This is a genomic window from Chishuiella changwenlii (assembly GCF_900142565.1).
Lineage (GTDB): Bacteria > Bacteroidota > Bacteroidia > Flavobacteriales > Weeksellaceae > Empedobacter > Empedobacter changwenlii.
Genome location: NZ_FRBH01000001.1, coordinates 57,672 through 288,357, shown reverse-complemented (window position 1 = coordinate 288,357; position 230,686 = coordinate 57,672). Strand labels below are relative to the sequence as shown.

Annotated in this window: 195 protein-coding genes and 6 tRNA genes (1 of these 201 running past the window's edge); 109 read left to right on the top strand and 92 right to left on the bottom strand. The window is 29.7% G+C overall.

Annotated elements, in window-relative coordinates; genetic code table 11:
- Nucleotides 1–568: the 5' end (the start) of a dihydroxyacetone kinase subunit DhaK gene (locus tag BUA86_RS01295; RefSeq protein WP_072929110.1), read on the bottom strand. 1,058 nt of this gene lie to the left of the window's left edge; 568 of the gene's 1,626 nt are visible here — the first part of the coding sequence; the start codon lies at nt 566–568; its stop codon lies off the left edge, out of view.
- A 164-nt stretch (nt 569–732) separates the two neighbouring features.
- Nucleotides 733–1,983 (bottom strand): type IX secretion system plug protein, encoded by a 1,251-nt coding sequence (locus BUA86_RS01290; RefSeq protein ID WP_072929108.1) that lies wholly within the window; start codon nt 1,981–1,983, stop codon nt 733–735.
- Between the two features lie 124 nt (nt 1,984–2,107).
- On the opposite strand from BUA86_RS01290, the gene BUA86_RS01285 reads away from it, so the two are divergent.
- Nucleotides 2,108–2,938: a lectin-like protein gene (locus BUA86_RS01285; RefSeq protein ID WP_072929107.1), complete on the top strand. Its 831-nt coding sequence runs from the start codon at nt 2,108–2,110 to the stop codon at nt 2,936–2,938.
- Nucleotides 2,939–3,087: 149 nt separating this feature from the next.
- On the top strand, nt 3,088–3,906 hold the full coding sequence (locus BUA86_RS01280) for a lectin-like protein (protein WP_072929106.1): 819 nt from the start codon (nt 3,088–3,090) through the stop codon (nt 3,904–3,906).
- 322 nt (nt 3,907–4,228) lie between these two features.
- Here BUA86_RS01280 and BUA86_RS01275 read toward each other — a convergent pair whose 3' ends face one another.
- Together BUA86_RS01275 and BUA86_RS01270 are read right to left on the bottom strand one after the other, a co-directional pair.
- On the bottom strand, nt 4,229–6,358 hold the full coding sequence (locus BUA86_RS01275) for a S9 family peptidase (RefSeq protein ID WP_072929105.1): 2,130 nt from the start codon (nt 6,356–6,358) through the stop codon (nt 4,229–4,231).
- 161 nt (nt 6,359–6,519) lie between these two features.
- A complete protein-coding gene (locus BUA86_RS01270) occupies nt 6,520–8,937 on the bottom strand; it encodes an alpha-ketoacid dehydrogenase subunit alpha/beta (protein WP_083580268.1) in 2,418 nt (805 codons plus the stop codon).
- A gap of 122 nt (nt 8,938–9,059) precedes the next feature.
- On the opposite strand from BUA86_RS01270, the gene BUA86_RS01265 reads away from it, so the two are divergent.
- Both BUA86_RS01265 and BUA86_RS01260 read left to right on the top strand, forming a co-directional pair.
- Nucleotides 9,060–11,798 (top strand): M16 family metallopeptidase, encoded by a 2,739-nt coding sequence (locus BUA86_RS01265; RefSeq protein WP_072929103.1) that lies wholly within the window; start codon nt 9,060–9,062, stop codon nt 11,796–11,798.
- A 246-nt stretch (nt 11,799–12,044) separates the two neighbouring features.
- On the top strand, nt 12,045–13,061 hold the full coding sequence (locus tag BUA86_RS01260) for a coiled-coil domain-containing protein (RefSeq protein ID WP_072929102.1): 1,017 nt from the start codon (nt 12,045–12,047) through the stop codon (nt 13,059–13,061).
- 195 nt (nt 13,062–13,256) lie between these two features.
- On the opposite strand, the gene BUA86_RS01255 is transcribed toward BUA86_RS01260, so the two are convergent.
- Both BUA86_RS01255 and BUA86_RS01250 read right to left on the bottom strand, forming a co-directional pair.
- A complete protein-coding gene (locus BUA86_RS01255) occupies nt 13,257–14,861 on the bottom strand; it encodes a class I SAM-dependent methyltransferase (RefSeq protein WP_072929101.1) in 1,605 nt (534 codons plus the stop codon).
- Between the two features lie 188 nt (nt 14,862–15,049).
- Nucleotides 15,050–16,480 carry an amino acid permease gene (locus BUA86_RS01250; protein WP_072929100.1) on the bottom strand — a complete coding sequence of 477 codons (1,431 nt, stop codon included), beginning with the start codon at nt 16,478–16,480 and terminating at the stop codon, nt 15,050–15,052.
- 164 nt (nt 16,481–16,644) lie between these two features.
- On the opposite strand from BUA86_RS01250, the gene BUA86_RS01245 reads away from it, so the two are divergent.
- Nucleotides 16,645–17,766, top strand: coding sequence for a hypothetical protein (locus tag BUA86_RS01245; protein ID WP_143147212.1), 1,122 nt, complete (start codon nt 16,645–16,647; stop codon nt 17,764–17,766).
- A gap of 50 nt (nt 17,767–17,816) precedes the next feature.
- Here BUA86_RS01245 and BUA86_RS01240 read toward each other — a convergent pair whose 3' ends face one another.
- The 15 genes from BUA86_RS01240 to BUA86_RS01170 all read right to left on the bottom strand — a co-directional run bounded on the left by BUA86_RS01240 (nt 17,817) and on the right by BUA86_RS01170 (nt 27,477).
- The gene (locus BUA86_RS01240; RefSeq protein WP_072929098.1) at nt 17,817–18,989 is read right to left on the bottom strand and encodes a thioredoxin family protein; all 1,173 of its coding nucleotides are present in this window, start codon (nt 18,987–18,989) and stop codon (nt 17,817–17,819) included.
- Nucleotides 18,990–19,053: 64 nt separating this feature from the next.
- Entirely contained in the window at nt 19,054–19,968 is a 915-nt protein-coding gene (locus BUA86_RS01235; RefSeq protein ID WP_072929096.1) for a hypothetical protein, read from the bottom strand.
- Nucleotides 19,969–20,155: 187 nt separating this feature from the next.
- Nucleotides 20,156–20,545: a RidA family protein gene (locus BUA86_RS01230; RefSeq protein ID WP_072929094.1), complete on the bottom strand. Its 390-nt coding sequence runs from the start codon at nt 20,543–20,545 to the stop codon at nt 20,156–20,158.
- Nucleotides 20,546–20,617: 72 nt separating this feature from the next.
- Nucleotides 20,618–21,190 (bottom strand): Crp/Fnr family transcriptional regulator, encoded by a 573-nt coding sequence (locus BUA86_RS01225; RefSeq protein ID WP_072929092.1) that lies wholly within the window; start codon nt 21,188–21,190, stop codon nt 20,618–20,620.
- Between the two features lie 123 nt (nt 21,191–21,313).
- Nucleotides 21,314–21,388: transfer RNA gene (locus BUA86_RS01220), tRNA-Pro, on the bottom strand.
- 18 nt (nt 21,389–21,406) lie between these two features.
- Nucleotides 21,407–21,490: transfer RNA gene (locus tag BUA86_RS01215), tRNA-Ser, on the bottom strand.
- Between the two features lie 24 nt (nt 21,491–21,514).
- A tRNA-Arg gene (locus BUA86_RS01210) sits at nt 21,515–21,588 on the bottom strand.
- 29 nt (nt 21,589–21,617) lie between these two features.
- A tRNA-Pro gene (locus tag BUA86_RS01205) sits at nt 21,618–21,692 on the bottom strand.
- Between the two features lie 57 nt (nt 21,693–21,749).
- Nucleotides 21,750–21,824, bottom strand: a tRNA-Pro gene (locus BUA86_RS01200).
- Between the two features lie 60 nt (nt 21,825–21,884).
- Nucleotides 21,885–23,069 carry a tryptophan synthase subunit beta gene (gene trpB, locus BUA86_RS01195; protein ID WP_072929247.1) on the bottom strand — a complete coding sequence of 395 codons (1,185 nt, stop codon included), beginning with the start codon at nt 23,067–23,069 and terminating at the stop codon, nt 21,885–21,887.
- Between the two features lie 7 nt (nt 23,070–23,076).
- A complete protein-coding gene (locus tag BUA86_RS01190) occupies nt 23,077–23,748 on the bottom strand; it encodes a phosphoribosylanthranilate isomerase (protein ID WP_072929090.1) in 672 nt (223 codons plus the stop codon).
- Nucleotides 23,745–24,530 (bottom strand): indole-3-glycerol phosphate synthase TrpC, encoded by a 786-nt coding sequence (trpC, locus tag BUA86_RS01185; RefSeq protein WP_072929088.1) that lies wholly within the window; start codon nt 24,528–24,530, stop codon nt 23,745–23,747. The genes BUA86_RS01190 and trpC overlap by 4 nt, the downstream gene beginning before the upstream one ends.
- Nucleotides 24,527–25,513, bottom strand: coding sequence for an anthranilate phosphoribosyltransferase (gene trpD / locus BUA86_RS01180; RefSeq protein WP_072929086.1), 987 nt, complete (start codon nt 25,511–25,513; stop codon nt 24,527–24,529). Before trpD ends, trpC begins: the two co-directional genes overlap by 4 nt.
- A 2-nt stretch (nt 25,514–25,515) precedes the next feature.
- On the bottom strand, nt 25,516–26,079 hold the full coding sequence (locus tag BUA86_RS01175; protein ID WP_072929084.1) for an anthranilate synthase component II: 564 nt from the start codon (nt 26,077–26,079) through the stop codon (nt 25,516–25,518).
- 3 nt (nt 26,080–26,082) lie between these two features.
- Nucleotides 26,083–27,477, bottom strand: coding sequence for an anthranilate synthase component I family protein (locus BUA86_RS01170; RefSeq protein WP_072929081.1), 1,395 nt, complete (start codon nt 27,475–27,477; stop codon nt 26,083–26,085).
- A 248-nt stretch (nt 27,478–27,725) separates the two neighbouring features.
- Between BUA86_RS01170 and BUA86_RS01165 the strand changes: the two genes are divergently transcribed.
- The 5 genes from BUA86_RS01165 to BUA86_RS01145 all read left to right on the top strand — a co-directional run bounded on the left by BUA86_RS01165 (nt 27,726) and on the right by BUA86_RS01145 (nt 34,750).
- Nucleotides 27,726–28,502 (top strand): enoyl-CoA hydratase/isomerase family protein, encoded by a 777-nt coding sequence (locus BUA86_RS01165; RefSeq protein ID WP_072929079.1) that lies wholly within the window; start codon nt 27,726–27,728, stop codon nt 28,500–28,502.
- 128 nt (nt 28,503–28,630) lie between these two features.
- A complete protein-coding gene (locus BUA86_RS01160; RefSeq protein ID WP_072929077.1) occupies nt 28,631–29,407 on the top strand; it encodes an SH3 domain-containing protein in 777 nt (258 codons plus the stop codon).
- A 6-nt stretch (nt 29,408–29,413) separates the two neighbouring features.
- Nucleotides 29,414–30,118: an SDR family oxidoreductase gene (locus tag BUA86_RS01155; RefSeq protein WP_072929075.1), complete on the top strand. Its 705-nt coding sequence runs from the start codon at nt 29,414–29,416 to the stop codon at nt 30,116–30,118.
- Between the two features lie 113 nt (nt 30,119–30,231).
- Nucleotides 30,232–31,284, top strand: a complete 1,053-nt coding sequence (locus tag BUA86_RS01150) for a glycosyltransferase family 9 protein (RefSeq protein WP_072929073.1) — start codon at nt 30,232–30,234, stop codon at nt 31,282–31,284.
- A gap of 94 nt (nt 31,285–31,378) precedes the next feature.
- Nucleotides 31,379–34,750, top strand: a complete 3,372-nt coding sequence (locus tag BUA86_RS01145; protein ID WP_229731812.1) for a hypothetical protein — start codon at nt 31,379–31,381, stop codon at nt 34,748–34,750.
- Here BUA86_RS01145 and BUA86_RS01140 read toward each other — a convergent pair.
- The 3 genes from BUA86_RS01140 to BUA86_RS01130 all read right to left on the bottom strand — a co-directional run bounded on the left by BUA86_RS01140 (nt 34,747) and on the right by BUA86_RS01130 (nt 42,517).
- Nucleotides 34,747–37,083, bottom strand: a complete 2,337-nt coding sequence (locus BUA86_RS01140; RefSeq protein ID WP_072929069.1) for a transthyretin-like family protein — start codon at nt 37,081–37,083, stop codon at nt 34,747–34,749. The two genes, BUA86_RS01145 and BUA86_RS01140, sit on opposite strands and share 4 nt — an antisense overlap.
- A gap of 121 nt (nt 37,084–37,204) precedes the next feature.
- The gene (locus tag BUA86_RS01135) at nt 37,205–39,469 is read right to left on the bottom strand and encodes an aconitate hydratase (RefSeq protein WP_072929067.1); all 2,265 of its coding nucleotides are present in this window, start codon (nt 39,467–39,469) and stop codon (nt 37,205–37,207) included.
- A gap of 285 nt (nt 39,470–39,754) precedes the next feature.
- The gene (locus BUA86_RS01130) at nt 39,755–42,517 is read right to left on the bottom strand and encodes a bifunctional aconitate hydratase 2/2-methylisocitrate dehydratase (protein ID WP_072929065.1); all 2,763 of its coding nucleotides are present in this window, start codon (nt 42,515–42,517) and stop codon (nt 39,755–39,757) included.
- Nucleotides 42,518–43,223: 706 nt separating this feature from the next.
- Between BUA86_RS01130 and argH the strand changes: the two genes are divergently transcribed.
- The 3 genes from argH (at nt 43,224) to BUA86_RS01115 (ending at nt 45,645) form a co-directional block, all read left to right on the top strand.
- On the top strand, nt 43,224–44,525 hold the full coding sequence (argH, locus tag BUA86_RS01125; RefSeq protein WP_072929063.1) for an argininosuccinate lyase: 1,302 nt from the start codon (nt 43,224–43,226) through the stop codon (nt 44,523–44,525).
- 227 nt (nt 44,526–44,752) lie between these two features.
- Entirely contained in the window at nt 44,753–44,977 is a 225-nt protein-coding gene (locus BUA86_RS01120; RefSeq protein ID WP_072929061.1) for a hypothetical protein, read from the top strand.
- 62 nt (nt 44,978–45,039) lie between these two features.
- Nucleotides 45,040–45,645, top strand: coding sequence for a hypothetical protein (locus tag BUA86_RS01115; protein WP_072929059.1), 606 nt, complete (start codon nt 45,040–45,042; stop codon nt 45,643–45,645).
- A 3-nt stretch (nt 45,646–45,648) separates the two neighbouring features.
- Here BUA86_RS01115 and BUA86_RS01110 read toward each other — a convergent pair whose 3' ends face one another.
- Nucleotides 45,649–46,233: a hypothetical protein gene (locus BUA86_RS01110; protein ID WP_072929057.1), complete on the bottom strand. Its 585-nt coding sequence runs from the start codon at nt 46,231–46,233 to the stop codon at nt 45,649–45,651.
- 67 nt (nt 46,234–46,300) lie between these two features.
- Nucleotides 46,301–46,630, bottom strand: a complete 330-nt coding sequence (locus BUA86_RS01105) for a hypothetical protein (protein ID WP_072929055.1) — start codon at nt 46,628–46,630, stop codon at nt 46,301–46,303.
- A 49-nt stretch (nt 46,631–46,679) separates the two neighbouring features.
- Between BUA86_RS01105 and BUA86_RS01100 the strand changes: the two genes are divergently transcribed.
- Nucleotides 46,680–47,426: an alpha/beta fold hydrolase gene (locus BUA86_RS01100; RefSeq protein ID WP_072929053.1), complete on the top strand. Its 747-nt coding sequence runs from the start codon at nt 46,680–46,682 to the stop codon at nt 47,424–47,426.
- Here BUA86_RS01100 and BUA86_RS01095 read toward each other — a convergent pair.
- A complete protein-coding gene (locus BUA86_RS01095) occupies nt 47,423–47,863 on the bottom strand; it encodes a nucleoside deaminase (protein ID WP_072929051.1) in 441 nt (146 codons plus the stop codon). The genes BUA86_RS01100 and BUA86_RS01095 overlap by 4 nt on opposite strands.
- Before the next feature lie 78 nt (nt 47,864–47,941).
- Between BUA86_RS01095 and BUA86_RS01090 the strand changes: the two genes are divergently transcribed.
- The 5 genes from BUA86_RS01090 to BUA86_RS01070 all read left to right on the top strand — a co-directional run bounded on the left by BUA86_RS01090 (nt 47,942) and on the right by BUA86_RS01070 (nt 54,730).
- Nucleotides 47,942–48,847 carry an EamA family transporter gene (locus BUA86_RS01090; RefSeq protein ID WP_072929050.1) on the top strand — a complete coding sequence of 302 codons (906 nt, stop codon included), beginning with the start codon at nt 47,942–47,944 and terminating at the stop codon, nt 48,845–48,847.
- A gap of 168 nt (nt 48,848–49,015) precedes the next feature.
- Nucleotides 49,016–50,038, top strand: coding sequence for a pyruvate dehydrogenase complex E1 component subunit beta (locus BUA86_RS01085; RefSeq protein ID WP_262891206.1), 1,023 nt, complete (start codon nt 49,016–49,018; stop codon nt 50,036–50,038).
- Nucleotides 50,039–50,121: 83 nt separating this feature from the next.
- A complete protein-coding gene (locus tag BUA86_RS01080; RefSeq protein WP_072929046.1) occupies nt 50,122–52,659 on the top strand; it encodes a DUF5686 family protein in 2,538 nt (845 codons plus the stop codon).
- 28 nt (nt 52,660–52,687) lie between these two features.
- Nucleotides 52,688–53,170, top strand: coding sequence for an inorganic diphosphatase (locus BUA86_RS01075; RefSeq protein WP_072929044.1), 483 nt, complete (start codon nt 52,688–52,690; stop codon nt 53,168–53,170).
- Between the two features lie 132 nt (nt 53,171–53,302).
- Nucleotides 53,303–54,730: a M28 family peptidase gene (locus tag BUA86_RS01070; protein WP_072929042.1), complete on the top strand. Its 1,428-nt coding sequence runs from the start codon at nt 53,303–53,305 to the stop codon at nt 54,728–54,730.
- A gap of 61 nt (nt 54,731–54,791) precedes the next feature.
- Here BUA86_RS01070 and BUA86_RS01065 read toward each other — a convergent pair whose 3' ends face one another.
- From BUA86_RS01065 to BUA86_RS01040, 6 genes are all read right to left on the bottom strand, one after another.
- Nucleotides 54,792–56,126, bottom strand: a complete 1,335-nt coding sequence (locus BUA86_RS01065) for an amidohydrolase (RefSeq protein ID WP_072929040.1) — start codon at nt 56,124–56,126, stop codon at nt 54,792–54,794.
- Nucleotides 56,127–56,722: 596 nt separating this feature from the next.
- The gene (locus tag BUA86_RS01060) at nt 56,723–57,574 is read right to left on the bottom strand and encodes an AraC family transcriptional regulator (RefSeq protein WP_072929038.1); all 852 of its coding nucleotides are present in this window, start codon (nt 57,572–57,574) and stop codon (nt 56,723–56,725) included.
- 46 nt (nt 57,575–57,620) lie between these two features.
- Nucleotides 57,621–58,997 carry a tryptophanase TnaA gene (tnaA, locus tag BUA86_RS01055; protein WP_072929036.1) on the bottom strand — a complete coding sequence of 459 codons (1,377 nt, stop codon included), beginning with the start codon at nt 58,995–58,997 and terminating at the stop codon, nt 57,621–57,623.
- Between the two features lie 162 nt (nt 58,998–59,159).
- Complete coding sequence (locus BUA86_RS01050; protein ID WP_072929034.1) at nt 59,160–59,444, bottom strand: type II toxin-antitoxin system YafQ family toxin; 285 nt, start codon at nt 59,442–59,444, stop codon at nt 59,160–59,162.
- 2 nt (nt 59,445–59,446) lie between these two features.
- Complete coding sequence (locus BUA86_RS01045) at nt 59,447–59,686, bottom strand: hypothetical protein (protein ID WP_072929032.1); 240 nt, start codon at nt 59,684–59,686, stop codon at nt 59,447–59,449.
- A 159-nt stretch (nt 59,687–59,845) separates the two neighbouring features.
- Nucleotides 59,846–60,997, bottom strand: coding sequence for a cystathionine gamma-synthase (locus BUA86_RS01040; protein ID WP_072929030.1), 1,152 nt, complete (start codon nt 60,995–60,997; stop codon nt 59,846–59,848).
- Nucleotides 60,998–61,426: 429 nt separating this feature from the next.
- Here BUA86_RS01040 and BUA86_RS01035 point away from each other — a divergent pair, with 429 nt between their 5' ends.
- The 9 genes from BUA86_RS01035 to BUA86_RS00995 all read left to right on the top strand — a co-directional run bounded on the left by BUA86_RS01035 (nt 61,427) and on the right by BUA86_RS00995 (nt 74,043).
- Nucleotides 61,427–63,829 (top strand): TonB-dependent receptor, encoded by a 2,403-nt coding sequence (locus tag BUA86_RS01035; protein WP_229731810.1) that lies wholly within the window; start codon nt 61,427–61,429, stop codon nt 63,827–63,829.
- 383 nt (nt 63,830–64,212) lie between these two features.
- Nucleotides 64,213–66,636: a TonB-dependent receptor gene (locus BUA86_RS01030; protein ID WP_072929027.1), complete on the top strand. Its 2,424-nt coding sequence runs from the start codon at nt 64,213–64,215 to the stop codon at nt 66,634–66,636.
- 400 nt (nt 66,637–67,036) lie between these two features.
- Nucleotides 67,037–69,535, top strand: coding sequence for a TonB-dependent receptor (locus tag BUA86_RS01025; RefSeq protein WP_229731804.1), 2,499 nt, complete (start codon nt 67,037–67,039; stop codon nt 69,533–69,535).
- Nucleotides 69,536–69,616: 81 nt separating this feature from the next.
- Entirely contained in the window at nt 69,617–70,573 is a 957-nt protein-coding gene (locus BUA86_RS01020; RefSeq protein WP_072929023.1) for a S66 peptidase family protein, read from the top strand.
- The gene (upp, locus tag BUA86_RS01015; RefSeq protein ID WP_072929021.1) at nt 70,560–71,195 is read left to right on the top strand and encodes a uracil phosphoribosyltransferase; all 636 of its coding nucleotides are present in this window, start codon (nt 70,560–70,562) and stop codon (nt 71,193–71,195) included. The genes BUA86_RS01020 and upp overlap by 14 nt, the downstream gene beginning before the upstream one ends.
- Before the next feature lie 6 nt (nt 71,196–71,201).
- Nucleotides 71,202–71,567, top strand: a complete 366-nt coding sequence (locus BUA86_RS01010; protein ID WP_072929019.1) for a YraN family protein — start codon at nt 71,202–71,204, stop codon at nt 71,565–71,567.
- 9 nt (nt 71,568–71,576) lie between these two features.
- Nucleotides 71,577–72,245 (top strand): DedA family protein, encoded by a 669-nt coding sequence (locus BUA86_RS01005; RefSeq protein WP_229731802.1) that lies wholly within the window; start codon nt 71,577–71,579, stop codon nt 72,243–72,245.
- A 109-nt stretch (nt 72,246–72,354) separates the two neighbouring features.
- A complete protein-coding gene (locus BUA86_RS01000; RefSeq protein ID WP_072929017.1) occupies nt 72,355–72,876 on the top strand; it encodes a DUF4833 domain-containing protein in 522 nt (173 codons plus the stop codon).
- Between the two features lie 45 nt (nt 72,877–72,921).
- A complete protein-coding gene (locus tag BUA86_RS00995; protein WP_072929016.1) occupies nt 72,922–74,043 on the top strand; it encodes an N-acetyltransferase in 1,122 nt (373 codons plus the stop codon).
- Nucleotides 74,044–74,196: 153 nt separating this feature from the next.
- Here the strand turns inward: BUA86_RS00995 and nadC are convergent, their stop codons facing one another.
- The 5 genes from nadC to BUA86_RS00970 form a co-directional block, all read right to left on the bottom strand.
- Entirely contained in the window at nt 74,197–75,057 is an 861-nt protein-coding gene (nadC, locus tag BUA86_RS00990) for a carboxylating nicotinate-nucleotide diphosphorylase (RefSeq protein WP_072929014.1), read from the bottom strand.
- Nucleotides 75,057–75,836, bottom strand: a complete 780-nt coding sequence (locus BUA86_RS00985; RefSeq protein WP_143147211.1) for a hypothetical protein — start codon at nt 75,834–75,836, stop codon at nt 75,057–75,059. Before BUA86_RS00985 ends, nadC begins: the two co-directional genes overlap by 1 nt.
- 103 nt (nt 75,837–75,939) lie before the next feature.
- Nucleotides 75,940–77,505: an L-aspartate oxidase gene (nadB, locus tag BUA86_RS00980; RefSeq protein WP_072929010.1), complete on the bottom strand. Its 1,566-nt coding sequence runs from the start codon at nt 77,503–77,505 to the stop codon at nt 75,940–75,942.
- On the bottom strand, nt 77,505–78,509 hold the full coding sequence (nadA, locus tag BUA86_RS00975; protein ID WP_072929009.1) for a quinolinate synthase NadA: 1,005 nt from the start codon (nt 78,507–78,509) through the stop codon (nt 77,505–77,507). The genes nadB and nadA overlap by 1 nt, the downstream gene beginning before the upstream one ends.
- 18 nt (nt 78,510–78,527) lie before the next feature.
- The gene (locus BUA86_RS00970) at nt 78,528–79,643 is read right to left on the bottom strand and encodes a C1 family peptidase (protein WP_072929007.1); all 1,116 of its coding nucleotides are present in this window, start codon (nt 79,641–79,643) and stop codon (nt 78,528–78,530) included.
- A gap of 222 nt (nt 79,644–79,865) precedes the next feature.
- Between BUA86_RS00970 and BUA86_RS00965 the strand changes: the two genes are divergently transcribed.
- Nucleotides 79,866–81,221, top strand: a complete 1,356-nt coding sequence (locus BUA86_RS00965; protein WP_072929005.1) for an orotate phosphoribosyltransferase — start codon at nt 79,866–79,868, stop codon at nt 81,219–81,221.
- Between the two features lie 81 nt (nt 81,222–81,302).
- Here BUA86_RS00965 and BUA86_RS00960 read toward each other — a convergent pair whose 3' ends face one another.
- Nucleotides 81,303–82,763, bottom strand: a complete 1,461-nt coding sequence (locus BUA86_RS00960; protein ID WP_072929003.1) for a M20/M25/M40 family metallo-hydrolase — start codon at nt 82,761–82,763, stop codon at nt 81,303–81,305.
- Nucleotides 82,764–82,863: 100 nt separating this feature from the next.
- Between BUA86_RS00960 and BUA86_RS16180 the strand changes: the two genes are divergently transcribed.
- Nucleotides 82,864–82,968: an orotidine 5'-phosphate decarboxylase gene (locus BUA86_RS16180; protein WP_143147210.1), complete on the top strand. Its 105-nt coding sequence runs from the start codon at nt 82,864–82,866 to the stop codon at nt 82,966–82,968.
- A gap of 80 nt (nt 82,969–83,048) precedes the next feature.
- On the opposite strand, the gene BUA86_RS00955 is transcribed toward BUA86_RS16180, so the two are convergent.
- Nucleotides 83,049–84,506 carry a M20/M25/M40 family metallo-hydrolase gene (locus tag BUA86_RS00955; protein WP_072929001.1) on the bottom strand — a complete coding sequence of 486 codons (1,458 nt, stop codon included), beginning with the start codon at nt 84,504–84,506 and terminating at the stop codon, nt 83,049–83,051.
- Nucleotides 84,507–84,677: 171 nt separating this feature from the next.
- Between BUA86_RS00955 and BUA86_RS00950 the strand changes: the two genes are divergently transcribed.
- Nucleotides 84,678–86,567: a GEVED domain-containing protein gene (locus tag BUA86_RS00950; RefSeq protein WP_072928999.1), complete on the top strand. Its 1,890-nt coding sequence runs from the start codon at nt 84,678–84,680 to the stop codon at nt 86,565–86,567.
- Between the two features lie 51 nt (nt 86,568–86,618).
- On the opposite strand, the gene trmB is transcribed toward BUA86_RS00950, so the two are convergent.
- On the bottom strand, nt 86,619–87,296 hold the full coding sequence (trmB, locus tag BUA86_RS00945; RefSeq protein WP_072928997.1) for a tRNA (guanosine(46)-N7)-methyltransferase TrmB: 678 nt from the start codon (nt 87,294–87,296) through the stop codon (nt 86,619–86,621).
- Between the two features lie 306 nt (nt 87,297–87,602).
- Between trmB and BUA86_RS00940 the strand changes: the two genes are divergently transcribed.
- Both BUA86_RS00940 and BUA86_RS00935 read left to right on the top strand, forming a co-directional pair.
- Complete coding sequence (locus tag BUA86_RS00940) at nt 87,603–88,016, top strand: hypothetical protein (protein WP_072928995.1); 414 nt, start codon at nt 87,603–87,605, stop codon at nt 88,014–88,016.
- Between the two features lie 125 nt (nt 88,017–88,141).
- Nucleotides 88,142–88,615, top strand: a complete 474-nt coding sequence (locus BUA86_RS00935) for a DUF6702 family protein (RefSeq protein ID WP_072928993.1) — start codon at nt 88,142–88,144, stop codon at nt 88,613–88,615.
- A gap of 21 nt (nt 88,616–88,636) precedes the next feature.
- Here the strand turns inward: BUA86_RS00935 and BUA86_RS00930 are convergent, their stop codons facing one another.
- The 3 genes from BUA86_RS00930 to BUA86_RS00920 form a co-directional block, all read right to left on the bottom strand.
- Entirely contained in the window at nt 88,637–89,866 is a 1,230-nt protein-coding gene (locus BUA86_RS00930; protein WP_072928991.1) for a polysaccharide deacetylase family protein, read from the bottom strand.
- Nucleotides 89,867–89,896: 30 nt separating this feature from the next.
- Complete coding sequence (gene radC / locus BUA86_RS00925) at nt 89,897–90,592, bottom strand: RadC family protein (protein ID WP_072928989.1); 696 nt, start codon at nt 90,590–90,592, stop codon at nt 89,897–89,899.
- A gap of 213 nt (nt 90,593–90,805) precedes the next feature.
- Nucleotides 90,806–92,488: a glutamine--tRNA ligase/YqeY domain fusion protein gene (locus BUA86_RS00920; RefSeq protein ID WP_072928987.1), complete on the bottom strand. Its 1,683-nt coding sequence runs from the start codon at nt 92,486–92,488 to the stop codon at nt 90,806–90,808.
- A 798-nt stretch (nt 92,489–93,286) separates the two neighbouring features.
- On the opposite strand from BUA86_RS00920, the gene BUA86_RS00910 reads away from it, so the two are divergent.
- Nucleotides 93,287–93,946 carry an ATP-binding cassette domain-containing protein gene (locus BUA86_RS00910; RefSeq protein WP_072928983.1) on the top strand — a complete coding sequence of 220 codons (660 nt, stop codon included), beginning with the start codon at nt 93,287–93,289 and terminating at the stop codon, nt 93,944–93,946.
- A gap of 91 nt (nt 93,947–94,037) precedes the next feature.
- On the opposite strand, the gene rimM is transcribed toward BUA86_RS00910, so the two are convergent.
- Nucleotides 94,038–94,562, bottom strand: coding sequence for a ribosome maturation factor RimM (rimM, locus tag BUA86_RS00905; protein ID WP_072928981.1), 525 nt, complete (start codon nt 94,560–94,562; stop codon nt 94,038–94,040).
- 23 nt (nt 94,563–94,585) lie between these two features.
- Nucleotides 94,586–95,113 (bottom strand): 30S ribosomal protein S16, encoded by a 528-nt coding sequence (locus tag BUA86_RS00900; protein ID WP_072928979.1) that lies wholly within the window; start codon nt 95,111–95,113, stop codon nt 94,586–94,588.
- Nucleotides 95,114–95,510: 397 nt separating this feature from the next.
- Here BUA86_RS00900 and BUA86_RS00895 point away from each other — a divergent pair, with 397 nt between their 5' ends.
- The 4 genes from BUA86_RS00895 (at nt 95,511) to BUA86_RS00880 (ending at nt 102,026) form a co-directional block, all read left to right on the top strand.
- Nucleotides 95,511–97,598, top strand: a complete 2,088-nt coding sequence (locus BUA86_RS00895; RefSeq protein WP_178300385.1) for a S8 family peptidase — start codon at nt 95,511–95,513, stop codon at nt 97,596–97,598.
- 114 nt (nt 97,599–97,712) lie between these two features.
- Nucleotides 97,713–99,782, top strand: a complete 2,070-nt coding sequence (locus BUA86_RS00890) for a S8 family peptidase (protein WP_072928975.1) — start codon at nt 97,713–97,715, stop codon at nt 99,780–99,782.
- 64 nt (nt 99,783–99,846) lie between these two features.
- Nucleotides 99,847–100,449 carry an HD domain-containing protein gene (locus BUA86_RS00885; RefSeq protein WP_072928973.1) on the top strand — a complete coding sequence of 201 codons (603 nt, stop codon included), beginning with the start codon at nt 99,847–99,849 and terminating at the stop codon, nt 100,447–100,449.
- 11 nt (nt 100,450–100,460) lie between these two features.
- Entirely contained in the window at nt 100,461–102,026 is a 1,566-nt protein-coding gene (locus BUA86_RS00880) for a S41 family peptidase (protein WP_072928971.1), read from the top strand.
- A 199-nt stretch (nt 102,027–102,225) separates the two neighbouring features.
- Here BUA86_RS00880 and BUA86_RS00875 read toward each other — a convergent pair whose 3' ends face one another.
- Both BUA86_RS00875 and BUA86_RS00870 read right to left on the bottom strand, forming a co-directional pair.
- Nucleotides 102,226–103,416, bottom strand: a complete 1,191-nt coding sequence (locus BUA86_RS00875; RefSeq protein WP_072928969.1) for a dicarboxylate/amino acid:cation symporter — start codon at nt 103,414–103,416, stop codon at nt 102,226–102,228.
- An 81-nt stretch (nt 103,417–103,497) separates the two neighbouring features.
- Nucleotides 103,498–104,616: a DNA polymerase III subunit gene (locus BUA86_RS00870; protein ID WP_072928967.1), complete on the bottom strand. Its 1,119-nt coding sequence runs from the start codon at nt 104,614–104,616 to the stop codon at nt 103,498–103,500.
- 129 nt (nt 104,617–104,745) lie between these two features.
- On the opposite strand from BUA86_RS00870, the gene BUA86_RS00865 reads away from it, so the two are divergent.
- From BUA86_RS00865 to BUA86_RS00855, 3 genes are all read left to right on the top strand, one after another.
- Nucleotides 104,746–105,381: a hypothetical protein gene (locus BUA86_RS00865; protein WP_072928965.1), complete on the top strand. Its 636-nt coding sequence runs from the start codon at nt 104,746–104,748 to the stop codon at nt 105,379–105,381.
- Nucleotides 105,382–105,472: 91 nt separating this feature from the next.
- On the top strand, nt 105,473–106,108 hold the full coding sequence (locus BUA86_RS00860) for a hypothetical protein (RefSeq protein ID WP_143147209.1): 636 nt from the start codon (nt 105,473–105,475) through the stop codon (nt 106,106–106,108).
- 218 nt (nt 106,109–106,326) lie between these two features.
- Entirely contained in the window at nt 106,327–106,962 is a 636-nt protein-coding gene (locus BUA86_RS00855) for a hypothetical protein (protein ID WP_072928961.1), read from the top strand.
- A gap of 17 nt (nt 106,963–106,979) precedes the next feature.
- Here the strand turns inward: BUA86_RS00855 and BUA86_RS00850 are convergent, their stop codons facing one another.
- Both BUA86_RS00850 and BUA86_RS00845 read right to left on the bottom strand, forming a co-directional pair.
- Nucleotides 106,980–107,648: a copper homeostasis protein CutC gene (locus BUA86_RS00850; RefSeq protein ID WP_072928960.1), complete on the bottom strand. Its 669-nt coding sequence runs from the start codon at nt 107,646–107,648 to the stop codon at nt 106,980–106,982.
- Nucleotides 107,645–108,646: an isoaspartyl peptidase/L-asparaginase family protein gene (locus BUA86_RS00845; protein WP_072928958.1), complete on the bottom strand. Its 1,002-nt coding sequence runs from the start codon at nt 108,644–108,646 to the stop codon at nt 107,645–107,647. Before BUA86_RS00845 ends, BUA86_RS00850 begins: the two co-directional genes overlap by 4 nt.
- Nucleotides 108,647–108,788: 142 nt before the next feature.
- On the opposite strand from BUA86_RS00845, the gene BUA86_RS00840 reads away from it, so the two are divergent.
- Together BUA86_RS00840 and BUA86_RS00835 are read left to right on the top strand one after the other, a co-directional pair.
- The gene (locus BUA86_RS00840; protein WP_072928956.1) at nt 108,789–109,205 is read left to right on the top strand and encodes a Fur family transcriptional regulator; all 417 of its coding nucleotides are present in this window, start codon (nt 108,789–108,791) and stop codon (nt 109,203–109,205) included.
- A gap of 70 nt (nt 109,206–109,275) precedes the next feature.
- The gene (locus BUA86_RS00835; RefSeq protein ID WP_072928954.1) at nt 109,276–111,213 is read left to right on the top strand and encodes a heavy metal translocating P-type ATPase; all 1,938 of its coding nucleotides are present in this window, start codon (nt 109,276–109,278) and stop codon (nt 111,211–111,213) included.
- 173 nt (nt 111,214–111,386) lie between these two features.
- On the opposite strand, the gene BUA86_RS00830 is transcribed toward BUA86_RS00835, so the two are convergent.
- The 4 genes from BUA86_RS00830 to BUA86_RS00815 all read right to left on the bottom strand — a co-directional run bounded on the left by BUA86_RS00830 (nt 111,387) and on the right by BUA86_RS00815 (nt 115,172).
- Nucleotides 111,387–111,764: a VOC family protein gene (locus BUA86_RS00830; RefSeq protein ID WP_072928952.1), complete on the bottom strand. Its 378-nt coding sequence runs from the start codon at nt 111,762–111,764 to the stop codon at nt 111,387–111,389.
- A gap of 23 nt (nt 111,765–111,787) precedes the next feature.
- Complete coding sequence (abc-f, locus tag BUA86_RS00825) at nt 111,788–113,377, bottom strand: ribosomal protection-like ABC-F family protein (RefSeq protein WP_072928950.1); 1,590 nt, start codon at nt 113,375–113,377, stop codon at nt 111,788–111,790.
- Nucleotides 113,378–113,556: 179 nt separating this feature from the next.
- Complete coding sequence (locus BUA86_RS00820) at nt 113,557–114,273, bottom strand: DUF3667 domain-containing protein (RefSeq protein ID WP_072928948.1); 717 nt, start codon at nt 114,271–114,273, stop codon at nt 113,557–113,559.
- Nucleotides 114,274–114,416: 143 nt separating this feature from the next.
- Nucleotides 114,417–115,172: a tyrosine-protein phosphatase gene (locus BUA86_RS00815; RefSeq protein ID WP_072928946.1), complete on the bottom strand. Its 756-nt coding sequence runs from the start codon at nt 115,170–115,172 to the stop codon at nt 114,417–114,419.
- Nucleotides 115,173–115,341: 169 nt separating this feature from the next.
- Between BUA86_RS00815 and BUA86_RS00810 the strand changes: the two genes are divergently transcribed.
- From BUA86_RS00810 to BUA86_RS00800, 3 genes are all read left to right on the top strand, one after another.
- A complete protein-coding gene (locus BUA86_RS00810; protein WP_072928945.1) occupies nt 115,342–116,181 on the top strand; it encodes a siderophore-interacting protein in 840 nt (279 codons plus the stop codon).
- Between the two features lie 182 nt (nt 116,182–116,363).
- Nucleotides 116,364–116,437, top strand: a tRNA-Asn gene (locus BUA86_RS00805).
- A gap of 182 nt (nt 116,438–116,619) precedes the next feature.
- Entirely contained in the window at nt 116,620–117,093 is a 474-nt protein-coding gene (locus BUA86_RS00800; protein ID WP_083580262.1) for an ecotin family protein, read from the top strand.
- 145 nt (nt 117,094–117,238) lie between these two features.
- Here the strand turns inward: BUA86_RS00800 and zupT are convergent, their stop codons facing one another.
- Entirely contained in the window at nt 117,239–118,030 is a 792-nt protein-coding gene (gene zupT, locus BUA86_RS00795) for a zinc transporter ZupT (RefSeq protein ID WP_072928943.1), read from the bottom strand.
- A gap of 360 nt (nt 118,031–118,390) precedes the next feature.
- On the opposite strand from zupT, the gene BUA86_RS00790 reads away from it, so the two are divergent.
- Entirely contained in the window at nt 118,391–119,689 is a 1,299-nt protein-coding gene (locus tag BUA86_RS00790; RefSeq protein WP_072928941.1) for a mechanosensitive ion channel family protein, read from the top strand.
- A gap of 17 nt (nt 119,690–119,706) precedes the next feature.
- Here BUA86_RS00790 and BUA86_RS00785 read toward each other — a convergent pair whose 3' ends face one another.
- Nucleotides 119,707–121,959, bottom strand: coding sequence for a DUF2339 domain-containing protein (locus tag BUA86_RS00785; RefSeq protein ID WP_072928939.1), 2,253 nt, complete (start codon nt 121,957–121,959; stop codon nt 119,707–119,709).
- Nucleotides 121,960–122,076: 117 nt separating this feature from the next.
- Between BUA86_RS00785 and porQ the strand changes: the two genes are divergently transcribed.
- Nucleotides 122,077–123,102, top strand: coding sequence for a type IX secretion system protein PorQ (porQ, locus tag BUA86_RS00780; protein WP_072928937.1), 1,026 nt, complete (start codon nt 122,077–122,079; stop codon nt 123,100–123,102).
- Between the two features lie 54 nt (nt 123,103–123,156).
- On the top strand, nt 123,157–123,843 hold the full coding sequence (gene cmk, locus BUA86_RS00775) for a (d)CMP kinase (protein WP_072928934.1): 687 nt from the start codon (nt 123,157–123,159) through the stop codon (nt 123,841–123,843).
- A gap of 158 nt (nt 123,844–124,001) precedes the next feature.
- Here cmk and BUA86_RS00770 read toward each other — a convergent pair whose 3' ends face one another.
- From BUA86_RS00770 to BUA86_RS00750, 5 genes are all read right to left on the bottom strand, one after another.
- Nucleotides 124,002–124,340: a hypothetical protein gene (locus tag BUA86_RS00770; RefSeq protein WP_072928932.1), complete on the bottom strand. Its 339-nt coding sequence runs from the start codon at nt 124,338–124,340 to the stop codon at nt 124,002–124,004.
- A gap of 194 nt (nt 124,341–124,534) precedes the next feature.
- A complete protein-coding gene (locus BUA86_RS00765; protein ID WP_083580261.1) occupies nt 124,535–125,527 on the bottom strand; it encodes an FAD:protein FMN transferase in 993 nt (330 codons plus the stop codon).
- Between the two features lie 59 nt (nt 125,528–125,586).
- A complete protein-coding gene (locus BUA86_RS00760) occupies nt 125,587–127,788 on the bottom strand; it encodes a PepSY domain-containing protein (protein WP_072928928.1) in 2,202 nt (733 codons plus the stop codon).
- 11 nt (nt 127,789–127,799) lie between these two features.
- Nucleotides 127,800–128,285, bottom strand: coding sequence for a DUF2271 domain-containing protein (locus BUA86_RS00755; protein ID WP_072928926.1), 486 nt, complete (start codon nt 128,283–128,285; stop codon nt 127,800–127,802).
- 29 nt (nt 128,286–128,314) lie between these two features.
- A complete protein-coding gene (locus BUA86_RS00750; protein WP_072928924.1) occupies nt 128,315–129,787 on the bottom strand; it encodes an ankyrin repeat domain-containing protein in 1,473 nt (490 codons plus the stop codon).
- Between the two features lie 203 nt (nt 129,788–129,990).
- Between BUA86_RS00750 and BUA86_RS00745 the strand changes: the two genes are divergently transcribed.
- Both BUA86_RS00745 and BUA86_RS00740 read left to right on the top strand, forming a co-directional pair.
- A complete protein-coding gene (locus tag BUA86_RS00745) occupies nt 129,991–132,390 on the top strand; it encodes a TonB-dependent receptor (protein WP_072928922.1) in 2,400 nt (799 codons plus the stop codon).
- Nucleotides 132,391–132,413: 23 nt separating this feature from the next.
- Nucleotides 132,414–133,781: a hypothetical protein gene (locus BUA86_RS00740; RefSeq protein WP_072928920.1), complete on the top strand. Its 1,368-nt coding sequence runs from the start codon at nt 132,414–132,416 to the stop codon at nt 133,779–133,781.
- An 88-nt stretch (nt 133,782–133,869) separates the two neighbouring features.
- Here the strand turns inward: BUA86_RS00740 and hisIE are convergent, their stop codons facing one another.
- The 10 genes from hisIE to hisG all read right to left on the bottom strand — a co-directional run bounded on the left by hisIE (nt 133,870) and on the right by hisG (nt 144,879).
- Complete coding sequence (hisIE, locus tag BUA86_RS00735) at nt 133,870–134,481, bottom strand: bifunctional phosphoribosyl-AMP cyclohydrolase/phosphoribosyl-ATP diphosphatase HisIE (protein WP_072928918.1); 612 nt, start codon at nt 134,479–134,481, stop codon at nt 133,870–133,872.
- Nucleotides 134,478–135,230, bottom strand: coding sequence for an imidazole glycerol phosphate synthase subunit HisF (hisF, locus tag BUA86_RS00730; protein ID WP_072928916.1), 753 nt, complete (start codon nt 135,228–135,230; stop codon nt 134,478–134,480). Before hisF ends, hisIE begins: the two co-directional genes overlap by 4 nt.
- Before the next feature lie 65 nt (nt 135,231–135,295).
- Nucleotides 135,296–136,012: a 1-(5-phosphoribosyl)-5-[(5-phosphoribosylamino)methylideneamino]imidazole-4-carboxamide isomerase gene (gene hisA, locus BUA86_RS00725; protein ID WP_072928914.1), complete on the bottom strand. Its 717-nt coding sequence runs from the start codon at nt 136,010–136,012 to the stop codon at nt 135,296–135,298.
- A 72-nt stretch (nt 136,013–136,084) separates the two neighbouring features.
- Entirely contained in the window at nt 136,085–139,204 is a 3,120-nt protein-coding gene (locus BUA86_RS00720; protein WP_072928913.1) for a S41 family peptidase, read from the bottom strand.
- 15 nt (nt 139,205–139,219) lie between these two features.
- Nucleotides 139,220–139,798 (bottom strand): imidazole glycerol phosphate synthase subunit HisH, encoded by a 579-nt coding sequence (gene hisH, locus BUA86_RS00715; RefSeq protein ID WP_072928911.1) that lies wholly within the window; start codon nt 139,796–139,798, stop codon nt 139,220–139,222.
- A gap of 94 nt (nt 139,799–139,892) precedes the next feature.
- Nucleotides 139,893–141,026: a bifunctional histidinol-phosphatase/imidazoleglycerol-phosphate dehydratase HisB gene (gene hisB, locus BUA86_RS00710; protein ID WP_072928909.1), complete on the bottom strand. Its 1,134-nt coding sequence runs from the start codon at nt 141,024–141,026 to the stop codon at nt 139,893–139,895.
- Nucleotides 141,027–141,071: 45 nt separating this feature from the next.
- Complete coding sequence (locus BUA86_RS00705) at nt 141,072–141,413, bottom strand: four helix bundle protein (RefSeq protein WP_143147216.1); 342 nt, start codon at nt 141,411–141,413, stop codon at nt 141,072–141,074.
- A gap of 128 nt (nt 141,414–141,541) precedes the next feature.
- Nucleotides 141,542–142,582: a histidinol-phosphate transaminase gene (gene hisC, locus BUA86_RS00700; RefSeq protein WP_072928907.1), complete on the bottom strand. Its 1,041-nt coding sequence runs from the start codon at nt 142,580–142,582 to the stop codon at nt 141,542–141,544.
- A gap of 68 nt (nt 142,583–142,650) precedes the next feature.
- A complete protein-coding gene (gene hisD / locus BUA86_RS00695) occupies nt 142,651–143,928 on the bottom strand; it encodes a histidinol dehydrogenase (RefSeq protein ID WP_072928905.1) in 1,278 nt (425 codons plus the stop codon).
- A gap of 93 nt (nt 143,929–144,021) precedes the next feature.
- Nucleotides 144,022–144,879 (bottom strand): ATP phosphoribosyltransferase, encoded by an 858-nt coding sequence (hisG, locus tag BUA86_RS00690; RefSeq protein WP_072928903.1) that lies wholly within the window; start codon nt 144,877–144,879, stop codon nt 144,022–144,024.
- A 293-nt stretch (nt 144,880–145,172) separates the two neighbouring features.
- On the opposite strand from hisG, the gene BUA86_RS00685 reads away from it, so the two are divergent.
- From BUA86_RS00685 to BUA86_RS00675, 3 genes are all read left to right on the top strand, one after another.
- Nucleotides 145,173–146,042: a tyrosine-protein phosphatase gene (locus tag BUA86_RS00685; RefSeq protein WP_072928901.1), complete on the top strand. Its 870-nt coding sequence runs from the start codon at nt 145,173–145,175 to the stop codon at nt 146,040–146,042.
- 67 nt (nt 146,043–146,109) lie between these two features.
- Nucleotides 146,110–147,336 carry a GTPase HflX gene (gene hflX, locus BUA86_RS00680; RefSeq protein WP_072928899.1) on the top strand — a complete coding sequence of 409 codons (1,227 nt, stop codon included), beginning with the start codon at nt 146,110–146,112 and terminating at the stop codon, nt 147,334–147,336.
- A 66-nt stretch (nt 147,337–147,402) separates the two neighbouring features.
- Nucleotides 147,403–148,113, top strand: coding sequence for a DNA alkylation repair protein (locus BUA86_RS00675; RefSeq protein ID WP_072928897.1), 711 nt, complete (start codon nt 147,403–147,405; stop codon nt 148,111–148,113).
- Between the two features lie 120 nt (nt 148,114–148,233).
- On the opposite strand, the gene BUA86_RS00670 is transcribed toward BUA86_RS00675, so the two are convergent.
- Nucleotides 148,234–148,941: a Crp/Fnr family transcriptional regulator gene (locus tag BUA86_RS00670; RefSeq protein ID WP_072928896.1), complete on the bottom strand. Its 708-nt coding sequence runs from the start codon at nt 148,939–148,941 to the stop codon at nt 148,234–148,236.
- A gap of 76 nt (nt 148,942–149,017) precedes the next feature.
- Between BUA86_RS00670 and BUA86_RS00665 the strand changes: the two genes are divergently transcribed.
- The 13 genes from BUA86_RS00665 to BUA86_RS00605 all read left to right on the top strand — a co-directional run bounded on the left by BUA86_RS00665 (nt 149,018) and on the right by BUA86_RS00605 (nt 161,826).
- Nucleotides 149,018–151,414 carry a heavy metal translocating P-type ATPase gene (locus BUA86_RS00665; protein ID WP_072928894.1) on the top strand — a complete coding sequence of 799 codons (2,397 nt, stop codon included), beginning with the start codon at nt 149,018–149,020 and terminating at the stop codon, nt 151,412–151,414.
- Nucleotides 151,415–151,493: 79 nt separating this feature from the next.
- Nucleotides 151,494–151,658 carry a cbb3-type cytochrome oxidase assembly protein CcoS gene (ccoS, locus tag BUA86_RS00660; RefSeq protein WP_072928892.1) on the top strand — a complete coding sequence of 55 codons (165 nt, stop codon included), beginning with the start codon at nt 151,494–151,496 and terminating at the stop codon, nt 151,656–151,658.
- Nucleotides 151,658–153,925: a cytochrome-c oxidase, cbb3-type subunit II gene (gene ccoO / locus BUA86_RS00655; protein WP_072928890.1), complete on the top strand. Its 2,268-nt coding sequence runs from the start codon at nt 151,658–151,660 to the stop codon at nt 153,923–153,925. Before ccoS ends, ccoO begins: the two co-directional genes overlap by 1 nt.
- Nucleotides 153,925–154,125, top strand: coding sequence for a hypothetical protein (locus BUA86_RS16015; RefSeq protein ID WP_072928888.1), 201 nt, complete (start codon nt 153,925–153,927; stop codon nt 154,123–154,125). Before ccoO ends, BUA86_RS16015 begins: the two co-directional genes overlap by 1 nt.
- Nucleotides 154,122–155,069 (top strand): cbb3-type cytochrome c oxidase N-terminal domain-containing protein, encoded by a 948-nt coding sequence (locus tag BUA86_RS00645; protein ID WP_072928886.1) that lies wholly within the window; start codon nt 154,122–154,124, stop codon nt 155,067–155,069. Before BUA86_RS16015 ends, BUA86_RS00645 begins: the two co-directional genes overlap by 4 nt.
- Nucleotides 155,070–155,182: 113 nt before the next feature.
- Nucleotides 155,183–156,664, top strand: coding sequence for a cytochrome c oxidase accessory protein CcoG (ccoG, locus tag BUA86_RS00640; protein WP_072928884.1), 1,482 nt, complete (start codon nt 155,183–155,185; stop codon nt 156,662–156,664).
- 5 nt (nt 156,665–156,669) lie between these two features.
- Nucleotides 156,670–157,113: a FixH family protein gene (locus tag BUA86_RS00635; RefSeq protein WP_072928882.1), complete on the top strand. Its 444-nt coding sequence runs from the start codon at nt 156,670–156,672 to the stop codon at nt 157,111–157,113.
- Complete coding sequence (locus tag BUA86_RS00630; RefSeq protein ID WP_072928880.1) at nt 157,098–157,814, top strand: sulfite exporter TauE/SafE family protein; 717 nt, start codon at nt 157,098–157,100, stop codon at nt 157,812–157,814. Before BUA86_RS00635 ends, BUA86_RS00630 begins: the two co-directional genes overlap by 16 nt.
- 82 nt (nt 157,815–157,896) lie before the next feature.
- Nucleotides 157,897–158,841: a hypothetical protein gene (locus tag BUA86_RS00625; RefSeq protein ID WP_072928878.1), complete on the top strand. Its 945-nt coding sequence runs from the start codon at nt 157,897–157,899 to the stop codon at nt 158,839–158,841.
- Between the two features lie 398 nt (nt 158,842–159,239).
- The gene (locus BUA86_RS00620) at nt 159,240–159,953 is read left to right on the top strand and encodes a hypothetical protein (protein ID WP_072928876.1); all 714 of its coding nucleotides are present in this window, start codon (nt 159,240–159,242) and stop codon (nt 159,951–159,953) included.
- Between the two features lie 36 nt (nt 159,954–159,989).
- Nucleotides 159,990–160,391: a hypothetical protein gene (locus tag BUA86_RS00615; protein ID WP_072928874.1), complete on the top strand. Its 402-nt coding sequence runs from the start codon at nt 159,990–159,992 to the stop codon at nt 160,389–160,391.
- Nucleotides 160,392–160,749: 358 nt separating this feature from the next.
- Nucleotides 160,750–161,118 (top strand): hypothetical protein, encoded by a 369-nt coding sequence (locus tag BUA86_RS00610; RefSeq protein ID WP_072928872.1) that lies wholly within the window; start codon nt 160,750–160,752, stop codon nt 161,116–161,118.
- An 81-nt stretch (nt 161,119–161,199) separates the two neighbouring features.
- Nucleotides 161,200–161,826 carry a DUF4145 domain-containing protein gene (locus BUA86_RS00605; RefSeq protein WP_072928870.1) on the top strand — a complete coding sequence of 209 codons (627 nt, stop codon included), beginning with the start codon at nt 161,200–161,202 and terminating at the stop codon, nt 161,824–161,826.
- Nucleotides 161,827–161,981: 155 nt separating this feature from the next.
- Here BUA86_RS00605 and BUA86_RS00600 read toward each other — a convergent pair whose 3' ends face one another.
- Nucleotides 161,982–164,384, bottom strand: coding sequence for a TonB-dependent receptor (locus BUA86_RS00600; RefSeq protein WP_072928868.1), 2,403 nt, complete (start codon nt 164,382–164,384; stop codon nt 161,982–161,984).
- 137 nt (nt 164,385–164,521) lie between these two features.
- On the opposite strand from BUA86_RS00600, the gene BUA86_RS00595 reads away from it, so the two are divergent.
- The 5 genes from BUA86_RS00595 to BUA86_RS00575 all read left to right on the top strand — a co-directional run bounded on the left by BUA86_RS00595 (nt 164,522) and on the right by BUA86_RS00575 (nt 168,587).
- Nucleotides 164,522–165,631 (top strand): hypothetical protein, encoded by a 1,110-nt coding sequence (locus BUA86_RS00595; RefSeq protein ID WP_072928866.1) that lies wholly within the window; start codon nt 164,522–164,524, stop codon nt 165,629–165,631.
- A 304-nt stretch (nt 165,632–165,935) separates the two neighbouring features.
- Nucleotides 165,936–166,751, top strand: coding sequence for a lectin-like protein (locus BUA86_RS00590; RefSeq protein WP_072928865.1), 816 nt, complete (start codon nt 165,936–165,938; stop codon nt 166,749–166,751).
- Between the two features lie 127 nt (nt 166,752–166,878).
- Complete coding sequence (locus tag BUA86_RS00585; RefSeq protein ID WP_072928863.1) at nt 166,879–167,694, top strand: lectin-like protein; 816 nt, start codon at nt 166,879–166,881, stop codon at nt 167,692–167,694.
- A 68-nt stretch (nt 167,695–167,762) separates the two neighbouring features.
- Nucleotides 167,763–167,978 (top strand): hypothetical protein, encoded by a 216-nt coding sequence (locus BUA86_RS00580; RefSeq protein ID WP_072928861.1) that lies wholly within the window; start codon nt 167,763–167,765, stop codon nt 167,976–167,978.
- A 54-nt stretch (nt 167,979–168,032) separates the two neighbouring features.
- On the top strand, nt 168,033–168,587 hold the full coding sequence (locus tag BUA86_RS00575) for a lectin-like protein (protein WP_072928859.1): 555 nt from the start codon (nt 168,033–168,035) through the stop codon (nt 168,585–168,587).
- A 685-nt stretch (nt 168,588–169,272) separates the two neighbouring features.
- Here BUA86_RS00575 and BUA86_RS00570 read toward each other — a convergent pair.
- The gene (locus tag BUA86_RS00570) at nt 169,273–170,160 is read right to left on the bottom strand and encodes a helix-turn-helix domain-containing protein (protein ID WP_072928857.1); all 888 of its coding nucleotides are present in this window, start codon (nt 170,158–170,160) and stop codon (nt 169,273–169,275) included.
- A gap of 410 nt (nt 170,161–170,570) precedes the next feature.
- Between BUA86_RS00570 and BUA86_RS00565 the strand changes: the two genes are divergently transcribed.
- From BUA86_RS00565 to BUA86_RS00545, 5 genes are all read left to right on the top strand, one after another.
- Entirely contained in the window at nt 170,571–172,094 is a 1,524-nt protein-coding gene (locus tag BUA86_RS00565) for a serine hydrolase domain-containing protein (protein ID WP_083580260.1), read from the top strand.
- Nucleotides 172,095–172,284: 190 nt separating this feature from the next.
- Nucleotides 172,285–172,866, top strand: a complete 582-nt coding sequence (ruvA, locus tag BUA86_RS00560; protein WP_072928855.1) for a Holliday junction branch migration protein RuvA — start codon at nt 172,285–172,287, stop codon at nt 172,864–172,866.
- Complete coding sequence (gene sov / locus BUA86_RS00555; RefSeq protein ID WP_072928853.1) at nt 172,866–180,110, top strand: T9SS outer membrane translocon Sov/SprA; 7,245 nt, start codon at nt 172,866–172,868, stop codon at nt 180,108–180,110. The genes ruvA and sov overlap by 1 nt, the downstream gene beginning before the upstream one ends.
- A gap of 19 nt (nt 180,111–180,129) precedes the next feature.
- Nucleotides 180,130–180,510, top strand: coding sequence for a glycine cleavage system protein GcvH (gene gcvH / locus BUA86_RS00550; protein ID WP_072928852.1), 381 nt, complete (start codon nt 180,130–180,132; stop codon nt 180,508–180,510).
- Nucleotides 180,503–180,889 (top strand): VanZ family protein, encoded by a 387-nt coding sequence (locus tag BUA86_RS00545; RefSeq protein ID WP_083580259.1) that lies wholly within the window; start codon nt 180,503–180,505, stop codon nt 180,887–180,889. Before gcvH ends, BUA86_RS00545 begins: the two co-directional genes overlap by 8 nt.
- A gap of 16 nt (nt 180,890–180,905) precedes the next feature.
- On the opposite strand, the gene nadE is transcribed toward BUA86_RS00545, so the two are convergent.
- On the bottom strand, nt 180,906–181,700 hold the full coding sequence (gene nadE / locus BUA86_RS00540) for an NAD(+) synthase (protein WP_072928849.1): 795 nt from the start codon (nt 181,698–181,700) through the stop codon (nt 180,906–180,908).
- Nucleotides 181,701–181,797: 97 nt separating this feature from the next.
- Here nadE and gldB point away from each other — a divergent pair, with 97 nt between their 5' ends.
- The 13 genes from gldB to BUA86_RS00475 all read left to right on the top strand — a co-directional run bounded on the left by gldB (nt 181,798) and on the right by BUA86_RS00475 (nt 190,872).
- Complete coding sequence (gene gldB, locus BUA86_RS00535; RefSeq protein ID WP_072928847.1) at nt 181,798–182,844, top strand: gliding motility lipoprotein GldB; 1,047 nt, start codon at nt 181,798–181,800, stop codon at nt 182,842–182,844.
- Nucleotides 182,845–182,862: 18 nt separating this feature from the next.
- Nucleotides 182,863–183,189 carry a gliding motility protein GldC gene (gene gldC / locus BUA86_RS00530; protein WP_072928845.1) on the top strand — a complete coding sequence of 109 codons (327 nt, stop codon included), beginning with the start codon at nt 182,863–182,865 and terminating at the stop codon, nt 183,187–183,189.
- A gap of 93 nt (nt 183,190–183,282) precedes the next feature.
- A complete protein-coding gene (locus BUA86_RS00525) occupies nt 183,283–183,822 on the top strand; it encodes a hypothetical protein (RefSeq protein ID WP_072928844.1) in 540 nt (179 codons plus the stop codon).
- A gap of 105 nt (nt 183,823–183,927) precedes the next feature.
- The gene (locus BUA86_RS00520) at nt 183,928–185,244 is read left to right on the top strand and encodes a TolC family protein (RefSeq protein ID WP_072928842.1); all 1,317 of its coding nucleotides are present in this window, start codon (nt 183,928–183,930) and stop codon (nt 185,242–185,244) included.
- Nucleotides 185,245–185,353: 109 nt separating this feature from the next.
- The gene (locus BUA86_RS00515; protein ID WP_072928840.1) at nt 185,354–185,965 is read left to right on the top strand and encodes an LbetaH domain-containing protein; all 612 of its coding nucleotides are present in this window, start codon (nt 185,354–185,356) and stop codon (nt 185,963–185,965) included.
- Between the two features lie 459 nt (nt 185,966–186,424).
- Complete coding sequence (gene tsaB / locus BUA86_RS00510) at nt 186,425–187,096, top strand: tRNA (adenosine(37)-N6)-threonylcarbamoyltransferase complex dimerization subunit type 1 TsaB (RefSeq protein WP_072928838.1); 672 nt, start codon at nt 186,425–186,427, stop codon at nt 187,094–187,096.
- Between the two features lie 10 nt (nt 187,097–187,106).
- Nucleotides 187,107–187,490, top strand: a complete 384-nt coding sequence (locus BUA86_RS00505; RefSeq protein ID WP_072928836.1) for a DUF423 domain-containing protein — start codon at nt 187,107–187,109, stop codon at nt 187,488–187,490.
- A 210-nt stretch (nt 187,491–187,700) separates the two neighbouring features.
- Nucleotides 187,701–188,123 (top strand): organic hydroperoxide resistance protein, encoded by a 423-nt coding sequence (locus tag BUA86_RS00500; RefSeq protein WP_072928834.1) that lies wholly within the window; start codon nt 187,701–187,703, stop codon nt 188,121–188,123.
- A 9-nt stretch (nt 188,124–188,132) separates the two neighbouring features.
- A complete protein-coding gene (locus BUA86_RS00495; RefSeq protein WP_072928832.1) occupies nt 188,133–188,501 on the top strand; it encodes a DUF1304 domain-containing protein in 369 nt (122 codons plus the stop codon).
- A gap of 24 nt (nt 188,502–188,525) precedes the next feature.
- Nucleotides 188,526–189,161, top strand: coding sequence for a nitroreductase family protein (locus tag BUA86_RS00490; protein ID WP_072928830.1), 636 nt, complete (start codon nt 188,526–188,528; stop codon nt 189,159–189,161).
- Between the two features lie 88 nt (nt 189,162–189,249).
- Nucleotides 189,250–189,675, top strand: coding sequence for a DoxX family protein (locus BUA86_RS00485; protein WP_072928829.1), 426 nt, complete (start codon nt 189,250–189,252; stop codon nt 189,673–189,675).
- Between the two features lie 19 nt (nt 189,676–189,694).
- Entirely contained in the window at nt 189,695–190,375 is a 681-nt protein-coding gene (locus BUA86_RS00480) for a type 1 glutamine amidotransferase domain-containing protein (protein ID WP_072928827.1), read from the top strand.
- 71 nt (nt 190,376–190,446) lie between these two features.
- A complete protein-coding gene (locus BUA86_RS00475; protein WP_072928825.1) occupies nt 190,447–190,872 on the top strand; it encodes a MarR family winged helix-turn-helix transcriptional regulator in 426 nt (141 codons plus the stop codon).
- Between the two features lie 43 nt (nt 190,873–190,915).
- On the opposite strand, the gene BUA86_RS00470 is transcribed toward BUA86_RS00475, so the two are convergent.
- Together BUA86_RS00470 and pdxR are read right to left on the bottom strand one after the other, a co-directional pair.
- Complete coding sequence (locus BUA86_RS00470; protein WP_072928823.1) at nt 190,916–191,980, bottom strand: NAD(P)H-dependent flavin oxidoreductase; 1,065 nt, start codon at nt 191,978–191,980, stop codon at nt 190,916–190,918.
- Nucleotides 191,981–192,069: 89 nt separating this feature from the next.
- Nucleotides 192,070–193,491 (bottom strand): MocR-like pyridoxine biosynthesis transcription factor PdxR, encoded by a 1,422-nt coding sequence (pdxR, locus tag BUA86_RS00465; RefSeq protein ID WP_072928821.1) that lies wholly within the window; start codon nt 193,489–193,491, stop codon nt 192,070–192,072.
- Between the two features lie 99 nt (nt 193,492–193,590).
- Between pdxR and BUA86_RS00460 the strand changes: the two genes are divergently transcribed.
- The 5 genes from BUA86_RS00460 (at nt 193,591) to BUA86_RS00440 (ending at nt 196,527) form a co-directional block, all read left to right on the top strand.
- Nucleotides 193,591–194,091: a cupin domain-containing protein gene (locus BUA86_RS00460; RefSeq protein WP_072928819.1), complete on the top strand. Its 501-nt coding sequence runs from the start codon at nt 193,591–193,593 to the stop codon at nt 194,089–194,091.
- Between the two features lie 21 nt (nt 194,092–194,112).
- Nucleotides 194,113–195,009, top strand: a complete 897-nt coding sequence (locus tag BUA86_RS00455) for a dihydrodipicolinate synthase family protein (RefSeq protein WP_072928817.1) — start codon at nt 194,113–194,115, stop codon at nt 195,007–195,009.
- Nucleotides 195,010–195,034: 25 nt separating this feature from the next.
- On the top strand, nt 195,035–195,265 hold the full coding sequence (locus tag BUA86_RS00450; RefSeq protein ID WP_072928815.1) for a thioredoxin family protein: 231 nt from the start codon (nt 195,035–195,037) through the stop codon (nt 195,263–195,265).
- A 93-nt stretch (nt 195,266–195,358) separates the two neighbouring features.
- A complete protein-coding gene (locus BUA86_RS00445) occupies nt 195,359–195,685 on the top strand; it encodes a 2Fe-2S iron-sulfur cluster-binding protein (protein WP_178300384.1) in 327 nt (108 codons plus the stop codon).
- A 119-nt stretch (nt 195,686–195,804) separates the two neighbouring features.
- Nucleotides 195,805–196,527, top strand: a complete 723-nt coding sequence (locus BUA86_RS00440) for a type 1 glutamine amidotransferase (RefSeq protein WP_072928812.1) — start codon at nt 195,805–195,807, stop codon at nt 196,525–196,527.
- A 46-nt stretch (nt 196,528–196,573) separates the two neighbouring features.
- Here the strand turns inward: BUA86_RS00440 and BUA86_RS00435 are convergent, their stop codons facing one another.
- Both BUA86_RS00435 and BUA86_RS00430 read right to left on the bottom strand, forming a co-directional pair.
- On the bottom strand, nt 196,574–197,074 hold the full coding sequence (locus BUA86_RS00435) for a hypothetical protein (protein ID WP_072928811.1): 501 nt from the start codon (nt 197,072–197,074) through the stop codon (nt 196,574–196,576).
- 161 nt (nt 197,075–197,235) lie between these two features.
- Nucleotides 197,236–197,922 carry a YceI family protein gene (locus tag BUA86_RS00430; RefSeq protein WP_072928809.1) on the bottom strand — a complete coding sequence of 229 codons (687 nt, stop codon included), beginning with the start codon at nt 197,920–197,922 and terminating at the stop codon, nt 197,236–197,238.
- Between the two features lie 121 nt (nt 197,923–198,043).
- On the opposite strand from BUA86_RS00430, the gene BUA86_RS00425 reads away from it, so the two are divergent.
- The gene (locus BUA86_RS00425) at nt 198,044–199,012 is read left to right on the top strand and encodes an ABC transporter ATP-binding protein (protein ID WP_072928807.1); all 969 of its coding nucleotides are present in this window, start codon (nt 198,044–198,046) and stop codon (nt 199,010–199,012) included.
- Nucleotides 199,009–199,533 carry a GNAT family N-acetyltransferase gene (locus BUA86_RS00420; RefSeq protein ID WP_072928805.1) on the top strand — a complete coding sequence of 175 codons (525 nt, stop codon included), beginning with the start codon at nt 199,009–199,011 and terminating at the stop codon, nt 199,531–199,533. Before BUA86_RS00425 ends, BUA86_RS00420 begins: the two co-directional genes overlap by 4 nt.
- A gap of 57 nt (nt 199,534–199,590) precedes the next feature.
- Here BUA86_RS00420 and BUA86_RS00415 read toward each other — a convergent pair whose 3' ends face one another.
- From BUA86_RS00415 to BUA86_RS00405, 3 genes are read right to left on the bottom strand one after another with little or no spacing between them, the layout of a single operon-like run.
- Nucleotides 199,591–200,367 carry an alpha/beta fold hydrolase gene (locus BUA86_RS00415; RefSeq protein ID WP_072928803.1) on the bottom strand — a complete coding sequence of 259 codons (777 nt, stop codon included), beginning with the start codon at nt 200,365–200,367 and terminating at the stop codon, nt 199,591–199,593.
- Nucleotides 200,368–200,371: 4 nt separating this feature from the next.
- Nucleotides 200,372–201,097: a pyridoxine 5'-phosphate synthase gene (locus BUA86_RS00410; RefSeq protein ID WP_072928801.1), complete on the bottom strand. Its 726-nt coding sequence runs from the start codon at nt 201,095–201,097 to the stop codon at nt 200,372–200,374.
- 6 nt (nt 201,098–201,103) lie between these two features.
- A complete protein-coding gene (locus BUA86_RS00405) occupies nt 201,104–202,366 on the bottom strand; it encodes a mechanosensitive ion channel family protein (RefSeq protein ID WP_072928799.1) in 1,263 nt (420 codons plus the stop codon).
- A 65-nt stretch (nt 202,367–202,431) separates the two neighbouring features.
- Here BUA86_RS00405 and BUA86_RS00400 point away from each other — a divergent pair, with 65 nt between their 5' ends.
- A complete protein-coding gene (locus BUA86_RS00400; RefSeq protein ID WP_072928797.1) occupies nt 202,432–202,914 on the top strand; it encodes a DUF456 domain-containing protein in 483 nt (160 codons plus the stop codon).
- Between the two features lie 127 nt (nt 202,915–203,041).
- On the opposite strand, the gene BUA86_RS00395 is transcribed toward BUA86_RS00400, so the two are convergent.
- Nucleotides 203,042–205,009, bottom strand: coding sequence for a T9SS type A sorting domain-containing protein (locus BUA86_RS00395; protein ID WP_072928795.1), 1,968 nt, complete (start codon nt 205,007–205,009; stop codon nt 203,042–203,044).
- Between the two features lie 285 nt (nt 205,010–205,294).
- On the opposite strand from BUA86_RS00395, the gene rimP reads away from it, so the two are divergent.
- The 3 genes from rimP to infB all read left to right on the top strand — a co-directional run bounded on the left by rimP (nt 205,295) and on the right by infB (nt 210,178).
- Nucleotides 205,295–205,756: a ribosome assembly cofactor RimP gene (gene rimP, locus BUA86_RS00390; RefSeq protein ID WP_072928793.1), complete on the top strand. Its 462-nt coding sequence runs from the start codon at nt 205,295–205,297 to the stop codon at nt 205,754–205,756.
- A gap of 13 nt (nt 205,757–205,769) precedes the next feature.
- Nucleotides 205,770–207,005 carry a transcription termination factor NusA gene (gene nusA / locus BUA86_RS00385; protein WP_072928792.1) on the top strand — a complete coding sequence of 412 codons (1,236 nt, stop codon included), beginning with the start codon at nt 205,770–205,772 and terminating at the stop codon, nt 207,003–207,005.
- A gap of 65 nt (nt 207,006–207,070) precedes the next feature.
- Nucleotides 207,071–210,178 (top strand): translation initiation factor IF-2, encoded by a 3,108-nt coding sequence (gene infB, locus BUA86_RS00380; protein WP_072928790.1) that lies wholly within the window; start codon nt 207,071–207,073, stop codon nt 210,176–210,178.
- A gap of 167 nt (nt 210,179–210,345) precedes the next feature.
- Here the strand turns inward: infB and BUA86_RS00375 are convergent, their stop codons facing one another.
- Nucleotides 210,346–211,557 (bottom strand): dicarboxylate/amino acid:cation symporter, encoded by a 1,212-nt coding sequence (locus BUA86_RS00375; protein WP_072928788.1) that lies wholly within the window; start codon nt 211,555–211,557, stop codon nt 210,346–210,348.
- Between the two features lie 189 nt (nt 211,558–211,746).
- Here BUA86_RS00375 and BUA86_RS00370 point away from each other — a divergent pair, with 189 nt between their 5' ends.
- Nucleotides 211,747–214,548, top strand: a complete 2,802-nt coding sequence (locus BUA86_RS00370) for a TonB-dependent receptor (RefSeq protein WP_072928787.1) — start codon at nt 211,747–211,749, stop codon at nt 214,546–214,548.
- A 176-nt stretch (nt 214,549–214,724) separates the two neighbouring features.
- Nucleotides 214,725–216,392, top strand: coding sequence for a gamma-glutamyltransferase (ggt, locus tag BUA86_RS00365; RefSeq protein WP_072928785.1), 1,668 nt, complete (start codon nt 214,725–214,727; stop codon nt 216,390–216,392).
- Nucleotides 216,393–216,481: 89 nt separating this feature from the next.
- On the opposite strand, the gene BUA86_RS00360 is transcribed toward ggt, so the two are convergent.
- The 3 genes from BUA86_RS00360 to BUA86_RS00350 all read right to left on the bottom strand — a co-directional run bounded on the left by BUA86_RS00360 (nt 216,482) and on the right by BUA86_RS00350 (nt 218,373).
- Entirely contained in the window at nt 216,482–217,390 is a 909-nt protein-coding gene (locus tag BUA86_RS00360; protein ID WP_072928783.1) for an NAD(P)/FAD-dependent oxidoreductase, read from the bottom strand.
- 96 nt (nt 217,391–217,486) lie between these two features.
- Entirely contained in the window at nt 217,487–217,771 is a 285-nt protein-coding gene (locus BUA86_RS00355) for a putative quinol monooxygenase (RefSeq protein WP_072928781.1), read from the bottom strand.
- 2 nt (nt 217,772–217,773) lie between these two features.
- Nucleotides 217,774–218,373, bottom strand: a complete 600-nt coding sequence (locus BUA86_RS00350) for an NAD(P)H-dependent oxidoreductase (RefSeq protein WP_072928778.1) — start codon at nt 218,371–218,373, stop codon at nt 217,774–217,776.
- Between the two features lie 94 nt (nt 218,374–218,467).
- On the opposite strand from BUA86_RS00350, the gene BUA86_RS00345 reads away from it, so the two are divergent.
- Entirely contained in the window at nt 218,468–219,391 is a 924-nt protein-coding gene (locus BUA86_RS00345; protein WP_072928776.1) for a LysR family transcriptional regulator, read from the top strand.
- On the opposite strand, the gene BUA86_RS00340 is transcribed toward BUA86_RS00345, so the two are convergent.
- The 5 genes from BUA86_RS00340 to BUA86_RS00320 all read right to left on the bottom strand — a co-directional run bounded on the left by BUA86_RS00340 (nt 219,388) and on the right by BUA86_RS00320 (nt 223,249).
- Nucleotides 219,388–220,053, bottom strand: a complete 666-nt coding sequence (locus BUA86_RS00340; RefSeq protein ID WP_072928774.1) for a hypothetical protein — start codon at nt 220,051–220,053, stop codon at nt 219,388–219,390. The genes BUA86_RS00345 and BUA86_RS00340 overlap by 4 nt on opposite strands.
- 166 nt (nt 220,054–220,219) lie before the next feature.
- The gene (metQ, locus tag BUA86_RS00335; RefSeq protein ID WP_072928772.1) at nt 220,220–221,032 is read right to left on the bottom strand and encodes a methionine ABC transporter substrate-binding lipoprotein MetQ; all 813 of its coding nucleotides are present in this window, start codon (nt 221,030–221,032) and stop codon (nt 220,220–220,222) included.
- 12 nt (nt 221,033–221,044) lie between these two features.
- A complete protein-coding gene (gene metI / locus BUA86_RS00330; protein ID WP_072928770.1) occupies nt 221,045–221,698 on the bottom strand; it encodes a methionine ABC transporter permease MetI in 654 nt (217 codons plus the stop codon).
- On the bottom strand, nt 221,679–222,722 hold the full coding sequence (locus BUA86_RS00325) for a methionine ABC transporter ATP-binding protein (protein WP_072928769.1): 1,044 nt from the start codon (nt 222,720–222,722) through the stop codon (nt 221,679–221,681). Before BUA86_RS00325 ends, metI begins: the two co-directional genes overlap by 20 nt.
- Nucleotides 222,723–222,967: 245 nt before the next feature.
- Nucleotides 222,968–223,249, bottom strand: a complete 282-nt coding sequence (locus tag BUA86_RS00320) for a GNAT family N-acetyltransferase (RefSeq protein ID WP_072928767.1) — start codon at nt 223,247–223,249, stop codon at nt 222,968–222,970.
- 221 nt (nt 223,250–223,470) lie between these two features.
- Between BUA86_RS00320 and BUA86_RS00315 the strand changes: the two genes are divergently transcribed.
- The 5 genes from BUA86_RS00315 to BUA86_RS00295 all read left to right on the top strand — a co-directional run bounded on the left by BUA86_RS00315 (nt 223,471) and on the right by BUA86_RS00295 (nt 230,486).
- Entirely contained in the window at nt 223,471–224,952 is a 1,482-nt protein-coding gene (locus BUA86_RS00315) for a DUF5687 family protein (RefSeq protein WP_072928765.1), read from the top strand.
- 17 nt (nt 224,953–224,969) lie between these two features.
- Nucleotides 224,970–225,665 carry an ABC transporter ATP-binding protein gene (locus BUA86_RS00310; RefSeq protein ID WP_072928763.1) on the top strand — a complete coding sequence of 232 codons (696 nt, stop codon included), beginning with the start codon at nt 224,970–224,972 and terminating at the stop codon, nt 225,663–225,665.
- A gap of 103 nt (nt 225,666–225,768) precedes the next feature.
- The gene (locus BUA86_RS00305; RefSeq protein WP_072928762.1) at nt 225,769–226,758 is read left to right on the top strand and encodes a hypothetical protein; all 990 of its coding nucleotides are present in this window, start codon (nt 225,769–225,771) and stop codon (nt 226,756–226,758) included.
- Nucleotides 226,755–229,313, top strand: a complete 2,559-nt coding sequence (locus BUA86_RS00300; protein ID WP_072928760.1) for a hypothetical protein — start codon at nt 226,755–226,757, stop codon at nt 229,311–229,313. Before BUA86_RS00305 ends, BUA86_RS00300 begins: the two co-directional genes overlap by 4 nt.
- Before the next feature lie 516 nt (nt 229,314–229,829).
- Complete coding sequence (locus BUA86_RS00295; protein ID WP_072928758.1) at nt 229,830–230,486, top strand: porin family protein; 657 nt, start codon at nt 229,830–229,832, stop codon at nt 230,484–230,486.
- Nucleotides 230,487–230,686: the final 200 nt, after the last annotated feature.

The following is a 230,686-nucleotide window of genomic DNA, read 5'->3' as shown; positions in this document are numbered from 1 at the left end:
TTAAAGCTAAACCTACAGACGCTGTATTTTTAATTGTTGTGTTTGCAATTTCTGTAACCTCTTCTAAACTTTTTCCTTGCGCAGCATAATAACCAGCAATTTTATGCACAAAAACAGTTCCCGAAATGCCTCTTTTATTTACTTCGTTTTCTAAAGCAATGTCATCTCCAACAATAACAGTTTCTATTTTATAACCCATTGCACGAGCTTGTTCAGCTGCTAGTCCAAAGTTTAAACGGTCACCAGTATAGTTTTTTATAATTAATAAACATCCTGCTTGTCCTGTTACAGCAATAATAGCCGACAGAACAGCGTCAACAGATGGCGAAGCAAATATTTCTCCACAAACAGCAGCAGTCAACATTCCTTCACCAACAAATCCTGCATGAGAAGGTTCGTGTCCAGAACCTCCACCAGAAATTATGGCAACTTTAGATTTGTCCCAGTCTTTGCGTACAACAACTTTTATTTCTGGGAAACGATCTAATTTTGCTAATTTATGATTAATTAAAATTCCATCAATAGCGTCTTTTACGACATCTTTTGGATGATTTACGAATGATTTCATATTTATATTTTGTGATTGATCTTATAAAGATAAGATTCTATTTGATAGTCTTTTATTTGATTTTAAATAAATTAAGAAAATTTTAATCATCAGTATTTAAATATTATATTCTACATTAATCAATAAAAAAACCTTCTAGTTAAACTAGAAGGTTTTTTTATTGATTAATTTCTTGAATTTCCAGATCCATATCCCATCAAAACATCATATCGTTGCCCCCATGGGCGATAATAAAATAATGCTTGATATTGATTTTCTGTTTGCCAAAAGCTTCCACTAACATAAGTAGGGTCTATCTGTCCAGTTTTTGTATTTTTTACGACATACTGATAATTGTAATAACCTTGTTTTAGGAATAGTTCAGTTACCCAAAGACCAGAATCATCTTTTTCTAATTTAGAATTTTCGTCAATCTTCCAATTGTTAAACGCTCCAACCACATAAGGTGCATATAACCCATTCTGATCTTCGAACGCATCTAAAGCAAAATAAACCCAAGAATAATCTGCTTCTGAATTTGCAATGTATTCATTTCCAAATCGGTTATTTCTAATGTAATAATTTCCATTTATGTCAGGAAAATCATCATAGGGTAAATTATATTTCGGAATGTCTACTCGTAAAACAGTATGAAATACGCTATCTTTTCTAAAAGCTTTTTCTGTTGTTAAACTTGGTACTTCTAAATTTTTATTGTCGAACCAATTGTATTCAGCTCCACCATTAAATAAAATATTTGTATCGCTATATGTTAATAAGTTTGATCTTGAAAATGTAGGTCTATTAATAAAGAAACCTTCTTTCCAATTATTATTCTTCATCAGAAATAATTTTGCTCCATCAGGAACTTCTAATAAATCTTGTGTTCCGCTAGCAACCTGAACCTGTAATCGTTGATTTAATTCTTTTTTTGTAGGATTATTAAAACGAGAAACCATTACACCAACATCTGTTATGGGTTGATAAACAGCGAAACGTTGTGTAAGAATAGGATTGTTATCATTCTCTAAAAATACTTTTATAATATAATTTCCTGGCAGTTTTATATTCATTTGCTCATTTGGAAATTTTATTTGATAGTTAGTATAGCGCTGATAAGTATTAAATGAGTTCTTATGTATTCTTGCATAATCTGTATTAACACCATTTAAAAACTCTGACTGAAAAATATTAGATGGTGTCCAATCTGCATTTCGATGTTCTATAGAATATTGATAACGTTTGTAGCCTGCATCTAAATCATCAAACAAAAAGAATAGATATTCACCCGAATTTAATCGTATGATAGGTGTATTATCATTTGTTTGTGGGTTAAACACCTGAAGTGTTTTGATGTTTCTCGGCGGATTAATCTCTTCTACTTGACCAAAAATGCATGTTGCTAAAAAATAGAATATTACAGTGTAAAATCTCATTTATAATTATTTATTGTAAAAATACAAAAAGGGCATGTGTTTTGGTAAAAAGGTTTGCTTTAAGATAAATATTTTTTAAAAAAATATTTATAACACTAAATAATAACACTAAAAAAACTTATGTATGAAACAGAAATACTACTTAAGCGCTCAGGTGCTTGCCGTTTCAGTTTTTAGCTTTGGACAAATTGGGATTAATACTAATGATCCTACAAAAACCCTTGATGTAAATGGAGAGGTTAGAGTAAGAACTTTACCATCTGGTAATGTTATAGATGAAGTATTAGTTGCTGATACTAATGGGAATATTAGAAAAATCCCTAGAAATAGTTTTGAAGGCGAAGGAGCTTATAGTAAAGGAGGTTTTAATTCTACAATATTAGGATATGAACCTCAGCCTGTAGCCAATAAAGTAGTTCCACCAACCGCGCCAGGAGGAGCTAGTGTTACAGAATTAGGTTGTAAACAATATTCACAGAATGGACATCACTATTGCGTTTATGATTTATCTACAGGAATCAACTGGTATAATGCTTTTAATTTTGCAAAAAATTTAGGAGGCTATTTGGTTACTTTAACTAGTCATGCCGAAACAGATTGGGTTTATTCTGAGATATTATCAGGTTATAATTTATCGAATAATATTTGGATTGGTTACAATAAAATAACTGAACCTGGTAATACCAATAGATTTAGATGGATTACAGGAGAAGAATTTAGAATAAATTGGGGAACAAATCCAGCAACTGCAGAACACCGTTTTGATGCTGGTGAACCAAATAATTATAATGGTAATGAAGGATCTACACATATTATAGGTGCGGGAGGTAGTTGTGCTAGATCTTGGAATGATACGGATGGAAATAATACGTCTGCGGCCGCTGGCTGTACAACAGGAAGTATTACTGCAGCAAATAAAATTATAAATAAATTAATCATAGAGTTTAATGAATAAAAAAATTAAATCTTAATAATTTTTTTGTTTTTTAATTAATGGTATCATCATATTAATTCTAAAAATAATATAGGATGCCTTTAAGTTAGTTTCTATGACTTATTTTTTAAATATATATTAACTTAATAATTACAACAAAAACCTTATTTATGAAACAAAAACACTACCTAAGCGCTCAGGCGCTTGTTGTTTCGATTTTTAGTTTTAGCCAAATTGGAATTAATACTAATGATCCTACAAAAACTCTTGATATAAATGGAGAGCTTAGAGTAAGAACTTTACCACAAGGAGATGATATAGATTATGTATTAGTTGCTGATGCTAGTGGTAATATAAAGAAAGTCTCTAGAAATAGTTTAGAAAACGGAGAATCTTATAGTGGTGGTTTTAATTCTACAATATTAGGATATGAACCTCAGCCTGTAGCCAATAAAGTAGTTCCACCAACTGCCCCAGGAGGAACTACAGTAACAGAATTAGGTTGTAAACAATATTCAGGGAATGGACATCACTATTGTGCTTATGAGCTATCTGGAGGAATTAGTTGGTTTAATGCTTTTAATTTTGCAAGAAATTTAGGAGGCTATTTGGTTACTTTAACTAGTCATGCCGAAACAGATTGGGTTTATTCTGAGATATTATCAGGTTATAATTTAACGAATAATATTTGGATAGGTTATAATAAAATAGCTGAGCCTGGTAATGAAAATAGATTTAGATGGATTACAGGTGAAGAATTTAGAATAAATTGGGGAACAAGCCCTTCAACTGCTGAACATCGTTTTTATCCTGGTGAACCAAATAATCATAATGGTATTGAAGGATCTACTCATATTATAGGTGTAGGGGGGGACTGTGCAAGACGTTGGAATGATACAAATGGAAGTAATTTAACGTCATCAGCTCCATGTGTGATTACTTCTGTAAATAAAGTATTTAATAAATTAATCATAGAGTTTAATGAATAGAAAGTTTTATATCTAAAGAAATAATTTTTTTCGTTTTTTTTTGTAATGGTGACATCGTATTATTCTTTTAGAGTAATGCGATGTCTTTTTTTTTGAGTAAAAGTGTTTAAACTTTTAAAGAGATGTAATTTTAATTAATTCAGCGTGTCATTCTGAGCCTGTCGAAGAATAGTAAAGAGTTCTATAAAATGTTTCGACAAGCTCAACATGACAGATCTTACTAAAAACAAGATTATTAAATAAGTTTAAACAATTTCAGTATTAAAAAAACGCATGTCTTTTAGTAAAGATCATGCGTTTTATATACTTTTATTTTAGAGGTTTAATTTTTAATATTTCCTTCTAACTTTAATAAGAAAGCATAAACCATTGCTACGTCTTTTAGATAATCAAACCTACCTGATGCACCACCATGTCCATAATCCATATCAGTTTTAAGTAATACTACATTCTTATCAGTTTTTATATCACGCAATTTAGCAACCCATTTTGCAGGTTCAAAATATTGTACTTGAGAATCATGTAATCCAGTTGTTACTAATAAATTTGGATAATTTTTAGCTTCAATATTTTCATAAGGAGAATAAGATTTCATATAAAAATATGCATCTTTATTATTTGGATTTCCCCACTCGTCATATTCGTTAGTTGTTAAAGGAATACTTTCGTCTAACATAGTGTTTACAACATCAACAAATGGAACTTGAGAAACTACACCATTCCATAATTCTGGTTTTAAATTGATAATAGCACCCATTAATAAACCACCAGCAGAACCACCTTGAGCATATAAATGTTTTTGAGAAGTATATTTATCTTTAACTAAATATTCGCCAACATCTATAAAATCGGTAAATGTATTTTTCTTTTTCATCATTTTTCCATCTTCATACCATTGTCTTCCCATTTCTTGTCCTCCTCTAATGTGTGCAATAGCATAAGCAAAACCTCTATCTAAAAGACTTAATCTTCCGCTACTAAATGTGGCATCCATAGAACTTCCATAAGAACCGTAAGCATACAATAACAAAGGATTTTTACCATTTTTCTCGAACCCTTTTTTGTACACAATAGAAACAGGAATTTTTGTGCCATCTTTTGCTGTTGCAAATAAACGTTCTGTTACATAATTATCTTTGTTATAACCACCAACAACTTCTTGTTGCTTTAACAATGTTCTTTTTCCTGTTTTTAAATTTTGTTCGTACTGAGAACTAGGAGTTATCATAGATGTGTAACCAAATCTAAAATTATCTGTATTGTATTCAGGATTACCAGATGGATAAACAGTATAAGCAGCTTCATCAAATTTTAGAAATTCTTTTTTTCCACTTTTTCTATCATAAATTACTAATTGAGAAAGTCCGTTCTGTCTTTCGCTGAAAACAAGGTAATTTTTAAACTCGCTAATTCCTTCCATTAAAACATCTTTACGATGTGGAATAAAATCTTTCCAATTTTCAACACCTGTTTTATTTAAAGGTGTCTCCATTACTTTAAAATTTAGCGCATCTTTATTTGTTGTGATTAAGAATTTATCTTCAAGAGGAGTTACATCATATAAAACATTTTTCATTCTTGGTTGAAAAACAAAAAATTCTCCATTAGGCTGATTCGCATCTAACATACGAGTCTCCGAAGAAGTGGTAGCACCAGAATAAATCATAATGAATTTTTCATTTTTAGATTTACCTACACCAATATAATTTGTTTTATCTTTTTCTTCGTAAACAGTAGCATCTTTCGATACATCAGTTCCTAAAGTATGACGTTTAATTTTTTCTGATAATAATGTTTCAGCATTTTTCGAAGTATAAAAAATTGTTTTATTATCGTTTGCCCAAACTGCAGATCCAGAAGTATTCTTAATTCCTAAATCTGTTGTTTTACCAGTTTTTAAATCTTTTAAGAATAATTTATATTGTCTTCTAGAAACGTCATCTACACCATAAATCATTTTAGAATTATCTGGACTAATACTAAAACCTGATGCAGCGTAATAACTATGTCCTTTTGCTAATTCATCAACATCAACTAATACTTCTTCTGGAGCAGATAAATCTCCTTTTTTTCTACAGTATTTGTAATATTGTTTTCCTTCTTCTGTTTTAGAGTAATAATAATAACCATTTCTAAAAACAGGAACAGATTCATCTTTTTCTTTGATACGGCCTTTCATTTCCTGAAAAAGTTTTTCACGAAAAGTGTCTGTATCTTTCATCATTTCATTTAAATAATTATTCTCTGCAGTTAAGTAGTTGACGACTTTTGTAGAATCTTTTCCTTTTTTAAAGTAATCAATCATCCAATAATATGGGTCATTAACTTTATCTCCGTGTATAGTTCTTATGTGTTGTTGCTTTTCTGCAATAGGAGGTTTTACACTTGGCCAACTTTGGGCATTTACAATACAGGTTGCTGTGAGCAGAGAGGATGTAATTATTTTTTTCATGAATTATTATTGTTTAATTGTAATTAAATTTAGTATAAAAAACTGAATTTCAGCTAATAATTATTATCATAAAAAAAGCGTACATTCTTTTAAAGAATGTACGCTAAACTATATTTTGTAATTTATTTCTAAAATCTAATTTCTCAGATCTAGAATATATTTTATTCGAATAATGAAGGAAACTCGTTTGGTTTAGCTTCACTCATTAATTTATAAACTTTTTCTACAATATCATCTAAAGATGGTTTAGAGAAGTAATCTCCATCTGTTGCATAAGCTGGTCTATGAGCTTTTGCAGTAATAGTTAATGGTGCACTATCTAGTGTGAAATATCCACCTTGATTCTCTAAAATATTTTGTAATAAAAATGCGCTTGCTCCACCAGGAACATCTTCGTCAACAATAACTAAACGATTTGTTTTTGCTAAACTTTTCGCTAAATCATTTTTAATATCAAATGGTAATAAAGATTGAGCATCAATCACCTCAACAGAAATACCTAATTGCTCTAACTCTTTCGCTGCGTCCATTACAATTCTCCATGTAGAACCATACGTTAATAAAGTAATATCATTTCCTTCTTTTGTAACTTCAACTTCTCCTATAGGTGTTGTAAATTCACCAATATTTGTTGGTGTAGGCTCTTTTAATCTATATCCATTTAAGCTTTCAACAACAATTGCAGGTTCGTCTGCTTGCATTAATGTGTTATAAAAACCAGCTGCTTTTGTTAAGTTACGAGGAACAAGAATATTTACACCACGAACTAAGTTTAAAATACCTCCCATTTGAGAACCAGAATGCCAGATTCCTTCTAAACGATGTCCACGCGTTCTAATAATAAGTGGAGCTTTTTGAGTTCCACAAGAACGATATAAAACCGTAGCTAAATCATCAGAAATACCTTGTAAACAATATAAGATATAATCTAAGTATTGGATTTCAGCTATTGGACGTAAACCACGCATTGCTAAACCAATTCCTTGACCAAGTATTGTAGCTTCTCTAATTCCTGTATCAGAAATACGATCTATTCCATATTTTGCTTGTAAACCTTCTAAACCTTGGTTTACATCTCCAATATTTCCTGCATCTTCACCAAAAACTAATGCTTTAGGATATTTTTCAAATAATTTATCGAAATTATTACGAACAATTACTCGTCCATCTTCCATCTCAGGATTTTCATCATAAGTAGGCGAAACTTGCTCAACTTTAATTGCTGTACCCGAAACTAGTTTAGATGAATAAGTTTCTTCTTCTTTCTCAAATTTTTCATCTAACCAAGAAATTAAAGCACTTTTAGAAGCTAAATTTTCTTGTCTTACTAAACGAATAACTTTACGAACAGTACTATAAACATCACGTTTAAAAGGACTTTTTTTCGCTTTTAAATTGTTTATTTCTATTCCAATAAATGCAGCGTTAGAACTTTCTGAAGATAATTTTTCTAATAAATTTAATGCTTGTGTTTTTAGATCTAAAATTGGATTCAAGTAATCTTCCCAACATTGTTTTTGAGCAGCTTTTACTTCAGCCTTTATTTTAGTTTCTAATTCATCTAACTCATCAGCAGAAATAATTTCTTCTGAATGATCAGCGAATGCTAATATATATTCACGGAATTTTGTAATTCCATCAAATTCTTTTTCCCACGTTAATCTATCTTCAGATTTATAACGTTCATGAGAACCAGAAGTAGAATGACCTTGTGGTTGTGTACATTCTTGTACATGTACAATACATGGAATATGGTGCTCACGAGCAAATTTTTCTGCACGAGAATAAGCATCTATTAATCCAGGATAATCCCATCCTTTAACCGTGATGATTTCATATCCTCTTTCATTTTCATTTCTTTTAAAACCAGATAATAATTCTGAAAGATTAGATTTTGTACGTTGATATTTTGCAGGAACAGAAATCCCATATCCATCATCCCAAATAGAAATAATCATAGGAATTTGTAAAACACCACCAGCATTTACAGCTTCCCAAAAATGACCTTCGGAAGTACTTGCATCACCAATTGTCCCAAAACCAATTTCGTTTCCGTTTACAGAAAAATTATTTTCTGTATCAGCTTCTGGTACATTTCTGTAATATTTAGATGCTTGTGCTAATCCTAATAATCGAGGCATTTGTCCTGCAGTAGGAGAAATATCTGAACTAGAATTTTTTTGTTGTGTTAAGTTTCTCCAAGAACCATCATCATTTATAGAACGAGTAGCAAAGTGAGACGTCATTTGTCTACCACCAGATGCTGGCTCTTTTTCTATATCTGTAAGTGCATATAATTGCGCGAAGAATTCAGATGTTTTTAATTCACCAATAGCAAACATAAATGTTTGATCTCGGTAATATCCAGAACGAAAGTCTCCATTTTTAAACACTTTTGCCATTGCAATTTGTGGTAATTCTTTTCCATCACCAAAAATTCCAAATTTAGCTTTCCCTGTAAGTACTTCTCTTCTACTAAGAAGACTTACTTCTCGAGACATAAACGCCGTCCTATAATCACTAATAATTTGGCTTTTAAACTCTTCGAAAGTAATCTTATTTACCTCTTGTGTTTCCATTTCTTTTGTTTGTTGCAAAACAAATTTAAAAAAAAGATTTGTAACTTCCATCTATCAATTTACGACTAGTGATATTGATAAGTTAAAATCTAATCTAAAATTTATCTATAAACAAAGAAAATATGAAGAAAATTTTATTAAGCTTACCACTACTATTCGTGTTAACTTCTACAAGTTATGTAGCAGCACAGACACAAAAACAATCTGCAACGTTTGTTACTCAAGTAGAAGGAATAAAAGAGTATAAAATGGGGAATGGGCTTCAAGTTCTATTAGTTCCAGATCAATCTCAAAGTAATGTAGTTGTAAATATTGTTTATAATGTTGGTTCTAAACATGAAGGCTATGGCGAAAAAGGAATGGCGCATTTATTAGAACATATGTTATTTAAATCGACTAAAAACCTTGGAGATATCAAGAAAATGTTATCTGATAAAGGAGGTGATGCCAACGGTACTACGTATTACGATCGTACAAATTATTATGAAATCTTTCCATCTAACGAAGAAAATTTACGTTGGAGTATACAAATGGAAGCAGATCGTATGATTAATGCAACGATAAAACAAGAAGATTTAGATAAAGAATTTTCTGTTGTAAGAAACGAATTTGAAATCGGAGAAAATAATCCTACTAGTGTTTTAATGGAGCGTATTATTTCTGCAGGATATTTATGGCATAACTACGGAAAATCTACAATTGGTTCTAAAGAAGATATAGAACGTGTAAAATCTCCTCAATTAAGAAAATTCTATGAAAAATATTATCAACCAGATAACGCTACTTTAATTGTTGCAGGAAAGTTTGATGAGAAAAAAGTGATAGAATTTGTTAATCAATATTTTGGTTCTATTCCTAGACCAACACGTGTGTTAGATGAAATACAAACTGTTGAACCTGCACAAGATGGAGAAAAATTTGTAGAAGTAAAAAGAGCAGGAGATAGTCAATCTGTAGGAGCAATGTACCATGTTGCACCTTACGGCGATAAAGATTACGCAGCGATAGACGTTTTAAGCAAAATATTAACTTCAGATCCATCAGGTTATTTATATAAAGCATTAGTTGATACACACAAAGTAGCAGCAATTTTTGCTTATTCACCAGAAGTTCGTGATGCAAGTTTTTATTATTTTGGAGCAGAGATTTCGAAAGATAAAAATATAGAGCAGGTAAAGACTGATATACGTACAGAATTAAACAAAATCGGAACAATTAACTATACAGATGAAGATGTACAAAGAGCAAAAGCATCTATTATAAAAAGTATAGAAAACGATAAAAATAACACGATTAATTATGCAGTTAACTTAACAGAAATTGTTGGTTCTGGTGATTATCGTTTAGGATTTTTATACAGAGATAATATAGAAAAAGTAACGAAAGAAGATATAAAACGAGTTGCTCAAAAATATTTTAAAGTAAATAATAGAACTATTGGTGTATTTATTCCTACAAAAGATGAGGTTAGGGTAAAACCAAATGAGTTTACGAATAAGGATATTACAGAATTAGTTTCTAATTATAAAGGGCGTGCAGTTGAAAAAGAAGCTAAACCTTTTGAGGCTTCAATTAAAAACCTAAAAGCTCATTTTGCAGAAGGTAAATTAAGCAATGGGTTAAAATATGGAATTATTGACAAAGAAATTAAAGGAGAAAAAGTAGTATTGTCATTTAATTTACCTGTTTCTAATGAGACGGATTTAGCGAGTAAAGGTGCAATTGGAGAATTGACAGCTCAATTATTAATGTCTGGAACTAAAAAGTTAACAAAAGAACAAATCAAGGATCAATTAGATGCATTAAAATCATCTGTTGGATTTAGATTTAGTGGGCAAACATTATCTGTATCTATTAATACATATAAAAACTCATTAGACAAAACAATGGATATTGTTCGTCAGATTATTACTGAGCCTACTTTCCCAGAAGCAGAATTAGCAAAAACACTTAACGAGTATGTAACATATTTAGATGCCAATACAAATGATCCGCAAGCATTAGCTTTTAATGAGATTAGCCGTATTACATCTAATTACCCTAAATCTTCTTTATTTTATACACCATCATTTGCAGAATTAAAAGCAGATTTACAAAAAGTAAAACAAGCAGATTTAGTTAACTTTTACAAAAATATTCTTGGAGCTCAGAATGGAGTAGTTTCTGTTGTAGGTACAAATGATAAAGCTAAAGTTGAAAAATTATTGAATGATACTTTTGGTAAATGGACAAGTAAGTCTACATACAAAAAAGCTTATCAGACATTTACAGCAACTAAAAAAGAAGATAAACTATACAACATTCCAGATAAAGAAAACGCAACAGCTGTAGGGCAAGTTAGTTTTAAAATGAACAAAGAAAGTGCCGATTATCCAGCAATGGTAATGATGAATGAGATGTTAGGAAGCGGAGGTTTCTTATCAGCACGTCTTCCTATGCGTCTAAGAGAAAAAGAAGGTATAAGTTATGGAGCAGGATCTTATATTTCTATTCCTACAGATGTAAAAACAGATGTAGCTTCTTGGTCATACTATGCATTTTTAAACCCTACAAAACGTGACGCTGTAGAGAAAGCAGTAAAAGAAGAAATCTCTTTAGCAATAAAAGATGGTTTTACAGCTGATGAGTTAAAAACAAATATTGTGAGTTGGAAAAATGGACGTACAACTTCTTTAGGAACAGATAATACATTATTAAGCTTGTCTAACAACTATTTATTAAACGGAATTAGTTTTGATGATTATGATAAGTTAGAAAAACAAATTGATGCATTAAAAGTAAGTGATGTAAACAACGTATTAAAAAAATACATTTCTTTAGATAAACTAACTTCAGTTTATACAGGTACATTTAATAAATAATAAAGTAAATTACTTTATATATAATTTTAAGGCTAATTCTTTTTTAAGAATTAGCCTTTTTAATTTTTTGGACAGAAATTTAGTGTTTTTTCATGTTAAAGCCTCAATAAATGGATGTTTATCAACTGAATAAATATTCATTTTCTTCTCAAAATAATCTAAAAAAAATGTTAAAAAATATCAAACTAAAAATTTTGGTATAATAATTTCTTAGGCATTAATTATCAATAAAAAAATAATTTTAAGATGCAAGAATCACAACAAAACAATCAACCGTCAAATAATGGTAAAGGTGGTTTAATACTACCCTTAGCATTAGTAGGAGTATTATTAGCAGGTAGTATAGGGTATAATATTTATCAAGCGAATCAAATAGGGACATTAGAGAAAAATGAATCATTAAACTCTGATATTTTAAAAAATGAAACTGCTCAGAAAGACCAAATTCGTAAACAATATGATTCTATTCTGAATGATTATTCACAATACAAAGCTAGAATTGAGGATCGCAATAACTTATTAAGCGATAAAGAAAAAATGATTCAGTTAAAGAATCAAGATATTCAAGAAATTTTAGACAAAGACAATCCAACGGCAGAAGAAATGAACCGTGCTAGAAAAATGATTAATGATCTAGAAGGAAGTGTTAAAAATTACAAAACTGAAGTAGCTCGTTTACAAAAAGAAAATGCAATTTTAGTCCGTAATGTAAACGAATTAAATAGTCAAAATGCAGCATTAACTTCAGATAATAGTAATTTAAGAGAAAACAATAAAGAGTTGACTTATAATTACGAATCAGAAAAAAATATTCGTTCTAAAGACAACGCAATCAATAAAACTAAAATAAACGAATTAAGTTCTACTTTATCTGTTTCTAATCAACAAATAACTGGTATTAGAGTTAGAAATAGTGGAAAAGAAGTTGAGAAAACTCGTGCTAAAAGAATTGATAAAATTCGTGTTTCTTTTGACGTTGATAGAAACTCTAGAACAGAGTCTGGAAACAAAAAATTATACGTAGCAATTTATAATCCAGATGGAACATTAGGAAGCTACGGAAATGCAAAAGGAGGACAAATTGAATTAAGATCTGGTGATACAGCTAATTTTTCTGATGCAATTTCTTTTGATTATACAAATGGTCAAACTAAAAACTTAACATTCGATTGGGAAAATGAAACTTTCCAAAAAGGTGTTTATACATTTAATGTTTACGAAAACGGATTTAAAATTAGTCAAGCTAAGATTGCTTTAAGATAATTCGTTTTAAATAATAAAATAAAAATGAGGGTGTCCATTTTGGATGCTCTCTTTTTTTGTGCATTACAATTATTTAAAAAAGTTTAAATAACTACAATTTTTGATTATTCTGAGTGGATTCTGATTTGTAGAAAGGTTATAAACAAATAGAGCTATCCTTATTGGATAGCTCTATTTCTATTTTAAAATAACGACTTATTTCTTTTTAAGTAAATTGATACTTACAGTTGCAAGTTCATTATTTGGATATTTTTTGAAAAGTGATCGATCTGGAATTAATCCAGTTTCTTTGCAAATTTTATGAAATACGTCAACTTCTAAAATATATTGATCCGAGAAACCATGTGTTGCATCATAAGCTGTAGCAGCGGTATTACCTAAATTTTTTGCTGTTAAGCTTGGAGATATAGTGTGTAATTCTATTAATAATAAACCATATTTATCAACATATGGACTCCATTTTTTTAGATGATTTAACAAGTTTTGTTCAACATCATTATTAGACAAACGCTTTCCTCTAAAAGCAAAAGCTCCAGTAGAAGTGCTTATTTTATTTGTTTTTACATCTTGTACATCTTCCCAAATTCTGTTATGGTCCAAGAAAGTTCTTATATTTAATAAGTCAGCTAACTCAATAGCATAATCTTCTCTTAAATCTTTTGCTAAGCGTTCAGGATCTCCAATATCTCCCCAAATTACTTTTGCCCAAATATCATTTTTAATAAGATTTGCACGTGTAACTTTTAATGCTGCTTGATTGTAATCTGCACCTACTAAAAATAAAGGATATTCGTCTAAATGTTTTCCACGTAGTGTTTGTCTTTCAATTACATCATACAAATGCTGTAATAAAGCGCCATTACCACATCCCATATCTAAAATTCCTTTTGGTTGCTCTTCAATAGGACGATTAAAAATATCGATAATAAATTCATCAACAACTTTAAAATAGGTAGAATGTGCGCCTCCGCTTCCCCAAACATTCATCTCTCTATTTACATGTTCTTCGTCTTCTCCTTCAGAAATCTCTCTTAATTTTGTAGCAGAACCAAATAATAAATCATTTAATTTTGATAAAGTTGGTAAATAAGAAACGGTTACTCCATAAGAAGTAGCTCGTCTTGCGAAAAATAGACCAACTTCTGTAAATTTATAATTCTTATCGTGTTTTAAAAACCAACCTAATTGTACTAAACGTTCTAATACTTTCTCAAATGACTGCGGATTTTTATGAAATTCATCTGCACTAAAAGAGGCTTCCATAAAATATTTATGAAATAAGCCACTCATACCCATTCTAACAATTATAGGTCCAACTAAAACACCTTCTATATGTTTACAAATCTGAAAATGTAAAGGCTTTTCTTGTGTATCTATATTATTACTTGTATTAAGATACGATTTATATTCGTCGAATAACTTTACCCATTTTTTACAGAATTCATCAGAAAAATCTGTTTGTTTTAATACTTCTTCCTCTGCAAGAAAAATCGCAAGATCATTGTAAATATCAATGTTTGTAAATGCTCTATCCGAATATTTATTTGTTTTTATTTCTACTAAATTTGTTTCGTTATCAACATGATACTCTAGCATATTCTGAGAAGCTAAAACACGAAGTGCAACATTTAAATATCCTTCATTTGCTTGGAATTCTTCAGTTAAATCTGATAATGAAAGAGTTTTCTTTTCTACAATGTAATGTAAAACACCTTTTTTAGCCAAATGATGTAAAACTGGCGCTGTAACAAGTCCGTCAAGATGTCTAAAAATTAACGATCTTAAATATTTTTTATCCATTTCTGGTTGATTTATCTTATTATAAATATAAAAAAGTTTGATTAGATTTTATGATAAAAAAAACTAAAAAACAGCGTGTAATTCTAAAATTATTTGATTCTAATTTTAACAAAATTCGTTTTCTATTATCATAAAAAAACGTCCTAATTTAACTCAGGACGTTTTATAAATTCTATATTAATATTTAATTACTCTTTTTTTTTATTTGCGTTTACTGCTAAGTAAGATACATAGAGAATTAAAATCCAAATAGGGATTAATTCTACAGACATTTTTAATCCAGTAAACCACATAATCACTAAAATTCCGATTAAAAATAAAATACTAATGTAATTACTTATAGGATACATAAAAGAAGGGAATAATGTTTTTACATTTTCTATACTTTTTTGTTTTCTGTATTTAAGATGTGTAAACGAAATCATCATCCAATTAAGAACTAACGTTGAAACTACTAGAGACATTAATATTTCGAAAGCACTTTCTGGAATAACTTTATTAATAACAATACATATCGCTGCAAATAAAGAAGAAACTAAAATAGCCATTACTGGAACATAGTTTTTATTTAATTTCTTTAAAAAACTTGGTGCATTTCCTTGTTCGGCTAAACCATATAACATTCTACTATTACTATATACAGAACTATTGTAAACTGATAATGCAGCAGTTAATACAATGAGATTTAAAGCATTTGCAATTATTTTAGAAAAAGCGACTGTTTGTCCAAATAAATTAACATCTATTGTATTAAGGTTATTAAATACCATTACAAATGGACTACTTTTATCTGTAATTGTTTCCCATGGAGATAAAGAAAAAAGGATAACTAAAGCACCAACATAAAATATTAAAATTCTATAAATAACTTGATTAGTTGCTTTCGGAATATTTTTTTCCGGATTTTCTGCTTCTGCAGCAGTAATCCCTATTAATTCTAATCCACCAAAAGAGAACATGATTAATGCCATTGCTGCGAGTAATCCTTTAAATCCACTTTCACTATTTCCAGATAAAATACCTTTAGGAAAAAATCCACCATTATTCCATAAATTGTTAATAGTAGCTTGCTCTCCACCAGTTCCACTAAATAATAAATAAACTCCGAAAATAATCATTGCTAAAATTGCAACCACTTTTATAATCGAAAACCAAAATTCAGCTTCTCCATATACTTTTACAGAGGCAAGATTAAGTAAATTAATTACAATAAAAAAGAATAGACTAGAAGCCCATAAAGGAATTTCTGGCCACCAAAATTGTACATATATTCCAATTGCGGTTAATTCTGACATACTTACAAGAATGTATAAAATCCAATAATTCCATCCAGAAGCAAATCCAGGAAAAGATCCCCAATATTTATAAGCAAAATGACTAAAACTTCCCGATACAGGTTCGTTAACAACCATTTCTCCTAATTGGCGCATAATAAAAAATGCAATAATACCAGCAATAGCATATCCTAAGATAACTGCGGGTCCTGCAAGTACAGCAGCAGGTCCAATTCCTAAAAATAATCCAGTTCCAATTGCTCCACCTAAAGCAATTAATTGAATATGGCGATTGCTCAATCCTCTTTTCAACTGTTTTTCTTCAATAACTTCTTTTTGATCCACTTAATAGTATATATGTTATATTATTTATAAATTTTTCTGAAAAATATAAAAATTTATAATAGTTTACACTATTTTAATTAATTAGAATTCAGTATTAAGTTAAAAAAAATACTTATTTGATAAAAAAGCATTAATTTTATTAAGCAATTTTATAATTTTTAGAAATGAAAAAATACTTTTTAGTAATCATATTGGTCGTGATATTCCCTATCCAATTATTTGCAGATGGACCATTCTTATACTCTTTACCATTTAATTACTATTCAGATGATACAACACTATCTAAAACACAAGAAAAAGGAATTGAGTACGCTACGTTCGAGAAATACTTACTGTCAAATGACAATGAGTTAGGAAAGAAGATTGCTTTAATATCTGCTTTAGAAGTGTATTTTATGATGAATGATACTAAAAAATCATACTTTATAGAATATCAAGAAAAGTTTAAAAATGCAATCGAGAAAAAATATAAAACAACAATTACAAATAACCAAGTACCTACAGAATATCGTTTTATTTATACGTTATTGACAGATTATGATACTTCATCACCTAAAATAGAATTGTATAAAAAATTTGTAGATGAAAAACCAGACAGTAAAGCCATACAAACTGTAAATGTTTACGCTTTCAATTTCAACTTAATATGGAATACAGAGAAAAAAAACTATAAAGATTTAGCTGCTTTTAAAGAAAGCTATCAAGATAATTATTTTATAAACTTTGATAATTTAAACAATGATACTCCTAATGATGTATTAACTGAAATAGAAAAAATAGCTAGTTTAGGAAATGAGTGCGATTACAACTTAGTTTGTCTTATTCCTAATCCAGGTGATGTATCTAGTTTAAATGAATTAACAGATTTTAAACGTAATAAAATTGCAAATGCAGAGCCTATTCCAATGATGATTGTAACAAAAAATGCAGCAACTATTGGTCTTGAAGCATTTCAATGGTTAGGAAGTGAAGCACAAACTATTCAAGATTTAAAAGTTTCTGACAAAGAAAAAATATTACTTAATTACTTTGTGGCAAATGAGACGTATAATTTCATTAATCACGTAGATAACTTATCAGTTTATTATGATAGTTTAAATAAAACCAAAGAAGAATTAGCTAAAACAAAATTCAAGAAAAATTCTGATAAAACATTTTCTAAGCTTAAAAATACTTTTGAAAGTGATAATAATAATTTTGGTGGAAATACCCTAGAAGACTTAAGTAATCTTTTATATTATTTATATCAAAATCCGAAGGAATTATCAAAGATTTATACCAAATAATTATAAAAAAGCTTTGTAAAATAATCTTACAAAGCTTTTTTATAGTTAAGTTAATTTAATGAATCTAATAATTTTTGTGCTGCAGGAAACTCTTGTCCAGATACTTTAATTAAATCTATTGATTTAATTATCCAGATTTTTGCATTTCTTTTATCTCCTATTTTATTATAAAGATTAGCTATTATATATGTATTAGAAGGATTTTCATTTTTTTTAAGAGAAGCATTAGCCCATTCTATAGCTTTGTTTAAGGAATTTTTGTCAGAAACATATGTATAGAACATCCAAGAAACTTGATTCAATTCCATTGGATCGACTTCTGAGTAATCTTTATAAATTTCTAAAGCTAATTTCTCATATGTTTTATAATCTTTTTTATTTAAAGTTTCTTCTAAATTTATTCTTCCAATGTTCAAATTAGCATCTTTTTCATCCATAAAACCAAGATATATAGACTTTAATTTAGTATAATCATAAGAAGAACTTTCTGTATTATAAGAAGAATCTTTTGCGTTTTTTAGTTTAATTTCATAGATTTGATTATCTGTATATCCTTTTCCAAATTCAGCATCTATTTCCTCTTTTTTATCTTTTAAAATTGGGATTAAAACAAGAGATTTCGAGTGGTAACTAATTTTATATAGAAAATGTAATTCATCATCTAATAATTTTTTTCCTAGATGTTTTTCAAAATACATCTTAGCTATTTGTTCAGCTAATTTAATATCTGTATTATAAATTGAACTTCCTAATTTTAATAATAATTCTGAACTTCTATCTCCATCATCATATTTTTGTTTAAGTAATTTTAAATTGTTAGAAGGATTCAATGCATTTTCACCTAATTTTATGAAATCTTCTTCATTATCGCCTCCATGACTTCTGTAAATTTCCTCTCCATTTCCATTAATAAATAAAAGAGTTGGATATCCACTAATATTATATTTTTTAACAATATCAATACCTTCACCTTTTTCGGCATCAATTTTTAAATTAATAAAATTGGAATTATAAAAGTTACCAATATTTTCTAAAGGAAAAATATTTTCATCCATTATTCTACATGGACCACACCATGTTGTATACGCATCTAAAAAAACTAACTTATTTTCTTCTTTAGCTTTTTTTAAAGTTTCATTAAATGTTGTTTTTTCAAATTTAATGCCTTGTCCAAATAATATTGATACAAAAAACATTGTAGAGAGAGTAATAATTTTTTTCATTGATAGTTAAGAGTTGGTTTATATGCAAATTTAATAAAAAAATGATGCACGAATGTTATCTTAATTATAAATCAATAGGATTTGGGTATTTCTTCTTCTGAATAATGTAAATTCCAATCATAAAATAAGTTGACATTAGAAATGTAGCTAGTGTCAAGTGAAGAATTGTTTCTTTGGGCATTATCATTGGTAAAAGTACCATTGCAAATGCTGGAGGTAAACGTAAATTCATAACTTTTAAAAGAACAGCTACCAAAAGTAAATCAATTAATCCTGCTAGAATTAGATTATCTAAATATTGTATAGTTAAACAACCTATAAGACTTGCTCCAGTTAAAGCTAAGATACGCTTTAAACGAACATTTAATTTTAATGAGGGGTGATTTAAAGATTCAAATGCAATTACAATTACAGGAGGAATTGCAGAATAATACACATAATCTAAAAAGTAAGCAATTAAAAACCAAATGACACAGATAGCTATTAACCATCTGTTATGACTAATGTATATGATAGGAACAGAATCCTCAATAGGTTTTATTTTTAATACTTTTATAAGACAATAAAGTACCAATACAAAAGCAAAAATTGCAAATAAGAATAAAAAAGAGTGCGCATTGGTAACAATAGGTAATAACCCAGTTGCTAATGCTGGAGCCAATTGACTTTTAAATAATCGTAACGTAAGTAACATTCCAATTAAAACAATCAATAATTTTAAAGAAAATAGAATTGGTAAAAAATTAATACCAAACCCTAGTATAGCAGTAATAGACGGAAGTAAAAAGATATGAAAAGGACGCTGAATCCATTTATCTTCTCTAAATGTAAAAATACCAACTGTTAAAGCTGCGACTTCTGGTAAAATAATTTCACGATCTTTAAATAGTACTGCTACTGCAATCATCAACAATATAAATACTAAAGCAAAAATATATGATACTGATGATTCTTTCTTCCCTAAAATGCATTGATTCATTGGGGCAATTTAGAAAAAATATCACTTAATTAATAGATATTTCTTGTTTATTTTTTTATTTAAAATTGCTTGAGAAAATAGCTTTTAATATTCACTATTCGTTGATTATTCAGCGGGTTTTAATTCTTTAAAATGATTTTTAGTAAAAACACGTCTACTTGAAATTACAACTAGACGTATTATCATATTATCTTACAACAGTTGCTTCTAATTCAACTTTCAAAGAATCAAAAAGTTGATGAACTTCCATTACAGTAGAAGCTTGTTTTATCTGATTTTTACTAATCCAATCTTGTATAATATCAAAGTTTTCAAAAAGCTCTGGATTAGATGTTGTATAAATATTTAAGCGTACAATATTTTTCAATTCATATTTTGTTTCAGAGATTACTTTCTCTAAATTCTGAATGGTATGTATAAGTTGTGAACGCATATCTTCTTCACTAGAAACTCCTTCATCATTAATAGCAGTCTGACCAGAAATATAAAGAGTGCCTTCAACATTTTTTACTTCAACAGCTTGTACATAGTTTCTTGCATCTTGCCATGTCCAAGGATTAATAATATTTTTTTCCATCTTGTATTGTTTTAATTTATAAAAACAAAATTCTAACAAGTAAATGGAAAAGTGCTGTGACCGAAATCACTTTTATTTTTTATGTTGATTATATAATCTACTAAGCGTTTCCCTAGAAACACCAAGATATAAAGAAAGTATAGATTTTGAAATCCTATTAAGAAGTGACGGGTATAGCTTTATAAATTGTTCGTATCTGTCTTTAGGCGATAGCGTAAGTAAAGATAAGATTCGTCTTTGATTGGCAATATGCCCGTTAATAGACTTATCTAAGAAATAATTAGATAATGGATATTTTTCTAAAATATGAAAGTAGTCTTTATAACTTATCTTATAAATTTCAGAATCTTCTAAACATTGTAATGTTAATGTTGCTTTTGTTTGCTTGTAAAAGGCTTTAAAATCTGTTTCCCACCAACCTTCATAAGCAAAAGATACTATGTGTTCTTTTACGTCTTTAGTCACATAAGAAAGTTTTACTAACCCAGAAAAAATAAAGTAGATGTATTCAACCTCTTCGTTTTCATTTATCAAGAATTCTGATTTATGATACTTGGTATACTGAAAACTCTTTCTTATTTCAATAAATTCTTCATCTGTTAATTGTTGAAATAGATCAATATCTATCTTCTGTAAATCTCTCATGTTATCTTGATTGATGTATTATAAAAATACTTATAAGATTTCATTATTATGATAGGAGTAGTAATAAAAAAAGTCCTTTAATCAAATGATTAAAGGACTTTAAATTTTTAAGTTTTTCCTTAGTCGGGGTGGCAGGATTCGAACCTGCGACCTCCTGCTCCCAAAGCAGGCGCGATGACCGGGCTACGCTACACCCCGAAGGATAAAATAAATATGCGGAGAGACAGGGACTCGAACCCTGGCATCGGTTACCCGATGACAGATTAGCAATCTGCTCCGTTACCACTCCGGCACCTCTCCTCAATTTATTTCAAATAAATTTTGTGATCCAGTCAGGATTCGAACCTGAGACCTACTGCTTAGAAGGCAGTTGCTCTATCCAGCTGAGCTACTGGACCGATCCAAAATTTTTATAATTAAAAACTTGTCGGGGTGGCAGGATTCGAACCTGCGACCTCCTGCTCCCAAAGCAGGCGCGATGACCGGGCTACGCTACACCCCGATTCGGTCATTCTTACAATAAATATATTCTATCAATCTTCTAAATTAGAAAATTTAGTCGGGGTGGCAGGATTCGAACCTGCGACCTCCTGCTCCCAAAGCAGGCGCGATGACCGGGCTACGCTACACCCCGATAGATTTCTTTATCGTGGGTGCAAATTTAACGTTAGTTTTGCGAGATTTCCAAATATTTTTAAGAATATTTTTCGGAAACTTTCATATACGTTTCTAAATCCTTATCACCTCTACCCGAAAGATTCAGAATAACAATGTCTTGCGGTTTAAATTTTACTTTTTCTAATACGGCTAAAGCGTGAGAAGATTCTAATGCTGGAATGATTCCTTCCTCTTTTGTTAACAAAAAAGCAGCTTTTAATGCTTCATCATCTGTTGCATTTAAAAATTCTGCTCTACCAGTTTTAAATAAATGAGCATGTAACGGACCAACTCCAGGATAATCTAATCCGGCAGATATAGAATATGGCTCTACGATTTGACCATCTTTATCTTGCATTAATAAAGTTCTACTTCCGTGTATAATTCCCTCAGTTCCTTTTATTGTGGTTGCAGCTGTTTCTCCAGATTCAACACCTAATCCTGCTGCTTCAACAGCGATTAATTTCACAGCATCATCATCTAAAAAATGATAAAAAGCTCCAGCAGCATTACTTCCACCACCAACACAAGCAATCACATAATCTGGATTTTCTTTTCCATATTTTTCTTTCATCTGACTTTTTATTTCTTCTGAAATAATGGCTTGAAATTTCGTAACCATTGCTGGATAAGGATGAGGTCCAACTACAGAACCAATGATATAAAACGTTTCTGGGTTATTAATCCAATAACGAATAGCCTCATTAGTTGCATCTTTTAATGTTTTACTTCCAGAAGTAGCAGGAATAACTGTTGCACCTAACATTTTCATTCGAGCAACATTTGGCGCTTGACGAGTAATATCAATCTCACCCATAAAAACAGTACATTCTAAACCTAATAAAGCACATACAGTAGCAGTTGCAACACCATGTTGTCCTGCGCCAGTTTCTGCAATAATTTTAGTTTTTCCCATTCGTTTAGCTAACAACGCTTGTCCTATTGCATTGTTAATTTTATGAGCTCCTGTATGATTTAAATCTTCTCGTTTTAATAAGATATTTGTATTGTAACGTTTAGAAAGATTGGGAGCAAAATACAATGGACTTGGTCGTCCTACATAATCTTTTAATAAAAGATTAAACTCATTTTTAAACTCGTCTGTTTCTGCATATTTATCTAAAGCATCTGCTAATTCTTCACAATTATGATGAAGTAATTCTGGAATAAAAGCTCCACCAAATTCACCATAAAATCCTTTTTCGTCAACTTCGTATTTCATCTTCATTTTAATTTTGTTCAATTCGTCCATCTATTGTATCGATAAACTGTTTTACTTCTTCTATTTTTTTTATTCCTGGTTCTGATTCGAATCCACTATTTATATCAAAACCAATACACCTTGGATGCTGAAAATTCTTAAGAACAAGAGCATCTTCTAATTTTATTCCACCACTTAATAAAAAGGTTGTTGATAACTGATAATTTGTTAACAACTCCCATTCAAATTTACGCCCTGTTCCACCGTAATCGTCAGATTTAGTATCAAATACAAAGCTATCAACAACTTGTTGATAAGCTGTTAATTGTTGAAAATCATCCTTGTTTTTTATACCAATAGCTTTCCAAATTTTAAAATCTAGAAAATTCTCATCTGTTAATAAACATTGGTGTTTTGTAGAAATTAATTCTTCGCAAAATTCAGCAGTTTCATCGCCATGTAACTGAACAACATCTAACTTATAATCTATTACTTTTTGAATAATATTTTGGATAGTTTCGTTAACAAAAACACCTACTTTTTCCGCATTTGGAAAAATATTAAATAGTAATTCATCTTGTACAAATCGTTTCGATTTATCATAGAAAATAAACCCAACGTAATCTGGTTCAATAAGAGTTAATGCTTTAAAATTTTCTACATTATTATTCCCACAAACTTTTACTTGAAAACGTTTCATTTAGATTGTTTTGTAAATTCTTGAAATGCTTCAACTGGATTTTCATTTTTCATGAAATTTTCTCCAATTAAAAATGCTTGAAAACCAGCTTTACGTAGTTCTTTTACAGTTTTTGGATCGGAAATTCCACTTTCGGCAACTTTTATTAAATCTTGAGGTAATTGCTTTAAAATTTGTTTTGATTTTTCAATATCAACCTCGAAAGTTTTTAAATTACGATTATTAATCCCTATTAAATCAATAAAGTCATTTACTTTATCTAATTGGTCTTCTGAATGCAATTCTAATAAAACTTCTAATCCTATTTCTTTTGCAGTTTTAGCAAGATTATACACTTCATCTTTTGTTAAACATTCTGCAATTAATAACATTAAATCTGCACCAATGGCTTTAGTTTCGTAAACTTGATATTCATCAATAATAAAATCTTTTCTTAAGATTGGAATATTCAAAACCTCTTTTGCTTGTTGTAAATCTTCAAAGCTTCCTCCAAAAAATTCTTTATCTGTTAAAACAGAAACAACAGAAGCACCGTGTGTTTCATATCCAGTAACAATATCTTTTACGTTTGCATCTTTATTAATAAATCCTTTTGATGGAGATTTACGTTTAAATTCTGCAATAATTCCAGATTTAGATTCATCTAAAATAGATGCTTTAGCTGAAATTACTGGAAGAATAAAGTTTTCTGAATTTCTGAAATCTTCTATTGAAGTTATTTGTTGTTTTTCTTTGACCTCTTTTCGTTTTTGAGCAACGATTTCATCTAATATTGTTTTCATGATCGAATCAATTTTGTGAAGATATTTAATGCTTTTTTACTTTCTAAACTTTCATTTGCAATTGCAACACATTCTATTAGATTTTTAGAAGGATAAATAGTTTGTAAAGCCAAAGCTGAGTTAGCCAAAACAACCTCTTTTTGTGCTTGTGTTGAATTTCCTTCTAAAACATTTAAAAATATTCTCGAATTATCTACAATAGAATTTCCGCCTCTTATATCTTCGGCAGATAATGTATTTAAACCAAAATCTTTACTTTCTAAAATAAATTCTCCGTAATTATTATAAACTTTTGTAGGAGAAGTTAATGATATTTCATCATATCCATCTAATGCTGTTGAAATAGAATATTCTATACCAGAATTTTGCATGACATAATGATATAATCTTGCAGTTTTTACATCATAAGTTCCTAAATTCTGAAAATTAGGCTGAACAGGATTAACCAAAGGTCCCATTAAATTAAAGAAAGTTTTAACTGCTAAACCTTTTCTAATAGGAGCTACTTTTGCTAATGCAGGATGAAAAAGTGGAGCATGTAAAAATGTAATACCAATTTCTTCTACTTCTTTCTTTAATTGTCCTTGATCTGTTGTAAAATTATATCCAAAATTATCTAGCATATTCGATGAACCACTTACAGAAGAAGCACCGTAATTTCCTTGTTTAATAACCTTTTCTCCAGCACCAGCTAATACAAAACTACTTAGAGTAGAAATATTAAAGGTGTCTTTTCCGTCTCCGCCAGTTCCAACAATATCTATAGCATCTTTTGGTAAATCTATTTTAATACATAAATCTAATAATGCACGTCGATAACCTTTTAGCTCATCTAGTGTAATATTACGCATATTAAAAATAGTAAGAAATGAAGCCAATTCTATAGGAGAATATTTTTCTTCTGAAATTTCGACCATTATTTTATAAGCTTCATCTTCTGTAAGCGTATAATTTTCGAATAATAAATTTAATAATTTTCTCATAATTAAGCTTCTAACCAGTTTCTTATCATTTCATCTCCATCTGGTGTTAAGATAGATTCTGGATGAAATTGTACACCTCTAACATCAAACTTTTTATGACGTAATGCCATTATTTCTCCCTTAGGTCCAACTGCTGTAATTTCTAATTCATCAGGAAAATTTTCATTTGATACAACCCAAGAATGATAACGACCAACTTCTAAATCACTTGAAAGATTTTTAAATAAAATATCCTCTTTAATCACTTTTACATCCGATTTTATTCCATGAAAAACCTCTTGAGTATTTAATAATGTTCCACCAAAAACTTCTCCAATTGCTTGCTGACCTAAACAAACTCCAAAAATAGATTTTGTTGAAGCATATTTTTCAATAATTGGTTTTAGAAGATTCGCCTCATCGGGAATTCCAGGACCAGGAGAAAGTAATATTTTGTCGTATTGATTAACTTCTTCTAAACTTATTTCATCATTACGAACAACTGTAATATCATTCGCAAATTTCTTTATACTATGTACTAAATTATATGTAAAAGAATCGTAATTATCGATAACTAAAATTTTCATGTTTTATAGATTTTGGGCGATTTCGATAGAACGACGTAAAGCGCCTAATTTGTGATTAACTTCTTGTAATTCATTTTCCTCAACTGATTTTGAAACAACACCAGCACCAGCCTGAAAAAATAAAGTATTTTGTTTACTAACAAAAGTTCGGATTGCAATTGCCATGTTGATATCTCCATTGAAACCAATATAACCAATTCCTCCTCCGTAAACCCCTCTGTTTTGATTTTCGTAAGTATCTAATAACTCCATAGCTTTAAATTTAGGAGCTCCAGAAAGTGTTCCTGCAGGAAAAGAATCTGCAAATACTTTCATTGTATTAATTGTAGGATCTAATTGTGCTGTAACTTTAGAAACCATGTGAATAACGTGAGAAAAATATTGTATTTCCTTGTATTGATCTACTTCTACATGAGCAGAATTTCTGCTTAAATCATTTCTAGCCAAATCCACTAACATTACATGCTCTTCATTTTCTTTTGGATCTGCTATTAGTTGCTCAGTTAATTGTTTGTCTAATTCTGGACTTCCAGTTCTACGAACAGTTCCTGCAATTGGATGAATTTCTGCATGATTATTATTAATGATAATTTGAGCTTCTGGCGAAGAACCAAATATTTTATAATTTCCATAATCAAAGTAAAACAAATAGGGAGAAGGGTTTACTGAACGTAAAATTCGGTAAACATTAAATTCATCTCCCGAAAACTTTTGTTTAAACTGTCTTGATGGAACTATCTGAAAAACATCTCCACGAAAACAAGATTGCTTGCATTTAGAAACAATTTCTTTAAACTCAACATCTGTTAAGTTAGATTCTATTTCACTTTCTACATTAAAAGGATATTCTACAATTGATTTGTTGTAAACAATACTTTTTATATCTGAGAAGTTAGAAACTGTTTCCTTATTCTGAAATTCTATGAATTGAATTTCATTATGAAAATGATTAAAAATGATAATGTTTTGATAGAAAGAATATGAAAACTCTGGGATAGTTGCTTCATTTCCTTTTGCAGAAAATTTTACAGTTTCAAAATGAGGAATTGCATCCCAAGCTATATATCCAAACAATCCATTAATTAACAAATCATCTCCATTCTCAACATTGAAAAGAGTAGTAAATTCTTTAAACTTTGTTGTTAAATCTTGTCCATTTAATGGATATTCTCTTGTTTCTCCATTTGCAAAAGTTTCCTTTACAATTCCGTTTGTTACTTTAAAAGTAGCAATCGGATTAAGACAGATAAATGAGTTGGCATCTGTCTTAGAATGATAGTCAGAACTCTCTAATAGCAATGCATTAGGATAAATATCTCTCAACTTTAAATAAAGTTGAACAGGTGTTATTAAATCTGCTAAAACAGTTTCTTTTTGTATAGTGAAATTTAAATTCATGATAATATTTTTGATTTTAGAGCACAAAAAAAGGCTTGTCGGTTCCGACAAGCCTTTTCTACATATAACTACATAGAGGTCTTACGAACCAACGTTTTGTTGTCCGATAAACCACCACCAGTTATTTGCAATTAATGTTTTCATTGTGACAAATGTATAAATGATTTTTATTTAAGCAAATTATTTTTTGATAAATTTTTAGTTCGTTTAACAATTACTATTTTTATAGAAATAAAAAACAGAAACAAATGGAATATACATACGAGAATTTAATTGTTGAGATTGAAAATAAAATTGCTTTAGTCACATTAAATCGCCCACAAGCATTAAATGCTTTAAATAAAAATCTGTTAGAAGATTTATCTCATTTTTTTGATGAAGCATTGGTAGATGACTCAATTCGTGTTGTAATTTTAACAGGATCAGGAGAAAAATCTTTTGTTGCTGGAGCAGATATCAAAGAGTTCGCAAGTTTTGATGGAAAACAAGGTGAGCAATTAGCAGCGAAAGGGCAGCAAGATGTTTTTGATAAAGTAGAAAAATTTACAAAACCAGTAATTGCAGCAGTAAATGGTTTTGCATTAGGTGGAGGATTAGAATTGGCAATGGCTTCTCATTTTCGTATCGCATCTAAAAATGCTAAATTAGGATTGCCAGAAGTAACATTAGGATTAATCCCAGGTTATGGAGGAACACAACGTTTACCAAAATTAATAGGAAAAGGAAGAGCAATGCAGGCGATAATGACAGCCGAAATGTTTTCTGCTGACAGAGCTTATGAAATAGGTTTAGTAAATGAAGTTGTAGAACAAACAGAATTAATTAATCGTGTAAAAGAAATAGCTACAAAGATTACTCAAAATTCATCGGTTGCAATTCGTCATGCTATTACAGCAATTAATGCTTCTGACAAAGAGATTGGTTTTGATATAGAAATTAAAAGTTTCGGAAACTTATTTGATGAAGACGATTTTAAAGAAGGAACAACAGCTTTTGTGGAAAAAAGAAAACCAAACTTTAAATAAAACGATTTACTTGAATTAAGTTTTTAAAGAATCTAATCACATAATTTTTAGTGTTCAATAGAAAATAAATATAAAAATAATAAATAGGCATTATGCTTTATTTGATAGAAGGTTCTTAATTTCGCAGCATGAAAAAAATAATACTAGGATTCATTTTAATGATGAGTTCTTTTGCGTTTTCGCAAGAAATACATCAAGTAATTGCACAAGAAGGTTTGTCTGTTAGATTAGGTCCTAACGGTAAAAAAATAGGAAAAATACCTTACGGATATCCCGTAAAAGTTTTAGAAAAAGGTGATGCTCTTATTATCCGAGATAATGGAAAAGTTATTAATGGGAATTGGGTTAAAATAGAAGCTTCTTCAACTCGTATTTTATTAGATGAAGATGTTGATAAGGATCTTTTAAATCAATATGTATATGCGTTTAGTGGTTATTTAATAACTCAAGAAAATTTTATCAATCAATTTGAAAAAGAAATAGCTTCTCATCCAGCATTTAATGACTTTTATTTGGCAAAATCATACCAATGTTTTGCAATAAAAGGAGATTTTTTTGGAGATGGAGTAGTGGATTATTTATATAGAATGATTGATACAAAAGGGAATGTACGTTTATATATTGTAGATAATCGTAAAACAGGAAGTCAGATTTATGGTTTGGGAGGAGATAAAGATCCTTTTAAAATTAAGAATTATGATTTTGCTATTTTAACGGTTATTCCGAAAGGAACGCCACTTTGGTCAAATTCTAAAAATGGAATTAAAAGAAATTTAAATGGAATTTCTAAAAGTGAAATTACTACATTAGATTATGATGCAATTTATGTGCATCAAGATAATGCAAAAGAAGGTGGTTTTATCTATAGAAAAGATGGTAAATGGAATTGGTTAAATCAAAAATAAAATACAATGCAAAACATAGAAAATAAAGTAGCTTACATAACGGGAGGTACAAAAGGTATAGGTTTTGGAATAGCAAAATCTTTAGTAGAAAATGGCGTTAAAGTGGCTATTTCTGGTCGTAATTTAGAAGATGCAGAAAACGCAAAGCATCTTTTAGGAAATCAGAACGTTTTAGCAATCCAATCTGATGTTCGTAATTTTGAAGACGAACAAAAAGCTGTTGCTGATGTTGTTGCAAATTTTGGGCAATTAGATTTTGTAATTGCAAATGCTGGTTTAGGAAAATTTGCACCAGTTTACGAAATGAGTTTAGAGGATTGGAATGCAATGATTGATACAAACTTAACAGGTGTATTTCATAGTTTAAAAGCGTCTGTAGAAGAATTAAAAAAATCAAAAGGACATTATATTTCGATTTCTTCATTAGCGGGAACAAATTTCTTTGCAAATGGAGCAGGTTACAATGCCTCAAAATTTGGAGTTGTAGGTTTTACGCAAGCTGCGATGTTAGATTTACGAGAATTAGACGTAAAATGTACTACAATAATGCCTGGTTCTGTAACTTCTCATTTTAATGATCATAAGCCAAATGATGCTGATGCATGGAAAATACAGCCAGAGGATTTAGGACAGATGATTGTCGATTTATTCCGAATGAATTCGAATGTTTTACCAAGTAAAATAGAAGTTCGTCCAACGAAAACAAAATAATTTTTTAAAGACCTCATTTTGAGGTCTTTTTTATTAGAAAAAAATATTTTTTTTCTTCAATAGATTACATAGCTTCGTAGCCAAGTTATAAAGCAATTTTAAAATCTAAATTTATGAGTTTTAAAGCAAAGGTTAATCAGTATAGACGCAAAATAATGCGTAGCTTAACAGGAGGAATAGGTAAAGATTCATTAAATAAAATTAATAAAAATGAAGTCTTAAAACTAGATAAAGTTCTTGTAAGTAGACCAAATCATAGATTAGGAAATACATTATTAATTACTCCTTTAATTCAAGAAATTATTGCTTATAATCCACAAGTACAAATAGATCTTTTTGTAAAAGGTAGAGTTACTCCAATTATTTTTGAAAACTATCCACAAATTAATCAAATAATAGAATTGCCTAAAAAACCTTTAAAGGAGTTTGGAAATTATTTAAACGTTTGGTTTAAAGTGAAGAAAAAGAAATACGATTTAGTAATTAACGTAGAAAAAGAATCTTCTTCTGGAAAAATTTCAGCCTCTTTAGCAAGAGCGAAATATAAACTTTTCGGAGACGAATTTATATCAGATACAAAACAAGAGATACAGTTACATCAAGCTCAATATCCTGTTTATCAATTTCGAAAATTCTTAGAATTATTTGGACATCCTTTAAATGTAAATCATGTTCCTTCTTTAAATATTCAGTTAACGGATAAAGAAATAGAGAAAGGAAAAGAAATATTAGAAGGAGTTACGAAAAATTCTGATAAAAAAACGTTGGCATTTTTTACATTCGCTACCGGAGGAAAATGTTATAGTGAAGAATGGTGGACAACTTTTTATGAGCTTTTTTACCCAAAGTATGCAGAAGAATATAATTTAATCGAAATATTACCAGTCGAAAATATCTCCATGTTACAACGTCGATTACCAGAATTTTATAGTAAAGATGTTAGAGAAATTGCTGCTGTAATGTATAATTGCGAAATTGTTGTTGCTGCTGATTCTGGTATGATGCATTTAAGTTGTGCTGCACCAACGAAAACAATAGGTTTATTTAAGTCTGAAAGTTTCTTAGAAAGATATAAACCATACGGGAATGAAAATGCGGTTGTTGTTGCAAAAGATGATAATCAACAAGGTGTAATGAAAGAAATCGAAAGATTGCTTTCATTGTAAATGAAATTTTTGTTTAAAACTTACGTTATTCAGTAAAAATCTTTTGCAGTTTCGAGTTTTATTTTTCCTATATTTTTTGATAGCGAGCAGTTTTTTGCATGCACAAAAATTTGATTGGAAAAATCCAAACTTTTACCAAGATTCTGTTCGAGTTACGGATACAATAAAACTTACTAAAAAAGGAATACTTCAAGAGAAATTCCAGATTCTTGATTCTGCTGGAATTCCAATTTCTAAAGATTTATATAGAGTTGATTTTGAGAGAAATGAAATTTATTTTCAATCATCATTGGCTTTGCAAATGGTCAAAATAAATTATTTTGTTAATCCTAAATTAGCAGAATCAGTTTATTATGCAAAAAATCCCAATATAATTGTTGATGAAGAAAAACCAGTTGATATTTTTCATCAAATAGAAGTAAAATCAAATCAAGAAAATAAAGATGTTTTTGGCGGATTAAATAGTAAAGGTTCTATGGTTAGAGGAATTCGTTTCGGAAACAACCAAAGTGCCTCTGTGCAATCTTCATTAGATCTAGAACTTTCAGGGAAATTATCAGACGATATTACAGTGAATGCTGCAATTGCTGATAACAATGTCCCAATAGAATCAGATGGTTATACACAAAATCTTCAGGAGTTTGATAAGGTTTACATCGAATTAGCTAGTAAAAATTCTAAAATTAGAGCTGGTCATATTGATCTTAATACCAATCAAGAACGAGATTATTTTAATCCATTCAATCAAAAAGTTACGGGTTTACAACTTTCCACTCGTTTAGATAAAGAAAAATCTACAACCAATATTTTTGCAACAGGAAGTATAACACGAGGAGAGTTTATGCGTGTAAATTTTATAGGACAAGATGGAAATCAAGGTCCTTACAGGCTTTCTGGTAGAAATAATGAATTATATGTGATTATTATTTCTGGAAGTGAAAGAGTTTATATTGATGGTGTTTTATTGCAAAGAGGAGAACAAAACGATTATGTAATTAATTATAATACGGGAGAGATTTCCTTTACTACAAACCGATTAATCACAGCAAATACTCGAATTAATGTTGAGTATTTATATAACTCTAGAAATTATTCTCAGGTTTTATTATATGGTGGAGCTGAGTATGAATCGGAAAGATTGAAATTATCAGGATTCTTTTATTCTCAAAAAGATTCTAAAAATAATTCGCTTGGAAATGATTTAACGAACGATGAAAAAGAAATTCTTTCTAATGCAGGAAATGACGTAGATAAAATGTATGCTGTTTCTGCTGAGTTAGCAACCTATGATTCGAACAAAATTTTATATAGAAAAGTAAATTTAAATGGTTTGGATATTTTTGAATATTCAACTAATCAGAGCGATGAGCTGTACCAGGTTGTTTTTACTTATGTAGGACCAAATCAAGGAAATTATCGTCAGGCAAATGCAAATCAAAACGGGAAAGTTTTTCAGTATACAGAACCAATTTCTGGAATTTTACAAGGAGATTATGAACCAATAAAGCGTTTAATTTCTCCTAAAAAGTTACAGATTTATACATTAAATGGTCAATATCAATTAAAGAATAATGGGAATGTTGGATTTAATTTTGGATTGAGTAATTATGATCAAAATTTATTTTCATCTATAGACGATCATAATAATTCTGGTTTAGCAACGAGAATTTATGGAGAGAAGAAATTTCAGTTTAAAGAATGGAAAATTACTCCTTTCTTAGAATGGAGTTACATCAATAAAAATTATAAAAGTGCAGAACGTTTACGTTCAGTAGAGTTTGCACGTGATTTTAATTTAGAGAATGAATTAATTGGTGTTGATCAAAATTTTGTAACAGCTAAAATAGCGGCAACTTGGAAAGATAAATTAACAACGCAATATAAATTAGATTATTTAGAGAATTCTAGCCTATACAAAGGTTTCCGAAATGAAATTGAAACAAAATTTATAACAAAGAAAGATGAATTAGTAGCAAAAGCTAATTTACTATCAACAAAATCTACATTGCAGAATACGAACTTTTCTCGTTACATAGTTGATGGAAAAAGAAAAGTTGGAGAGAAGTTTTGGGTTGGAGCACGTGTATGGGGAGAAAGTAATGATATAGATGATTTTACATATGCTAAAAAATCTGATTTAAGTTTTAAATGGAATGAGTTTCAGTTGAAAGGAGGCTTTGCAGATTCTCTGGGACATAAGATAGATTTAACTGTTTATAAAAGACAAGATGACTCTGTTCGTTTAGGGAATTGGCAGAATATTCAACAAAGTACGGGAGCTATTTTAAATTCAACTTTAATTCAGAAACAAACGCATCAATTAAGTTTTAATTTTCATTACAGAAAAGTAAACTATCAATACTTAGATTCTCCAAACGAAGATTTTGTAACTGGAAATGTAAAATGGTACAAAGCATTTTTTAATCAAGGTTTACAGTTAAATGTTGATTATGAAGTAGGGAGTGGAGTAGAGCCTCAACGCGAGTTTCAGTACATAAAAGTTGCAGATGGAATGGGGATATATAAATGGACAGATTATAATGCAGATGGAATAGAACAATTAGATGAATTTGAGGTGGCAGAATTTATAGATCAGGCTAATTATATCCGTGTTTATACCAATACAATAGAATATCTAAAAACGAATAAAAATCTATTTAATTTCACTTTACGATTTCGTCCACAACAAGTTTTTAATTCTGATAATGAATTTTGGAATCGTTGGATGTTTTTACAAAATATTTCTGCATCAAACTCCCTTCGTAAAGATGGGATGGTAATTGAATGGAATCCTTTTACAAAATCATCTAAACTATTAAGTAAAACAAGAAATATACGTTCTTCTATTTTCTATAATCAAGGAACACAATATAAATGGTCTACTAATTTTATATTTAATCAACAGCAATCTCAAACCTATGTATATACAGGAACAGAATACCGCGATTCTGATAGTTTTCTATTGCAAACAAGATATAAAGTTCTACAAGATTTAATTGCTAGTTTCGATACAGAGTTGATGTCAATAAAAAGTGATTCGGAATTATTTGCAACGAGAAGATACAAGTTGAATAATATAAAATTAACGCCAAAAATAACCTATCAAACAGATAAATCTATTATAGCATCTTTGTTTTATAATTATCAGAATAAGAAAAATACAACAGGAAATGAACGCTTAAATCAATCTGATTTAGGAACAGAAATTCAGTGGAATAATTCCGAAAAAATGACCTTGTTAGGAACATTTAGTTATATCAATAATAAATTTATAGGTAATCAGGAATCTGTTGTAGGAAACCAGATGATGGAAGGTTTGCGTGCCGGAAATAACTTTGTTTGGCAATTGCAATTACAACGTCAGATTACAAGTTTTTTACAGCTTAACATTTCTTACGATGGACGAAAAACAGAAACAAATAAACCTATACATACGGGAAGTGTACAAGTACAAGCAAGATTTTAATTAATCTTTCCTTCATAAAAAACAGGAAATCCATCTTTATCAAAACCTATAATCGTTAAATTATAATTCTTAGGATTATCGTTGTTGTAATATTCTATAATTTCTTCATTCTCTTTAGTTGTAGAAAAGTTAGGATTCCAGTATAAAACCTCTCTCATATCACTTGGGACTTTTTTATAAATTTTATCATAATCATCAATAGAAAGAAAATCTGCACTTTTATTGTATCCATTAACTATAAATAAATTTTTAGAATCCGAAGAATCTGGAGAAACATGATTTCCTCTTCTTGTATAAATAGCAACAGCATTGCTTATTAAGCCTGCATTTTTATATACTTTTAGCATGGCAACATCATTTGGATTGATAGCTTTAAATGCTTCAAAGTCAGATTCCATTTCGTTAATATATATTTTCGCTCGTGACATTCTAATATAAACTCCATTTTGATCTGTTGTAACTCCTGCAGCTCTTCCATTTAGCCAATCTGCCATGTCTCGATAAGACTGAACATTGTAATCGTTATTTACAAAATCAAATGTTGTATCAAACATTCCTTTAAATAAAGAACTTGCTAATTCGTCGTTTAATTTTTTTGTTTTGTTCTCTTTCTCAGCTCTAATAATAACTTCTTTTAATCTAATCTTATTAGACTCAATTTTCTTATTGTTTTCAAGTTGTTCTCTATAAGTTGAAGCAATATTTTCATCAACTACTTTTTCTGATAAAATGTAATTAGATTGAGGTAATTCTTTTTTTAAAGGAACAAAGTTGTTTAAAGGGACAAGCGAAATATTTAAAAAAGTTTCTTCTTTTGATTTTTTCTGAGCAGAATTTTCAAAATAGTTGATGGAAAAATCATCCTCTGAAATGATATTTTTTAAATAAAAATTCCCTTGTTCATCAGTTTCAACCATTTCTAATTCTTTGTTAGAATCAGGATAATTAATAAAGAAATTTAAGGTTGAATTGGTTATAGGTTGACCATTTTTTATAGCTCGACCTTTATAAGATAAATAAGGCTCTGGTTTATTCTTAATTAAAGGATGTTGACCAGAACTTAAACTGCTCCAATTAAACTTTTTCCATTTTTCAGAAATTAATAAAGCATCTAAGGCTTTTAGATTCGTTTCCTCAGAAAAATATTGATTAGGATTTTGGATTGATGTTTTTAAATCTTCTGTTAACCAAAGAGCACTTAATAAATTCTCGTTAGTTGGCAGTTGATTAATTAATACAGCATAATTACTACTTGTAGGATTAATAATCTGAATTGAATTATTTGTTCTTTTATTTTGATTGACATCAAAACTAAGTTGAGGTTTTTTCGAAAATTTATTTGGTTGAACAAAAATTAATCGACTCGAAACATACTGATCTTTCTCGTTGAAAATAGAGATTTGTAAAATTCCATTCAATTTTTTATTTAGTGGAATTCCATTAGATAATTGTTCCGTGTTTTGTTTAATCTCTGCTTTATAAACTAATTGATTATTTAGTGTTGCAACTATTTTATAATTTTTTAATGAATTTGAAATGTCAAATGCTTTTAAACGATACTTAACTTCATTCTGGTGTAAAATAACTTCAAGCTTTACCCCATTTTTTTGTGGCTTAGGAAAGTCAATTGCTTGTTTGTTCCCGCTTTCATCTAAAACAACTAGTTCATAATTTTTATTAGATTCAGCTTTAAAATAAAAATCGGCTACGTTTTCATCATAGTTTTCAAATTCAACCAATTTAGTTGTAGGTTTATTTTTATCAATTACATAACCCGACCATTTAGATGGTTTTAAACCATTAGAAAATAATCTTACGGCAAATTTTGTAGTTTGATTTTCTATAAATGTATTTGCTTCTGGAAATAATTCTGCATTCCATTTCACTTTATCATTTAATACAAATTTTCTTGTTGAATTTTTATTGTAAACAGGAATTGGTTTAATGTACTGATAGTCTTCAGAGAAATTTGTCATATAGGTTGTATATGCTCTGATGTAGTAGATATTTTCTTGTAAATCTTCTTTTAATTGAAAACTACTATCGCCTTGTCCATTAATTAATAAAACACGCTTTTTGTCGATTAAATTCTTTTTATCGTCATATAATTCAACAAATAATGTTGTCGAAATATCTGTTAGTTGATAGTTTTTAAAAACAAATGCTTTAAACCAATTATTTTCGCCAGCAATAAATTCATTTTTATCTAATAGGAGGTAAACTTTTTCTTGAGTATAACTATTTTCTAAATTTTTAATCGCATTATCTAATAATGATTGTGCATTTAAATAAGAAAATGAAAGAAATAAAAAAAGTAAGAGCCTTGACCTCATAAAGTAAAGTTATTGATTAGATTACTCTAATATAAAAAAATAAATCAATATAAAATAACAATCCCATTAACATAATATTCGTTAATGGGATTGTATTGATAATATAATGTATAATTTAAATTTATGCTTCTTGTGCTTTAATTAAATTTAATGCAGAACCAGCTTTAAACCATTTAATTTGTTGTTCATTGTAAGTGTGGTTGGCTAAAATTATATCTTTAGAACCATCTGCATGAACCAATTCTATTTTAAGTGGTTTTCCTGGAGTAAACTCAGTTAAATCTAAGAAATTGAATATATCATCTTCTTGTATTTTATCATAATCAGCTTTGTCTGCAAAAGTTAAGGCTAACATTCCTTGTTTTTTAAGATTCGTTTCGTGGATACGAGCAAAAGAACGAACTAATACAGCAACAGAACCTAAATGACGAGGTTGCATGGCAGCATGCTCACGAGAAGAACCTTCACCATAGTTTTCGTCACCAACAATTATAGAAGGAACTCCAGCAGCTTTATAAGCTCTTGCAGTATCTGGAACTGGACCATATTCACCAGTTAACTGATTTTTTACAGAGTTTACTTCCTCGTTAAAAGCATTTACAGCTCCAATTAAAGTATTGTTAGAAATATTATCTAAATGTCCACGGAAACGTAACCAAGGACCAGCCATAGAAATGTGGTCTGTAGTACATTTACCATAGGCTTTAATTAATAATTTAGCTCCAGTAATGTTTTGTCCATTCCAAGGTTTAAAACCTGCTAACAATTGTAAACGCTCTGAACTTGGATTAACAATAACTTCTACATTAGAACCATCTTCTACAGGTGCTTGGTAACCGTTATCTTCATAAGCATAACCGTTTGCTGGTAATTCCTCTCCTTTTGGAGCATCTAACATTACTTCTTCGCCATTTTTATTGATTAATTTATCCGTTAATGGATTAAAATCTAAACGACCAGAGATTGCAATTGCAGCAACCATTTCTGGTGAAGTTACAAAGGCATATGTATTAGGATTTCCATCGGCACGTTTTTTAAAATTACGATTGAATGAATGAACGATTGTATTTTTTTCTTCTTTATCTGCTCCTTCACGATCCCATTGTCCAATACAAGGACCACAAGCGTTTGTAAAAATAACAGCATCTAAATCTTCAAATGTTTTTAAGAAACCATCTCTGTCTGCTGTATATCTTACTTGTTCAGAACCAGGGTTAATTCCGAAAGAAGATTTTGTAACTAATCCTTTGTCTATTGCTTGTTGAGCAATTGAAGCTGCACGAGATAAATCTTCGTAAGATGAATTTGTACAAGAACCAATTAATCCCCATTCAACATCCATTGGCCATCCATTAGCAGCAGCAGTTTCTTTCATTTTAGAAACAGGTGTCATTAAATCTGGCGTAAAAGGACCATTTAAACGAGGCTCTAATTCAGATAAATTAATTTCGATTAATTGATCGTAAAAATTTTCTGGATTAGAATAAACTTCATCATCTGAACGTAAATATGCTCTAAGCTCATTTGCTGCATCAGCAACATCATCTCTGTCAGTAGCTCTTAAATAACGCTCAGAAGCATCATCGTATGCGAAAATAGAAGTAGTTGCTCCAATTTCTGCACCCATGTTACAAATTGTTCCTTTTCCTGTTGCAGATAAAGATTCAGCACCTTCTCCGAAATATTCTACAATTGCACCTGTTCCACCTTTTACAGTTAATAAACCTGCAACTTCTAAAATAACATCTTTTGGAGATGCCCAACCAGAAAGTTCACCTGTTAATTTAATACCAATAAGCTTTGGCATTTTTAATTCCCATGGCATACCAGCCATTACATCTACAGCGTCAGCTCCACCAACACCAATTGCAACCATTCCTAGTCCACCAGCGTTTGGTGTATGTGAATCCGTTCCAATCATCATTCCACCAGGGAATGCGTAATTTTCTAAAACAACTTGATGTATAATTCCTGCACCAGGTTTCCAAAATCCAATTCCATATTTATTTGAAACAGATTCTAAGAAATTAAAAACTTCTGATGATTTGTTTATTGCTTCTTGTAAATCTGTTTTTGCTCCAACTTTTGCTTGAATTAAGTGATCACAGTGAACAGTTGAAGGTACAGCTGTTTTTACTTTACCAGCTTGCATAAATTGTAATAAGGCCATTTGTGCTGTTGCATCTTGCATAGCTACTCTATCAGGAGTAAAATCAACATAAGATTCTCCTCTTGTGTAAGCAGCTGTTGGTTGACCGTCGAATAAGTGCGCGTATAAAATTTTCTCTGAATAGGTTAAAGGACGTCCTACAATAGCTTTAGCAGCATCAACACGTTCTTGCATTTTAGCGTAAACGCCTTTAATCATGTCTATATCAAATGCCATAATAATTAATTTAAATTCAATTTTATTAGTAAAAATCTATACTACAATTTACTACTTTTATCATGCCATTGTGTGAAATTTAGTTTAAAGTTTCCCAATTTAAAACGATTCTATCTAACGTATATTGATTTAATTTTCTAATTAAAAGTTAGAGGTTAAGAATTAAGAAATACTCATCTTATAATCTTTTTTTACATTTTAAATATAAATTAGAAATTCCTCAATAAAAAAGAGCGTATCCATAAGTTGGATACGCTCTTGTATTATATCAATTTTAATTCTTGATTATTTAGTAGAAATAGGAGTGAATTTTGTTAAATTAATTCCTTCTACAGCAGCTTTGTACTCTTCAATATTTGGTATTCTACCTAAGATTGCAGAAAGAACAACTACTGGAGTTGAAGCTAATAAAGACTCACCTTTTTTACCATCTCTATCTTCTACTACACGTCCTTGGAATAAACGAGTAGAAGTAGCCATTACAGTATCTCCTTTTTCAGCTTTTTCTTGGTTACCCATACAAAGGTTACAACCAGGACGCTCTAAGTACATAATGTTTTCATATTCTGTACGAGCAGTGTTTTTAGGTAATAAATCACTAAACTCAAATCCTGAGTATTTTTGTAATAAATCCCAATCACCTTCAGCTTTTAATTCGTCGATGATATTGTAAGTAGGTGCAGCAACAACTAATGGAGCGTTGAATTTAACTTCTCCGTTTTGTTTTTCAACATTTTTCAACATTTGAGAAACAATTTTTAAATCGTCTTTGTGAACCATACAAGATCCTACGAAACCTAAATCAACTTTCTTATCACCTCCGTAGTAAGTAAGATCTCTAATTGTATCGTGTGTATAACGTTTAGAAACATCTGCATTGTTTACGTCTGGATCAGCAATCATTGGCTCTTCAATAATATCAAGGTCAATAACAACTTCTGCGTAATATTTAGCATTATCATCTGGAGTTAAAGCTGGTTTAGCACCAGATCTAATTTCTTCGATACGTTTGTTAGCTTTTTCAATTAATCCGTGAAGAACATTGTTTTTATTCTCCATTCCTTTATCAATCATGATTTGGATACGAGATTTTGCAATTTCTAATGATTGGATTAATGTTTCATCTTGAGAAATACAAATAGAAGCTTTCGCTTTCATCTCAGCAGTCCAGTCAGTAAATGTAAAAGCTTGATCAGCTAATAATGTACCAATATGAACCTCGATAATACGACCTTGGAATACGTTTTCACCTCCAAATTGTTTTAACATCTGAGATTGAGTTGCATGAACAACATCACGGAAATCCATGTGTTCTTTCATACTTCCTTTAAAAGTAACTTTTACAGATTCTGGAATTGGCATAGAAGCTTCTCCAGTAGCTAAAGCTAATGCAACTGTACCAGAATCGGCACCAAAAGCAACACCTTTAGACATACGTGTGTGTGAATCTCCACCAATAATAATTGCCCACTCGTCAATTGTAATATCATTTAAAACTTTGTGAATAACGTCAGTCATTGAATGATATTCTCCTTTAGGATCACGAGCTGTAATTAATCCAAAGTCATTCATAAATTTCATTAACTTAGGAATGTTAGCTTGTGCTTTTTTATCCCATACAGATGCAGTGTGACATCCTGATTGGTATGCACCATCAACAGTAGGAGAAATAACTGTAGCAGCCATTGCTTCTAACTCTTGAGATGTCATTAAACCTGTAGTATCTTGAGAACCTACAATGTTCACTTTAACACGTACATCAGAACCAGCATGTAAAGTTTTACCTGGAGTAGATCCAACAGCATTTCTGTTAAAGATTTTCTCAACAGCTGTTAAACCTTGTCCTTCTTTTGAAATTTCTTTTGATGGAGCAAAAACTACAGGAGCTTCAACTCCTAAAGTTTCAGCAGCAAATGTTTGAATTTTTTTACCAAAAACGATAGCGTAAGAACCACCAGCTTTGATGAATTCCATTTTTTGAGGAGTTAATGATCTTGAAATATCAATTAACTCTTCTTCACCATTGTATAATTTTTGAGTTTTCGTATTAATTGTTAAAACTGTTCCAGTTGCAACAGAATAAATTTCTTCTAAAATAGGATCTCCATTTTCGTTACGAACAACTTCACCGTTTTCATCAACTTGTTTTTTCCAGTTTTTTAAATCGATACCGATACCACCAGTAACATCAACAGTTGTTAAGAAAATTGGAGAAATTCCGTTTGTACCACCAACAATAGGAGCAATGTTTACGAAAGGAATGTAAGGACTTGCTTGTTTTCCTGTCCATAAAGCAACATTGTTAACACCAGACATACGAGAAGAACCAACTCCCATTGTTCCTTTTTCAGCGATTAACATAACGCTTGCATCAGGATGTTGAGCTTGTAATTCTTTAATTTCTGCTTGTGCTTCTGGCGTAATCATACATTTTCCATGTAACTCACGATCAGAACGAGAGTGTGCTTGGTTACCTGGAGATAATAAATCTGTAGAAATATCACCCTCAGCAGCAATGTATGTTACAACTTTAATTTCTTCTGGAGCTTCTGGTAATTTTGTAAAGAATTCTGCTTTAGCATAGCTTTCTAAGATTTCTTTAGCAATTTCGTTACCACTTGTGTAAGCATCTTTTAAACGATCAGTATCTGCTTCGTATAAGAAAACTTGTGTTTTAAGAACTGCAGCAGCTTGTTTTGCAATTTCGATATCATTACCTAAAGCTAAATCTAAAAGAACTTCAATAGAAGGTCCTCCTTTCATGTGAGATAATAATTCAAAAGCATAAATAGGAGTAATTTCAGCTACAGTAGCTTCTCCTAAAATTATTTCTTTTAAAAATTTCGCTTTAACTCCTGCAGCAGCAGTTGTACCAGGTAATGTGTTGTATATAAAAAGTTTTAAAGATTCTGCTCTGTGTGCATTATCTGAATCTTTAATTTGTTCGATGATTTCGCTTAATAATTCTGCACCATCTATTGGCTTAGGATTAAGCCCTTCATTTTTTCTTTCTTCAATTTCTTTGATGTAATCCTCGTAAAGGCTCATAGTTGTAATCTTTTTTATTAGTAAGTTGTTTTAAAAGTGTATAAAACTTTTTTTAGTCAACTTGTATACTTTATATTAATGATTGTTATCTGCATTTTATAACATTCTAAAACTTCAAAACAATACGTATGTTTTATTTCTAGTTTCGAAACTTTTCAAGTACAGATAGAATATTTTATTTGACTGTTCGAAGTGGCGTTATGGTACTTGTTTTCAAAAAGGATCATAGTACCGAGATTTCGTTAAGTCCTTCTTTTGGTTTGATTTTTGTGAAATGCCATAATCGATGAATTTATTTAAATTGTAAGTTTATTCACAAAATTACGTTTATGGTAATGAATTTTCATCAAAGTATGATATATTTTAGTTATTGTTTAATAATTTAGAACAATTATAAAAAAGACCTAAATTCCACTTTCATAAATTATTAAATCTAAAAAATATAAGTTAAAAAATAAGTGTTCTTAAAAATGTCAACTTGATAATTTTTTTAATATTTTTTTACGAAATTGAATTATTAAGTTAAAAATCTGAAAAATCAATAATCAATCATCTAAATAAGTATTAATCATTTAATGATTTCTCAAAAATGATTAAAATAATTTATATTTGTATAAATATTCATTAAAATTAATATTTTTGAATATTTAGTGAAATATTATACATTAATTTATTAAATTTGCGCCTTAATTTATGATTCATAAATATGAAACTTTGGGATAAAGGTTTTACCATTAATGATAAAATCGAGAAATTTACAATTGGTAAGGATAGAGAATTAGATGTCTATCTTGCAAAGCATGATGCATTGGCTTCTAAGGCTCAGGCAAATATGTTAGCGAAAACAGGGTTAATTACCAATGAAGAGAATGACGCTTTACAGCAAGCATTAGATGAAATTTTATTATTAATAGCAGATAATAATTTTAATGTTGATGAAGGCTTTGAAGATGTACATTCTAAAATTGAAGCTTATTTAATAGAAAAGACTGGAGATGCAGGAAAGAAAATTCATGTAGCTCGTTCTCGGAACGATCAAGTTTTGGTTGCGATTCAACTTTTTGAAAAAGAATATTTAAAACAAGTTACCCAAAAAATTATCAACCTAATTGAAATATTTCTTCAGAAAGCAGAAGAATTTAAAAATCATTTGTTGCCAGGTTACACACATTTTCAGGCAGCAATGCCAAGTAGTTTTGGTATGTGGTTTTCGGCTTATGCAGAAAGTTTACTTAATGATTTGTATTTTTTTGAAGCTGCATATAAAATTTCAGATCAAAATCCTTTAGGTTCTGGTGCAGGTTTTGGAACAAGTTTTCCAATCGACCGTTTACAAACTACACAAGAGTTAGGTTTTTCAGAAGTTTTAGTTTCTTCTGTAGGTGCTCAAATATTAAGAGGTAAAACAGAGAAATCTGTTGCGACAGCTTTGGCAATGATTGCAGGAACATTATCTAAAATGTCTTATGATTTGGTTTTATATAATTCTCAAGATTTAGGTTTTGTTAAATTACCAAACGAAATGACAACTGGTTCTTCTATTATGCCACATAAGAAAAATCCAGATGTTTTTGAATTAACTAGAGCGCATTGTAATCGTATACAAGCAGTACCAACAGATATTATTATTACAATAAATAATCTACCTAGTGGTTACCATCGTGATTATCAAATCTTGAAAGAAATTTTATTTGAACCGATGATGCAGTTTGATAATATTATTGATATTTTGACATTTGCAATTCCGCAACTTCAAATAAAGAATGATTATATGAATCAAGATAAATATGATCCTATTTATACTGTAGAGAATATTAATGAAGCAATTAAAAATGGAACGCCATTTAGAGATGCTTATAGAGAAGTAGGATTATCTGTAGAAAATGGTACCTATATTCCACATAAAGAATTCCAGACTTCGCACATAGGAAGTGTTCATAATTTACGATTAGATTTAATTTTTAATAAGATTGAAAAATTTAAATTAGAAAATAGTGTTGCAAAATAATAATGCAATATAAAATACAATAAAAAGAGCCTCATTTTTGAGGTTTTTTTATGTATTTATATTTCATAATTTCGGAATTTATTTAAGTTAAGTGATTGTATTAATGTATTTTGTAAAATAAAAACAGTTTTACAAAATAGTTACAACTATTTTTTGATTATCAGTGCTAAAATCACCTTAGATTTGACTTGTTAAATAATAACAATTAATCAATAAAATTTAAAAAGATGAAAAAATTTTTCGCAGTAGTTGCAGTAGCAGCTTTATCATTAGGAGCAGTATCTTGTGGAGAGAAAACTGAAGAAGCACCAGTAGAAGAAGCACCAGTAGTTGATTCTGCAACAGCAGTAGTTGATTCTGCAGCAGTAGCTCCAGTTGATTCTGCAGCAGTAACTCCAGTTGATTCTGCAGCAGTAGCTCCAGCAACAACAGAAGCAGCTCCAGCTCACTAATCAAAGCGAAGCTTAATATAAAGAAGGTTGTCCAAGTGGGCAACCTTTTTTATTTTTACAAAATGAAGTTTATATTATTCTTTATTTTTTCAGTAACTCTCTTCGCTCAAGATACCTTATCAATTTCATTAGATGAGGTGCAAATAACTTCATATTCAAATTATGAAACGTTTCGTCCTAAATTTAATAAGATAGAACGATTAACAGATCATACAAACGGAGGAATGATGTTACTGTCTAATTTGCATTTACCAAAAAAGAAAGAAATAGAAATTGTTGCAATAGAATTTTTGTTTGAGTCTAAAGGGAAAAATAAAAACTTCTGTAATGAAATATATTATTTTAAACCAGTTATATCAAAAAAAGGAAATGAGAGTCAAAACCTTTTAAATGATAAATGGTTTCTTGTAGATAAAAACTATAATGGGAAATATGTTTTCCCTGTAAATTTCACAATAGAATCGTCTGATAAAAACAATTATTTAATAGGAATTGAATCTAGTTATGATAATTTATTTTGTGCTGAAGCAAATGGATACTTTGATTTAATTAAAACAAAAAAGAAATCAGATGTATTTATTCAATTCAAGAATCAAAAAAACTCTATTTTGGCAAAACAAGAATTATTTGGAAATTATTCTCTTAACTATATTTTATATTATAAATAAGATTTACTTCCATAAAAGTTTTAATTCAACTTTATATTTACCAGCATAAGGATTTTTATTTGTAGGTTTTTCAGAAACAGAAAATTGATAAATTCCTCGCGCAGGTAAATTAAAAATTGTTTCTTTTCCAAATGGTCCTCCTTTTATAGTATCGCCAGGTCCTTTTATATGATTAATTCTAATATTTGCTGTTGAATCTTGAGCAGATATTTTTATCCAAACTTTTTTAGCTGAATCTGAATCAAAAGTAAATGTATTTGTTTGTTTAGCTATTTTAGTTACTTCAGCATTTGCTTTTGCGTAACTAATAACTAAATTTTGTGTCGTATTATCTTTGCTAAATGGTATAATTCTATCAGATGTGGTAACTGCAGAAGTACTTGTTGAAGGCTTTTTTAAAGAAGCTACTTTTGTTTTAAGTATTTTTTTCTGAGGAATTTTTTCTTCTTTAATTTTTTTGTTTTTTAAAGCTAGAGTCTGATAAGCACTATCTACTCCAATTTTACTTGGGTATATTGTTGGTGTTGATTTATTTTCACAACTGTAAAAAAATAAAGCTAAAGTAAATATAATAAAAGTCCATCTCATGCTTCAGAAAATTAAGATGTAAATGTAATTATTTTAGGTTTATCTCTACAATAGTGATTAGTTGAATTTAAAAATTCTTTTTCACTAAATCATCAAGCATTAATATAGGAGCAGATTTAACATCATCTTTTTTTAAAGTATCAAAAGTAATTTGAGTGTTCTTTGTTTGATTAGAATTTTTAGTGTGATGTTCTTTTTTTGTCTTTCTTAGACTTACATCAAAATTTAAAAGATTATTAAAGCTTTCTTTTATAGAAGAAAGTGCAATATCTTTGTTATCAGAATTCGAATTTTTTTGCTCTTGTTGAGCGTCACGTTGGGGTTGGTACACTCTACTTAAGGTAAAAGCGCATCCAATCGCAGTGCATAATATGATGATAGGACTATATCTCCTCATTGTAATAAAATTGTAAACATTTGATTAGCAAAAATTAAACCAAACTAGTATGTTATATTATAATTTTTTTGGAAAAGGTGAAACTTTAGTCTTTTTACATGGGTTTTTAGAGAGTTTAGAAATTTGGAATAATTTGATTAACAAGCTAAAAGATAATTATCAAATAATAACAATTGATTTACCTGGACATGGGAAATCTGAAAATTTACATGATATAAATACAATAGACTATATGACAGAAGAAGTCATTTCCGTCTTAGATAAGTTGAATATTGATAGAGCGACTTTTATAGGTCACTCTATGGGAGGTTATGTAGTAGCTGCAATTGCAGATTTGTATGCAAATAGAGTAGATAATATAGTTTTAATTAATTCTTCAACTTTGCCAGATGATGATGCTAAAAAAGCACAACGATTAAAAGCTTGTGAAACTGCAAAGAAAAATCTAAAAGGTTTGGTTAATTTAAGTATACCTAATTTATTTGCGAAACATCACAGAGAAAAATATAAAGAAGAAATAGAATTTGTTAAAAATATTGCTCTAAAAACACCTGTTGAAGGAGTTTGTTCTGCTTTAAAAGGAATGAGAGAACGTCCTAATCGTTCATCAATTTTATATGATTTTAAAGGAGGGATTTATATTATCGTTGGAATGAATGACGAAACTGTTAATCCAGAATTGTTTTTAACACTCATTCCCGAAACTCCAAATGTACATGTTTATAAATTTGATGGTGGACATATGGCTTATATAGAACATTTTGATGACGTATTAAATATCTTGAAAAATATTTAGCGCTTACTTAAGAAAAAGCTTTTCATTAATTCACTACATTCATTTTCTAAAACACCAGAAATAATTTGAGTTTTTGGATGTAATTCTCCTATTTTACTTTTAAATCCTCTTTTTTCGTCTGATGCACCATATACAACTTTAGATATTTGACTCCAATATAAGGCACCACCACACATTACACATGGTTCTAATGTTACATAAAGTGTACAATCTTGTAAATATTTACCTCCTAAGTAATTTGCAGCAGAAGTAATAGCTTGCATTTCTGCATGTGCTGTAACATCTGTTAATGTTTCTGTTAGATTATGTGCTTTAGCAATAATTTTATTGTTACATACCACAATAGCCCCTACAGGAATCTCATCTCTTTCATAAGCTGTATCCGCCTCTTTTAAGGCAATTCGCATAAAATATTCGTCTGTAAATAAGTTCTCCATGATATGTAAAATAAAAAACAAAAATAATCAATTCAGATTTGTATATTCAATACATTTGTAAAAATTGATACTCAGGAAATGAAACAGTCTAATTATATTTTTGCAGCAATTATTACATATTTGATGTGGGGATTTTTTAGTTTCGGACTAAAACCTATTGCAAGTTACCCGCCATTGGATATTTTATTTTTTAGATTATACGTATCAGTTTTCTTCTTGGTTATTATTAATGTTAGTTTTAGAAGGAAAAAAATAAAACAAGACTGGCAATTATTTTCTTCTTTAGAAAAAAAACAAAGAAATAAATTAGCTACACTAATCATTGGAGGGTCGTTAATATTAATGACCAATTGGTTGTCATTTATTATTGTAATGAATAATATAAGTGTACAAGCAGCATCATTATCTTATTTGGTTTGTCCAATTATTACAACTGTTTTAGCGTTTGTTATTTTAAAAGAACAACTTACAAAAGTAAAATGGTTGGCTGTAATTATTAGTCTCCTTGCTTGTGGAATTCTTTCTATAGGTCATTTTATAGACTTGTTTTATAGTCTTATAGTAGCTTGTTCCTTTGCACTTTACATTATTATACAAAGGAGTTTGAAAATTTTTGATAGTTTCAATTTATTAATGACACAGTTATTAATTGTTGCTGTTTTAATGTTGCCATTGGTTTTTACATTTGCTGGTGAAATACCAAAAGAACCTATCTTTTACAGATGTATAATGATGATTGTTGTAATGTTTACAATTATTCCTATGTTCTTAAATAATTTTGCTTTAAAAGGAATTGATTCTTCAACAGTTGGAGTGTTAATTTACCTTAATCCCATCACAAATTTTTTACTGGCAATTTTTTATTACAAAGAGTCAATTTCTTTTGTACAAATAATGGGTTATAGTTTAATTTTTATAGCAATTTTTGTGTTTAATATTCAAACAATTTATAAGCTAACAACAAATCGAAGAAAAGTATTGTAATGATTTTTTGTACAAAGTAAAATGTACAAAGTAAAATGTATAAAGTAAAATGAGGTTCTAAAAAATAAATAAATATTTCAAGTATAATCTCCCAAAATAGCTCTGTCTATTTTGGGATTTTTTTTATTCGTACACGAGAGTATTTATAATTCATAAGTTTTTTATTACATTTGCTTTAGGAAAAAATATAATTACGTAAAGAAATCGCATAAAATGGCTATAAAAACATTTAGAGAGGTGATCGCTGAAGCAATGAGTGAAGAAATGCGTCGCGATGAATCTATTTTCTTGATTGGAGAAGAAGTAGCAGAATATAACGGAGCTTACAAAGCTTCTAAAGGAATGTTAGACGAATTTGGTGCAAAACGTGTCATCGATTCTCCAATTGCAGAAGCAGGTTTCTCTGGAATTGCAGTTGGTTCTGCAATGACTGGATGTCGTCCTATTGTAGAATATATGACATTCAACTTCTCGTTAGTATCTATTGATCAAATTATCAATAATGCTGCAAAAATTTATCAAATGTCTGGAGGACAGTTTAATTGTCCAATCGTTTTTAGAGGGCCAACAGCATCTGCTGGTCAGTTAGGAGCAACACATTCACAAGCTTTTGAAAACTGGTATGCAAATGTACCAGGACTTAAAGTAATCGTTCCATCTAACCCATATGATGCAAAAGGATTACTTAAATCTGCAATTAGAGATAATGATCCAGTTATTTTCATGGAATCTGAACAGATGTATGGAGATAAAATGGAAATGCCAGATGAAGAATATACAATAGAGATTGGTAAAGCTGAAATAAAACGTGAAGGTACTGATGTAACATTGGTTTCTTTTGGTAAAATTATTAAGCAAGCATACATTGCTGCTGATGAATTAGCTAAAGAAGGAATTAGTGTAGAGGTTATCGATTTACGTACTGTTCGTCCATTAGATTACGATGCAATTTTTAAATCTGTAAAGAAAACAAATCGTTTAGTAGTTTTAGAAGAGGCTTGGCCATTTGCTTCAGTTGCTTCAGAAATTACTTATATGGTTCAACAAAAAGCATTCGATTATCTTGATGCACCAATTAAGCGTATTACAACAAAAGATACATCTGCACCTTATGCACCAAACTTATATGAAGCTTGGATACCAAATGCAAAAGATGTTGTAGAAGCTGTAAAATCAGTTATGTATAAATAACATTAATATAAGATAAACATCTATATTTGTAAAGTCTAGCATATAATTTGCTAGGCTTTATTTTTTTTAACTACGTCTTATTAATGAAAAGTTATATAGCAGCTTTATTTTTTACTTTATGCGCAATAATTAATGCTCAAGTAAAAATTCAAGGGAGAGTAATCGATTCTGAAACGTTAAAACCTATTCCGTATGCAGATATAAAATTACCAGAATTAAAAATTAGTGCCACATCAAATTCAGATGGTACATTTTATATAGAGTCTTCACAAAATTCTACACAATTAGTCGTATCCAAATCTGGTTACGAAATAGCAAATTTTGTTCTTGAGAAAAAAATAGACTATAATTTCACAGCACAATTATTTATTGATAATAATGATGATGATATAGAGGAAGGAAATGTTGTTGATTTAAAAACAGCAGTAGTTTCATCAGCAAAAAAGAAGCGTCTTAAAAAGAAAGAAAATCCTGCTTACGCTATTTTACGTGAAGTTTGGAAACATAAAAAAAAGAATGGAGTAAAACTTACTTCAAATTATCAGTACGACGAATACGAAAAATTACAGTTTGATATTAGTAATATTGATTCAACTTTCATGAAAAAGAAAATTTTTCGTGGAATGGAATTCGTTTTCGAAAAAGTTGATACATCTTCAATTAACGGAAAAACATTTTTACCTGCTTTCTTAAACGAAGCTATTTATAAAGTTTCGGGAACTAATGATCCTATAACAAAAGAAAGAAGAGAGTTAGTTGCTAATAAAACATCTGGATTCGAAAAAAATGAGATGGTAGCATCTATGGTAAAAAATCTTTTTAAAGATGTTGACATTTATGATAATAGAGTAAATATCTTAAATATAAAATTTGTAAGTCCTATAGCAAGCGATGGTTTTGCGGTTTATGATTATGAATTAAAAGATACAATAGATGTTGATGGTGTAGAGGTTTATCGAATAAAATATTATCCTCGTAGAGCAGGTGAACTTACGTTTAAAGGTGAGCTGTTTATTGCTAAAGATAATTATGCAGTAAAAGAAGTTGTTATGGAAACAACAAAAGATATTAATGTCAATTTCGTTCGTAATGTCTTTATGAATTTACAGTTCGATATACCTAACGATAGCATATTTTATCCGAAAAAAGAATATGCAATGTTGGATATGACAATATTGAGTAAAAAAGAAGATGGAAAAGGAATTTTTGCTCATAAAACAGTTAATTATTATAATTACGATTTTGAAACCAAGCATCCAGAAAAATATTATACCGAAAGACTAGATCCTACGAATTTTTCACTTAATGAAAAGTCTGATGAATTTTGGAAAGAAAACAGACCAGAAGCACTAACAAAAAATCAAGAAGGAATTTATGAAACATTAGAACAGTTAAATAAAGTTCCTAAATTTAATAACATTGTTAAAGTTGTAGAGATACTTGGGTCTGGATATTATAATGTAGGTGTTATAGATATTGGTAATTTATACCCTTCTTTTGGATATAATCAAATAGAAGGAGTACGATTAAGAGCTGGAGCAAGAACATATTTCTCTCAGAATGATATGTGGCGAGCACAAGGATTTGTAGCATATGGTTTTAAAGATGATAAGTTTAAATATGGAGCAGATTTTCGTTACATGTTTAACCAAGTCAATCGTTTTCAAGTTGGAATAGGAACTAAAAGAGATGTTGAGCAATTAGCTGCTACTTTAACATCTTCTGATGGAATAATGACAAGAAGTTTTGCTTCCTCATCAATTATTAATCAAGGAGATAATAAGCTTTTAAGTAATAATAATTTAACGAATGTTTACACATCTATAGACCCATGGAAAAATGTTACATTTCGTTTAGATGGAAATTATCAATTTATACAACCAGCAGATTCGCAATATTTTTCTATTGCTTATGAAAAAGATGGTAGGATAAAAGAAACATTAACAAACTCTAGTTTAAGTGCATCTATCATTGCTCGTCCTGGAGCTAAGTTTTCTCAGCATGGTATTGATAGACGTGAAATGGGGAATCTTGCACCAACTATCATGTTGCGTTATACAAAAGGTTTAAAAGGTGTAATTAATTCAGATTTTGAATACGATAAATTACAATTCTTATATAGTCAACCAATATTAGTAGGTTCATTTGGTCGATCTTTAGTTACTGTAGAAGCAGGAAAAACTTTTCAAGGAGTTCCATTATCGCTTATGAGTGCTATTCCAGGTAATGAGAGTTATGGACAAGTTTATGGAACTTTTTCTCAATTAGGTTATTATGATTTTGTGACAGACGAATATGTTACATTAAATTGGGAACATCACTTCAGAGGTTGGTTTTTTAATAAAATCCCATTCATCAAAAAATTAAAATTAAGAGAAGTAACTTTCTTAAGAGGAGCATATGGAAATATTTCTGAAAAAAGTAAAGCTATAAATAGATCTACAGTAGAATATTTTGCTCCAAATCAACAAATCTATTATGAATATGGATTTGGTGTGGAAAATATTGGTTTTGGAAACATTAGACCAATCCGAATTGATTTTAATTGGAGAGGAAATTATAATTATTTACCAAATGTTCGTAAATTTGGCGTGACAATCGGATTAGGATGGAATTTGTAAAAATAAAATAAATTAAATATAAGTTAAAATGACTTTTGATGCAATTATAGAAATCCCTAGAGGATCTCGTAACAAATACGAAATGGATCACGAAACAGGAAGAATTCGTTTCGATCGCGTTTTATTTTCGCCAATGTTTTACCCAGCAGACTACGGATTTGTAGAAAATACATTAGCGTTAGATGGAGATCCAATCGACGTTTTGGTTTTCTTAACAGAACCAACTGTACCAGGATGTGTTATCGAAGTTAAAACAATTGGTGTTTTAAATATGTCTGATGACAAAGGTCGTGATGAGAAATTACTTTGTGTACCAGTTGCTGATCCAACTTGGAACCAATTAAACGATATCAACGATATGAATCCTCATACATTAAAAGCTGTTGAACATTTCTTTAAAACATACAAAGATTTAGAAAACAAAACTTGTGTTGTAGAAGGATATGGTGACAAAGCACAAGCTGAGAAATTATTACAAGAATCTAGAGATCGTTTTGTACCAACTCACTAAGAAATAAATTATCATTTCTATATAAAAATAGTCCGCAAAATATTGCGGACTATTTTTTTTATAAAATTTTGTGCATGATTTTAGGCTGAATTCAAAAAATCCTCACTAAGTTTAATTTAAATACTTATTAATATGAATTCTAAAATTTTATTATCCTTTACTATTTTCTCTGCATCATTAGTATTTGGACAATCAAATAATACATTAAAGTTGATTAATGACGAGGTACAGAAGAATGCAGAAGCTTATCAACAATTAAAAAGTGCGACAGAAACAATTGGTCATCGAGCAACAGGAACAAAAAATGGAGAGCAAGCAGAAGAGTTAGCTGCTAAACTATTGCGTTCTTATGGATACAATGTTTCTTTTCAGGAATTTACATTTAACGGATGGAATCGTAAATCGTTATCATTAGTCGTAAATAATCAACCTGTAAAAGCTGTTGCATTAGCACATTCACCAGCAGATGTAAAACTGTCGGGAGAATTAATAGATTTAGGAAATGGTTTAGAAGAGGATTATAAGAAAGTTACAGATAAAGTAAAAGGCAAAATAGTTTTTGCAACAATTGGCTTGTTGGAGGGAACACCAAAGACAATAGAAAATCTTCACCGTTCAGAGAAAACAGCTTTAGCAGAAAAATATGGTGCAAAAGGAATTATTCTCTTTAATAAACCTGCAGGAGAAATTTTATTAACAGGAACAGCATCTGTAACTGGAGATATTATAAAAATACCTGCAATTAATATTAGTTTAGAAGATGGTTTAAAAATTAAACAAGCTTTAACGAAAGGAAAAGAAGTTGCTAAAATAGAAATGAAAAATGATGTTGGTTTAATGAAAGGACGCAACATTATTGCAAAGAAAATAGGATCTGAATTTCCGAACGAAAAGGTTGTTTTAGGAGGACATTTAGATAGTTGGGATTTAGCAACAGGAGCAATAGATAACGGAGTAGGAAGCTTCTCTGTGATAGATGTTGCGAGAACATATAAAAAATTAAATTTAGAGAATAAAAGAACAATAGAGTTTGTACTTTTTATGGGAGAGGAGATAGGTCTTTTAGGATCTAAGCACTATGTTAAACAAGCAATGAAAGATGGTTCTATCAACCAAATTAAAGCAATGTCTAATATGGATATGACGACTAATCCTAAATCCTATTATTCTACAATGGATTCAAGTTTATCTTTTTTAAATACTTTGTCAAAAGATATTCAACAAATAATTCCAGACTTTAAAACGACTTCTTTTGCAAGTGTAGATTTACATTCAGATCATCAACCATTTATGTTGCAAGGTGTACCGATTATAGGATTAACACATAGCCAATTTAAAGAAGGAGCTTTAAATTGTTATCATGCAAATTGTGATACTTTTAATTATGTAGAAGAAGAAGGATTAAAAAATAATGTAATAACAGAAACATATTTACTTTATAATCTAAGTAATTTAAAAGAAATTCCATCTAAACCTTGGACGGAAGATGAAACAAAAAATGCTTTAATAAAAGGTAATTTAGAAACGCCACTTCGTATATCTGGTGATTGGAGATGGTAATACGATAGTTTAAAAAATAAAAAAACCTCGAGATTTCTCGAGGTTTTTTTATGCTGTATAATTAAATTAAAACGCCTTTATCAAAATGAGCAACCAATGGAGATATTCTTGCAACTGCTTCTGCAGAGCAACTCGCAGCAATTAAATTAAAACTTGCTTCGTCTCCAACTTTTGGCCAAGCGACATTTCCATTATCATCTAATGGTGTTATTTGGTTTGTCGCAATTTTTAAACATCTAGATAAACCAAACTCATCCGACATACCATATAATTCTGCCATTACATTTGCACGTTGTAACATATTTCCTAAACCAAAAGGTTGCCAATGGTCTATTACACTATCTGTTCCCGTAGCAACATAAACACCTTTTTTAATTAATGTAGGAATAGGCATAATTGTTCTTCCAAATGGAATAGTAGAGATAATTCCTATTTTAGCATCAGCCAATTTTTCTGCAATTTCCTCTTGTTTTTTAGCATCTAATTTGGCTAAAACAAAAGCATGACTCATAAATGTTTTTCCTTTTAAGACAGGATTTTCGTTTACTTTATCTATTAAATATTCAAACGTTTTTAAACCAGATTCACCCGTTTCATGTAAATGGATGTCAATACCTTTTTTGTTGTCTAATGCCATTTGTATGGTATCATCCATAGTACGTTCCATATTACCATCTATAGAAGTAGGATCTAATCCTCCAATAAAATCAATATTCATCTTAGCCGCTTCTTTCATTATTGCTAATGATTCTGTATAATATAAACCATGCTGAGGAAAAGCAACAATTTCAACATTAAAATTATCTTTTTTCTGTTCAATAGCTTTTTGTAAATTCTTTAAAGAATCTAATTTAGATGTTGTTTCGATATTACAATGTGAACGAGCAAAATTTGTCCCATGAGATTGTAAAAGTTCAATAATTTTACCAGCACGTTCAACAGATACTTTTAATAATTCTGGCATTAATTCTTGCTCCAATTTTATCATATCAGCTACAGAATGCTGACGTTTAGATCTTGCTTTCCAAGGACCACCATAAAATGTTTTATCCAAATGGATATGCATATCTTTCATGGCAGGAAGTAATAGAAATCCTTTTGCATCAAAAGCATCTTTTAAAGGATTTTCTTGATGTATTTTAACAATCTTACCATTTTTAATATCAAGATTAAATAAAGCAGTTTTTGTTCCTGTAATCTCAAAATCATCGCGTTCAAAACCAATTTCTAATCGAACATTTTTTATTTGAGTTATATTTTTTAAAGTTTCCATATTCTCTATTTTTTCCATTGCAAATAATTGCTGTGTTGATGCAGTAAGTAAACCAACGCCAAAAAGCGACGACATTTTTATAAATGTTTTTCTATCTATATGTTGAGAATTCTTTGTTTCCATTTTCTAATTGTTTAACTATTACAAAATTAGAGACGAAACGGGAGAGATTTGTTATTAAAATAAGTCTAAAACTTGTGAAAATTATAAATTTTTGCTCAGAAACGTTTTGGGCGTTCCTTTCAGGTCGGGTTTTTCGCTGTATCTTTTGTTCGCTAGAACGCTCTACAAAAGGATGCCGCTTCAACCCCTAACGCAATTTTACAGTTGTAATTTTTTAAACTAATTATTCTATAATTTTTCAATTATAATCCTGTTTTTATAACGATCTGTTATGTTTAGTTTGTCGAAACATTTTATAAAATTCTTTATTATTCTTCGATAAGCTTAGAATGACACTCTGAATTAATTAAAATTATGTCTCTTAAAAAAGTTAAATAACTTTATTTTCAACTTATAATATTAAAGGATTTACGTTTAACTTTTCGAAAATATAAGGCAGTTACAAATTGTAAAATTTGTAATGAAAGATGATGAGAAATCTCCGATTTCTTATGCAACAGCGATTGCAACGACATCCTTTTTGCGAAGCATTCCCGCGAAGTAAAAAGATACAGTGTAAAGCGCGTTAAGTTGCCCATAAAATTATAATTAGAACTTTATTTAAAGCTATTGTAAAAATCTTTCGGATTTATGCCGGTTCTGTATTTAAAGAAATTAGAAAAATTACCAGAATCATGAAAACCTAATTCTTGACCAATTTGTTTCATGGATAATGAAGTTGTAACCATTAAACGTTTTGCTTCTAAAATAATTCTACTTTTTATGACTTCGTTTGCCTTTAAATTATAGGCCTCTTTGGTTAGCATATTTAGATAGTTAGATGTAATATTTAATTTCCTAGCATAAAAAGAAACATTTTTTTGAGTAGAAAAATGCTCATTTATAAGGTTTTCAAACTTAATAAGAATAGAATTAGATCTTACAGTTATAATTTTCGGATACTGTTTGTTATATAAATTTAAGAACTGTTTTAGGATTAATATCGTCCTAATTTCTATAATCGAATAATCCATTGTTTGAGATGAAAATTCTTCAAAAAGAAGCTCAAATTCGCGTTCTATTTTATCGAATTCTAAATCGTCTAATTCGATAATAGAATTGTTTAACGAAAATAAAGTTGTTAAATGAAAAGTGTTTTGAACAATCTGAATAACTTCTTCCGAAAACATTAATTGGAAACCTTTCGTGTCTTCTGCAAGTTGCCAATTATGAACTTGCTCTGGTAAAACAAAATGAATTTGTTGCGGTTGAACATCAAACGATTCAAAATCTATATGATGGGTACCACTTCCTTTTTTTACAAGAAATAAAAGGTAAAAATTATGTTTATGAGGTTGTGAGAAAGAGCTTTCTCCTTTTACTTCGTGCCGAATAATTTCTACATTCTTAAATGATAGAGGTAGAATATCTTGTATACCCAATATCGGAATTTCAGGAGAATCTTTCATAATTGTAAAAATAATAAATCATCAGATTAATCTGATGATTTACAGTTTATTTCTTTTTAAGTTTTACAGTGAAATGTCTTAAAATATCAGCTTCCCATGTAATTTCGTAACCAGAAGAAATTTCATGCCTTCTGTCGAATAAATTCTTTAAACAAGCAGCAATATAATCCATGTGACTTTGTAAGTATGTACGTCTTGGAATGGCTAATCTTAATAATTCTAATTTTGGGTATCTGTTCTCTCTCGTTTCTGGATCGCGATCTGCTAAAATAGTTCCGATTTCTACTCCACGAATTCCACCTTCTTTGTATAATTCTATTCCTAATGTTTGTGCAGGGAATTCTTCTCGAGAAATATTAGGTAAAAATTTTACAGCATCTATAAAGATTGCATGTCCACCAATAGGTTGTTGGATAGGAATACCATATTCTATTAATTTATTTCCTAAATATTCCACTTGTGAAATGCGAGATTTTAGATAAGAATATTCAGTTGCTTCGTCTAAACCTTGAGACAAGGCAGCTAAATCACGACCTGCTAAACCTCCGTAACTTAAAAAGCCTTCATATATAATTCCAAAATTTCCACATTTTTGATACAACTCTTTATCATTTAAAGCAATAAAACCACCAATGTTTACCAAACCATCTTTTTTAGAAGACATTGTCATTCCATCTCCATTAGAAAACATTTCTAATACAATTTCTTTAATGGTATCATTCTTAAATTCTTCTTCTCTTTCTTTAATGAAATATGCATTTTCGGCAAATCTTGCACCATCAAAAAATACTGGAATTTGATATTGATTAGATAGCTCTCTAACATTACGAATGTTTTCTATAGAAACTGGTTGTCCACCAGAAGAGTTACATGTAATAGTAATTAATGTAAAAGGAATTTTTTCTTTTCCGTATTCTTTATAAACTTTTTCTAATTTATTTAAATCTATATTTCCCTTAAATGGATGAATTATTTCGCTATCGAATGCTTCGTCTATCGTGCAATCTATCGCGTGTGCTTTTCTAAATTCAATGTGTCCTTTTGTTGTATCGAAGTGAGAATTTCCAGGAACTACATCTCCTTCTTTTACTAATGCAGAGAAAAGTACGTTTTCTGCAGCTCGACCTTGATGGGTTGGTAATAAATAATCGAAGCCTGTAATTTTATTTACTGTATTTTTTAATTGATGAAAAGATCTTGATCCAGCATAACTTTCGTCGCCCGTCATAATTTCTGCCCATTGTTTATCAGACATTGCTCCAGTACCAGAATCGGTTAATAGATCAATAAAAACTTTCTCGCTTTCTAAGTTGAATAGATTATAGTCTTTTTCTTCAATCCACTTCTCTCTTTCTTCCTTTGTTGATTGATAGATTTCTTCTACCATTTTAATGCGAAATGATTCAGCAAAAGGTAATTCCATTTTTTTTGTGTTTTTGTGTATAGTTAAATATATAAAGTATTTTCTCAACAAAAAAGAACAATAGAGAAGTGTTTTTAAGAATGTTATTTCTCCTGATTTTATAATTAGAACTAGATATAATTAAGCCAAAAATAAAGCCTTAATATAAAAAATATTAAGGCTTTATTTGAAAAGATCTGCATGAGTGCCAATTCTAACTAGCTCTAAAAGCATTATTTCGGTATCTTCACTCCATATTAATAGTAAATCAGGTTTTACATGACACTCCCAATAGCCATTGTATTCTCCTTTTAATTTGTGAGGTTTATGTTTTTTACTAATCCCTTTGTTTCCTTGTTCAGCAAGATTATTTAAAAAATTTTGTAAAATGATAAAATCGGAATTACTACGTTTTTTGAGTAATTTCAAATCTTTTAAAAATTTATTAGAAGCAACGATTTTAAACATTATTATATGCTTTTAAATAATTCGTCAACACTATTAAATTTAACTCCCTTTCCTTCTTTAAGTTCTTTTATAGCTTCTTTAGTTTCTTTGTTAAGTTCATTATAATTTAAAGCTTCTGCAATAATAGTTTCTAATAAGTTACTTATACTTCTATTTTCTTTTTTAGCAAGTTCTTCAATTTTTAAGTAAAGACCTCTATTTAATCTTAAAGAAGTTGCTTTTTTTGTTTCTTTTGTATTCATAGTAAATCTATTTAAATACAAAATTAACTTTTTTTCATTTCATCTAAAATAGAAAGTTGATTTTTAACAATGCTTTAGTTTAAGTTATTTAAATGTAATATCATTAAATAAAAAAGGATTGTCTATAAGACAACCCTTTTACATATATATATTGTAAGATTAAATTAAGTTTAGAACTTTTTCTAAATCTTCTAATAAATCATCTATATCTTCTATACCAACAGATAAACGAATTAAATCATCTGTGATTCCAATTTCTGCACGTTTTTCTGCCGGAATTGATGCATGTGTCATTGTAGCTGGATGATTAGCTAACGATTCAACTCCGCCAAGAGATTCAGCTAAAGTAAAAACAGACAAGTTTTCTAAAATTTTGAAAGCATCTTCTTTTTTACCAGAAGTTAAAGTGAATGTTACCATTCCTCCAAAGTCTTTCATTTGTTTTTTAGCAATCTCATGTTGAGGATGATTTTCTAATCCTGGGTAATAAACATGAGCAACTTTTGAATGTTTATCTAAAAATTGAGCAACTTTCATTCCGTTAGAACAATGGCGATCCATACGAACAGCTAATGTCTTAATTCCTCTTAATACTAAGTAAGAATCTTGAGGACCTAAAATTCCTCCAGTTGCAAATAAATTAAAATGAACGTCTGTTGCTAATTTTTCTGAATTAACAACAATAGCTCCAGCAACTAAATCAGAGTGACCTCCTAAATATTTAGTAGCTGAATGCATAACGATATCAGCACCTAATTCTATTGGTCTTTGTAAATATGGAGATGCAAATGTATTATCTACAGCAACTAATACGTCAGCTTTCTTAGATTTAGAAGCGTCATTTACAGCTTTTATATCAACCACTTTCATTAATGGGTTGGTTGGAGTTTCAATCCAAATCATTTTTGTGTTGTCATTAATTAATGCGGTAACAGCATCAACGTTTGTCATATCTACAAAATGAAATTTTAATCCATATTTTGCATAAACACGTGTAAATAAACGGTAAGATCCTCCATATAAATCATCCATTGCAATAATTTCATCACCTGGATTAAATAATTTAAGAACTCCATCTATTGCAGCTAAACCAGAACCAAATGCAAAACCTGCAACACCTCCTTCTATTGATGCTAAAGCATTCTCTAAAGCAGAACGTGTAGGGTTTTCACCTCTAGAATATTCATAACCATTATGCTGTCCTGGTGATTTTTGAGCAAATGTTGATGTTTGGTAAATTGGAGTCATTACTGCTCCTGTTGATGGATCGTGATGTTGACCACCATGTATAGCTTTTGTATTGAATTTCATGATATTTCTTTAAACTATAGCAAATATATGGAGTTTTATTTATTTTTGGTTTTCATCTTCTTAAGAAACCTTTTATTGATAATATTTTAACAATATATTTATATAATTAACTATTAATACTGATTCTAAATAACTTATTTTTCTCTTAATTAATAAAATAGATAAGTAGGAAAAACAATAATTAGTATTAATTAAATGATTTTAAATACTTAAATAAATTAAGTATTTAATGTGAATATTGTAAATTATCATTACTTTTATTAAGTATAATTTAATAATATACTAATTATTTTAATGAAAAACAAGAATAGTTAAATAAATTTAACACAAAGTTAAATAATTAACCATAATTTAACAATCATCTCATTTATTGTGCTCAAATTTGCACAGTAAACTTTTAAACTATTTCAAAAGATGAGGTTAAACTCAATGAAGCTTTTATTAGTAGGAGCTTTTGCCTTAACGGCATCATTATCTTTCGCCCAAGTTGTTGAACCGATTGATTCTACAAAGGTTGAACAAGAAGAAAACGTATCTTTAACAGAAACATTAATCATCGGTAAAGGTGTAATTGATGTTGCTGAAGGGCGTAAAACTCCAGTAGCTGTATCTACAATCAGAAGAGCTGATATAGAAGATAAAGCTATAGGAAATGTGGATTTTCCTGAGATTTTCACAACAACACCTTCTGTTTATGTATCTGGACAATCTTCTGGATTTGGAGATTCGAATATGTTCTTACGTGGATTCAGTAGCCAAAATACTGCATACTTATTAAATGGACAACCAATTAATGGTATGGAAGATGGTAACTTATACTGGTCTAACTGGTCAGCAATGACTGAGGTTGCAAATTCAGTTCAGATTCAACGTGGTTTAGGATCTTCTAAATTAGCAATTTCTTCTGTTGGTGGTACTGTAAGTATGGTAACAAAAGCAACAGAAAGAAAACAAGGTGGATATGTAAGATATAACATGGGTAATGATAGCTACATGAGTGCTACTATTGGCTATGATACAGGAATGAAAGGGAAATGGGGAGCGTCTTTTATGGTTAACCATTGGCAAGCTCACAGAGCATTTGCTCAAGGTACAGCTGGACAAGGACAAGCTTACTTCGTTTCTGTTGGATATAAACCAAACGAGCGTCACCAAATTAACTTTATGATTTTTGGAGCACCTCAAGAACATGATCAAAATTTTGCGACTAAAAGTGCTGCTCAATGGGCTACTGCAGAGCAATTTGGTTATGGTAAAAAATACAACAATAACTACGGTTACTTAAATGGTGAGGGTAAAACTTTAAGAACAAATTATTACCACAAACCAGTAGCAAACCTTAACTGGGATTGGACGATAAACGAGAATGCTAGTTTATCTACAGTTGTTTATGCATCTACTGGAACAGGTGGAGGAGCATCAGGAGTTGGTAGAGCTACAAGTACAACAACAAATGGATTAATTGATTTTAATAAAATCATTACTAATAACTCTTTAATAGCTAACGGAATTGGTGGTTCTGGTCAAAGTGGTGCAATTCGTTCATCTGTAAATAACCACTTCTGGTATGGAGCAGTATCTAACTTCAATTATGATACTAAAACAGGATGGAACTTCAATTTAGGAGCTGATTTAAGATTCTACAAAGGAGATCACTTCCAACAAATGACAAATTTATTTGGTTTAAATGGTTGGAATCAAAGAAGACCTGATGGACAAAATATAGTTGTAACAGAAACGTTTTCAACTAACCCATGGTCAGCATTATTTAAATCTGCTAGTAAAGATCAAAGAACAAACCGTGATAATAGTGAAGATATAAACTATCAAGGTGTTTTTGGTCAAGTTGAGTATGCAAATGATATTTTCTCTGTGTTTGCACAAGGAGCTGTATCTAATCAATACTACAGAAAATATGATTCTTGGAATTATGGTGGTGTAGAAGCTGCTTCTGTAAAAGTTAACAAAACAGGATGGAATCTTAAAGGAGGTGCCTCTTTATTCCTTAATACGGAGAACAAATTATTTGTAAATGCAGGTAAATACTCTCGTCAACCATTCTTAGATAATGTATTTGCTTTTAATACTGTAAACTTACGTGAACCAGAAGTTAAAAACGAAGAAATTACAAGTTTTGAAATTGGTTACAAATACGAGACAAGAAATTTACGTGTTAATGTGAATGCTTACCATACAGAATGGGCTAACCGTTTCTTAGGTGCATCTGGACAAGTAACACCAGATCCAATTGGAGAGCCTAACGTAACAAGACCTATTTATACATATTATACAAATATTGCTCAAGTTCATAAAGGTATTGAAATTGATTTTGATGCTAAAATATCTCATGTATTTGGATTATATGGTTTTGCTTCTTACGGTGATTGGAAATATGATGGAACAACTCCATACGAATCTCAGTATACTGATGATAATACTTTCTTTGAAAGAGGAAATGTTGATTTAACAGGAACTTATGTAGGTGAAGCTGCTCAATTTACATTTGGTATGGGTACAAAAGTTAACTTTACTAAAAACTTATATTGGGATGTAGATTTCATGTACAATGCAAGAATCTGGGGACAAGTAACACCTGAAGATGTAGTTGCTAGCTCTCTTAAAGGAGAAACTTATCAAGCAGAACAAGTACCAGCTTTTGCTCGTGTTAATACAGGTTTAGCTTACTCATTTAAATTTGGTAAACAAGCTATTAAATTTAGAGGAAACGTTCGTAACTTATTCAATGATCAATACGTAAGTAGAATTGATAGAAATGGATATGGTTATGCAGTAGGTAGAACTTGGAATGCTGGAGTTACTTATAGCTTCTAATTAAAAGATAATTTAATTATCCAATTATATAAAAGACGAACTGTTTACAGTTCGTCTTTTTTTATTTTAAAAATTACTTAAATTGATTCTAAACAATAATCCTTTAGGAATAACAACCATTTAATAAATGGAAATTTATTCATTTTGAATCTTTTAAGATTTATTGTAAGGATATTATATAGCTATTAACTAATCCTATAAATTATTAATGGAGTAATAATTTATATTAAAAATGATTAATTTGATATTATTTATTCTGTTTTTTTATTAAAATAAATATTCTTTTTTAATAGTATAATTATGCGCGATTTATAACGATTTTATCTCGTTTTTGAAATAAATACGTCCCAACTTTGCAACCACAATCTAAACTATTAAAAAAGATGAAGTTAAATTCAAAGAAACTTTTATTTATAGGAGTATTCGCATTAGCTGGATCGTTATCTTTTGCACAAGTGGTTGAACCAACAGATTCTACAAAGGTTGAACAAGCAAATGACGAAAACGTATCTTTAACAGAGACATTAATTATTGGAAAAGGTATTATAGATGTTGCAGAGGATCGTAAAACACCTGTAGCTGTATCAACAATTAATAGAGCGACTCTTGAAGATAAAGCAATTGGAAACGTAGATTTTCCTGAAATTTTTACAACAACACCTTCTGTTTATGTGTCTAGTCAATCTTCTGGATTTGGAGATTCTGATATGTTTTTACGTGGTTTCAGTAGCGAAAATACAGCCTACTTATTAAATGGGCAACCAGTTAATGGAATGGAAGATGGTAAATTATACTGGTCTAATTGGTCTGCAATGACAGAAGTAGCGGAGAATGTTCAAATTCAACGTGGTTTAGGATCTTCAAAATTAGCAATTTCTTCTGTTGGTGGTACTGTAAATATGATTACAAAAGCGACACAGAAAAAACAAGGAGGTTACTTAAGATACAATGTAGGTAATGACAGTTATATGAGCACAACAATTGCTTATAATACTGGGATGAAAAGTAAATGGGGAGCTTCTTTCTTATTTAATCATTGGCAAGGTCATAGAGCATTCGCTCAAGGAACATCTGGAGAAGGACAAGCTTATTTTGTATCTGTAGGATATAAACCGAATGAGCGTCACCAATTAAATTTCATGATTTTTGGAGCGCCACAGCAGCATGGTCAAAACTTTGCAACCAAAAGAGCTAGTGATTGGGCTACAGCAGAAGAAATGGGGTATGGAAGAAAATATAATACGACATACGGTTATTTTAATGGTAGAGGTGAAAATTTAAGAACAAATTATTACCATAAACCAGTAGCTAATTTAAACTGGGATTGGACAATTAATGAAAATGCTAATCTATCTACTGTTTTATATGCTTCAACTGGAACAGGAGGAGGTTCTTTTGGTATAGGTAATGCTATGAACACAAGAAGAGATGGATTAATAGATTTCAATGCAATTCAAAATAATAATTTATTAGCTCAAGATGGAATAGGAAATGTTGCATCAAACGGAGCGATACGTTCCTCAGTAAATAATCATTTTTGGTATGGTGCCGTAACTAATTTTAATTATGACACAAAAACAGGATGGAATTTTAATTTAGGAGCCGATTTGCGTTTTTATAAAGGACAACATTTTCAGCAGATGACAAATTTGTTTGGTTTAAATGGATGGAGTGAACAAAGACCAGATGGACAAACTGTAGTTGTTAATAAAGCGTTTTCTACAAATCCATGGTCAGCTTTGTTTAATTCTGCGAACAGAGATCAAAGAGTAAATAGAGATAATAGTGAAAATATAAACTACCAAGGTGTTTTTGGTCAAGTTGAATATGCAAATGATATTTTTTCTGTTTTTGCACAAGGAGCTGTGTCTAATCAATTTTACCAAAAGTTTGATGCTTGGAACTATGGAGGTATAGAACAAGCTTCTGCAAGAGTAAACAAAACAGGATGGAATATAAAAGGTGGGGCATCTTTATTTATTAATAAAGAAAATTCAATTTTTGCTAATGTAGGAAAATATTCTCGTCAACCATACTTAAGAAATGTAATTGCACCTAATAGTGTTAATTTACGTGATCCAGAAGTTAAAAATGAAGAGATCATGAGTTACGAAATTGGGTATCAATATAAAACAAGAAACTTAAAAGTAAACATTAATGCTTATCATACAGAATGGTCAAATCGTTTCTTAGCTGTTTCTGGACAAGTAACACCAGATCCAATTAATGCACCTGACGTAACAAGACCAATAAATACGTATTATACAAACATTGGCCAGGTACATAAAGGTATTGAAGTCGATTTTGATGCAAAAATATCTCGCGTATTTAGTGTGTATGGTTTTGCATCTTATGGTGACTGGAAATATGATGGAAATACACCATTCGAATCTGAGTATACAGATGATAATACATTTTTTGAAAGAGGAAATGTTGATTTAACAGGAACTTATGTTGGTGAAGCAGCTCAATTTACATTTGGTATGGGAACTAAAATTAATTTTGCAAAAAGACTGTATTGGGATGTAGATTTTATGTATAATGCTAGAATATGGGGGCAAGTTAATCCTACTAGTGTTGTTGAAAGTTCTCGTAGAGGAGAAACATACCAAGCAGAACAAATTCCAGGATTTGCACGTGTTAATACTGGTTTAGCTTACGAGTTTAAATTTGGAAAACAATCTATTAAGTTAAGAGGGAATGTGCGTAATTTATTTAACGAACAATACCTTAATATGATAGATAGAAATGGAGACGGTTATGCTGTAGGTAGAACGTGGAATGCTGGAGTAACATATACTTTCTAAATAAAAAGATAAAATATCATCAAATTTATAAAAGACGAACTGTAAGCAGTTCGTCTTTTATTGTTTAAGAAATTACTTAAATTGATTCTAAATAATATTTATTTTAGAATAATAATACATTTTTTTATTTATAATTATTCCTTTTGTTTCGGTTAATACTTATTGCGTAGTGTTAAGTAATTGTTAATAAAATGTAAAATTGAGTTTAAATATAGATATTTATGTTAAATAGGAATAATTATATATCATTTTTATATTTTTATTGAAAATTAAATAATTATTAATTACTTAATAATTATACGTAATTTAAAAACCTTTTATTTCGTTTTAATGATAATTACAACCCAACTTTGCACCCGTAAACTTATTAAAACAATTTCACAAGATGAGGTTAAACTCAATGAAGCTTTTATTAGTAGGAGCTTTTGCCTTAACGGCATCATTATCTTTCGCACAAGTTGTTGAACCGACAGATTCTACAAAGGTTGAACAAACAAACGATGAAAACGTAAATTTATCTGAAACATTAATTATCGGTAAAGGAGTAATCGATGTTGCAGAGAATAGAAAAACACCAGTTGCTTCTACAGTTATTACAAGAGAGCAAATTTTGGATAAAGGTGTAGGAAATGTTGAATTTCCTGAATTATTAAAAAATTCACCATCTGTTTATATTGCAGATCAAGCATCTGGATTTGGAGATTCTAAATTATACATGCGTGGTTTTGATCAATCAAATACAGCATTCTTATTAAATGGGCAACCAATGAACGGAATGGATAACGGAAGTGTATATTGGTCTAACTGGCAATCAGTTTCAGATATTGCAACTGTAATTGATGCACAAAGAGGTTTAGGTTCTTCTAAATTAGCAATTTCTTCTATCGGGGGAACTGTAAATATTGTAACTAAAGCAACAGATAAAAAAGAAGGAGGATTCGTACGTTATTTCGCAGGAAATGATTCTTACCAAAAACAAACTGTAGGATATAATACAGGTATGAAAGGTAAGTGGGGAGCTTCTTTTGTTTTTGATAACTGGTCTGCTCACAGAAGTTTTGCTCGTGGTACAGAAGGTAAAGGACAATCTTACTTTGTTTCTGTTGGGTTTAAACCAAACGATCGTCACACATTCAACTTGATGATTTTTGGTGCGCCACAACAACACGATCAAAATTACTCTAAACCAATGGAGACAGCATATCGTAACATCAAAGTTGATGGTGTTAATAAGAGAATTGTTGCAACTCCAGGTTATGATATGACAGGTCGTATTGGAAACTCTAACTATGGTTTCTATAATGGTCAAGCAATGTCTGCTAAAACAAACTATTACCATAAACCGGTAGCAAACTTAAACTGGGATTGGGCAATTAATGAAAAAATGTCTTTATCTACAGTTATATATGCATCTACTGGTACAGGAGGTGGAACTAGTATTTTAGGAAACGGAGCTGGTTATACTGACGGAGGATTTACAAGTAATGGAGATATTAATTGGGATGTTTTAGCTTCTAAAAATCAACAATTAGCGAATGGTATTTCTTCAGGAAATAATGGTACGCTTTTATCTTCTTCTGTAAATAACCATTTTTGGTACGGAGCAGTATCTAACTTTACTTATGATACTAAAAAAGGTTTAACATTTAATGCTGGTACAGATATCCGTTTTTATACAGGAGAGCACTACCAACAATTAAATAATTTATTAGGAGCTAGCGGTCGTGCTGCATCTAATGCTCAACGTAGTAAAGACTATGTAGTATCAAAAACATTTAATACTAATCCTTGGAATACTTTATTTAATAAAGCTAAACATAGTGAAAGAATAGGTTTTGATAACTCAGAACGTATCAACTATCAAGGAGTTTTTGGACAAGCTGAATATGCTAACGAAAAATTCTCAGTTTTTGCACAAGGAGCATTATCTTGGCAAGAATATGAAAAATATGATAACTGGAACTATACTGCAGAATCTGCAGCAGCGCAAGGAATCAAATTTAAGAATGGAAAAGCATACTCTGGAGAGCGTACAAAAATTGGATATAACTTAAAAGCAGGAGCTTCTTTCAATATCGATAGTGAAAACAGTATTTTTGCTAATGTTGGAAAATACTCTCGTCAACCATATTTAAATAATATCTTTGTTCGTAATACAGTAAGATACGTAGAGGATTTACCAGTAAACAATGAAATTTTACAAAGTGTTGAAGCTGGTTACCGTTACAAATCTCGTACATTAAAAGTAAACCTTAATGCTTACTATACAGAATGGGATAACAGATCGATGACTTACAATGGTCAAGATTTTACTGATGCTAATGATGTTGTTCACTCTAACGTTCGTTTTATTGCAACAAACTTATCAGAGGTTCACAAAGGTTTAGAGGCAGATTTTGAAGCAAAAGTTTCTCATGCTTGGACTGTAACTGGTTATACATCTTATGGTAACTGGAAATATATTGGAGATTACAATTTCCAAGTTCAAGATACAGATACACAAGAGTTAGTTGCTGGTTATGAGAATAACACAGGTACAATGAATGCATTTGTAGGTAATGCAGCTCAATTTACTTTTGGTATGGGAACTAGAGTTAATGTAACTCGTGCTTGGTCTTTCGACACTAACTTTAACTATTTTGCTCGTGTTTTTGAAAATGTTGACTTAGTTGATGCAGTAAAAGCTGGTGAAACTTATGTTAATGTTCCTATTGCACCTTATGCAACAGTAGATTTAGGAATGTCTTACAAATTTAAAATTGCAAACAGTCAATCACTTAAATTTAGAGGAAATATCAACAACTTGTTCAATGATCAATACATTTCTCGTAAAGATAACTACGGTTATTTCTGGGGGAATGGTAGAACTTGGAATGCAAGTGTAACATACAATTTCTAAGATAAATTTTATAAATAATAAAAAGACGAACTTTTATAGTTCGTCTTTTTTTTGTGTTTACCTTTGATGAAAATTTGTAAAATGATTCAGCCTGATTTTTTAAAAGAAGGGGATAAAATAGCAATAGTAGCTCCTGCAAAGCGAATGCTAAATGGAGAATTAGAAGAAGCAATAGAGCTCATAAAATCTTGGAAATTAGTTCCAGTTTTAGGGAAAAATATTTATGCCGAATATGATTTTGGTTATCGATACGCAGGCACAGATGAAATGAGAACAGAGGATTTTCAATGGGCATTAGATGACCATGAGATAAAAGCGATTTGGTGTGCTAGAGGAGGTTATGGTTCTGTGAAAATTATTGATGAACTTGATTTAACGGAGTTTACTAAAAATCCAAAATGGATCATTGGTTATTCAGATATTACCGTTTTTCATAATCATTTTAATCGATTAGGATATCAAACTTTACATGCGGTTACAGCAAAAAAATTAGCAGATACTATTTATCATCCAAGTTCTTATCAAAGTGTTTATGACAGTCTTTTTGGTAAGGATATACATTATTCTTTAACTAATCATCCTTATAATAAAGTAGGAGAAGCAGAAGGAGAGTTGATAGGTGGAAACTTATCAATTGTGTATTCTCTTTTAGGAAGTGATTCTGCAATAATAAATCCATCAAATAAAATCTTATTTTTAGAAGATTGGTTCGAGAATTGGTATGCAGTGGATCGAATGTTAATGAATTTAAAACGAAATGGAATTTTAAAGCAAGTAAAAGGTGTTATTTTAGGAAGTTTTACACACATGGATACTGAAGAAGAAAATGCAGAGAATTTTAATAATGCTTTTGATCCAAAAACTTACGATATTATTCATCAGTTTACAAAAGAATTATCTGTTCCAGTGGTATTTAATTTTCCTGCTGGTCACACAGGTCATAATGTAGCCATGAAAATGGGTGCGAAAGTTCAGTTAAAAATATCATCAAATAGCGTAAATTTACATTTTATAGAAAATCAATATGAAACAAGATAATTTAACAGTCATTACTCATCCATTAGTAAAGGCAAAAATTACGCAAATGCGTGATAAAAATACTACAACAAAAGAGTTTGGAGAATTAGTTGACGAAATTTCAGGTTTAATGTGTTACGAAATTACACGTAATATCGAATTAGAAGAAATTGAAGTTGAAACTCCTATTACAACAACTATTGGTTATAAATTAAAAGGAAATGATATGGCTATTGTTCCTATTTTAAGAGCTGGATTAGGAATGGTAAAAGGTATTCATCAATTAATTCCCACTGCAAAAGTTGGACATATTGGTCTTTACCGTGATCATGATACTTTACAACCAGTAGAATATTTATGTAAACTTCCTACAGATTTAGAATCACGTGATGTTATTTTGGTAGATCCAATGTTAGCAACTGGAGGTTCTGCAATAAAAGCAATAGAAATTTTAAAAGACAAAGGAGCAAAATCTGTTCGTTTAGCTTGTTTAGTAGGTTGTCCAGAAGGGGTAGAGGCAGTACAAAATGTTTATCCAGAAGTTCCGATATTTTTAGCAGCTTTAGATGAAAAGTTGAATGAAATAGGATACATCGTTCCAGGTTTAGGAGATGCTGGAGATCGTTTGTATGGGACAAAATAAATTCTAATGAGTGTTAGTTTTGATTTTGGCAAAGAAGCAGAAGATTTCGCAGTAAAATATCTTATTCAAAATGGGTATAGAATTTTAGCAAGAAATTACTTCTACAGAAAGGCAGAAATTGATATTATAGCACAATTAAATAACGAAATTATTATTGTTGAAGTAAAAAGTAGAACTTCTAATTTTTTTTCTGAACCAGAAGAAGCTGTCAATACAAAAAAGAAAAAATTATTAATTTTTGCAACAGATGATTTTATTCAGAAAAATAATTTTAATTGTGAAGTAAGATTTGATATTTTAGCATTGTTAAAAACGAAACAATCTTGGAGCGTCAATCACATTGTAAATGCGTTTAACGTTTCAGAAATTTAATCTAAATTTATGGAAGTATTAATGAGTCTATTCGACTTTATTATGCATATCGATCAACATTTATCAGAATTTGTAACAGAATATGGTTTATGGATTTATGCAATTTTATTTTTAATCATTTTTGTTGAAACTGGTGTTGTTGTTATGCCATTTTTACCAGGAGATTCTCTTTTATTTGCTGCAGGAATGCTTGCGGCTCAAGAATCAAACAATTTAAATGTTTGGTTAATGATTGCAATACTTTTATTAGCAGCTATTTTAGGCGATACCTTAAATTATTCCATTGGGAAGAAAGTTGGGTATAGAGCAACTAAAATTAAAATTTTCGGAAGAAGCTTTGTTAAAGAAGAACATCTAGAGAAAACGCACTCTTTTTATCAGAAATATGGTTCTAAAACAATCGTTATTGCACGTTTTGTTCCTATTGTACGTACGTTAGCTCCATTTGTTGGAGGAATAGGTAACATGCCTTATAAAACATTTATTACATATAATATTGTAGGTGCTATTTTATGGGTTGTAGGTTTAACTTTAATCGGTTATTTCTTAGGTAATATTCCTTTGGTTCAGAATAATTTTTCAAAAGTTATTTTAATTATAACATTACTTTCAATTCTACCAATTATTATAGAGCTCTTGAAAGAGAGGTTTGGAAAGAAAACAAATTCAATTCAATAATAAAAAAAACTCGACTTTTTAGTCGAGTTTTTTTTATATAACCAAATATAAATTATCGTATTTGGTTTATATATTTTTTGTAACTTCTTAAAATATTAATTTTTAACCTATGAAAAGCATTTATTTACTTCCATTAATTTTATTCTCAATTTTTGTGCAAGCGCAAAAAGGTTATCCTACCCCACCAACTTCTACTAATAGATTATTTTATATTCAGCATAACGAAAGTAAAAACACCTTTGTTTATGATGCCATCTTTTCTACAAAAGAGCATTTAGACGAACAAAATCCCGTTAATATTTATAGAATTTTATATGAAGCAAATGGAGAGAAAAAAACATTAACAGCTATACAGAAAAAATTAGCTTACGGTTTGAAAATAAAGAAGAAAGAAAAAAATGTATTTCTTCTTACATTAGTTTCATATCCTAGTCAACAACTTATACTAAAGTTGAATGCAAAGAAACATCCAGTTGTTTTAACCACTGTTAACGGAAAAGAAATGACTTTAAACAGAGTATTCTTGAAAAAGAAAAGTGGAACAGGTGGTTTATCTGTTAAGTTAGATTATATTTTATTTCATGGGACAGACAAAAATGGAAATTCTATTCAAGAGAAAATAATACTATAAAAAAAACTTCTTAACTTACTTCATAATTTAAACTAACTACAAAAAATGATAGATGTAAAAGAGGTTAAATCGAAAAAGGAAATGAACCAATTTATCGATTTACCTTTTGATATTTATAAGAACAATCCTTATTGGGTTCCTCCTATAAAAAAAGATGAACGAAAAAGTTTTAATCCTAACAATGAAATTTTTAAGACAGTAGAGGCAAAATTTTTCCTTGCCTATAAAGGTTCTGAAGTTGTAGGAAGAGTTGTCGCTATTGTTAATTGGACAGAAATAGAAGAATTAAATAAATCTAAAATTAGATTTGGATGGCTGGTCTTTAAAGACGATATCAACATTTTAAAGGCGTTATTAACAACTGTTGAAAACATTGGTAAAGTGCATAAAGTTAACTATATAGAAGGTCCTATGGGATTTTCTAATATGGATAAAGCTGGAATGTTAACAGAAGGATTTGATAAAATTGCAACATTAATCGGTACCTATAATCATTCGTATTATCCAGAATATATTCAACAATTAGGTTATCAGCCAATGGCAGAATGGTTAGAGTACGCAATAGAATTGAAGAATTTAGAATCTGTAAATCAGATGGATAAATTGTGTGAGTTGATAAGAAAGCGATATTCAATAGACACTTATCATTTTAGCTCTACAAAAGAAATGCTTCCTTATGTGAATGAAATGTTTGATTTATTAAATCTTACATATGCAGATTTACAAAGTTTTGTTCCAATAGAAAAAGAACAGGTAGAACATTACAAGAAGAAATACTTAAAATTTATTCATCCAGATTTTGTTTCATGTGTTAAAGATAAAGAAGGGAAAATGATTGCTTTTGCTATTACAATGCCATCTTTTTCTAAAGCTTTTCAGAAATCTAAAGGAGAATTATTTCCATTTGGTTGGTGGTACTTTATACAAGAACAAAAGAAAAATACGCATGTAGAATTTTATTTAATTGGTATAGATCCAGCTTATCAAAATAAAGGAGTACATGCACTTATTTTTAAACAATTGTATGACCGTTTTATAAAAAGAGGAATTAAGACATTAGAAACAAATCCTATCTTAAATGAGAATTCTAAAGCACAATTAATTTGGAAAAATTTTGATCCTGTAATTCACAAAAGAAGAAAAACATTTTATAAAGAATTAGGCTAGATGAAAATCTAGCCTAATTTTTTATATTGTTTAATGTTGAAAGTATTTTATCTGAATTTATTTTCTAGTCTAAGTTCTCGATACAATTTTTCTTCATTTCATTTCGAAAAACCACTCAAACAGACAGAAAATTTTATCTTTCTAACCTCTAACTTACTTAATCGCTTTTAAACTTAAATCAAAATTCTTAGCAGAATGTATGATAGCACCAGAAGAAATAAAATCTACACCAGTTTCTGCGATAGCTCTTACAGATTCTTTTGTAATTCCACCAGAAGCCTCTGTTTTTACTTTTCCATCAATAAGTTTTACAGCTTCTCTTAATTCATCAAGCGAAAAATTATCTAACATAATAAAATCAACATTAGTATCAAGCGCTTCTTTTACTTCGTCAAGATTACGTGTTTCAACTTCTATTTTTAAATGTAGATGATGATTAGCTAAATAATCTTTTGTTTGTTCTACGGCCTTTGTAATACTACCAGAAAAATCGACATGATTATCTTTTAACATGACCATATCATATAAACCAAAGCGATGATTTTCTGCTCCACCAATTTTTACAGCCCATTTTTCGAACATTCTAAAATTTGGTGTAGTTTTTCTTGTATCAAGAATTTTTGTGTTTGTACCACTTACTAAGCTCATCATTTCGTTTGCGTAAGTTGCAATTCCAGACATTCTTTGCATACAGTTTAAAACTAAACGCTCACATGTTAGGATAGATTGAGAAGAACCTTTTACTTTAAATGCTATATCTCCAAATTTTACACGATCTCCATCTCTTTTATAAGTTTCTATCTTTAATGAAGGATCAAAAGTTGCAAAAATAATTTTAGCCAATTCTATTCCAGCAATAATACCATCATCTTTTACTTTTAATTCTGCCTCTTGTACAGAATCGTAAGGAACGCAAGCCAATGTAGAATGATCTCCATCACCAACATCTTCTAAGAATGCTTGTCGTATAAAAAGTTGTAATTTTTCGTTCGTTATGTATGGATATTCTTTCATTATCTGTAAGTTAATTTTGCGAATTTAGATTGATTAAATTCCTTTTTAGTTTTGTATTCATAATATTCTGCCCAAGTTCCGTTTTCTTCTCTAACAACCGTTATTAAGACACCTGAATTTGGATCATTTTCGAAAAAATTCTTGATTTGTAATCTGTATTCTTTTCCATCGACATCTCCTTTTGTAATGTCAATTAATCCAGTTTTAAAAGCATTTTCAAAAGCAGTTGCATAAGGTTCAAAGCTTGCCATTTCGAATAAATTAGAAAATTTACCTAAATAATATTCTCTGTCATTCTTTTTACCATATGTTTTAAAATTAAAATTTTTGTCAATTCTAATTTCAATCATATCATCATCTGTTTTTAATGTAAATAAAACACGATCAAAAGAAGGGAAAGTATCAAAATTACTATCCAAATCTGTTGCTTCATAACGCAAAGGAAGCTTCATACTTGTTTTTATAGCTTCGTTTTTATCATTTGTAGCAGGCTGAATTTTAACATTTGCACGATCCATTTTATTTTGAAGAAGAATAACACTTGATAGTGCAACACTATTAAAAATAGGATTTTCTCCATCAGCGGAAAGATCTGCAAATTTCCCATCTTTATCGATGGTAAAAGTTAGTTTAGATTGAGCTTCTTCAATTTGTAAATAATCTGCAATATTTGAGAAAAAAGCAATTTGACTTTGTACATCTCTATTTAAGTTTTCATTCAAGCATTTTATTAATGCTGGATTATCTTTTAAAGTTTCGCAACCAAAATATACCGGCATTTTTTTAGCTACCGCAAGCGGTGATTTATTTTCACCTGATTGCTGTTGAGCAGATAAAAATATTGAACACAGAAATATAAAAAGTGAAAATAATTGCTTCATTTTAGTGTAAATTTTTATTGTAAAAGGTTCCCCTATTTTCTTTTTGATTGATACTATCATTAATGATTAATTGAGCAACATCAACCAAATTTCTTAGTTCAAGTAATTTAGGCGAAATAATTGAAAAATTATAAATTTCTTTTACCATTTTTTCTATCTCATTAATGCGTTGTTGAGCAATTTGTAAACGATTATTACTACGAACAATCCCTACCAATTCACTCATCATTGCTTGTAATTGCTTTCTTAAATAAGAAATAAGAACCAATTCTTCTTGCACTTTCATTCCTTCAGAATTCCATTCAGGGAAATTGAAATCATAAATAGAAAATATATTTTTCTCTAATTTATCTACCGTATTTAATGCTGCACGATGCCCAAATACCATTGCCTCTAACAATGAATTTGATGCTAAACGATTTGCGCCATGCAAACCAGTATTAGAACATTCGCCCACAGCAAAAAGATTATCAATAGAAGTTTTTCCATCTAAATCAACATCAATTCCTCCGCATAAATAATGAGATGCAGGTACTACAGGAACTAATTCTGTGAACATATCGTAACCTTCTGTTTTACACTTATCGTAAATATTAGGAAAATGTGTCAAGAATTTTTCTTTGTCTAAATGACGACAATCAATATAAACATAATCATCACCGCGTAATTTCATTTCATTATCAATTGCTCTTGCTACAATATCACGAGAAGCTAATTCTTCTCTTTCATCGTATTTATGCATAAATAACTCACCGTCTTTGGTACGTAATTTTGCGCCAAATCCACGAACAGCTTCAGATATCAAAAATAATTGACCATCAAATTCGCTGTAAAATGCTGTCGGATGAAATTGAATAAATTGCATTCCAGTAACACTTGCTTTTGCTCTTCTCGCTAAACCAATTCCATCTCCAGTTGCAATAATTGGGTTAGTTGTATTTTTATAAACATGTCCAACGCCACCAGTTGCTAATAGTGTAACTTTAGCTAAATAACGTTCTACTTTCTCCGATTTTAAATCGAGAATATAAGCGCCATAAGCAGTTGTTTTATCTAGATTATCATTACCTAGATGATGCTCAGTTATTAAATCAACAACGAAATGATGTGTTAATATTTCGATATTTGGATAAGTTTTGATTGCTTCTAACATTGCGCGCTCTATTTCCCATCCTGTAATATCTTTATGATGTACAATACGATTTTCTGTATGTCCACCTTCGCGTCCTAAATCGTAAATACCGTCTTGGTTTTTGTCGAAACGAACTCCCCAATTAATAATTTCATTAATACGTTCTGGGGCTTCTTTTACAACAACCTCAACAGCTTCTCTTTTGCATAAACCATCGCCAGCTCTTAATGTATCTTCGATATGTTTTTCGAAACTATCATTTTCAAAATCGCTAACAACAGCAACACCACCTTGTGCATATTTGGTATTTGTTTCGTCTTCGTTTGCTTTAGTTACAATTGTAATTTTAGCATTAGGATAACGAATTGCAATTTTTAATGCGTAAGAAAGTCCAGCAATTCCAGAACCTATAACTAAAACATCTTGTATTGCCATTATTTAATTTTTTCAGATAATTCTAACATACGGTTAATTGATGCTAAAGCTTTAACTCGAAGTTCTTCGTCCATTGTAATTTCTGGTAATTCGTATTTCATACATAAATATAACTTCTCTAGAGTAGATAATTTCATGTAAAAACATTCAGAACAATTACATGATTCATCTTGTACTAAAGCAGGAATTAATTTTTTATTTGGCGCTAATTTTGCCATTTCATGTAGAATACCTTCCTCTGTTGCAACAATAAACTCTTCTGCTTCATCTTCTACAACATAATCCAATAAACGAGAAGTTGAACCTATAAAGTGAGCAAATTTTAATAAATCTTCTTGTGCTTCTGGATGAGCAATTAATTTTGCTTTCGGATTCTCAGTCATTTGTTGTGCAATTCTTTCTAATGAGAAAGCCTCATGTACAATACAAGCACCGTCCCACAAAATCATATTACGATTACACACTTGGTTAAGATATCTTCCTAAATTACGATCTGGAGCAAAAATAATTTCTTGTTCTTGTGGTAAAGAATTAATAATAACTTCTGCATTAGATGAAGTAACAATAATATCTGATTCTGCTTTAACGCCAGCATCACAATTAATGTAACTTACTACAATAGCATTGGGATGTTGTTCTCTTAAACCTCTTAACCCTTCTGCAGAACATGAGTCTGCTAAAGAGCAACCTGCTTTTGTATCTGGAAGAACAACTTTTTTAGTTGGATTAAGAATTTTTGCAGCTTCTGCCATAAAGTGTACACCACAAAATACAATCATATCCGCATCTGTTTGAGCAGCTGCACGAGCTAATTGTAATGAGTCTCCTAAATAATCTGCTAAATCCTGAATTTCTCTAGATTGATAATAATGAGCTAAAATAACGGCATTCTTTTCTTCTTTTAGCTTTTTAATTTCAGTAATTAAATCGATTCCTTGTGGAATTTCTACGTCCAAATAGCCTTTATAGTCTAACTTTTCTATTGCTTGTTCTATTGTCTTCATTTTGTTTCTTTGTGTGTGTTAGTTAATACCTAATTGCTTTTTTACCTCTTTAGATAAGGCATCTTTGTGTATTGTAAAAGCAATAGATTTCATTCTGAAATATGGTTTAGACATAAAAATATGTCCGTTGTTCCCCACATTATCTGTTCCCCAAGAATTTTTTACATCATAGTATTGATTTCCCAATTGATCTTTCAAAATTCCTGTAATATGCATTAAGTGATCATCTTCTGTAGAGTAATCCTCAAAAGCAGCTTGACGCTCGTCTGCTGAAACCCATTTTTCTGGTAAAATTTGAACAAAGTAATCAGATTCTTTTCCTTCTGCTGGCCAAATTGCCATTCCATATTTTCTAGAAAAAGTTTTTTCAGAAACATCTGTATCAAATGCAGCTGTAAATCCTTTAAATAAAGCTTCATCTAAAACTTTCATATACTCATCTAAAGGTAAGTTATAATAATTTCCGTTAGAAAAGTTATCTGGTACTTGTAATACAAACTGTGAATAGTATGGTGCTTGTTTAAACGATGTAATTGTTACGTAATCTTCTGGATTAATTTTAAGTGCTTTTGCAAACTCTTGTGGCGTATATTCTTTTCCTTCGTATTTGAATTTTGTTGAAGGAGTTCCTAATTTTTTATTTAATTTTTGATCGAAATTAGTTTTCCAATCTTTCGTTAAATATTGTTTAGGATTTTTTATGATAGAATCTAATCCAACTTTTAAATCTTTGACGAACAATTCATGGTCATGTTTTGTCTCTATTCCTGTAATACCCGTGTATACTTCATTTGGAACAACTCCATTAAGACGAACTGAGTTTAATACATCATGAGATAATCCTCCTTGGCTAAATTGTGCTTTTCCTTGACGATAAACATAATTGTAGGCCTTAACGGGATAAGTATAACGAACATTAAACATTTCAGATAAATCTACATTTTTACCTGTTAAACGTAGTACTTCTGATTCTAGAAAAGAAGTTGTTGAAAAAGACCAACATGTTCCAGTTTTTCCTTGGCTAATGATTGGTAAAGCAGAATTGTTAACCAATTCTTTAAATTTAAAAGGTGTTTCCTGTGCAGAAACAAAAGCACTAGCTAATGCTAATACCGTTAAAATATATTTTTTCATTGATGATAAAACTAAAGATCCCCCAAAAATAAAGTTTATTTATGAAGTTTTGATTGAAAATGTCGCATAATTGATTGAGATAATTTATAAATATCCATAGAATGAATTATTTGTGTCTCAATACTGTATGAATATTGAATTTTTATTCAATCAGAAAAAATCTTTTTCTAAAATGTATTATATCACTTAAAAACCCATTAACTTTGCTCAAACATTACACAAATGCAACCAAGAGAAGATTTTTTATTGAAAGCCTACGAGCTTGGAATTATAAAATTTGGAAATTTTACTTTAAAAAGTGGTATAGAATCTCCTTTCTATGTCGATTTAAGACCATTAGCGTCTAGTCCACAATTACTAAAAACTTTAGCAAACAATTTATTAGATTTAGTAGAAGATATTAACTACGACTTAATTTGTGGTGTGCCTTATGCGGCTTTGCCAATGGCTACTACAATGAGCTTAACATCTAATATTCCATTAATCATCAAAAGAAAAGAAAATAAAGGTTACGGTACAAAACGTATGGTAGAAGGTGTTTTCTCTGAAGGACAATCTTGTCTTTTAGTAGAAGATGTAATTACTTCTGGACAGTCTTTATTAGAAACGATTGATCAAGTTGAGCGAGAGGGATTAAAAGTTAAAGATCTTGTTGTTGTTTTAGATAGAGAACAAGGAGGGTCAGATAAATTAAAAGAACAAGGTTACAATGTAAAAACATTGTTTACAATTAACGAAGTAATTGACATTTTACACCGTTACCACCGTTTAAATGATAGTGAAGCAAAGAAAATTAAAGATTTCTTAGCTTTACCACCAGAAGCTGCTCCTGCAAAACAACGTATTGCTTTAGAGAATAAAAAGATTGTTCATCCTGTAGGAAAACGTTTAGTTGAATTAGCATTAAAAAAACAATCTAATTTAATTGCGTCTGCGGATTTAATTACTTCTGCAGAAATTACTGCATTTGCAGAAAAAGTAGGAGATCATATTGTAGCATTAAAATTACACTCAGATATTATTCAAGATTTTTCTGATAATTTAATTACAGATTTAAGAAAAATTGCTCGCGAAAAAGAATTTTTATTATTCGAAGATCGTAAGTTTGGTGATATCGGAAATACACAAGAATTACAATTTAAAAAATCGATTTATAAAATCTCTGATTGGGCAGATTTAGTAACTGTTCATCCAATAGGAGGTTTAGAATCTTTAAAAGTATTTGATAATACTGGAGTAATAACAATTGTAGAAATGTCTTCTAAGGGTACATTAACAGATGATTACTACTTTACAAAAGCAATTAATGTATCAGAACAATCTGGTAATGTTTTAGGAGCGGTAGCACAACGTCAAATTCCAGATAATTTATTATTATTTACACCTGGAGTTAGTATTTCTTCTACAGGAGATAGTAAAGGACAACAGTATAATACGCCAGAATTAGTATTTAAAAATTACCATACAGATTTTATGATTGTTGGTCGTGGAATTTATAAAGCTGCTGATGTTAAGACTGCGGCAAAAGAATATCAAACATTAGGTTGGGTTTCTTACTTACAAAGTTTAAATGATTAGAAAAATCAAATAAAACATATATTAAAATAGTCTGTTTAAGTAATTTAAACAGACTATTTTTTTTTATAATTATATATTGTATTATTTAATCACAAATTTATGAGAAATAGTTTTTCCATTACCAATTTCAAAAATAGCAATGTAGAAACCATTGTTTAGGTTGGTTAAATCTACAGTTCCATTAGATAATTTTTTACTTTCATTTTTTATACGTTTTCCAGTGGCATCAACAATATAAAACGAGATAGATTGATTGGTGTTAAACTTATAATGCAAAACTTTATTCGAAACAAAGATAGTATTAGATGAATTTTTAATTTCTTCTGTAGCTAGAATATTAGATTGCTTTGCAGCTTCTACAACATATTCAATTCCTAGTTTTGTAAATTTAGCAGCATGAGTAGCTGTATTGCCTGAGTTTTTATAGGTATCTTCTTCGGTATGGATATATGGATTTTCATCTTCAATTTTACTTTCAGATGGATAAGCTACATTGTAGCCATTATCAAACCAGCTAGCATGATCAGAACACGCATATCCACATTCAGATGTACCATAAGTAAATTGATGCAATCCAGATGTGTTATAAGTATCCATTAATTGCATTAAAAAATTATTAAGTTCTTTATTTGTATAATAATCAGTATATATAAAAACATCATCTTCAGAACCTTTATAATTTGTCATATCAAATTGTACATAACCAATTACATTTTTGTTGTCATTTCGATATTTTTCAGCAATTTCTTTAGAACCTCTTAAGCCAACTTCTTCTGCTGCATAAGCCATAATTTCTACAGTACGCTGAGGTTTATAATTATTTTTAAGTAAAACACGTAAAACTTCCGTTATCGTTGCAATTCCAGATGCGTTATCATCTGCTCCAGGAGCATTGGATTGACTATCTAAATCCCATTCATCAATAGAGTCTATATGTCCTCCAATAATTACATATTCATCTGTATATTCATTTCCATTAATTGTTAAAATTAAAGATTTCATTGGAGTTGATATATGGTCTACAACTTTTACAGAAATATCACTTCTATTGTATAGAGTAATTAAGTTTTCCCAAACTTCTTTCATTTTAAAAACAGCATCATTGGCCTCTTGTCTTGTATGAAATCGTGTTTTAAAATTTTCTAATAAAAGTATATTTTTTTCTATTTCATTTTCATCAACATCATTAAGAATAGTATTTATAAAAGCATTTTCAGAAATTGTATAATTGTAAGCTGTTGCTTTTTTTGAAACTCTTTCCGAGTGTAATGAATTTATAGCTTCTTCTTTTGATGATTGATAAATATAGCCATGTCCATGTCCCAATTTATCATGTAATTTTTCTGCAAGAATAGGATGAAAATTAATGACAGATAAATTATTTTTTGATGAGAGAATTTGAATAGAATCTGGTACTTCATTCTTCAGAAGTTGGGCATTTTCAGTTTGCATTTTAGCATAAATAAATCCATCTTTTTCTTGCCCATAAGTAAAAGCTAAAGAAAGAGAAAGGAAGCTAGTTAATAGGAGTTGGTGTTTCATTTTTTTTTATTTTTTTCAAAAGTAAAGTATAATGAAATTTTAAATATTAATAAATCATTATGTTATTTAAAATTTTTATGATAATTTAGTTAAATATTTTATGATTGTTGGTCGTGGAATTTATAAAGCCGCTGATGTTAAGACTGCGGCAAAAGAATATCAAACGTTAGGTTGGGTTTCTTACTTACAAAGTTTAAATGATTAGAAAAATCAAATAAAACATATACTAAAATAGTCTGTTTAATAATTTAAACAGACTATTTTTTTTTATAATTATATCTTGTATTATTTAATCACAAATTTATGAGAAATAGTTTTTCCATCACCAATTTCAAAAATAGCAATGTAGAAACCATTGTTTAGGTTGGTTAAATCTACAGTTCCATTAGATAATTTTTTACTTTCATTTTTTATACGTTTTCCAGTGGCATCAACAATATAAAACGAGATAGATTGATTGGTGTTAAACTTATAATGCAAAACTTTATTCGAAACAAAGATAGTATTAGATGAATTTTTAATTTCTTCTGTAGCTAGAATATTAGATTGCTTTGCAGCTTCAACAACATATTCAATTCCTAGTTTTGTAAATTTAGCAGCATGTGTAGATGAATTACCTAAGTTAGCATAGGTGTCATTTACTGTATGTATGCTAGAATTATGCTCTCCAAATTTGGCTTCAAATGGAAGCGCAGCAGGATAACCAAAATCTGCCCAACTAGCATGATCAGAACACGCATACCCACATTCAGATGTACCATAAGTAAATTGATGCAAACCAGATGTGTTATAAGTATCCATTAATTGCATTAAAAAATTATTAAGTTCTTTATTTGTATAATCATCAGTATATATAAAAATATCTTCTGTTGAGCCTTTGTAATTTGTCATATCAAATTGTACATAACCAATTACATTTTTGGTGTCATTTCGATATTTTTCAGCAATTTCTTTAGAACCTCTTAAACCAACTTCTTCTGCGGCATAAGCCATAATTTCTACTGTACGTTGAGGTTTAAAATTATTTTTAAGTAAAACACGTAAAACTTCTGTTATCGTTGCAATTCCAGATGCGTTATCATCTGCGCCAGGAGCATAAGATTGACTATTTAAATCCCATCCAACAATAGAATCTATATGTCCACCAATAATTACATATTCATCTTTATGTTCAGTTCCATTAATTGTTAAAATTAGAGATTTCATTGGAGTTGATATATGATCTACAACTTTTACAGAAATATCACTTCTATTGTATAGAGTAATTAAGTTTTCCCAAACTTCTTTCATTTTAAAAACAGCATCATTGGCCTCTTGTCTTGTATGAAATCGTGTTTTAAAATTTTCTAATAAAAGTATATTTTTTTCTATTTCATTTTCATCAACATCATTAAGAATAGTATTAATAAAAGCATTTTCAGAAATTGTATAATTGTAAGCTGTTGCTTTTTTTGAAACTCTTTCCGAGTGTAATGAATTTATAGCTTCTTCTTTTGATGATTGATAAATATAGCCATGTCCATGTCCCAATTTATCATGTAATTTTTCTGCTAGAATAGGATGAAAATTAATGACAGATAAATTATTTTTTGATGAGAGAATTTGAATAGAATCTGGAGCTTTACTCTTAAGAAATAGAGCATTTTCAGTTTGCATTTTAGCATAAATAAGTCCATCTTTTTCTTGTGCATAGGTAGTTAAAGAAAAAATAAGAAAACTAGATAATAGAAGTTGATTTTTCATAAAATGTATTTTTAATATTTATCTAAATGTATCATTTTTTTAATGATAATGATTAATAAATCAATATATATAATAAGGAAAATATCAGCGATATTTTTTTTAATTAATTATGTATTAGTTACTTATTATTGGTTTGTTTTTTTAGATTTGTATCAACCTAAAAACCTAATTATGAAAAAGATTTATTATTTGTGTGCATTACTATTTGCTGCAAACGGTGCTTACGCCCAAGAAAATGCTTTAGAATGTGGTACGGATTATTTAATGGAAGAATATTTCAATAAAAATCCAGAAGCTAAAAAGCAACATGATAGTTTTAATTTAGAATTATCTAGACTTGCAAAAAGTGGGGAACTTTCAAGAAATGTAAATTCAAGAATTCAACAAGGACAAGTTTATGAAATTCCTATTGTTGTGCATGTTTTAAGTAAAGGAGATGCTTTAGGAACTGAAAATAACCTCAATGATCAACAGATAATTGATTGGATTGACTATACCAATAAAATATTTGATGGGACAGGAGATAGAATGCTAAATGAGACGAATGGTGGAGCTGTTATTCCTGTAAAATTAGTATTAGTGAAAATAGATCCAAAAGGAAAACCAACAAATGGAATTAATCGAATTGATTTATCTGGTAATGAAAACTATGTTCAATATGGTATAAATTCTAATTCTAATTTTAATGGTTTACATGATGTAGAAGTTGTAAAAGAGTATGGATGGGAATCGACAAAATATTATAACATTTATGTAGCTTATAAATCTGCTGTGGGAGCAGAAGCAACTAATGGATATGCTTTTTTTCCTGGAGGAAGTCAAAGTAATGATAGAACAGTTATGAGTGGTTCTGCTTCTTTAGTAGGACAACAAACTTTAGCGCATGAGTTTGGACATGCATTGGGAGTATTTCATCCTCACCAAGGATATGTAGCAGGTGAAGGAAAATATGCAAGAGATGGAAATGGTCAATATATTAGAGATGAGAATGGTGATTATGTAATCAATGTAACTAAACCAGCAGTTTGCCCAGTAAATAATGATTGTACAATTGATGGTGATGGCGTATGTGATACAGAACCAATACTTTCTCTTTATGATACATCTGTTAATATATTCAGATGCTTAACAGGAAGAATTAATCAATGTACTGGTTCTCCATATGTAGGAGCAGAACAAAATGTAATGTCTTATACATATTGTTTTAGAAATAGGTTTACACCTGGACAAATGGATAGAGCGATGGCTCAATTATTAAGATATAGAGAAAATTTATATACTTCACCAGTGTTAGACAATCAAGCAAAAGATAATAATGTATCACTTATTTCACCTAGCTGTAGCCCAACAGCTAATGAAAGGATGGGTAATTTTATTATAGGGACAGTGAATGTTAATTTTAATGAAATTAATAATTGGACGAATCCTTATAATACGCTTGAAAATAATTTTTATAAAGATTTTACAAAAGGTTATGTTTTAGCAAAAACAACAACAACTATTCCGAATAATACTTCAACAAAATTAAACATTAAAACTTCTGATACAGGATATTTGTTGGCAACAAAGGTATATATTGATTATAACAATGATGGTGTTTTTTCAGAAATTGATGAGTTGGTTTTATCAAAAAATGGTATTTCACGAGATAATAGTGTGACTTCAGTAGATGTTACACCTCCTAGCAATGCAGTGTTTAATACACCATTACGAATGAGAGTTATTTCTGATTTAAGTAATGTAAATATTACACCATGTGGTAATCCTAGATTTGGAGATGTAGAAGATTATGCTGTAACAATTAAAGATGAAACACTTTCAACAGATGATTTAAAACGAAAGAAAGTAGAAATAGTAACTAATAATTCTACTCTTTTAGTTAATGCGAATGATCTTATATCTAATATTACGATTACAGATATTACAGGTAGACTAATTTATAAAGGGGATAATATCAACAAAAATAATTTTTATAAAGATTTAAATACTAAAAACCAAATTTATATAGTGGTTGTATCACTTAAAAATGGAACAAAACATTCTCAGAAGGTAATGTTATAGAGAAATGTAAATGTTAATAATGAAAACCGCTCCAATCTGGAGCGGTTTTTTTTAATATTTTAATTGAAACTTGATGTAAGTAATTTTCTTACCTTCTTCTAAAAACTTAGATTCGTAGTAAGTTTGTACATCTGTTACAATTGCAGGAATGTCAGAATGATCTGGGTGATAAACATCGTGCGTAGAACGAATTACTTCGTGTCCTTCTATATGAATAACACCATGTGTATAGCCATGTAAAAACTCAGAATCTGTTTTTAAATTAACAGTTCCATCATCTTTTAATATTTTGCTGTATCGTCTTAAGAATTCAGGGTCAGTTAAACGATGCTTTGTTCTTCTGTATTTTATTTGTGGATCTGGGAAAGTGATCCAAATTTCGCTTACTTCATTTTCAGCAAAAAGATGATCTATAATTTCTATTTGTGTTCTTAGAAACCCAGCATTTGTAATCCCTTCTTCTAAACAAGTTTTTGCTCCACGCCAAAATCTTGATCCTTTAATATCGACACCAATAAAATTACGATCTTTATCTCTGCGTGCCATAGCCACAGTGTATTCACCTTTACCACAACCTAGTTCTAAAACAATTGGATTATCATTCTTAAAAAAATCTTTATTCCAATTTCCTTTTAATATAAAATTATTTGTTGCTTCTTCTCTTGTTGGCTGAACTACATTTTCAAAAGTTTTGTTTTCGTTAAATCTTCTGATTTTATCTTTTCCCATTTCGGATTTTCTTTTGCGCGAAATTACGAATTAAGATTTTAATTCATCTAAGAGCCTGTTTAAAATTCATCTAATTATTTGTTTATGGCTCTTTTTGGCTATAAAATCATTAAATTTTTTATAAAAATTTCTAGCTATCCTTACAAAATTTGTTTATTTATCTCTCAAAAATAAACTATAAACAATTTTATACTATAAAATTTAAATAGACTCTAAAAAACTGTTTCAAAAACACATATATGTCAGCAAATAGTAATAATGTGAAAAGGTTTGTTATTTTTGTAACGAAAAACTAAAATTATTAAAATGGATTTTATCAAACAATTTCATGGTGGTTGGGCTTATCTTTTAATTTTAATCGGTGTTATTTTTGTAGTTTCTACATTAATTTATGCATTGTCTAAAAAAAGAACAGATAACACAATTAAAAAAATTGGATTATTTACAACAATTATATTTCATGTACAGTTGTTAGTAGGATTAGTTTATTATATTATGAAGTTTTCTGCAATGGAACCTTCAAATATTATGTCTGATTCTGGATTAAGATTAACATTTGTAGAGCATCCAATGATGATGATTGCAGGTGTTGTTTTTATGACAATTGCAAATGCGAAACTTAAACGTTCTACAATTGTTCCGATGTCTGTATTTGTATTCGGATTAATTGGTTTAATTTGTATTTTAAGCAGAATACCATATTATATTTGGCCTGCATAATTATAAAATAATAATTAAAAATAGAGTATTAATAAAATAATTAGTACTCTATTTTTATGAATAACTTTTTTAAATTTTAATAATATTTGGCACTTCATTTGAGTTGAATATTTAAAAGAAACAAGATGAACTATTTTAAACATTTATTCTCTCTACTTTTCATATTCGTAGCATTCAATCTTTTTGGACAAGATTTTCATACTGCAAACATAAAAGTTGACTACGAACAAGAAACGGGAACATTAAATATCTCTGCACGTACCTTTACGCCACATTTAGAGAAAGCAGTAGGTTCTGATGTAGGAAATAAATCTGGTTTCGAAAATAAATTGAAAGCTTATGTTAACGATAATGTTGATGTTAAAATTAACGGGAAATCTTTAGGAACTTCTTATTATGGTTACCAAGTAAATGACAAGTCTACGAGAATATTCTTTAAATATGAAAATATTTCAGATATCAATTCAATAGAAGTAAAAGCTAGTTTATTAACAGATATCTTTACAGATCAGCAAAATATTGTGACGTTCGATATCAAGAATAAAAAGAATACAATTGTTTTAACAAATAAAAATACAGTTGCAAAAATGAGTTTATAAAAACTCATTTTTGTTTTTTTGTTAATCAAATATAGATTCGTAAACCTTTTTCCAGTTAGACCAATTTTCTGTTAAATTAGACTGGTGGAATAATGTAATAAAAGTTCCATTTACTTTTTTTACTTCATGTTTTAATCTACTAACTTCCTTTATGGCTTCCATTGGAGATAATTGCAAATAATTTTTCAAGGAAACGTCCATTGCTACAAACGGATATATTGTTAACAATGTTTGTTGATTAGTAGATAAATCAAACCATTTAAAAGGCGTACAAGTTCCCGCTCTAAAACCAATTCTATTCGCAAAACCCATTGTATAATCTTCCTCAATTCCATTTATTAACAATTGTTGATAAGTCTGTGGAAAATGAAGTTTAATAAAATGCTGGCGCGATTTCTTTATCTCAACTTCAGAAATCATTTCTAAACGATTAATTTCAGTCGTTAATAAATCTAAATTCTCATTAGAATTATAAGAAGGATGAATTCCTATTGTCGCCCATTTAGAAAGTGTAGCAATTAATTTTTGTTGTTGCTTATTTTTCCAACTGTGGTTTTTATCGAATGTAGAATAATCACCCAATAACCAAAAGAAAATGGTTTTAATTTGTTTTCTTTTAGCTAATTCCTCTAAATATTCAAAAGTATCGTAAGGATCCTTTTCCTTTCCTAATAATACATTTACTTGCTGTTTAAAAGCCTTTAAATCTCCTTTTATAAGTTTTTTAATAAGAGACCCTATTTTTATTTTTGGAGAATGATAAAGGTATTTCCAAGCATAATCTACATCGTGTGTATTAATTTGTTCAAAATGTCTTTCTTTAAAAATAATATCGGGATATTTTGCTTTTATTTTTTGTTGAATTGCTAAACAAATTAGATCAACAATCGGAGAAGAATAATCTAAGGAAGAACCTAAGAAACGGTTATGTTTATCAAATAGATGAGGTTTTTCTATGTATTCTTCGTAACGAGAAAGCCAGAAAAAACATTTTCCAAACTCGTTTAAATCATCATAATTAATAACTTCTTTAATATCATTTTCAAGTAATATATCATCAATATTAAAATTTATTTCGTCATCAAAAACGAGATGAGATAAATTTATTTTTGCTGATTTACATTCAATAAATTCATTTCTATCCGTAATAATTTTATACGCAATACCAAAAAAATCTTTAAAAATAAAATCGATTATATAATCTATTCTATTTGTTCTTTTTTCGATAAATATGACGATATAGTTGCTCAAAACGATTGTTCAATAAAAGTTTAAAGATAATTAAATTAATCCTTGGTCAGAAAATGAAAAGTAATTCTTTTGCGAAACAATAACATGATCCATCAACTGAATATCCAATAAACTGGCAGCTTCTTTTATTTTTTTAGTTATAGATTTATCGGCAGGGCTTGGAATTAAATTTCCAGAAGGATGATTGTGAGACAATATAATTGCAGTAGTTGTTAGCTCTAGAGCTCTTTTAAAAATTACACGAATATCAACAGATGTTTTTGTAATTCCGCCTCTAGAAATCTGTTCAGTTTTTATAATTCTATTCCCTTGGTTAAGGAACATTACCCAAAATTCTTCATTTGGCAAATCGCCAATTTGTTGCTGAAAAATAATAGCAGCATCTTTACTAGAAGAAATCCTTTTACGCTCTAAAATCTCTTGAGAATTTCGTCGTCTACCAATTTCCAAAGCAGTAATAATAGAAATAGCTTTTGCTTCTCCAACTCCTTTAAATTTACATAAATCCTCAATAGAATATTTTGCTAATTCGTTCCAATTATTATTAGCAGATTGTAAAATTCTTTTCGCTAATTCCACTGCAGATTCTGTTCTATTACCGCTTCCCATAATAATAGCGATTAATTCAGCATCAGAAAGAGAGGAGCGTCCTTTGCTAGCTAATTTTTCACGAGGACGATCATCCTCATTCCAATTTTTTATAGAATTTTTTATTTCATGATACATCACGAGGTAGTTTTTGGTTGAGAATTTTAAATATACCAAAAAGCTCGAACATACGATGTCCGAGCTTTTTTATATTTTATTTAAATCTTACAATTTATTTGGGCAATCCCTACGGGTCAGGCTTTTCATTTCAATCTTTTATTAGCAACTTCGATACCTCAGTTTCTAAAAAAGGATTTCCATTGCAATCCTTATTGCGACCATTGTAAAAACTTACTTATTTACTTTTGCCCAAGTATCTTTTAAAGTAACTGTTCTGTTAAAAACTAATTTTTCGGCAGAAGAATCTCTATCTAAAGCAAAATATCCAATACGTTGAAATTGGAATTGATCTTCTGGTTTAGCTTCTTTTAAAGAAGGTTCTCCAAATCCTTGTTTAATTTCTAAAGAATCGTTGTTTACAAACTGTAAAAAATCAACATCTTTTTCAGCATCTGGTGCCTCAACAGTAAATAAACGATCGTATTGGCGTACTTCTATTGGTGTATTTTCTGTTGCAGAAACCCAATGTAAAGTTCCTTTTACTTTACGTTTAGAAGCCTCTGTTCCACTTCCAGATTTTGTTTCAGCATCATAAGTTGCAAAAATAGTTGTAATGTTTCCATCAGCATCTTTTTCAACTCTTTCTGCTTTTATAAAATAAGCACCTTTTAAACGAACTTCATTTCCTAAAGAAAGGCGGAAGAATTTTTTAGGAGCTTCTTCCATAAAATCTTCACGTTCTATATAAATCTCTCTTGTAAAAGGAACAATTCTAGAACCAGCATTTTCGTCCTCAGGATTATTTTCAATTTCCAAATTTTCTACTTGTCCTTCTGGATAGTTTTCTATCACAACTTTTACAGGATCAATAACAGCAAAAACACGAGGAGCAATTTTATTTAAATGATCACGAACCGAAAATTCTAATAAAGAAATATCCAATACATTATCACGTTTAGCAACACCAGCAGTATTCCAAAAGTTTTTAATAGATTCTGCAGTATATCCACGACGACGTAAACCAGAAATTGTAGGCATACGAGGATCGTCCCATCCTGTTACGATACCTTCTTGTACCAATTTCATTAATTTACGTTTACTCGTAATCATGTACGAAACATTTCCACGAGCAAACTCACGTTGTTTTGGTTTCTGAACTTGATTTTCTAATTCAACATTATTCACATACCACTCATATAAATCGCGGTGATTTTTAAATTCTAAAGAACATAATGAGTGAGAAATTCCCTCTATATAATCAGACTCTCCATGTGTCCAATCGTACATAGGATACATTTTCCATGTATCACCAGTTCTATGATGTGGACGTTTCAAGATACGATACATAACAGGGTCGCGCATGTTCATATTAGGAGAAGTCATGTCAATTTTAGCACGTAGAACGTGTGTACCTTCATCAAATTCTCCAGCTTTCATTTTTTCAAATAAAGCTAAACTTTCCTCAACAGGACGATTTCTATAAGGAGAATCGATACCTGGTTCAAAAGGAGTTTTACGTTGTTCGTTAATCAATTCAGAAGATTGATCGTCGATATATGCTTTTCCTTCTTTTATTAATTCTACAGCCCAATCGTAAAGCTGCTGGAAATAATCAGAAGCATAACGTTCTTCCGCCCATTCAAAACCTAACCATTTCACATCTTCGCGAATAGAATCTACGAATTCTTGCTCTTCTTTGTCAGGATTTGTGTCGTCAAAACGTAAGTTTACTGGAGCATTATAGCGCTGTCCTAAACCGAAGTTTAGACAAATTGCTTTTGCATGTCCAATGTGTAAATAACCATTTGGTTCGGGAGGAAAACGAAAACGTAAGTTTTCTTTTGGCATCCCGTTAGCTAAATCATCTTCAATGATTTGCTCAATAAAATTCAATGATTTTTTTTCTTCTTCCATCTTTTGTTACGATTGAGTTTGCAAAGGTACGAAATTGGGTACTAATATCGATTTAGTTTTCAAAAAATCATTATTTAGTTTTTCATACATCATGTAAAAAGTATCATGTAAAAAGTATCATGTAAAAAGTAGTGTTATATCTTATTTTCTTAAACTAAGATTATATAACTAAAACTAATTTCGAATCACGAATTTCTTACTTCCATTTAAAAAGATGTTATTTTTCAGTTGTTATTTATAAGATATTTTTTTAAATTGTAAGGAACTAATCTAACGTTATGAAAAATAAATGGCTTACTTACAGTTTAATAACTATACCGGTTTTACTTTTTGGGTATGTTTATATAAATTATTTTATTGATGATTACAGATGGGTATTTTTAGCTATTGCTGTTTTCTATTTTTATAAGAAGATGATAGATTTTTTTGTTGTCAAGTTTAAAACAGGAATACCAAATCAAGAATTATTCAAATTTTTTATTCCTTTTTATTTATCATTTAGAAAATGTTAAGTAATATGACTAGATTCTATGTTTTTCTTAATTTTTACCGAGTCAACCTTTTTATTTATATCATATTGTTATTATTAACAGTATTGATTTCAGGATTTGGTTTTGTTGATAATATTTTATTTTTTGTATTTATATCAGAATCATCTTCCTACTGTTATTATTACTATTACAGAAAAAGTGACTTTTATTTTTATCAAAATTTTAGATTTTCTAAATTTAAATTATTTGCGTTATCCGTAAGTACAACGTTCTTAATATCAGTACTAATTTTAAATTTATATTATAAATGTCTTTATTAGAAATTGATAGCATTCAGAAATCATATAATGGTAATAAAATATTAAGGTCAATAGTTTTGCATGTCAAAACAAGCGATATTGTTTCTATTATAGGAAGAAATGGTAGTGGAAAAACAACATTGTTTGATGTAATATTTGGATCAACTTCAGCGGAGCAAAAATTTGTTCGAATTGATGGTGAAGTAAAGAAAAATACATTCGAAATAAAACAAGGAATCTCATTTGCTACACAATTTAACCATTTTCCAAAAAACCTAAAAGTAAGTAAGCTTATCAACTTGTTTTTTACCGATGATTTCCAAAAAAAATTATTCTTGGATGACAATGTTATTGATGAAATTATAAAGAATAGAGTAAAAGATTTATCGTACGGAACGTTGCGCTATCTGCAAGTTAAATTATATCTTTTCTCAGATAGTAAATTTTGTATTTTAGATGAACCATTTGCTGGTTTATCACCAATATTAATTAATAAAATTTCTAATTTTATTGTAGAACAATCAAAGAATAAAGGAATTATTATTTCAGATCATCAGTTTGATTATGTAATGAACATTGCTACCAGAAATCATTACTTAAAAAACGGAGTTTTAATTGAAATTAAAGATAGGAATGATTTGATTAAAGTAGGGTATATTAAGAATTAAGAATTAAGAATTAAGAATTAAGAATTAAGAATTAAGTTGTGCCTTAAACACATTAACACATTAACACATTAACACATTAACACATTAACACTTATCCCAAATAAATTTCTAATAAACCATCAGGGATTTGAACTAACATTGCTTTTTCTTCGCGGTTAACTTCTAAAATCCATTCGTCTATCATTGGAATTAAAATCTCTTTTCCGTTTGCATCAACTTCAAAATAAGCTTGTGCAGCAGAATCATTTACAGATTTTATTGTTCCTACTTCTGTATTAGACTGATCGTAAATTGTGAATCCGATAATTTCGTGGTAATAAAAATCGGTTCCAGTTAATTGTGGTAAAGATTTTAAAGGAAGATATAATTCTCTGTTGATTAATCTATCTACAGCGTCATCTTCTACATCTTCAAACTTTACTAATAATTTATTGCCTTGATAAGGCTGTGCAGTTTCAAAAAAAAATGGAATCAGTGTACCATCTTGTTCGATGTACACTGCTTCCAAAGTATCGTATAATTCTGGTTCGTCTGTATCCAAATGAATGATTAAATTACCTTTGAAACCATGTCTCTTTGTAACTTTACCTAAATAGTAGCAATCATTTTTTGTCATTGGAACGTGTCTGAACTTTAAAATTATTCTTCTGTAGCAACTTCTTCAGTTGTACCTTCTGCTTCTTCAGCAGGAGTTTCTTCAGCTTGTGCAGCAGCTTCAACTTCTTGAGCAGCTTTTACACGAGCTTCGCTAACAGCTTTTTCAGCTTCTAATGCAGCAGCTTTATTAGCAGCAGCGTTTGAAGTTAAACCGTCTTTTTTAGCTTGAACTTTAGCATCTTTACCTTCTAACCAAGCAGCGAAACGCTTATCAGCCTCTTCTTGCGAAAATGCTCCTTTAGCAACACCTCCTAATAAGTGTTTCTTCATGTAAGCACCTTTGTAAGATAATAAAGCTTTAGCTGTGTTAGATGGTTCAGCACCTGTTTGTAACCATTTTACTGCTGCTTCAACGTTTAAAACAACTGTTGCAGGGTTAGTAATTGGGTTGTAAGTACCTAATTTTTCGATGAAACGACCATCACGTTTTGCTCTTGAGTCAGCAACTACGATGTGAAAGAATGGTTTTCCTTTACGACCGTGTCTTTGTAATCTAATTCTTGTAGCCATAATATAACTAATTTATTGTGGGAACTCGTCCCGTTTTACAAATTTGAGGTGCAAATATATGAATAATTTTGGATATTTTATATTTTAATAATCGTATAATTTGTTTTTCTAAATTTTTTTATGAAAGAGGATATGATTGGTTATTTATAAGAGAATTAAATAAGATAAATTTTTTATTAAAATAAAGGTAAATAAAATCTTGTTTAATTGTTTTAGATATCGATTTAATAAGTTGATTATGTATAATAAATCCGATAAAAATGGTTAAAACAATAATATAATTAAGTTATTAATGTATTGATATAAAATAACTTATGGTTAAAATTAAAGTATTCGTTATTCTTTTGTTGAATCCAAAATTAATATTTTAGTAATAATAATTTTAAAAATAATGATTATGAATAAAAAATTACTTTCTATTACATTTTTTACATTTCTACTTAACGTTTCTTATGCTCAGAATAAGCAAGAATTATTAGAAAAATTTAGATTACAAAAAGAAAAAAACGAAGCTCTCTTTAATAAAAAGCAAAATAAATCATTAAGAAAATTAATTGATAGAGATATAACAACTATAGTTGCAGCAACTGATCAATTTATTGTTTATAATAAATTAATTGATGATAGAGCTAATTCAGCTTCTAATATAGAAGCTTTGCAAAATGGTTTTATTAATGGTTTTTCTTTAAATGGAGAAAATATGGAGATTACAATTTTTGATGGAGGAAGAATATTATCTACTCATCAAGAATTTAGAGATTTAGATAATCCAGACCAAAACAGAATAACAGATCTAGAGAATGGAGCACAAGAATTAAATAGTCATGCAATTTTTGTGGCAGGTGTTATTGCTGGCGAAGGCTTTGTAGATGTTACATTAACGGATAGTCAGACAGGAGAACAGATACAAACACCACATATAGCAAAGGGTGTACTTCCCAAAACTAAAATTAGCAGTGCAGGTTATAATGATATAAATGGATTAAATGTTCATCAAAAAATATTGAGTTTTGGAAAACATATATCTAATCACTCTTATGCAGCAGAGTTAGGATGGAGTATTATTAGCGATCAAACACATGAAACAGGTCAAGGGTTATTATTCTCAACACCTGTAGCTTATTTATCATCACCAAACGAGACTTTATTTGGAGTATACCATGAAGCTGATTCTAATTTTGATTTAATTAGCTATCAATTTCCTACTTACACAATTGTAAAAGGTGCTGGAAATGAATATGGTTATGGTCCAGGTACTTATGCATCTTTTAATTATAACTTATATAAGGAAGATGGGATAAAATTTGAAGAAGGGGATTTAATACCTCATGATAATTGCCAAACTGGTGCATACTGTATTGGTTTAGGATCTTTAGCAAAAAATATTATTGTTGTTGGAGCAATAGATATTCCACAAACTGGAGATAATAAGGTGACTTCTTCATCAGAAATTATACATTCAAGTTATAGTAGTGCTGGACCAAGAAAAGATGGGGCAATAAAACCAGATTTAGTAGCTGTTGGTACGAGAGTAATAGGACCAACATTACCAAATAATACCTCATATATAATTGGCAGTGGAACTTCTTATTCATCTCCAAAGGTAACAGGAGTTGTAGGAGCCATAACGCAATTAAAAAGATTATTAACAGGTGATTCAACTTATTACTTCAATTCAGATGAAGTAAAAGCTTTTTTATTACATACAACACAAGAAGCAGGATTGTTTGACGGTCCAGATAATAAATTTGGTTGGGGATTATTAGATGCTAAAAAAGCTGCAGAAACTGTTTTAGCAGCACATAATAAAGAAATTGTGTTTGAACGAAATGAGAAAGTCTCTGGAATAAACTATGAGAAATTAATTACTGCTAATAATGATAAAGAACTAAAAGTGACCGTTACTTGGATAGATCCAGCAGCAAAAAATATTTTAGAAAAAATTGAAGATTTAGTACATGACACTTCTTCTAAATTGGTAAATGATTTGGATGTTAGAGTTTTTGATACCGAAACCAATGAGGAGCATTTACCTTGGAAATTAGACTTAGCTAATGTTACAGGAGCAGCTATAAAAGGAGATAACACAGTAGATAATATAGAGCAAATTCTAATTAAAAATCCTGTCGCGGGAAGAAAATATAAAGTAGTAGTTTCTAATAAAGGAGATTTAATAGATGATAATGATGCTTTATCTAATCAAAATTATACATTGTTAATTACTGGGATAACATTAGAGAATTTAAATACTGATGAGGTAAATGTAAAATCTATTACTTCTGTTTATCCAACAATAGCGAAAGACATTATTCATGTAAAAACAACAGAAAAAATTCAGAAAGTTGATGTAATAGATTTAACAGGAAAACTAGTTTTATCAACAAAAACGGATAGAGTAAATGTATCTTCTTTACCTGTAGGTGTTTATATTATAAACATTACAACAGATAAAGGCGTTACAACAAAGAAAATTGTTAAACAGTAAAATTATAATTCAATTTTTCTCATAAGCCCAATCTCTTAAAGAGATTGGGCTTATGTTTTTTATTAATAAACGTTTATTTTAGTGTAACAATAATTAAAATTAACGCTTTTTAACATGAAAAAAAATTTACTATCATTGGCAGTTATTGTATTGTCATATGGTTTTGCGACAGCACAAACAAAAGAAGAACTTAAAAAGGACTTTCATTCGGAAGTGAAAAAAAAGAATGAGTATGTACAAAGTCTTAATCAGAAAAGTAAGTCATCCTCTAACTTTCTAAATGAAAATATAGATGTAATATCAAATATCTCTGCAGATGAAATAGCAATATTAACATCAGCTGATATAAGAAGTAATTCAGCTTCTAATATTACAGAATTACAGTCTGGAGCAATAGCAGGAATTTCTATTAATGGAGAGAATATGTCTATTGCTATATTTGATGGAGGAACAGTTTTGGCAACTCATGGAGAGTTTAGAGATTTAGCTAACGCTGGAATGAGTAGAATTATAGATTTAGAAAATGGCGCACAACAAAATTCTTCTCACGCAACAAATGTTGCAGGATTTATAGCAGCAGAAGGGCGATATACATTTTTTACAATTCCTGGTGTAGCTAAGGGTGTATTACCAAAAGCAACAGTTAAGCATGCTGGTTATAGTGATACAGCTAATGGTGATAGATTTTCTAAAATAGTAGAATACGGAGAATATATCTCTAATCATTCTTATGGAGTTAATAATGGTTGGTCAAAAGAGACTGCAACAAGTGGTTCGTTAGGAGAAGGATTTTATTATCCAGTTAATACGACTCTTATGAATAATCCTAATCAAACATTATCTGGAGCTTATCAATCTAATGACCAGTCTATAGACAAGATTGTGTATGCTGACCCAAAATTTACTATTGTAAAATCTTCTGGTAATTATTACGGAACTGGACCTGGCCAAACAGATAATAAATACCGTTGGGCAGGAGGTGGATATGTTCCATTTGCTGAAGGAGAAATTGTACCCACTTCAAATTGTTATCTTGGAGCTTATTGTATTGGAAATGGTTCTTTGGCAAAAAATATTATTGTTGTTGGAGCAATAGATATACCTGCTACAGATGATAACAAAGTAGACTCTCCTTTTCAAATTATTAGATCAAGTTACAGTAGTGTTGGTCCACGTAAAGATGGAGCAATTAAACCAGATTTGGTTGCTGTAGGAACAAGTGTTATAGCACCAACAATTAGTTCAACAAATCCAGCGTCTATATCAACATCAACTAGAGGTAATGGTACATCTTACTCTGCACCAATTGTTACTGGAGCAGTAGGAGCTTTAACACAATTAAAAAGACAGTTGATTAATGATCCTGGCTATTACTTTTTTTCTGATGAAATAAAAGCTTTATTAATACATACAGCTATAGAGGCTGGAAATTTCGAAGGGCCAGATAATTGGTATGGTTGGGGATTATTGGATGCTAAAAAGAGTGCAGAATTAATTCTCGCATTACATAATGGAGAGAACTTTATGAATAGAAAAATGAAAATTTCAGGAATAGATGATGAAGAAATTTTTTCTTCTAATGGAGAAGAATTAAAAGTTACAATTTCTTGGATAGATCCTGCGGCAGATTTTATGTCATCAACATTAGGTCGTATGGATGATATATCTTCTAAGTTAGTAAATGATTTGGATGTTAGAGTTTTTGATACCGAAACCAATGAGGAGTATTTACCTTGGAAATTAGACTTAGCTAATGTTACAGGAGCAGCTGTAAAAGGAGATAATACAGTAGATAATGTAGAACAAATTCTAATAAAAAATACAGTTGCTGGTAGGAAATATAAAATTATTGTATCAAATAAAAGTGATTTGATTAATCACGAAGGTAAATCTTCAAATCAAGATTATACATTATTGGTTACGGGAGCAAAATTAGAAAGTTTAAATACTGATGAGGTAAATGTAAAATCTGTTACGGCTGTTTATCCAACATTAGCGAAAGATATTGTTAACATAAAAACGACAGAAAAAATTAAAAAAGTTGATGTAATAGATTTAACAGGAAAATTAATTTCTACAACAAAATCGGATAGAATAAATGTTTCTTCTTTACCTGTAGGTGTTTATATTATAAACATAACAACGGATAAAGGTATTACAACTAAAAAAATTGTTAAACAGTAAAGTTTTTAGTAAACATTAAATAAAACTTCAATAGCTTAGCTATTGAAGTTTTTTATATAATTACATGAATAAACAAGATATTTTAACAGCGACACAAGCTTATATTAGAAAAACCTTCTTAGAAGAAGGAACAGGACACGATTACTTTCATATAGAACGAGTTGTAATAAACGCGAGAAAGATTTTAGAAAAAGAGAATGCAGATCCATTTTTGGTAGAATTAGCAGCTTGGGTACACGATGTCGGAGATTATAAATTACATGATGGAGTTGATAAATCAAAAGAATTAATTACTCAATTTTTACAATCTTTAAATGTGGATGAAGAAACAATTGAGCGAGTAAATGAAATTGTTTCTCAAGTGTCTTTTAGTAAAGGAAATGTACCAACATCTATTGAAGCTGAAATTGTACAGGATGCTGATAGGTTAGATGCGATAGGTGCTGTTGGAATTGCACGTTGTTTTGCTTACGGGGGTAGTGTAGGAAATATTTTATATAATCCTGAAGATCAGTCGAAAAATGCTTCTAGTGTGCAACATTTTTATGATAAATTATTTACCTTAAAAGAGTTAATTAATACTAAAACAGCAAAAGATATTGCCGAAGAACGTCATGCTTACATGGAAAATTTTATACAACAATTTTATCGTGAAGTAAAAATGTAAATAATAAGTAAATGAATAAAACATTCTCCTTCTTTTTAATTTTAATACTGCTTTTTGGATGTACTTCTGTTCGTGAATATAATAAACATATTGACGAGGATATTGCTGTAAAAGATTTAAAGAAGGATGTTGATTTTGTTTACAAAAAATTAAAACGTTATCATGCTAAACTAGATTTATATCAATCGAAAAAGTCAATCGATTACAAGTTTGATAGTTTAAAGAATACAATAAATAAACCATTAACTCCAAATGAACTGTATTTAAAACTATTTCCAATTTTTAGAAGTTTAAAACATGGACATACAGATGTTTATCCTTTGTATAAAAAGTTAACTAAAAAGGAATTAAAGAAATATAAAGAATCTAAATCCGTATTCCATAATTATAGTTTCTTCTTTGAAAATGATTCTATTTTTTTAGTAAAAGATTTTTCTAAAACTAATCCAATTAATTCGGGAGCTGTACTCTTATATATTGATAATGTTTCGGTAGAAGATTTAATAAAAAAATATAAACCAAGTGTTTATGGAGATGGAAATAATAAAACATTTTCTAACAATTTATTTGGCAGAACATTTCTAAATTATATTACGTTAGAACAAGGAATAAAGGATTCTGTTGAATTGACATTTTTAATGGGAGATAAAATTCTTAGTAAAAAAACATTTAGAGAGTTTCCAAAGGTTAAGACAAAGGAAGAGAAAAGTATAAAACCTGTTGATACTATTTCTAAAACAGTAAAGCGTCAAATAAAGTTAAAACAAAAAAAGTATGGTTATAGTAAATCAACAAAGCGATATTCTAAAAACCTAACTTTCCCAACAAATGATAGTACAATTGCTGTATTAAAAATTACTGATTTTAGAAAAGGGAAAATACGTAGGCTTTACAAAGAAGTTTTTACTGATATAAAAAATAATAACGTACAGAATTTAATTTTAGATATAAGAAATAATGGAGGAGGTTTTGTAAAAGATGCTCACTATTTGTATGCTTATTTAGTAGATGATTCTGATAAATTCTTAGGAAAAAAAATTGTTGCGAATAAAACATCATTTGGTAAGTCGATGTATAATCTTTTTCCTGTAGCCTCTTATCCATTTTTATGGATTGGTTCTGGGTATTCTTATTTTTCAACATTTAAAAATGATGAGAATGAATATGAGTTACACATGCCGTTTTCTTTTACAAAAATTGAGAAAGATTTGGTTTATAATGGTAATTTATATGTTATAATAAATGGAGGTTCTTATTCTGCATCAGCATTAATAGCTGCTAATCTTAACGAAAATAAAAGAGGTTTTTTTGTGGGAGAAGAAACAGGAGGGGATTATAATGGAACTGTGGCTGGCTTAATGCCAAAATTTACTTTACCACATTCTAAATTAAAAATTTCTGTAGGAACAGTTTATCTATCTCCAATTAAACAAAGAATAGAGCTTGGGCATGGCGTTTACCCAAATAAAGAAATAAAACCAACATTAGATTCTAGAAGAAAAAATAGGGATATTGAGTTAGAATGGATTTTACAGGATATAAAAAATGGAAATAAAGTGCTGAAAAATTCTAATTAATCTTTTTTAATGTACAATGTAAAAAGTATAATGTAAAGAGTAAAATGTACAAAGTTTAACTTGTAAATAAGAATAACTATTTATATTGCTCGTTTTTTATTGGGGAGAAAATGACATGATTATTTTACAAAAGTAACTTTCCTACTAGAAGTTACTTTTGTAAAATACTTTTGATTTAACGACTCGTGCAAAAACGAGCTTAGCGAGTGGATGTTAAATTATCAATCGTTTTTTTCTTGAATAATGTGTCCAATGTTACTGCAATAGCACCGTCTCCAGTTACATTTCCTGCAGTACCGAAACTATCCATTGCAATATATAGCGCAATCATTAAAGCTTGGTTTTCTGGACTAAATCCTAACATGGAAGCAATAATTCCAATTGCAGCCATAATAGCCCCACCAGGAACGCCTGGTGCTGCAACCATTGCAATACCTAACATCATCATAAAACCAAGAAATTGTATAAAATTAATTTCCATTCCTTGTATTAACATTAAAGCTAAACAGCAACTTACAATTTTTAACATAGAACCAGATAGATGAATTGTTGCACATAATGGAACTGCAAAACTGGCAATTTCATCCCGAACCCCGATCTTTTTTACTTGTGCTAATGTTATAGGAATTGTAGCAGCAGAAGATTGTGTTCCTAATGCTGTGAAATAAGCTGGTAGCATTAATTGCATCATTTTTAAAGGATTCTTTTTTGCAATGATTCCTGCAATTATAAACTGGATAGTTAATAGTGTAACATGTAAGATAAATATAATACCAATTATTTTTAAGAAGACATTTAAAATGGTTACAACTTGCCCAGAGTAAGACATGTTTAAGAAAATACCGAAAATAAAAATAGGTAATAATGGAATAATTAAATGTTGAATTAAATAGGTAATAATCTCCTCGAAATTATCAGCTAATTTTCCGAAAGTAGAATCTTGTAAACGAGATAATCCAATTCCGAATAAAAATGAAAATACTAAAGCTGGCATAACAGCAAAAAATGGAGGAAACTCAATAGAAAAATAGGGCGCAAATTCTTTTGCTTTTTCTCCTAAATTTATTTGTTCTGTTTGATTTTCTAATAGACTAGGGAAAATAGACATACTTGCTGAATAGCCCAGTAAGCCCGCAAAAATAGTAGAGCCATAAGCTATAAGAACGGTTACTAATAGTAGTTTCCCTGCGGTTTGTCCCAATCTTCCTATGGACGGAACAATTAAACCAACAATAATTAATGGAATAAGAAAATTAAGTAATTCGCTGAAAAAACTATTGAAAGTGATAAATATTCGACCAATAGTTTCTGGTATAATTCCACCGAGTAATATTCCAAGCACAATTGCGAGGATAACTTTAAAGAGTAAGTTGTTTTTAAGTTTATTCATCTTCAAATGTATAAACTATTTTTTACTTAAATATTTTTTAAATACTTATCAAATATTTAATTATGAGTAACCTACAAAAAATTATTTTTTATGTAGATTACGTGTTAATTTTATAGAAAGATCTAATAAAATTATTTTAGAATTTCCATTTCTATCGATATGATAAGAAGCCTCATTAATTTCATTAAGAATATCTTCTATATTAGCTCCATTTATAAAAGGTGCAAAACCTTGCCATTTAAAACCTTCTGCATTTATTTCTAAAAAAACTAAATCATCTGTTTGATAAGTTTTAAGTAAGGCTTGTCTAAAAATTTCAGCGCAATAATTTAAAAAATCTTTTTGCTCGTTTCTCGACCAAGAAGCGATTTGGTTAGACCAATCAATCAAATCTTTTAAAACAGTAGGTGTTTTGGCTGCCATAAACGCTTTTCTTACCCATGTAACAAAATAGGTGTCGAATAAATGCTCATCATCTGTTAATTGGTGTAATGCTTCTCTTAAATTTCCTTGAGCTAAAAATGAAACATGTTGCGCCTTTTGTGGAGAAATTCCTTTCTCATTAATCAGGAAATCATTAATATCAGTTTGAGACAATTTTGGGATTTTAACCAATTGACAGCGAGAAGTAATAGTTTGCAAAAGTAAATCTTCTCTTTCTGTAACCAATAAGAATAAAGTTTTCTGTGGAGGTTCTTCAATAATTTTCAATAATTTATTTGCTGCTGCAATTGTCATTGTTTCTGGTTGCCAAATAATCATTATTTTGTATCCACCTTCATAACTATTTAAAGCAAGTGTTTTTATAATTTCATCCGCTTCATCTACAGGAATTACACCTTGTTTTTTGGCTATACCTAAATGAGACATCCAATCGGTTAAATTTCCGTATGCATTTTCTTGTAAGAAACTTCTCCAATCATTTAATAAATATTTTGCCAGAGGTTTTTTTACAGCATCGGTTGCTGAGTAAGGGAATGCAAAATGTAAATCTGGATGTTGAAGTTTATCTACTTTTAGGTTACTTTGGTCGCTATTTACATTAGACAGAACTTCTCTTGCATATGCAATTGCCAGAGGCAAAGTGGCAGAACCTTCTGGTCCCGAAAACAGTTGAGCATGACTAATTCTATTGTCTTTTATTGACTGTTGAAGCTTCTCTTTTACTTCTTTTTGACCAATTATATTCTCCCAATGCATGAGCCAAAATTACTATTTTTTATTCTTATACACATCAAAATATTTTAAGATAAATACTTATTATTGTTTGTTCTTTTTTTGATAATATAAATTTGCTGTCACCAAAAAATTATAAACAAAAACCTTATTATGAAAAGAATATTAATTCCTTTTTGTATTGTTCTATCTGCTTATGCAGTGGGACAAGTAGGTGTAAATACCTCTACACCAGAAGCAACATTAGATGTTGTAACAAAAAATATAACAGATAAAGTTTTAAAATTATCTACAGTATCAAATAATGCTACAAATAGAATAGCTGATATTAATTACGAAAAAGGTTCTCCTTTATATATAGATGATAATGGTTATGTATATAAAGCATACTCTCCTTCAAATTTAAATGGTGTTTCTGGAGTAGCTGATGGTAATTATGTTCTTACAACTGCATGGAAAACTATTTATACATTACCACATAATGGATCAATTTTAGATTTTAGCTTTTTTACTAATTTTAGTTTTGGATCAGGAGGAAGCTCATTAATATCAGGTAAAGTTTCAGTAGGAAATGGAACAGGAATTAATATTTATACGTATAGTTCTAGTGTTCTACCAATTAAAGAAATATCAAATAATTTAACAAAACTAACTTCAATAAATTTTAATTCTGGAGCAGGATTACAATTTCAATTAAATGGAAACACTCTACAGGCAAGATTAAGTCAACCTTCTGTGAATAATTCTTTTATAGAGATTTATGGAAGTACAGTAACAAAAACACAATAAAAAAATACTTAATCTAAAATAATTTTAGACATTTTTATAATAATAAATTAATTATTGTATTTATATCGTCAAACTAAATAATACAACTTATATGAAAAGAATATTGATTACTTTTTGTCTTACTCTATCTCTTTATGGATATGGGCAAATGGGTATCAACACATCTACACCACAAGCAATGTTAGATGTTGTAACATCCACTACAACGGATAAAGTTTTAAAACTATCTACAGTATCAAATAATACTACGAATAGAATAGCTGGGATTAATTACCAAAAAGGTTCTCCTTTATATATAGATGATAATGGTTATGTATATAAAGCATATTCTCCTGTATCTTCAGTTGGTGTTTCTGGAGTAGCTGATGGTAATTATGTTCTTACAGCTGAATGGAAAACTATTTATACTTTACCTCATATTGGATCAAATTTAGATTTCAGTTTTTTTACCAATTTTAGTTTTGGAGCTAAAAGAAGCTCATCATTAGCAGGTAAAGTTATGGTAGGCAATGGAACAGGAATAAATATTTATATGTATAATTCTAGTGTTGTACGAGTTACTGGACTATCAAATAATTTAACAAGACAAACTTCAATAGATTTTGCTTCTGGAGCAGGTTTACAATTTCGATTAAATGGAATGAGTTTACAAGCTAGATTAAGTGAATCTATTCTTACAGACTCTTCTTTAACTATTTATGGGAGTACAGTAACAAGAATTCAATAAAATAGATGAAGAAAAAATTAAGATGAGATAAATCTTTTTAATAGATTTATCTCATCTAATTATAGAATACTGAATTTTTATATAAATGATTATTTATTAGCCATACAGTTGATTAATAAAGAGTTTTAACAATTTTTAGGTCAAGTTTAAGTTTTTTTACTTTTTAACATTATTGTTTGTTATGTATATTTGCACCACCAAACTACATAATAAAACCTATGAAAAGATTATTCATTACTCTTTATCTTGTTCTATCTACATATGGATTAGGACAAGTAGGTGTAAATACCTCTACACCACAAGCAACATTAGATGTTGTGACGCCAACTGTAACAGACAAAGTTTTAAAATTATCTACAGTAACAAATAATGTTACAAATAGTTTAAGTGATATTAATTACGCCAAAGGGGCTCCATTGTATATAGATGATAATGGCTATGTGTATAAAGTTTACACACCAGCAGCAGCGCTTGGACTTTCTGGTGTTGCTGATGGTAATTTTACTATTACAACAGCTTGGAGTACTCTTTATACTTTACCGTTTAGTGGCTCAATTTTAGATTTCAGTTTTTATACAAACTTTAGCTTTGGTGCAGCTTCTAGAGCTTTAATAGCGGGTAGAGTATCAGTTGGGACAGGGACAGGTATAAATATTTATGGACATAATTCTAGTGTTTTACCAATAACAGGACTATCTAATAATTTAACAGCAGAAACTTCAATAAATTTTGCTGCTGGTGCAAGTTTACAATTCCGATTAAATGGAATGGATCTACAAGCTAAGTTGAGTGAATCGATTCCTAGTGATTCTTTTTTAACTATTTACGGAAGTAATGTTACAAGAACTCAATGAAATTGATGAAGAAAAAATTAAGATGAGATAAGTTTTTTTAAGATATTTATCTCATTTAAATCAGCTATTTCAGAATTTATCATAGCAGATGAATGAAAATATTGAGCTTTGGTACTATCGTCTATTTCTTTAATATTTGTAGAACGTAATCCGCCACCAGGCATAATTGTAATTTGTTCTTTCGCTTTTTCAACTAAAGTTTTTAAAGTATATTTTCCTTCATATACATTATTGCTTAAGCCAGATGTGAGTATTGTTTTAAAACCTAAATCAATTACTTTTTCTAATGATATTAAAGCATCCGAAGTTCTATCGAAGGCACGATGGAAAGTACATGGATAAGGTTTAGCAAGTTCAATTAACTCTTTATTTCTATAAAAGTCAATTTCATTATTCTTATCTAATATTCCAAAAACAAATCCATTAATGTTGAGATTTTTAATTGTATTGATTTCTGTTTTCATTTGTTCAAATTCTGCATCAGAATAATAAAAATCTCCACCTCTTGGGCGTATCATAATTACAATTTCTTTTTCTGTTGCGGCTCTTAATATTTCTATCTCTTCTAAAGGTGGTGTAATTCCTCCTGCAGAAGCATCTGCACAAAACTCTATTCTATCTGCATTAGATGTTGAAGCAATTAATGCAGATTCGAGGTTAAAGCAAGCGATTTCTAATTTTTTCATTTTTCTATAGATTTTCCATCAATTAAACGATTTCCGTTTTGATCATAGACAGCAAAGTTAAAACCTGGGTGAATACAATAAGAACCATATTCGCCTTGTTTATTAATTGCTATAAAACCAACTTGAATATTTTTTAGGTCTTTCTTTCGTGATTTAGTTAATTTTATAATTCGATGTACAGCTTCTTTACAAGCATTTTCTGGAGAGTATCCTTGCCTCATTAACTCTACAACTAAATGACTTCCGGCAATTCTAATCACTTCTTCACCATGTCCTGTTGCAGTTGCGGCACCAATTTCATTGTCAACATACAAACCTGCACCAATAATAGGAGAATCTCCAACACGACCATTCATTTTATAAGCCATTCCAGAAGTTGTACAAGCACCAGAAAGATTTCCATGTGCATCTAAGGCGATCATTCCAATTGTATCATGATTTTCTATGTTAATAGGTAACTGATAGTTTGTATCTTTTAACCACTCTTTCCATTCTTTCTCGGAAACCTCTGTTAAAAGATTCTCTTTCTTGAAACCTTTTTCCAAAGCAAATTGTAATGCTCCATTCCCTACTAACATAACATGTGGCGTATCTTCCATTACTTTTCGAGCAACAGAAATAGGATGTTTTATATATTCCAAACAAGCAACAGAGCCAATATTTGCTTCATTATCCATTATGCAGGCATCAAGTGTAACCTTTCCATCTCTGTCTGGTCTTCCTCCATAACCAACACTTCGTTCGTTTGGATCAGCTTCTACAATTTTTACACCTTGCTCTACAGCATCTAAAGCAGTTCCTTTATTATTTAAAACTTTCCAAGCTTCTTTATTGGCTTCCATTCCAAAACGCCACGTAGATAAAACAATTGGTTTATTAACTTTTATGGAAGATTTGTTTGTATTTAAAGGTGATTTAGCATTTAAATAAAGCCGAGAAGTACCTAAAAGTAATCCTAATGCTCCTAGTTTTTTTATAAAATTTCTTCTGTTGTTCATGTGTTTGTTACTATCACTTAGTGTATCTAACAAATATAAAAATATATAAGTTTAAAAATAAGCTCATTATTACTTTTAGAAATAATAATCATTTTTTCTGTTTACCTTTTTTCGTAAATTTATCATTCGTTAATCTAATGATATGCAAACTGATGTTTTAACTAAAATATTAAAAAATAGATCTATTAACCCAACCGCTATGCGTTTGTTGGTTTTAGATCAATTAATGAATACTAAAGTTGCATTAAGTTTAGCTGATTTAGAGATAGAAATGGATCAAGCAGACAGAGTAACAATCTATAGAACGTTAAAAACATTTGAAGAAAATAAATTAATTCATTCTATAGAAGACGGAACGGGCTCTATAAAATATGCCTTGTGCGAATCTAACTGTAAATGTACGCCAGAATTTACACATGCACATTTTCATTGTAATGATTGCAATAGAACATATTGTTTAAAAAATATTCATCTTCCAGAAGTAGAACTTCCTCAAAATTTTAAAGCAGAACAATCATCATTTGTCTTAAAAGGCGTTTGCGATTTTTGTAAAGTTTAAGGTTTATTTCAAACTTTGCAACCTGATTGCAGAAGTCGCATAATAACTTTGTCGTAGTAAATTAATTATTATGTCAAATTGTAAAAGTTGTTGTGGAACAGATGATCATATTCACGTTCAGGGTGAACATTCTCATGAACACGAACATAATCATTCTAACAGTAAACTTTTCCTAGGGATTAGTTTAGTTGTGTTTTTTTCAGGATTAATCATTCAATATATAATAAAATTACCTTGGTTTCTAGAACAAGAAATCGTTCGTTTAATATGGTTTGGTATATCCTATATTCTAGTTGCTTATCCTGTTTGGAAAGAAGCATTTGGATTAGCAAAAAAACTAGATTTTTTTAATGAATTTTCTTTAATGGGAATTGCAACATTAGGTGCATTTATTATTGGTGAATATCCAGAAGGTGTTGCAGTAATGTTGTTTTATACAATTGGAGAAATGTTTCAGGAAGCGGCTGTTAATAAAGCAAAATCAAATATTAAAGCTTTATTAGATGTTCGTCCAAATACTGCACATGTTCTAAGAAACGGAAATTTTGAAACGATAGAACCAAATAATGTTGAAATCGGAGAAACTATTCAAGTAAAAGTTGGTGAAAAAGTACCGTTAGATGGTATATTAATTTCAACGAAAGGAAGTTTTAATACTTCTGCATTAACAGGAGAAAGTAAACCTTCTACTTATAAAAAAGATGAGGTTGTATTGGCAGGAATGCTGAACCTAGAAAATGTTGTTGAAATAAAAACGACAAAAAAGTTTGACGATAGTTCTATTGCAAAAATACTTAAAATGGTTCAAGAAGCTACTTCTCGTAAGGCACCAACAGAACTATTTATAAGAAAGTTTGCGAAAATTTATACACCCATCGTTTTTTTCTTAGCATTGGCATTGGTTGTTATTCCATTCTTTATTGTAGATGATTATGTTTTTAGAGATTGGTTATATCGTGGTTTAGTTTTCCTTGTTATTTCTTGTCCATGTGCATTGGTTATTTCAGTTCCCTTAGGATATTTTGGAGGAATTGGAGCAGCTTCTCGTAATGGTATTTTAGTAAAAGGGTCTAACTTTTTAGATTTAATAGCTAAAGTGAATACTGTTGTTATGGATAAGACAGGAACATTAACAGAAGGTATTTTTGAGGTGCAGAAAATTGAAACAACATATAATGAAGAAGAGTTTCTAGATTATGTTGCTGCATTAGAAAAACAATCTACACATCCTATTGCAAAAGCAATTGTTACTAGACATTCATCACTCTTTAATGCGATAGATGTTGAAGAAATTTCAGGTAAAGGTTTAAAAGGTAATGTGAATGATAAGATTGTTTTAGCTGGAAATGCTAAATTATTAGACCATTTTTCAATTTCATATCCATCAGAAATAGATGCTATAGTAGAAAGTATAGTTGTTGTCGCGATTAACAACGAATATGCTGGATACATTACTATTGCAGATAAAATAAAAGATGACGCCAAAGAAGCGATTAAAAAAATGAAAAATTTAGGCGTTCAGCAAACGATTATGTTGAGTGGAGATAAAGATACCATAACACAAAAAGTAGCGAAAGAAGTTGAAATAGACCTTGCTTTTGGAGGTTTATTACCTGAAGGAAAAGTTGAAAAAGTAGAACAATTAAAACAAAATAAAAACAATGTAATTGCATTTGTTGGAGATGGAATAAATGACGCACCAGTTTTAGCGTTGTCCGATGTTGGTATTGCAATGGGAGGTTTAGGAAGCGATGCTGCAATAGAGACAGCAGATATCGTTATACAAACAGATCAACCATCTAAAATTGGAACAGCAGTAAAAATTGGTAGAGAAACTAAGAAAATTGTTATTCAGAACATAATACTTGCGATGAGCGTAAAAGGTATCGTTTTATTATTAGGAGCAGATGGAATAGCAAATATGTGGGAAGCTGTTTTTGCAGATGTTGGTGTTGCTTTTTTAGCAATATTAAATGCAGTGAGAATTCAACGAATGAATTTTAAATAGTGAATTTGTTTAGATTTTTCAGTATTGTATTTTCATTGTTTAGCTAATTTTCGTTTTTGTATCAAGACAAAAATGAATGTAAAAATAAAACTATATTATTAATAAATATTTAAAGACTTTTAGTAAAACAAAGCCTATTCTCATTTAAGAATAGGCTTTGTTTTTATATAAATTTATTTTTTCTTGGACTTTAATTGAAAAACATTCCCTTCTGGATCAATACCATCACATAGCCAATAATTATAATTTTCGAATGTTTTTATCTCTCTCATTTCAACCTTTCTCGAAATAAGTTCATTTCTTGCAGCTTCTATATCAAGATCAATTTCAAATACAATTTTTGTATTATTATCAAAGTCTTGATAAAGATTTACTTTCTCAAGATATTGATCTCCTATTTTATGGAGACCAATATTAATAGATCCAGCATTTAATAATACCCAAATTTCATCTTCTTCTATGGTTTTTAAATTAAAATTTTCAACATAGAAATTTTGAAGCTTTTTTACATCTCTTACATAAAAAATAATGGTATCTAATTTTATATTCATTTGTGTTTTTATAAGGATTTCAATTAATGTAAGATAATAGTTTTTTCAATATTAATTTGCTCTAAGAATGTATCGTCGTGGGAAATAACAATTAAAGTTCCTTGATATTCATTGATTGCAGCAGTCAATATTTCAACATTCTGTATATCTAAATTATTTGTAGGCTCATCTAATATAATAATATCAGGAGATGTACTATTTATAATTAAACAACAAAGTAACAAACGCATTCTTTCTCCTCCACTTAGTTTATGACAAGGTTTATCCCAATCATCTTTTGTAAATAAAAAGCGGTTTAATCTTATTTTGATATCATGTTCCTCTAGTCCAGAGCTATTAAACTTTTGTGCTTGTTCATAAACTTTTAATTCATTATTCAATAAAGAGTAATCTTGATCAATGTAAATAGGGTTTGTATAATTTTTATACGTTTTACCTGTCTGTGGTTGAATAAGATTTAAAATTAGCTTTATTAATGTTGTTTTTCCAGAACCATTTTTACCTTTTAATGCAATACGATTTCCGCTAATGATTTCGAAATTTAAATTTTCATTCCAAATAAATTGTTTTGAGTAGCTAAAATTTACATCAATTGCTTTAAATAAAGTTTTCCCTTTATGGAGTTGAGAATTGTCAAATCCGAATTTCATTTTATCAATAGCAGATAAAGAAGAACGGAGATGTTGTAAATCTTGCGTAATACCTCCTATTTTTTCTGCATGTACATTTCTTAGTTTAGATGTACTATTCTCTGCATTATTTCGTAAAGTATTCATCATTATTTTAGCAACACCAGCTTTTTCTTGTTTTCCTTTACCGCGACTATCCAATTTTTGCTGTCGTTCTACTGTATCTCTTTCCTTTTCCTTGGCTTTTTTTAATGCTTTTTCTTTATGATGAATATCTTGTGTTAATGCATTGTATTCAATTTGTTTTTGATTTTTATAAAAGTCATAATTTCCTCCATATACTTTTATATTATCTTTACTTAGCTCACAGATAGAATTTAGTAGATTTAATAATTTTCTATCATGGCTAACGATAATCAATGTACATTTTGTAGATTGAATAAAATCATATAAAAGTAGCCTACTATCATTATCTAAATGATTGCTTGGCTCATCTAAAAGAACAAATTCTGGTTGATGAATAGAAATTCCAGCAAGAAAAATTTTAGTTTTTTGTCCTCCGCTCAATGTTTCCATCTTTTGGGATAACTCTAAATCGGTTAATTTCCAATAAAGTAATGCCTCATTGCAACGATCCTCAATTGTCCAATCATCGTTAAGTAAGGCGTAATTTTCTTCTGTTATGTTTCCTTTTAGAATTTCATTTAAAGCATTAATTTTTGAATCTACTTTTAAAACTTCACCAATAGTTAGATGATTATATTGCCCATAAATTTGGGGAATATAATAAGGTGTAGTGTCAATAGTTTTTTGCCCACTTGTAGGTTCTAATTCATTTGCAATAATTTTGAGTAAGGTAGATTTTCCTACTCCATTATTGCCTATTAAAGCTATTTTTTCGTTTTTATTTACTTTTAAATTAATTGTACTAAATAGTACATCTTTGTTGGGATGTGTATATGATAAGTTTTGAAGAATAAGCATAATTTCTTTTTTTAGAGATTAAACAAGTTAACAAACCCATTTTTAGGATTGTTTTATTTTGATCGTCTTAAAGAAATTTTATTTTACATTTTTGCTTACTTAAGTGATTTGATTTAACAAATGTACATTTTTTTATTGAGTTAAATTTTCGGATAAACTAAAATAGCTTTTTTAAAAGATTAATGTTTTAGAATAGAGTCAACTAATGCACCAATAAGAATTAGAGTTATAGAGAATGTTAATATCCCTAAAACATAAGAAATGAAAGCTTTTAGATAGTTTATAAGTTTTCTTTTATCAAAAAATTGTCCCATTGCCCAAACAATATATAAAAGCCCTACTACACTAGAAACTTGCATTAAATTATAATGAGTAAAATACTGAAGAATTCCAAAAACTGAATAAATAAGCATACTTATTCCAGTTATAAAGCATAGTAGAATTAGAATTTCGAAGAAATTAAACTCATATTTTCTGAAAAATAATTTTGCCCACAAAGAAATAAATACACCTATTATGATATTCGCATAACCATAGTGTGCTTGTATCCATTTAAAAATATCTTTTATGGCAGAACTTTTCTCATCGTGGTAATTTATATAACCATCTTCAAAATGAAAATAATGATTACAAAACGTATAAATTAATGATGTTACAATAATAAAAATAATAGGTTTAACAAGTTTACTTCTATTTTCTGTGATGTATGTTTTTATGCTTTTACCTGGATTTAAAGTAAGTTCTTTTATAGTGTATAAAATTCCACGTTCAAAGTGTAATATATGCTCTATTTCATGAAGAATATAGTATGCATTAATTCTTTTAAGCTTTACAGGTTGTCCACAGTTAGAACAATAATTTAGATGAACTTCGTTGTTACAATTTTTACAATTCATTTTTAGTAGTTAATTTGTATTAGTGTTAATTTATACAGTTTGTGATTTGTATATATATTATTGTAAATATAGAATAGTTTTATAAAAAAATAACCTCTTTTCATTTTATGAAAAGAGGTTAATACATTTATTTTTAGATGAAACTATTTTTCTAAGTAAAGTTGCTTCATTAAATCTAAATCTACGCTTAATATAGTTGATAAATAATTTTCGACAGAACCAAAATTCTTTTTAATTGTATTAAAAGATGTTTCTAAATATTCAGGTAAAACATCAATTAAATAATTATAGTTAGGATCAATTTTTAGCATGTAAGCATATTTCTTTTCTAAAAAGAAATTAGAAGCTAAATAATCTTCCATAATCGTGTCAAAATCTACGTTTAATGCCGCTAATATCATAGCTGTTGCAAAACCTGTACGATCTTTTCCTGCTGTACAATGGTACAAAATAGGTGTTCTATTTTTATGCTGTATAACATCAAAAAACAATTTGTATTGTTCTTGACATGTTTTATCTAGTACAAAATTCTCATAAATATCGCACATAAACTCTTTAGGCTTTTCAATACCAGCTCTAAATTGTTTAACTAAATTCTCAAATTGACCAGATGAAATATCTAAATGTACTTCGTGATTACAACTATTTGGTATACGATCTTGATTTTTTAAACGCTCATAAGTGGTGCGTAAATCAATTATTGTTCTAATAGGGTAGTCGTTTAAAACTTCTAAATCATCATCTGTTAAATTAGATAAATCATCAGCTCTAATTAAAACGCCTTGTCTTATCGTTGAATTATCTTTGTTGATTAATCCACCTAAATCTCTGCAATTATAACCGCCTTCAAGTGGAAGAGTTCTTTTTCCAAGTGTAATGTCTTCTAAAATATATTCCATTCTTCTTCGTGTTTTTAGGATGTTACTTTAACACCTAAAAGGTACGAGTTATTATAATAGGTATAGTGTTAAAAAAAAGATAAGTTTTTAGATTGATGTTAATTATTTTAATTCAATCTAAATTTATATTATATTCGCGTTGAATTAGAATAAATCTAAATAGATTCCAATGGGAGAGAAAGTTAAAATAGCGAAGGAAAAATTTATTTTAAAAAAGAAAGAATTTGTTACACCACACCTTATTCGTGTTTACTTAGAAAATGATGATGTTTCCTTTTTTGAGGATACAACTCTAGGGGGAACATGTAAATTATTATTTCCACCATTAGGAATTCGTGATATTCACTATGCTGAATATGATGAGAAGAATAAAAAATGGATTTCACCTTCAGATAAATTTAAACCAGTTTCTCGTACATACACTTTACGCGACATTGACGCAGAAAATAACCAAGTTGTTATTGATATTGCTAATCATGGATTAAATGGACCAGGATCACGTTGGGCAAATGAAGCTAAAGTTGGAGATATGATTGGTGTTTCTATGAAATCTAAAAAGAAAGAATTGGCTCCAAAAGTAGATTTCATCTTTTTAGCTGCTGATTTAACTGGTTTACCTGTTATTTCAACTATTATAGAATCTCTATCATCAAAAACAAAAGGTATTGTTTGTGTTGAGGTACCAACAGAAAATGATATTCATAAAATTGAAACAAAAGCTGATTTAGAGTTTAAATGGATTATTAATCCAAATGTAGGAAGCGGAACAGCTTTACATACATTAACAAAAATGCAAAATTTTCCGAAGAAAAAAGATGGAAAACGTTTTGCTTATGTTGCAGGAGAATCTAAATCTTTAAAAGAAATTAAATCATTCTTTAAAGATGATTTAGAATGGAAGAAAGATGAATTTTATTGCACTTCTCATTGGAAAGCTGGAAAAGCAGAGAAAAATGCATTAGATAATTGTCACGATAAAATAGAAAGTGAGCTTTTAATAGTTCAATAAAAACGAATAACGAGATTAATTTGATTTCGGAATAAAAAAACTTGAAAAAAAATATAAATTTTTCTGTTTCATTATCAAATAGTTGCCTGTTTAAGCCGTTTTTCAAGCAAAAAAAAGTAGTTGCAAGATTTGGAAGTAATGAAAAATGCTCTATATTTGCATCACAATATCGATAACGATACTCCTCCTTAGCTCAGTTGGTTAGAGCATCTGACTGTTAATCAGAGGGTCCTTGGTTCGAGCCCAAGAGGAGGAGCAAAAGAAAAGTCATAACATTAGTTGTGACTTTTTTTATTTCTACTCTTTTCAAAACGATTTTATTTTCACTAAAATTTAACATTCCTCTAAACAACCTTTTTACTTTGTTTTCATCTTATAATAAAAATAGCTTAATCAAAAATCTATTTCATTAAGCCAAACAATAAAAATTATAAGTATATGAAATCAATGACAAGAGTATTTAGTGTTTTATTTCTTTTATTCGCAACATTATCTTTCGCACAACAAAAAAGTGAAAATGATTATTCAATGTACCCTCAAAAAGTAGATGGTTATCAACAAAAGATGATTTTTCTAAAAAAGATGTCGAATGAAGATAATTATCGTGTAGAAATTTTTGTAGGTAAGAATGCACAAGTAGATGTATGTAATAATTTTTTCCTAATGGGAGATTTTCAAGAGAAAGATGTTGAAGGTTGGGGATATAATTATTATCAATTTTCTTCTAAAGGAGATATAGGAGGGACATTAATGGGATGTGCTGATAACAAAAAAGTAGAGAAAACGATTTTTGCACAAACATTACATGTTCGTTATAATAGTAAGTTACCTGTTGTTGTATATATTCCAGAAGGTTATGTTTTGAAATATAGAATTTGGAAAGCAGATAAAAAATTAATTACAGTTAAATAAGTAATTTAACTTTACTTAACAATCAAATGATATTTAGTTAAATTGAAAAAACAATATAGGTTGTAAGTTTGCATCAACATCATCCTCATGTGTTAATTTTATATCATTTTCAAAATTACTTCTCCCCCTAGAGAAGTTTTTTTGTCTACAAAAATAAGATTAAACTAATAGCCATAATTAACATTCCAAATACAATTCCTAAGGTAGAAAGTTTTTTACCAGCATATTCTTTTGCTGTTGGTATAAGCTCGTTTATAGAAATGTAAACCATCATTCCAGCAACACCAGCGAATATAATTCCAAATATAGACTGATCAATAAAACGAAGTAGAAAGAAATAGCCAATTAATGCACCAATTGGTTCTGTTAAGCCAGATAGAAAAGAGTACCAAAATGCCTTTTTTCTACTTTTTGTTGCATAATAGATAGGAATAGCAACAGCAATACCTTCGGGAATATTGTGAATAGCTATAGCAACCGCGATTGATATTCCATAAGTTGGGTCTTCTAAAGCGGTAAGAAAGGTTGCTAAACCTTCAGGAAAATTATGAATAGATAAGGCTAAAGCAGAAAATAAACCAAGTCGTAAAAGTTTTTTATCAGATGATTCTTTATCATCTATAATTTCGTCACTTTCATGTTGATGTGGAATAAGCTTTTCGATAAGCATAATGATAAAAATTCCTACAAAAAAACCTAAGACACTATATGTATAACTAGCTTTTTCTCCAAAATTTATAGAAAGCGAGGTTTTAGCTTTTAATAAAATTTCAACAAAAGAAACATATAACATTACGCCAGCAGAAACACCTAACATAATCCCTAAGAATTTAGGATTAAATTTTTTATAAAGTAAAGATAAAATAGCTCCTATTCCTGTACTTATTCCGGCTAGAAAAGTTAGACTAAAAGCAAAAACGATAGAATCTGATAACATAAAGTTAGATTAATCTAACAAAAATAATATATTCTTAGCATTGAATCAAAATAAATAGTAAAGAGATTTTTATTTGAGCTTTAAGTTTTTATGTGCTTAAGTCTTTTAGTTTTTAAATTTGCTAAACGCTAAACGCTAAACGCTAAACGCTAAACGCTAAACGCTAAACGCTAAACGCTAAACGCTAAACGCTAAACGCTAAACGCTAAACGCTAAACGCTAAACGCTAAACGCTAAACGCTAAACGAACCTATATCTTAATTCATAATCCCTTAAGCGTAATAAATAATAGTAACTAATTAGAATTTGTCTAGGTTTTATAATACGCTTATTTTTGTTTTAAAAAATTAAAGAAATATAATGACAATATTAGATAAAGGTTTACAGAGCGAATTATACAGTTGGACATTTAATATGATAAAATTAATTGGTTTGTCAAATTATGCTACAACCATTTTAACGTCTATTATTTTATCAATTACATTAATTATTTCGCTGTACGCAATAGATTATTTATTACGTAAAGTATTGTTATTACTTCTTTCTAAATTCATAGAGAAGAGTAAAACGAAGATAGATGATTTGTTTATTCAGAATAAAGTATTAAAATACCTTACGCATATAGTTCCCATTATTATTGCGAGTGAAGCAATTCCAGTAATCTTTAAAGGATTTCCTAATTGGATAAATATCGCAATGCAGATTGTAGATATAACTTTGGTGATTGCAATAGGTTTTTTATTTAATGCCATTTTTAGAACATTTAGAGATTTTCTTAGAAGTAAAAAATCTTTTGTAGATAAACCCATTGATAGTTACTTACAAGTATTAAACATTGCAGTATTCTTTATTTCTGGGATTCTAATTTTTTCTATTATTACAGGAAAATCACCAATTACATTTTTGGTCTCTTTAGGTGCTGCTTCAGCTGTTTTGATGTTGGTTTTTAAAGATTCTATTTTAGGATTTGTAGCAAGCATTCAAGTATCAATGAATGACATGGTTCGTGTTGGAGATTGGATAGAAATGACAAAATATGGCGCAGATGGTAATGTAATAGAAATTAATTTAGGAACTGTAAAAGTTCAGAATTTTGATAAAACAATTACAACAATTCCTACATATGCTTTGGTTTCGGATTCGTTTCGTAATTACAGAGGAATGCAAAAATCTGGTGGTAGAAGAATAAAAAGATCAATTAATATAAAAATGTCTTCTATTCGTTTTTTAACAGCTGATGAGATTACGGAGTTAAAGAAAATCCGAATGTTGCAAGATTATATTACAGATCGTTCTAATGAAATTGAGCAATATAATGCGTCTAATAAAGTTGATCCAACTGTTTTAGTGAATGGAAGAAGAATGACAAATGTGGGATTATTTAGACAATACATAAAAACATACACCTACAATAATCCGAATATTAGAAACGATATGATGTTCGAGGTTCGTCAGTTACAATCTACAGAACATGGTTTACCAATAGAATTATTTATGTTTACCAATACAACTGTTTGGAATGAGTACGAAACAATCATGGCAGATATTTTTGATCATGTATTAGCTGTTGTTCCTTATTTCCATTTAGAAATTTTTGAATCTCCTTCTTCTCTCGATATTCAAAAAATTGCACAAGCATTATTAACAGAAAGAAATTAAAAAACAGAAGCAGAATCTTAAGATTCTGCTTCTGTTTTTTCTGATGGATTATCCATTAAATTAAGCATTAAGTTTTTTAACTTCTGATACATAAAAGAGGTAATCAAAATCAAAACACCTAAAACAATAAAAGATACTATTCTAAAGACATTGCTCATTTCCCAAACATCAATTAAATATAATTTCAGAATAATTAAAGCAAATAGAATAATTCCAATAATAGGAAAAGCTTTTAATTGTTTTCTTAATCCTAAATAGATAATAACAAAACCAGAAATAGCCCAAATTACAGGTAATAAAATCAATCGGAAAATATCTTGCTGATGGATAAAATTTGTACCCAAATCATTAAGCGTTAAAAGCATAAAAACATTATACTTCTCGAAACTTATAATGTACACAATAGCAGCTAATACAGCTATTTGTGGAACAAAGTATTTTTTAAAATCTGTATCTTTTATAACTAAATATAAAATATAAACACTAGGTATTAAGTATGTTAAATAGATTAAATACGTAGAGAATTTAATTTCTTTTTCTAAAACCTCATTTGGAATATTTGCTATCATTGGTAAAAAGAATAAGCAAATTGCGGCACATATTTGTAAAATAACAACAAGTGAACTACTAAGTTTCAGAATGTTTCTTATCAATAGAATTGTTGCAACAAAGAATAAAGTATAGATAAATACGAAGCTTATAATCATCGGAATATGGAAATAAGGTTCTATCTGATAAATTAATTCTAATACCACTCCAGAATAGATAAATAGGATAGATGTCAGAATAAATATAAACTTAGAGTTAGCTAATTTAAAACCAAGAAAGCGTTCCTCTGTTTCAAAATCCTGCATTAAATAGATATTGAAAAGAGAACATATTGCAACAACAAAACTTGTTATAAAAACAGGATTAAAAATGATATTTAAATGTTGAGTTGTTTCATAATAAGCAAACCAATTCACACATAAAGCCACTAATAAAAACGGAAATAAACAAATGAAAAATACTTTGAAAATATTTTCGTGACTTTTCTTCCATAAAAACAATAACAAAGTAGATTCTATTGCAAAAGAAATCGCAACATAATTGGCTTTAAATTCTAATGCAATTGCTGTTGTAATAAGCGCTATACATAAAGCTATTAATGTATTTTGTAATATTTTGTGTTGTGTTGTTTTATAAACATACAAAGCAAACAAGAGATTAAGTATTCCGAAGAAAATAGAAATTAATCCTGCATGTTGTAGCTGTAAAGCCAGAGTTATAAATACAGTTGTAGTAATTGTATTAAAAATCATCAGCAAGCAATTCCAAGCAGTAAATTCTTTTTTAGAAAAGTAGTTAAATAAACTAGCCGCTTGATAAATTAAATAGAAAACAATAAAAAATAATGCTTGCATTTGTGTTTTAACATCTATTATCCACGCTAAGCTATACGCAAAAGAAAATGTAAAAGCAATAAAAGAAATAACTTGCCAATTCTTACGCCAAGACATATAAAGCATTCCAAGATTTAATAACGCGAGATAAGAAAACAAAAATATAAAGTTGCTTTCGCCGGTACTGATCATTAAAGGAGCAGAAAACCCACCAATTATAGAGAAAATGGCAACAACTTGTTTGTTGTAAATTAAACCTAAAACAATAGATAATAAGGTGACGACGGTTAATAAGATAAAGGTAATGTCTTGAGAAAAAATATGATATTCTCGGAAAGCAATGGTTAATGTAAAATATAAAATAGAAATTCCTCCACCAATAAGAATAGAGGAGAAAACCTCAAAGCTTTTTCTAATTCTATGTGCAGTTCCAATAATGCTTAATCCTATCACTATACCAATTAAAACACGGAACGTTTCATTTATCCAATTCTGATCAATAGCATATTTCACAAAATAGCCAATACCAAGCACTAATGTTACAATACCAACAATTGTTAAAAAATTATCTTTTATAAATAACGTAGTACTATTTACCGATTGTTCTACTTTCTTTTCAGTTTGTTGATAAACAGAAGTAGAAGCCTCTTGTTTTGGCTGTATTTTTTCAGTAGAAGGCTTCGGATATTCTATTTTATAATCAGCAATTGGTTGTGCTGGTTCTACTTTAGGAACCGTAACATCGCCAGATTTTTCTTTTAAATTAACCTGTTCTTGTAGCTTTCTAATTTTAAATTCCTGATAATCAACTTGTCTTTTAAGTTTTGTTATTTTATCAAACAGAATAATAATCAGAATAGTAAAAATTATAATAAATATAAATTCCATAACTAGTGTTTAGTTAATAGGAAGGTAATCATTAATTTTCAGAAAATTTTAAATTTAACGTATCACATACGAAACCTTTTGTGTTTCCGTTATTTTACAAATATGTATTTTTGCCGAATGTTTAAAAAACTCAGTATAATATTGTTGGTTGCATTATCGTCTTTGATTTTTGCACAAGATGGAACACGTGTATACGAATTTTTGAATATTACGACATCTGCACGCCAAGCAGCTTTGGGAGGAAATGCACAAACTTCTTGGGATGCAGATCCTAATTCGGCTTTGTGGAATCCTTCTCTAATGAATAGAGAAATGCACGGACAGTTTGCTTTTAACTATGTTAATTACATCGCAGACGTTAATTTCGGAACATTTTCTGGCGTTTACGAAATAGATCAAGAAAACTTTCTTTCCATTCATGGTCAGTATGTAGATTACGGAAAATTAATCGGAACCGACGAAAATGGAAATATCACAGGTAATTTCAGAGCAAACGATGCTGCCTTAACATTGGGTTATGCAAGAGTTATTGGTGATTATTGGACAATCGGAGCAAACGTAAAATACATTAATTCTACAATAGAATCTTATAAATCATCTGCCATTGCAGGAGATGTTGGACTTTCTTATCACGATTTCGATAAAAATATTAATGTCTCTTTAGTTGTTCGTAATATAGGAGGACAGTTGGAAACTTACAATGGTAAGAAAGAAAATATGCCAACACAAGTAAATCTTGGTATTTCGCATAGACTAGAACATGTTCCGTTAGAATTTACATTTTCACTTCACGATTTACAAAAATTTGATATATCGCAGGCTTATAATAAAAATGGACAAGAAGTTTCTACTGGTCGAAAAATTATAGATCACGTTTCATTAGGAGCAGAATTATTTCCAAATTCAGATTTTAACATGCGATTGGGGTATAACTTTAAAAGAGGAAATGAGCTTGCAGCAGAAGGCGTTCGTTCTTTATCTGGACTAACATATGGGTTTGGTATTCGTGTAAATGCATTCCGATTCGAGTTTGGTCATGCCAATTATCACGCTTCAGGAGGTTCTAATCATTTCGGAATATTGATTAACTTAGATAGGTTAATACAAGGAAGAGATTACTGGCGAAGCAATCCTTGGTTATAAAAGCTTTCCAAACAAACATAAAATAGTATATTTGTTATCTAGTTTCAATTTTAAATGAAAGAAAATTTGATTATTGCAATAGATGGTTTTTCATCAACAGGAAAAAGTTCGATGTCAAAAATTATTGCTAAAAAACTAAATTATACTCATATCGATAGTGGAGCAATGTATCGTGCCGTAACATTGTATGCATTTCAACAAAATTATATCGAAAATCAAACAATTAATATTCCTTTATTAATTGCACATTTAAACGAAATTAAAATAGAATTTAAACAAGATTCTTCTTCTCAAAAAAATCACACTTATCTTAATGGAGTAGATGTGGAGCAAGAAATTCGTGCAATGCAAATTTCTAAAATGGTAAGTCCAATTTCAGAGATTCCTGCCGTACGAGATTATTGTGTTGCTTTACAACAAAAAATGGGAGAGAACGGAGCAATTGTTATGGATGGTAGAGATATTGGGACAACAGTTTTTCCGAATGCCGATATTAAAATCTTTATAACAGCTTCACCAGAAATTCGTGCAAAACGTCGTTTCTTAGAATATCAACAACAAGGAAAAGAAATAGCGTTAGAAGAAGTCTTTGCAAATGTAAAAGAACGAGATTACATAGATTCTCACCGAGAATATTCACCACTTAGAAAAGCAGATGATGCGATAGAGGTTGATAATTCTAATTTAAATTTAGAAGAAACGGTAGATAAAGTAATGGAAATTGTTCAATCAAAAATGTAAAAGCCTAAACGGTTTAATACAATTTGTAAACAGAATCGAAGATTAATTTTGGGCGTTCCCTTCGGTCGGGCTTTACGTTCCAATCTTTTATTAAAACTTCTATAATCTCCGTTTTCATAAAAGGATTTACACTTCAATCCCTAACGCAGAATCCCTTTTTAGTTAGAAGATTCAGTTTCAAAGAAAGTTGGGTTAAAATCGTTCAAAGCATACACTTTTGTTAAGTAAATAAAAGATTTTTCAAACGGATTTATAATTACATTGTAAGTTACATTACCATTAGGATAAATCCTAAAATCAATTTCTATTGTATGCTCGTGTTCTGTAAAATCATCTAAATTAAATGTAGTATTTAATGGCAATATTTCTTGTTGCGTTTTACCATCAACAATTCCAAAACCATTTACCCATAAGCTCATTCTAAATTCCTTTAACTCTGTAATTAATTTAAAATTTCCGTTCAGAATCTCTTTTTCGGTTCTTAAATCGTCGTTCATTTATTTTTTGATAAATTAATAGTGAATGTCTTTTTGAGCCTCTCGAAGCATAATTTCAGCTTCACATCGTGTAAGTAATGATGAGATCCTGAAACGAGTTCAGAATGACATACAAGACCTAAATATGAAAAACAAAGTAAAAACAAGATAATTTATACCTTTAAGTAAATATAAATCACTTTTTAATGAAAAAACTAATTCATTAATTTCTTTTTAATTTTTCTATATTTTTTAGATTTAATAACGCTCCCATTATCAGTAATTATAAGCGCAGCATAGTCTTTTTGTTGGTTAATTAATGCCAAACCTTTCTCTTTACCTAAAACCATAATAGAAGTACTGAAACCATTACATGTTTCTGCATTTGGACCAATTACCGTAACACCAGTTAAACCAGTAGAAGGCATTCCCGTTTTAGGATTAATAATGTGTGAATAGCGAATATCATCTATCAAAATAAATTTTTCGTAATCGCCAGAAGTGGTTACAGCAGCATTTTTTAAAGTTAAAATATCTGCCATTTTATTGCGATTAAATGGATTGGTAATTCCAATTTTCCATGGATCACCATTTGGTTGATTTCCCCAAGTAGTCATATCACCCGAAGCATCTATAATACCTGCTGCTATACCTAAATTTTGTAAGTATTCTCTTGCTTTTTCTGCTGCATAGCCTTTTCCAATAGATCCGAAACCAATTTTCATTCCTGGTTTTTTTAAGAAAATAGTGGAGTTTTCTTTATCTAAAACAATGTTTTGATAACCAATTTTTTCGATAGCTTTCTTTATTTCAGTTTCTGATGGTAATTTTTCCATAGAACCATCAAACTTCCAAATTCTATCCATGGCAGCAAAACTAATATCAAAAGCACCATTTGTAATTTCAGAAAAGTAAATTGCTCTTTCAGTTAAATCAAAAACTTCTTGATCCACTTTTATAGGTTTTATTCCAGCATTTTGGTTAACCAAAGAAACTTGAGAAGTTGATTTCCAATCGGAAATTAATTCTTCAATTCTAACCATTTCACTAATTGCTCTGTTGATACTTTTTTCAACAGCAATTGAGTCTTGGTCAACTAATGTAATTTTGAATTTACTTCCCATTAAAATTGTATCCCTAATTCCTATAACTTGAGCATTTATAGGAATTAGTGCATACAACAATATAAAACTGAATAGATATTTCATTTTATGAATTATAATTTAGGTGTTAGTGTTCTAAAACTTAGAACTCAACATTCACAATTTTAATAGCAATCTGTTAAAAATTGTCCATTGATTTTAAACTCTTCAAAAGTCTTTCCTAAATGTTCTTGGCAAATAAGGTCTAAAACTTTCTCAATGTCATGTTGCATTGCTAAAGCACCACAAATCATAATTATTCCACCATTTTGTAAGGTATCAGCAAAGAATTTCTCATCTCTTTTAACCAAATCCATTACATATTGTTTTTGTTCTTCTCTAGAAAAAGCAATATTAAACTTAGTTAAATGATTTTTCTTAATCTGTTTACTCGAAAAGCTCTCATAGCTTTTTGTAACGGTATTATGAAAACGGAAACCAGCATATAAATGTGTTTCAATTTTTTTCTTGTTTTCATCTATCATTCCAAGAAAAGGAGCAATTCCAGTTCCATTTGCAATTAAAATAACTTTCTTGGCTTTCTTAGGAAAATGAAAAACAGTATTTTTTATAATTCTCGCTTTAAAATTCTCAGAAGAGTTTAGTTTATACAGATACTGAGATCCCAAACCAAACTCGTGTAATTTTACAACCAATTGTAATGCTCCGTTTACTTTACCAACAGAATATAAACGCTCACGATGATCATTTGCTGGATATATTGCTAGTAAATCTCCCGAACGGAATTTTTGTTTTGTATTTAAAATCACATTAAAAGTAGCATCATCTTCAGTTACTTTTGATGTAGAAATAACATTTAAATCTTTCAGCTTTGGAGCTGTTCCAACATACATTGCTGGTGTTGTAGCTAACGGAATATCAGTTTTTTCTTTGTATTCAGTTGCCCAAGTAGCAAACTCTTCTGGAGATTTATCATTAACTGTTTTTAAAGGCAGTAAACGATTCGCCCATTTTTGTTTTTCTAACAATTCATCTACTTCTAATGCATAACCACAAAATTTCTCATAAGCTGTAGAACCAAATCCAACAACTGTAAAGTCAATTTCCTGATTTTGAGGATGTTTTTCGATCGAACTTTCAAATTTATTGGCGTTAGATGGCGCATCACCAATTCCGTAAGTTGAGGTAAAAATGATGATTTGTTTTGCATTTGGATAAAGCTCATACTGATTCATTTGAGTCATAAATGATTTTTTTCCATTTGCTAAAAGCTGAACTTGAATTTTATTTGCAAATCCTAATGTAGCACCATTTTCAGAACCAACAAGAAGTACAATTTCGGCTTCTTCTGCGCTGTATTTATTTTTTAGAATTTTTGTTTTTGTACGTTTTAACGTAATAACAAAACCAGAATAAATAAAGAATAAAATACTAAAACATGAGATAGCTAAAATAACTGCCCACATGATATTAATATGTCCTGTATGCAATTTACTGCTAAGACGAAGAAACGCTTGCGCATTAGAAAATGGTGTTTTTGCTTCTACTTTTCCATTAATCTGATTAACAATTAATTCTTGACCAGTTAAATTAATTTTATAAAATTCTTGTGGATCTTCTCTATCAAAAGGAAATTCAATTTTTCTTACATCCGCTAACTTCGTTTCTTTAAAAATAGAAAAATCTTTTAATTCAACTCTTTTCGTATTTTCATTAGCAGAAGAAGTAATTTCAGTATTTAATTTTTCATTTTTAGGTATTAATTCGAATCGATTTAATACCATCATTGTTCCTGTAAATGATATAATGATAACTGGAATAAGAAATATTCTACCAAATATAACATGATAATATTGAGAGAAATACTCTTTGTTAATCTTGTCAAAGAAATTTCGAAAGCCTTTTTGTCTTTTAATAATTAAAACTAATCCCGAAACAGCTATCAGAAATAATAAGAATGTCATAAAACCAATTATTATTCGTCCTGTTTCGTGTAAAAATAATGAGCGGTGTAAGGTGATAACCCAACTCATAAACTCACTTTTCTCGATAGGATCTCCTAATTTTTCTCCTGTTCTTGGGTCTATGTAAAATTTAAAATCATTTCCATCTTCATCAAAACCCTCAAGAGAAACGAAATTATTTTTATCTAAATTTAATTCTGTTAAATCGCCATATTTATTTTGTAAAACAGGTAACGTTTCAGCTAAAGTAATGGCATTGAATTGTTCTACTTTGTATGGATGTAGCTTTTGTTCTATTGGTCGAAATGACAAAATGACTCCTGTAATAGAAGTCATTGTTATAAATAGAAATGATATGTACGCTAATATTAGATGAGCATAGCGCCAAATAGATAATGTCATGTTGAATTTTATTATTGGGCTTTACTTAGTTTTACATATCTAATGTATCCTTTACCTTCAACTTTTTGTGTAATACCAGCAGTAGTTAATGGAATTTCAACATCAGAAACATGGTAATCTCCATCTTCTACAGCAGATTCAAAACGTAGTTTGTACCCTTTGTTCATTTTACTTTGATCGATGGCGAAAGTTGTAATACTACGATCTCCTGCAGCAACAGAAGCACCAGTTATTCCGTTTAATTTTTCTTTTTTCTTTTTATTGAATTTATCCCATTGTTTAAATCCATTGTACCATTGTTTATCAGCTCCCATCATGTACAATGTTTTTTCGTATTGTCCATCTGGGCTAATTAAAGATACAACAACATAAGCTTCTAAACCTTTGTAATTGGTCATCTGTAACATGCATTTATATTTTGCTGTTTGTGCAGAAGCTTGTATAGATAAACCTATAATAAATAATGCTGTGAATATTGCTTTGATTGATGATTTCATATTTAAATTTTATTCGTAATGAATTTTTATTATTTCAAAAAGTTGATGTTAACGTTGTTTTCTTTTAACGATTCATTCTCTGAAGCTAAATCGAATGCTGTTTCATCAAACTCTGTTTTCAATTCTTTTTTTGCGCCAGTTGCGATTAAATCTTTCATAATAACATCATCTTTTGCAATTAAAGCTGCACGATGTAATGCAGTCATTCCATCTTTATTTTGCGTGTTGATATCTAAGTTTAAAGTAGCTAAATTTTTTAATAAGTTTAGATCATTCTTAGCAACAGCAATATGTAATAAAGAGTTTCCATCTTTATCTGTTGCGTTTAATTTTACACCTTTATTTTTTAGGATGGCTAATTTTTCAGCAAAATCACTTGCTTGTCCAGGACGTGGTGCTCTGTAAGATTGTACCAAGTAAAAAGCTAAATTTCCATCTTTTGCATTAATAGTTGTTTTAGCACCTTTTTCTATTAGATAAGACATCACTTCTGGAGAACCATGTTGAACAGCAGAAAATAAAGCTGTTTCTCCTTTAGCGTTTACAGCGTTAATATCTTTAATTTTAGAAACGATTGTTTTTACAACATCAAGGTTACTTGTTCCAGCAGCAGAAAATAATACATTATTTCCTTCTTTATCTACTGCATTAACATCAACACCTTTAGAAATTAAATAATTAATAATTTCTGTTTGATCTTTTTTTCTTACAACGTTATGTAAAGCATTTTCACCATTTAATCCTTTAGAATTAGGGTTTAATTTTACATCTTCTATTAAATATTTGTAAGTATCAATTTTATTAGAAGCAAATCTAGTTCCTTGTGAAGCAAAAATTAAAGCATTACCTGTTGGCTTAATCCCTTTCTGTGCTAAAGTTTTCAAGAAAGCAACATCACCAGTTCTTGCAGCATAATCAAAAGCAGTTCTTCCGTTATCGTCAGTATCTTTTAATGATAAACCTTTTGTAACTAAGTAATCAGTTAATTTTAAATCTTTATCATTACTAATCGCTAATAATAAAACTGTTGCACCATCTGCATATTTTTGTTTAGGATTAATTCCAGCTTTAAAGAATTTTTCGAATAATTCTGGATTATTTTGTCCAAATCCAGCAGCGAATGTAAGTGGAGTTGCTCCTTTATCATCTGTTCTATTTAAATCAGAACCTTTAGAAATTAAGTAATCTACTACTTCTAAATCACCTCTCATTGCAGCCCAGTGAATATATTGTCTACCATCGTGCGTATTTTTTGTAACGCTATTTCCTGGTTTTTCAATCAAATATACTATTGTTTCGTAATCTGCTCCATTATTAATGGCCATACTTACCACATCATGATTTCCGCCATTTGCTTCAGCAGGATTATTTCCTTTTAAAATTTCTTCTTTCACAACTTCAATAGGAGGATTCTTTTTCCAAAAATCACCATTTAATAATGTGTTTGTCTGCGCTTTTAAGAACGATGAAAGCAAGATTAAAGTAACAAGTATTTTTTTCATGTAATAATTTTATTTAGACCAAATTTTAAAATGGATTTCAAAAATAAAACATTATTTATAATTATTCTAAACATTTTAAAGTTTAAATGCTTATTTATGACTAAGGTCATAAATAATATATCTATTTGATTTAGAGTGATAAAACTCATATTTATTATTTGTAATTAATCCAAATAAAAACTATTTTTGACAAAATTTAACAAATGCTTAAGAAATCTGTTTTCACATTTTTTTTCTTTTTAACTGTTATAGTTAATGCTCAACACTCAGTCTCAGGAGTTATACATGATGAGAATAACCAATTATTAAAAAATTTAGATGTAGAATTAATTTTAACAAATAGTTCTAAAAAAACCAAGACAAATAAGAATGGAGAATACCAATTTAGTGATATTGGAAATGGAGAATATCAACTAAAAATTTACAAGGAAGAAAAAGAAGAAGTTTACTTTATAAAAGTTGAAGACAAAGATTTAATATACAATACAGCTTTTAATCTATCATCTCATATAGGATTAAATGAGGTTAACATTAAAAAATTGAGATCTGTAAAATCTGAATTAGAAAAGAAAGGATTTGCAGTTAATGTTATTGAAACAAAAGAAGCATCTGTTCGTAATACACAAACGTTAGAATTATTAGACCAATCTGTAGGTGTTAGAATTAGACAAAACGGAGGTTTAGGTTCAGAATATCAATTTAATATTAATGGAATGAGCGGTAACTCTATCCGAATATTTATAGATGGAATTCCAATGGCAAGCTATGGAAGTGCTTTTAATTTAAACAATATTCCTACGTCAATGATAGAAAGGGTAGAGGTGTTTAAAGGTGTAGTTCCAGGTTATTTAGCTAACGATGCACTTGGTGGTGCTGTTAACATTGTTCTAAAAGAATCTGCTAAAAATAGTTTAAATGCATCAATTTCTTACGGTTCATTTAATACAACACAAGCCAATTTTTCTGGGAATTACAGAGCGAAATCAGGTTTTACAATTAATACTTCTATGTATTATAATTATTCTGATAACGATTATAAAGTTTGGGGAAGAAGTATTTTTGAAACTTTACCAAATGGTGTAATTAATCCTATAAAAGCAAGAAGATTTAATGATAAATTCTATTCTTACGGGAGTGCCACAGAAATTGGCGTTACAAAGAAAAAATGGGCTGATCGTTTTATGGTTGGTTATAACAATGCGTACGAATATAAAGAAATACAGCATGGTCAATTTATGGTTCGTCCGTACAAAGATCGTTTCAGAACTAGAAATACAAACGTTGCGAGTGTAACTTATAAAAAGAATAATTTATTTACTAGAGGATTAGATCTTAATATAAAATCAATTTACTCTAACGATAAGCAAGTTACAAGCGATACAAATTTATTTGCTTACGGTTGGAATGGCCAACAAATTCTTGATCGATTTGGGAATCCAGTTAGGTCTGCTTATGGAGCACAACAAGGAGCAGCATCTATACGACATATTAACAGAGATTTTATAAATACAAATTCATCTTTAAGCTACCGTTTAAATAAAAATCATAGTTTTTCTTTTAATCATTTATTTACTTATCAAGAAAGAAAAGATAACGATGAGTTATTGAGTGTAGTAGAAAACAAATACAGAGAGAGTAGCAATTTCACAAAGAATAATTTTGCGCTTTCTTATGAACTTTCTGCTTTTGAAGATAAATTAAAAACATCCTTATTCGGAAAACATTATGGTCAGAATATAGAAAGAACAAGACCAGTTGCTCGTGTTGTTGATGGACAAACAGTAAGTGTAAATCAGTACGATAATTCTAATATTTCTGAGGGAGGTTATGGTTTTGCAGCATCATACTTAGTTGCAAATTCTGTAATGTTAATGGGTTCAGCAGAAAAAGCGATAAGAATGCCAAGTGAAAATGAAATTTTTGGTGATGTATCCGAAAATAAACTTGATAACTTTTATCTAAAACCAGAGAAAAGTAACAACTATAATCTTGGATTAAAGTTAGGTCCTTATAAAATAGGAAATCACAAAGCTGATGTCTCTGTAAATGGTTTCATCAGAGACACAAAAGATAGAATTGCAAACTTCAATTATTCAAACACAAATTTAGGTCTTAGTGAAGCTTATGCTAGTTCAAACTTAGCACAGACAATGGTTAGAGGGATAGACTTTGAATTTAATTATTCTTACAGCGATAAGTTTAAACTTTTGTTCAATTTATCAAAGTTTAAATCTTACATGAATGATAAAAGTAATACATATTACAAAGACCAATTACCAAACGAGCCAACATTTACTATGAATACGAATGCTCAATACACATTTAAAAATCTTATAGGAAAAGGTTCAAACTTCATTGTTTATTATAACTATAGATTTATTGATGAGTTTAATAGTTTCATGTTTGGAAAATTAGATGGAACAAACTATTTCAATGTAGCACAACAAAATATTCAGGATGCGGGTATCACTTATCAATTTCCTAATAAACACTTTATTGTAAGTTTTGATGCAAAAAATATGTTTGATAAACAGGCATTTGACAATTTTGGAGTTCAAAAACCTGGTAGAGCATTCTTTATTAAATTAAACTATTCACTTTAAAAAATAATATAAATTTTAGCAAAATGAAAAAACATTTTATGACTACTTTAAAAGCATTATTTGCTTTTGGAATAATGACAGTATCATTTACAGGTTGTAGTGATGATGATACTCCAAATGCGCAAGTAGGAGAACCAGGAACAGAAAATAATCGTTGGATAACTGTTGCTGGATCTTTACAAGGATCTGCTGCAGGTTCTGTTGCAGGAGATGGAAATGGAGGAATGGTAGTGTATGCTATTAGTGAAGAAGATGCGAAAAATCCTGAAAAGGAATTTAGCATTTTTGCAGAAGGTTTTCTTGTGCCTTCACAAAGAACATCTCGTGTGTACACATCAACAGATGGAAATACTTTATATGCAATCCCTTATAATGGAGACAATGGAGGTATTTTTAGTAGATATAAAATTGGAGGAGGTAAAAACTACTCTGAAGAAGGAGCAAGAGTTAATTTAACTCCTTATGTAACAAATGCACCTCGTTGGGGGAAATTATACGATAATGATAAAACAGGTGTAGCAAATAATATTGCAGGTGTAGCAAATAAGTTTGATGCCAATAATGTTTATCAATATACAAGAGGAACAGCGAATACTATTGCAATTGATTTACAAAATCCTCAAATCAAAACTAATCAAACTTTTGAAATAAAATTAACGCCAGAAGAAGAAATAAAAGGTCATTATGTGTTTAGAATGGATTCACCTACTTTAAACAAAGCGGGAGATAAATTATTCATAGGAACATGGATGCGTAAAGCAGATCCTGTTACAGGAAACGTTAACCAAGCAACATTTGATCGTTTAGGATCTAAGACTATTGTTGTAGATTATCCATCACTTACAAATCCAAAAGTTATTACGTCTACTGTTAGTCATGGAGATACTTCTGGTTATAGAAGTTTAAACAGTTTCTTATCTGATGATGGATTTGTTTATCAAGCAACTTCTAGAGATCAAAGTGGAGGACATATTTTAAGAATAGGTCAAAACAATGAGTACGATAATTCTTATGTATTTAATTTAGATACAGCTTTAGGATTAAAAGGTGTAACAGTAGAAAACTGGAAATATGCAGGTAACGGAATTGCTTATTTAATGTATTCTCATGAAAATGCAACAGTTTCTTCATTAACTAATCAACCACAAAGTTTCTTAGCAAGAGTAGATTTCAATTCAAGAACAGCTACTCAAGTTAATTTACCTTATGATATAGATATGTATTTCTTCCAACATCAAGGAATTTTAGTATATGGTGATAACGTGTATATTCCATTATCTCCAATTGGAAAAGATGGAAACATATATGTTATAAACAGAAGAAGTGGAGTAGTAACAAAAGGAGCTAAGCTGAAAAATGTAGCTGGTGCTCAATTTGTTGGAGCTTTCTAATATTTTATAAAAATTTAATCAATAAAAAAGGATTGCATTTGCAATCCTTTTTTATTGAACTTGTTTAAACTTCAAAAAACTTTATTGATTAATCCTCTCTTCGAGGACCATTTTCTCTATTTTTTAAGATGTTTTCTACATCTTCTAATTTAAATCCTTTTGCTTTTAATAGAATAAGATAGTGATAAAGTAGGTCGGCAGATTCATCTAAAAACAAATCATCATTATTATCTTTTGCTTCAATTACAACCTCTATTGCTTCTTCACCAACTTTTTGAGCAACTTTATTAATTCCTTTTTTGTACAATTTGTTTGTGTAAGAATCAGGGTCATTATCTAAATCTATACGATCGTTAATTGTTTGTTCTAATTCATAAACAAATCCTCTGTTAGATTCTTCTTTAAAACAAGTTACAGAACCAGTATGACAAGTTGGTCCATAAGGTTTTGCTTTAATAAGAATTGTATCTTGATCACAATCAATAGCAATATTTTTTACTTCTAAAAAATTACCAGACTCTTCACCTTTTGTCCATAATCTATTTTTTGAACGAGAGAAAAAAGTAACTTTTCCTATTTCTTGTGTTTTATCAAAAGCTTCTTGATTCATATAACCTAACATCAAAACTTGATTATTAAGATAATTCTGAATAATTACGGGAACTAAACCGTCATTATTTTTAGTGAAATCAATTTTCATCGTACGGGTATATTTTGTTCTTTTAAATAATTTTTTAATACTGGAATTGGAATTTCTCCAAAGTGAAAAATACTAGCAGCTAATCCTCCACTTGCTTTTGTTTGAGTAAAAACTTCTGAAAAATGCTCCATTTTTCCTGCTCCACCAGAGGCAATCACGGGAATATTAACTAAATCTGAAACGGCTTTGGTAATATCAATTTTAAAACCAGCTTTTGTACCATCTCCGTCCATAGATGTTAATAGAATTTCACCAGCGCCTAATTCTTCGACTTTCTTTACCCAATCTAATGTTTGCCAATCGGTTTCTATTTTTCCACCGCTAATAAAAACTTTTTGTACGCCATTTATATCTCGTGTATCAATTGCTACAACAACACATTGCGAACCAAATTGTGCTGCCAAATCTTTAATTAATTGAGGGTTTTTTACTGCCGATGAATTAATCGATATTTTATCTGCACCAGCTTTTATTACAACAGCCGCATCTTCTACAGAATTAATTCCTCCACCAACTGTAAATGGAATATTAATAGCTGCTGCTATTTTTTCAACCATTTCAGCTAATGTTTTACGTTTTTCTTGCGTAGCAGTAATATCTAAAAAAACTAATTCATCTGCTCCTTCATCAACATATTTTTTAGCTAATTCTACAGGATTTCCTGCATCTCGTAATTCTTCGAAATTGATACCTTTTACTGTTCTTCCATCTTTAATATCTAAACATGGAATGATTCGTTTTTTTAACACTGTTTGTATTTTAGATTTACGATTTTAATGTTTTTAAATGATTAAGTTTCTATCCGAATAACGTATTAACCAAATAACTTAACAACTTCTTTCAATTCAATTCTTCCTTCATAAATGGCTTTACCAAGAATTGCTCCTTCACAACCTAATTCTTTTACTTTTATTAAATCGTCAATAGAAGAAACACCACCAGAAGCAATTAATTTTATATTCGTGTTTTTTAAAATTTCTTTATATAGATCATTCGATGTTCCTTGAAGCATTCCATCTTTTGAAATATCTGTACAAATCACATATTCAATTCCTTGTGTTTGATATTCGTTAATAAAATCTATCACATCTAATTCAGAGGTTTCTAACCAGCCATGTGTAGCAATTTTACGATCTTTTGCATCTGCACCTAATATAATTTTCTCTTTTCCGTATTGAGAAATCCACTCATTAAATAATGTTGGATTTTGTACCGCAATACTTCCTCCAGTAATTTGATTTGCTCCACATTCAAAAGCAATTCTACTATCATCATTAGATTTTATTCCTCCTCCAAAATCAACTTTTAAATTCGTTTTATTGGTAATTTGTTCTAATGTTTTATAGTTAATTATTTGGCTAGATTTTGCACCATCTAAATCTACTAAATGCAGATATTGAATACCATAATCCTCAAATTCTTTTGCGACTTCTAATGGATGTTCATTGTATATTTTTTTTGTGTTATAATCACCTTGCGATAAACGAACACATTTTCCATCTATAATATCTATTGCGGGAATAATTCTCATCATTTATTATTTTGATAACATTAGAAGTAGATTATAAGGCTTAAGTATTCTTAAGCCTTAAATCAGATCTTCTTATTTAATTTCTTTCATTATTTCTTGTACAGCTCTTTCTAGCTGTGGGTCTTTATTTTCTAATCTATCCAAAAATGTATTTTTGATGTAGATATCTGGACTTACACCAGTTTTTTCTAAATTCTGACCATCTAATGTATAAGTTCCCCAAGAAGGAAGTCTGTAAAATGAACCATCAACTAATCCTTTTCCAGAAGTAAAAATGATCCATCTGTAAGTTTCTTGCCCAATTATTTTTCCTAATTTCAAGGCTTTAAATCCAGCAGCTGTCATCTCCGCATCACTTAAAGAATATTCGTTTATTAATAACACAATTGGTTTTGCAGCGGGGGCGAAATTTGGTTGTACTGTTAATTGTCCTTCACGGTATTTCCATTTTAAATACGGACGTTGAGATAAAAAGTTTAAGACCTTATCGTGTACATTTCCTCCTGTATTAAAACGTAAATCTAAAATAACACCATCTTTTCTATTTTCTTGTTCCACCATGTCTAACAAGAAAACATCCAATTCGCTAGATGTCATATTTTTCATGTAAGAATAGGCGATTCTATCATTGCTTAATTGTTTTACACGTTGACGATTTTCGTAAATCCATTCATCGTATAAAAGACCTCTAAAGCTTGTGTTAGAAATAGGGTGAATTTTTGTTGTGATAGTTTTTCCATTTCGATTGAATTCTAACGTTAATTCATCTAGTTTTTTTGGTGTTGTGAAATAGGTTTCACGATTTTTAGTTTCGTCCACCTTTTGTTTATTTACAGCAACTAAAACATCGCCTTCTTTTATATCAACATTTTTAAGGAATGCAGGAGATTTTCTTACAATTCTATCTACAACAAATGGTTGATCGTTTTTGAAAACTAATCCTGTTTCATTCGTAAAATAATTTAAATATTTGCTTTCCTCTTTTCCGTTAGAAGTAAATCCTAAGTGAGAAGAATTTAATTCACCCAGTAAATCATTTAATAAAATACGTAAGTCGTTTCGGTTATTTACAAAAGGTAAATAATTTGCGTATTGTGACTTTTTAGCTTTCCAATCTATTCCATGAAAATTTTCATCATAAAAGTTTTCTTCAACTCCAGCCCAAGCTTCATCATACATTTGTGTAAATTCGGAAGCTAAGTTTTTATTAAAATTATAACTTAAATTAATTTTCTCTGGACTGTTAGAGTTAACGCCAAATTTGTAAACAGTATCATCAATCAAAGCAAATAAATTTTTATCATTTTTGATGATGTAATCAACACCTTTACTAAAAACTTTATCTGTTTTATCATCTTCAAACTCCGAAGTTGTCTTTTTATACAATTGGAATTTTCCGTTATCTTGATTTGAATTATAGAATAAAAGTTGTTTTTTATCCTCTTCAAATACAAAAGGATTGGTTTGATACCCAAAACGATCGGTTACTAATTCTATTCTTTCTAAGAAACCTTCTGGATTAACAGTTAATTCTTTCAGTTCCTTTTTTTCTTCTTTCTTTTCCTTTTTCTCAGCTTTTTTCTCTTCTACAAAGAGTTTATCAAACTTTTCTGATTTGTATGCTTCATCAAACCAATCTAAAGAAGCGCGGTAAATATTAGATTTTTGCATGCCCATTGGATAAGATGGATTTGTTCTGTCACTTGCAAAATAAATATATTTTCCATCTGGAGACCAAGTAGGAGATTCTTCTGTAATTCCTGTATTAGTAAGGTTTATAGTTTTTTTATTTTTGATATTATAAACAAAAATATCTAGTTCGAAATTACGCTTAGCATTAAATAATACATACTCATCATTTGGAGAAAATGATGGTTTAGAATTTTGAAAAGCCCAGATTTCATCTTTTACAATGGTTGTAGATTTTAGAGATTTTAAATCTAACAATCTAACCTCATCTCTTCCACTTAAATATACAGCTTGAGATAAATCGTGACTAAATGTAATATCTCTATTGTTTCTTAAGTCTGATGTTAATTGTTCAGATTTTCCTTTTCCATTGGCAGAAGTTTTAAACCAATTCTGATATCCGTTATAAGTTTGATTGAAAATTAAATTCTGATTGTCTTTTAACCATTTTACTTCTAATACACGTTCTTTACCATCTGTAATTTGGTTAATAAATTTTCCTTCGATATCCGAAACAAAAATAATTCCTCGACTAATGAATGCTAATTTTTTACCATCTGGTGATACATCGAAAAATGAAACTCCATCAGCAACATCAAAGTTTTGTTCTTTTGCAATTACTTTACTTGTGTTGACATTTATATTAACAGGATTGGACGTTTTTGAAGCGATATCATAAATAAATAACTGATAATCTTTTTCAAAAATTACTTTTGTTCCGTTCGCTGCAACAAATGGTTTTCTAATAGAAGTATCAAACTTTGTTAAGGCTTCTTTTTTTCCGTTTTCTAATTTATATAGATTGTATTCTCCATTATTTTCATCAGAAATAAAATAGATAGTTCCTTTTTTATCAACAGTCGCATTAAAATCTTTTCCGTTGTATGTTGTTAGTTGTTTAAATGCTTTAGAAGTTGGATTGTAACTTAATAAATCTGGATTATTTTCTCCTTTGTATCGTTTACGTGTAATTTGATTAGCACTTTCTGTAGAGTTTGTAAAAATATAATCTCCATTTGGTGTTTCTACTAAACCATTGGTTGTATTAAAATAATTGGTAAATAATGGTTGAGGTGTTTTTCCGTCAATATCTATTTTAAAACTCCCGAAATTATTATTCTGATTCGATGTAAAATAAATTGTTTTACTATCCCAACTCCAACTTTCTACATCGTCTTTTGCTTGGTGAAATGTTAGTTGTTTAATCTCTCCACCATTAATTGGCATTACGTAAACATCGTAATTTCCGAATTGATTAGAACTGAATGCTAACCATTTTCCATCTGGAGAAACTCTGGGATTAGTTTCTTCTCCTTCTAAAGCCGTTATACGAGATGCGTTTCCTCCATTTGCATCTACTTTCCAAATATCGCTATCATAGCTGAAATAGATAGTTTTTGCATCTGGACTAAATGCCGGATTTGACGTGAAATATACTTTTTCTTGTGCCGATAGTTGAGTTATCGTAAAGACTGAAAGTAAAGTAAAAACTGTTTTTCTCATGTGTTTGTATTCTTTCTATAAACTTAAAAAATTCTCAAGGATTTGTTCTCCAATTCCTGCTGATTTTTCTGGGTGAAATTGTGTCGCATAAAAATTATCTTTTTGTAATGCAGCAGAAAATTCTAAAATGTAATCTGTTTTAGCAATTGTATAATCAGACAATTCACAATAAAAGCTGTGAACACAATAAACATCCGAAGCTTCGTTTACTTTATTGAATAGAGTAGACTTTAATGCTGTAATAGTATTCCAACCCATATGTGGGACAATTTCTGTTTTAGGAAATAATTTTACTTTAATTGGGAAAATATTTAAACAATCTGTATTACCTTCTTCCGAGTATTCACACATTAATTGTTGTCCTAAACAAATACCTAATGTTGGTTGTTTTAAATTTTTAATGACTTGATCTAATCCTTTTTCTTTAAGGTATTTCATAGCCGAACTTGCTTCTCCAACTCCTGGAAAAATTACTTTATCGGCTTGATGGATTTCTGTAAAATTATCTGTAATTATAGCATCATATCCCAAACGAGTAACCGCATTGTAGACAGATTTTACATTTCCAGCATTGTATTTTATTATTGCAATCATCTTTTGTTTTTAAATGTTGTTAAGTGTTTAAGTTGTGATGTGTTTATTTTTTTGAAAGAATTTACAAACAGACTAACTTAAACACATCGTAACGCTATAGCATTCCTTTTGTACTTGGAAGAATCATTTTGTCGGAATCACGTTTTACAGCCACTTTTATTGCTTTAGCAAATGCTTTAAAAATAGCCTCTATTTTGTGATGCTCGTTTGTTCCTTCCGCTTTTATATTAAGATTAGCTTTTGCTCCATCTGTAAAAGATTTAAAGAAGTGATAAAACATTTCTGTCGGCATTTGCCCAATCATTTCACGTTTAAAATCTGCTTCCCAAACCAACCAATTTCTTCCTCCAAAATCAATAGTAACTTGTGCTAAACAATCATCCATAGGAAGAGTAAAACCATATCTTTCTATACCTAATTTATTTCCTAAAGCTTTAGAAAATACCTCACCAAGCGCAATTGCTGTATCTTCTATCGTGTGGTGTTCGTCGACTTCTAAATCTCCATCTACCTTTACATTTAAATCCATTTGTCCATGACGTGCAATTTGATCTAACATGTGGTCAAAAAAATGAATTCCGGTAGAAATGGCTGATTTTCCAGTTCCATCTAAATTCAGTTCAATTTTTATTTTTGTTTCGTTTGTATTTCGTTCAATTGAAGCTGATCTATTTTCCAGTTTTAGAAATTCGTAAATCTCTTTCCAAGAAGTTGTTTTTAAAGCAACAACGTCATCTAAGACATCATCATTCACAATTTCATTCGCTCCTAAAGTTTCATCATTTACAATGAAAATTCCTTTTGCACCAAGATTCTGTGCCAATTTTACATCAGTTATTCTATCTCCAATAACAAAAGAGTTGGCTAAATCGTAAGCAGGATTATTAATGTATTTTGTTAATAACCCAATATTAGGTTTACGCGTTGGAGCATTTTCGTGAGGAAAAGTTTTATCGATATAAATAGCTTCAAATTTTACACCTTCATTTTCGAATGCTTTGATAATAAAATTCTGAATTGGCCAAAAATTTTCCTCTGGATGCGATGTAGTTCCTAAACCATCTTGGTTTGTTACCATGACTAATTCGAAATCTAATTCTTTAGCTATTTTACCTAAGTATGTAAATACTTCAGGATAAAATTCTAGTTTATCGAAACTGTCGATTTGGTAATCACTCGGTTCTAAAATCATTGTTCCGTCACGGTCTATATAAAGTATTTTTTTCATTTCTGTAAGTTATTTTTTAAGATTTAAGGTGTAAGATTATAAGATTTAAGGTTTTTGATTTTTTAAAAATTTCTCATAACCATTTAAAAGCTTTCCTATTTCTTCAGTATCTTTTTTAAATTCGTAATATTTTTCTTGTGTAATATATTCTAGATCTTTACTTAAGATTAAAAAATATTTAACCTCTTCCAATGAACCTTCTGCAATATTTATAAAACTTAATTGATGAGGAATAGTCTTTTTCTTTTTTCCTTCAACAATATTTGCTGAAATTGAAACAGAAGCTCGTCTTATTTGACTTGTTAAGCCATAAATTTCTTCTCGAGGAAATGATTTAGTTAATTCATAAATATTTAAAACAAGTTTGTGTGATTTCTGCCAAACAATAAGATTTTAAAAGTTGTCATAGATTTAATCTTTTTAGGTTAAGTTTAATAAGTTATAAATTTTAAGTATAAAAATTATAAGATTAAATTTTTTCTTATATCTTAAAAACTTACGTCTTATGTCTAAATCTAAAAACTTAAGAACTGGCTTATTAATTTCTCATTTTCTTCTTTTGTTCCAACAGTTATTCGAAGACAATTTTCACACAAATCATCGTTCGTTCTATTTCTAATTACAATTCCTTTTTTTATTAATTCGTTGTAACGTCCTGTGGCGTTATCAACTTTTATTAAAATAAAATTCGCATCGCTTGGATAGATCTTTTTTATAAAAGAAAACTTTTGTAAAGCTCTTTCAAGATATTGCTTTTGATTGAGAATTGTTTTAGTTGAGAATTTTATTTTATCATAATCGTTTAAGATTTTCAATGCTTTTTCCTGCGTTAATTGATTGATATTGTATGGAGGTTTTATCTTATTTAACACTGCTATAATTTCGGCACTTGCATATAAAATTCCTAAGCGAATCCCCGCTAAACCAAATGCTTTAGATAAAGTTTGAATAACAATAAGATTAGGATAATTTTTGATTTCCTCTAACCAAGATTTTTCATCAGAAAAGTCAATATAGGCCTCATCAATAATCACTAATCCATCAAAATTTTGTACGATTTCTAAAATATATTCTTTCTTAATTATTTCTCCTGTGGGATTGTTTGGAGAACATAGAAAAATCATTTTAGTGTTATCATCTATTTTATTGAATATATCTTTTACATTAGGTTGAAAATCAGATTCATTTAATAATGATTTTCTATATTCAATAGCATTTAAGTTTGCTAAAACATTATACATTCCATAAGAAGGAGAAATAGAAATAACATTGTCTTGATTTGGTTCACAAAATGCACGAAAAATTAAATCCAATACTTCATCGCTTCCATTACCTAATAAAATCTGATCTGCTGGAAAATTCTTAAGTTGACTTAAAACTGCTTTTACATTTCGTTGTAAAGGATCAGGATAACGATTTAATCCATTATCGAATGGATTTTCGTTTGCATCTAAAAAAATGAAATTATTATTAATTTCTTGAAATTCGTCTCTTGCCGATGAATAGGCTTTCATGGCTTTTACATTAGAACGAATAATATTATTTATGTTGAACATGTTTTTTAGTTGTTGTGTGATTATGTTTTTGCTTTTAATAATGTAATGCCTTAAAATTTAATAACTGACTAACTTTTTAGACGAAGCGTTACAGCATTTTTATGAGCAAATAATTCTTCTGCTTCTGCCATTAATTCTATAGCGGGACCAATATTCTGAATTCCTTCTTTTGTTAATTTCTGGAAAGTGATTTTCTTAATAAAACTATCTAAAGAAACACCAGAATAATTCTTTGCATAACCATTTGTTGGTAAAGTGTGATTTGTGCCCGAAGCATAATCTCCAGCACTTTCGCAACTGTAATTTCCTAAGAAAACAGAACCAGCATTTATTATTTTGTCAGTATAATCTTCAGCTTTTTCATAAGCAAAAATTAAATGTTCGGGCGCATAAATATTAGAGAAATTGACACAATCATCTATACTTTTTAAAACAATTCCTCTCGAATTTTCCAAAGCTTTTGCAGCAAATTCTTTTCGAGGTAATACGTTTAATTGTTTTTCTAATTCTTGAATTGTTTCGTTTAAAATATTCTCATTATCCGTTAATAAAATTACTTGAGAGTCGACTCCGTGTTCAGCTTGAGATAATAAATCTGCTGCGACATATTTTGGGACAGATGTGTTATCTGCGATAACTAATACTTCACTTGGTCCAGCGGGCATATCAATAGCAACACCAAAATTTTGAGCAACTTGTTTTGCAGCGGTTACATATTGGTTTCCTGGACCAAAAATTTTATCTACTTTTTCAATAGTTTCAGTACCGAAAGTTAACGCACCAATTGCTTGTATTCCGCCAATTTTATAAATAGTATTTATTCCGATAAGATCTGCTGTATATAGAATTGCAGGATTAATTTTACCTTCTTTGTTTGGAGGAGTGCACAATGTAATGTTTTTACAATTGGCTAATTTTGCAGGAATCCCTAACATTAAAACAGTAGAAAATAATGGAGCTGTTCCTCCAGGAATATAAATCCCGACATTTTCTATTCCACGAGATTCTCTCCAACAATTAACACCTTTTGTTGTTTCAATTATTTTTATTTCTTCTTGTTGAGCTGAGTGAAACTTCTCAATATTTTTAGCAGCTAATTGTATAGCATTTTTTAAATCATCAGTAATTAAACTTTTTGCCTCTTCTATTTCTTGTTTGGAAACATAAAGATTAGACAATTTTACATTGTCAAACTTCTCTGTAAGTTCTATTAATGCTTTATCTTTTTTATTTTGTATCTCATCAAAAACATTTAAAACAACTTGTTGCAAATCTTGTGTTTCTTTTGTTGGACGATTAGATAATTCGAGCCATTCTGTTAATGGAGGATATATGTATGTGTTCATTTTTTTCAGTGTTTATGTGTAGCAGTTTTTCAGTGCTAGAGGTTTTTGTGATTTATAACTTAAATACCTTTCAACTTAAAAACATTCTAACTGTTAAAGAATCATTTTTTCTATTTCTAATACTAAAATACCTTCTGCGCCAAACTCTTTTAATTGTTCGATAATTTCCCAAAAAGTATCCTCTTTTATAACAGTATGTATAGAAGACCATCCTTCTTGTGCTAATGGTAAAACTGTGGGAGATTTCATTCCTGGTAATAAGGCAATAATTTCATCTAGCTTATTATTTGGCGCATTAAGCAGAATGTATTTGTTTTCTGAGGATTGTTTTACAGCTTCTATTCTAAAGATTAAACGATCTAAGATTGCTTGTTTTTCTTGTTCTAAATTTTTATTAGAAATTAAAATAGCTTGAGATTCTACAACGGTTTCAACTTCTTTTAATCCATTTGTTAATAAAGTAGAACCTGTAGAAACGATATCAAAAATGGCATTTGCTAACCCAATACTTGGTGCAATTTCTACGCTCCCGCCAATTTCTTCTATTTTAACATTGATTCCTTTCTCATCAAAGAAATTTTGTAAAATACGAGGATAAGAAGTCGCAATTTTTTTATCTTGGAAGTAAGATAAATCGGTATACTTTTCATCTTTCGGAATAGCTAAACAAAGTTTACAACCTGCAAATCCTAACTGACGAATGTTGATAACATCTTTTGCTTTTTCCCAAACTTCATTTTCTCCTAAAATACCAATATCAGCAACGCCTTGTTCTACATATTGTGGAATATCATCGTCACGAAGGAATAAAATTTCGATTGGAAAATTAGGAGATTCAGTTCTTAATTTTCGAGTACTTGCTGGTATTTTTATACCGCAATCTTTTAATAATTCGAGTGATTTTTCACTTAGTCTACCACTTTTCTGAATGGCTATTTTTAATTTACTCATTTTCAATTTTATATTTTTAGTTTGAGTAAATCGCGAAGAAATAGATTAAATAACCATAGAAGTAACAAAAAAAATCCCGTTTGATTTACTCAAACGGGATTTAGATATATTATTTGACACATGTCCATATCACAATCAGCTCGCTTGAGTGCAAGTATGATGGTGATGATGATGGAATTGTATTGTGTACATTTTCTTTCTTTTGTTGAAGCAAAGGTAAAAAAGTTTTTTTGTTATTTCCAAATTTATTATTTCAATTGATTACTTTTAGACTAATAAATCAATAATAAAACATGCTAAAAAATATCATTTTTCTACTAATTATTTCAACCACAATTTCGTGTTCATCTTATCGATTTAGTCAACCAGAATATGGTGTGAATAATGGTGGTAATAAAGAAATTAAACTAAAGAAAGTTTATAATTTACGTGATTTAGGAGGGATAGAAAATCAAGACAATAAAAAATTAAAAACTGGTAAAATTTATAGAAGTGCAAATTTAGAAAAACTGAAATCTTCTTCTTTTAAAGATTTAGAAAAACTAGGGATTAAACAGGTTATTGATCTAAGAACTTTACAAGAAATTGAGGATAAACCCGATCATTTACCTTCGGATATAGAATATATAAACCTAAGAGCGTTTGAAGATAAAGGAGATCAATTGACAGAAGCTAGAAAATTAGTTTTAAAAGGAAAAGTGAATGCTGAAGATGCAGAAAAAAGAATGTTAGATTTTTATGTAGAATATGTAACAGAAAAACCAGAAGTTATTAAACAAATTATTCATGAAATTTTAGATGCCGAACAACCCGTTTTATTTCATTGTACAGCAGGAAAAGATAGAACAGGAATTGTTTCTGCACTGATTATGAAGATTTTAAATTTTGATGATGAAACGATATTTCAAACCTATTTACAATCAAATAATCAACGAGAAAAGATTATAAAAAAGAGATTGAAATTGGCAAATAATCTTCATTTTCTATATCCAAAAATGGATATTGGTGTTTTAGAAAAATTAAGCTGGATAGAACGTTCCTATCTTCAGAAAAGTTTTGATACAATTGATGAAAAATATGGTTCTATGGATAATTATATTCGAGATGTATTAGGAATATCTGATGAGGCAAGAAGAAGCTATCAAGCAAAATACATGGAATAAATGTTGATATACTTAAACAGTAAAAACAGAGTAAGATAAAAACTTTATAGTATTTTTGTAGAGATTTATGTTAGAAAAGAAAGAAACAAATTACGAAAAAGTCGTTTTAGTAGGATTAATTACACGTGAACAATCCGAAGAAAAACTGACTGAATACATGGATGAATTAGAGTTCCTAGCTTATACAGCAGGAGCTACAGTTGGCGAACGTTTTACACAAAGAATGGATAAGCCAGATTCTAAATTTTTTGTAGGAAGTGGAAAATTAGATGAAATTACTGCTTTCGTAGAAGAATATGACATTGATACAGTTATTTTTGACGACGAATTAACGCCTTCTCAACTAAAGAATATAGAGAAAGTTGTTAACAAAAAAATTATAGACCGTACACAATTAATTTTAGATATTTTCGCACAAAGAGCACAAACATCTTATGCGCGTACGCAAGTAGAATTAGCTCAATATCAATATTTATTACCACGATTAACGCGTATGTGGACTCACTTAGAGCGTCAGCGAGGTGGTATTGGTATGCGTGGTCCTGGGGAAACGGAAATTGAAACAGATAGACGTATTATCCGTGATAGAATTACATTATTAAAAGAAAAACTAAAAGGAATAGATAGACAAATGGCGACACAACGTAAAAATCGTGGAGCTTTAGTTCGTGTTGCTTTAGTTGGATATACCAATGTTGGTAAATCTACTTTAATGAATGTTTTATCGAAGTCGGAAGTATTTGCAGAAAATAAATTATTTGCAACTTTAGATACAACTGTTCGTAAGGTGGTAATTGGAAATCTACCATTTTTATTAACTGATACAGTTGGGTTTATTAGAAAATTACCAACACAATTGGTAGAGTCTTTTAAATCTACTTTAGATGAGGTAAGAGAAGCAGATTTATTGGTACATGTTGTAGATATTTCACATACAAGTTTTGAAGATCATGTAAATTCGGTTAATCAAATCTTAGCAGAAATAGAATCTAAAGAAAAACCAACTATTATGGTTTTTAATAAGATTGATAATTTCTCTTATGTGAAACAAGATGAGGACGATTTATCTGAGAAAAAGTTCGAAAATTATTCGTTAGAAGATTGGAAACGTACTTGGATGGCAAAAACAGATTATCCAACATTATTTATTTCGGCAACTGAAAAAGATAATTTAGAAGATTTGCGTAAAACAGTTTATGAAGAAGTAAAGGATATTCATACAAAGCGTTTTCCTTACAACAATTTCTTATTTCAGTATTACGAGGAAGAATCTGAAGAAGAAACAGAAGAATAAAATACAAGAAGAGTTCAAAAATGAACTCTTTTTTTTGTAATTTAAAATCTCTTTAATTTTTATAAAATGATTCTGAACGAAATAAAATTCACATTACAAGCTTTGGCAAATCCTGAAAAAGCAAAAATATTAATGCGATTTTTTAAAACAGATAAAGGAGAATATGGAGAAGGAGATACTTTTTTAGGCATAACTGTTCCAGAACAACGATTAATTGCTAAACAATATTTTCAGAATATATCTCTAAAAGAAATAGAAGATTTATTGTCTTACAATATTCATGAATATAGACTAACGTCTTTATTGATGTTGGTTTTTAAATACGAAAAAACAAAAGACATTCAAGAGAAAAAAGAAATCGTATTATTTTATTTATCTCAGACATCTCGTATTAATAATTGGGATTTAGTAGATACAAGCTGTTACAAAATAGTTGGGCATTATTGTTTTCACGAAAATGAGGAACAAATCTTATATAATTTAGCTTCGTCAGATGATTTATGGGAAAAACGAATAGCAATAGTTTCTACGATGTATTTTATTCGTCAACAATCATTAGAAATCGTTACTGAAATGGTTTTAAGAAATATGAATCATTCTCACGATTTAATGCACAAAGCAAATGGCTGGATGTTGAGAGAAATGGGGAAAAAAGATGAAAGTGTTTTAATTGATTTTCTTGATGAGTATGCAATAAAATTACCAAGAACTTCTTTGCGTTATGCACTAGAAAAATTAGAACCTTCTGTAAAAGATTATTACATGAAATTAAAATAAAAAAGTCGCTTAGTAAGCGACTTTTTTATTTATATTATGAAACTGTTTATAGCCAAAAAGAGGCATAAACAAATTATTAGATAAATTTTAAACAGGCTCTAAAATTATAAAGTAAATTTTTTACAGGATAACGTGACCTAATTTAGTTAATTTTTGGCGATCTAAAATTTTAATTTTTCGACCTTCTCCTTCAATTAATCCGTCTGTTTTAAACTCAGAAATTAATCGAATAGCAGACTCTGTTGCTGTACCAATTAAATTAGCCATTTCTTCGCGAGTCAATGAAATATTTATAAAACCATCTTTGTCTGTACCAAGTTTCCCTTCTAATAAGATTAAAACCTCGGCTAAACGTTCGCGAACAGTTTTTTGTGCTAAATAAGTAATTGTTCTAGCATATTCACCTAAATCTTTTGCAATACGTTGTAAAATATTAAAAGCTAATTTAGGGTTAACTTCTAAGAATCTTAAAAAGAATTTTTCTGGAATATAATAAATTTCAATTGGCGTCATTGCTGTTGCAGATGCTCCAAAAACTTCTTGACTCAAGATAGATCGATAACCGATAATGTCTCCTTCGTTAATGAAACGTAGAATTTGTTCTTTTCCATTAAAACCAATCTTGAAAAGCTTTGCTGTTCCTTTTATGATGCAGTAAATTCCTTTAGGCGTGTGTCCTTCTTGAATAATTTCATCACTTTTTTTAAAATTTAGAACTTTTTTTTCTTGTTCAAACTCCAATAATTCTTCTTTACTAAAAACTCCAAAAGCTTCAGGAGTATCAAACATAGCTTTAATAGAGGCTACATTTTCATTAAATTCTGACATGTATTATTAGTTATGACTTAATTCATACAAAGTTAACGTTAATTCTGCTAAAAGGAAAGTAATTTTGCAAAATAGTATGGAAGAAAATTGTTTTCATTGTGGTCAACTGATTGAAGAAGAGGTAATTCAGTTCGATGATAAGGACTTTTGTTGTCAAGGTTGCAAAACCGTTTATGAAATATTGAATGTAAACGATTTAAAGGATTATTACGATCTTAATCGTAATGCTGGAGTGCGTCCGGACGGAAAAAGTAATCATCAATTTGACTTTTTAAACACAAAAGAAATTTTTGATAAAGTTGTCGATTTTTCTGATGATGGTGTAACGGTTGTGTCATTTTTTGTCCCCGTAATGCATTGTACATCTTGTGTATGGTTATTAGAGAGTTTAAATACCATAAATTCTCATATAATTTCTTCTAATGTAAACTTCTCTCAAAAAACAGTTCAAGTAACTTATAGAGACGAAGAATTAAAATTGGGTGACTTAGCTCGATTCATTACAAATTTGGGATATAAGCCATCAATTAATCTAAAAACATTAGATAAAAAGAAGAAAAGTAAAGTAGACAGGTCGCTAGTTAGTAAACTGGTAATTGCAGCTTTTTGTTTTGGAAATATTATGTTACTATCTTTTCCAGAATATGTAGAAGTTTTTGGAAATGTAAAAGAACAATGGTTAGATCAGAATAAAGGATATTTCCGTTGGACGATGTTTGCACTTTCTTTACCTGTTTTTTTCTATTCATCAACAGATTATTTTGTTTCTGCTTGGCAAGGACTAAGAAATAAATACATCAATATCGATGTACCAATTGCCTTAGGAATTATTGTTATAATGTTTAAGTCGACTTATGACATTATTTTTGATATTTCTCCTGGATATTTTGATACGCTAGCAATGTTATTGTTTTTAATGTTAACAGGAAAATGGTTTCAACAACAAACAATGCAAGCTTTAGCGTTTGATAGAGATTACAAATCTTTTTATCCAATTGCAGTAGCAAAATTAGAAAATGGACATGAACGACCAATTTTATTAGCCGATTTAAAAAAAGGAGATAGAATATTAATTCGTAACGAAGAAATTATTCCTGCCGATGCAATTTTAATGAAAGGCGAAGCAATGATTGATAATTCATTTGTTACAGGAGAATCAAGATTAATTTCTAAAAAAGCAGGAGATAAAATTTTTGCTGGAGGTAAACAATCTGGTCATGCAATCGAATTAGAAATTATTTCGGATGTTAATCAAAGTTATTTAACTCAATTGTGGAATAATGAAGCTTTCCAGAAAGAAGAATCCCAATTAAATGCATTAACAAATAAAATTAGTCACTATTTTACTTTAATCATTTTATTCATAACAGCAATTTCTGCTGTCTATTGGTATATTCACGATACTTCAAAAATATTAGATGTCGTAACATCAATTCTAATCATAGCATGTCCTTGTGCATTAGGTTTATCATCTCCATTTATTTTGGGACACATGATGCGTATTTTTGGAAACAAACGATTCTATGTTAAAAATACTTCTACCATAGAACGAATGGATAAAATTACTGATGTAGTTTTTGATAAAACAGGAACGATAACAGAAAGTGATGAAGCACAAATTGTGTACGAAGGTTTAGAGTTAACAGATTATCATAGACAGTTAGTGAAATCTGTAATTAGAAACTCTAATCATCCGCTTAGTAGAAGCTTGTACAAAAAACTAAAAGTTGAAGATAGTTTTGCCATTACAAACTACGAAGAAATTGTTGGTAAAGGGCAACAAGCAGAAGTAGATGGTCAATTGATAAAGGTTGGTTCTGAGAAGTTTGTTGGAGCTATTTTTAATGAGTTAAGATTAAATCAATCTCAAGTTTATATAGCGATTAATGGAGAAGTTTTTGGTAAATTTGTTTACACAAACAGATACCGAAAAGGTTTAGATAATTTACTGAATGAATTGCATAATTATCAACTGCATGTGCTTTCTGGAGATAATGATTCTGAAAAGGATTACTTACAGACAATTTTTCCAAAAAGTGCTCATTTGATTTTTAATCAATCCCCAGCAGATAAATTAGATTATATAAAGAATTTAGAAGCTAGTGGAAAAAAAGTAATGATGTTAGGTGATGGTTTAAATGATGCTGGAGCTTTAAAACAAAGTACAGTTGGAATTTCAATCTCCGAAGATATTAATAGTTTTTCTCCATCGTGTGACGGAATCTTGGATGCGAAAAGTTTTAAAGCAATTCCAAATTTCTTAAAACTTTCACACAAAACAATGTTTTTTGTGAAGATAGCTTTCATTATAAGTTTTCTATATAATATCATAGGTCTTAGTTTTGCCGTTTCTGGTTATTTACAGCCAGTTGTTGCCGCTATTCTAATGCCAATAAGTTCTATTTCAGTATTAATATTTGCTACTGTGAGTACTCGAGTTGCAGATAAATTAACAAAATGGAATTTAGATTGATTTTAAATTAGGGATATATATAGCCCTCTGACCAAAATCATTGTGATATGAACTTGGGGCTTTGTAATTTTGTGGAGCTATGGGGATATTATTATTAATGATATTAGTTAGTGTCTCGTTGGGGGCAATTTTTCTACTTCTATTCTTTATGGGATACAAGAAGGGGCAATTTGATGAAGACGAATCTCCAGCAGTGAGAATGTTAAAAGATGATAAAAAAACAAAAGATAAAATCGACTCATAATGCAAATGCAGACTTTTAGTTACGACAACAAGATCGTAAAGTATTTTCTATATGCCACATTGTTTTGGGCAGTTATGGCATTTTTCTTTGGCGTGTTGGTTGCAACATTGTTATTTTTTCCTACGTTACCAGAGTATATCTTTGGATCTGATGATGGTACGATAGGAGGTAATATTCAAGGTTTAATCAATTCTCAAGGAACGCTAGGATTTGGTAGATTAAGAATGATTCACACGACTTTTGCGGTTTTCGCATTCGTAGGAAACTCTTTCTTTACTGGAGCTTATTATTCAACACAAAGATTGTTAAAAACCAGAATGTACAGCGATGTTTTAAGCTGGATTATCTTCTGGGGATGGCAATTATTCATTGTTTTATCATTTGTAACGTTCATCTTAGGATACAATACTTCTAAGGAGTATGCTGAACATGAATGGCCAATTGATATTTTAATTGCGATAGTTTGGGTATTATTTGGTACACAAATGTTTTTAACTATTGCTAAACGTCGTGTACGTCACTTGTATGTTGCAATTTGGTTTTACATCGGAACTTGGGCAGCTATTACAATGTTACACGTTTTTAACAATTTAGAAATACCAGTAACTTTTAGTTTAACAGCTCCAAAATCATATTCAATTTATTCTGGAGTGCAAGATGCATTAGTACAATGGTGGTACGGTCACAATGCGGTAGCATTTTTCTTAACAACACCAATCTTAGGATTAATGTACTACTTTGTACCTAAAGCTGCAAATAGACCTGTATTCTCATACAAATTATCTATTATTCACTTTTGGTCTTTAATCTTTATTTATATCTGGGCTGGACCTCACCACTTGCTTTATACAGCATTACCAGGTTGGGCACAAGCTGTAGGTACAGGATTCTCTATCATGTTAATCGCTCCATCTTGGGGAGGTATGTTAAATGGATTATTAACATTACGTGGTGCATGGGATAAAGTAAGAGAAAATCCTATATTAAAATTCTTCGTAGTAGCACTTACTTGTTATGGTATGGCAACTTTCGAAGGACCAATGTTAGCTACAAAAACATTAAATAAAATTGGTCACTTTACAGACTGGGTTCCTGCTCACGTACACGTTGGTACATTAGGTTGGAACGGATTTATAGCATTTGGTATGATTTACTATTTAGTACCAAAGTTATTTAATACAAAATTAGCTTCTGTTAAAATGGCTAATGCTCACTTCTGGATTGGTACTTTCGGTATCTTATTCTGGGTAATTCCTATGTATGTTGCAGGTTGGACACAAGGTTTAATGTGGAAACAATTCGCAGCAGATGGAACATTAGAATATGGTAACTTCTTACAAACAGTTACAATTCTTAAAAAATGGTTATATCCATTACGTGCTTTCGGAGGAACATTATATTTAATTGGTGCTTTCTTAATGATTGCTAACGTAATTAAAACTGTAAGAACTGGATATTTTGTTGCAAATGAAGAAGTGGAAGCTCCTGCATTAGCTCCAAAAACAGCAGCTCGTACACAAGGTGAAGGAGTTCACTCTTGGATTGAAAGAACACCAATCGTTTTAACTGTTGGAGCTTTATTAACAGTAGCGATAGGAGGTTTAGTGGAAATTGTACCAACAATTGTAGTAAAATCAAACGTACCAACAATTGCAAGTATCAAACCATATACTCCATTAGAATTAGAAGGACGTGATTTATATATTAGAGAAGGATGTAATGCTTGTCACACACAAATGGTTCGTCCATTCCGTGATGAAGTAAAACGTTATGGAGAATACTCTAAAGCAGGTGAATTCGTTTATGACCATCCATTCTTATGGGGTTCTAAAAGAACAGGTCCAGATTTACACCGTGAAGGAGGTAAAAACCCAGATGCTTGGCATTACAAACACATGTGGAATCCACGTTCTACATCAGATGGATCTATCATGCCTCGTTACCCATGGTTAGTAGAAAATACATTAAACCGTGAGTTAACTCGTGATAAAATGAAATCTATGGTTGCATTAGGAGTTCCTTATCAACAAGAAGATTTTGATAGTATGCAAGTTTCTATGAACAAACAAGCTTTAGCTATTGAGACAAGTATCTTTAAAGATGCATCTGACTTAAAAGAGTTATACGCTAAGAAAGAAGCAGAAGCTAAGAAAGATGGTAAGCAATTTGTTCCATTAAGAGATCGTGAGATTACAGCTTTAATCGCTTACTTACAAAGATTAGGAACTGATATCAAGGCAGATCAAATCGAGACAGCAAGTAACTAATGTTAAAATATTACAAAGAAATCCTTTCTCAGTATGAGTATGCATCTTTGTTGCAAACATTGATTTTAATAGCGATGGTAGTTGTTTTTGTAACAATTTTCATCAAAGTGGCAAAAAAGCCAAAAGGCTATTATAAAGAAGATGAACATGCACCATTAGATTTAGAACCAGAAGAGGAAGAAAAAAACAATACAAAATGAGACAACGTACCCCGGCTTATATTTTTATACCGTTAACGCTTTTAGCAGTTATATTAGCGTTCACAATGGTTACGCCAGTAGATGTAGTTCCAGAACCAGGATTTCAAGGTATGGTTAACAATTTACTTGAGCATTTAAAGCATGTTTTTGCACAAGGAATTTTTTGGGCAGTATTAGCAGTTGCTGTTGTAATGCTTTTAATTATTAATGCTTTAAACAGAGTTGTTGAAGCAGAGAAATTTAAAAGATTATCTGAAGAAGAGCAAAAGCAATATTTAGAAACTGGTAAAATAGGTTACTTCAAACGTTTATTTAGTAGTGCTTCTAAAAAACAATCTGATGAAGAAGAGGAAGCTATTATATTAGACCATGGTTTTGATGGAATTAAAGAGTTAGATAATGCTTTACCACAATGGTGGTTATCATTATTCTATTTCGGAGTAGTATTTATGATTGTTTATGTAATGGCGTATAGTTTCACAGACTTTGCTCACATGGATAAAGAATACGAAGAAGAAATGGTTTATAAAGATAAAGCTGATAGTATTTGGGCTGTAGCAAATGATATAGACATTACTGGAGCTATCAATAAATCTAATGACCCTGCTGTTGTTGAAGAAGGTGGAAAACTTTTCGCTCAAAACTGTGTACAATGTCACATGGAAGGAGGAAAAGGAGGTATCGGACCTAACTTAACAGATGATTATTGGGTAAATCATGTAGAAGATAGCTTATTCAAAAATATCTATCATATCGTATATAACGGTTCTCCAAAAAATCCTCAAATGCGTGCATTTGGTCAGCGTAAAGAGTTATCTGGATTAGCGATAGAGAAAATTGCTTCTTATGTATATTACATTAACCAAAAAGAGCCAACAAAAACAGTTGCAGAAGGTGCAGCTGCTCCACAAGGAGATTTGATGGAAGATTGGAAACAAAAGTAATTTAGAATCGTTTTAGACTAGTTATTTACAACAAATATCATATTGAAAGAGAGCTTATAATAAGCTCTCTTTTTATTTTTAGTCGTAAATTTGTATAGTAAAAATTCACAGTAATGAGTGTTCAAAATTCTGATCCAAAAGATGAATTTAATTTAGAAGATCATTTAGACGAAAATAGTCAAATGAACGAAGATGTACGTAGCTCTATTGGTACAATGGAAAAAACAGGAGAGCGTAAATGGGTTTACCCAAAAAAGCCTCGTGGAAAGTTCACAAACTATAGAACATATGTAAGTTATGTCCTTTTAACAATATTAATTGCTACACCATTTATAAAATTACCAAACGGAAATCCTTTATTTAAGTTTGATGTATTACAAAGTCAATTTATAATTTTTGGTTTTCCATTCTTTACATCCGATTTTTTCCTATTAGCATTGGGAATGATCACAACTATTATTTTCATTGTATTGTTTACAATGGCTTATGGTAGGTTATTTTGTGGTTGGGTTTGTCCGCAAACTATTTTCTTAGAAATGGTATTCCGTAAAATAGAATACGCGATAGAAGGAGATAGAGCAAAACAAATCAGATTAGATAAACAAGAGTGGGACGAAGAAAAGATTCGAAAAAAATTATTAAAGTGGACCATATTTGCCATCATATCTTTTATAATCGCTAACGTTTTCTTAGCTTATATTATTGGTGCAGATGCATTATACGATGTAATTAGACAAGGACCAGCAGATAATGTTGGGACTTTAGTAGGTTTAGTTTTCTTTTCTGCCATGTTCTATTTAGTTTTTGCATGGTTTAGAGAACAAGCTTGTACATTGGTATGTCCTTATGGACGTTTTCAAGGAGTTTTAATTGATTCTCATACCATCAACGTTTCTTACGATTTTAAACGTGGAGAAGGAAAAAATGGTAGAGCGAAATTTAAAAAACACGAAGACAGAGAAGCAGCTGGAAAAGGTGATTGTATAGATTGCGGACAATGTGTGGTAGTATGTCCTACAGGAATTGATATTAGAGACGGTATACAATTAGAATGTGTAAACTGTACTGCTTGTATCGATGCATGTGACGACGTTATGTTAAAAGTTGGTTTACCAACAGGATTAATTAGATATGCTTCTGAAGATGATATTAAACGTGGAGAAAAATTAAAATTCACAAAACGTTTAGGTGCTTATACATTTGCCTTATTATTATTAATAGCAGCAATGACAGCGTTCTTATTCTCTCGTTCAGATGTAGAATCAAAATATTTAAGAGTTCCAGGAACTGATTATAAAGTAGAAGGACAATTCTATGTTAATCAATTTGAGTATACTTTATACAACAAAACAAATAATGATCAAGTAGTTACTCTAAAACTTTTATCGCACGATAAATCTAAGTTTGATATGTACGAAGGAACAAATAAATTAAACCTAGAAAAAGGACAAATTATTCAAGGGAAATTTTATTTAAAAATTCCGATTAATGAAGTAACTTCATACAAAGAAAAAGTTGTCATAGGATTAGTCAACGAAAAAGGAAAAGTAATAGACAAATACGAAACGAGCTTCTCAGCTCCATTCAAATATTAGGAATTATGAAGTTAAATTGGGGACATGGAGTAGCAATAGCATTAGGATGTTTTATGATCTTTATACTATCACTACTTTATTTTGCAGGAGATACAGGAGGAATGGTAACGGAAGACTATTACGAAAAGGAAGTCAATTTTCAAGATGAGATTGATGCAGAAAAACGTGCAAATGCTTTAGAAATTAAACCAGAAATTATTTTACAAGCAAATGGTTTCTTATTTCAGTTTGCACCAACAACCGCAGAAGATTTTACAGGGACTATTTATTTGTTACGTAATGATGACGAAACAAAAGATATCAAAACATCAATAAAGTTAAACGACAAAAAGAATTTTCTACTTCCTTCGGTAAAATTAGTAGACGGTGTTTACGAGTTAACATTAAGCTGGAAAGAAAATAACAAAACTTATCTGATTAAAAAGTCCATCAGATGGATTTCTCAATAATATTAATCGCATTATCTATAGGTCTTACTTCATCCCTACATTGTGTAGGGATGTGTGGACCTATTGCTTTATCTCTTGGAGTAGAATCCAAGGAGAAATTAAAATTTACATTACGTAACCTTACGTATCAGTTTGGTCGTATAACAACGTATTCAATTCTCGGTGCTATTCTCGGGTTAATAGGAGAATCATTTACATTTGTTGGTTTACAAAATTACCTAAGTATTTTTATAGGTATTGTAATGATCATTATGGTTATGATTCCAAAATTCTACGAAAATGGAGCAACACAACTTCGTCCGATTAATGCATTAATGGTCAAAGTAAAAATCTCATTAGGAAAACATCTTATTAAAAAAGATTCTTCTTCACTTTATGTAATAGGACTTTTAAATGGATTATTACCTTGTGGAATGGTTTACGCTTCTTTAACAGCAGCAATTGGTTTTGGTTCTGTTTATAAAAGCGTTTTATTTATGTTTTTCTTCGGATTAGGAACATTACCCTTAATGTTTGCAACCGTTTTATTTGGAAACTTTTTATCAGTAAAACAACGTCAAACAATTCTAAAAATACTTCCAATTATAACTATAATATTGGGTGTTTTATTTATTTTACGTGGATTAGAATTAGATATTCCTTACATCTCTCCATCTAAAGAAGCCTTACAACTTAATGGAATGGATGACCATTGTATGTAGAAAACAATAACATATTAACAACGATTAAATTATAAATTGTATTTTTGAAGTAATTGTCATTTCAATTTTTCAAATTAATACAATGAACTTATTAAAATCGGAGTACATCGGAATATTTTTAGGAGTACTTTACGGGCTTTTTATTAGATTCTGTACAGACTTTAGTAGTTATGTAGAAAATATATTTTCAGTAACTTTTATATTTATAGTTCCAGCTATTATTGGTGTTATACCTATTCTGTTTTCTCAAACAAATATCTACAAATCAAGGAAAAAGATGTTCTTTTATCCGATATTAACCATAATTGTTTATCAGTTCGCCTTACTTTTTACAAGATTAGAAGATGTAGTTTGTGTACTTATTGTTGGCTTACCTTCTATAATTATTGCAGGAATTTTAGGCTTAATAGTCGGAACGATTGTAAAAAATAGAATAAATAGTAAAAAACTATATTCCATTATTTTACTTCCATTACTATTATTTCCGTTAGAAAATCTATTGCCAGAAAAAGAAGAAACGTTTAATGTGAAAACTTCTATCGTTATAAATAATCAACCAGAAGTTATTTTTCCTAATCTTATAAATGTACCAACAATTACAGAAAGCGAATACGAAAATGGGTTCTATCAATTAATAGGTATTCCTCGTCCATTAAAATCAATTGCATTTAAAGAAAATAATCAACATTTTCGTATCGGAAAGTTTACAGACAAATTAGAACTTTACGAATATGTAACAGCTATCGATCAAAATAAATTCGTCAACTTTAAAATAGATTTAGAAAAATCTATTTTACGAGATAAACCAACAGATCAACATGTTTTAAAAGGAGATTACTTCAAATTTGAGAATATTAATTATACCATCACCACAATAAATTCTAAACAAAGTAGACTTACGCTTTCTTGTGATTATAAATTAATTTCTAGGTTAAACTGGTATGGAGATTTCTGGGCAAGAAGTATTATAAAAGATTTTGAAACAAGATTATTAAAATCTTTAAAGCTTAAATTAGATTCTAATTAATTTTTTGGGCGACTAATCGCGCTTTTCACTCTATCTTTTGTTCGCTACAACGCTCCACAAAAGGATGCCGTTACAATCGCTGTCGCAATTTTTAATAAATTTTATTATGTTCAGCTTACCAAAATTTTAGTGAATATCAATTAAACACACTTAAAGTACAAGGTAAACCTTTCGAATATGCATTATTTCCATCTTTAGGACACAATACTTCGTCTAAAGACAATACAACACCTTTCGATATTTCTATTCAATGGATAAAACAAACAACAATGAATAAGTAGTATTTTTATTTTACGCAATTACGGTTTTCCGTAAGGAGATAAATGTTAGTAATTTTAGTTTTGCTAAAAATCAATAATATAATTTTGATAATATCAATTTAAAAGAATTTTACAATCATGAAAATAACAATTACTTTTTTTGCTTTTCTATTAACAACAATATCTTCTTATGCACAAGAAGATATTGAGTTGTTGACCTATGCTAATACTCAAGATATTAATTTTTTTAACAAAATTAAAAATGGTTCTCAAGTAAAAGAGTATATAACAGTTAGTGAAAATAGTGTAGAAGTAGGTGATACTTTAATTTTAGGAACGCCTACTTCTGAAGAGATGAGCACAAGAACTTATTCAGGTAGTTATGGAACAAAAGCAAGAGCAGGAGTAGCACAATCAAGAAGTACTTCTAAAAAGACATATGAATTTGTAAAAATGGGAAGACCTGCAGGTTTCGGTAGTGTTATGACAGCTATGAATGGTGATGCACAGGCTATGGCTGATAATAGTTTGAAGAACACTTCTGTTATTGTTCGAGAAATAAAAACATATCATAGAGGTAGTAAAAATAAACCTTTGTATGTTGTTATGGTTTTAGGTGAAATTAATGGTAGAGCCTTCGGTGTAAATAAATACTTGAGTGTAATGGATACTGAGTTAGCTATTGAATCTGGTGAAGTTTTATTAAAAAATAGAAAAATAACTAGAGATGAAGCTATTGCAAAATTAAAAGAAGCAAAAGAATTAATGGAAATTGATATGATGAGTAAAGAAGAATTTGAAGAATTGAAAAAAGAGCTTACTCCAATTATTAATGTTAAAAAACAAGAGTAAAAAATATTTATTCTGTAACTTATACTGTTATAAAAAATGAAAACAATAAGTTCAATATTTTTTATTGGAATCTCTATACTCTTAAATGCTCAAGAATTAAAATCATCCTCTTTTTTAAATAAAGAAATTGAAGTTCTAGGGGTTAACAATAAGACTGATATTTTAATAACTGAATCAGAAATTATTTTAAAAAACTTTCTTGAAAATCATACAAAGGATGATATTAAAAAGATTGAAAGAATAGAAATAAAACCCTATAATGGTATAAAATCTACTTGGTATTATTGTATTTCTACTGAAATGGATATTTTCAGAAATGAATATAGAAAAAGTATATTTATTTATGATAAAGTAGGAAGAACTTTACTATATGCTGATTTTGCCTCTGAAGTTGATATATATTGGAAAAAATTCTTAATTGATTATAATAAATTATAACTGATTTGACTATTGCATTCCAAAGGTAAAATAAGTCTTTTAGGAGGTTTTCTTAATAGATTTGATTTATTCAATACTAATTAAAATTAATATACTTAATATAAGTTATTTAGTGAGATAATAATGTTTGTTTTAAGTGAAATATTTTAATTAAAAGTATCGATTGTAAATTTTCTCGTTATCCATGACAACGATGTTTAAATAATATAGATTATTAAAGAATTTATTAATTTTAGAAAATTAATTACACGAAAAACGATTATAGGGATTTTTTTTTTACTAAAAATTTTTTATATCATTTACTTCGTAAATTATTAAGTTACCACTAATGCATTAAATTATTGTTTAAATAACATTTATGGCAAAAATTGATTATAAAATAATTGGAAATACAAATTTTTTAATAGAACCTGAATATAGTTTTCATATTTCCAATTTCTTAAAGAAATTTGAAGATAAATTTTTATTGGCTGAAAATATTATTATAAATTTTGAAGAAAGTATAAACCCTAATTTAAATAAATCAGAACCAAATATAATTATTGTATCTGATAATGAAAAAAATATCAATGTTACATATAAAAGTTCACGTTATTTTCAACCAAAAAACGAATTGAGTAAACCAAGTTCAGATATTTTTTTTAATGGATTAGAAAATTATATGACTAATACTGTAATTCTTGAAGATAATAATCGATTTAATGATATTAAATCGAATAGCAACTAAAAATACTAATAAAAAAATAATTTCCGCCACTGACGCCTAGCCTCGAACTGGTAGCGAAAATTTTATAAAAAATTGCAATTAATGAAATATATCCAACCAAAATTACATCAACAATCTTTCACCTGTCCAAGTTGTGGAGTATTAGCCAAACAAGAATGGTCTATTAGAACAATGAAATTTGAGAATTACGTAGTTGACCTAAAAAAAAGTTTAGGTTCTGCCACTTGTCAACATTGCACAGAAACGTCAATATGGATAAAAGACAAAATGTATTACCCAGAAAACGGAAACTCACCATTTCCTAATGCTGAAATGCCAGAAAATGTCAAGAATCTATATCTCGAAGCAGCATCAATAAGTAATAAATCTCCCAGAGGTTCTGCTGCTCTTTTAAGATTAGCAATTCAAGTTTTATGTAAAGAATTAGGTGAGCCAGGTGAAAATATAAATACTGATATTAAAAGTTTAGTTAAAAAAGGATTACCTGAAATTGTTCAACAATCTTTAGATGTTGTAAGGGTAACTGGAAATGATGCCGTTCATCCTGGACAAATAGATACTGACAATCAAGAAACTGTTGGACAATTATTTGATTTAACAAATGTAATCATCGAATATATGATAGCTTTACCCAAAAAAGTTAGTGGTATTTACTTAAGCTTACCTTCTAGCAAATTAGATGGAATTAATAAAAGAGATGGGAAATAAAAACTTCCGCTAACTTCTATTTGATAAAATCTACAACAAACCTTACATTAAGTAGAAATTTTATATTGTGACAGGACTAATTTAAAATATCCTAATTCAACCATATAAAATAAAACCTCGCATTTGCGAGGTTTATTATTTTATAGAAATATTCTTTAGAAATTTAAAGTTAAACCTAAAGCGATGTTTATTCCGGGAAGTGGTGCTAGATACTTTAAAAAAGAATTTTGTGGTCTCGCTTCTACATTCAACAGATTTGTACCAGCAGCAAAATACTCTATTTTATAATTTTTAAAAATAATATTGTGAGACAATCTAGCAGCAAGTAATGAATAAGCAGGCATAGGAGGCTCTGGATTTATGTTTTTTCCTAAATAACGTTGTTCAAGATAACGATCAAATGTAATACTCAGTTCAGATTTTTTATATTCAATTCCTCCAGAAATTCCAAACCTACTCGTAGGCATATTGGGCATATAAGCACCTTCTGCCCAGTCTCTCAAATTATCGTTTGAAACATTACTATTTTTTACGAGGTCAAAATAAGAACCAAAATGAAGATTTAAATTTTTATTGATTTTTCCGTTATAACTCATTTCAGACTCCCATCCAGTCAACTTCGTATCAGACTGACGCCATTCTTTCACAAGAAAACCTCCCGAACGTGCAATTCCAGTATGAGCCAAATACAAATAATCATGTAGCATTGTGTTATAATATGTAATCGAAAATTTTATTCCTTTATAGCTAAACCCTGCTTCTGTTTCTATTGTTTTTGCTGTTTCTTTATTTAAACGATCATCACCATTTTCTTCCAGAATAATTGCAAAATGATTATTACCAGCATATAGTTCGTTTATATCTGGAGCTCGCTCAGAATGAGAATAAGAACCTCTTAAATAAATATATTTATTAACATTAAGTTGTGCTCCCGTATTAAATTGATTAAGATTGAAATTACGATCCGATAGCTTACCACCAGCTAATCCTCTTCCTGGTTTGTAACCTTCCGTCAACATAGCTCTTCTCTGAACAAAATCATGTCGATAACCAGCATTAAGCTTTAAAAACTTTATGGTAAACTGTTGTAAAGTAAATATTCCATATTCGTTACTTTTATTATTTGGAATATATCGTTGTTCTCCACTTCCATCAATATTTTGAGTCAAAATGTCTGCTCCCCAAAGTCCTTTTAAATGAGAAAAAGATTTTTGATCAATTTCTAATCGAGCATTCTGGCGAACTGTAGAAAACTTATTAGCAAGATAACTCCCAATAAGTTCACTGTCCTTAGAATATTGTAAAGTATAATTTAATCTTATCGCTTCAATAGATCCAATTTTAGGCTTATATTCAGATTGCATAATTAGACTATTACTTTCTGATTCAGTATTTATTGGTAAGTAAACACTTTCACCTTCAATTACATGAGTATAACCATCACCATGCGTATGAGTATGTCCTGGAAGTTTACGTAATGCAAACCCTGGGATACCATAATAACCGTATGATCTTCGAAATCCAACTCCAAAATTTATTTTTTCACCCACGTAAGACGTACCAAAATTTAAGACATGGCTCTTTGCATGGCTGTTAGGCATTATACCTCTTTTTACTGGAGCATAATCTGTTATTCCTTTAACAATTGTTGTTGATAGAGGAGTGTTGGCTGGCTGTCCAGCTATGTATAAACTATTTTTCGGATTAGAAACATACACTCCATCAATAAAAGATCTTTCTTCAAAAGTATATAAATCAGCCTCGCTAAGTCCCCATTTCGGATCGTTCATTTTATCCAATACAAATTGACTAATGTAAGGGTACAAAGTCAAGTTTCTAATAATTTCCTTTTCTACATGTACTTGTGCCATAGAAGAAGTTAAATCATCTATTTTCGGATCATAAGCCAACGAAGCTTTAGTATTTCCTGGTATTTTGATATTATCATTATATCTGTTCATTCCTCCAGCTTGCCAAACCCAATGCTTTCCGATATTTCCATTAAAATTAAATGATTGTTTATATCCCAGATTAGTACTTCCTTCTGCTTTTACAAAACCTGATAAAGTTTTAGGAGCTTTTTCTTTTGGAATAGTATTATCTTTAATATTAACAGCGCCACCAATTGCTCTTCCTCCGAAAAGTACATTTCCATCGTTGATATGAATATCAATTTCTGAAACATTATCTAGGTCTGTAATAACATTAAGATTTGGACTGATTCCTGAAAGGTCATTCATTGACATTCCATTATTAAGTATTCTTACACGGTTCCCGCTTAGACTTCTAATAACAACGGCGCCAGAATTAGGACCAAAATATGAGTTTTGAATTCCAGGAGTTCGGCTAAGTGCATCTCCAAGAGTTGTTGACTGATTCTTAATAAGCTCTTTTTTAGTAATTTTTTTTATGTTAGATAGTTCTACCTTTTTACTCTTAATTGTAACTTCTTTTAGCAAATTAACTTTAATACTGTCAGAGAGTTGATTGTTTTGAGAATAACTGTAAGAATTAAAAACGAATAAAAAAGAACATAAGATTTTGGAATATACCCGCATGATTGATTGTGTTAATTACAAATAATGTGCGCAAATATAGTATTAATAAAATTTAATGCAACAAAGTTGCGATAAAATATTGCGACTTTATTGCATTAATTAATTTTAAAATATACTTTTGTCAAAATTTTTAAAATATGAAAAATATTAAAAGCTACGTTAAGCTAGTAATTACAGGGATTTTCTTTCTTTCATTGACAACAGCTTGTAGCAGCGATGACGACGAGTTGACTCAGCAAAAGCAGGTGGAAATGGATATACCATCTACATTATCTATGACATATGGTGAACAAAAGGAAATTTCTTTACCTGCGAATGTTTTGGATGCATCTGATATCAAATTGAATCTTGATTTCAGCCAAAACGAGAATATTAAAATCAACAATACAGAATTTCTTAAGGATAAACTGTCTAAAGCAATAACGATTGACAAAGTATCTGGAAAAGTAATGTTGAATAGTACATTGTTATATGCAAATGGTGTTGTTTCGGTTGTAAACGGGACAAGATTACCAGAAAATTATAAAATTACGATAGATGCTAGTTCAGAAAAACAGAATTTTAAAAGTACGAAGACTATTGAAGTTAAAATTACTCCTGCAAAGCTTACCGTTAAAGGTTTAGATAACAAATCAGCAATTTCTGTTGCTTATGTAATTTATGGAGAAAAGACGAATTTTGAATTGGAATCTTCTCTGAAAGTAGATGCTGATATGAATTGGGGAATTGAAAACCAAAGTGCTTTAGGAACTGTAGTTTCTCTTAATACAAATGTTATAAAGTTTGCAGATAATGCTGGAGATCCAGATAAAAAAGTGGAGAAAACATATGATGTAAATTCTGCACTTCTTAAGGATGGTTTTCCTGTAGCTACTACAACATTAAGAGTAATTTTTATTCCAAAAATTAAGTTCTTTTTTGGAACTTACTATCCAGAATATGACTTAACTGTTTTAACAAACAATGTTTATATTGGTTTATCAAATGGATATGTATCTGCTGCGCCAACGTTGTCACCAGAGACTTATAAGTCATCTTTTGTTATCACAGGAATCAAGAAAAATGGTCAGTCTTTTACAGATACTGAAAGTTTATTTTCAATTAATGATAAAACAGGTTCTATAACTTTAAAGAAAAGTACTACGCTTACAAGAGGAGCTTACGAAATTACTGTAAAGGCTATTACAACTACAGGTCTTGAATTTTTTACAACACTAACATTAAATATGGAAAGCTTGGAAGAATAAATATTAATTAATTCTAGTCAGTTTCATGAAAGCTTCTAGATAAAGTTTATAAGTAAATAACATTTTTATATAAATTAAAAACTGCCTTATTTGAATTTATCAAATAGGGCAGTTTTCGTATGGTATAAACTTAAAATCAATTCAATTTTATATGTATGAATGTGGTTACTTTAATATTTATTATTGTATAAGTCTAAGATTATTAATCTTATAAAGGATTTAACAAAAAATGTAAATTATTAAACAATAGTATATTATAGTCTGATATTATTTTTGATATATACTTAAAATAAACCTTTTGATTATGAAAAAAAATTACATTTTTATTCCATTAGCCTTTTCTATTTTTACGACTGCACAGGTAGGGATTAATACAAATGATCCGACACAAGCTCTTGATATTAATGGAGAATTAAGAGTAAGAACTTTACCATCTGGTGATATTATAGATGAAGTATTAGTATCTGACTCCGATGGAAATGTTAGGAAAGTACCTCGAAATAGTTTTGAAACTGGAGGGGCAATTACCGATGGAAGTTTTAATTCTACAATATTAGGATATGAACCACAGCCTATAGCTAATAAAGTAGTACCAGCAACAGCTCCTGGAGGAGCAACAGTAACAGAATTAGGATGTAAGCAATACCCAACAAATGGACACTATTATTGCGCTTATCAATTATCTGCAGGTATAAATTGGTTTAATTCCTTTGAATTTGCAAAAAGCCTGGGAGGATATCTAGTTACTTTAACCAATGCTGATGAAACTGATTGGGTTTACTCTGAAATGTTAACAGATTACAGTTTAAATAGCAATATTTGGATTGGTTATAATAAGATAGCAGAGCCTGGTAATGCAAATAGATTTAGATGGATTACAGGTGAAGAATATAAAATAAACTGGGCTACAAATCCTTCTAGGGCAGAAAATAGATTTCTTTCTGGAGAACCTAATAATCAAGGAGGTAATGAAGGATCTACACATATTATTGGTGTAGGAGGAACTTGCAATAGAGGTTGGAATGATATTGCTGGTACATCTATTACAGCTAATCCATCTTGTACTCCTGCTGCAGCTAATCGACCATTTATTAGATTAATTGTTGAATTTAATAACTAATCAAAAAAAACAATTCACTTCTCTAATGATTAATGAAAATATAAAGATTGCATATGTCTTAGTTAATACATATGCTTAAAAATCAATACCTTATAATGCTTAACACTTAACAATAAACCTTTTAACTATGAAAAAATATTACATTTTTATTCCATTAGCCTTTTCTATTTTTACGTTAGCGCAAGTTGGTATAAGTACTGATGAACCAACAAAAACTCTTGATATTAATGGAGAATTAAGAGTAAGGGCTTTACCGCTTGGTGATGCTATAGATGAAATACTGGTATCTGATATCAATGGAAATGTTAGAAAAGTATCTCGAAATAGTTTTGGAACAGGTGGTACTAGTAATGATGGAAGTTTTAATTCTACAATATTGGGATATGAACCTCAACCTGTAGCTAATAAGGTTGTTCCAGCAACAGCTCCTGGAGGAGCTACAGTAACAGAATTAGGGTGCAAGCAGTATCCAACCAATGGACATTATTATTGTGCGTATGAATTATCCGCAGGTATAACTTGGTTTAATGCATATGATTTCGGAAAAAGTTTAGGAGGATATTTAGTTACTTTAACAAATAATAATGAAACTGATTGGGTTTATTCTGAGATATTGACAGGTTATAATTTAACGAATAATATTTGGATTGGTTATAATAAGATAGCAGAGCCTGGTAATGCAAATAGATTTAGATGGATTACGGGAGAAGAATTTAAAATAAATTGGTCTACAAATCCTTCAACAGCAGAGCACAGATTTGTTACTGGAGAACCCAATAATAGTAATGGTAATGAGGGTTCTACACATATAATTGGTGCTGGTGGTAGTTGTAATAGAGGTTGGAATGATTCTAATGGAACTCTTACATCAGCCAGTGCTACTTGTACTCCTGCTGTAGCAAATAGACCTTTAAATAAGTTAATAATAGAATTTAATAATTAATGAAAAAAACAATTCACTTCTCTAATGATTAATGACCTTATAATGCTTAACACTTAACCTTTTGAACTATGAAAAAAAAATACATTTTTATTCCATTAGCCTTTTCTATTTTTACTTCAGCACAAGTTGGTATAAATACTGAAGAACCAACAAAAACTCTTGACATTAATGGAGAATTAAGAGTAAGAACTTTACCATCTGGTGATGTTATTGATGATATATTAGTATCAGATATTGATGGAAATGTCAGAAAAGTATCTCGAAATAGTTTTGGAACAGGTTGAACTGGTACTGATGCAAGTTTTAATTCTACAATATTAGGATATGAACCTCAACCAATGGCGAATAGAGTAGTACCAGCAACAGCTCCGGGAGGAGCAACCGTAACAGAATTAGGATGTAAGCAGTATCCAACCAATGGACATTATTATTGTACTTATCAATTATCTACTGGTATAAATTGGTTTAATGCATTTACTTTCGGAAAAAATTTAGGAGGTTATCTAGTAACATTAACAAATACTGCTGAAACTGATTGGGTTTATTCTGAGATATTAACAGGTTATAATTTAACGAATAATATTTGGATTGGCTATAATAAGATAGCAGAGCCTGGTAATGCAAATAGATTTAGATGGATTACGGGTGAAGAATTCAAAATAAATTGGTCTACAAATCCTTCTAGAGCAGAAAATCGTTTTAATACTGGAGAACCCAACAATAGTAATGGTAATGAAGGGTCTACTCATATAATTGGTGTAGGAGGAAATTGTGCAAGATCTTGGAATGACACAAATGGTAATAATACTGCTGCTCCTGCTGGTTGTGCAAGTGGAAGCGTAAGCGCAGCAAATCAAACTTTAAATAAATTGATCATTGAATTTAATAACTAATTATTACCTCATTACCAATTTAAAATAGACAAATATTCTACTTTAATACTTCCAACTTAGATTTGTATATTTAATACCTTTGTGATAAATATAGGTATTGATTTAGAGAGATTATTAAAAAATAATCTCTCTTTTTTATTCTAACTGTTTCTTTTTATAAAGTTTTGGATACAGGGTATTCAAAGAAAATTATAAAATATAGTTTGTAAAATGTGAGATAAAATTGTGAAATTTTTTTAGACATTGATAATATAGTATTAGAAAAGCTTACTGTATGTTTTTCTAAAAACTTAATTTATAAAATGAAGAATTAATCGATTAGGTTAATAATGATACTTTATAAAAAAGTATAAGGGGAACCACCCCTTATACACAACCTACCCTATAGATATAGGAAACCTAAAAATCTTCTTTAGAAAAGTTACTAAAGAATATGAAATTATATTATAATTAGTCATGTTAATGACTATCTGTCCTATCTAATGTAGTTTGGAATTAACACCAATACCTACTTGTGAATTTAGTGATATAAAAAATATAAACAAAAATTTACAACAGATAAATTTAAAAAGTATTTTTTTTTCATAATTGGGTTAGTTTGAGGTTAAAAACATTGTTTTAACAAATTTATTTTAAGACTTTTATCTATTGTTGTAAAAATCTTTACATTATTTGTCTATAAAAGTTAATAAAATTTTTTTCTTTGGTATTGAGTAGGAGATAAATGCATCTTTTTTTTAAAGAATTTACTAAAAGTAGAAACATTATCAAAAAGTAAATAATATGCAATTTCACTAATATTCATTTTTCCTTCTTCTAACAGGAAAATAGCATGTTTTAAAATTGATTTTTGAATATATGAAAGTGGCGTGTCATTTAATTGTTCTTTAACTAGTTTATATAGATAATTTGAGCTTATATTAAGACTCTTAGCATAAAAGTCAATAGACTTATGTTCAATATAATTGTCGTTTACAAGTTCTATAAATTTAGTTAATGTAGAAACACCTTTACCTATATGTGAATCTGAATCTACATCAGCGTATTTATTCAATAACAAATCAATTTCCTTTAATAAGAATAATAGGAGTTTATGTGCAGACTCTTCCCACCTGTATAAAGGTAGTATATATAATAAATCAAAAATATTTTTAAATAGTTCTGCTAGATAATTATAATCTTCTTTACTAAGTAAAAAATAATTTCTATTCAATTTCTCTAAAAGAATAAAGTCCATTAAATAGCTGATAGAAGAATCTAGTTTATTTATAAAACTTTTATTAAAAAATATAAATACTCCTTTTGTTCCTGGATCTATTTTTAATACTCGTATATCTTGAAAAGGTCTGTGAATTAAAAATGCTTGATTTTGATTATTTAGCTTTAATACTTCTCCATCTAATTCGAGAATTATATTACCATCAGTAACCATTCCGTATGAGTAATAATTTGCTGTAAAACTTGATAATTCAAAAATAGTAGATACCCGCGAAAAGAATAAAAAATCAGAAGAATATATCCATTTTATTTTTCCATGATTAATAATATTCTTTATAGAATATGGTTTTTGCATAAGCAATAATTTAGGGGATTTAAAGAAAATACAATAATATATAAAAACAACTGTTTTTAAAATGCAATAGTATATAAAATATTATTGAAATACAATTATTTATGTCACTTGTTTTACTTCATTACCAAAAGAAAATATTCGATTAAATTTCATAAACAAATAGACAAATAATGTAAAGTTTTTAACAATAAAGCATAAAAGTCTTGGTTTAATTTTGTTAGACAATATTTTTCTTTTTAATAAAAGAAACTAAACCTATGAATACTTTATTTCTAAACCTGATTTAATAATTAAATCAGGTTTTTTAATCGGATAACATGATTTAACACAATCGTTTAAATTTTGATTGAACACAAGATGTTAGTATATTAGAAAACATTTTTTAACAATTAATCATTTATAAATGCAAAATGAAAAATCTACATTTAATACTATTTTTATTTTTTTATACTCAAACTAATGCACAAGTAAAAGATTTACATGGTAGTCCAGATGAAACTTACTTTGCAAATAATGATTTAGGAAAACATTTTAATAAGCTAACTAATTTGATAGATCAGTATGCGGAAAATGAGATAAAAAAAGGTAACATCAACTCAATTGCTTTAGCTATCTATAAAAATGGAGAAATTTTTCATAACTATTATGGAGAAATTGATAAGAATAATCAAAACAAACCAAATGACAATACATTATATGAAATTGCTTCTATTTCTAAAGTTTTTGTAGGTTCATTAGCAGCTAAAGCGGTGCTAGAAAAAAGAATAAAATTGGATGATGATATTAGCAAGTACATGTTAGAAACATATCCTAATTTAGAATATCAAGGCACACCAATTACAATTAAAAATTTGTTAACCCATACGCTTGGGTTTAAAACTAAAATACCAGAAAAACTAGCAGAGGTTAATAAGAAAACAACAGAAGGTTATTATGAAAACAGACCTTTTGATTATAATATGTCAACCTTTTTAGAAGAGCTGAAAACAGTAGAACTAGATAAAAAACCTGGAACTGTTTATGATTACAATTCTATTGGTTCAGAGCTAATGTCCTACATATTAGAACAGGTTTATCATAAAACCTATAAAGACTTGCTTCAGGATTTTTTGAACGAGTTAGATATGAAAAATACTTATTTACAAAATTATCAAGAACATAAAAAATACCTCGCAAATAGTTACACAAGTTCTGGTGAATTAGCTCCATTAGACAAGAATCCTTTGTTAGGAGGCGGATATGGTATTATTACTACATTACCCGATTTAATAAAGCTAATGAAGTTTCAACTAGAGAGTGATAATCCTTTAATAAAAGAATCAACCAAAATTTTGTTTGAGGATGACGAAGACAACGTAATGGGATATTTATGGCAAGATATGGGATTTGGTAAAGAAGAAGGGTTTTATTATTCAAAAACTGGAGATGCAAATGGAGTAAGAAGTGGTATTTTAATTTCTCCAGACAGCAAATACGGACAAATTGTAATAATTAATAACAAGTCCAATTTAGCAATTAATGATTGGGAAATTCTATTTAATAAAATAGAAACAGATTTGATTAAGTATCCAAAATTAAACTTACAATCAGTATTAAAATCTCAATTTATAACCAATCCTCAGTTAGCTAAAAAATCATTCGATGTTTTAAGTAAAAAAGAAGATATTTATTTTAATACTAATTTGCAATTCACACTAAACAGTCTTGGATATGATTTGTTATATAATGATAAAGAAGTAGATAAAGCAATTAAACTATTTGAGTTTGCAACAAAAGAATACCCTAAAAATGCAAATTTATTTGATAGTCTTGGTGAAGCTTATTTTGTAAATAAAGATTATAAAAAAGCTATTCTTAATTATAAAAAATCACTCAAACTAAATCCAAATAATGAGAATGCTAAAAAGCAAATTTCTGAAATAAATAAATTTTAATCAGATAACATATTTAAATTGTTAATTTAAGAGGAGAACATTTTGTATAACAAATTATTAAAATATAGTCTTGTAAACGTGAGGATATATTTTGTTTACCATCCAAAATCATAGATACTTTTTATTCTCATAAAATAAATTGTAATTTTGCCGTTATCACTTAATCGAGTGTAACTTAATAAACTTCAAAATGATAACACAATTACGAGGTAAATTAATTGAAATTTATCCAACAAATGCTGTAATAGACTGCAATGGTGTAGGATATTGGGTAAATATTTCTCTTAATACTTTTTCTACTTTAGAACATGAAGAAGCCGTAACAATCTTTACTCATCTTATTGTAAGAGAGGACGCTCATTTACTTTATGGTTTTGCTACAAAATTAGAAAGAGAAATTTTTCAGAAATTAATTAGTGTCAACGGAGTTGGACCAGCTTCTGGAATGATGATGATTTCTACTTTATCTTCTAAAGAAATAGCGACTGCTATAGCATCAGAAGATGTAAAAATATTGCAAAGCGTAAAAGGAATTGGTGCAAAAACAGCGCAAAGAATAATCATTGATTTGAAAGATAAATTAGATCAAAATTTAATATTAGATATTAATTCTGGGGTAGTTAAAAATAAATCTAAGAATGAAGCGTTATCTGCTTTAGAAGTTCTTGGAATTCCGAAAAAGTCTGCCGAAAAAATCATGGATAAAATCTTACAAGAGAATCCAGATGCAGAGGTTGAATTCTTAGTTAAAGAAACCTTGAAGAAGATTTAATGAAAATATACCGCGAACCAAAACCTATTCGTAAAAACTCTACCATTGCTGCTCTATGTTTCCTTTTTGCATTAGGAACAATGAGTGATGTCGTGGCACAGGAAAGTGATACACTAAAATTTCCTATTAGAGATCAGAAGGGAGGATTATTTTTAGATAACCAAATAAAATACGATGTAGAGTACGATCCTTTATTTCGTCAATATATATTATATCCAAAAATTGGAAGTAGTTTAGTTTCTGAACCTATTTATTTAACTAGAAGTGAATATTTAGAGTTAGTTCAAAACGAGGATATGAAAGGATATTTTCGTCAGAAATCTCAAACAAACGATCAATATTATCGTGAACAAAGATTTGGAGATAAAGAAGGAAAAAAAGAAGGAAATATTTTACCTAGTTTTAGAGTAAAATCTAAAGCTTTCGAAACTATTTTTGGAGGAACAGAAATATCATTAACACCACAAGGTTATGCTAATCTTGATCTTGGTGTTTTTCTGCAAAATATAGATAACCCAATGCTTTTGCCTCAAAATAGAAAAACGCTTACAATGGATATTAACCAACGTATGCAATTAAGTATTTTGGGTAAAGTTGGAGAGAATCTTCAAATGAAAGTTAATTATGATACGCAAGCCGGTTTCGGTTTTGAAAATCAAATGAAACTTCAATGGAGAAAAGCGCTAGGAACAAAATTAGATCCATTTGGTGGAGAAGATGATATTCTACAAAATATAGAAGTAGGTAATATTTCTATGCCATTAAGTACTTCTTTAATTACAGGAGCACAATCTCTTTTTGGTGTAAGAACCGATCTTAAATTTGGAAAAACATTTGTTTCGGCAGTTTTCTCTGAGCAAAGATCAGAATCAAAAAACATTGTTGTTCAAGGTGGTGGAGTACAATCAGAATTTAAGATTGCTGCAGAAAAATACGAATATAACCGACATTTCTTTTTAGGTCAATATTTCAGAAATAATTACGATAGAGCATTAGCAAACTATCCAGCAGTTAATAGTAATATTAATATTCAACGTATTGAGGTTTGGAAAGTTGATAAAACAGGAGGAAACCAACAAAATCGTCGATCTATAATTGCTTTAAGAGATATTGCTGAACCAGTTCCTGGAGTAAATAATTTTCCTGATAATACGAATAGTATGTTGTTTAACGATGTTAATACGCAAGGATTTACATCGATTAGTAATGCAAGAAATTTCTTAAACGGTTATCAACAATTTCAGGATGGAGAAAACTTTATTGTAAATGAAAATGTACGAAAGTTAGATCCTTCTGAATATACATTTTATCCAAAATTAGGTTATGTTTCCTTAAATACACCTTTAGTTGATGGAGAAGATTTATTAGCAGTTTCTTTTCAATATACATTAAGTTCAGATCCTGGAAAATTATATACTGTTGGTCAAATGTCAGATCAGACAGATAAGCCTATTATAGCAAAATTAATTAAACCTAATTCTGCTGTAAATGTTGCTTCTCCAATGTGGAATTTAATGATGAAGAATATTTATTCGCTGAACGCTTATGGTGTTTCTAGCGAAGATTTCATGATGAACATTAACTTCAAAGACAATGGAGAACAATCATCAGGAAAATTAAATTATCTTCCAAATACAAATGTTGCAGATCAATCTTTACTTCAGGTTCTGAATATGGATAGATTAAATTCGAATGGTCAATTACAACAAAATCCAGATGGAAGTAAAGGGGATGGTTTATTCGACTTTCAGCAAGGTTTAACTGTAGATACCGAAAGAGGAAATATTATCTTTACAACCGTAGAACCTTTTGGTCAATATTTAAGCAGTAAATTACAAGGACAAAATGAAGATCTTGTTTTTAATCAAATTTACCGTCAATTACCTAACACTTTACCAGGAGAAAGATTAGCTAATAGATATACGATAGAAGGTCGCTACAAAGGAACAGTTTCTGATGGAATTCCATTAGGTGCATTTAACGTACCACAAGGTTCTGTAAAAGTAACATCTGCTGGTGTAACGTTAACAGAAGGAGTTGATTATACAGTTGATTATCAATTAGGTCGTGTAAAGATTATTAACTATAGATTAAAAAATTCTGGTGCACCTATTAATGTTGCATTAGAAAATCAATCGACTTTTAATTTACAGAAAAAACGTTTTATGGGAATTAATGTTGAACATAAATTTAGTGATAAATTTATGTTAGGAGGGACATTAATTAACTATCAAGAACGCCCAGTAACACAAAAAACACAATTTGGTGCAGAACCTGTAAATAATACAATTTTTGGACTAAATACGCAATATAACTCGGAAGCTGAATGGTTAACGAGATTAACAAATAAAATTCCAGGAATAAAGACAGATCAAATGTCTAACATTAGTGTGCAAGCAGAAGCAGCTTACTTAATGCCTGGGGTTAATAAAGTGACAAATGGTTATTCTTATATTGACGATTTCGAAGATGCACAATCTCGTGTAAGTTTATTAGATATTGGTTCTTGGAAGTTTGGTTCAACACCAGGAAAACCAGCTGGATACAACGCAACAAATTATCACCCATTTTTCCCAAATGGAATTAAGAATGATGATTTATCGTTTAACAATGGGCGTAAAATGCTTTCTTGGTATACGATTGATCCACGTTTTTATGGTTTAGGAGGAAGTGCTCCATTAACAGATCAACAAATGTCTACACACAGTGCTCGTCGAGTAAAGTTAAGAGAGATTTTTGATCAACGTGATGTAATGGCAGGAACGAATTCTTATATCAGTACATTAGATATGACATTCTATCCTCAAGAACGTGGTCCATATAATATCAATCCAAATGCAACAGATACACAAAACTGGGGAGCTATTATGCGTCCAATATCAGTGTCAAATTTCAAAGATTCTAACGTAGAGTATATAGAATTTTGGATGATGGATCCTTATGCAGATGGATCAGCTGGAGATGGAGAATTATTAGTTCATTTAGGAAATGTTTCCGAAGATGTACTGAAAGATGGTGAAATGATGTATGAAAACGGATTACCACACTCTAATAATCAAGCGGTAACTGTTTCATCTAATTGGGGAAAAACACCACAACAAAATCCTATTTTATATGCTTTCGATACAAGTGGAGCTGCAAGAAAAGAACAGGATTTAGGATACAATGGTTTAACAGATTTAGAAGAAGAACAACGATACGGAATTTCTAGTAACAATATCGTTACAGGAGAATCCGATCCTGCAAATGATAATTATGTATTCTTCTTAGATGATCGTTTTAGAGGAGCATCAATAGGAAATACACTACAAGATCGTTACCGTTTCTTCCGAAATCCACAAGGAAATAACTCAACAGATAATCCATTACATTCAATATCATTAATTCCAGATACAGAAGATATTAATGGGGATTATAACTTAGATCAAACTGAAAATTATAATCAGTATACATTTAAAATTACTAGACAAAGTTTAGAAGATCCTGAAAATAAATTTATTGTTGCTAGAAAAGAAGTTGATGGTGAATTTGCAAATAAGCGAACAGAAAAAGTAAAATGGTATCAAGTTCGTATTCCAGTAGATGGGTACGATTTAGATATTGATGGAGATGGAATCGAGGAATTAAATAATGATGCATCAATTGCTCAAGCAGAAAGTGTTTTAAACTCTGCTCGTTTTATGCGTTTAGTAATGAGAGGATTCCAAGATCAGACAACACTTCGTTTTGGTACTTTTGATTTAGTTCGTTCTGAATGGAGACGTTATACTAAAAATATTTATCCATTACTTGTAAGTAACCAAGAAGGTTCAGCAGAAGATACAAATATTGGAGATTTAGAAGTAGGTGAAGTAAGTATAGAACGTAACGGAACAGATCGTCCTCGTTATGTTATTCCTCCTGGAGTTTACCGTGAGCAAACACAAGGATCAACAGGTTTTCAGTCGCAGAATGAAGCTTCTATGACTCTTAAAGCTAAATTTAAGCCAGGGAGTACTTCTAAAGCAATTTTTAAGAATACGAATTTAGATTTAAGACGATACAAAAAATTACAAATGTTTGTATCTGCACAAAATCTTTTAGATAGAACTTCTACAGCAATTGATAATGGAACAAAATTATTTATTCGTTTAGGAAGCGATTACACAGATAACTACTACGAGTACGAAATGCCTTTAAAGTACACACCGCAAAGTGCAATGTCGGAAAGTATGATTTGGCCAGAAGAAAACTTAATAGATTTAACAACAGAACTGTTTACAAAAGCTAAAAAGCAAAGAGATACAGATAGTTTTAGCACGTTGCAACGTTATAGTTTTCCTTTTGATGCTGAAAATCCAAATAAATCTGTTTACGTAAAAGGTCGTCCAACATTAGGAAACGTCTCTTCTATTATGATAGGGGTTCGTAACACTTCTGGTGCTTCGGATAAAGAAGTTTTACTTTGGGTAAATGAACTTCGTTTAAGTGAAATTGATAACGAAGGAGGTTATGCAGCAGCGGCAAACGTACAGTTTAATTTAGGAGATTTTGCAAATGTGCAAGTTTCTGGTAGTACAAGTTCTGTAGGTTTTGGTGCAATAGACCAAGGTCCGTCTAGTCGTAATCAAGATCAATCATTACAATATGCATTAAATGCTGAGGTAAAATTAGATAAATTCTTACCAAAGAAATGGGGGATGGAAATTCCTTTCAATTTTACAATTGATGAGAAATTTGTCGATCCAAAATACAATCCTTTAGACAATGATATCCTTTTTGATGAAGCGCCTAATAAAGCTGAATTAGAAAAGGTTGTTCGTACTTACTCTCAATTTAAAAGTTTCTCATTTAATAACATTAGAAAAATTAGAAGTACTAATAATACAAACCCAGTTCGTTTTTACGATCCTTCTAACTTTTCTGTGTCAATGATGTATTCAGATAATTATTATCGTGATATTTATACAGCTTATAATGTTAATCAACAGCTTAGAGCATCATTAAATTATAACTTTGGATTTAGAGGAAAATCATACGAGCCTTTCAAAAAGTGGCGACCTCTTCAACCAAAAGAAGAATCTAGTAAATATTTACAATTTATTAGAGAGTTTAATATTAATCCATTGCCAACTCGTTTTTCTTTCCGTACAGAAGTAGCGCGTACATATAGTGAGAGACAATACCGTGATATTAATCAATATCTAGGAGGACAAGGTAATATGATCCGTCCTACTTACAGTAATAATTTCTTGTTTAATTGGCAATATAATTTAGGTTTTGATTTAACGAGGTCTTTCCGAGTAGATTTAACATCATCTACCATGACATTAAATGATGGAAGTAGTTTTCAGCGACCAGATCAAAGTTTAATATGGCAGAATATGTTTACAATTGGTCGTCCTGTTCAATACGATCAACAATTTCAAGCAAATTATAAGTTACCATTAAGATTCTTCCCTTATCTAAATTGGATTAATTTAGAAGTTGGGTTTACATCTAATTATAACTGGATGGCATCGTCTACTGCAATGCGTAATTTTGAAACAGAAGCTTTAGATGCAAATGGTAATCCAATTGAAGATGGTAATGGTAATCCAGTTCAAAGGATTGTTAGTTTAGGAAACGGAACAGGGCAAAATTCTAATTCAATTAATTTAATTGGAGATATGGATTTTACTAAATTTTATCCAGAATTTAAAGGATATAAACGTTACGATTCTATCTTAAAAGGAAGAAGAGCAGAAATTGATTCGTTGAATACAGTTTACACTGAGTTATTCTCTAAAAAGCGTAGAACAAACAAGAAATCAAAATATAAATTCAAAAATAAATTTACAGCAAAAGATTATGGTTGGATGATTTTATCTTCATTAAAAAGAGGTAACTTCACATACAACCAACGAAATGGAGCAGTAATTCCAGGATTAATGTATGAACCAGGATTCTTTGGAGTAAATGGAAAAAATGGACCAACTTTAGGTTTTATTTATGGAACTCAGTTCGACCTTAAAAGCCAATTAATTCAAAATGGTTATTTGGTTTCTTCAGATCAATTATTAACAGATCCTTATCAACAAACTAAAGGTTCGGATTTTAATGCTACAGCATTAATTGAACCATTTCCAGATCTTAGAATTGATTTAAATGCAAAACGAATGAAAGATCGTCGTTTATATCAATCAGGATTTAATTTATTTACAGAGGTGAATAATGAGAGAGTATACTCACCAAATCCGTATATAGACGAATTAACAACGCTTAATATTTCTACAATTAGTTTAAAAACAGCCTTTAAAGATGGTGATGCAATTTTTGAACAGTTTTTAGCAAATACGAAGACAATTTCTGGACGTTTAGCTAGACAAAGAGGAAGCGGAAATGAAGATGGAATGGGTTATTATGAAGGATTTAATGCAAGAAGTACAGATGTACTATTACCTGCATTTTTAGCTGCTGTGCAAGGAAAAGATGCTAGTTCTAATAAATTAGGTTATAACAGGTCAATTCCAATTCCAAACTGGAGAGTTACATACACAGGGTTAAGATCAATTCCTATTGTTAATAAATATTTTGATAATGTAGAAATCACAAGTTCATATAATTCTACTTATACAGCGAGTGGAGTACAGTCTAATCCTAATTTTGCTTTAGATGCCGGAATTATTAACGGAGGAGCTGTAGTAGGAAAAGATGAAAATGGAAATTATTATACTAGAAATGTTTATGGCGCTATTACCATGATAGAGCAGTTTTCTCCATTACTAGGTGCAGACTTAACATTCCGTAATAGTATGCAGTTAAGAGCGCAATATAACCGCGATCGTTTATTATCTTTAAGTACAACTAATTATACGTACACAGAAGATTATGGTTCTGAGTTTATACTTGGATTCGGATATATTTTTAAAGATTTTAAAATAAAAATGCGTTACCAAGGAGGACAAAAAACTATAAAAGGTGATTTAAATCTACGTGGAGATTTTTCTGTAAGAGATAATCAAACAACAATTCGAAGAATCATTTACGAATTTAATGATGCAGCAAATCCTAATTCTCCAACTGAGATTAAAGGAGAGTCTCAAATTACAGGAGGACAAAGAATTATGTCATTTAAGTTAACAGCCGATTATAACGTAAGTAAGAGTCTGAATTTAAGATTTTATTGGGATCAAATGATGAGTAAATATAAAATTTCAACAGCATTCCCAATTTCTCAAATTCGTGCCGGATTTAGTGCTACCTTTACATTCGGTAATAATTAAAACAAATAAAACAAACATTATGAGCATTCCAAACAATTTAAAGTACAGCAAAGATCACGAATGGGTATCTGTGGAAGGAGATGTAGCAACAATTGGTATTACAGCTTTCGCACAAGGAGAGTTAGGTGATATTGTTTATGTTGATGTAGAAACAGAAGGAGAAACTTTAGGTCAAGAAGAAGTTTTTGGAACTGTTGAAGCAGTAAAAACAGTTTCTGATTTATTTATGCCAATTGGTGGAGAAATTGTAGAATTTAATGCAGAACTAGAAGGAGAACCAGAATTAATTAACACAGATCCTTACGGAAAAGGATGGGTTATTAAAGTGAAAATTGAAGATGCTTCTCAATTAGAAGACTTATTAGATGCTGCTGCTTACGGAGATTTAATCGGTGCATAAGATATCAAAAATATTATTTTTTGCTTACGTAGCGTTAGTGTTTTATCTGACGCTACTACCGCAGGAAAACTTTACGGAACTGAGTACTTTTAGAGGTTTTGAACTATTTTTTAAAATAGAAAATTTTGATAAACTTGTACATTTCGGAATGTTTGGACTGATGACAATTCTATTGTTTTGGTCTTATAAAATCAGTAATCTTCGATTAATTTATATTCCTTTTCTTATTAGTCTTTTTATTGAGATTTTACAAGGAACAATAACAATTTTACATCGTGGTGCAGATTTTGTCGATTTAATGGCTAACCTTTCAGGAATAACCATTTCATACATTCTGATAACAGTTTACATAAAAAATAAAAAAACGCAACAAATTTAATTGTTGCGTTTTTTATTTATTTCATTAATTCTTTTGGTATTTCACAAACAGGAATTGGAACCATTTTATGTTGATTAATTCGATTTAATCTCAAATAAATTTCAAATACTTCTTTTTCTCTTCCAGTAAATTCATTTGCATTCTTACCATCTTCTTTCATTCTCATTGCCCATTCTAATTCATCATAGCTAGCACCTAATTGATCTTCGTCCGAACGATCATCACCAAATAAACCATCGGTTGGTTTAGCTTGTTGTATGTCGGTATTAATTCCTAAATAGCGGGCAATTTCATAAACTTCAGATTTCATTAAGTCAGCAATTGGACTTAAATCAACACCTCCATCACCATATTTTGTATAAAAACCAACACCAAAATCTTCAACCTTATTTCCTGTTCCAGCAACTAAATAATTATGTATTCCTGCAAAATAATAAAGAGATGTCATTCGTAATCGAGAACGAGTATTAGCTAAAGCAAGATTTACTTTATCTGTATTATCATTTTTAGGTAAAGCATTTACCAAAGAATCAAAAGTAGAAGTTAACTCAACTTCAATAGAATCTATTGGTGTCGAATAATTATTCTTTAACCATTCGATATGTTTTTTAGCTCGCGTTGCTTGATTTTTTTCTTGGTGAATTGGCATTTCCAAATTAAGTAAAGGATAACCTGTCATAGCACAAAGTGTAGAAGTAACAGCAGAATCTATTCCACCCGAAATTCCAATTACAAAACCTTTTTGATGAGAAGTTTCTATGTAGTCTTTTAACCAAGAAACAATATATTGAACAACTTTTTCTGTTTTCATTTTTTAGAATTTATTTCAAATATACTAGATTATGAAAAAATTAAGGTTTATTATTTTACGGATTATTTACTATTTTTGTTTGCAAAATAACCAAATAATGAAATTTGTATATCGCTTAGCTTTTGCTAGTTTAATTCTATTTACAGCATGTAAGAAAGAAAAATCTTGGGATGTAGATGTAAAGGAGCAAAATGTAAAATTAGCAATTCATGATATTAGCCAAGATTTTTTTAATGATTCTATCCCATTAGTAACATTAAGAAAAAATTATCCTTTCTTTTTTGATACAAATTCTGATGAAATTTGGGAAGCTCAGCGTCGAGATAAAAAGGAAATTAATATTTATACTAAATCAAGAAAAATATTTGGAAATTTCGATCAGTTAAATAATTCGTTGGTTCCTGTTTTTCAGCGATACCAATATTACTTTCCAGAATATAAAATTCCAACAGTATATACATACTCATCTGGTTTACAAAATTTAAATTATCCTGTTATGTTTAGTCAGCAGTCTGGCTTACTATTTATAGCAATGGATGCTTATTTAGGAACTAAGGAGAAACTTTACGATAGTATAGGAGTAGATCGTTATTTAAGAGCCAATATGGAATTAGATCGTTTGCCATCACAAACTGTAGATGCTATTGCAAATGACATTGTAACATTTAGTCCAAGAAATCAATTATTCATAGACCATATTCTTTACGAAGGTAAAAAGTTAATTTTGCAAGATGCATTATTAGCAGATACACCAGATGAATATAAATTAGGATATTCGCCAGAGCAAATACAATGGTGTATAGACAATGAAGGACAAATATGGAACTTTTTTGTAGAACAAAATTATGTTTTTAGTTCTGATGTTTCATTAAAGAAACGCTTTTTAGATTTGGCACCTTTCTCTAAGTTTAATAATGAGATAGAACAAAATTCACCAGGAAGAATTGGTGCTTGGGTAGGTTTACAGATTATACGTCAGTATTTAAGAGAAAATCCAAAAGTAGAGCTTAAAACTTTGTTAGAAGATATGGATGCACAAAAAATCTTTAAAGATTCTAAGTACAAACCAGCTTTAGAAGGGAAGAGCGGAACAGTATACACAACAAAGACAATAAATGGTAAAGATTATCATTTCGTAAAATAAATTTTAGAATTTGAGATTATGAGAACAACAAATATTTCTATCGACATCGAATTAGATGAAAATCATGTTCCAGAAAAAATGACTTGGAATGCTCCAGACGGAGGAATTAGTCATGAAGAAACAAAAGCAATGTTACTTTCTGTTTGGGACGAAAAATCAAAAGAAGCATTACGTATAGATTTGTGGACAAAAGATATGACACAAGACGATATGAAACGTTTTTTTCATCAGATATTAATTTCTATGTCTAGTTCTTACCAAAGAGCAACAGATGAAGAAGAAGTAGCACAAAAAATTGCAGCATTCGCAGAAGAATTTGCATACGCAGCTAAGATAAAAGGATAAGATATCCTTGATAAAACTCATAGAAATGGTTGTCCTAATAGGATGACCATTTTTTTATTGTTTTATAAATTTGTAAGTACTTAAAATTATTATATGAAAAAAATTACGACGTTATTCATTGCGTTTCTAGGAGTATTAATAGGAATTACATCTTGTAATAAACCAAGCGCAGATAGCTTTTTCCAAACTGCAGTTCTTAATGTTAATATTATTAGAGATTTTGCTTCAGAAAACTTATTAAGGGAAATAGAAAGCCAAACAGTAGAATTCGAAGGTCATCCTGAATCTAAGAAAAATGGAAATGAAGCGCAACAAGTAATCGAAAATAAAGTTGCTTACATTAAACAAACAATAGAAAGAATAGATGCAATGACTCCACCAGATGAGAAAGCTGTTATTATAAAACAAAAATCTTTAGAGTTATTCAATTTTGTGCTACCAGTTTATGAAAAAGAGTATATGGAGATTGCAAAATTAGCTGATGCAAAAAAGAGTACAAAAGAAGATTTAGAAGCTCTTGCTATAAAAATAGATGAAAAATATGCTGCAGACTTTGAAAAGAAACACGATGAAATTTTTGTATTAGGAAAAGCCTATGCAGATGAAAATAATCTTAATGTAAAGTTCGATTAAGACTATTTTTTAATTCAAATAAAAACTTTTAAGTCGGGTTCGTAACATTTTGTTACATAATCCGACTTATTTTGTAGCTTTTAAAATTCTGAACAAATTAATTATATGAAATCTTTATTTTTTAGATTATTATTCCTTATTTCAATATCTGCTTTCTCTCAAGAAAATTGGACAATAGAACAATGTATTGCTTATGCTGTAGAAAATAATTTAACCGTTCAGAGAAATAAGATTAACGAAGAATTATTTAATAAAGATAAAGAACTATCAAACTATGCTTGGTTACCTGTTATATCTGGTAATATGGACAATGGTTTTACAATTGGTCGATATAATCCTACAATAGAAAAAGGATATTATCAGTTTACAAATTCTTTGGGTGTACAATCTAGCATTAATATTTACAGTGCTGGACTTGTAAAATTAAATCAACAAAAAGCAGAAATAGACTTACAAGCATCTAAAGTAAATACAGCAACAACTATAAATGATATTTCATTACAAATAGCTAATTTCTATTTGGCAGTATTATTAAATAAAGAATTAAAAGAAATTGCTGATGGTAACCTTACAATCTCAAAACAATTATTAGATCAAAATCAGAAGAAATTTAAAGCAGGTAATGTTGCAAAAGCAATTGTAGCACAATCTGAAGCTGAAGTTGCAAATAATTCGAGAGAAGTTGTAAATGCACAAATAGAAATAGACAGGGCATTGTTTAATCTTGCAATGTTATTACAATTACAAGATTACAGAGAATTTAAAATAGCAGATGTTAATCTACCAGACAATGTAAATTCTCAATTGTACGATTTAGATGAGGTTTTAGAGTATGCATATGGTACACAACCTGCTGTAAAATATGCCGAATTACAAATGCAATCTGCATCTAAAAGTACTCAAATAGCAAAAACATCTTTATTCCCAAAAGTAACAGGTTCTTTTAACTTGGGAACAAGCTATTCAGAAATTTTTAATAATAGATTAAGAGGTAACTCATTTCTTAATCAATATGAAAATAATATTTTGGGAACATTTGGAGTAGGAGTATCTATTCCAATATGGAATCAATATTCTTATAAAATTAATATTCAGAAAGCGATTATTAACGAAGATTTGGTTAAAGTAAATTTTCAACAATCTAAACAAGATATTTTAAAAAATGTACAGTCTGCATATTTCGAAGTTAACAGCTCTTTTGCAGCTTATGATACATCGAAAGAATCAGTAAAATATGCGAAAATTTCTTATGACTTTGCAGAAATCTCTTACAACGCTGGTGTAATTAATTTATATGATTTTAATCGATCTCGAAACGATTTAATGATTGCAGAATCTCAAATGGTACAAGCAAAATATAACTTTATATTTAAGCAAAAAGTATTAGACTTTTATGCAGGAACTCCAATTACACTGCAATAAATTTATCAATGAACTTATTGAAATTTTCAAAGGTTTTATTTTAATTATTTAACTTTTATATTCACTATTATTTTGAAGTAATTTAGATGAAATTGCCTAAATTTCATGAATGATAGATATACAAACCTACACGAAAAGCTTTGGAAATTATTTTTCTGAAAGTAACCATCAAAATCCTTGGGAAGTAATAGATAATTTAGAAGAAATCCTTTCTAATAAAATAAAAGAATTATCGGAAGATGATTATATCATTACAGATAGAGTAGCAATTCATAAATCTGCAACTGTAGAAAAAGGAGTTACTTTTAAAGGAAGGATTATCATTTCAGAGAATTGTTTTATCGGCGCACACGCCTATTTACGAGGACCTATTTTCCTTTCTAATTCTGTGACTATTGGACCAGGATCTGAAATAAAACAATCCATAATTTTTGAAAAATCAGCAGTTGCTCATTTTAATTATATTGGTAATAGTATAATTGGTGAACACGTTAATTTTGAAGCAGGTTCTATATGTGCCAATCATTATAATGAGCGAGTTGATAAGAATATTTCTGTAAAAGTAGATGATCAAATTATTTCGACTAATACGACTAAGTTTGGAGCATTAGTAGGTGATCATTCTAAAGTAGGAGCAAATGCTGTGCTTTCTCCCGGAACTATTTTAAATCAAAATTCAATTGTTAATAGATTAGAGCTTATTCAGCAAATTAAGAGTTGATAAAATAAATAGGCAGATTGATTGAAACAAAATTGTTTAGACTTTAGGATATTGTATTTTTATTATTTAGCTAATTTTCTTTTTATACGGATTAAAAAAAATGGTATTTAAATGTTTGACGTTAATAAAATTGAAAAAGCGTAGGATAGAGATGATTTAATGAACGAATGTGAATTTTTAAATCATTTCCGTAGCGTTGATAATTTTTAGTCAAAGATTTACGACCTTGATTTTTTTGTTTCGTTTTTTTATCAAGAAAAAAATGAAAGTAAAATTAAATAGTTACATTCTATATTGCATCTTGTATAAAGATATTTTCAGTATTGAAAATTATACTAATAAAGTTTAAATAACATTAATATTAAAACTATACAAATTAAATAGTTTTCTCTAATCCTGCTAAAAAATCATTTATTCAAATTAAATTCATCTAATTTTCCTTGTGTATCTTTGCCAAGTATGGCAATAATCTTAAATATAGAAACTTCAACAAAAAACTGTTCAGTTTCAATTGCAAAAGATGGAATTCAACTTTGTTTAGTTGAAGAGAATGAAGAAAATTATGCACACGGAGAAAAATTGAATCAATTTGTCGATTGGTGTATAAATGGTGCAGAAATAAATTTAAATGAAATAGAAGCAGTTTGTGTTTCTAAAGGTCCTGGTTCTTACACTGGTTTAAGAATTGGCGTTTCTTCTGCAAAAGGATTTGCTTATGGACTAGATATTCCATTGTTAGCAATGGATTCTTTACAAGTCTTAGTAGAATCTCAAATTAATACGGATGTCGATTTAATTATACCAATGATTGATGCTCGTAGAATGGAAGTTTATACCGCTTTGTTCGATAATAAAGGAAATCAATTAACAGAAACAGAAGCGAAGGTAATTGATGAACTTTCTTTTGAAGATTTAAAAGATAAGAAAATAGTTTTTGTAGGTGATGGAGCAGAAAAATGTCAAGAAGTTTTAGGACATTTAAATGCAACATTTATTCAGACATATCCTTCTGCACAATTTATGATTCAGAAAGCACAACAAAAATTTGAAGAACAATTGTTTGAAGATGTAGCCTATTTTGAACCTTACTATCTAAAAGATTTTATAGCAGGAAAAAAGAAAACCGAATAAAAAAATAACAATGAAAAATATTATTTTAACAATTGCGTCATTATATGGAATGATTGCAGTAATTCTTGGAGCTTTTGGAGCCCATGCATTTAAAAAACTTATTTCAGCAGAAAAATTAGCAAGTTTTGAAGTAGGAGTTAGATATCAAATGTATCATGCAATTGTATTATTAGCTGTCGGAATGTATTTTCAGTTTAATACTGGAATAGAAAAATCTGCCGCTTGGTTTTTAATTGCAGGAACTTTCATTTTTTCTGTTAGTATTTATTTTTTATCATTCGCAGAATATTGGAATGCTAATTTAAAATTTTTAGGACCTATTACTCCGCTTGGAGGATTATTCATGATAATTGGATGGGCATTATTAGCTTGGATTTTTATAAAAGGAAAATAAATAAAAAATGATAACTCAAAAAGTTATCATTTTTTTTATAATAGGCATTATTCTTGTGTGTCTATTAAGTAATTAAAAACAGAATTATTATCAAATAAAATAATTCGTTTAATTAACTATAATATTAAAATTGTGTTAATTATAAATTATATTGTGCAAAATATAATTTTGTGAAATATATTTGTTTAATAATTTTAAAAAATCATACAGATGAAAGCAATATACACAATTGGTGCTACAGCCAAAGGAGGAAGAAACGGTAAAGTTGTAAGTGATAACGGTATTTTAGATTTAGAAGTTAGAATGCCTAAAGCTTTAGGAGGAGCAAATGATGATTATCCTAATCCAGAGATGTTATTCGCTGCGGGATATTCTGCTTGTTTTGATAGTGCATTAAACTTAGTTATTAAACAAAGTAAAATAGATGCAGGAGAAACTACTGTTACTGCTAAGGTTGGTATTGGTCAAATAGAAAATGGTGGATTTGGTTTAGAAGCAGAATTACATGCAAATATTCCTAATGTAACATTAGAGCAAGCACAAGAATTAATAGAAAAAGCACATGCTGTTTGTCCATATTCTAACGCAACAAGAGGAAATATTGAAGTTAAATTAACTGTATCTAATAACTAGGATAAGATAATGCAAACACTAGCTATACTATTTACGGTTTTAGTTGCAATAGAACATTGTTACATTCTATGGATGGAAATGTTTGCTTGGGAAACCGCAGGAAAAAGAACATTTGGAAAAACATTACCAAAGGAAATGTTTAAACCAACAAAAGGTTTAGCTGCTAATCAAGGATTATATAATGGTTTTTTAGTTGCTGGATTAATTTGGTCTTTCTTAATAGATAATCCAGAATGGAGTTTTAATGTAAGAATGTTTTTCTTAGGTTGTGTTGCTGTTGCCGGAATTTTTGGAGGTTTAACTGCTGCGAAGAAAATATTTTTTGTTCAGGCTGTACCTGCATTATTAGCAATGTTGTTTGTTTTTTTATCAAAATAATAATAAATAATATCAAAATAAAAAATGTCATTAATAGAAGATTTAAACTGGAGACATGCTGTAAAAGCGTATGATCCTTCTCAAAAAGTAAGTCAAGAAAATATAGATAAAATTGTTGAAGCTGCTAGATTAGCGCCAACCTCATCTGGATTACAACCTTTTAAAGTATTAGTAATAGAGAACCAAGAATTAAAAGATAGATTATCTGCAGGTTCTTTAAATCCAGAATGTATGAGAGAGGCATCTCATATTATTATTTTTGCAGCATGGGATCGCTATACAGCAGAAAGAATAGATAAAGTTTACGACTTTACAACAGATGTAAGAGAATTACCAAGAGGAAGATTTGGTAGTTACACAGATCAGTTAAAAGCAATCTATTTACAAGAAGAAGCAGATAAAAACTTTGCTCATACAGCACGTCAAACTTATATTGCATTAGGTTTAGCTTTAGCACAAGCAGCAGAATTAAAAGTAGATACAACACCTGTAGAAGGTTTTGATAATGCTGTTATAGATAGCGTTTTAGAATTAGAGAAACATGGTTTAAGAAGTGTTTCTTTAATGTACGTTGGTGTTTCTGATCCATCTCGTGATTGGATTGCTCCAATGAAAAAAGTAAGAATACCAAGAGAAGAACTTGTAGTAGAATACAAGTAGTAAAATAGAATTAAAAGGAAAGATAATGAAGTTTTCTTTTCCTTTAATTTCACCGAGTTTATTTCATAATCTTATCAAAATTAAAAGGATGGCAACGACTAAAAAATTAAAATCAATAAAAGATACGTTACGTATTGTATTAGGTGTGTTTATGATTATCGCTGCGATAGGTCATTTTACTTTTGGAAGAGAGGCTTTTCAAGCCCAAGTGCCAAATTGGATTCCTTTAGACAAAGATTTAATTGTAATTCTATCTGGAGTTGTTGAAATTTTACTTGGAATATCAATGATATTTCTTACTCAATACAAAGCAAAAGTAGGGATTGTACTAGCTATTTTTTATGTATTGGTGTTTCCGGGAAATATCGCACAATATATAAATGGAACAAGTGCATTTGGTTTAGAAACAGATACTTTGAGATTTATTCGATTATTTTTTCAGCCAGTTCTTATTTTATGGGCATTGTGGAGTACAGACGCGTTTAGTTATTTAAAAGAAAAGAAAGAAGAGTAATTAATAAAAAATATTAAAAATGAATATATTATTTATAGTGACCTCTCATGATGAATTAGGGAATACAGGTCACAAAACAGGATTTTGGGTAGAAGAATTTGCTGCACCATATTATACATTTAAAGATGCTGGTTTTACAATTGATGTAGCTACGCCAAAAGGTGGACAAGCACCAATAGATCCAAATAGTGAAGTTCCAGATGCACAAACTGCTGCTACAGAACGTTATTATAAAGACGAAGAAGTTCAGAATGTAATTGCAAATACACATAAGTTAGTAGATGTAAATGCACAAGATTATGATGCTGTATTTTATCCAGGTGGACATGGTCCGTTATGGGATTTAGCTAATGATACAAAGTCTCAACAATTAATTTTAGATTTTTACAATGCTCAAAAACCAATTGGAGCTGTTTGTCATGCTCCTGGAGTATTTAAAAATGTAAAATTAGCTAACGGAGAAGCTTTTGTAAATGGTAAAGACGTTACTGGATTTTCTAATACAGAAGAAGATGCGGTGAAGTTAACAGATGTTGTACCATTTTTAGTAGAAACAGAACTTAAAAATTTAGGAGGTAATTATTCTAAAACTTCTGATTGGGGAGTACATACTGTAGTTGATGGTTTATTAATTACAGGTCAAAATCCAGCTTCATCAGAAGCAGTTGCTACAAAAATGATAGAACTTTTAAAAAAATAATTATTTTATAAGTGCTGAAATTTTAGTGAATGAAATATAATTAAATTTGTGCACTTTTTTATTTCTATACAATGGAAGATTTATTATGTTTAGATAAACAATTATGTTTTTCGATATATGTGCTTCATCGTGAGATGATGCAGAAATATCGACCTCTTTTAGATGAGCTAGATTTAACTTATCCACAATATATTGCTATGATGGCTTTATGGAAAGAGGATAACCAAACTGTTAATCAATTGGGAGAAAAACTTCAGTTGGATAATGGTACACTTACTCCATTGCTAAAACGTTTAGAATTAAAAAAACTTTTAACAAGAACTAGATCCAAAGAAGATGAACGTGTTGTAAAAATACTATTGTCAGAAAAAGGGAAAAGTTTAAAAGAGCAAGCGACTTGTGTTCCGAATAAGATTCTTAATGCAATGAATTTAGATATAGAGGAAATGAAACAATTAAAATCATTATCAGATAAAATCATTTCAAAAATACAATAATAAAAAAAGCGAGATTTATCTCGCTTTTTTGTTGTTTATAATTTTAATCGAATGTTTCAATTTCGTTTATCAAGTTATTTAAAATAGTTGTGGTAGATTCTCTACTAAGTTTTGGTATAGATTGTCCAATCCAATTACTTGTAAACTCAGAATTTTTATTAAGCTTAGCAACTTTTCTTAATTCATTGGTTAGTTTATTTTGATAAGGATAAGGCAAGATATAATTTGACTGTTCTACTTTCTCAATAAATGTATTTTTAATTCCTCTGGCATATCTACCCGAAAAACTTTTCGTTAAAACAATATCATCTTCTTTTATGGAAGATAATTTATTTTTTTCGAACTCATGTAAAGCACTTTCTTCTGAATTTAATAGTAAACTACCGATTTGAAAACCATCTGCTCCCATTTTCTTAACAGCAGAAATAATTCTTGCATTAGTTACTCCTCCAGAATAAATTAAAGGATTTTGTACATGTTCTTTTATAGTATTAAGCAAGGCTAGTCCTCCAATTTTTGGAATATCATGATCCTTAAAACTTCCTCTATGTCCTCCCGCTTCCCATCCTTGAATGTTTAAAATATCAATACCACTTTTTTCTAATAACAATGCTTCTTCAAGAGATGTACATGTACCAATTGTAAGAATATCATTTGCTTTTAATTTGTGAATACTATCATCGTCTAAATTTCCAAAAGTGAAACTTACGATTTTACAGTTTTCTGCAATTATAGCATCTATTTGCTCATGATAAGAATTTAATTTAATTTCTTCAAATTCAGGAATTTTCACATCTAGATGATGCTCTTTTGCAAGTTGCTCAATGTATAATTTAGTTGTATTGTAATGCTCAATTAAATCATGGTTTACTTCTGGTAGCTGATGAACAAAAATATTTGCAATAAAAGCTTGATCAGTTAATTCTTTTGTCTTTCTTATTTGCTCAATACACTTATCTGCATTTAAATCTCCTAAAGCAAGCGAACCTAAACAATTTGCTCTATTAGCAGCAGCAACCATTTCGGGTGTAGTAACTCCAAACATAGGCGCCTGTATTATAGGGTATTTAGAAGGTAGAATAGTATGTAAGCTTTTATTTGATTTCATTACATTGATACTTTAAAACTCAAGTTAAGAATTATTCAGCATAAAAGCCCTTCAATGGATAAAGTAGTTTGTTTTATATAATCAGAATATTACAACGCTTCAGCTAAAGCAATAATTCCTTCCTCAAGTTCTTTTTCAGAAAGCGAACCATAGCTTAATCTTATACCATTTATAGTTTTACCAAAGCTGAAGCTGTCTGGCATAATGATTTTGATACCTTTATCTTTTAGTTTTTTGGAAACCAATGACCAATCTATTTGCTCGTTTGGGACAACCCAAAAAGCCAATCCACCTTCAGGAATTGTGTAAGTAGCTTTGTTATTCATATGCTCATTTAGCAAAGCTGCCATAAAATCTCTTTTGGCTTTGTAATGATTAGTTGCTTTTTTTATATGACGTTTTATTATACCATCTTTTATAAGTTGTAAAACTGCCTGCTCCATAATGCTGTCGCCTTGTACATCAATAATTTTTCGCAAACTACCTACCTTTTCTATTAAAGCATCATCATTACTTGCTAAATAACCGATTCTTAGAGCAGGTGCAACGACTTTACTCATTGTACCAATGTAAACGTAATTTTTTAATTCTGTAAAACTCGATAAAGGCAATACAGGACGGTAACCAAAATGAAACTCATTATCATAATCATCCTCTATAATTGTAAAACCATATTCATTAGAAAGTTGTATCAATTCTAATCTTCTTTTCAAACTTAATGTTACAGTAGTAGGATATTGACGATGAGGTGTAACGTAAATTGCTTTTATTTTTTTGCCTGATTTTAGATAATAAATAACTTCATCTATCACTAAACCATCTTTATCTACATTTGCAGGTAATAACTTTGCACCTGCACTCTCAAACGCAGACCAAGCAGGTTTGTAGCCAGGATTTTCAATAATTACATAATCATTTTTTGTAAATAGATACTGAGCAGTAAGGTACATTGCCATTTGACTACCTCTAGTTATATAAATATTTTGTTCGTTTACTTGCATACCTCTTTGATGATTGAGCATTTGAACAATAGATTTTCTAAATTCAAAATCACCTAATTCATTGCTATAACCCATCATTTGCCATCTTGCTTTTTGATTAAATATTTGACGGTATGCCCTCGCTAGTTCTGTAATAGGTGCAATTTTACTATCGGGACTTCCATCATCAAACTGCAAATGATAATGCTTGTTTATTGTATTTTTTGTACTAACGTTTATAGGATTGCTTGCTTTTACTTCCTTAAAATCAGGTAACGTATCGGCAATAAAAGTTCCTTGTCTTTCTTTAGGAATTAGCCAACCTTCAATAATTAATACATTTAGAGCTTCTACAACAGTATTTCGATTTACTTTTAAAAGTTGAGCTAGATTTCTACTACCTGGTAAGGCATCACCTGGTTTTAATCTACCCGAATGGATATCTTTTATAATGGCATCAGCTATTTGCAGATAAATGGCTTTATCTGATTTCTCATCTAACTGTATTTCGAATTTCCAATCTCGTAACATCTGGACTACTTATTTTTATAAAAACTGTATCAGTATAGTAGTCCAAAGGTAGGGTATTTTTGTATCGTAATAATGCAGAAAACAATAAAATAATCTATTATGTCAAAATTAGAAATAACAAAAGAAACAAAAAACACAACTGATACAGAGAAAAAACAATTCAGCTCTAAAGATTTTCATCAGACGTTTGCAAGACCTTCATTTGTAAAAACATCACACGTTATTCATAAAAATGTAGAGAATGCAGGTGAACACAATCAGTTTTCGGAAGAAAGAAAACACCCCGTTTTCTTTGTGGATTTACCAAGTAAAAATGTAAGTATGACAATAGGCGGTTTATTGCCTGGACAAAAAACGCACAAACATCGTCATACATACGAAACAATCTTATACGTATTAGAAGGGAAGGGTTCAACGCTTGTAGAAGATGAAATCGTAGAATGGGAAGCAGGTGATGCAGTTTATATTCCATCTTGGGCTTGGCATCAACACCAAAATTTAAGTGATAGTGAATCTGCCAAATATATTGCTTGCGAAAATGCACCTCAACTGCAAAACTTGGGTGTAGCATTACGTGAAGAAGAAGGAAGAGATTTTTAACTTTTAAAAACAAGATAATAAATGAATAAAGTACCATTTAAAGGTGTAATCGCTTATCCTATTACACCATTCAATAGCAATGAGAATATAGATATTCCATTATTCAAAAAACAAGTAGAACGTTTAGTAACAGGAGGTTCTCATGGAATTGCACCATTAGGAAGTACAGGTGTAATGCCTTACCTAAATGATGCTGAAAAAGAAGCTGTAACTGAAGCGACTATGCAACAGGTAGCAGGTAGAGTACCTACATTAGTTGGTGTTTCTAATCTTACAACAGAGAGAACTGTTTATCATGCGCAGTTTGCAGAAAAAGCTGGAGCAACGGCTGTAATGATTATCCCGATGAGCTACTGGAAGTTGACCGATGATGAAATTGTAAAACATTATGATACTGTTGCATCTAAGATTTCTATTCCGATAATGGCATACAATAATCCTGCAACGGGTGGTGTAGATATGTCACCTACATTATTAAAACGTTTGTTAGAGATTCCGAATGTTACAATGATAAAAGAAAGTTCGGGCGACATTCAACGTATGCATTATTTAAGAAAAGAATTAGGCGAAGAAGTTGCTTTTTTCAACGGCTCTAATCCTTTAGCATTATCTGCTTTTTCGGCAGGTGCAAGAGGTTGGTGTACTGCTGCTCCTAATCTAATACCAGAACTTAATATTGCTCTATACGATGCAGTACAAGAAAACGATTTAGAAAAGGCGCAACGAGTATTCTACAAACAAGTTGATTTATTAAAATTTATTGTAGCAAAAGGTTTACCACGCTCTATAAAGGCAGGATTGGATTTGTTAGGAGTTGGCGGAGGTGGTTTCAAAAGTCCTTTGCAATCACTTAATGAAGTTGAAATAACAGAATTAGATAACATGCTATCTGCAATAGATAGTGAAATATATAAATAGTAATAATCATTTAAATTAAAACAAAATGGCAAAAGCAATTTTTTATCACGCAGGTTGTTCTGTATGTGTAAGCGCAGAACAGGATATTTTAAATCTTATACCAGAAAATCAGGTAGAAGTAATCCATTTAGGAGAAGATAAAGCAAAAGTAAAAGAAGCAGAAGCAGCAGGTGTGCAATCTGTTCCTGCATTAGTTTTATCTAATGGAAATGTTTTACACATCAACTTTGGAGCTTCTATTGAAGATTTAAAGTAAGTAGTATCTAGAAGCCTGAAAGAAGTAAAAAACTTTCGGGCTTTTACACTATTATTTTATCGATAATTTATAATAAGTAGGCACAAGATGAATATGATGGAAGAAGATAAGCTTAGAGAAGTAAATGAAAATACATTAGATAATGTGGATGTAACATTGACATTAAATGGAAATACAAAACATATCCAATGGAACAAAAATATACCTTTGCTCGATGCATTGCTAAATGCTGGGATTGATGCACCGCATTCATGTTGTAGCGGAACTTGTGGTTCTTGTGTTTGTAAACTAGAAGAAGGTGAAGTGCGTTTAAAAAGAAATTTTGTTTTATCGGAAGCTCATATGCAGCAAGGTTTAATTTTAGCATGTGTAGCCGTTCCAATAAGTGCGAGTATTAAAATAAATTATGATGAGTTTTAAGAGTATATTAGATTATATTTTTTAGTTCTCTTTAAGAATATATTCATTTACTGAAGCTAAAAACTATACGTTTAAATTACTACTTATAAAGATTAGAAGAAAAATAAAAACTCAAAAAAATGAATGTACATTTTATTCAACATGAAATATTTGAAGCGCCAAGTGCTTATTTGGTTTGGGCAGAACAGAGAAACTATAACATTACTTTTTCAAGAGTATATAAAAATGAATCTTTACCTGATACAGTAGAAAATATTGATTTACTTATTGTAATGGGTGGACCTCAAAGTCCAGAAACAACACAAGAAGAATGTCCTCATTTCAATGCAGAAGCAGAAATAGCTTTTATACAAAAATGTATTGATGCAGGTAAAGCAGTTGTAGGTATCTGCTTAGGTTCTCAACTTATTGGTGAAGCGTTTGGAGGAAAATTTGAACATAGTCCTGAAAAAGAAATTGGCGTATTCCCAATACAGCTTACAGAAAACGGATTAAAAGATGAAAAGATAAACCATTTCGGTTCCATCTTACCTGTCGGACATTGGCACAACGATATGCCAAGTCTTACACCTCAAAGCAAAGTATTAGCAAACAGTGAAGGTTGTCCAAGACAAATAGTAGCTTATACAGATTTAGTTTATGGTTTTCAGTGTCATATGGAGTTTATGCAGGAAACAATTGAGTTGTTGATTGCAGAAGAATTGGATTTTTTAAACAATAATACGATACACAAATTTGTTCAAAAACCCGATGAAATTCGTAATTACGATTATACGGAAATGAATAATAAATTGTTTCAGTTTCTTGATAAACTTACAGAAGAATTAAAACTGAAAAATTAGAAATAAAAAAAGCGAGATAGTTTTATCTCGCTTTTGTATTTATATTTTATTCAAAATCATCTTCGTTAAATTCAAATCCTTCAAAAGTACATTCAATTTCAAATGGAATATCATTTTCAGATTCTTCAACAAAATCTTGTACTTCTCCTTTCCAGTTTAATGTTAGAATACCTTTTTCATTAATGCTAAAAGCTAGTTCGTTATTAACTGTTTCATAATCTTCTTCAGATACATTTAAAGTTGTGTAATACACTTCAACAGCTTCACCATCTTCGTCTTCCTCTTCAGCAAAACCATAAGGAATAGAGACTTTTTTGCCATTTAATTGTTCAATAGAATCAACATCTAAAGGGAAATCATCAATAAATAAAGATAGTTGAGGAAAGTCATTTTGTAATGAATCTCCTTCTACATGTTCTAATTCATCTGTGGAATGTATTTCTACCAATAAACATTTTTTATTTTCTTGAAAAACCACTTTGCATAAAGATTTTTCAATTTTGTAATTAAATGTTTCATCCGGATGGAAGAACTTAATTGTTTTCATTGTTTTCTTAATGTATATTAATTAATTATGAGTACGAATATAAATAAGTTCAATTAATTATCATAAAAAAATTAATTGAAATCAAGATTTTTTTTAAAATTTAATAAAAAAGCCATGCACAATAAGTGTATGGCTTCTATAATAATTGAAATTTATTCTAATTATTTTGCAACTTCTGCTGTTACAGCAGCTGGTTTAGCAGTTAAATCTACTTGTAATAAAACTTCGTCTTTAACGATAGATCCACCACCACCTGTGAAAGTGATACCGAAATCTTTACGGTTAATTCCGAATTCTTCAGATTTAATAGTTGTTCCGTTAGCATCTACAGTAACGTTAGCTTTAAAAGTAACATTCTTAGGTGTTCCACGGAAATCTAAGTTACCAGAAATCTCAGAGTTGTAATCTCCTCCTTGTAATGGTTTAACAGAAGTAATTTCGAAAGTTGCAGTTGGAAATTTCTCAACATCTAAGAAATCAGCAGATTTTAAATGTCCATCTAATTTTCCTTTGCTTTCTGCATCAGCATCTAAATCTTTAGATTCGAAAGATGCGAAATCAGCAACAAATTTTCCAGACTCTAAAACTCCATTGTTAACTTTTACAGAACCTTCTTTTAATTTTACAACACCATAGTGTCCTTCTTCTGGTTTTTTAATATCGTCAAAAGTTTTTCCACCTTTCCAGTTAATAACAGAAGTTGTTGTATCTACAGCATATTCTGCAGCACCTTCTGTAGAAGTAGCACCTTCTTTAGCTTCAGTAGCTTCTTTAGTGTCAGTTTTTCCACCACAAGAAGTTAATACGACAGCAGAAACAACTGCTAGTCCTAAAAATAATTTTTTCATGTCGTTCTTTTAAATTTTAAACAAAAATATAGTAAAAATAGATTAACGGTATTGACGTATATCAACAAAATTGAATAATTCTAAATACCTTTACTCAAAATTAAACAAAAATTATTTAATCGTGTTAACTATTCATCATCTTAATTACAACTATCCAGATTTTACAGAAAAAGTTGTTTCAGACATTAATTTCTCTGTTCAAAAAAATGAGATAATTAGTATAATAGGAGAGAGTGGTAGCGGAAAATCGACACTTTTAAAATTAATTTATGGTTTGTTAGATTTTCAAGAAGGAGAAATATCGTACAATGATAAAAAGTTAAAAGGACCCTCTTATAATCTTATTCCAGGTCATAAAATGATGAAATATGTGGCGCAAGATTATGATTTGTTAGACTTTGTAACTGTCGGAGAAAATGTTGGAAAGTTCTTAAGTAACTTCGACTTAGATTTAAAACAACAAAAAATAGATGAGGCACTAGAAGTTGTAGAAATGTCTGAGTATAAACATATTTTCCCTAACCAATTAAGTGGAGGACAGCGTCAGCGCGTTTCTATTGCGAGAACTTTATCACAACAACCAGAAATTTTATTACTAGATGAACCTTTCTCTAATTTAGATCAAACATTGAAATTAACCATTAGAGAGAAAATTATAAAATGGTGTAAAGCACATCAAATAACAGTAATTTTTACAACACACGATTTAAGCGATGCATTTTATACTTCGGATAAAATTCTAGTTTTAGAAAAAGGAAAAATGATTCAGTTTGATGAGGTAGAAAATGTTCGAAATTTTCCAAATTCCGAATATGTTGCTCGTTTATTTGGTTATGTAAATGTGTTAGATAAAGAAGAAACTTCACAGTTAAATATACAGACAACAGATAATGCTATTATTTATCCCGAGGAAGTTCTCATTACAGATGAAGGAATTTTTGAAGGAAAGGTAATGGAATCTAAGTTTCAAGGAAGGGATTATCTAATTAAATTTTTAATGAATGATGTTAATTTGGTTGCATATCATTCTAAGAAATTTAAAACAGATGAGCGAATTCGATTTAATATTCTTAAATTTCGACCTTTATGATTTTAGAAAGGTTACAATTAGAAAAATTATCCAGCGAGCGATTAATCTTAATTCCACTTACCAAAGAACTTTGTAGAAATATCTTAAATGAAGATTTCGTAGATCTTGAAAGATTGAAATTGGTTAGAGGAGTAAATTGGCCGGATAGTGATACATTAGAATCTCTACCTAGAGTTCTTAAAAAGTTAGAAAAGCTAGATTACCCTACAGGTTTCGAAACTTGGATGATTGTTAAGAAATCTACCAGAGAAATTATTGGAGATATAGGATTCAAAGGATTCAATTTCGTAGGAAAAAGTTGCGATCTTGGATATGGAATTATTGAAGAGGAAAGAAAAAAAGGTTTTGCACAAGAATCAGCTAGAACATTAATTGATTGGGCTTTTTCTCATGAACGTTTAAATGAAATTACCGCTTGTTGCTTAATTGATAATTCTGCTTCGATAAATCTATTAAAAAAATTAAATTTTACGGTATTAAGTAAAGATGAAACCATGATTTATTGGGTACTAACGAGATAATAAAACAATAAAAAAGCACTACATTTTGTAGTGCTTTTTTATTGTTTTGAAAGATTTCTATTTATCTAAAAGAAAGTTCATTACTTCGGTAACAAAATCTTTTGGGTTTTCTGCATGTAACCAATGTCCAGCATTTGCAATCTTCTTAATTTCTGCATTAGGAAAACGCTCTTTTATCATTATTTCGTCTTCAGCTAAAATGTAATTAGAGTTTGCTCCACCTAAAAATAAAGTTGGTCCATTAAATACTCCTTTCAATAATTCAGAACCAATTAATTCTTGGTAATATTTATCTAATGAAGATAAATTAAAACGAAAAGCATATTGACCATTTTCTGCATGATAAACATTTTTCATTAAAAATTGGCGAACACCAACTTCTGGAATATATTGCTCGAATATATTTTCAACATCTTTTCGAGAAGCTATTTCCTCGAAATTTACAGATTTTAAGGCTTTAAAAATTGTATTGTGATGAGGTTGATAAGCCTTTGGCGCCATATCAGCAACAATTAAATGATCTAAACGATCTTGATATTGCATAGCAAAATCTATCACGATTCTTCCTCCAAGAGAATGTCCTAAAAGATGTGCTTTTTCGATATGATTAGCATCTATATAGTTTACAATATCTTGTGTCATTGCTTTTAATGAAGAGTCTTCGTTATGAAAACTTCTTCCATGATTTCGCAAATCAATTAAATGTGTTGTAAACTCTTCTCCAAAATATTTTCCTAAAGTATTCCAGTTATCCAATTGTCCAAATAATCCATGAAGAACAAGCAAATGCTTTTCTCCAGAGCCAACAATTTTACTGTGTAATATTTCGTTCATTTTTTTACAAATTAGCTAATTCTATTTTACGTAAATAAGCTTGTATTGTATTTTCTAATCCTAAATACAACGCCTCAGAAATTAATGCATGTCCAATAGAAACCTCAGCAATTTCTGGAATCTCTTTTATAAAAAACTCAATATTATCTAAACTTAAATCATGTCCAGCATTAACAGCTAATCCGTGTTCTAATGCTAATTTAGCAGTCTCTTTGTAAGAATTTATAGCAGCTTTGTTTCCTTTTTCATATTCAGAAGCAAACATTTCTGTATACAATTCTATTCTATCAGCACCAGTTTTAGCAGCACTTTCTACTAAAGCTGTGTTTGGATCTAAGAAAATAGAAGTTCTAATTCCTGCATCTTTAAACGTTTTGATGACATCTGTTAAATAATCAAAATGTTTAATAGTGTCCCAACCAGCGTTAGACGTAATTGCATCTTCAGCATCTGGAACTAATGTTACTTGTTCTGGTTTAGAATTAAGTACCAATTCCAAAAAGCTATCAACAGGTTTTCCTTCTATATTAAATTCTGTTGTTACAACAGGTTTTAAATCGTAAACATCTTGGTAACGAATATGACGCTCATCTGGACGAGGATGAATAGTAATTCCTTGTCCCCCAAATTCCTGAATTTTAATTGCGGCTTCTACAAGATTTGGTGTATTTCCACCACGCGCATTACGAATGGTAGCTATTTTATTTATATTAACACTTAATTTAGTCATGTATGATTAATTATAATTTTTAATTTCAGAAAGCAATGTACTTTGCATAATCTCCAAGTCAAATTTACGACAAGCAGTTAATAAATGGTCGAAAATATCCGATTGAATTCTCTCAAATTCTAAATTACTAGCAGAATTTGTAAAACAACCAATTTCTAATGGCATACCAGCTGTGGTAACAGCTAATTGTTTTACAATAATGGGATCATTCTTAGAAACAGTATCTAATTTTTTTAGATAGAATTCTACATAAATTCTAAAAACACCAATGTTAGTTAAATTTCTACCATTAATTCCAATTTCCGAATTTTCTATGGTTTGATTGTAAAGAGATATTTCTTCTCTTTTTTGTTTAATGTATGCTTTTATTAATGTAATATCTTGAAATTGATTTAACATCTCTTCATCACAAAAACGAAAAGAATTAACATTAAAAGAAATAGAACGTTTTATTTGTCTTGTTCCAGTAGCTAGCATCGCCATATGATTAGTAACTTGAGAGGAAACTAAATCAACTGTTGGTACAGTAGCAATAGATTTATCAAACTTTTCTATTTTAACCAAATTAATATTAATTTCTCTTACAGTACCTTCAATATTTCCCTTAGAAATTGTAATCCAATCTCCAACTTTTACAATTCTAGAATATGAAATTTGTAAACCCGAGACGAAGCCAAAAATGGCATCTCTAAAAATTAATAGTATAGCAGCTGTTAATGCTCCGAGAACTGTAATAATCGTATTTTGATCTACAGTAAACAAAATCATTATTCCAGAAATTACAGTAAAGAATGTTATAATAAACTTTAGCATTTGTCCAAAAGTCCTAACACCTACAGTTGTATAACTATTTTCTTTGTTGTAAATATCTATAATAGTATTAATTGCTCTAAAAATAAGTTGAGTGAATACGATTAAGGCAATTAATTCTGTAATTTTTTGTACAACATAAAAGATGTTACTGTCTCCTCTAAACAAAAATAAATTTACATTTAAAGCAAAACTTATAGGAATAAGATGAATGGTAGAAACAAAAACTTTATTTCTGTATAGAAACTTCATCCAATCATTTTCAGTTAAGTTGGTTATCTTTTTTAAAGCAGGTAAAATAATTGCACGAAGTAAAAAATCAAGGATAAAAAGGATTGCTATCCAAGCAACTATTTCTAAAAAAATAAATAAATTTTCGGATAAATCAATTTTAAATTGTTGATTGAAAAATTGTTTTACAGCTTCAGAAATTTCATTATAAAAAGGTTTACCTTTCATAAAATTTTATTTAGTAAATGTTGGAATTATTCTTGCAAAGTTACATTTTTAAAATATACTAAAGTATGGATAGTAATGTTATACTTCATCTTATAACAGGAATTTTATTAATTATAGGTCTTATAGGAACAATTTTACCTGTAGTCCCTGGAGCACCTATAGCTTATCTGGGATTAATTGTTTTTAAGTTTAGTGATGATTGTACGTATGGTTGGTTAACAATAATTATTGCGGGTATATTTGTTTTAATAGGTTTTCTGTTAGATTATCTTTTGCCCTCTTATTTTACCAAAAAATTAGGAGGAACTAAATATGGCGTTTGGGGATCTATCTTAGGATTGATAGTAGGATTGTTTTTTCCACCTATTGGTTTTATTATAGGACCATTTCTTGGTGCATTTTTAGGAGAATTATTATTTAGCAAGTCTAATACAAAATCAGCATTAAAATCAGCATTTGGTTCTTTTGTAGGTTTTATGGTTACAACAGGTTATGATATAATTTTAGTATTAATTTTTATTGGAATATTTGTTTATCAATTAGTTTAATAGGTATTATTATCATTTCTCATCTTTAGCATTCTCTGCGAAATCTTTGCATTCAAACTAATTTTAATAAAAAAAAGGCTCGCATATAAAAGTATACACGAACCTTTTTCAAGAAAAATAAATTAAATTATAAAGTATACTTTTTTGTAATTATTTTTCCATTTACTAATACAAACTTAATAATATATACGCCTTTTGATAAGGATGTTGTTTGTGTAGTATTGTTATTAATATTCTCTTTTCTATAAGTAGAATGTCCACTTAAATCATAAACTTCAATCTCTTTTATATTTATTTTAGATTTTATATTAATCTTATTATCTGATGAAAATAAAACGAAATCATCTTCAATTTTTAAATCACTATTTGCAATAGATTTATTAAACTGAACAGTATAATCATGTGCGATAACTTCAAAAGTATAATCTCCATCAACTAAATTTTTCAAGTCAATTCCATTATTCTTTTGATAATCTTCAGCTTTTACAATTTCTATAATCTTTCCATTTTCTAAGATATTAACTTGAAATAAATCCGAATCATCAACATTTAATCTAATTAAACCATTCTTATCAGATTTCACAGCTTCATTTTCATCAACCACTACAGGAGTATTTTTAACAAATGGGATGGTTTGTTTTTCTCCCTCTCTTTCAATATTTAGATAATAAACACCATCTTGTAAAGAATTAAGGTCATTTGTTTGTGTTCTTGCATTTATATTGTTTTCATTACTAAAACTTGTAATATTTTCTAAAGTTGTATGAACATCTAATTGTAAATCGATATTAGAATATGTAGGTATAATAGCATTCTCTTGTTCTGTTATGGTATTATCATTATCACTTCTTTTAAAACCAAGCGCTGCTTTTAAATTAAAAAAACCACCCGCTCTTAACGTATTAAATTTGAAATTTGAAGCGATTACATATGGAATTATAGCTGCACCATGGTTAAATCGTCCCCAATGAAAATCATTAATTTTATATCGATTAAGGTTAAATATTGAATAATAACTTCTCTGAGAAGATTTTGCTTTTCTCGTGCTATTAATGTGAACAACTAAATCTTCTGTAGAATAACCAAATGTAGAAGGAGTTTTATTGTGCCAATTATAATTGTCATTTGCTCTTAAGCATCTTCTTAATGTGTGATTAGAATTACGAATAATGTCATTTACAAAAGAGTTTTTATATAATTCTCTCCATGCTTTTGGTCCCCAATCTAAACCACCACCATCTTCAACAATATTTTTTTTGAATGCTTCTTGGTATTTTGGTGCAATAATTTCATCTGGTGATTTATCGTACACATTATATCCTGTTAGTTTACACGAATAAATAAGACTAGCTGTAAATGCAGAAGCAGGATAAGTTTGTTTATCTATTACACCAAGCTGTAAAGTAGAGTAAGATAAGTCATATGGTCCAGAACCAGTATACATATGCTTAAATCTTATCTCATTTGTTTCTTGTGCTCTTCTTAAAGTTGCCATACTTGCATGTCCACCTTGAGAATAACCTGTTAAGAAATATTCATTATATCTATTAATACCTCCAATTTGATTGATAACTTTATTTGCTGCTTTTATAAAATCTAATGTAGCAGATGCTTCAGTATCATTGTGTACGTATGGATGTTGTCCATCTCCGTCTCCCATCCCAATATAATCAGGAGCCATAACGATATAACCATTCAAAGCAAAAGATAATTCGACTAAAAAACCAATACCGTGCATTCCAGAAAGGTTTGAAGGAACATTGTTTCTATGATCTGTCGTTGGATGTGTTGAAACAACAGTAGATAATCTGTGGTTTTTATTGGGATACATAAGTAACCCAGTAGCTTTAATAATTTCCTTTTTGGGATTAGTTGTATAATACTCTATTTTGTAGGCTTTTAAACCTACTTTAAAATTTTTTAAATATTGAATAGTTTTGTTATCAACATTTTTACCAAGGTTAGAGTCAATTAAGTTTATAACTCCAGCTGGGGTTAAATCAAGTTTACTGCTGTAATTAATAACATCACCTGGTTTCTGTCCATACATTTCAAATGAAATTAGTAATAGGAAAAGTAGATTTCTCTTTTTCATAAATATAAGTTTTTTTGGTTTTATGAAGATAATAAAAATTATAACAGAGTCAATGTAAAATATTGGTTATTAATTATTTAACAATAAAGTGTAAAGTGAGATGTATAATAAAATATGCTTTTTTTTACATAAAGTCAAGAAAAAAATATAAAGAAATTCTTAATAAACATCTAGGATATTAAGTGGTTGAAATTAGGTCATTAAAAAATAATGTGCTATATTTGCAAAGAATTTAAACAAATTAAAAAGGAGGAGGGCTGGTTATAGCTCTCTTTTTCGTTGTATATGGATTCAAATAAAGTAAAACAGCTCATAGAAGAAGCAATAGCCGAAAATCCGGCGTTGTTTTTAATCGATTGGAAAATCTCTCCAGATGATAAGATATCTATTTTAGCAGATGGAGACGAAGGTTTATCGATAGAAGAAATTGTAAGAATTAGCCGTCACGTGGAACATAATCTTGATAGAGAAGAGTGTGATTTCGCGTTAGAGGTTTCTACTCCTGGAGTAGGTAGCAATTTAACTTTACCACGTCAGTTTTCAAAAAATGTTGGTCGTATTTTAGAAGTAACATTAAATGATAAAGTGATGGAAGGTGAAATTGTAGAAGCAGATGAAGAAGGTGTTGTCATTTTTTGGGAATCTCGCGAACCAAAACCAGTAGGAAAAGGTAAAATTACAGTAGAACACGAAGAAAAAATAAATTACGCTGACATTAAGAAAGCGATAATAAAAGTCACCTTTTAAAAATTAAAATGTAATGGACAATCTTGCATTAATTGAATCTTTTGGAGATTTTAAAGACGATAAAAATATTGACCGTATCACGCTTATGGCCATCTTAGAAGAAACATTAAAAACTGTTTTGAAAAAGAAATATGGTACAGATGATAACTTTGATATTATTGTAAATCCTGATAAAGGGGATTTAGAGATTTGGCACAACCGAATCGTTGTTGAAGATGGTTTTTCTGAAGATGATGCGACAGATATCGAATTATCTGAAGCTCGTAAAATAGAACCAGATTTTGAAGTAGGAGAGGAAGTTTCAGAAAAAATTCCGATCGAAGCTTTAGGTCGTCGTGCTATTTTGACATTACGCCAAACATTAGTTTCTAAAGTAATGGAGCATGATAACTCTAACTTATATGAGAAATTTAAAGGGTTAATTGGAGAAGTTGTTTCAGGTGAAATTCATTATGTACGTCACAAACAAGTGATCATTATGGATGATGAACAAAATGAAATGATTTTACCAAAAGAAAATCAAATACCATCAGATTTTTTCAGAAAAGGAGATACATTACGTGCAGTTGTAGATGATGTAAAATTAAGAGGAGCAAAACCTCAAATTATTTTATCTAGAACATCGCCAAAATTCTTAGAGAAATTATTTGAACAAGAGATACCAGAAATTTTAGACGGATTAATTACAATTAAAAGTGTTGTTCGTATGCCTGGTGATAAAGCTAAAGTTGCAGTAGAATCTTACGATGATCGTATTGATCCAGTAGGAGCTTGTGTTGGAATGAAAGGATCTCGTATCCATTCTATCGTTCGCGAGTTACGTAACGAAAATATTGATGTAATAAACTATACTAATAATTTAAGTTTATACATACAAAGAGCTTTAAGTCCTGCAAAAATTTCGAATATCGAAATAAACGAGGAAAAAAATAAAGCATTAGTTCACGTTAATGCAGAAGAAGTTTCTAAAGCAATTGGTAAAGGTGGTTATAACGTACGTTTAGCATCTAAACTTGTTGGAATGGAAATTGATATTTTTAGAGAAGGTGCACAAGATGAAGATGTTGAATTGAGAGAATTCTCAGATGAGATCGATTCTTGGGTAATAGACGCATTCAGTGCGATTGGATTAGATACTGCAAAAAGTATCTTAGAACAAGATGTTGATGATTTAATAAAGAGAACAGATCTAGAAGAGGAAACAATTTTAGAAGTAATTCGTATTTTAAAAGAAGAGTTTGAAGATTAATTCACTCTTAAGTCATAAACAATTTGTAAATTTGCAAACATTATAAAATAAGAGATTAGTTTCATATGCCGGAAATAAGATTAAGTAAAGTATTAAAAGAATTAAATATATCAATAGATAGAGCTGTTGATTTTTTAGAAGCCAAAGGTAAAACTGTAGATAAAAACCCAAATTCTAAAATCGATGTGCCAACTTATGATATTTTAGTTAATGAGTTCCGGTCAGATGCTAAACAAAAGCAAGCTTCTGGGGAAGTAGTCATTAACAAAATTTCTGATATTAAAGCTGCAGAGAAAAAAGAAGCTGATGAAAAAGCAGCAACTGAAAAACCTGTTGTAGAGAAAACAGAAGTTATCCCAACGACTAAAGTAGAACTAGAAGGACCTAAGACTGTTGGTAAAATAGACTTAGATGCTTTAAAACCTAAAGCTAAGGAGGAAAAAGCTCCAGCTAAGGAAGAAGTAAAAAAAGAAGAAATCAAGAAAGAAGAAGCTCCAACTCCAAAAGTTGAAGAAAAGTCTACAGAAACTACTAAGGAAACAAAAGGTCCTAAAGTAATTAAGGTGATCGATCTTGATAAAATAAATAATACAGGTAAATCTAAAAAACAAGATTCTCCAGCTCCTAAAAAAGAGCAAACTGAAACTCCTAAAGTTGAAACTCCTAAAGTTGAAGCTAAGAAAGAAGAGGTGAAGAAGGAAGAACCTAAAAAAGTTGAAGAGGTTAAACCTGAAATAAAATCAGAAGCGAAACCTGAAGTGAAGAAAGAAGAAATTGAAGAAGTATCAACTGAAAATCAAAAAATTGAAACAGTTTATACAAAATTGGACGGACCTAATTTTACTGGAGCAAAAATTGATTTATCAAAGTTTGATAAAAAGAAACCAGACGATAAAAAAGGAAACCAGAGAGGAGGAGCTAATAATGCTGCAGATAAAAAGAAACGTAAACGTATTCAGAAAAATGTAAAACCTGAAGATGTAGCTAAATCTGGAGAAAACGGTAACAATAATAATCGTCAAGGACAAGGTGGTAATAACCAAGGAGGACAAGGCGGAAATAATCGTCAAGGACAAGGTGGTAACAACCAAGGAGGACAAGGTGGAAATAATCGTCAAGGTGGACAAGGAGGTGGAAATCGCCAAGGTGGACAAGGAGGTGGTAATCGCCAAGGAGGACAAGGTGGTGGAAACCGTCAAGGTGGACAAGGTGGAAACTTTAGAGGTGGAAACAACTTTAGAGGACCAAGAGCTCCACAAGTAGAATTGTCTGATGAAGATGTTAAAAAACAAATTAAAGATACTTTAGATAAATTAACTAATAAAGGTAAAGGATCTAAAGGAGCTAAACATAGAAGAGATAAACGTAAAGAACGTCGTGAGTATGCCGAAATGGAGCAAGAAGCGATCGACATGGACAAAACATTACATGTTACAGAATTTGTAACAGTTAACGAATTAGCTTCGTTAATGAATGTTTCTGTAACAGAAGTAATTTCTGCATGTATGTCTTTAGGTATCATGGTTACAATGAACCAACGTTTAGAAGCTGATACTATTCAATTAGTAGCAGATGATTTCGGATTCGAAGCAGTATTTGCTAATGCTGAGGAAGAAATTTCTACAGAAGAAGAAGAAATCGACAACGAAGAAGATTTAGAAACTCGTGCGCCAATTGTTACTGTAATGGGACACGTTGACCACGGTAAAACATCTTTACTAGATTATATTCGTAAGGCAAACGTAATTGCTGGAGAATCTGGAGGGATTACTCAACATATAGGTGCTTACAACGTAACATTACCAAGCGGTAAACGTGTAGCATTCTTAGATACACCAGGTCACGAAGCCTTTACAGCGATGCGTGCTCGTGGTGCTCAGGTTACAGATATCGCAATTATTGTAATTGCTGCTGATGACCAGATCATGCCACAAACAAGAGAAGCAATTTCTCACGCACAAGCGGCAGGTGTACCAATGGTATTCGCTATTAATAAAATTGATAAACCAGGAGCTAATCCAGAAAAAGTTAAAGAGCAATTAGCTCAAATGAACTTATTAGTTGAAGATTGGGGAGGTACTTACCAATCACAAGAAATCTCAGCTAAATCAGGATTAAACGTAGAGGATTTATTAGAAAAAGTTTTATTAGAAGCAGAAGTATTAGATCTTAAAGCAAATCCTAAGCGTAAAGCATCTGGTACAGTTGTAGAAGCTGCATTAGATAAAGGACGTGGATATGTTTCTACTATCATCGTACAAACAGGAACATTACAAATTGGAGATTATGTATTAGCAGGATCTCACCATGGTAAAGTTCGTGCAATGTTAGATGAGCGTGGTAATAATGTAAAAATTGCTGGTCCATCAACTCCAGTTACAATTTTAGGTTTAGCAGGTGCTCCAACAGCAGGTGATAAATTTAAAGTTTATGAAGATGAGCGTGAAGCGAAACAAATTGCAACTCGTAGAGATCAATTACAACGTGAGCAAACTATTCGTACACAAAAACACATCACACTTGATGAGATTGGACGTCGTATTGCTTTAGGAGATTTCAAAGAATTAAATATTATCTTGAAAGGGGATGTGGATGGTTCTGTTGAAGCATTAACAGATTCATTACAAAAACTTTCTACAGAAGAAATCATCGTAAACATCTTACACAAAGGTGTTGGACAAATTACAGAGTCTGACGTATTATTAGCTTCTGCATCAGATGCTATTATTATTGGATTCAACGTTCGTCCAGGTGTTTCTGCTCGTGAAATCGCAGATAGAGAAGAAGTAGAAATTAGAACTTATTCTATTATCTACGCTGCTATTGAAGAAATTAAAGAAGCAATGGAAGGTATGTTATCTCCAGAGTTAAAAGAACAAGTAACTGGTAATATCGAAGTTCGTGAAACATTCAAAGTAACGAAAGTTGGTACAATTGCAGGATGTATGGTATTAGATGGTAAAGTTTACAGACAATCTAAAATACGTATTATTCGCGACGGAGTTGTTGTTCACGATGGTGAGTTAGCTTCATTAAAACGTTTTAAAGATGATGTTAAAGAAGTTTCTAAAGGTTACGAATGTGGTCTTAATATCAAAAACTTTAATGATATCCAAGTAAACGATATTATCGAAGCATATGAAACTGTTGAAGTAAAAAAGAAATTGAAATAATTTCATATAGTATAAATTAAAAAGGAGCACTTTTAAAGTGCTCCTTTTTTGTTTTTATAAAGTATCATTCAAGTTTGTAAAGTTGAGCATGTCGAAACGCTATATAATAAGTTTCGTATCATGTAAATAAACTCAAAATTATAAGAATTATTAAGATTTTCAATGAACTATGATTCAGTTTTAACAAACTTAGAAACAATCATACTTGCTAAAATATTTCCTACCGAATTAAGAATAGTTGCTAAAGGATCAACTAAAGTTCCAATAATTATAACAGCAGGAACAACATCTGATGGTATTTTATAAACAGAAATCATTAACATTTCTCCAATGTACCCACCATTTGGTATACCACCAGCAACAGCACTTACAAAAACAGTTATTCCTAATGCCATGATAAGATTCGTCGGTTCAAAAAAGTTCCAACCGAGTAATTGAAATGCAACATATATTTTTATAATAGATGAAATAGAAGATCCATTTTTATGAATAGTAGTTCCGATCGGGATAACAACATTGGCAATAGAAGCTGGTACACCCATTTTTTTTGAAGCTTCAATAGCAACTGGCATTGTAGCCAAGCTACTACATGTGCTAATTGCAGTTAAACTTGGTAAAAGTCCTTCTTTCCAAAAAGCTTGTACACCACTTCTACCTTTCCAAATAAATGCATAAAGGCTAAAGAATACAATGAAATAAATAGTTCCAACGATATAATATAATCCTAAAGGTTTGGCATAAAAACCGAAAAGTTGTGGACCAATAGTTCCAACTTGATAAGCAAAATAAGCACCTAATCCAATAGGAGCAACTTTCATGATCAACAATAAAAGTTGTTTCATAACTTCATTTCCCGACAAAATAAAGTCTTGGAATACTTTTCCTTTTTCTCCAGCATTTCTGATAGATATTCCTACTAAAAAAGCAAATAACAGTAATGCAAGCATATTCTGGCGCGAAAACAAATGGTAAAATTCATCTACAGTAAAAAAGCCAACAATTTGGTCATTAATAGTCGCATTATTCTGAATATTTTCTGTTATCGTTTCTGATATATTTTTAGGAGCTTCTGTAGGGAAAAAATAAACCATAACGATACAGAATATAGCCGAAATCAAAATAAAACTTAGAAAAGTTAAAACCATTGTTCCAATAATTTTACCAAGTTTATTCTGCTGTTCAATACCAGATATAGCAGAAACAATTGCAAAAAATACCAATGGAATTACGGTTACAAATAATAGATTAAGAAAAATATCTCCAACAGGTTTTAGATAATTCACTAAATCTGGTTTAAAAATACCAATAAGACTTCCAATAAAAATACCGATGAGAAGTAAGATAATGTTACTATAGTTTTTCCAGAGATGTAGGTTCATTTTTTTAGTTTTAACCAAATATAATTTGGGAATTGTTTTAAAGTTAATAATTCCAGTAAGTTAAATAATATATTCTGTCTACTTGTTTTTTAATTATTTATTTTCTTAACATTTTTTTAAAGTTTTTTATAAATGACTTGGTTTATATTCTATAAAGTCTATAAATTTGCTAGACTTTAAAAAGATGATATGATTAGAGAGAAATACTCACTCAAAAAACTATTTTTAGTAACATCATTATTTGGAGGAACAGTATTGTTCGCCCAAACAAAAGTTACAGGAATTGTTCAGAATGATAATGGTCCAGTTGTAAATGCAACTGTAAATGTAAAAGGAACTAATATTACAACATCTACAGACGCTAATGGTTTGTATGAATTGATTGTAGAGCCAGGAAAATATTCTATTGTTGTTACGGCAGTAGGAGAATCTGCAACAGAGCAATCAATTGATGTAATGGATGAAAATGAATTTCCATTAGACTTTCTTTTACAATCAATAAATGAACAAACAGATCTTAGTGAAGTAGTTTTAATTGGTTCTAGAAGCGTTGGACGCACACAATTAGATTCTTCAACTCCTGTAGATGTAATCGATATAAAAGAAGTAACAAAAGATGTAGGACAAGTTTCCCTTAACCAAATATTAAATTATGTTGCACCATCTTTTAGTTCTAATACACAAGTTATCTCAGATGGTACAGATCACGTGGATCCTGCTTCTTTAAGAGGTTTAGGACCAGATCAAGTATTGGTATTAATTAATGGAAAACGTAGACATACAACTTCTTTAATTAATATTAATGGTGCATTTGGAAAAGGATCTGTTGGAACAGATTTAAATGCGATTCCAACTTCTGCAATTAAACGTATAGAGATTTTACGTGATGGTGCAGCAGCACAATATGGTTCAGATGCCATTGCAGGTGTAATTAATATAGTTTTAGACGATTCTACAGATAAATTACGTGCGACTATATCGTACGGAGGAAATTTATCTCGAAACGCAGAAGATAATTTTGATGGAGAAACTTTCCAAGCCAATGTAAATTATGGTGTAAAAGTAGGAGAAAAAGGAGGTTATGTAAATTTAGCTGGTTCTTATGATAAAAGACAACCATTTAATCGTCAAAAAGAATTTACAGGAACAATTTTCTCAGATTATAATCGACCAGATTTATATCCAAATCCAACAGGAGTAGATATTACAGAAGCTGAATTAGCAAGACGTGGAGAAACAAGAGGTGATTATGTTTCTAGAATAGGACAATCTAAAAATGAAGGAGGTGCAATTTTTATCAATTCACTTTTTCCCGTTTCAGATAAAACAGAAATTTATGCTTTTGGAGGATTAAATTATCGTTTAGGAGAATCAACAGCATTCCGTCGTCAACCATCGCAATTGCATCAAACAGTAGCATCTATTTTCCCAAATGGATATTTACCATTAATTGAAACAAATAATTACGATCGTTCATTATCTGCAGGTATTAGAAGTGAGATAAATAATTGGAAAGTAGATTTCTCGAATACTTACGGAAATAATACAATAGATTTCGGAGTTAAGAATACGGTTAATGCATCTATGTTAGATTCTTCACCAACATCTTTTGAAGCTGGTGGATATCGATTTACACAAAATACAACGAATTTAGATTTTACTCGATTTTTTGATGATGCTTTAGCTGGAATAAATGTTGCTTTTGGAGCTGAATTCCGTTATGAAAAATATCAAATTGTAGCAGGAGAAGAATCTTCTTATGCAAACTATGGTAAAGTAAGACAAATTGGAGTTGATGGAAATGGAAACCCAATTTATGTTCAGGATTTTAATGGAAATGTGAATACATTATTTGCAGCAAATGGAACACCATTCGCAGGAGGAGCACAAGCATTCCCTGGTTTTTTACCAGCAAATGAAGTGAATGCAAGTCGTCATTCTGTTGCAGCATATTTAGATACTGAGTTTAATTTTACAAAAGAATGGTTAGTTGCAGCAGCGGTTCGCTATGAAGATTATTCAGATTTTGGATCAACATTAAATGGTAAATTATCTACGCGATACAAATTAGGAAACTATGTTTTGAGAGCAGCCGCGAGTACAGGGTTTAGAGCACCATCGTTGCATCAATTATATTTTAGTGCAACATCTAGTTTATTCCAAGAAGGTGTTATTTCTAATTCAGGAACATTTACAAACGATAGCCGTGTAGCAAAATTATTAGGTATTCCTCAGTTAAATGAAGAAAAATCTAAATCAGTTTCGGCTGGAGTTACAGCAAACTGGGGTAAATTTAAATTGAGTGTTGATGGATATTTTATCAGAATAGATGATAGAATTGTTTATACAGGAGCTTTTACTGGAAGTAATGCTGCGGGAGCATCAGATCAAGACAAAGAAATTTATCAATTGTTACAACAAGCAAATGCAACTTCTGCTCGTTTATTTGCAAATGCCATAGATACAGAAACAAGAGGTTTAGATGTTGTTTTAACTTATCAAGATCGTTTTGGAAGAGGAAAATTAAGAGGAGATTTATCGGCAACTTTTAGTAAAACAAATGTTGTAGGAGATGTACATGCCTCAGATTTATTAAAAGGAAAGGAATCAACTTATTTTGATCGTTCTAGTAGAATTTACTTAGAATCTGCTGTTCCTCGTACTAAAGTTAATTTATCGCTTAATTATTCATTAGATAAGTGGAATGTTTACTTAAGAAATGTTTACTTCGGAGAAGTTGATGGCGCAACAAATACAATTGCAGACTCACAAGTTTTTAGTGCAAAAGTTGTAACAGATTTAAGTTTAGGCTATGCATTTACTAAAAATGTATCATTAACTGTGGGTGCAAACAATTTGTTTGATATTTACCCAGATAAAACAAATGTTGGTGGTTTAAGAGGAGCAGGGTATTTCTTGTATTCTAGAACTGGACAACAGTTTGGTACAGGTGGACGTTTTGCTTTTGCACGTTTATCTTTAAACCTATAAAATAAATTTTAACTAGTATAAAAATTACCAAATCTCTATTTTACTTAATAGAGGTTTGGTATTTTTGTTATAAGTATTTTGAAGAATTTAATCTTATGTTTTTTAATTAAAAGAATTAAAAATCAAATAAATACAAAAATAATAAATAGGCATTATGCCTTAAATCATAAATAGATATGAAAAAGATATCAATTATACTATTTTCTTTTCTTGCAGCTGTTCAGTTAATAGCTCAAGAAAATTATAAAAATGGAGTAGTGGTTTCTGCTCATCCAGAAGCATCAAAAGTTGGTGTTGATATTTTGAAAAAAGGAGGAAATGCAATTGATGCTTCAATTGCTGTACAATTTGCTTTAGCTGTTGTTTATCCAAATGCAGGTAATATTGGTGGTGGTGGATTTATGGTTTACCGCGATGCTAATGGAAAAACAGATGCTTTAGATTACAGAGAAAAAGCACCTTTAAAAGCGAAAGAGGATATGTACTGGGATAAAGATGGTAATGCAATTACAGATCTTAGTTTATATGGACAATTCGCGGCTGGAGTTCCTGGTACAGTTGATGGAATGGTAAAAGCACATGAGAAATATGGAAAATTAAGTTGGAAAGATTTAGTACAACCTGCAATTGATTTAGCTCAGAATGGATTTCAATTAACGAAAAAGCAAGCTGATGAGTTTACAACAAAGCATGAGAAATTCTTAAAATACAATACAAAATTAAATGCTTTTACATCTAAAGCAGTATGGAAAGAAGGAGATTTATTTGTACAAAAAGACTTAGCAAATACATTAAAATTAGTTCAAGAAAAAGGACGTGCTGGTTTCTATGAAGGAAAAACTGCTAATTTAATTGTAAAAGAAATGAAGAGAGGAAATGGTATCATTTCTAAAAAAGATCTTAAACAGTATAATTCAGTTTGGAGAACACCAGTTAGTGGAACTTACAAAGGATTAAAAGTAATTTCTATGCCACCGCCTTCTAGTGGAGGAATCGCATTGGTTTCTTTGTTTCAGTCTGTAGAAAATTATCCTTTACAAAAATGGGGATTTCAAGCAGATTCTACAATTCAAGTAATGGTAGAAGCAGAACGTCGTGTTTATGCAGATAGAGCAGAACATTTAGGAGATCCAGATTTTTATGATGTTCCTCAAAAACAACTATTAGATCGTTCTTATAATGTTGGAAGAATGAATAATTTTTCATTTGATAAAGCGACATTAAGCTCAGATATAAAGGCAGGAGAATTAAAAGGAAAAGAATCTATGGAAACAACACATTATGTGGTTGTTGATAAGGATGGAAATGCAGTTTCTGTAACAACGACACTTAATAATTCTTACGGTTCTTTAGTTGTAGTAGATGGTGCTGGATTTATTTTGAATGATGAAATGGATGATTTTTCTGTAAAACCAGGAACACCAAATTTATATGGATTAGTTGGTGGAAAAGCAAATGCGATAGAACCATCTAAAAGAATGTTAAGTTCTATGACTCCTTCTATTTTGGAAAAAGATGGAAAATTATTTATGGTGGTAGGAACTCCGGGAGGTTCTACAATTATTACATCGGTTTTTCAAGCTATTTTAAATGTTGTTGATTTTGGAATGACAATGCAGGAAGCTGTTGCAGCACCTCGTTTTCATCATCAATGGTTACCAGATCAAGTAGATTATGAACCAACAGCAATATCAGAAAGTGTTCGAGAAAAATTAAAACAAAAGGGATATAAATTAAAAGAAAGAAACCCTTATGGAAGAGTAGAAGGAATTTTAGTTAATCCAAATGGAACATATCAAGCTGGTGCAGATCCAAGAGGAGATGATAAAGCAATAGGTTATTAACAATTGTTCATAACATAAAAAAAGCAATCTATTTAGATTGCTTTTTTTGTTAATCAAAATCCTAGCTACTTAATATTTTAAAAATAATTTTAGAACTGTTCGTCTACTAAAACTTTATTTATCATTGCTCCTGTAATACTTCCGCTTGCAACTGCATTTGCAACAGATCTCATAGGATTTGTATTATCTCCACAAGCCCAAACGCCATCTATTGTTGTTAAGTTAAATGCGTCAATTTTAATGTAACCTTGTTCATTTATTTCACAACCTAATGCTGCTGGGATGTCAGAGTGTTGAATAAATGGAATTGCCGCATATACTGCTTTAAAATCAATTTTTGAATTGTTGTCTAATACAACATTTTTTACATATCCATTCTCATGTTCAATTTCTATTACTTTGTCCTCGATAATGGTAATATTATTTCTATTTAATTTTTCAAGTTGTTCTTCTGTAAAATCGGGTTTTCCATTCGTTAAAATTGTCAAATCCTTTGTTAGGTTATTAACTAATGATGCAATGTGTAATGCTCTATCTCCATTAGATAGAATTGCAGTTTTCTGATTTTTAACTTCATAACCATGACAGTATGGACAATGAATAACAGAGATTCCCCAACATTCAGTAAAGTTTTTAATTGCTGGAAATAAATCTTTTACTCCAGTAGCAAAAATTAATTTCTTTGCTTCAAAAGTTATATCATCAGCTGTTGTAATAGTAAATCCGTTTTCTATCTTTTTACCATGTACAGCAAGTCCGTTTATTAATTCTACAGTAGAATATTGGCTAACTTGTTCTTTTGCTTTTCTATGAATTTCGCTTGGAGTTTCTCCATCCTGTGTTAAAAAATTATGAGAGTGTGGTGTTTGTTCATTACAAGGAGCATTACTATCAATTACTAATACTTTTCTTAAAGATCTTCCTAAAGACATTGCTGCAGAAAGCCCTGCATAGCTTCCTCCAATTATAATGACATCGTATTTTTTATTTTTTAGCATCGTATTTTTTTACAAATCTAACTAAAAATAAATTAATGCGACATTGTTGTATTAATAAAAATTACCTTGAACTATTAATTAGATCAAGGTAATTTTTTAAAGTTTTTTACTAAGATAAATAGAAGGAGCACTTGCCAATTTATTTCCCAATTCTATGAATTCTTGAATATAGGGTTGTTTATTGTGTTCATCTAAACCAGATTGATTAGCCCATATTTCATAGAATATGAATGTATTTTCATTCTCAATACTTTGGTGTAAATCGTATTGTAAACATGCAGATTCTTTTCGAGTTTCTACAACCATATTTTCTAAAACACTTTTGACTTCTGCAAGAAACTCTGGTTTAGTTTCTATAATTGCTGTAAGATATATTTTCATAATTATTTATTTAAAATGTTTGCTAAATGTTGTTCATATTCTATGTGGTAATTGTCAAATCTTTCTGGTGTTAAACCTTTCATCACATCATAAAAATGAAAACCATCGACTTTTGTTAATCCAATAAATTTCATAGAAACATGGAATCCAAATAAGATACCTTCATCTACATTTTTTAGATTCATTATTTCACCTTCAATATTAAAAGCACCTTTTGGAGCATTCCAAGTTGTAGTTACCATATAATTTTTACCTTGTAACAATCCACCAGTTCCATAATTTATTTCAGGATTTGTTCTTGTTCTACCGTCATTTTTATAAAGTTTTCCATGTCCTCCCAATTGTAAAACTTCATCTATATATTGTTTTAATTTAAAAGGAACTTGAAACCACCAAATCGGCGTATGCCATACAATTAAATCTGCCCATAAAAAATTATCTGCTTCCGTAAAAGGATCATATTGTTCAGAAACGTTTGTAACTCTAACTTCAACCTCATTATTTGTAAAGTAATTTGAAGTCCATTGGCTAATTGTATCATTTAATTTTCCATTACTTTCTCCAAAAACTTGACCACCATTTATAATGAATACTTTCTTCATTTTTTCAATTTTAATTTTACATGACAAAATTATTTCATAGTTTTATAAAATTAAAATAATGTAAATTACATTAAACTATAATAATTATTATACTATGCAAGTCAATTTAGAGTGGTTTAGAACATTTAAAGCTATTTACGAAACAGGAACAATGAGTGGTGCTGCAAAGCAATTATTTGTTTCTCAGCCAGGTATTGGCTTACATTTAAATGCATTAGAAGCTTATACTGGTTTTCCATTGTTTGAAAGAACATCTCGTAAAATGATTCCTACAGAAAAAGGAAAATTGTTTTATCAGCAAATTTTGTCATCTGTAGAATGTTTGCAAGATGTAGAAAAGCGTTTTCAGAAAAAATCTGGTGTAGAACGTCCAACGCTTAGTATAGGAATGTGTGTAGAAACTTTTCAGCAAGTACTGGAAAAACATATACCTTATTTAGGTTTTAATTTAATTATGCAATTTGGAGACAATGAGCATTTACTCCATTTATTAGAAAATGGTTCTATAGATTCTATCATGACTTCTATAAAAAGTAATGATTCGAATTTAATCTATAACCCTTTTGCAAGTGAAAGATTTGTTTTAGTTGCAGGTAAAAATACTGATTTAACAGAATTTTATTCTCTAGATATTAATGATAAAAGTGTAGTAAAAGATTGGTTAAAAATGCAATTTTGGTACAGTACCGCTTCGGATATGAAAGTCTTAAATCGTTTTTGGGAAACAAATTTTGGTGAGCATCCAGACTTTTTACCGAATTACATCGTTCCAAATAAATTTTCTATTATTCGTTGTTTATCAATAGATGGTGGACTTGCTATTTTACCAGAGTTTTTATGCCAAGAAGTTTTAAATACCAAAGAGATAACAAAAATTTGGGAAGGATATTCTCCTGTTGAAAATGCTTTGTATTATGCGAAGCGTAAACAATCATTATTCATGGAAGAAATCAATCATATCGAGAAATTATTAATTAATGAGTTTTCTTCGGTTGAGATAGAAGAGCATATTGATTAATATCCATTCATTTCATTAATTATAGTTTTAGCTAATTTTATATCATCATCATAAGCTTTAGCTAAGCTATTTACTATACCAATATACAAGTTCATTTTTGTTCTTAAATATGGATCGGATAAAGAATTAGCATTAAAATTATTTTTACCAAATAATTCAATAATATCTTTTTTAGTTGAATTAATATCTTTTTCCATTTCAGTTGTTACAGACATATGCTCTTGGTAATAGGAAAGAATATCATTTTTAAGTTTTCGTTTTTCAATGTTTCCAATTTTTCCACTAGATTTGAATCCTTCATAATTTGCCTCTATATTTCTTCTAGTATTAAATTGTATTTTCATATCAATATATCCAACTTCTTCCATTTGCTTTTTGGAAAGTTTTAGTAATGATGATATTCCATTTTTAGACTCTTCAATTTTAGCTTTTTCATCTTTCATGTTATGGATATCAATTTCCAAATCATTTTTTAGATCACTTAAAAATGCTCGTGCTTCTTCTTGCTCCATGTTGTATTGGCTTCTATTGGTAAGCCAAATAGATACATAGACAGAAAAAACAATGACAATAATTTCTATGGTAATTCTTTTTAGTTGTGGTAAGAATTTTTTAAAAGATTGTTTTGGGATGTCAAAAGGTGAGCTGTCTGTATTGTTCATAAATTTTATTAGAGTAATTGTATAGTGTTAAATATGAGCACTAAGATAAATATTTTATCTTAAAATTTATTTTGAATATATAAGTGTTTTAATTTGTTGATACAATAAAAAAATCCGAAGAAATTAATTTCTTCGGATTTAAAATATTTAGAAAGTTGGATAATAATTACCAACCTTTTACAGCTCCTCCTTTAAAGATTTCGTTAGCTTTTTTAGCTACTTCCTCCGACTGATAAGCCTGTGTAAATTGTTTTATTTTTTCATCATTTTTGTTATCCTCTCTAGATACAACTAAGTTAACATATGGAGAATCTTTATCCTCTGAGAAAATACCTTCTTTTTCTTGATCTAAACCAGATTGTACTGCGAAATTATTATTGATAATTGCAATCACAACTTTTTTATCGTCTAAAACGCGAGGTAATTGTGGCGCTTCTAATTCGAAAATTTCTAATTTTTTAGGATTAGAAACGATGTCTGTAACCTTTGGTAATAAACCAACATTTGGTTTTAATTTTATTAAACCTTGTTTTTCTAATAACAATAAAGATCTTCCTCCATTTGTAGGATCATTTGGAATTGCGATTGTACTTCCGTCTTTTAATTCGTTAATAGATTTTATTTTTTTAGAGTAAGCAACGATAGGGAAAACAAATGTTTTACCAATGATAGCTAATTTATATCCACGTTGTTTTATTTGTTCATCCATAAAAGGTTTATGTTGATAAACATTTACATCAATATCACCTTGGTTTAAAGCCTCATTTGGCATAATATATTCACTAAAAGAAACTAATTCTACATCAAGATTATATTTTTCTTTTGCTACTTTTTTCGCTACTTCTGCTAATTCTTGTTCAGGACCAATTGTAATTCCAACTTTTAAAACGTTTGAATCATTAGTCTTTTTACCTCCACAAGAAAATAATGTAAATGCAGAGATTAAGGCAATGATAAAAGTAAAATTTAATTTTTTCATAATTTCTAATATTTATTTATGGTTGAATTTTTTTGAAAGTTTATCTCCAATAAATTGTAAAATAAACACAATAATAATTAATAAAATAAGAACGGTATTCATTATAACAATATCGTAACCAACATAACCATATTGATAACCAACTTGTCCTAATCCGCCAGCACCAACAGCACCACCCATTGCAGAATATCCAACTAAAGTAATTAATGTTATAGTTGCAGCATTTATAAGAGATGGTAAAGCTTCTGGTAATAAAACTTTACGAATAATTTGCATTGGTTTAGCACCCATAGATCTTGCCGCTTCTATTAAACCACTTGGTACTTCTAATAAGCTGTTTTCAACTAATCGAGCAATAAATGGAGCAGCACCTACACTTAACGGAACTAGTGCAGCAACAACACCAATAGATGTTCCAACTAAATTTCTTGTAAATGGAATCATCCAAACAATTAAAATAATGAATGGAATAGAGCGGAAGATGTTTACAAAAAATGCAACAACTTGATGAACAATTTTATTTTCTAATAATTGATCTTTTCTTGTTAAGTAAAGTAAAATACCTACAGGTAAACCAATAACAAAACCAAAAAATCCTGAAACCAATGTCATTACAATTGTTTCCCAGCTTCCTTTTATTAAGAGATTAATTACTGTTTCCGACATAGCCTACTTTTTTAATATTAAACGTTTGTGCTGTAAAATGATTTTCGATTGCTCTATTGTTTTGCTCATTCGCTTGTACTTTGATAAACAATGTTCCATAATTTACAGAACCAGCATATTCTATTCTCGAATTGATAAGTTCAATTTCTGACGAGAATAAACCCTTTACTTCTTCTATAATAGAATTATAGTGTGGCAAATTAGTAAAGCTTAGTTTATAAATTGTTGCAGCATTTTCTTGCTTAGAAGCTGAAATGTTTTTTTCGAAAAATGTTGGCAAACTCAAATCAAGAGAATTCGTAATAAATTCTTTTGTAATATCTTCTTTTGGATTTGTAAAAACATCTTCAACACTTCCATGTTCTACAAGAATACCATCATCAATAACGCCGACTTCATCACAAATTCTATTAATTACTTCCATTTCATGTGTAATTAATAAAATCGTCAAATTCAATTTTTGATTAATCTCTTTCAGAAGATTCAAAATAGATTTTGTTGTAGCAGGATCCAAAGCACTTGTTGCTTCGTCACACAATAATAAAGTAGGATTACTTGCTAAAGCGCGTGCAATTGCAACACGTTGTTTTTGTCCTCCAGATAAATTTGCAGGATACTCTTTTGCTTTATCACCGATTCCAACTAAATGAAGTAATTCATCAACTCGTGATTTAATTTCTCTTTTAGAAGTTCCAATTAATTCTAATGGAAGTGCAATATTGTCTTCCACAGTACGAGAAGAAAGTAAATTGAAATGTTGAAAAATCATCCCAATTTTACGTCTTTCTAATGTTAGTTTAGCTTCACTAAGGTCTAACAGATTTACATTATCTACCCAAACTTCACCCTCATCAGGTCGTTCCAGTAAATTTACACAACGAATAAGCGTACTTTTTCCTGCACCAGATTTTCCGATGATTCCAAAAATCTTCCCTTGATTTATTTTTAAAGAAACTTGGTTTAAGGCAATAGTTTTCTTTTTCGAAGATCGAAATGTTTTAGATATATTCTTTAATTCAATCATTTTATATAACAAAAAAACCTCTCAAAATATAATATGAAAGGTCTGTTTATAGTACTTAACTTATAATCTAGCAAATTTATAGAGATTAACTCACTTTTCCAAGAATTATTTAGTATTACGTCGTTATTTTATGATTAATATTAAAAATATTCTATTGAATAATGTTTAATTAGAAAAATAATCTAAAATAAGTATTTGTTCAATAGTTAGTAAATACCTATAGAGTAATTAATAGTAATAAATTCCTACGATAAAACGTCTCTAAATTCTTCATTTTTATCAAATTGAGCTTTTGCAAATGGACAAAGAGGAATTGCTTTTACACTTTCAGATCTCAACCAATCTATAATGTTTATTAAGATTTTTTTTCCAATACCTTGTCCTCCGTAAGCTTCGTCAACATGTGTATGGTCTATAATAATTTTATCATTTCCTGCCCAAGTATAAGTCATTTCTCCAGCAACTTTTCCTTCATCAATTGCTTGTACCATTCCTTTTTTACCATCATCTGTTTTTACGAATTCCATTGTTATATTTTTTTATGGTTAATAATTTTTATCAAAAATAAATCTATTTTCACTCTTTAATCTTGATGTAAGTTAAAAAGAATTTTTCTTTTAAAATGTTTTCATTCGTAGTTAGGGATTTGAGTTTTAAAATTAATTTCTACTATCTACTTTATATATTCTTCACTTTTAAATTGTAACAAATTAATAGAATCAGTTACTTATTATATAAAACACAAAATATGTTTAGAAAACTAATTGGCCTAGAATTAAAATCATTTATGAGATCGGCAACATTAGGTAAAGATATAGCTATGAAAATTTTTCTTTGGCTATTTGGTCTTTACATGATAGGATGTATGTTGCTTTTAGGAATAGGATTATATTTTATTTTAGAAAAAGCTTTTCCAAATCAAGCACCAATTTATTTTGTGAATCAATTTATTGTAATTTGGTTTATTATAGAATTGGTCATGCGCTATATGATGCAAAAAATTCCAATGCTCAATATAAAACCATTTCTCATTCAGAATATCAAGAGAGATACTATTGTAGATTTTCTTTTATTAAAAAGTGTATTCTCATTTTTTAATTTTTTAACGCCAGTAATTGTTATTCCATTTGTGGTATCAAATTTTATAAAGAGCGATTTTACAAGTTTAGAATTAATTGGTTGGACAGTTAATATTCTATCGTTGGTATTGGTTGCTAATTTTCTAAATATCATACTTCAAAAGAAAATAATAGATAACAATAAATTATTTATTCCATTTCTAGTTGTTATAGCTGTATTAGTAGGTTTACAATATTTTGATATTTTCTACACGACAAAATTCGTAGGGAATATTTTAAATTATATGCTTCATCATCCATATTTGTGTATTATTCCATTACTAGTGGTTGTAGGATTATATATAGTTTGTAAAAAAGTAATTAGCTCTAATTTCTATTTAGATGCATACCTAAAAACAGATGCATTATCTTTTAATGATAACGACTTTTCTTGGATAAGTAAATTTGGAGAAGTTGCACCATTTATGCAATTAGATTTAAAATTAATCTGGAGAAATAAACGACCAAAAACTGCTGTTTATACTGCATTAATGTTTAGTTTATATGGACTAATTTTCTATATGAACGATGTGTACAGTAATTCGGCAATGCTAACTTTTGTTGGAATTTTTATGACAGGAATGTTCATGATTAACTTCGGACAGTTTATTCCTGCGTGGGATAGTACATATTATTCAATGATGATGACACAAAATATTCCATTAAAATTGTACTTAAAATCTAAGGCTACTTTAATGTATTTTTCAATTATCGTCATGGCTATTATAACAACGTTTTATGCTTATTTCGGTTATCATATTTTAATTCTCAATTTGGCTTGTGCTGTTTATAATATTGGAATTAATGTTCCACTTATCCTACGAATAGGAGCAAACAATAAAAAGAGAATAGATTTAGATAAAAGTCAATTTATGAATTATCAAGGAACAGGTGTTGCGCAATGGTTAATTATGATTCCTGTAATGGTTTTCCCTGTTTTAATTTGGTTACTATTTAATTATATTTTTAATTTCTTAACAGCATCACTCGTTCTGGCAGGAGTTGGAATAATTGGATTTGCATTAAAATCATATTTTTTCAATTTAATAGAAATTGCTTACAAGAAGAATAAATATTCGTCACTACAAGGATTTAAACAACAAAACGCTTAATAAAAAACACAATTAAAATGATTCAAATTAATAATATATCAAAAGAATATAACGGAGTAAGAGTTATTCATATAGACAATCTAATCATTAATAAAGGAGAAAGTATTGGCTTAGTTGGAAACAATGGAGCAGGAAAAACAACACTTTTTAGTTTAATGTTAGATTTAATTGAGCCAACAACTGGTGAAATAAAATTAAACGATATAAAAGTTAACGAAAGCGAAGAGTGGAAAAAAGTTACAACAGCTTTTATAGATGAGAGTTTTTTAATTAATTACTTAACTCCAGAAGAATATTTTTATTTCATAGGAGATTTACGTGGTCAAAATAAAGCGAGTATAGATGCTTTTATAGCGCAATATGAAGAATTTTTTAATGGAGAAATTCTAGGAAAGAAGAAATATTTGAGAGATTTATCCAAAGGAAATCAGAAGAAAGTAGGTATTATAGCTGCTTTAATAGGTGATCCAGAAATTATAATTCTCGATGAGCCTTTTGCTAATTTGGATCCTTCAACACAAATTAGATTAAAAAATTTAATTAAAGATTTGACTCAAAACAAAGAAAAAACAATTTTAGTTTCTAGTCACGATCTAAATCATACAGTAGAGGTTTCCGATCGAATAATTGCTCTTAATAAAGGAGAGTTGGTAAAAGATATTAAAACTTCTACCCAAACATTAGAAGAGCTAGAACAATTCTTTGCAATATAATAGATGATCTCCTTCCAAACGAAGGAGATTTTTTTTGCAAATAAGTTATTGAGAAAATGACATCACTCAAGTTAAGTTATTAATTTTAGGTGTAAATTTGAATATGCGATGGATTAAAAATATCTTTAGTGTTGTTATACTAACTTTTTTAGTTGGTTGTAATACCGATGTCAAAAAAACTACAAAAGACTTTTATTATTGGCGAAGTAATTATTCGATTAACCCAGCAGAGAAAAAAGTTGTAGATTCTTTGAAATCAAAAAACGTCTATGTTCGTTTTTTTGATGTGGATAAAAAAGGAGGAAAGATTTCTCCAGTTGGTGTAATTCAGAATTTTAATGCAGAACAGTTAAATGTACGTTATATACCAACCGTTTTTATAACAAACCGAACATTTATCAATACAACACCAGATCAGATTAAGATTTTGGCAAAAGATGTTTTTAACTTTTTGAGTGAAACAGCAGAAAGAGGAAAATTAGAATCTTTTGATGAAATACAAATAGATTGCGATTGGACAAAATCTACAAGAGAAAATTATTTTTCGTTTTTATCAGAATTAAAATACATTTCACGTAAAAAACTTTCTGCAACTTTACGATTGCATCAAGTAAAGTTTAAAGATAGAGAAGGAGTTCCGCCTTTAGATAAAATGGTTTTAATGTGTTATGCAACCGAGAATCCTACTGATCAGTCAGATAAAAATTCGATTTTAGATTTAGATATCGCAAAAGATTATTTAGAAAACTTAAACAATTACCCCATAAAATTAGACGTAGCATTACCTATTTACTCATGGGCAATTTTAACCAACCACCTAGGAGATATAAAGCTTATTAATTCTTTTTCAGAAAAAGACTTACATGGAAAACCAGTCAAAAAAATAAAAGATGGACTTTATGAAGTTCAGGACGATTTTTTTGTGGAAAATTTTTATGTAAGCAAAGGATTTAAAATTAAAATAGAAAATATTTCATCAGAATTATTAATTAATACAAAACGTTTTATCGACCAAAAACTACCGTATAATTATCATGTGATTTATTATCATTTAGATTCAAAATTTTTGAAAACTATTCCAACAGAATTATGAAAAAAATAGTATTGACACTAAGTTTAATTTTCGGATTAACAAAATCTTTTGCTTGTGCAGATGGCGGAGGAGAAGATTATTACTACTACAATTTATTTTCGCAAACATTAAGCGAAGCACCACAATATCAACCATTTTTAATGACATTAGATAATCCTTATTTTGAATCTAATGATGGATTAAAAAATGAGAATATTTTATTGTGGCAAAAAACGATGGGCATAAGCTATGAACAGGCTTATAATTTAGTTTTTAAGGCTTCAAAATCTGATATTGATTTGATGATAAAGAATGGGAAATCATCTAATTCTAACTATAGTTATGCAACTGTTGATTTTGTAAAAAAGAACAAACAAAACTTATTGTATTTGTCTTATGCAAAATATTTAGAACCTTACATGGCATTTTATTATATAGACAATGATGAATGGTCATATGTTTCTCGTCCAGAGAAAAATGTCAATAATTTAAACTATAAAAAAGTTCTTGATGTTCTTAAAAAAAGTTGGAATGCCGAAACAGATAAAGAATTAAAAATAAGATATGGCTATCAGTTAGTTCGTTTTGCTCATTATTTTCACGAATATAAAGATGCTATTAATTACTTTAATATGTATGTAGCGTCTCAAGGGATTAAAAATCCTATTTATTATTATGCGTTAGATCAAAAAGCAGGAGCAGAAAGAGCATTAGAAAATTATCTCCAAGCAAATTATGATTTCTTTGAAGTTTTCTCTCATTCTAACGATAGAAAATTGAGCGCTTACCAATCAATGAAATTTACACAAGATCTTAATTTCGAGAAAATGTTAGCCAATGCAAAAACAAGTCAAGAAAAAAATGATTTGTATTTATTAATTGGTTACAATGATTTTTCTAATCCAATGGCGCCAATGCGAAAAATTGTTGCGAATGATATAAATGCTTTACAAGCTCGTGTATTATTTGCACGTGCAATTAATACAATAGAAAGACAATATCTACAACAAAATCCAGAATCTTATTATTGGGATTCTTCTAAAAAACAAAAAACATATTCTGATTTATACCTACCAATAAAAACTGGAGAAGGAGGATATTATATTGAAGAAAAAGGGCAAGATTTACAATTAAATGATTTAATAGCTTTTGCCAAACAACAAGCAACAAATGCAACAGATAAAGATTTTTGGAACTTATCTGTTTCCTATCTTAATTTATTGAACAAGAATTTTGCTGAAACAAAAAACTATTTAGCGAAAGTTAATACGAACTCTAAAGAATTTGAGCAACAAAAAAAGGTGATTGAAATTTTAACTGAAATCTTCGAACAAAAAAAGATTACAGATAATTTTGAGAATCATTTAATGACAAAATATGGGAATATTTTAAATTTCGAATACCCTAAACTTCCTGAAGATGAATGGACGTATTCGGCAGAAGTTAATCAGCAAATGAATCTTAAAAATGTTATTTTAGATGTTTTAGCAAACAGATTCTATTTGCAAGGAGATAAGGGAAAAGCTTTTCTAATTCATAATACTATTACAGATTTAGGTAATAATCCGTCTTGGGATATTATTAATGATTTAGATAAATTAGATAAAAAATCAAATAAATCTGCTTTCGAAAAATATTTGATTGCAAATAAAGTAAAATCTTTTGCTTACGATTATAAGACAGAAAAATTAAACGACATTACATTTAATCTTTCAGATTACCTTTCGGACTATAGAGGAACACTTTATTTAGGAGAGATGAAATTTGATTTAGCGAAAAAGGAATTCGAAAAAATAAACCAGAAGTATCATATTTCACCAAGTACTTTTTATGAATACGATTATGATTATTCAACAGATAAACAAACGAAGACTTTATTAGAGAATCAGTTTGATGGGTATCATAATATTACAAATAAGATTTTTGGTTACAATAAAATCGAATGTTTTAATTGTGATGAAGATGTTGTAATAGCAACTCCATATTTAAACGAATTTAAATTTATTCAACCAAATATGTCAAAATTAGAGTTAACAAATTCTCTTATAGAACTGGCGAAATTGGCAAAAAAATCAAACGAACAAGCGGCAAAAGCAAATTATCTTTTAGGTAATTTTTATTACAATACGACAACTTTAGGTTATTACCGCTATTTATTAACATTTGATAGAAACAATGCCAATGGACCAAAATACAATAATTATGGAGGTGATTATTTTAAAACAAATAATTTCTATTACAAAGACTTTGGTTGGGGAAGTAATTACACAGATAACTTTACTCCATCAGAAGGTTATTTAAAAAGAGCATTCAACTTAACAAAAGATAACGAAATGAAAGCTCAACTTTTATTTGCATTATCAAAGAATGAACAAGGGAAATTCTACAATTCCGAAGATCCAATTCTGAAACGTTTATACGAAAATAGCTACGACAATACAGATAAAATCTTAGCTTTTAAGGTAGCTAATTTTAGAAGTAATTTTAAAGAATTAAAGAAATATTCTAATACAAAAGCATATCAAGAGATAAAGTCAAACTGTAATTATTTTGATTATTATACCAATAATTTTTAAACAAAAAAGCGCTTTTTTTTAAAAGCGCTTTTTTGTTTTTTTGCTATTTAAAATAAATTTATTTATTTTTTTAGTATTTTTTTAACTAAAGATATATATCTTTGGCCAACCAACAGTAGCTAAGTCGATAAGACTATTAAGTTATTGGACTCTCTCTAAACATTATTTAAAATAAAATATCATTTTTTTAGTTCTATATAGTATAGAAGTAAAATAATTTAAGATTTTAAAAAAATGTACCTACCCAACTAAACCTGAAATTAAATTGTTTCAAATTTTATTTTTAACCAAGATAAAGTAGACAATTTTAAATTCTTGAAATTATAAATACAAATCTAAATGACCAAATAGGTTTTAATGTTTATATAATTTTTAAGAATAATCTATATTATTTGATTTTTATAGTTGTAGATACTGGTTTATACTTTTTAAGGTTAAATAGAGTATTTTCTGTTGAACTTTTAAAATGATTTTTTTTAAAATTTTAAAAAGATAAGATAAATAATATTTAGATAAATGAAGAAAATAATTTTTATTATTACAATCTTTTTGTGTAATATTTTAAATGCACAAGTAGAGTTTAGTAATACTAGATTTGGTATAATAGCTGGGCCTAATGTTTCTGCAGTAACCAATGCGCACAATCCATCTTCACGTAGAACTGCATTTATGGCAGGTGCATTTGCAGAAGTTCCAATAGATTTTTATAGATGTCGATGCGAATATAATCAACTATATATTCAGGCAGAATTATTATATGTTGCTTCTGGAGAAAACGGAAGTAAGTACGATGAAAAAAGAAAATACCATGCAGATTATTTAAGTATTCCTATATTTTTAAAAGGATATTTAACAAAAACAGCAAGTAGCTTTTATGGTTATGGAGGACCTCGTTTTGGTTTCTTAGTTAATCAAAATGTTGTTAATCCACCTCCGGGACGTGAGTATTATGCTGGTGATGAAGGAAAAGCAGCTACTTTCGATTTTGCTTTAGCAGGAGGAATAGGATATAGTTTTAATAGAAAATTTGAAGTTAGTGTTCGTTATGAATTTGGTTTATCTAATGCTTATCCAAAGTTAGATATAGACTATGAAATTAGTGGTGATCCAGATGCTTTAAAAAGAAAATCTCAACAAATTGTCAGCCTGGGAATCAGTTATACTTTTGATTAAAAAAAAAATGACTATTTAAAATAGTTACTTTAAAAAATATAAAAGCCAGATGAAGAAATTTCTTCATCTGGCTTTTTCAATTTAAATAAACAAAATATGCTTGTTTAACGTTATTTTAAAATACAAGATGTAAGATTTATTGTTATTAAGTATTCATCTATATAATTTTTGTAAATTTGAACATCTATAAGTATAACAAA

Bases quoted from the DNA above. Each gene is read 5' to 3' on its own strand.
- BUA86_RS01135 (WP_072929067.1), bottom strand. From the start codon at position 39,469: ATGGCATTTGATATAGACATGATTAAAGGCGTTTACGCTAAAATGCAA.
- nadC (WP_072929014.1), bottom strand. From the start codon at position 75,057: ATGAAAGAATATCCATACATAACGAACGAAAAATTACAACTTTTTATA.
- rimM (WP_072928981.1), bottom strand. From the start codon at position 94,562: ATGACAAAAAATGATTGCTACTATTTAGGTAAAGTTACAAAGAGACAT.
- BUA86_RS00305 (WP_072928762.1), top strand. From the start codon at position 225,769: ATGCGATGGATTAAAAATATCTTTAGTGTTGTTATACTAACTTTTTTA.
- BUA86_RS00400 (WP_072928797.1), top strand. From the start codon at position 202,432: ATGGATAGTAATGTTATACTTCATCTTATAACAGGAATTTTATTAATT.
- BUA86_RS00625 (WP_072928878.1), top strand. From the start codon at position 157,897: ATGAACTTATTAAAATCGGAGTACATCGGAATATTTTTAGGAGTACTT.
- BUA86_RS00815 (WP_072928946.1), bottom strand. From the start codon at position 115,172: ATGGAATATATTTTAGAAGACATTACACTTGGAAAAAGAACTCTTCCA.
- BUA86_RS00480 (WP_072928827.1), top strand. From the start codon at position 189,695: ATGAATATATTATTTATAGTGACCTCTCATGATGAATTAGGGAATACA.
- BUA86_RS00595 (WP_072928866.1), top strand. From the start codon at position 164,522: ATGAAAAATATTAAAAGCTACGTTAAGCTAGTAATTACAGGGATTTTC.
- BUA86_RS00765 (WP_083580261.1), bottom strand. From the start codon at position 125,527: ATGAAATATCTATTCAGTTTTATATTGTTGTATGCACTAATTCCTATA.
- BUA86_RS00310 (WP_072928763.1), top strand. From the start codon at position 224,970: ATGATTCAAATTAATAATATATCAAAAGAATATAACGGAGTAAGAGTT.
- gldC (WP_072928845.1), top strand. From the start codon at position 182,863: ATGAGAACAACAAATATTTCTATCGACATCGAATTAGATGAAAATCAT.
- BUA86_RS00475 (WP_072928825.1), top strand. From the start codon at position 190,447: ATGGAAGATTTATTATGTTTAGATAAACAATTATGTTTTTCGATATAT.
- BUA86_RS00395 (WP_072928795.1), bottom strand. From the start codon at position 205,009: ATGAAAAAGAGAAATCTACTTTTCCTATTACTAATTTCATTTGAAATG.
- BUA86_RS00645 (WP_072928886.1), top strand. From the start codon at position 154,122: ATGAGACAACGTACCCCGGCTTATATTTTTATACCGTTAACGCTTTTA.
- radC (WP_072928989.1), bottom strand. From the start codon at position 90,592: ATGTATCATGAAATAAAAAATTCTATAAAAAATTGGAATGAGGATGAT.
- BUA86_RS00500 (WP_072928834.1), top strand. From the start codon at position 187,701: ATGAAAGCAATATACACAATTGGTGCTACAGCCAAAGGAGGAAGAAAC.
- BUA86_RS01265 (WP_072929103.1), top strand. From the start codon at position 9,060: ATGAAGAAAATTTTATTAAGCTTACCACTACTATTCGTGTTAACTTCT.
- BUA86_RS00965 (WP_072929005.1), top strand. From the start codon at position 79,866: ATGCAACCAAGAGAAGATTTTTTATTGAAAGCCTACGAGCTTGGAATT.
- BUA86_RS00600 (WP_072928868.1), bottom strand. From the start codon at position 164,384: ATGCGGGTATATTCCAAAATCTTATGTTCTTTTTTATTCGTTTTTAAT.
- BUA86_RS00970 (WP_072929007.1), bottom strand. From the start codon at position 79,643: ATGAAAAAATATATTTTAACGGTATTAGCATTAGCTAGTGCTTTTGTT.
- hisB (WP_072928909.1), bottom strand. From the start codon at position 141,026: ATGAAAAAAATACTTTATATAGACCGTGACGGAACAATGATTTTAGAA.
- BUA86_RS01285 (WP_072929107.1), top strand. From the start codon at position 2,108: ATGAAACAGAAATACTACTTAAGCGCTCAGGTGCTTGCCGTTTCAGTT.
- BUA86_RS00620 (WP_072928876.1), top strand. From the start codon at position 159,240: ATGAAAATAACAATTACTTTTTTTGCTTTTCTATTAACAACAATATCT.
- BUA86_RS01245 (WP_143147212.1), top strand. From the start codon at position 16,645: ATGAAAAAATACTTTTTAGTAATCATATTGGTCGTGATATTCCCTATC.
- BUA86_RS00430 (WP_072928809.1), bottom strand. From the start codon at position 197,922: ATGAAAAAATTATTTTTAGGACTAGCAGTTGTTTCTGCTGTCGTATTA.
- BUA86_RS01060 (WP_072929038.1), bottom strand. From the start codon at position 57,574: ATGAAAGATTCTCCTGAAATTCCGATATTGGGTATACAAGATATTCTA.
- BUA86_RS00415 (WP_072928803.1), bottom strand. From the start codon at position 200,367: ATGAACGAAATATTACACAGTAAAATTGTTGGCTCTGGAGAAAAGCAT.
- BUA86_RS01255 (WP_072929101.1), bottom strand. From the start codon at position 14,861: ATGGATAAAAAATATTTAAGATCGTTAATTTTTAGACATCTTGACGGA.
- tnaA (WP_072929036.1), bottom strand. From the start codon at position 58,997: ATGGAATTACCTTTTGCTGAATCATTTCGCATTAAAATGGTAGAAGAA.
- BUA86_RS00880 (WP_072928971.1), top strand. From the start codon at position 100,461: ATGAATAAAACATTCTCCTTCTTTTTAATTTTAATACTGCTTTTTGGA.
- BUA86_RS00855 (WP_072928961.1), top strand. From the start codon at position 106,327: ATGAAAAGATTATTCATTACTCTTTATCTTGTTCTATCTACATATGGA.
- BUA86_RS00810 (WP_072928945.1), top strand. From the start codon at position 115,342: ATGGGAGAGAAAGTTAAAATAGCGAAGGAAAAATTTATTTTAAAAAAG.
- hisG (WP_072928903.1), bottom strand. From the start codon at position 144,879: ATGAGTAAATTAAAAATAGCCATTCAGAAAAGTGGTAGACTAAGTGAA.
- BUA86_RS00770 (WP_072928932.1), bottom strand. From the start codon at position 124,340: ATGAACGACGATTTAAGAACCGAAAAAGAGATTCTGAACGGAAATTTT.
- BUA86_RS01080 (WP_072929046.1), top strand. From the start codon at position 50,122: ATGAAAAGTTATATAGCAGCTTTATTTTTTACTTTATGCGCAATAATT.
- BUA86_RS00875 (WP_072928969.1), bottom strand. From the start codon at position 103,416: ATGAATAAACTTAAAAACAACTTACTCTTTAAAGTTATCCTCGCAATT.
- argH (WP_072929063.1), top strand. From the start codon at position 43,224: ATGAAACTTTGGGATAAAGGTTTTACCATTAATGATAAAATCGAGAAA.
- zupT (WP_072928943.1), bottom strand. From the start codon at position 118,030: ATGTTATCAGATTCTATCGTTTTTGCTTTTAGTCTAACTTTTCTAGCC.
- BUA86_RS00740 (WP_072928920.1), top strand. From the start codon at position 132,414: ATGAAAAAACATTTTATGACTACTTTAAAAGCATTATTTGCTTTTGGA.
- BUA86_RS00490 (WP_072928830.1), top strand. From the start codon at position 188,526: ATGTCATTAATAGAAGATTTAAACTGGAGACATGCTGTAAAAGCGTAT.
- hflX (WP_072928899.1), top strand. From the start codon at position 146,110: ATGTTAGAAAAGAAAGAAACAAATTACGAAAAAGTCGTTTTAGTAGGA.
- BUA86_RS00375 (WP_072928788.1), bottom strand. From the start codon at position 211,557: ATGAACCTACATCTCTGGAAAAACTATAGTAACATTATCTTACTTCTC.
- BUA86_RS01165 (WP_072929079.1), top strand. From the start codon at position 27,726: ATGGAATATACATACGAGAATTTAATTGTTGAGATTGAAAATAAAATT.
- BUA86_RS00445 (WP_178300384.1), top strand. From the start codon at position 195,359: ATGATGGAAGAAGATAAGCTTAGAGAAGTAAATGAAAATACATTAGAT.
- ccoG (WP_072928884.1), top strand. From the start codon at position 155,183: ATGAGTGTTCAAAATTCTGATCCAAAAGATGAATTTAATTTAGAAGAT.
- BUA86_RS00845 (WP_072928958.1), bottom strand. From the start codon at position 108,646: ATGAACAACAGAAGAAATTTTATAAAAAAACTAGGAGCATTAGGATTA.
- BUA86_RS00450 (WP_072928815.1), top strand. From the start codon at position 195,035: ATGGCAAAAGCAATTTTTTATCACGCAGGTTGTTCTGTATGTGTAAGC.
- BUA86_RS01190 (WP_072929090.1), bottom strand. From the start codon at position 23,748: ATGAAACGTTTTCAAGTAAAAGTTTGTGGGAATAATAATGTAGAAAAT.
- nadA (WP_072929009.1), bottom strand. From the start codon at position 78,509: ATGAAGACAATAGAACAAGCAATAGAAAAGTTAGACTATAAAGGCTAT.
- BUA86_RS01160 (WP_072929077.1), top strand. From the start codon at position 28,631: ATGAAAAAAATAATACTAGGATTCATTTTAATGATGAGTTCTTTTGCG.
- BUA86_RS00320 (WP_072928767.1), bottom strand. From the start codon at position 223,249: ATGGAATTCGTAAAAACAGATGATGGTAAAAAAGGAATGGTACAAGCA.
- BUA86_RS00340 (WP_072928774.1), bottom strand. From the start codon at position 220,053: ATGAACAATACAGACAGCTCACCTTTTGACATCCCAAAACAATCTTTT.
- BUA86_RS01095 (WP_072929051.1), bottom strand. From the start codon at position 47,863: ATGGAGAACTTATTTACAGACGAATATTTTATGCGAATTGCCTTAAAA.
- nadE (WP_072928849.1), bottom strand. From the start codon at position 181,700: ATGAAAACAGAAAAAGTTGTTCAATATATTGTTTCTTGGTTAAAAGAC.
- BUA86_RS01065 (WP_072929040.1), bottom strand. From the start codon at position 56,126: ATGGAAACAAAGAATTCTCAACATATAGATAGAAAAACATTTATAAAA.
- BUA86_RS00370 (WP_072928787.1), top strand. From the start codon at position 211,747: ATGATTAGAGAGAAATACTCACTCAAAAAACTATTTTTAGTAACATCA.
- BUA86_RS00570 (WP_072928857.1), bottom strand. From the start codon at position 170,160: ATGCAAAAACCATATTCTATAAAGAATATTATTAATCATGGAAAAATA.
- BUA86_RS00840 (WP_072928956.1), top strand. From the start codon at position 108,789: ATGCAAACTGATGTTTTAACTAAAATATTAAAAAATAGATCTATTAAC.
- BUA86_RS00670 (WP_072928896.1), bottom strand. From the start codon at position 148,941: ATGTCAGAATTTAATGAAAATGTAGCCTCTATTAAAGCTATGTTTGAT.
- BUA86_RS00860 (WP_143147209.1), top strand. From the start codon at position 105,473: ATGAAAAGAATATTGATTACTTTTTGTCTTACTCTATCTCTTTATGGA.
- BUA86_RS00820 (WP_072928948.1), bottom strand. From the start codon at position 114,273: ATGAATTGTAAAAATTGTAACAACGAAGTTCATCTAAATTATTGTTCT.
- BUA86_RS01025 (WP_229731804.1), top strand. From the start codon at position 67,037: ATGAAGCTTTTATTAGTAGGAGCTTTTGCCTTAACGGCATCATTATCT.
- BUA86_RS00760 (WP_072928928.1), bottom strand. From the start codon at position 127,788: ATGACATTATCTATTTGGCGCTATGCTCATCTAATATTAGCGTACATA.
- metI (WP_072928770.1), bottom strand. From the start codon at position 221,698: ATGTCGGAAACAGTAATTAATCTCTTAATAAAAGGAAGCTGGGAAACA.
- abc-f (WP_072928950.1), bottom strand. From the start codon at position 113,377: ATGCTTATTCTTCAAAACTTATCATATACACATCCCAACAAAGATGTA.
- sov (WP_072928853.1), top strand. From the start codon at position 172,866: ATGAAAATATACCGCGAACCAAAACCTATTCGTAAAAACTCTACCATT.
- BUA86_RS00355 (WP_072928781.1), bottom strand. From the start codon at position 217,771: ATGAAAATATATCTTACAGCAATTATAGAAACTAAACCAGAGTTTCTT.
- BUA86_RS01050 (WP_072929034.1), bottom strand. From the start codon at position 59,444: ATGTTTAAAATCGTTGCTTCTAATAAATTTTTAAAAGATTTGAAATTA.
- BUA86_RS00935 (WP_072928993.1), top strand. From the start codon at position 88,142: ATGAACTATTTTAAACATTTATTCTCTCTACTTTTCATATTCGTAGCA.
- BUA86_RS00685 (WP_072928901.1), top strand. From the start codon at position 145,173: ATGCTAAAAAATATCATTTTTCTACTAATTATTTCAACCACAATTTCG.
- upp (WP_072929021.1), top strand. From the start codon at position 70,560: ATGAAACAAGATAATTTAACAGTCATTACTCATCCATTAGTAAAGGCA.
- BUA86_RS00360 (WP_072928783.1), bottom strand. From the start codon at position 217,390: ATGCTAAAAAATAAAAAATACGATGTCATTATAATTGGAGGAAGCTAT.
- BUA86_RS00605 (WP_072928870.1), top strand. From the start codon at position 161,200: ATGAAATATATCCAACCAAAATTACATCAACAATCTTTCACCTGTCCA.
- BUA86_RS00590 (WP_072928865.1), top strand. From the start codon at position 165,936: ATGAAAAAAAATTACATTTTTATTCCATTAGCCTTTTCTATTTTTACG.
- nadB (WP_072929010.1), bottom strand. From the start codon at position 77,505: ATGGCAATACAAGATGTTTTAGTTATAGGTTCTGGAATTGCTGGACTT.
- BUA86_RS01070 (WP_072929042.1), top strand. From the start codon at position 53,303: ATGAATTCTAAAATTTTATTATCCTTTACTATTTTCTCTGCATCATTA.
- ccoO (WP_072928890.1), top strand. From the start codon at position 151,658: ATGCAAATGCAGACTTTTAGTTACGACAACAAGATCGTAAAGTATTTT.
- BUA86_RS00345 (WP_072928776.1), top strand. From the start codon at position 218,468: ATGCAAGTCAATTTAGAGTGGTTTAGAACATTTAAAGCTATTTACGAA.
- BUA86_RS00960 (WP_072929003.1), bottom strand. From the start codon at position 82,763: ATGAAACACCAACTCCTATTAACTAGCTTCCTTTCTCTTTCTTTAGCT.
- BUA86_RS00940 (WP_072928995.1), top strand. From the start codon at position 87,603: ATGGATTTTATCAAACAATTTCATGGTGGTTGGGCTTATCTTTTAATT.
- BUA86_RS01120 (WP_072929061.1), top strand. From the start codon at position 44,753: ATGAAAAAATTTTTCGCAGTAGTTGCAGTAGCAGCTTTATCATTAGGA.
- gcvH (WP_072928852.1), top strand. From the start codon at position 180,130: ATGAGCATTCCAAACAATTTAAAGTACAGCAAAGATCACGAATGGGTA.
- BUA86_RS01105 (WP_072929055.1), bottom strand. From the start codon at position 46,630: ATGAGGAGATATAGTCCTATCATCATATTATGCACTGCGATTGGATGC.
- BUA86_RS00470 (WP_072928823.1), bottom strand. From the start codon at position 191,980: ATGAAATCAAATAAAAGCTTACATACTATTCTACCTTCTAAATACCCT.
- BUA86_RS00515 (WP_072928840.1), top strand. From the start codon at position 185,354: ATGATAGATATACAAACCTACACGAAAAGCTTTGGAAATTATTTTTCT.
- porQ (WP_072928937.1), top strand. From the start codon at position 122,077: ATGTTTAAAAAACTCAGTATAATATTGTTGGTTGCATTATCGTCTTTG.
- BUA86_RS00785 (WP_072928939.1), bottom strand. From the start codon at position 121,959: ATGGAATTTATATTTATTATAATTTTTACTATTCTGATTATTATTCTG.
- BUA86_RS00985 (WP_143147211.1), bottom strand. From the start codon at position 75,836: ATGCCGGTATATTTTGGTTGCGAAACTTTAAAAGATAATCCAGCATTA.
- BUA86_RS00910 (WP_072928983.1), top strand. From the start codon at position 93,287: ATGTCTTTATTAGAAATTGATAGCATTCAGAAATCATATAATGGTAAT.
- BUA86_RS00575 (WP_072928859.1), top strand. From the start codon at position 168,033: ATGGCGAATAGAGTAGTACCAGCAACAGCTCCGGGAGGAGCAACCGTA.
- BUA86_RS00585 (WP_072928863.1), top strand. From the start codon at position 166,879: ATGAAAAAATATTACATTTTTATTCCATTAGCCTTTTCTATTTTTACG.
- pdxR (WP_072928821.1), bottom strand. From the start codon at position 193,491: ATGTTACGAGATTGGAAATTCGAAATACAGTTAGATGAGAAATCAGAT.
- metQ (WP_072928772.1), bottom strand. From the start codon at position 221,032: ATGAAAAAATTAAATTTTACTTTTATCATTGCCTTAATCTCTGCATTT.
- BUA86_RS01075 (WP_072929044.1), top strand. From the start codon at position 52,688: ATGACTTTTGATGCAATTATAGAAATCCCTAGAGGATCTCGTAACAAA.
- BUA86_RS00745 (WP_072928922.1), top strand. From the start codon at position 129,991: ATGCTTAAGAAATCTGTTTTCACATTTTTTTTCTTTTTAACTGTTATA.
- BUA86_RS00580 (WP_072928861.1), top strand. From the start codon at position 167,763: ATGAAAAAAAAATACATTTTTATTCCATTAGCCTTTTCTATTTTTACT.
- BUA86_RS00950 (WP_072928999.1), top strand. From the start codon at position 84,678: ATGAAAAAGATTTATTATTTGTGTGCATTACTATTTGCTGCAAACGGT.
- BUA86_RS01225 (WP_072929092.1), bottom strand. From the start codon at position 21,190: ATGAGAGATTTACAGAAGATAGATATTGATCTATTTCAACAATTAACA.
- BUA86_RS01100 (WP_072929053.1), top strand. From the start codon at position 46,680: ATGTTATATTATAATTTTTTTGGAAAAGGTGAAACTTTAGTCTTTTTA.
- tsaB (WP_072928838.1), top strand. From the start codon at position 186,425: ATGGCAATAATCTTAAATATAGAAACTTCAACAAAAAACTGTTCAGTT.
- BUA86_RS00630 (WP_072928880.1), top strand. From the start codon at position 157,098: ATGGATTTCTCAATAATATTAATCGCATTATCTATAGGTCTTACTTCA.
- trmB (WP_072928997.1), bottom strand. From the start codon at position 87,296: ATGGGAAAAGATAAAATCAGAAGATTTAACGAAAACAAAACTTTTGAA.
- BUA86_RS01110 (WP_072929057.1), bottom strand. From the start codon at position 46,233: ATGAGATGGACTTTTATTATATTTACTTTAGCTTTATTTTTTTACAGT.
- BUA86_RS00420 (WP_072928805.1), top strand. From the start codon at position 199,009: ATGATTTTAGAAAGGTTACAATTAGAAAAATTATCCAGCGAGCGATTA.
- trpC (WP_072929088.1), bottom strand. From the start codon at position 24,530: ATGAAAACAATATTAGATGAAATCGTTGCTCAAAAACGAAAAGAGGTC.
- BUA86_RS01005 (WP_229731802.1), top strand. From the start codon at position 71,577: ATGGAAGTATTAATGAGTCTATTCGACTTTATTATGCATATCGATCAA.
- BUA86_RS00615 (WP_072928874.1), top strand. From the start codon at position 159,990: ATGAAAACAATAAGTTCAATATTTTTTATTGGAATCTCTATACTCTTA.
- BUA86_RS00790 (WP_072928941.1), top strand. From the start codon at position 118,391: ATGACAATATTAGATAAAGGTTTACAGAGCGAATTATACAGTTGGACA.
- BUA86_RS01045 (WP_072929032.1), bottom strand. From the start codon at position 59,686: ATGAATACAAAAGAAACAAAAAAAGCAACTTCTTTAAGATTAAATAGA.
- BUA86_RS00865 (WP_072928965.1), top strand. From the start codon at position 104,746: ATGAAAAGAATATTAATTCCTTTTTGTATTGTTCTATCTGCTTATGCA.
- ggt (WP_072928785.1), top strand. From the start codon at position 214,725: ATGAAAAAGATATCAATTATACTATTTTCTTTTCTTGCAGCTGTTCAG.
- BUA86_RS01155 (WP_072929075.1), top strand. From the start codon at position 29,414: ATGCAAAACATAGAAAATAAAGTAGCTTACATAACGGGAGGTACAAAA.
- BUA86_RS00325 (WP_072928769.1), bottom strand. From the start codon at position 222,722: ATGATTGAATTAAAGAATATATCTAAAACATTTCGATCTTCGAAAAAG.
- infB (WP_072928790.1), top strand. From the start codon at position 207,071: ATGCCGGAAATAAGATTAAGTAAAGTATTAAAAGAATTAAATATATCA.
- BUA86_RS01000 (WP_072929017.1), top strand. From the start codon at position 72,355: ATGAAAAGCATTTATTTACTTCCATTAATTTTATTCTCAATTTTTGTG.
- BUA86_RS00850 (WP_072928960.1), bottom strand. From the start codon at position 107,648: ATGAAAAAATTAGAAATCGCTTGCTTTAACCTCGAATCTGCATTAATT.
- trpB (WP_072929247.1), bottom strand. From the start codon at position 23,069: ATGAAATACGAAGTTGACGAAAAAGGATTTTATGGTGAATTTGGTGGA.
- gldB (WP_072928847.1), top strand. From the start codon at position 181,798: ATGAAATTTGTATATCGCTTAGCTTTTGCTAGTTTAATTCTATTTACA.
- BUA86_RS00800 (WP_083580262.1), top strand. From the start codon at position 116,620: ATGAAATCAATGACAAGAGTATTTAGTGTTTTATTTCTTTTATTCGCA.
- BUA86_RS01090 (WP_072929050.1), top strand. From the start codon at position 47,942: ATGAAACAGTCTAATTATATTTTTGCAGCAATTATTACATATTTGATG.
- BUA86_RS00830 (WP_072928952.1), bottom strand. From the start codon at position 111,764: ATGAATATAAAATTAGATACCATTATTTTTTATGTAAGAGATGTAAAA.
- BUA86_RS00720 (WP_072928913.1), bottom strand. From the start codon at position 139,204: ATGAGAAAAACAGTTTTTACTTTACTTTCAGTCTTTACGATAACTCAA.
- BUA86_RS00995 (WP_072929016.1), top strand. From the start codon at position 72,922: ATGATAGATGTAAAAGAGGTTAAATCGAAAAAGGAAATGAACCAATTT.
- BUA86_RS01290 (WP_072929108.1), bottom strand. From the start codon at position 1,983: ATGAGATTTTACACTGTAATATTCTATTTTTTAGCAACATGCATTTTT.
- BUA86_RS00405 (WP_072928799.1), bottom strand. From the start codon at position 202,366: ATGAAAGGTAAACCTTTTTATAATGAAATTTCTGAAGCTGTAAAACAA.
- BUA86_RS00350 (WP_072928778.1), bottom strand. From the start codon at position 218,373: ATGAAGAAAGTATTCATTATAAATGGTGGTCAAGTTTTTGGAGAAAGT.
- BUA86_RS00505 (WP_072928836.1), top strand. From the start codon at position 187,107: ATGAAAAATATTATTTTAACAATTGCGTCATTATATGGAATGATTGCA.
- BUA86_RS01150 (WP_072929073.1), top strand. From the start codon at position 30,232: ATGAGTTTTAAAGCAAAGGTTAATCAGTATAGACGCAAAATAATGCGT.
- BUA86_RS00610 (WP_072928872.1), top strand. From the start codon at position 160,750: ATGGCAAAAATTGATTATAAAATAATTGGAAATACAAATTTTTTAATA.
- BUA86_RS00565 (WP_083580260.1), top strand. From the start codon at position 170,571: ATGAAAAATCTACATTTAATACTATTTTTATTTTTTTATACTCAAACT.
- BUA86_RS01115 (WP_072929059.1), top strand. From the start codon at position 45,040: ATGAAGTTTATATTATTCTTTATTTTTTCAGTAACTCTCTTCGCTCAA.
- BUA86_RS01275 (WP_072929105.1), bottom strand. From the start codon at position 6,358: ATGAAAAAAATAATTACATCCTCTCTGCTCACAGCAACCTGTATTGTA.
- BUA86_RS00890 (WP_072928975.1), top strand. From the start codon at position 97,713: ATGAAAAAAAATTTACTATCATTGGCAGTTATTGTATTGTCATATGGT.
- hisIE (WP_072928918.1), bottom strand. From the start codon at position 134,481: ATGAAAATTGATTTCACTAAAAATAATGACGGTTTAGTTCCCGTAATT.
- BUA86_RS00675 (WP_072928897.1), top strand. From the start codon at position 147,403: ATGATTCTGAACGAAATAAAATTCACATTACAAGCTTTGGCAAATCCT.
- BUA86_RS01230 (WP_072929094.1), bottom strand. From the start codon at position 20,545: ATGGAAAAAAATATTATTAATCCTTGGACATGGCAAGATGCAAGAAAC.
- nusA (WP_072928792.1), top strand. From the start codon at position 205,770: ATGGACAATCTTGCATTAATTGAATCTTTTGGAGATTTTAAAGACGAT.
- BUA86_RS00410 (WP_072928801.1), bottom strand. From the start codon at position 201,097: ATGACTAAATTAAGTGTTAATATAAATAAAATAGCTACCATTCGTAAT.
- BUA86_RS01260 (WP_072929102.1), top strand. From the start codon at position 12,045: ATGCAAGAATCACAACAAAACAATCAACCGTCAAATAATGGTAAAGGT.
- BUA86_RS00440 (WP_072928812.1), top strand. From the start codon at position 195,805: ATGAATGTACATTTTATTCAACATGAAATATTTGAAGCGCCAAGTGCT.
- BUA86_RS01170 (WP_072929081.1), bottom strand. From the start codon at position 27,477: ATGAATTTAAATTTCACTATACAAAAAGAAACTGTTTTAGCAGATTTA.
- BUA86_RS00835 (WP_072928954.1), top strand. From the start codon at position 109,276: ATGTCAAATTGTAAAAGTTGTTGTGGAACAGATGATCATATTCACGTT.
- BUA86_RS16015 (WP_072928888.1), top strand. From the start codon at position 153,925: ATGTTAAAATATTACAAAGAAATCCTTTCTCAGTATGAGTATGCATCT.
- ruvA (WP_072928855.1), top strand. From the start codon at position 172,285: ATGATAACACAATTACGAGGTAAATTAATTGAAATTTATCCAACAAAT.
- BUA86_RS00520 (WP_072928842.1), top strand. From the start codon at position 183,928: ATGAAATCTTTATTTTTTAGATTATTATTCCTTATTTCAATATCTGCT.
- BUA86_RS01280 (WP_072929106.1), top strand. From the start codon at position 3,088: ATGAAACAAAAACACTACCTAAGCGCTCAGGCGCTTGTTGTTTCGATT.
- hisH (WP_072928911.1), bottom strand. From the start codon at position 139,798: ATGATTGCAATAATAAAATACAATGCTGGAAATGTAAAATCTGTCTAC.
- BUA86_RS00895 (WP_178300385.1), top strand. From the start codon at position 95,511: ATGAATAAAAAATTACTTTCTATTACATTTTTTACATTTCTACTTAAC.
- BUA86_RS01035 (WP_229731810.1), top strand. From the start codon at position 61,427: ATGAAGCTTTTATTAGTAGGAGCTTTTGCCTTAACGGCATCATTATCT.
- rimP (WP_072928793.1), top strand. From the start codon at position 205,295: ATGGATTCAAATAAAGTAAAACAGCTCATAGAAGAAGCAATAGCCGAA.
- BUA86_RS00870 (WP_072928967.1), bottom strand. From the start codon at position 104,616: ATGCATTGGGAGAATATAATTGGTCAAAAAGAAGTAAAAGAGAAGCTT.
- BUA86_RS00485 (WP_072928829.1), top strand. From the start codon at position 189,250: ATGGCAACGACTAAAAAATTAAAATCAATAAAAGATACGTTACGTATT.
- BUA86_RS01270 (WP_083580268.1), bottom strand. From the start codon at position 8,937: ATGGAAACACAAGAGGTAAATAAGATTACTTTCGAAGAGTTTAAAAGC.
- BUA86_RS01240 (WP_072929098.1), bottom strand. From the start codon at position 18,989: ATGAAAAAAATTATTACTCTCTCTACAATGTTTTTTGTATCAATATTA.
- BUA86_RS00665 (WP_072928894.1), top strand. From the start codon at position 149,018: ATGGAAGAAAATTGTTTTCATTGTGGTCAACTGATTGAAGAAGAGGTA.
- BUA86_RS01235 (WP_072929096.1), bottom strand. From the start codon at position 19,968: ATGAATCAATGCATTTTAGGGAAGAAAGAATCATCAGTATCATATATT.
- hisD (WP_072928905.1), bottom strand. From the start codon at position 143,928: ATGAACACATACATATATCCTCCATTAACAGAATGGCTCGAATTATCT.
- BUA86_RS00755 (WP_072928926.1), bottom strand. From the start codon at position 128,285: ATGAAATCATCAATCAAAGCAATATTCACAGCATTATTTATTATAGGT.
- hisA (WP_072928914.1), bottom strand. From the start codon at position 136,012: ATGAGAATTATTCCCGCAATAGATATTATAGATGGAAAATGTGTTCGT.
- BUA86_RS01020 (WP_072929023.1), top strand. From the start codon at position 69,617: ATGATTCAGCCTGATTTTTTAAAAGAAGGGGATAAAATAGCAATAGTA.
- cmk (WP_072928934.1), top strand. From the start codon at position 123,157: ATGAAAGAAAATTTGATTATTGCAATAGATGGTTTTTCATCAACAGGA.
- BUA86_RS00495 (WP_072928832.1), top strand. From the start codon at position 188,133: ATGCAAACACTAGCTATACTATTTACGGTTTTAGTTGCAATAGAACAT.
- BUA86_RS00920 (WP_072928987.1), bottom strand. From the start codon at position 92,488: ATGGAAGAAGAAAAAAAATCATTGAATTTTATTGAGCAAATCATTGAA.
- BUA86_RS16180 (WP_143147210.1), top strand. From the start codon at position 82,864: ATGATTGTTGGTCGTGGAATTTATAAAGCCGCTGATGTTAAGACTGCG.
- BUA86_RS00885 (WP_072928973.1), top strand. From the start codon at position 99,847: ATGAATAAACAAGATATTTTAACAGCGACACAAGCTTATATTAGAAAA.
- BUA86_RS00435 (WP_072928811.1), bottom strand. From the start codon at position 197,074: ATGAAAACAATTAAGTTCTTCCATCCGGATGAAACATTTAATTACAAA.
- BUA86_RS00525 (WP_072928844.1), top strand. From the start codon at position 183,283: ATGAAAAAAATTACGACGTTATTCATTGCGTTTCTAGGAGTATTAATA.
- BUA86_RS01130 (WP_072929065.1), bottom strand. From the start codon at position 42,517: ATGAGCCTTTACGAGGATTACATCAAAGAAATTGAAGAAAGAAAAAAT.
- BUA86_RS00315 (WP_072928765.1), top strand. From the start codon at position 223,471: ATGTTTAGAAAACTAATTGGCCTAGAATTAAAATCATTTATGAGATCG.
- BUA86_RS01010 (WP_072929019.1), top strand. From the start codon at position 71,202: ATGAGTGTTAGTTTTGATTTTGGCAAAGAAGCAGAAGATTTCGCAGTA.
- BUA86_RS00900 (WP_072928979.1), bottom strand. From the start codon at position 95,113: ATGGCTACAAGAATTAGATTACAAAGACACGGTCGTAAAGGAAAACCA.
- BUA86_RS00455 (WP_072928817.1), top strand. From the start codon at position 194,113: ATGAATAAAGTACCATTTAAAGGTGTAATCGCTTATCCTATTACACCA.
- BUA86_RS01030 (WP_072929027.1), top strand. From the start codon at position 64,213: ATGAAGTTAAATTCAAAGAAACTTTTATTTATAGGAGTATTCGCATTA.
- BUA86_RS01175 (WP_072929084.1), bottom strand. From the start codon at position 26,079: ATGAAAATTTTAGTTATCGATAATTACGATTCTTTTACATATAATTTA.
- hisC (WP_072928907.1), bottom strand. From the start codon at position 142,582: ATGTTCAACATAAATAATATTATTCGTTCTAATGTAAAAGCCATGAAA.
- BUA86_RS01140 (WP_072929069.1), bottom strand. From the start codon at position 37,083: ATGAGGTCAAGGCTCTTACTTTTTTTATTTCTTTCATTTTCTTATTTA.
- BUA86_RS00955 (WP_072929001.1), bottom strand. From the start codon at position 84,506: ATGAAAAATCAACTTCTATTATCTAGTTTTCTTATTTTTTCTTTAACT.
- BUA86_RS00635 (WP_072928882.1), top strand. From the start codon at position 156,670: ATGAAGTTAAATTGGGGACATGGAGTAGCAATAGCATTAGGATGTTTT.
- BUA86_RS00750 (WP_072928924.1), bottom strand. From the start codon at position 129,787: ATGAAAAAAATACTTGTTACTTTAATCTTGCTTTCATCGTTCTTAAAA.
- BUA86_RS00300 (WP_072928760.1), top strand. From the start codon at position 226,755: ATGAAAAAAATAGTATTGACACTAAGTTTAATTTTCGGATTAACAAAA.
- BUA86_RS00295 (WP_072928758.1), top strand. From the start codon at position 229,830: ATGAAGAAAATAATTTTTATTATTACAATCTTTTTGTGTAATATTTTA.
- BUA86_RS01040 (WP_072929030.1), bottom strand. From the start codon at position 60,997: ATGAAATTCAATACAAAAGCTATACATGGTGGTCAACATCACGATCCA.
- trpD (WP_072929086.1), bottom strand. From the start codon at position 25,513: ATGAGAAAATTATTAAATTTATTATTCGAAAATTATACGCTTACAGAA.
- BUA86_RS00460 (WP_072928819.1), top strand. From the start codon at position 193,591: ATGTCAAAATTAGAAATAACAAAAGAAACAAAAAACACAACTGATACA.
- ccoS (WP_072928892.1), top strand. From the start codon at position 151,494: ATGGGGATATTATTATTAATGATATTAGTTAGTGTCTCGTTGGGGGCA.